The organism is Nonomuraea sp. NPDC050536 (assembly GCF_044457685.1).
Lineage (GTDB): Bacteria > Actinomycetota > Actinomycetes > Streptosporangiales > Streptosporangiaceae > Nonomuraea.
In genome coordinates, this window is record NZ_JBITHD010000017.1 from 56,610 (window position 1) to 237,935 (window position 181,326).

The 181,326-nt window shown below is 70.1% G+C and carries 176 protein-coding genes, 1 pseudogene and 1 riboswitch (1 of these 178 cut by a window edge); of the genes and pseudogenes, 72 read left to right on the top strand and 105 right to left on the bottom strand.

The genetic code is table 11. The annotated features are described in order from the left end of the window. The 7 genes in view from ACIBHX_RS37405 to ACIBHX_RS37435 are tightly spaced (at most 50 nt apart) and all read left to right on the top strand, a layout consistent with a single transcriptional unit that may run on beyond the window. Positions 1-287, top strand: partial view of a DMT family transporter gene (locus ACIBHX_RS37405; protein ID WP_397072171.1) — the 3' portion only. It extends 592 nt beyond the left edge of the window; the window shows 287 of its 879 coding nt (coding positions 593-879); the start codon falls outside the window, past its left edge; its stop codon occupies positions 285-287. A gap of 18 nt (positions 288-305) precedes the next feature. After that, positions 306-1,514 (top strand): glycosyltransferase, encoded by a 1,209-nt coding sequence (locus ACIBHX_RS37410; RefSeq protein WP_397072172.1) that lies wholly within the window; start codon positions 306-308, stop codon positions 1,512-1,514. Beyond that, the gene (locus ACIBHX_RS37415) at positions 1,511-2,203 is read left to right on the top strand and encodes a DUF998 domain-containing protein (RefSeq protein WP_397072173.1); all 693 of its coding nucleotides are present in this window, start codon (positions 1,511-1,513) and stop codon (positions 2,201-2,203) included. Before ACIBHX_RS37410 ends, ACIBHX_RS37415 begins: the two co-directional genes overlap by 4 nt. Positions 2,204-2,253: 50 nt before the next feature. Next, positions 2,254-3,024 (top strand): cytochrome P450, encoded by a 771-nt coding sequence (locus tag ACIBHX_RS37420; RefSeq protein WP_397072174.1) that lies wholly within the window; start codon positions 2,254-2,256, stop codon positions 3,022-3,024. Beyond that, positions 3,021-3,779 carry an isocitrate lyase/phosphoenolpyruvate mutase family protein gene (locus tag ACIBHX_RS37425; protein ID WP_397072175.1) on the top strand — a complete coding sequence of 253 codons (759 nt, stop codon included), beginning with the start codon at positions 3,021-3,023 and terminating at the stop codon, positions 3,777-3,779. Before ACIBHX_RS37420 ends, ACIBHX_RS37425 begins: the two co-directional genes overlap by 4 nt. A gap of 40 nt (positions 3,780-3,819) precedes the next feature. Further along, positions 3,820-6,621: a BTAD domain-containing putative transcriptional regulator gene (locus ACIBHX_RS37430; protein WP_397072176.1), complete on the top strand. Its 2,802-nt coding sequence runs from the start codon at positions 3,820-3,822 to the stop codon at positions 6,619-6,621. A gap of 35 nt (positions 6,622-6,656) precedes the next feature. After that, positions 6,657-8,159, top strand: a complete 1,503-nt coding sequence (locus ACIBHX_RS37435; RefSeq protein WP_397072177.1) for an MFS transporter — start codon at positions 6,657-6,659, stop codon at positions 8,157-8,159. Here ACIBHX_RS37435 and ACIBHX_RS37440 read toward each other — a convergent pair. Next, complete coding sequence (locus tag ACIBHX_RS37440) at positions 8,131-9,414, bottom strand: MFS transporter (RefSeq protein ID WP_397072178.1); 1,284 nt, start codon at positions 9,412-9,414, stop codon at positions 8,131-8,133. The genes ACIBHX_RS37435 and ACIBHX_RS37440 overlap by 29 nt on opposite strands. Before the next feature lie 190 nt (positions 9,415-9,604). Here ACIBHX_RS37440 and ACIBHX_RS37445 point away from each other — a divergent pair, with 190 nt between their 5' ends. Beyond that, positions 9,605-10,534: a PEP/pyruvate-binding domain-containing protein gene (locus ACIBHX_RS37445; protein WP_397072179.1), complete on the top strand. Its 930-nt coding sequence runs from the start codon at positions 9,605-9,607 to the stop codon at positions 10,532-10,534. A gap of 177 nt (positions 10,535-10,711) precedes the next feature. Here the strand turns inward: ACIBHX_RS37445 and ACIBHX_RS37450 are convergent, their stop codons facing one another. The 9 genes from ACIBHX_RS37450 to ACIBHX_RS37490 form a co-directional block, all read right to left on the bottom strand. Continuing rightward, positions 10,712-11,617, bottom strand: coding sequence for a serine hydrolase (locus tag ACIBHX_RS37450; protein ID WP_397072180.1), 906 nt, complete (start codon positions 11,615-11,617; stop codon positions 10,712-10,714). 182 nt (positions 11,618-11,799) lie between these two features. Beyond that, a complete protein-coding gene (locus ACIBHX_RS37455) occupies positions 11,800-12,744 on the bottom strand; it encodes a zinc-binding alcohol dehydrogenase family protein (RefSeq protein WP_397072181.1) in 945 nt (314 codons plus the stop codon). Between the two features lie 8 nt (positions 12,745-12,752). Beyond that, positions 12,753-13,634 (bottom strand): alpha/beta hydrolase, encoded by an 882-nt coding sequence (locus ACIBHX_RS37460; RefSeq protein WP_397072182.1) that lies wholly within the window; start codon positions 13,632-13,634, stop codon positions 12,753-12,755. A gap of 116 nt (positions 13,635-13,750) precedes the next feature. Continuing rightward, positions 13,751-15,145 carry an NAD(P)/FAD-dependent oxidoreductase gene (locus tag ACIBHX_RS37465; RefSeq protein WP_397072337.1) on the bottom strand — a complete coding sequence of 465 codons (1,395 nt, stop codon included), beginning with the start codon at positions 15,143-15,145 and terminating at the stop codon, positions 13,751-13,753. A gap of 163 nt (positions 15,146-15,308) precedes the next feature. Next, positions 15,309-16,091, bottom strand: coding sequence for an ABC transporter permease (locus ACIBHX_RS37470; protein WP_397072183.1), 783 nt, complete (start codon positions 16,089-16,091; stop codon positions 15,309-15,311). Continuing rightward, positions 16,088-16,939, bottom strand: a complete 852-nt coding sequence (locus ACIBHX_RS37475) for an ABC transporter permease (protein ID WP_397072184.1) — start codon at positions 16,937-16,939, stop codon at positions 16,088-16,090. Before ACIBHX_RS37475 ends, ACIBHX_RS37470 begins: the two co-directional genes overlap by 4 nt. 2 nt (positions 16,940-16,941) lie before the next feature. Beyond that, positions 16,942-18,138: a spermidine/putrescine ABC transporter substrate-binding protein gene (locus ACIBHX_RS37480; protein WP_397072185.1), complete on the bottom strand. Its 1,197-nt coding sequence runs from the start codon at positions 18,136-18,138 to the stop codon at positions 16,942-16,944. 45 nt (positions 18,139-18,183) lie between these two features. Continuing rightward, positions 18,184-19,251, bottom strand: coding sequence for an ABC transporter ATP-binding protein (locus tag ACIBHX_RS37485; RefSeq protein WP_397072186.1), 1,068 nt, complete (start codon positions 19,249-19,251; stop codon positions 18,184-18,186). Between the two features lie 27 nt (positions 19,252-19,278). Further along, the gene (locus ACIBHX_RS37490) at positions 19,279-20,712 is read right to left on the bottom strand and encodes a gamma-aminobutyraldehyde dehydrogenase (RefSeq protein WP_397072187.1); all 1,434 of its coding nucleotides are present in this window, start codon (positions 20,710-20,712) and stop codon (positions 19,279-19,281) included. Positions 20,713-20,986: 274 nt separating this feature from the next. Between ACIBHX_RS37490 and ACIBHX_RS37495 the strand changes: the two genes are divergently transcribed. Beyond that, positions 20,987-21,481 carry an Lrp/AsnC family transcriptional regulator gene (locus tag ACIBHX_RS37495; RefSeq protein WP_397072188.1) on the top strand — a complete coding sequence of 165 codons (495 nt, stop codon included), beginning with the start codon at positions 20,987-20,989 and terminating at the stop codon, positions 21,479-21,481. Here the strand turns inward: ACIBHX_RS37495 and ACIBHX_RS37500 are convergent. After that, positions 21,478-22,122, bottom strand: coding sequence for a response regulator (locus tag ACIBHX_RS37500; RefSeq protein ID WP_397072189.1), 645 nt, complete (start codon positions 22,120-22,122; stop codon positions 21,478-21,480). The two genes, ACIBHX_RS37495 and ACIBHX_RS37500, sit on opposite strands and share 4 nt — an antisense overlap. 3 nt (positions 22,123-22,125) lie before the next feature. Continuing rightward, positions 22,126-23,298, bottom strand: a complete 1,173-nt coding sequence (locus ACIBHX_RS37505; protein WP_397072190.1) for a sensor histidine kinase — start codon at positions 23,296-23,298, stop codon at positions 22,126-22,128. A gap of 111 nt (positions 23,299-23,409) precedes the next feature. Here ACIBHX_RS37505 and ACIBHX_RS37510 point away from each other — a divergent pair, with 111 nt between their 5' ends. Genes ACIBHX_RS37510 through ACIBHX_RS37520 form a run of 3 tightly spaced genes read left to right on the top strand, consistent with a single transcriptional unit; the run spans position 23,410 to position 25,420 of the window. Then, complete coding sequence (locus tag ACIBHX_RS37510) at positions 23,410-23,880, top strand: YceI family protein (RefSeq protein ID WP_397072191.1); 471 nt, start codon at positions 23,410-23,412, stop codon at positions 23,878-23,880. Continuing rightward, on the top strand, positions 23,865-24,689 hold the full coding sequence (locus tag ACIBHX_RS37515; RefSeq protein WP_397072192.1) for an ABC transporter ATP-binding protein: 825 nt from the start codon (positions 23,865-23,867) through the stop codon (positions 24,687-24,689). The genes ACIBHX_RS37510 and ACIBHX_RS37515 overlap by 16 nt, the downstream gene beginning before the upstream one ends. Next, on the top strand, positions 24,686-25,420 hold the full coding sequence (locus ACIBHX_RS37520; RefSeq protein ID WP_397072193.1) for an ABC transporter permease: 735 nt from the start codon (positions 24,686-24,688) through the stop codon (positions 25,418-25,420). The genes ACIBHX_RS37515 and ACIBHX_RS37520 overlap by 4 nt, the downstream gene beginning before the upstream one ends. Here ACIBHX_RS37520 and speB read toward each other — a convergent pair. Next, positions 25,383-26,372, bottom strand: a complete 990-nt coding sequence (gene speB / locus ACIBHX_RS37525) for an agmatinase (RefSeq protein WP_397072194.1) — start codon at positions 26,370-26,372, stop codon at positions 25,383-25,385. The two genes, ACIBHX_RS37520 and speB, sit on opposite strands and share 38 nt — an antisense overlap. Before the next feature lie 70 nt (positions 26,373-26,442). Between speB and ACIBHX_RS37530 the strand changes: the two genes are divergently transcribed. Further along, positions 26,443-27,891, top strand: a complete 1,449-nt coding sequence (locus tag ACIBHX_RS37530; protein ID WP_397072195.1) for a PucR family transcriptional regulator — start codon at positions 26,443-26,445, stop codon at positions 27,889-27,891. Here ACIBHX_RS37530 and ACIBHX_RS37535 read toward each other — a convergent pair. Then, positions 27,888-28,847, bottom strand: coding sequence for an NADP-dependent oxidoreductase (locus tag ACIBHX_RS37535; protein ID WP_397072196.1), 960 nt, complete (start codon positions 28,845-28,847; stop codon positions 27,888-27,890). The genes ACIBHX_RS37530 and ACIBHX_RS37535 overlap by 4 nt on opposite strands. A 67-nt stretch (positions 28,848-28,914) precedes the next feature. Here ACIBHX_RS37535 and ACIBHX_RS37540 point away from each other — a divergent pair, with 67 nt between their 5' ends. Continuing rightward, the gene (locus tag ACIBHX_RS37540) at positions 28,915-29,523 is read left to right on the top strand and encodes a TetR/AcrR family transcriptional regulator (protein WP_397072197.1); all 609 of its coding nucleotides are present in this window, start codon (positions 28,915-28,917) and stop codon (positions 29,521-29,523) included. 27 nt (positions 29,524-29,550) lie between these two features. On the opposite strand, the gene ACIBHX_RS37545 is transcribed toward ACIBHX_RS37540, so the two are convergent. Genes ACIBHX_RS37545 through ACIBHX_RS37580 form a run of 8 tightly spaced genes read right to left on the bottom strand, consistent with a single transcriptional unit; the run spans position 29,551 to position 39,583 of the window. After that, on the bottom strand, positions 29,551-32,226 hold the full coding sequence (locus ACIBHX_RS37545; protein WP_397072198.1) for a glycoside hydrolase family 38 C-terminal domain-containing protein: 2,676 nt from the start codon (positions 32,224-32,226) through the stop codon (positions 29,551-29,553). After that, positions 32,223-33,293 (bottom strand): Gfo/Idh/MocA family protein, encoded by a 1,071-nt coding sequence (locus ACIBHX_RS37550; protein WP_397072199.1) that lies wholly within the window; start codon positions 33,291-33,293, stop codon positions 32,223-32,225. The genes ACIBHX_RS37545 and ACIBHX_RS37550 overlap by 4 nt, the downstream gene beginning before the upstream one ends. Beyond that, complete coding sequence (locus ACIBHX_RS37555; RefSeq protein ID WP_397072200.1) at positions 33,290-34,198, bottom strand: TIM barrel protein; 909 nt, start codon at positions 34,196-34,198, stop codon at positions 33,290-33,292. The genes ACIBHX_RS37550 and ACIBHX_RS37555 overlap by 4 nt, the downstream gene beginning before the upstream one ends. Further along, positions 34,195-35,370 (bottom strand): CehA/McbA family metallohydrolase, encoded by a 1,176-nt coding sequence (locus tag ACIBHX_RS37560; protein ID WP_397072201.1) that lies wholly within the window; start codon positions 35,368-35,370, stop codon positions 34,195-34,197. Before ACIBHX_RS37560 ends, ACIBHX_RS37555 begins: the two co-directional genes overlap by 4 nt. Then, complete coding sequence (locus ACIBHX_RS37565; RefSeq protein ID WP_397072202.1) at positions 35,367-36,431, bottom strand: ABC transporter ATP-binding protein; 1,065 nt, start codon at positions 36,429-36,431, stop codon at positions 35,367-35,369. The genes ACIBHX_RS37560 and ACIBHX_RS37565 overlap by 4 nt, the downstream gene beginning before the upstream one ends. Then, complete coding sequence (locus ACIBHX_RS37570) at positions 36,431-37,315, bottom strand: carbohydrate ABC transporter permease (RefSeq protein WP_397072203.1); 885 nt, start codon at positions 37,313-37,315, stop codon at positions 36,431-36,433. The genes ACIBHX_RS37565 and ACIBHX_RS37570 overlap by 1 nt, the downstream gene beginning before the upstream one ends. Then, a complete protein-coding gene (locus ACIBHX_RS37575) occupies positions 37,312-38,229 on the bottom strand; it encodes a carbohydrate ABC transporter permease (RefSeq protein ID WP_397072204.1) in 918 nt (305 codons plus the stop codon). The genes ACIBHX_RS37570 and ACIBHX_RS37575 overlap by 4 nt, the downstream gene beginning before the upstream one ends. Continuing rightward, complete coding sequence (locus ACIBHX_RS37580; RefSeq protein WP_397072205.1) at positions 38,204-39,583, bottom strand: extracellular solute-binding protein; 1,380 nt, start codon at positions 39,581-39,583, stop codon at positions 38,204-38,206. The genes ACIBHX_RS37575 and ACIBHX_RS37580 overlap by 26 nt, the downstream gene beginning before the upstream one ends. Positions 39,584-39,797: 214 nt before the next feature. Here ACIBHX_RS37580 and iolC point away from each other — a divergent pair, with 214 nt between their 5' ends. The 4 genes from iolC to iolD are packed head-to-tail and all read left to right on the top strand — an operon-like array spanning position 39,798 to position 44,296. Beyond that, the gene (gene iolC, locus ACIBHX_RS37585) at positions 39,798-40,745 is read left to right on the top strand and encodes a 5-dehydro-2-deoxygluconokinase (RefSeq protein WP_397072206.1); all 948 of its coding nucleotides are present in this window, start codon (positions 39,798-39,800) and stop codon (positions 40,743-40,745) included. Continuing rightward, the gene (locus ACIBHX_RS37590; protein WP_397072207.1) at positions 40,738-41,643 is read left to right on the top strand and encodes a deoxyribose-phosphate aldolase; all 906 of its coding nucleotides are present in this window, start codon (positions 40,738-40,740) and stop codon (positions 41,641-41,643) included. Before iolC ends, ACIBHX_RS37590 begins: the two co-directional genes overlap by 8 nt. Continuing rightward, entirely contained in the window at positions 41,640-42,467 is an 828-nt protein-coding gene (gene iolB / locus ACIBHX_RS37595; protein ID WP_397072208.1) for a 5-deoxy-glucuronate isomerase, read from the top strand. Before ACIBHX_RS37590 ends, iolB begins: the two co-directional genes overlap by 4 nt. Continuing rightward, positions 42,464-44,296 carry a 3D-(3,5/4)-trihydroxycyclohexane-1,2-dione acylhydrolase (decyclizing) gene (gene iolD, locus ACIBHX_RS37600; RefSeq protein WP_397072209.1) on the top strand — a complete coding sequence of 611 codons (1,833 nt, stop codon included), beginning with the start codon at positions 42,464-42,466 and terminating at the stop codon, positions 44,294-44,296. The genes iolB and iolD overlap by 4 nt, the downstream gene beginning before the upstream one ends. Before the next feature lie 28 nt (positions 44,297-44,324). Here the strand turns inward: iolD and ACIBHX_RS37605 are convergent, their stop codons facing one another. Beyond that, positions 44,325-44,792 carry a MarR family winged helix-turn-helix transcriptional regulator gene (locus ACIBHX_RS37605; protein WP_397072210.1) on the bottom strand — a complete coding sequence of 156 codons (468 nt, stop codon included), beginning with the start codon at positions 44,790-44,792 and terminating at the stop codon, positions 44,325-44,327. Between the two features lie 91 nt (positions 44,793-44,883). Here ACIBHX_RS37605 and ACIBHX_RS37610 point away from each other — a divergent pair, with 91 nt between their 5' ends. Both ACIBHX_RS37610 and ACIBHX_RS37615 read left to right on the top strand, forming a co-directional pair. Further along, on the top strand, positions 44,884-46,242 hold the full coding sequence (locus tag ACIBHX_RS37610) for an MFS transporter (protein WP_397072211.1): 1,359 nt from the start codon (positions 44,884-44,886) through the stop codon (positions 46,240-46,242). Positions 46,243-46,271: 29 nt separating this feature from the next. Continuing rightward, a complete protein-coding gene (locus ACIBHX_RS37615) occupies positions 46,272-47,084 on the top strand; it encodes an NAD(P)H-binding protein (RefSeq protein WP_397072212.1) in 813 nt (270 codons plus the stop codon). Between the two features lie 24 nt (positions 47,085-47,108). On the opposite strand, the gene ACIBHX_RS37620 is transcribed toward ACIBHX_RS37615, so the two are convergent. Together ACIBHX_RS37620 and ACIBHX_RS37625 are read right to left on the bottom strand one after the other, a co-directional pair. Then, positions 47,109-48,650, bottom strand: a complete 1,542-nt coding sequence (locus tag ACIBHX_RS37620; RefSeq protein ID WP_397072213.1) for an FAD-dependent oxidoreductase — start codon at positions 48,648-48,650, stop codon at positions 47,109-47,111. A 14-nt stretch (positions 48,651-48,664) separates the two neighbouring features. Continuing rightward, positions 48,665-49,102 (bottom strand): hypothetical protein, encoded by a 438-nt coding sequence (locus ACIBHX_RS37625; protein WP_397072214.1) that lies wholly within the window; start codon positions 49,100-49,102, stop codon positions 48,665-48,667. A gap of 65 nt (positions 49,103-49,167) precedes the next feature. Between ACIBHX_RS37625 and ACIBHX_RS37630 the strand changes: the two genes are divergently transcribed. Beyond that, on the top strand, positions 49,168-49,752 hold the full coding sequence (locus ACIBHX_RS37630; RefSeq protein WP_397072215.1) for a PadR family transcriptional regulator: 585 nt from the start codon (positions 49,168-49,170) through the stop codon (positions 49,750-49,752). A gap of 10 nt (positions 49,753-49,762) precedes the next feature. Then, positions 49,763-50,410: an HAD family hydrolase gene (locus ACIBHX_RS37635; protein WP_397072216.1), complete on the top strand. Its 648-nt coding sequence runs from the start codon at positions 49,763-49,765 to the stop codon at positions 50,408-50,410. Here the strand turns inward: ACIBHX_RS37635 and ACIBHX_RS37640 are convergent. After that, positions 50,407-50,961, bottom strand: coding sequence for a DivIVA domain-containing protein (locus tag ACIBHX_RS37640; protein ID WP_397072217.1), 555 nt, complete (start codon positions 50,959-50,961; stop codon positions 50,407-50,409). The two genes, ACIBHX_RS37635 and ACIBHX_RS37640, sit on opposite strands and share 4 nt — an antisense overlap. 93 nt (positions 50,962-51,054) lie before the next feature. Between ACIBHX_RS37640 and ACIBHX_RS37645 the strand changes: the two genes are divergently transcribed. Continuing rightward, entirely contained in the window at positions 51,055-51,756 is a 702-nt protein-coding gene (locus ACIBHX_RS37645) for an ATP-binding cassette domain-containing protein (RefSeq protein ID WP_397072218.1), read from the top strand. Continuing rightward, entirely contained in the window at positions 51,753-52,427 is a 675-nt protein-coding gene (locus ACIBHX_RS37650; RefSeq protein ID WP_397072219.1) for a hypothetical protein, read from the top strand. The genes ACIBHX_RS37645 and ACIBHX_RS37650 overlap by 4 nt, the downstream gene beginning before the upstream one ends. A gap of 382 nt (positions 52,428-52,809) precedes the next feature. Here the strand turns inward: ACIBHX_RS37650 and rlmN are convergent, their stop codons facing one another. Then, a complete protein-coding gene (gene rlmN / locus ACIBHX_RS37655) occupies positions 52,810-53,910 on the bottom strand; it encodes a 23S rRNA (adenine(2503)-C(2))-methyltransferase RlmN (RefSeq protein WP_397072220.1) in 1,101 nt (366 codons plus the stop codon). Between the two features lie 384 nt (positions 53,911-54,294). Here rlmN and ACIBHX_RS37660 point away from each other — a divergent pair, with 384 nt between their 5' ends. Further along, positions 54,295-55,320 (top strand): suppressor of fused domain protein, encoded by a 1,026-nt coding sequence (locus ACIBHX_RS37660; RefSeq protein ID WP_397072221.1) that lies wholly within the window; start codon positions 54,295-54,297, stop codon positions 55,318-55,320. Between the two features lie 163 nt (positions 55,321-55,483). Here ACIBHX_RS37660 and ACIBHX_RS37665 read toward each other — a convergent pair whose 3' ends face one another. From ACIBHX_RS37665 to ACIBHX_RS37695, 7 genes are all read right to left on the bottom strand, one after another. Next, a complete protein-coding gene (locus ACIBHX_RS37665; protein WP_397072222.1) occupies positions 55,484-56,323 on the bottom strand; it encodes a phosphatidate cytidylyltransferase in 840 nt (279 codons plus the stop codon). Between the two features lie 191 nt (positions 56,324-56,514). Further along, on the bottom strand, positions 56,515-57,072 hold the full coding sequence (gene frr / locus ACIBHX_RS37670) for a ribosome recycling factor (RefSeq protein ID WP_397072223.1): 558 nt from the start codon (positions 57,070-57,072) through the stop codon (positions 56,515-56,517). 10 nt (positions 57,073-57,082) lie between these two features. Continuing rightward, positions 57,083-57,781, bottom strand: a complete 699-nt coding sequence (gene pyrH, locus ACIBHX_RS37675) for a UMP kinase (protein ID WP_397072224.1) — start codon at positions 57,779-57,781, stop codon at positions 57,083-57,085. 106 nt (positions 57,782-57,887) lie between these two features. Continuing rightward, complete coding sequence (gene tsf / locus ACIBHX_RS37680) at positions 57,888-58,721, bottom strand: translation elongation factor Ts (protein ID WP_397072225.1); 834 nt, start codon at positions 58,719-58,721, stop codon at positions 57,888-57,890. After that, complete coding sequence (locus tag ACIBHX_RS37685) at positions 58,709-59,038, bottom strand: hypothetical protein (RefSeq protein ID WP_397072226.1); 330 nt, start codon at positions 59,036-59,038, stop codon at positions 58,709-58,711. The genes tsf and ACIBHX_RS37685 overlap by 13 nt, the downstream gene beginning before the upstream one ends. 28 nt (positions 59,039-59,066) lie before the next feature. Then, positions 59,067-60,053 (bottom strand): 30S ribosomal protein S2, encoded by a 987-nt coding sequence (gene rpsB / locus ACIBHX_RS37690; protein WP_397072227.1) that lies wholly within the window; start codon positions 60,051-60,053, stop codon positions 59,067-59,069. Between the two features lie 913 nt (positions 60,054-60,966). Beyond that, positions 60,967-61,578: an ArsR/SmtB family transcription factor gene (locus ACIBHX_RS37695; protein WP_397072228.1), complete on the bottom strand. Its 612-nt coding sequence runs from the start codon at positions 61,576-61,578 to the stop codon at positions 60,967-60,969. A gap of 68 nt (positions 61,579-61,646) precedes the next feature. Here ACIBHX_RS37695 and ACIBHX_RS37700 point away from each other — a divergent pair, with 68 nt between their 5' ends. After that, positions 61,647-62,903 (top strand): MFS transporter, encoded by a 1,257-nt coding sequence (locus ACIBHX_RS37700; RefSeq protein ID WP_397072229.1) that lies wholly within the window; start codon positions 61,647-61,649, stop codon positions 62,901-62,903. A 531-nt stretch (positions 62,904-63,434) separates the two neighbouring features. Here ACIBHX_RS37700 and ACIBHX_RS37705 read toward each other — a convergent pair. Further along, the gene (locus ACIBHX_RS37705; protein ID WP_397072338.1) at positions 63,435-63,908 is read right to left on the bottom strand and encodes a GNAT family N-acetyltransferase; all 474 of its coding nucleotides are present in this window, start codon (positions 63,906-63,908) and stop codon (positions 63,435-63,437) included. 446 nt (positions 63,909-64,354) lie between these two features. Here ACIBHX_RS37705 and ACIBHX_RS37710 point away from each other — a divergent pair, with 446 nt between their 5' ends. After that, entirely contained in the window at positions 64,355-64,999 is a 645-nt protein-coding gene (locus tag ACIBHX_RS37710) for a peptidoglycan DD-metalloendopeptidase family protein (RefSeq protein ID WP_397072230.1), read from the top strand. A 665-nt stretch (positions 65,000-65,664) separates the two neighbouring features. Here ACIBHX_RS37710 and ACIBHX_RS37715 read toward each other — a convergent pair. From ACIBHX_RS37715 to ACIBHX_RS37800, 18 genes are all read right to left on the bottom strand, one after another. Next, the gene (locus tag ACIBHX_RS37715; RefSeq protein WP_397072339.1) at positions 65,665-66,534 is read right to left on the bottom strand and encodes a tyrosine recombinase XerC; all 870 of its coding nucleotides are present in this window, start codon (positions 66,532-66,534) and stop codon (positions 65,665-65,667) included. Between the two features lie 769 nt (positions 66,535-67,303). After that, positions 67,304-68,422: a DNA-processing protein DprA gene (dprA, locus tag ACIBHX_RS37720; protein WP_397072231.1), complete on the bottom strand. Its 1,119-nt coding sequence runs from the start codon at positions 68,420-68,422 to the stop codon at positions 67,304-67,306. Between the two features lie 532 nt (positions 68,423-68,954). After that, the gene (locus ACIBHX_RS37725) at positions 68,955-70,484 is read right to left on the bottom strand and encodes a YifB family Mg chelatase-like AAA ATPase (RefSeq protein WP_397072232.1); all 1,530 of its coding nucleotides are present in this window, start codon (positions 70,482-70,484) and stop codon (positions 68,955-68,957) included. Continuing rightward, positions 70,485-70,838: a YraN family protein gene (locus tag ACIBHX_RS37730; RefSeq protein ID WP_397072233.1), complete on the bottom strand. Its 354-nt coding sequence runs from the start codon at positions 70,836-70,838 to the stop codon at positions 70,485-70,487. Between the two features lie 751 nt (positions 70,839-71,589). Next, the gene (locus tag ACIBHX_RS37735) at positions 71,590-71,913 is read right to left on the bottom strand and encodes a DUF2469 domain-containing protein (protein ID WP_026215037.1); all 324 of its coding nucleotides are present in this window, start codon (positions 71,911-71,913) and stop codon (positions 71,590-71,592) included. A 24-nt stretch (positions 71,914-71,937) separates the two neighbouring features. Further along, positions 71,938-72,606: a ribonuclease HII gene (locus ACIBHX_RS37740; protein ID WP_397072234.1), complete on the bottom strand. Its 669-nt coding sequence runs from the start codon at positions 72,604-72,606 to the stop codon at positions 71,938-71,940. Positions 72,607-72,646: 40 nt separating this feature from the next. Beyond that, positions 72,647-73,240, bottom strand: a complete 594-nt coding sequence (gene lepB / locus ACIBHX_RS37745; RefSeq protein WP_397072235.1) for a signal peptidase I — start codon at positions 73,238-73,240, stop codon at positions 72,647-72,649. Further along, a complete protein-coding gene (gene lepB, locus ACIBHX_RS37750) occupies positions 73,240-74,100 on the bottom strand; it encodes a signal peptidase I (protein ID WP_397072236.1) in 861 nt (286 codons plus the stop codon). The genes lepB (ACIBHX_RS37745) and lepB (ACIBHX_RS37750) overlap by 1 nt, the downstream gene beginning before the upstream one ends. 129 nt (positions 74,101-74,229) lie before the next feature. Next, positions 74,230-74,592: a 50S ribosomal protein L19 gene (gene rplS / locus ACIBHX_RS37755; RefSeq protein ID WP_397072237.1), complete on the bottom strand. Its 363-nt coding sequence runs from the start codon at positions 74,590-74,592 to the stop codon at positions 74,230-74,232. 138 nt (positions 74,593-74,730) lie between these two features. Next, on the bottom strand, positions 74,731-75,510 hold the full coding sequence (gene trmD, locus ACIBHX_RS37760; protein WP_397072238.1) for a tRNA (guanosine(37)-N1)-methyltransferase TrmD: 780 nt from the start codon (positions 75,508-75,510) through the stop codon (positions 74,731-74,733). Beyond that, positions 75,510-75,998 carry a ribosome maturation factor RimM gene (gene rimM / locus ACIBHX_RS37765; protein ID WP_397072239.1) on the bottom strand — a complete coding sequence of 163 codons (489 nt, stop codon included), beginning with the start codon at positions 75,996-75,998 and terminating at the stop codon, positions 75,510-75,512. Before rimM ends, trmD begins: the two co-directional genes overlap by 1 nt. A 75-nt stretch (positions 75,999-76,073) precedes the next feature. Then, a complete protein-coding gene (locus tag ACIBHX_RS37770; RefSeq protein WP_214326199.1) occupies positions 76,074-76,319 on the bottom strand; it encodes an RNA-binding protein in 246 nt (81 codons plus the stop codon). A gap of 1 nt (position 76,320) precedes the next feature. Then, positions 76,321-76,773 carry a 30S ribosomal protein S16 gene (gene rpsP / locus ACIBHX_RS37775; protein WP_397072240.1) on the bottom strand — a complete coding sequence of 151 codons (453 nt, stop codon included), beginning with the start codon at positions 76,771-76,773 and terminating at the stop codon, positions 76,321-76,323. Between the two features lie 417 nt (positions 76,774-77,190). Further along, positions 77,191-78,759, bottom strand: coding sequence for a signal recognition particle protein (ffh, locus tag ACIBHX_RS37780; protein ID WP_397072241.1), 1,569 nt, complete (start codon positions 78,757-78,759; stop codon positions 77,191-77,193). A gap of 56 nt (positions 78,760-78,815) precedes the next feature. Further along, a complete protein-coding gene (locus tag ACIBHX_RS37785) occupies positions 78,816-79,403 on the bottom strand; it encodes a GTP-binding protein (protein ID WP_397072242.1) in 588 nt (195 codons plus the stop codon). Beyond that, positions 79,384-79,740: a DUF742 domain-containing protein gene (locus ACIBHX_RS37790; protein WP_397072340.1), complete on the bottom strand. Its 357-nt coding sequence runs from the start codon at positions 79,738-79,740 to the stop codon at positions 79,384-79,386. The genes ACIBHX_RS37785 and ACIBHX_RS37790 overlap by 20 nt, the downstream gene beginning before the upstream one ends. A 114-nt stretch (positions 79,741-79,854) precedes the next feature. Then, positions 79,855-80,277, bottom strand: a complete 423-nt coding sequence (locus ACIBHX_RS37795; protein WP_397072243.1) for a roadblock/LC7 domain-containing protein — start codon at positions 80,275-80,277, stop codon at positions 79,855-79,857. Next, positions 80,274-83,021: a nitrate- and nitrite sensing domain-containing protein gene (locus tag ACIBHX_RS37800; RefSeq protein WP_397072244.1), complete on the bottom strand. Its 2,748-nt coding sequence runs from the start codon at positions 83,019-83,021 to the stop codon at positions 80,274-80,276. Before ACIBHX_RS37800 ends, ACIBHX_RS37795 begins: the two co-directional genes overlap by 4 nt. 450 nt (positions 83,022-83,471) lie before the next feature. Here ACIBHX_RS37800 and ACIBHX_RS37805 point away from each other — a divergent pair, with 450 nt between their 5' ends. From ACIBHX_RS37805 to ACIBHX_RS37825, 5 genes are read left to right on the top strand one after another with little or no spacing between them, the layout of a single operon-like run. Continuing rightward, complete coding sequence (locus ACIBHX_RS37805) at positions 83,472-84,458, top strand: ABC transporter substrate-binding protein (protein ID WP_397072245.1); 987 nt, start codon at positions 83,472-83,474, stop codon at positions 84,456-84,458. Further along, positions 84,455-85,231 (top strand): ABC transporter permease, encoded by a 777-nt coding sequence (locus tag ACIBHX_RS37810; RefSeq protein ID WP_397072246.1) that lies wholly within the window; start codon positions 84,455-84,457, stop codon positions 85,229-85,231. Before ACIBHX_RS37805 ends, ACIBHX_RS37810 begins: the two co-directional genes overlap by 4 nt. Then, positions 85,228-86,007 carry an ABC transporter permease gene (locus ACIBHX_RS37815; protein WP_397072247.1) on the top strand — a complete coding sequence of 260 codons (780 nt, stop codon included), beginning with the start codon at positions 85,228-85,230 and terminating at the stop codon, positions 86,005-86,007. The genes ACIBHX_RS37810 and ACIBHX_RS37815 overlap by 4 nt, the downstream gene beginning before the upstream one ends. An 11-nt stretch (positions 86,008-86,018) precedes the next feature. Next, positions 86,019-87,023: a methyltransferase gene (locus ACIBHX_RS37820; protein WP_397072248.1), complete on the top strand. Its 1,005-nt coding sequence runs from the start codon at positions 86,019-86,021 to the stop codon at positions 87,021-87,023. A 47-nt stretch (positions 87,024-87,070) separates the two neighbouring features. Then, positions 87,071-88,309 (top strand): flavin-dependent oxidoreductase, encoded by a 1,239-nt coding sequence (locus ACIBHX_RS37825; protein WP_397072249.1) that lies wholly within the window; start codon positions 87,071-87,073, stop codon positions 88,307-88,309. Here ACIBHX_RS37825 and ACIBHX_RS37830 read toward each other — a convergent pair. Beyond that, entirely contained in the window at positions 88,292-89,014 is a 723-nt protein-coding gene (locus ACIBHX_RS37830) for an ABC transporter substrate-binding protein (protein ID WP_397072250.1), read from the bottom strand. The genes ACIBHX_RS37825 and ACIBHX_RS37830 overlap by 18 nt on opposite strands. Positions 89,015-89,067: 53 nt before the next feature. Between ACIBHX_RS37830 and ACIBHX_RS37835 the strand changes: the two genes are divergently transcribed. Beyond that, complete coding sequence (locus ACIBHX_RS37835; protein ID WP_397072251.1) at positions 89,068-89,838, top strand: ABC transporter ATP-binding protein; 771 nt, start codon at positions 89,068-89,070, stop codon at positions 89,836-89,838. A 159-nt stretch (positions 89,839-89,997) separates the two neighbouring features. Here the strand turns inward: ACIBHX_RS37835 and ACIBHX_RS37840 are convergent, their stop codons facing one another. From ACIBHX_RS37840 to ACIBHX_RS37880, 9 genes are all read right to left on the bottom strand, one after another. Further along, on the bottom strand, positions 89,998-90,783 hold the full coding sequence (locus tag ACIBHX_RS37840) for a MauE/DoxX family redox-associated membrane protein (RefSeq protein ID WP_397072252.1): 786 nt from the start codon (positions 90,781-90,783) through the stop codon (positions 89,998-90,000). Positions 90,784-90,853: 70 nt separating this feature from the next. Beyond that, positions 90,854-91,450 carry a cell wall protein gene (locus ACIBHX_RS37845; protein ID WP_397072253.1) on the bottom strand — a complete coding sequence of 199 codons (597 nt, stop codon included), beginning with the start codon at positions 91,448-91,450 and terminating at the stop codon, positions 90,854-90,856. A gap of 10 nt (positions 91,451-91,460) precedes the next feature. Next, the gene (locus ACIBHX_RS37850) at positions 91,461-91,898 is read right to left on the bottom strand and encodes a hypothetical protein (RefSeq protein ID WP_397072254.1); all 438 of its coding nucleotides are present in this window, start codon (positions 91,896-91,898) and stop codon (positions 91,461-91,463) included. Between the two features lie 306 nt (positions 91,899-92,204). Further along, positions 92,205-92,783 carry a GTP-binding protein gene (locus ACIBHX_RS37855; RefSeq protein WP_397072255.1) on the bottom strand — a complete coding sequence of 193 codons (579 nt, stop codon included), beginning with the start codon at positions 92,781-92,783 and terminating at the stop codon, positions 92,205-92,207. After that, complete coding sequence (locus tag ACIBHX_RS37860; RefSeq protein ID WP_397072256.1) at positions 92,764-93,165, bottom strand: DUF742 domain-containing protein; 402 nt, start codon at positions 93,163-93,165, stop codon at positions 92,764-92,766. Before ACIBHX_RS37860 ends, ACIBHX_RS37855 begins: the two co-directional genes overlap by 20 nt. 19 nt (positions 93,166-93,184) lie before the next feature. Continuing rightward, positions 93,185-93,607 (bottom strand): roadblock/LC7 domain-containing protein, encoded by a 423-nt coding sequence (locus tag ACIBHX_RS37865; protein ID WP_397072257.1) that lies wholly within the window; start codon positions 93,605-93,607, stop codon positions 93,185-93,187. Continuing rightward, positions 93,604-96,543 carry a nitrate- and nitrite sensing domain-containing protein gene (locus ACIBHX_RS37870; RefSeq protein ID WP_397072258.1) on the bottom strand — a complete coding sequence of 980 codons (2,940 nt, stop codon included), beginning with the start codon at positions 96,541-96,543 and terminating at the stop codon, positions 93,604-93,606. Before ACIBHX_RS37870 ends, ACIBHX_RS37865 begins: the two co-directional genes overlap by 4 nt. Before the next feature lie 251 nt (positions 96,544-96,794). Continuing rightward, positions 96,795-98,192 carry an aminobutyraldehyde dehydrogenase gene (locus ACIBHX_RS37875; RefSeq protein WP_397072259.1) on the bottom strand — a complete coding sequence of 466 codons (1,398 nt, stop codon included), beginning with the start codon at positions 98,190-98,192 and terminating at the stop codon, positions 96,795-96,797. A gap of 4 nt (positions 98,193-98,196) precedes the next feature. Continuing rightward, positions 98,197-99,468, bottom strand: coding sequence for a glycosyltransferase (locus ACIBHX_RS37880; protein WP_397072260.1), 1,272 nt, complete (start codon positions 99,466-99,468; stop codon positions 98,197-98,199). Positions 99,469-99,587: 119 nt separating this feature from the next. Between ACIBHX_RS37880 and ACIBHX_RS37885 the strand changes: the two genes are divergently transcribed. Next, positions 99,588-100,193 (top strand): TetR/AcrR family transcriptional regulator, encoded by a 606-nt coding sequence (locus tag ACIBHX_RS37885; RefSeq protein ID WP_397072261.1) that lies wholly within the window; start codon positions 99,588-99,590, stop codon positions 100,191-100,193. Here ACIBHX_RS37885 and ACIBHX_RS37890 read toward each other — a convergent pair. Genes ACIBHX_RS37890 through ACIBHX_RS37905 form a run of 4 tightly spaced genes read right to left on the bottom strand, consistent with a single transcriptional unit; the run spans position 100,187 to position 103,975 of the window. After that, entirely contained in the window at positions 100,187-101,236 is a 1,050-nt protein-coding gene (locus tag ACIBHX_RS37890; RefSeq protein WP_397072262.1) for an ABC transporter ATP-binding protein, read from the bottom strand. The two genes, ACIBHX_RS37885 and ACIBHX_RS37890, sit on opposite strands and share 7 nt — an antisense overlap. Next, positions 101,223-102,002: an ABC transporter permease gene (locus tag ACIBHX_RS37895; RefSeq protein ID WP_397072263.1), complete on the bottom strand. Its 780-nt coding sequence runs from the start codon at positions 102,000-102,002 to the stop codon at positions 101,223-101,225. The genes ACIBHX_RS37890 and ACIBHX_RS37895 overlap by 14 nt, the downstream gene beginning before the upstream one ends. Beyond that, positions 101,995-102,822, bottom strand: a complete 828-nt coding sequence (locus tag ACIBHX_RS37900) for an ABC transporter permease (RefSeq protein WP_397072264.1) — start codon at positions 102,820-102,822, stop codon at positions 101,995-101,997. The genes ACIBHX_RS37895 and ACIBHX_RS37900 overlap by 8 nt, the downstream gene beginning before the upstream one ends. A 31-nt stretch (positions 102,823-102,853) precedes the next feature. Next, positions 102,854-103,975: a spermidine/putrescine ABC transporter substrate-binding protein gene (locus ACIBHX_RS37905; RefSeq protein WP_397072265.1), complete on the bottom strand. Its 1,122-nt coding sequence runs from the start codon at positions 103,973-103,975 to the stop codon at positions 102,854-102,856. Positions 103,976-104,142: 167 nt separating this feature from the next. Between ACIBHX_RS37905 and ACIBHX_RS37910 the strand changes: the two genes are divergently transcribed. Both ACIBHX_RS37910 and ACIBHX_RS37915 read left to right on the top strand, forming a co-directional pair. Beyond that, entirely contained in the window at positions 104,143-105,219 is a 1,077-nt protein-coding gene (locus tag ACIBHX_RS37910; protein WP_397072266.1) for a phosphotransferase, read from the top strand. After that, positions 105,216-106,181, top strand: coding sequence for an SIS domain-containing protein (locus ACIBHX_RS37915; RefSeq protein WP_397072267.1), 966 nt, complete (start codon positions 105,216-105,218; stop codon positions 106,179-106,181). Before ACIBHX_RS37910 ends, ACIBHX_RS37915 begins: the two co-directional genes overlap by 4 nt. Before the next feature lie 90 nt (positions 106,182-106,271). Here ACIBHX_RS37915 and ACIBHX_RS37920 read toward each other — a convergent pair whose 3' ends face one another. Further along, positions 106,272-106,823: a TetR/AcrR family transcriptional regulator gene (locus ACIBHX_RS37920; protein WP_397072268.1), complete on the bottom strand. Its 552-nt coding sequence runs from the start codon at positions 106,821-106,823 to the stop codon at positions 106,272-106,274. Positions 106,824-106,907: 84 nt separating this feature from the next. Between ACIBHX_RS37920 and ACIBHX_RS37925 the strand changes: the two genes are divergently transcribed. Continuing rightward, positions 106,908-107,303 carry a DUF3291 domain-containing protein gene (locus ACIBHX_RS37925; protein WP_397072269.1) on the top strand — a complete coding sequence of 132 codons (396 nt, stop codon included), beginning with the start codon at positions 106,908-106,910 and terminating at the stop codon, positions 107,301-107,303. Between the two features lie 55 nt (positions 107,304-107,358). Here ACIBHX_RS37925 and ACIBHX_RS37930 read toward each other — a convergent pair whose 3' ends face one another. Continuing rightward, the gene (locus ACIBHX_RS37930) at positions 107,359-107,628 is read right to left on the bottom strand and encodes a hypothetical protein (protein ID WP_397072270.1); all 270 of its coding nucleotides are present in this window, start codon (positions 107,626-107,628) and stop codon (positions 107,359-107,361) included. A 238-nt stretch (positions 107,629-107,866) separates the two neighbouring features. Between ACIBHX_RS37930 and nadE the strand changes: the two genes are divergently transcribed. From nadE to ACIBHX_RS37945, 3 genes are all read left to right on the top strand, one after another. Next, the gene (gene nadE, locus ACIBHX_RS37935; protein ID WP_397072271.1) at positions 107,867-108,697 is read left to right on the top strand and encodes an ammonia-dependent NAD(+) synthetase; all 831 of its coding nucleotides are present in this window, start codon (positions 107,867-107,869) and stop codon (positions 108,695-108,697) included. Between the two features lie 186 nt (positions 108,698-108,883). Next, entirely contained in the window at positions 108,884-109,177 is a 294-nt protein-coding gene (locus ACIBHX_RS37940) for a type II toxin-antitoxin system VapB family antitoxin (protein ID WP_397072272.1), read from the top strand. Further along, on the top strand, positions 109,174-109,566 hold the full coding sequence (locus ACIBHX_RS37945; RefSeq protein ID WP_397072273.1) for a type II toxin-antitoxin system VapC family toxin: 393 nt from the start codon (positions 109,174-109,176) through the stop codon (positions 109,564-109,566). Before ACIBHX_RS37940 ends, ACIBHX_RS37945 begins: the two co-directional genes overlap by 4 nt. A 359-nt stretch (positions 109,567-109,925) precedes the next feature. On the opposite strand, the gene ACIBHX_RS37950 is transcribed toward ACIBHX_RS37945, so the two are convergent. The 4 genes from ACIBHX_RS37950 to ACIBHX_RS37965 all read right to left on the bottom strand — a co-directional run bounded on the left by ACIBHX_RS37950 (position 109,926) and on the right by ACIBHX_RS37965 (position 113,909). Further along, on the bottom strand, positions 109,926-110,495 hold the full coding sequence (locus tag ACIBHX_RS37950) for a GTP-binding protein (RefSeq protein WP_397072274.1): 570 nt from the start codon (positions 110,493-110,495) through the stop codon (positions 109,926-109,928). Beyond that, positions 110,476-110,790 (bottom strand): DUF742 domain-containing protein, encoded by a 315-nt coding sequence (locus ACIBHX_RS37955; protein ID WP_397072341.1) that lies wholly within the window; start codon positions 110,788-110,790, stop codon positions 110,476-110,478. Before ACIBHX_RS37955 ends, ACIBHX_RS37950 begins: the two co-directional genes overlap by 20 nt. Before the next feature lie 69 nt (positions 110,791-110,859). After that, entirely contained in the window at positions 110,860-111,282 is a 423-nt protein-coding gene (locus ACIBHX_RS37960; RefSeq protein ID WP_397072275.1) for a roadblock/LC7 domain-containing protein, read from the bottom strand. Then, positions 111,279-113,909: a nitrate- and nitrite sensing domain-containing protein gene (locus tag ACIBHX_RS37965; protein WP_397072276.1), complete on the bottom strand. Its 2,631-nt coding sequence runs from the start codon at positions 113,907-113,909 to the stop codon at positions 111,279-111,281. The genes ACIBHX_RS37960 and ACIBHX_RS37965 overlap by 4 nt, the downstream gene beginning before the upstream one ends. A gap of 350 nt (positions 113,910-114,259) precedes the next feature. On the opposite strand from ACIBHX_RS37965, the gene ACIBHX_RS37970 reads away from it, so the two are divergent. The 4 genes from ACIBHX_RS37970 to ACIBHX_RS37985 all read left to right on the top strand — a co-directional run bounded on the left by ACIBHX_RS37970 (position 114,260) and on the right by ACIBHX_RS37985 (position 119,264). Continuing rightward, the gene (locus tag ACIBHX_RS37970; protein WP_397072277.1) at positions 114,260-115,315 is read left to right on the top strand and encodes a glycine betaine/L-proline ABC transporter ATP-binding protein; all 1,056 of its coding nucleotides are present in this window, start codon (positions 114,260-114,262) and stop codon (positions 115,313-115,315) included. Beyond that, positions 115,312-117,225 (top strand): ABC transporter permease, encoded by a 1,914-nt coding sequence (locus tag ACIBHX_RS37975; RefSeq protein ID WP_397072278.1) that lies wholly within the window; start codon positions 115,312-115,314, stop codon positions 117,223-117,225. The genes ACIBHX_RS37970 and ACIBHX_RS37975 overlap by 4 nt, the downstream gene beginning before the upstream one ends. Continuing rightward, entirely contained in the window at positions 117,222-118,193 is a 972-nt protein-coding gene (locus ACIBHX_RS37980; RefSeq protein ID WP_397072279.1) for an ABC transporter substrate-binding protein, read from the top strand. Before ACIBHX_RS37975 ends, ACIBHX_RS37980 begins: the two co-directional genes overlap by 4 nt. 126 nt (positions 118,194-118,319) lie before the next feature. Then, on the top strand, positions 118,320-119,264 hold the full coding sequence (locus ACIBHX_RS37985; RefSeq protein ID WP_397072280.1) for a glycine betaine ABC transporter substrate-binding protein: 945 nt from the start codon (positions 118,320-118,322) through the stop codon (positions 119,262-119,264). A gap of 180 nt (positions 119,265-119,444) precedes the next feature. Here the strand turns inward: ACIBHX_RS37985 and ACIBHX_RS37990 are convergent, their stop codons facing one another. Together ACIBHX_RS37990 and ACIBHX_RS37995 are read right to left on the bottom strand one after the other, a co-directional pair. Next, positions 119,445-120,221, bottom strand: coding sequence for an ABC transporter permease (locus ACIBHX_RS37990; RefSeq protein WP_397072281.1), 777 nt, complete (start codon positions 120,219-120,221; stop codon positions 119,445-119,447). Beyond that, on the bottom strand, positions 120,218-121,135 hold the full coding sequence (locus tag ACIBHX_RS37995; RefSeq protein ID WP_397072282.1) for an ATP-binding cassette domain-containing protein: 918 nt from the start codon (positions 121,133-121,135) through the stop codon (positions 120,218-120,220). Before ACIBHX_RS37995 ends, ACIBHX_RS37990 begins: the two co-directional genes overlap by 4 nt. Before the next feature lie 59 nt (positions 121,136-121,194). Here ACIBHX_RS37995 and ACIBHX_RS38000 point away from each other — a divergent pair, with 59 nt between their 5' ends. Next, positions 121,195-121,956, top strand: coding sequence for a TetR/AcrR family transcriptional regulator (locus ACIBHX_RS38000; protein ID WP_397072283.1), 762 nt, complete (start codon positions 121,195-121,197; stop codon positions 121,954-121,956). Position 121,957: 1 nt separating this feature from the next. On the opposite strand, the gene dapB is transcribed toward ACIBHX_RS38000, so the two are convergent. The 8 genes from dapB to ACIBHX_RS38040 form a co-directional block, all read right to left on the bottom strand. Next, positions 121,958-122,731: a 4-hydroxy-tetrahydrodipicolinate reductase gene (dapB, locus tag ACIBHX_RS38005; protein ID WP_397072284.1), complete on the bottom strand. Its 774-nt coding sequence runs from the start codon at positions 122,729-122,731 to the stop codon at positions 121,958-121,960. 72 nt (positions 122,732-122,803) lie between these two features. Beyond that, complete coding sequence (locus tag ACIBHX_RS38010; RefSeq protein WP_397072342.1) at positions 122,804-123,355, bottom strand: GTP-binding protein; 552 nt, start codon at positions 123,353-123,355, stop codon at positions 122,804-122,806. A 7-nt stretch (positions 123,356-123,362) separates the two neighbouring features. Continuing rightward, the gene (locus tag ACIBHX_RS38015; RefSeq protein WP_175595572.1) at positions 123,363-123,725 is read right to left on the bottom strand and encodes a DUF742 domain-containing protein; all 363 of its coding nucleotides are present in this window, start codon (positions 123,723-123,725) and stop codon (positions 123,363-123,365) included. A 27-nt stretch (positions 123,726-123,752) separates the two neighbouring features. Then, a complete protein-coding gene (locus ACIBHX_RS38020; RefSeq protein WP_397072285.1) occupies positions 123,753-124,175 on the bottom strand; it encodes a roadblock/LC7 domain-containing protein in 423 nt (140 codons plus the stop codon). A 7-nt stretch (positions 124,176-124,182) separates the two neighbouring features. Further along, positions 124,183-126,819, bottom strand: a complete 2,637-nt coding sequence (locus ACIBHX_RS38025; RefSeq protein WP_397072286.1) for a nitrate- and nitrite sensing domain-containing protein — start codon at positions 126,817-126,819, stop codon at positions 124,183-124,185. A 238-nt stretch (positions 126,820-127,057) separates the two neighbouring features. Continuing rightward, complete coding sequence (locus ACIBHX_RS38030) at positions 127,058-129,283, bottom strand: [protein-PII] uridylyltransferase (RefSeq protein ID WP_397072287.1); 2,226 nt, start codon at positions 129,281-129,283, stop codon at positions 127,058-127,060. Between the two features lie 13 nt (positions 129,284-129,296). Next, entirely contained in the window at positions 129,297-129,635 is a 339-nt protein-coding gene (locus tag ACIBHX_RS38035; RefSeq protein WP_397072288.1) for a P-II family nitrogen regulator, read from the bottom strand. Beyond that, positions 129,632-130,939: an ammonium transporter gene (locus ACIBHX_RS38040; protein ID WP_397072289.1), complete on the bottom strand. Its 1,308-nt coding sequence runs from the start codon at positions 130,937-130,939 to the stop codon at positions 129,632-129,634. The genes ACIBHX_RS38035 and ACIBHX_RS38040 overlap by 4 nt, the downstream gene beginning before the upstream one ends. A gap of 306 nt (positions 130,940-131,245) precedes the next feature. Here ACIBHX_RS38040 and ACIBHX_RS38045 point away from each other — a divergent pair, with 306 nt between their 5' ends. The 7 genes from ACIBHX_RS38045 to ACIBHX_RS38075 all read left to right on the top strand — a co-directional run bounded on the left by ACIBHX_RS38045 (position 131,246) and on the right by ACIBHX_RS38075 (position 137,420). Continuing rightward, the gene (locus tag ACIBHX_RS38045; RefSeq protein WP_397072290.1) at positions 131,246-132,052 is read left to right on the top strand and encodes an ABC transporter substrate-binding protein; all 807 of its coding nucleotides are present in this window, start codon (positions 131,246-131,248) and stop codon (positions 132,050-132,052) included. A gap of 88 nt (positions 132,053-132,140) precedes the next feature. Next, a complete protein-coding gene (locus ACIBHX_RS38050; protein ID WP_397072291.1) occupies positions 132,141-133,253 on the top strand; it encodes a PotD/PotF family extracellular solute-binding protein in 1,113 nt (370 codons plus the stop codon). Continuing rightward, complete coding sequence (locus tag ACIBHX_RS38055) at positions 133,250-134,134, top strand: ABC transporter permease (protein WP_397072292.1); 885 nt, start codon at positions 133,250-133,252, stop codon at positions 134,132-134,134. The genes ACIBHX_RS38050 and ACIBHX_RS38055 overlap by 4 nt, the downstream gene beginning before the upstream one ends. Further along, on the top strand, positions 134,131-134,928 hold the full coding sequence (locus tag ACIBHX_RS38060) for an ABC transporter permease (RefSeq protein ID WP_397072293.1): 798 nt from the start codon (positions 134,131-134,133) through the stop codon (positions 134,926-134,928). Before ACIBHX_RS38055 ends, ACIBHX_RS38060 begins: the two co-directional genes overlap by 4 nt. After that, positions 134,925-135,956 carry an ABC transporter ATP-binding protein gene (locus ACIBHX_RS38065; RefSeq protein WP_397072294.1) on the top strand — a complete coding sequence of 344 codons (1,032 nt, stop codon included), beginning with the start codon at positions 134,925-134,927 and terminating at the stop codon, positions 135,954-135,956. The genes ACIBHX_RS38060 and ACIBHX_RS38065 overlap by 4 nt, the downstream gene beginning before the upstream one ends. Continuing rightward, positions 135,949-136,710, top strand: a complete 762-nt coding sequence (locus ACIBHX_RS38070; RefSeq protein ID WP_397072295.1) for an inositol monophosphatase family protein — start codon at positions 135,949-135,951, stop codon at positions 136,708-136,710. Before ACIBHX_RS38065 ends, ACIBHX_RS38070 begins: the two co-directional genes overlap by 8 nt. Next, complete coding sequence (locus ACIBHX_RS38075) at positions 136,701-137,420, top strand: glycerophosphodiester phosphodiesterase (RefSeq protein ID WP_397072296.1); 720 nt, start codon at positions 136,701-136,703, stop codon at positions 137,418-137,420. Before ACIBHX_RS38070 ends, ACIBHX_RS38075 begins: the two co-directional genes overlap by 10 nt. Here the strand turns inward: ACIBHX_RS38075 and ACIBHX_RS38080 are convergent. Continuing rightward, a complete protein-coding gene (locus ACIBHX_RS38080; RefSeq protein WP_397072297.1) occupies positions 137,389-138,147 on the bottom strand; it encodes an MOSC domain-containing protein in 759 nt (252 codons plus the stop codon). The genes ACIBHX_RS38075 and ACIBHX_RS38080 overlap by 32 nt on opposite strands. A gap of 14 nt (positions 138,148-138,161) precedes the next feature. Beyond that, positions 138,162-138,959 (bottom strand): alpha/beta fold hydrolase, encoded by a 798-nt coding sequence (locus ACIBHX_RS38085; RefSeq protein ID WP_397072298.1) that lies wholly within the window; start codon positions 138,957-138,959, stop codon positions 138,162-138,164. 78 nt (positions 138,960-139,037) lie between these two features. Here ACIBHX_RS38085 and ACIBHX_RS38090 point away from each other — a divergent pair, with 78 nt between their 5' ends. Beyond that, on the top strand, positions 139,038-139,607 hold the full coding sequence (locus ACIBHX_RS38090) for a TetR/AcrR family transcriptional regulator (protein WP_397072299.1): 570 nt from the start codon (positions 139,038-139,040) through the stop codon (positions 139,605-139,607). Here ACIBHX_RS38090 and ACIBHX_RS38095 read toward each other — a convergent pair. The 6 genes from ACIBHX_RS38095 to ACIBHX_RS38120 all read right to left on the bottom strand — a co-directional run bounded on the left by ACIBHX_RS38095 (position 139,590) and on the right by ACIBHX_RS38120 (position 145,511). Continuing rightward, a complete protein-coding gene (locus ACIBHX_RS38095) occupies positions 139,590-140,120 on the bottom strand; it encodes a PadR family transcriptional regulator (protein WP_397072300.1) in 531 nt (176 codons plus the stop codon). The genes ACIBHX_RS38090 and ACIBHX_RS38095 overlap by 18 nt on opposite strands. A gap of 30 nt (positions 140,121-140,150) precedes the next feature. Continuing rightward, positions 140,151-141,092, bottom strand: coding sequence for an RNA polymerase sigma factor RpoD/SigA (locus ACIBHX_RS38100; protein WP_397072301.1), 942 nt, complete (start codon positions 141,090-141,092; stop codon positions 140,151-140,153). 102 nt (positions 141,093-141,194) lie between these two features. Continuing rightward, positions 141,195-142,334, bottom strand: a complete 1,140-nt coding sequence (gene hutI / locus ACIBHX_RS38105) for an imidazolonepropionase (RefSeq protein WP_397072302.1) — start codon at positions 142,332-142,334, stop codon at positions 141,195-141,197. Further along, positions 142,331-143,653 (bottom strand): formimidoylglutamate deiminase, encoded by a 1,323-nt coding sequence (locus ACIBHX_RS38110; protein WP_397072303.1) that lies wholly within the window; start codon positions 143,651-143,653, stop codon positions 142,331-142,333. Before ACIBHX_RS38110 ends, hutI begins: the two co-directional genes overlap by 4 nt. After that, on the bottom strand, positions 143,644-144,798 hold the full coding sequence (locus ACIBHX_RS38115) for an allantoate amidohydrolase (protein ID WP_397072304.1): 1,155 nt from the start codon (positions 144,796-144,798) through the stop codon (positions 143,644-143,646). Before ACIBHX_RS38115 ends, ACIBHX_RS38110 begins: the two co-directional genes overlap by 10 nt. Positions 144,799-144,824: 26 nt before the next feature. Continuing rightward, on the bottom strand, positions 144,825-145,511 hold the full coding sequence (locus ACIBHX_RS38120; protein WP_397072305.1) for an SDR family oxidoreductase: 687 nt from the start codon (positions 145,509-145,511) through the stop codon (positions 144,825-144,827). A 44-nt stretch (positions 145,512-145,555) separates the two neighbouring features. Here ACIBHX_RS38120 and ACIBHX_RS38125 point away from each other — a divergent pair, with 44 nt between their 5' ends. Genes ACIBHX_RS38125 through ACIBHX_RS38135 form a run of 3 tightly spaced genes read left to right on the top strand, consistent with a single transcriptional unit; the run spans position 145,556 to position 147,801 of the window. Then, positions 145,556-146,086: a PadR family transcriptional regulator gene (locus ACIBHX_RS38125; protein ID WP_397072306.1), complete on the top strand. Its 531-nt coding sequence runs from the start codon at positions 145,556-145,558 to the stop codon at positions 146,084-146,086. 15 nt (positions 146,087-146,101) lie between these two features. After that, positions 146,102-147,055 (top strand): ATP-binding cassette domain-containing protein, encoded by a 954-nt coding sequence (locus ACIBHX_RS38130; RefSeq protein ID WP_397072307.1) that lies wholly within the window; start codon positions 146,102-146,104, stop codon positions 147,053-147,055. Next, positions 147,052-147,801 (top strand): ABC transporter permease, encoded by a 750-nt coding sequence (locus ACIBHX_RS38135; RefSeq protein WP_397072308.1) that lies wholly within the window; start codon positions 147,052-147,054, stop codon positions 147,799-147,801. Before ACIBHX_RS38130 ends, ACIBHX_RS38135 begins: the two co-directional genes overlap by 4 nt. Here the strand turns inward: ACIBHX_RS38135 and ACIBHX_RS38140 are convergent. The 3 genes from ACIBHX_RS38140 to ACIBHX_RS38150 all read right to left on the bottom strand — a co-directional run bounded on the left by ACIBHX_RS38140 (position 147,781) and on the right by ACIBHX_RS38150 (position 152,301). After that, a complete protein-coding gene (locus tag ACIBHX_RS38140; RefSeq protein ID WP_397072309.1) occupies positions 147,781-148,590 on the bottom strand; it encodes a MurR/RpiR family transcriptional regulator in 810 nt (269 codons plus the stop codon). The two genes, ACIBHX_RS38135 and ACIBHX_RS38140, sit on opposite strands and share 21 nt — an antisense overlap. 299 nt (positions 148,591-148,889) lie before the next feature. After that, positions 148,890-150,539 carry a urocanate hydratase gene (gene hutU, locus ACIBHX_RS38145; RefSeq protein ID WP_397072310.1) on the bottom strand — a complete coding sequence of 550 codons (1,650 nt, stop codon included), beginning with the start codon at positions 150,537-150,539 and terminating at the stop codon, positions 148,890-148,892. Between the two features lie 55 nt (positions 150,540-150,594). Next, on the bottom strand, positions 150,595-152,301 hold the full coding sequence (locus ACIBHX_RS38150; protein ID WP_397072311.1) for an ABC transporter ATP-binding protein: 1,707 nt from the start codon (positions 152,299-152,301) through the stop codon (positions 150,595-150,597). Between the two features lie 217 nt (positions 152,302-152,518). On the opposite strand from ACIBHX_RS38150, the gene ACIBHX_RS38155 reads away from it, so the two are divergent. The 3 genes from ACIBHX_RS38155 to ACIBHX_RS38165 all read left to right on the top strand — a co-directional run bounded on the left by ACIBHX_RS38155 (position 152,519) and on the right by ACIBHX_RS38165 (position 156,756). Continuing rightward, complete coding sequence (locus ACIBHX_RS38155; protein ID WP_397072312.1) at positions 152,519-153,898, top strand: DUF4331 domain-containing protein; 1,380 nt, start codon at positions 152,519-152,521, stop codon at positions 153,896-153,898. Positions 153,899-154,075: 177 nt separating this feature from the next. Further along, the gene (locus ACIBHX_RS38160) at positions 154,076-155,275 is read left to right on the top strand and encodes a hypothetical protein (RefSeq protein WP_397072313.1); all 1,200 of its coding nucleotides are present in this window, start codon (positions 154,076-154,078) and stop codon (positions 155,273-155,275) included. After that, positions 155,272-156,756 carry a nickel/cobalt transporter gene (locus ACIBHX_RS38165; RefSeq protein ID WP_397072314.1) on the top strand — a complete coding sequence of 495 codons (1,485 nt, stop codon included), beginning with the start codon at positions 155,272-155,274 and terminating at the stop codon, positions 156,754-156,756. Before ACIBHX_RS38160 ends, ACIBHX_RS38165 begins: the two co-directional genes overlap by 4 nt. 9 nt (positions 156,757-156,765) lie before the next feature. Here the strand turns inward: ACIBHX_RS38165 and ACIBHX_RS38170 are convergent, their stop codons facing one another. From ACIBHX_RS38170 to ACIBHX_RS38215, 10 genes are all read right to left on the bottom strand, one after another. Next, the gene (locus ACIBHX_RS38170) at positions 156,766-157,458 is read right to left on the bottom strand and encodes a nucleotidyl transferase AbiEii/AbiGii toxin family protein (RefSeq protein ID WP_397072315.1); all 693 of its coding nucleotides are present in this window, start codon (positions 157,456-157,458) and stop codon (positions 156,766-156,768) included. Further along, positions 157,458-157,781 carry a hypothetical protein gene (locus ACIBHX_RS38175; protein ID WP_397072316.1) on the bottom strand — a complete coding sequence of 108 codons (324 nt, stop codon included), beginning with the start codon at positions 157,779-157,781 and terminating at the stop codon, positions 157,458-157,460. Before ACIBHX_RS38175 ends, ACIBHX_RS38170 begins: the two co-directional genes overlap by 1 nt. A 4-nt stretch (positions 157,782-157,785) precedes the next feature. Beyond that, positions 157,786-158,514, bottom strand: coding sequence for a hypothetical protein (locus ACIBHX_RS38180; protein WP_397072317.1), 729 nt, complete (start codon positions 158,512-158,514; stop codon positions 157,786-157,788). Positions 158,515-158,517: 3 nt separating this feature from the next. Continuing rightward, positions 158,518-159,261: a hypothetical protein gene (locus tag ACIBHX_RS38185; protein WP_397072318.1), complete on the bottom strand. Its 744-nt coding sequence runs from the start codon at positions 159,259-159,261 to the stop codon at positions 158,518-158,520. A 2-nt stretch (positions 159,262-159,263) separates the two neighbouring features. Further along, positions 159,264-161,330 (bottom strand): right-handed parallel beta-helix repeat-containing protein, encoded by a 2,067-nt coding sequence (locus ACIBHX_RS38190; protein WP_397072319.1) that lies wholly within the window; start codon positions 161,328-161,330, stop codon positions 159,264-159,266. Between the two features lie 19 nt (positions 161,331-161,349). Next, positions 161,350-162,318 (bottom strand): hydroxyacid dehydrogenase, encoded by a 969-nt coding sequence (locus tag ACIBHX_RS38195; protein ID WP_397072320.1) that lies wholly within the window; start codon positions 162,316-162,318, stop codon positions 161,350-161,352. A 20-nt stretch (positions 162,319-162,338) separates the two neighbouring features. Further along, positions 162,339-163,172: a carbohydrate ABC transporter permease gene (locus ACIBHX_RS38200; protein ID WP_397072321.1), complete on the bottom strand. Its 834-nt coding sequence runs from the start codon at positions 163,170-163,172 to the stop codon at positions 162,339-162,341. Continuing rightward, positions 163,169-164,038, bottom strand: a complete 870-nt coding sequence (locus tag ACIBHX_RS38205; RefSeq protein ID WP_397072322.1) for a carbohydrate ABC transporter permease — start codon at positions 164,036-164,038, stop codon at positions 163,169-163,171. The genes ACIBHX_RS38200 and ACIBHX_RS38205 overlap by 4 nt, the downstream gene beginning before the upstream one ends. 92 nt (positions 164,039-164,130) lie before the next feature. Beyond that, positions 164,131-165,429, bottom strand: coding sequence for an ABC transporter substrate-binding protein (locus ACIBHX_RS38210; protein WP_397072323.1), 1,299 nt, complete (start codon positions 165,427-165,429; stop codon positions 164,131-164,133). Positions 165,430-165,691: 262 nt separating this feature from the next. Beyond that, a complete protein-coding gene (locus ACIBHX_RS38215; RefSeq protein WP_397072324.1) occupies positions 165,692-166,726 on the bottom strand; it encodes a substrate-binding domain-containing protein in 1,035 nt (344 codons plus the stop codon). A gap of 96 nt (positions 166,727-166,822) precedes the next feature. Here ACIBHX_RS38215 and ACIBHX_RS38220 point away from each other — a divergent pair, with 96 nt between their 5' ends. Further along, positions 166,823-168,577 (top strand): DUF2264 domain-containing protein, encoded by a 1,755-nt coding sequence (locus ACIBHX_RS38220; RefSeq protein ID WP_397072325.1) that lies wholly within the window; start codon positions 166,823-166,825, stop codon positions 168,575-168,577. On the opposite strand, the gene ACIBHX_RS38225 is transcribed toward ACIBHX_RS38220, so the two are convergent. Further along, the gene (locus tag ACIBHX_RS38225) at positions 168,557-169,276 is read right to left on the bottom strand and encodes a FadR/GntR family transcriptional regulator (protein WP_397072326.1); all 720 of its coding nucleotides are present in this window, start codon (positions 169,274-169,276) and stop codon (positions 168,557-168,559) included. The genes ACIBHX_RS38220 and ACIBHX_RS38225 overlap by 21 nt on opposite strands. 117 nt (positions 169,277-169,393) lie before the next feature. On the opposite strand from ACIBHX_RS38225, the gene ACIBHX_RS38230 reads away from it, so the two are divergent. The 12 genes and pseudogenes from ACIBHX_RS38230 to ACIBHX_RS38285 all read left to right on the top strand — a co-directional run. Beyond that, positions 169,394-170,749 (top strand): glutamine synthetase family protein, encoded by a 1,356-nt coding sequence (locus tag ACIBHX_RS38230; protein ID WP_397072327.1) that lies wholly within the window; start codon positions 169,394-169,396, stop codon positions 170,747-170,749. Then, positions 170,746-172,089, top strand: coding sequence for an aldehyde dehydrogenase family protein (locus tag ACIBHX_RS38235; RefSeq protein WP_397072328.1), 1,344 nt, complete (start codon positions 170,746-170,748; stop codon positions 172,087-172,089). Before ACIBHX_RS38230 ends, ACIBHX_RS38235 begins: the two co-directional genes overlap by 4 nt. Positions 172,090-172,095: 6 nt before the next feature. After that, entirely contained in the window at positions 172,096-172,860 is a 765-nt protein-coding gene (locus ACIBHX_RS38240; RefSeq protein WP_397072329.1) for a 3-oxoacyl-ACP reductase, read from the top strand. Positions 172,861-172,898: 38 nt separating this feature from the next. Beyond that, positions 172,899-173,588 carry a gamma-glutamyl-gamma-aminobutyrate hydrolase family protein gene (locus tag ACIBHX_RS38245; RefSeq protein WP_397072330.1) on the top strand — a complete coding sequence of 230 codons (690 nt, stop codon included), beginning with the start codon at positions 172,899-172,901 and terminating at the stop codon, positions 173,586-173,588. 44 nt (positions 173,589-173,632) lie between these two features. Then, positions 173,633-174,577: a LysR family transcriptional regulator gene (locus ACIBHX_RS38250; protein ID WP_397072331.1), complete on the top strand. Its 945-nt coding sequence runs from the start codon at positions 173,633-173,635 to the stop codon at positions 174,575-174,577. Positions 174,578-174,668: 91 nt separating this feature from the next. Then, a complete protein-coding gene (locus tag ACIBHX_RS38255; RefSeq protein WP_397072332.1) occupies positions 174,669-176,969 on the top strand; it encodes a M4 family metallopeptidase in 2,301 nt (766 codons plus the stop codon). A 61-nt stretch (positions 176,970-177,030) separates the two neighbouring features. Then, positions 177,031-178,359 (top strand): M28 family peptidase, encoded by a 1,329-nt coding sequence (locus ACIBHX_RS38260; protein ID WP_397072333.1) that lies wholly within the window; start codon positions 177,031-177,033, stop codon positions 178,357-178,359. 91 nt (positions 178,360-178,450) lie between these two features. After that, a pseudogene (locus ACIBHX_RS38265) lies at positions 178,451-178,948 on the top strand (cation:proton antiporter); the annotation flags it as partial. A gap of 142 nt (positions 178,949-179,090) precedes the next feature. Continuing rightward, positions 179,091-179,327 carry a hypothetical protein gene (locus ACIBHX_RS38270; RefSeq protein WP_397072344.1) on the top strand — a complete coding sequence of 79 codons (237 nt, stop codon included), beginning with the start codon at positions 179,091-179,093 and terminating at the stop codon, positions 179,325-179,327. A 108-nt stretch (positions 179,328-179,435) separates the two neighbouring features. Beyond that, positions 179,436-179,533, top strand: a riboswitch (glycine riboswitch). 136 nt (positions 179,534-179,669) lie between these two features. After that, positions 179,670-180,752 (top strand): glycine cleavage system aminomethyltransferase GcvT, encoded by a 1,083-nt coding sequence (gene gcvT, locus ACIBHX_RS38275; protein WP_397072334.1) that lies wholly within the window; start codon positions 179,670-179,672, stop codon positions 180,750-180,752. 1 nt (position 180,753) lies between these two features. Further along, the gene (gene gcvH / locus ACIBHX_RS38280) at positions 180,754-181,143 is read left to right on the top strand and encodes a glycine cleavage system protein GcvH (RefSeq protein ID WP_397072335.1); all 390 of its coding nucleotides are present in this window, start codon (positions 180,754-180,756) and stop codon (positions 181,141-181,143) included. A gap of 57 nt (positions 181,144-181,200) precedes the next feature. Next, positions 181,201-181,326: serine dehydratase beta chain (locus ACIBHX_RS38285; RefSeq protein WP_397072343.1), on the top strand; the 126-nt coding region annotated here is incomplete at its 3' end.

The window sequence follows — 181,326 nt, forward strand, 5'->3', positions numbered from 1 at the left end:
CCCTGATGCGGGTGGTCGTGGACGGCTCGTGGAACTGGTGGTACCTGCTGGCACTGCCGATCCCCGCGCTGCTGGCGCTGATGCTGCTGCAGCGGGCCTACGCGGTCGGCCACTTCGGGGTGTCCTTCGCCTCGCTGCAGATCGCCGACCCGCTCACCGCGGTGGCGTTCGGCGCCCTGCTGCTGGGTGAGCCGCTGCCCTCGGGGCTGCTCCCCGTGGCGGCGGCCGCGCTGACCGCTGCCGGAACCGTCGCACTCGCCCGAACCAGTCCCCTTGAGAACCACTGACCTCCTGGAGTTGCCGCCATGGCCATGCCGCTGCCCACCACCGCTACCGCCCAGCTCGAGCCCGTCTCCGTCCGCCCCCGACGGGTGTTGATCGCCACCGACACCTACACGCCCGACGTGAACGGCACGGCCGTGTTCACCCACCGGCTGGCCACCGGGCTGGCCGAGCGGGGCAACGAGGTGCACGTCATCTGCGCGTCCGACGCGGGGCCCGCCACGTCCGAGGTGGTCGACGGCGTGATCGTGCACCGGCTGCGCTCGGCGCCGCTGCTGGTCCACCCGACCATGCGGGTCGCGGTGCCGACGCGGCTGGACCGCCTGATGGCCGCCATCGAGCCCGACGTGCTGCACTCCCAGGGCCACTTCGTGGTCGGCAGGGCCGCCATCGGCGCGGCCCGCCGCCGGGGCACGCCGATCGTGGCGACCAACCACTTCATGCCCGACAACCTCTTCCAGTTCGGCCACATCCCCGACCGGCTGCGCGCGGCGGCGGGCCGGATGGCCTGGCGCGACTTCGGGCGGATCTTCGGCAGGGCCGACCACGTCACCACGCCCACCCCGCTGGCCGCCGGACTGCTGGCCGACCAGGGCTTCGACAGCCAGGTGGAGCCGGTCTCCTGCGGCATCGACCTGAGCCGCTTCCACCCGCACGCCGAGCCGAAGGCCTGGGCGCGCAAGTCGTTCGACCTGCCTGACCTGCCGACCGTGCTGTTCGTGGGCCGGCTCGACGAGGAGAAGCACCTCGAGGAGCTCGTGCGCGCCATGCCGTACGTCCTCAACGAGACCGAGGCGCAGGTGGCCATCGTCGGGCAGGGCAACCAGCGGATGCCGCTCGAGCGGCTCGCGCACAAGATCGGACTCGGGGAGCGGGTGCGCTTCCTCGGCTACGTGCCGGACGAGAAGATGCCGCAGGTGTTCGCCGCGGCCGACGCGTTCGCCATGCCGAGCATCGCCGAGCTGCAGAGCATCGCGACGCTGGAGGCCATGGCCACCGGGGTGCCGGTGGTGGCCGCCGATGCGATGGCGCTGCCGCACCTGGTCAACGGCAACGGCTTCCTGTACACCCCCGGCGACGTGATCCAGCTCGCCAGGCACCTGACGACGATCCTGACGGACGACGAGCTGCGTACCCGGATGGGCAAGGCCAGCCGCGAGCTCGCCCTCACCCACGACCACCAGAGCTCGCTGGCCCGGTTCGAGCAGATCTACGATGAGGTGGCCCGATGAGCGGTACGGGTACGAACTGGGCCGCCGTCGGGGGCGGGCTCGTGGCGGCGACCGCGCTGGGCTACGCCGAGTTCGCCCTCCCCCGCCAGGCGCTGATCAGCGACTACGCGCTCGTCCCCGGCGGGACCCTGCCGGTCCTGGTCGGCATGCTGGCCCTGGCCTTCGGCTGCGTCATCCTGGCGTACGGCATGGCCGCCCGCGAACCCGCCCGCACCGCGGCCACCCGGCTGCTGCTCCTGGCCGCCGGGGCCGGATTGATGCTCAGCGCGGTGTTCCCGACCGACCCGGGCGGCGCGGCCATCAGCACGCTGCCAGGAGAGATCCACCGCTGGTCGTCGGCCGTCGTGTTCACCTCGCTGCCGGTCGCCGGCTGGATGCTGGCCCGCGGCCGCACCCCGGCTCCGCGCTGGAGCTGGGTGCGCTCGCTCAGCATGACCTCGGCGCTGACACTGGCGGTGTACCTGGCGGCCCATCCGGCCTCGTTCACCTCGCCGCTCATCGGCGGGTCGGCCTACTACGGGGTGCTCGAGCGGGCGCTGGTGCTGGCGGAGATCGTGCTGCTGACCACCATGGCGATCGCCACCACCCGCTCCCAGATCACGGCCGGTCAGGCCACCGTGCGGCTGTCCCGTGACCTGCCCCCGAGCGACGAGGCTTCCGGCGGTTCGCGGGACCGGGTCGCCGCCTAGCGGGGATGCTTCGACGGGCGGCGAAACTTCCCTGGCATAGCGTGAGAGCCATGGACATCACACGTCATGCCGAGGCCACGGCGGTGCTCTCCGACACCCGCTACATCCCGCCGCCGGTACCCCAGGGTGCCCCACGCGGAACGCTGGCCTGGCTGCGCGCGCAGGTGTCGCGCTTCGCCACCGGCGAGGTCCACGCGGCCCGGCGCGCCCTGGTGTCCGAGCAACTGGCGATGCTCGACCCGGACGCCCTGCGCAAGGCCGCCAGGACGGCGGCGGCGGACGGGCGTGACTGGAGCGGCATCCCCACCGCGGTGCTGGGCCAGGCACTGGGCGTCACCGACGATCGCCTGCTCCCCGCCGTCGAGGCCGCCTCCACCGGCTACCTGTCGGGTGAGACCAGCCGGGAGACCGACGCGGCGGTGGCCGTACTCCTCGAGCTGCTCGACGCCGGCGACGAGGCGACCACCGTGGCCAGGATCAGCCTGCTCCTGCAGGGCCACGCCGCGACGCAGGGGCTCGTCCGCAACGCGCTTGCCCACGCCGAGCCCGGCGACCCGCCCATGGAGCTGCTGCACGAGACGCTGCGCCACGATCCGCCGCTCAAGGCCACCCGCCGCCTCGACCGCGAGACGGGCCAGGACGTGACGATCGACCTGGTCAGTGTCAATCACGACCCCGCCGTCTTCCCCGAACCCGGCCGGTTCGACCTGCGCCGCGGGCAGACGCCCCACCTGACGTTCGGGTACGGTGTGCGTCCCTGCCCCGGCTCCGATCACGCCCTCGCGCTGGCCGCGGGCATCCTGGAAGGACTCCTGCCATGACGTTCCGAGACCTGCACCGCGCGGGCGATCCGCTGCTGCTGCCCAACGCCTGGGACTACGGCTCGGCCGCGATGCTGGCCGCGCAGGGGTTCCCCGCGATCGGCACGACGAGCCTGGGCGTGGCCGCCGTGCACGGCAAGCCCGACGCCGCCGGCGCGACCAGGGCGGAGACGATCGAGCTGGCCGAGTCAATGAAGGACCTCGGCGTGTTCGTCACCATCGACATCGAGGGCGGCTTCAGCGACGACCCTGCCGAGGTCGGCGAGCTGGTGGCGGGCCTGGCGGCACTCGGCGTGGCCGGGGTGAACCTGGAGGACGGCCGCCCCGACGGCACGCTGCGCCCGATCGAGCTGCACCAGCGCATCATCGAGGCCGCGATGGGCCACGGCGTGTTCGTCAACGCGCGCACCGACACCGCCTGGCTGAAGACCGGCGACACGCTGGAGCGGGTGCGCGCCTACGGGCACGCCGACGGCGTCTTCGTGCCCGGCCTGACCGGTCTGGCCGAGATCGCGGAGGTCGTCGAGGCCACGGACCTGCCGCTCAACGTCCTCTACCAGCCCGCGGGCCCGACGCTGGCCGAGCTGGCGGGGGTGGGCGTGGCCAGGGTGAGCACCGGCTCGCTGCTGTACCGCGCCGCGCTGCACGGCGCGCTCGCCACGCTGCTGGCCATCCAGGACAAGGCCGCCCCTGCCGTCCCCAGCTACGGGGAGATCACCGCAATCCTGCCGGCCCCCTCATCAGAGTCGGCCTGACCGGATCGCCCTCCTACCGGCGAACCCGGATAATCGACGCATGCGGGTGGAGATCCTGGGACCCACCAGGGCCCTGGGCGCGGACGGCCGCGAGGCGGCGCTGGGCGGGCCGCGCGTGCGCGCGCTGCTGACGCTGCTCGCCCTGCACGCCGGCCGCATCGTCACCACCGGCCAGCTCATCGACGGCCTGTACGGCGAGCACCCGCCGGAGGGCGCGGCCAACGCCCTGCAGTCCCAGGTGTCCCGGCTACGCAGGGCGCTGGGCAGGGACCTGATCGAGTTCCACCCCGGCGGATACCGGCTGGCGCCAGACGGGAACGAGGTGGACGCGCACCGCTTCGAACGCCTGGCCGCGGCGGGCCGGCGGGCGCTGGACTCCGGCGACCCGCGGGCGGCCGCCGGGCTGCTGCGCGAGGCGCTCGACCTGTGGCGGGGCGCCGCCCTGGCGGACGCGCCGCACGCGACGGCCGCCGCCTCCCGGCTGGAGGATCTGCGCCTGTCCGCCCTGGAGGACCGCGTCGAGGCGGAGCTGGAGCTGGGACTCCACCGTGAGATGGTGACCGAACTGCGCCGCCTGCTGGACGACCACCCGCTGCGCGAGCGTCCCCGCGCCCAGCTCATGCGCGCCCTGCACGGCGGCGGGCGCCAGGCCGAGGCCCTCACTCTCTACGAGGAGGGCCGCCGCCTGCTGGACGACGAGCTCGGCGTCACCCCCGGCCCCGACCTGGTCCAGGCCCACCTGGCCATCCTGCGGTCCACCCCCGCCGAGCCGCCGGCGCCCGGTCACAGGCGGGGCATGCGCGCGCAGCTGACCAGCTTCGTGGGCCGCGCGGCGGAGCTGGACCAGGTGGGCGGGCTGCTGGCGAGCACCCGCCTGGTGACCCTGGTGGGGCCGGGTGGCGCGGGAAAGACGCGGCTGGCCGCAGAGGTGGCCGAGCGGGCCCGCGGCGATGTCTGCTTCGCCGGGCTGGCCCCGGTGATCGAGGCGGCCGAGCTGCCGCACGCCGTGCTCGCCGCGCTGGACGTCAGGGACGGCGTGATCGTCAGTGGCCGCGGCCAGCCGCCGCGCGACCCGGCCGACCGGCTCGTCGGCGCGCTGTCCGGGCGCGAGGTGCTGCTCATCCTGGACAACTGCGAGCACCTGGTCGCGGCCGCCGCCGATCTGGCCGACCTGCTGCTGGCCGCCTGCCCGGGCCTGCGTGTGCTGGCCACCAGCCGCGAGGCTCTCGGCATCGTCGGCGAGACGATCGTGCCGGTCTCGCCGCTCAAGCTGCCGCCGCCCGACGCGGCGAACCCGCTCGACTACCCCGCCGCCCGGCTCTTCGCCGACCGGGCCGCCGCGGTACGGCAGGGCTTCACCATCGACGCGGGCAACGCCGCGCTGGTGGCCGCCGTGTGCCGGGCCCTGGACGGGCTGCCGCTGGCCATCGAGCTGGCCGCCGCCCGGCTCCGCACGCTCTCCCTGGAGGACATCGCCACCCGGCTGGACGACCGGTTCGGGTTGCTGGCCCGCGGCAGCCGTACCGCACAGCCCAGGCATCAGACGCTGCGCGCGGTGGTGGCGTGGAGCTGGGACCTGCTGGACGCCGACGAGCAGCGGATGGCCAGGCGGCTGACCGTGTTCGTGAACGGGGCGAGCCTGGAGGCGGCCGAGCGAGTGTGCGGGCTGCCGGAGGAGGTGCTGGCCTCGCTGGTGGAGAAGTCGCTGGTGGAGCTGGTGGGCGGGCGCTACCGGATGCTGGAGACGATCCGCGCCTTCTGCGCGGAACGCCTGGCCGAGGCGGGCGAGACGGACACGATCAGGCAGGCGCACACCGGCTACTACCTGGACCTGGTGACCGCCGCGGACCCGCACCTGCGCACGCGCGAGCAGCTGGAGTGGCTGGCGCGGCTCGACACCGAGTCCGACGACGTGTACGCGGCGCTGCGCTGGGCGGTCGAGTCGGGACGGGTGGAGCCGGCGCTGCGGCTGGTGGGGCAGGCCGCCTGCTACTGGTGGATGCGCGGTCACCTGATCACCAGCTCGGGCCTGGCCGCCGATCTGCTGCGCCGGCTCGACGGGCCGCCCGGCGGGCTGACCGAGGAGTACGCGATGTGCGTGCTGATCGCCTCCTGGGGCAACCGGCCCGACGAGACGATCCGCGCCCGGCTGGACCGGCTGCCGCAGCTCGTCTCGCCGACGGACAACCTGACGGCCGGGCTGGAGTTCCTGACCATGCTGCTGTCGATGTTCACCGGGCCGCCCGACGACTACGAGCAGGCCATGCGGGACATGGACAGGATCAAGCCGATGCTGCCGCCGTGGACGTCGGGGCTCACCCACTCGGGGATGGCGTTCCTGCTGCTGGATGCGGGCCGCATGGACGAGGCGGAGGCCGAGTTCGAGCACGCGCTGGCCGTCTTCGAGTCGCTCGGCGAGCGGTGGGGCATGACGATGGTCCTGGGCGGGCTGGGCGACCTGGCCTACTCGCGAGGCGACCACCGCAGGGCGCTGTCGCTGACCTCCCGGGCGCTCGAGCTGTCCGAGCAGCTCGGGGCGATGGTGGACATGGCCGAGTACCTGTCGCGCAGGGCCGACAGCATGCGCCACCTGGGCGACAGGGACGCGGCGGAAGCCGGATACCTGCGGGCGCTGGAGCTGGCCCGCCGTACCGGCGACTCCGATGGGATGGCCAGGGCGCACCTGGGGCTGGGCGAGGTGGCGGCGCTGCGCGGCGAGCCAGGGCGGGCGCGGGAGCTGATGGAGCAGGCGCTGGCCGAGTGCCGGCAGGGCTGGTTCGCCTCGGAGGAACTGCGCGAGCGCATCACCCAGGCGCTGGCGAACCTGGTCAGCGCGCGGTAAGCGGGCGGTCAGCCGGCGGGCCGAGGCTGGCCCGCATGACGAGAAAATGGGCCTGCCTGGCCATCGCGTGCCTGGCCACGCTGCTGCTGTCACTGGACATGACCGTGCTGCACCTGGCGCTGCCCCGGCTGGTCGGCGACCTGGGCGCGACCTCCACGCAGCTGCTGTGGATCGGCGACGTCTACGGGTTCGCGCTGGCCGGGCTGCTGGTGACGATGGGCAACCTGAGCGACAGGATCGGGCGCAAGCGGCTGCTGCTGATGGGTGCCGCGGCGTTCGGCGCCGCCTCCGCCGTGACCGCCTACGCGCCCAGCCCCGAGCTCCTGATCGCGGCGCGGGCGCTGCTCGGCGTGGCGGCGGCCACGATCATGCCGTCCACGCTGTCGATCATCAGGAACGTCTTCACCGATCCCGCCGAGCGGACCGCGGCGATCGGCGTGTGGAGCGGGATGAGCGCCGCCGGGTTCGCTATCGGGCCGGTGATCGGCGGGCTGCTGCTCGACCACTTCTGGTGGGGTTCGGTGTTCCTGATCAACCTGCCGGTCATGGCGGTCGTGCTGGTCGGCGGCCAGCTCGTGCTGCCGGAATCACGCGACCCCGCCCCCGGACGCATCGACCTGCCCAGCGTGGCGCTGTCGTTCGCGGGCGTGGTGGCGGTCATCTACGCGATCAAGGAGGCCGCCCACGACGGCCTCGCCCGGTTCGACGTGCTGGTGCCGGGGGCGCTCGGGGTGGCCGCGCTGGTGGTCTTCTGCGTACGGCAGGCCAGGCTGCCCGAGCCGCTGATCGACGTGCGGCTGTTCCGCCGCAGGGCGTTCACCGCCTCGATCACGACGAACCTGCTGGCGATCTTCGCGATGACCGCGATGTCGCTGTTCTTCGCCTGGTACTTCCAGCTCGTGCTGGGCTGGTCGCCGCTGCAGGCCGGACTGGCCGGGCTGCCGGGCGGGCTGAGCGGTGCCGCGGGCGGGATCCTGGCCGGCCGGCTGATCCGGGTGCTCGGCAGGAACGGGGTGGTGGCGCTCGGGCTCACCATGACCGCGGGCTCGTTCTTCTTCTACGGCACGCTCGGCCAGCAGCTGAGCTACCCGGCGCTGCTGGTGGCGATGGTGGTGGGCGGCATGGGCATCGGCCTCACCTTCACCGTCAACAACGACAACGTGCTGGCCACCGCTCCGCGCGACCGAGCGGGCGCGGCGGCGGCGATCTCGGAGACCGCCTTCGAGCTGGGCGGCGCGCTGGGCATCGCGATCCTCGGCACGGTGCTGACCACCACCTACCGCGACAACCTCGTGCTGCCGCCGGGGGTGCCGGGGGACGCCGCCCGCGAGTCGATCGCCGGGGCGCTCACCACGGCCGCTCGGCTGCCCGCCGGGCAGGGCGCCCAGCTGGTCGATGCCGCGCGCACCGCGTTCGTGCAGGGCGTGCACGTCACCGGGTTCACCACCGGCACGGTGCTGCTTGTCGTGGCGGTGCTGGCGCTGGCCGGGCTGCGCGGGGTGCCGAAGGTCATCCAGGAAGAGGTCCTGACCCACTGAGGGCGCTCTCGCTGGTGATCACGGTGGGCTCGTCGGGCAGGGGGCGCAGGCTCCTGATGCGGGTGAGCACCAGCAGCGCGGCCAGGCCGGTCGTGATGGGCGGCACGACGAAGGCCAGCGACGGGCCTGCGTGGTCGACGAGCTGCCCGGCCAGCGACGCGCCGGCGGCGATGCCGAGCCCGATCGCGCCGTTGAGCCAGGTGAACGACTCGGTCCTGACGTCGGCGGGGACCAGCCGGTCGATGATGGTGTACCCGGTGATCACCACGGGGGCGATCACCAGGCCCGCCAGGGCGGCCGTGCCGTACAGGACGGGGATCGAGCCCGCGAGGGTGAGCGCGCTGGTCGCGACGGCCAGCAGCGCCAGCCCGGCCACCAGCCGCGACCGGGCCGCCACCCGCCAGCGGACGGCGCCGTAGAGCAGCCCGCCCAGCACGCTGGCCGCCGAGAACGTGCCGTAGATCGGACCCGCGGAGGCGGGCGTGCCCAGCGCCGTGGTCAGCGAGGTGATCCCGACCTGCAGGCTGCCGAACACCGAGCCCATCGCCAGGAACGCTCCCGCCAGCACCGCCACGCCGCGCACCCGCAGTACTCCGCCGGCCGAGCGCATCCTGACCGGCATCGGCTCGGGCATCGCGGTCCGTACCGTGGCGAACAGCACGGTACCCACGACGATCAGAGTGAGCGCGGCCAGCAGCGCCACCACAGGAGAGAACCCGGTCGACAGCGCCACCAGCAGCACGGGCGCCAGCGTGAACGTCAGCTCGTCGGTGATCGACTCGACCGCGAAGGCGGTGTTCAGCCTGCCCGTGCCGCCCAGCCGGTGCGCCCAGCGAGCCCTGACCATCGCGCCCACCTGCGGCACCGACGCCCCGGCCAGCGCGGCGGTGATCGCCAGCCACGGCACGGGGGCGTGGGCGGCGGCCAGCGCGAGCAGCGTGCCGAGCGCGAGCCCGTGCAGCGCCACCTGGGGCAGCAGCACTCTCGCCTGCCCGTAGCGGTCGGCCAGCCGCCCGGTCTGCGGGCCGACCAGCGCCTGCGACACGGCGGCCGCCGCGGCGGCCATCCCGGCCGCGCCGTACGAGCCGGTAGACCACTGGACGAGCAGGAGCACGCCCAGCTGCATCATCGCGTACGGCAGGCGAGCCACCAGGGCGGGCACGAGGAAACGCCAGGCGCCGGGGGTGGCGAGCACGTCGAGGTAGGACTTCATGGTCTCCGTCCAGGTCAGGACGGAGCCCTCCCGGAGGAGCACACCGTCGTGGTGGGCTTCGACCGGGGTGATACCGACAGGGGATGAGGTCGGCCGCCGAGCGGTCAATCAATTAGGACAAACACGATCATACGGCTGGAAATTCCAACAACTACGCGTTCAGGGCTCAGTGAATTCATCGCATGTTGACTTCAACGCTGTTGAGATTTACCGTGAGGTTCAGGAGGCGGTCATGGATGTGATCCTGAAATTCGCGGACATCGATGGTTCGATGCTCGATCGTGTTGGCGGCAAGGCGGCCAACCTCGGCGTTCTCACCCGGGCCGGGCTGCCGGTGCCCGACGGCTTCTGCGTGGCGACCGACGCCTACCGCATGGTCGCCCACGGCATCGACGTGACGGACGCGGCGACCGCCCGCAAGCAGATCCTCGAGACGGAGATCCCCGAGGCGCTGAAGACGGCGATCACCGCCGAGCTCGACGGCGCACCCGTCGCGGTGCGGTCGTCGGCGACGGCCGAGGACCTGCCCGACGCCAGCTTCGCCGGACAGCAGGACACCTACCTGAACGTGATCGGCCCCGCCGAGGTACTCGACGCGGTCCGCAGGTGCTGGGCCTCGCTCTGGACCGACCGCGCCTACGCCTACCGGGCGTCCAACGGCATCGACCACCGCACCGTGAGCCTGGCCGTGGTCGTGCAGCGGATGGTCCAGTCGGAGACCGCGGGCGTGATGTTCACCGCGAACCCGGTCACCGGCACCCGCCGTCGTGCCGTCATCGACGCCGCCCCTGGGCTGGGCGAGGCGGTCGTGTCGGGCGCGGTCAACCCCGATCACTTCGAGGTGGACCTCGACTCAGGCAGGATCCTGGCGCGCCACCTGGGTGACAAGCGGCTGGCCGTACGTTCGCTGCCCGGCGGCGGTGTCGAGCACGTCAACGGCGACGAGATCCTCGTCTGCCCGTCGACGGATCCCGGCTGGACGCCTCTGTTCCTCACGGCGGGCGGCCTGGTGATGGAGATGGGCGGCGCCAACTCGCACGGGGCGGTGGTGGCGCGCGAGTACGGCATCCCCGCCGTCGTGGGCGTGCCACGGGCCACCGACTCCATCGCCTCCGGCCAGACCATCACGGTCGACGGGACCTCGGGCACGGTCATCCAGTGAGCTCGTGATCCCCCGGGTAGGCACCTGGATCGTCCGGGAGTTGTCGGCCGTGGCGCCCCGAGGGGGTCTGCATCGGGGCGCCACGCCACTCTTACGGCGTTCCATCCCCGTTCCACTGCCTCCAGGCGTTCTCCGCCGGTGGGCTGCTGGTGGAGCGGGTTGCCGTCATAGGCCGGATCAGGCGTAGGGAGTGCCGGCGCAGGGGCGGCCCTTGGACTGGCGGAGGGTCGACAGGCGGTAGCCGATGAGTTTGGCGAGACCTTCGATGGCCTGGATGCCCGTGACCTCGCCCGGTTGGAGATCCGTCTGGATCGACAGGAGGAGGTCCCTGCCGGGGCCCGTGATGCGGCCGTAGCTGGTGAGTGCCCAGGTGTTGTGCTCGAAGGGGCGCGGCGTCCAGCCGTTCTTGAGCGCGATGCGGTCACCGGGACGGGCGGCGGCGCTGATGCCCCAGACCTGGTCCGGCTGGACGCGGCCCATCAGGCCGAGCACCATGTCCCGGTCGGCGCGCCTCAGGCCGTGGCCGCCCTTGACCAGCAGGCGCAGCAGCCGTACGCGGTCGGCGGGGCTGGTGTTCGTGCCGCCCCAGTAGCGGCTCGGCCCCGGCTCGGTCTGGCGCAGGCCCACCTGGCGGTAGAACCGGCTCATGCCGTACGCGGCGCCGACCCGGCTCCAGAGCGCGTCGGCGGCCGAGTTGTCGCTGTCCCTGATCATGCGAGTGGCCAGGTCGTGCTCGTCGGCGCCGAGCTTGCCCCGCCGCAGCAGCAGCGCGGTCAGGATGTCGACCTTGGCGCCGCTGGCGGTGATCATGCGGCCTTCGTGCTCGCGGTATCCCAGCGTGATCCCGGTGACCAGGTCGTGCGCGCTGTAGGCGATGCGCCCTGGCTGGCCTGCCAGGTAGCGGTCGATCTCGCGTATCAGGCGGGTGCGGGCCAGCGCCTCGCCGGCGCGATCCCGATATTTCAGTACACAGTCCGGGACCTTGGGCTCCTGCACGGCCGACGGGATGTCGAGCACCCGCTCGGTCCCGCATCCGGACACCACGACCAGGGTCGCCGCCCCCGCCCACCACCTCGCGCGCACCGCGCCACCCCCGCGATCTTCACCGGGGGGTTCGGATGATCTCCTGCCCAGAAGATCCCCACATCACACACCAAGATTCCCCGAGGCGTACCCGAGAAGATCACACGCCAAGACTTCCCCAGGTACGGCGGGCGTACCGAGAAGATCACACGCCGAGATCTCCCCAGGCGTACCCGAGGAGATCAGGGAACCAGGACGAGTTTGCCGACGGTGCGGCGGGAGGCGAGGTCGGTCAGGGCCTTGGCGGCCTGGGAGAGCGGGTACTCGCCGCCGACGAGCGGGCGGAGACGGCCGGAGGCCGTGAGCGACAGCAGTTCCTGCATGGGCGGCCCGTCGACCCCGCCCTCGGCGAGCAGCGGCCGGAGCCAGAAGCCGGCCACGCCGATGTTGAGCGCCGTGAGCCGGCCGGGCTCGACGGGCTGGGCGGCCTGCCCGGACGACGATCCGTAGCTGATGAGGCGGCCGAAGGTGGTGAGCGCGCCGAGCGCCGCGTCGAAGACGAGCCCGCCGACGGCGTCCAGGATGATGTCCGCCGCCCGGCCGTCGTTGGCCTCGATGATGCGTTCGGCGTACCCGTCGACCCTGCCGTCCACCGCGACGTCGGCCCCCAGCGAGGTGACGAGCGCCTGCTTGTCCTCGGTCGAGGCGGTGCCGATGACGCGCCCGGCGCCGAACTCCTTGGCCAACTGGATCGCCAGGCTGCCCACGCCGCCGGCGGCCGAGTTGACCACGACAGTCTCCCCCTCGCGCAGCCGGGCCGAGGAGCGCAGCAGGTGCCAGGCGGTCAGCCCCTGCACGAGCAGCGCGAGCGCGGCCCCGCCGCCCAGCGTCTCGGGCAGCCAGACGGTGTCACGCTCGGACAGCACGGCCCTGGAGGCGTACCCGTTGGCGGTGAACCCCATCACCCGCCGCCCGTCATGGGTCCGCCCGACCACCTCCGAGCCGGGGATGTACGGCAGGTCCTTGGGCGGCGAGTACAGCCCCGCGATCTGCCGGACGTCGGCGAAGTTGATGCCCGCCGCCTCGACGTCGACGAGCAGCTGGCCGGGCCCCACCACCGGGTCGGGCAGCTCGACCTCCTCGAGCACTTCCGGGTCGCCGAAACGAGCAAACTGGACAGCACGCATGATTCCCCCTAGGAGGGATTACCCAGGTTCTCCCTCATGAAGTCGGCGGTCGCCTCGACCGCCTGAGTGACGTACGGCTCGCGGTCGTAGAGGTCGACGTGTTGCTTGGCGTCCAGCCAGAGGAGCCGTTTGGGCTGGTCGAGGCGGCGGTAGGCCTCCTCCGCGCCTTCCGGCGAGCAGTAGGCGTCGACCACCCCGTGCACGACCAGGGCGGGCTTGGGCGACAGGAAGTCGGCGCCCATCATGTTGTCGACCGTGACGAGCTCGCGAATGCTGCCCCTGGTCACCTCGTTGCGCCAGGTGGCGGTGGCCCCGCGCGCGGTGCCGTAGTAGGCGTACGGCTCCTCGCCCGGCATCGCGGCCTCGCCCGAGCCCGGGGCGGCGACGGCGGGCAGGTACTCCACCGGCCCGCCCAGATCCTGGTCCTCCAGGATCCTGGCGAAGTCACCGAGCACGGCCTGGTAGTCCATGCCCGATCGCATCGTGTAGGGGTTGTTGTACGCGCCGGCGATGCCGGCGAACGCCCGCACCCGTGGGTCGAAAGCTGCAAATTTCAGGGCGTATCCAGCGCCGAGGCAGATGCCCACCGCGCCAATACGATCCCGGTCCACCTCCGGCCTGGAGCGCAGGAACGATACGGCCTGCCGCAGGTCGCGCAGCTTGCCCTGGGGATCCTCATGACAGCGCGGCTCCCCCGCCGACTCGCCCCAGTTGCGATGGTCGAAGGCCAGCGTGGCGAACCCGTGCCCGGCAAGCCGCTCCGCGTACAGCCCTGTGACCTGCTGCCGCACGCCCGTGAACGGCCCGGTGAACACCAGCCCGGCAGAGGCGCCGTCACCTTCCGGCACCCGCAGCTCACCCACGAGCCCGTCGCCGAACTCCACTCTCATGTGACCATTCTCCCAACGCCGGAGTGATCACCAGAGCAAGCGCGAAACCGCCGACGCCTATTCCCACCGTGATGCGGGTGGGCGGATCCCACGGGACCCGCCCACCAGGCGGATCGTCAGGAGTCGAACCCGAGACCCATCCGGTCGAGCGTGCGCAGCCAGAGGTTGCGCCGCCCCTCGTGCTGGTCGGCCTGGGCGATCGACCAGCGGGTGAACTGGATCACCCCCGACCGCAGCGGCTCGGGCGGGAACGGGACGGGCTTCTCCCGGACCATCCGCAGCTGCGTGCGCGCCGTGGACTCACCGGACAGCAGGTCGAGCATGACGTTGGCGCCGAACCTGGTCGCCCCGACGCCCATGCCCGTGTAGCCGACCGCGTAGGCCAGCCGCCCACCGTGCGCCTGACCGAAGAAGGCGCTGAAGCGGCTGCAGGTGTCGATGACGCCGCCCCACCGGTGCGTGAAGCGGACCTCCGACAGCTGCGGGAAGGTGTCGTAGAAGTGCCCGGCCAGCTTGACGAAGGTGGCGTCGCGCTGGTCGTACTCCGGCTTGATGAAGCCGCCGTTGTAGTACACGGCGTCGTAGCCGCCCCACAGGATCCGGTTGTCGTCGGTCAGCCGGTAGTAGTGGAACTGGTTGGCCGCGTCGCCGATCCCCTGCCGGTTGCGCCACCCGATGGCCTCCATCTGGGCAGGCGCCAGCGGCTCGGTCATCAGCGCGTAGTCGTAGACGGGCACCACGAAGTGCTTGAGCCTGCGCAGCAGCGGCGGGAACACCCCGGTGGCCAGCGCCACCCGGGCCCCCGTGGCTGACCCGTGCGGGGTCTGCAGCGTCAGCGAGGTGCCGTCGTCATGCATGGAACGCACCGGGCTGCGCTCGTGGATGCGCACGCCGAGCGACAGGCACGCCTCCCGCAACCCCCAGGCCAGCCGTGCCGGGTCGACCATGGCGCCGCCGGCCCTGTCCCACAGCCCGCCCAGGTAGGTGGGCGAGTCGACCTGCGCACGCACCTGGTCCCTGTCGAGGAACTCGTAGTCGAGCCCGTGTTCCTCGATCACGTCCTGGAACTCGGTGAGCCCGTCGAGCTGCCACTGCTCGGTGGCGACGCTGAGCTCGCCGGTGCGCTCGAAGGAGCAGTCGATGCCGTAACGCCGCACGGTCCGCTCGATCTCGTCGAGGTTCTCCACGCCCATGCGCTCGAGCGTGTCGATCTCCTCCGGCCAGCGCTCCAGGCCGTTGGGCAGCCCGTGGGTGAGCGTCGCCATGCAGAACCCGCCGTTGCGGCCGCTCGCGGCCCAGCCGATCCTGCGCCCTTCCAGCAGCACCACGTCCAGCGACGGGTCGCGTTCCTTGGCCATCAGGGCCGTCCACAGGCCCGAGAATCCGCCGCCGACGACGACCAGGTCGGCGGTGGTGTGTCCAATGAGCCGCGGCTGCGGCTCGGGTCTGGCCAGACTGTCCAGCCAGTACGGCTTGCGCTCCGCATCAGCAAGAGCCTTCAGCGGATCCACAAATCCCACTTCCCTACGAAATATCCAGTTATAAAACGAATTGCGGGATCGTTATTGGGTGATCGCGCACGGGTTCCCCCCGCCGAAATCCGATCTCGCCTCCCTGTTCTTGGTAAAAGAAGGCCGAACCCCCCGCGGCACGCGGGGGGTTCGGCGGAACGCCTCAGGAGCGGCGCCGCGCCATCACCGCGTTGGCGACGGCGATCAGCACCCCCACTCCGAAGATAATCGTCCCCATCACGTTGACCTGCGGCGGGATGCCGGTCTTCACCGAGCCCACGATCCACAGCGGGAACGTCATGGTGGAACCGTTGACGAAGCTGGTCACCACGTAGTCGTCGATCGACAGCGCGAACGACAGCATCGCGCCCGCCGCCACGCCGGGCATGATCGACGGCAGCGTCACCTGACGGAACGTGCCCCAGGCGCTGGCCCCGAGGTCCTTGGCGGCCTCCTCGAGCGCCGGGTCGAGCGTGATCACCCGGGCCCGCACGGTCACGACCACGAACGACAGCGAGAACAGCACGTGCGCGATGATGATCGTGCTGGAGTCGCGCGGCACGTTGCCCGAGACGAACATCGACAGCAACGAGGCGCCCATGACCAGCTCGGGCGTGGAGATGGCGGCGAACACCAGGAAGTTGGTGGTCCCGTGCCCCCTGAAGCGGTACCGGCCGACGGCCAGCCCCAGCATCGTCCCGATCACGACCGTGATGATGGTGGCGACCACCGCGATCACCAGCGAGTTGCGCAGCGCCGTGGTGAGCCCGTCGATCTCGAAGAGCTGCTGGTACCACTTGAGCGTGAAGCCCTGCCAGCTGGTGTTCGACTTCGACTTCTTGTCGTTGAAGCCGAACAGGATCATCACGGCGATCGGCGACGACAGCCAGATGATGACCAGCCAGGTGTAGATGTGCAGCAGCTTGCCGCGCAGGGCCCCCCTCATCGCGCTACCGCCTCGAGGACGTTCTCGGTGCCGAGCGCCCTGGCGTACAGGAAGATACCCAGCAGCAGCACGGCCATCAGCGTGAACGACAGCGCCGCAGCGGTCGGGTAGTTCAGGTTCGTCAGGTACTCGGTCTGGATGATGTTGCCGATCATCGTGTTGGAGGTGCCGCCCAGGATCTGGGCGTTGACCGGGTCGGCCGTGGCCGGCACGAACGTCATCAGCACCCCGGCGAACACCCCGGGCAGCGACAGCGGCAGCACGACCCGCCGGAAGGCGGCGAAGCGGGTGCAGTACAGGTCCTGGGCGGCCTCGACCACCCGCGGGTCGACCCGCTCCAGCGCCACGTAGATCGGCAGGATCATGAACGGCAGGAAGTTGTAGGTCAGCCCGCCCACCACGGCCACCGTGGTGGCCAGCACGTGGAACTCCGACGGCAGCAGCCCCCAGCTCTTCAGCGGCCCCAGCAGGATGCCGTCGTCGGCGAGCATGAACCCCCAGGAGATGGTCCGCAGCACGAACGACACGAAGAAGGGCAGGAGCAGCAGGAACAGGTACATCGACTTGCGTGCCCCGCCCTTGAACGCGATCCAGTACGCCACCGGGTACCCGATCAGGAGCATGGCCACGGTGGCCAGCCCGCCGTACACGAAGGAACGCACAAACTGGGTGCTGAACTGGCTGATGGCGTGGGAGTAGTTGCTCACGCTGAAGGTCATGGCGTAGCCGTCGATGGCGTTGCCTGTCTGCAGCGACACCGAGAGCATCGCCACCATCGGCACCACCAGGAATATCGCCAGCCACATCCAGCTCGGTAGCGCGAGCAGGTAGGGGGTGAGACGTTTCATCACTATGCCTGGGTCACTGACTGGAAGATCGGATTGAACACCTGCTCCTGTGCCGTGGTCAGCCGGGTGTAGCCGTGCAGCTTGGCGAAGTCGGCCTCGGACGGGAACATCAGCGGACTGTTCACCATCTCCTCCAGCGCCTTCTTGTCGGCGGGCTTGGTGGTGGCGGCCGCCTGCTGCTTCAGCACGTCCTGGACGCCCGGCACGGGCGAGACGTACTGGATGAACGAGGCCAGCTCGGCGGCGGGCCCGGGCTGGTAGAAGTAGTCCATCAGCGTGATCGCGTCGAGCGGGTTGGCCGCGCCCTTCGGGATGAGCATGTTGTCGGTCCAGATCGTGCCGCCCTCCTGGGGCACCACGAACTTGACCGGCTCGCCCGCGACCTGGCGCTGGAAGACGTCGCCCGACCAGGCCATGCTCAGCCAGATGTCGCCCTTGGAGACCGCGTCGATGTAGTTCTGCTGGTAGTACTTGCGGACCATGCCGGCGTCGCGCTGCTCCTTGAGCTTGGCGCCTGCCTTCTTCCAGTCCTCCTCGGTCGACCTCTCCGGGTCGATGCCCAGGGCGTACATGCCGAAGTTGGCGATCTCCTGGGGATCGTCCATCATCCCGACCCGGCCCTTGTACTTGGGGTCCCAGAGCGAGTGGATGCTGGTGATGTCTTCCGTGACGTACTTGGTGTTCCACGCGATGCCCGTGACGCCGGAGGCGTAGGGCATGGTGTATTTGTTACCCGGGTCGTAGATGCGCTTCTTGAACTTCTCTCCGGCGTTGGCGAAGAAGTTCGGCATCTTCGACGGGTCGAGCGGGACGACGTAGCCCAGGTCCAGCATGTGCTGGAGCTGAACACCGTTGGTCATGACGACGATGTCGTAGCCGAGCGACTGGCCCGCGCGCAGCACCGGGTCGGACTTGCCGAAGAACTCGGCGTTGTCCTGGATGACCTCCTTGTACTCCACGGCGATGCCGGTGTTCTTGGTGAACTCCTTCAGCGGAGCCTGGTCCTGGGGCATGTACTCCGGCCAGTTGGCGAAGACCAGGTGCCCATGCTTCGTCTGCTTGGCCCAATAGTCCTTGACCGCGTCGGCCTTGGGCGGGGCCGCCTTCTGCCCCTGGACTCCGCAGGCGGCCAGGGCGAGCCCGGCGGCCGAGAAGCCGGCGACCTTGAAGAAGTCGCGGCGAGTCCGGGGTTGCGTCATTCCCCGCAGAAAGGCGGGGTCATTCCTGAAGTCCATGAGCGACTGTCAACTTCCAATCACGTATGAATGCTGCGCCTGCCACGAAAGCCAGACGGAGTCGCCCCGCTCCGCGGTGATCGTGGAGTCGTGCGCATTCTGCTGGAACACCGTGATCTCGGCCCCGTCGGTCAGAGCAACGGTGTAACTGTTATATGTCCCCAGGTAGACCAGCTCGGAAACGATGCCGGGCACCGCACTCAACTCTCCGTCGGGTTCGTCCGCGGAGACGGTGATCTTCTCTGGCCGTACGGTGACCGTCACGTCACCGTCACGGCCGGGGACCAGAACGCGGCCGCCGCCGATCTTCAGCACGCCGGACGTGGCCGTGCCGGCGAGAAGGTTGGAGGTGCCGATGAAGCCGGCCACGAACGCCGTGGAGGGCTTCTCGTAGATCTCTCGCGGGTTGGCGAGTTGTTCGACCAGGCCGTCGTTCATGACGGCGATCCGGTCGCTCATGGTCAGGGCCTCGCCCTGGTCGTGCGTGACATACACGAACGTGATGCCGACCTCGCGCTGAATGCGCTTGAGCTCGATCTGCATGGCCTGGCGCAGTTTCAGGTCCAGGGCGCCGAGCGGCTCGTCGAGCAGCAGCGCCCTGGGCTTGTTCACCAGGGCCCTGGCCAGCGCGACGCGTTGCTGCTGGCCGCCGGACATCTCGCGCGGCATGCGCCGCTCGCGCCCGGTCAGGGCCACGATCTCCAGCATCTCGGAGACCCGCCGCTGGATCTCGGCGGAGTCGACCTTGCGCTGCTTGAGTCCGAACGCCACGTTGTCCCACACGTTCATGTGCGGGAACAGCGCGTAGGACTGGAAGACCATGTTCACGTCCCGCTTGTTCGGCGGGACGTTGGTGACGTCCTTCCCGTGCAGCTTGACCAGGCCACGCGAGGGGTCCTCGAACCCGGCGATCATCCGCATGGTCGTGGTCTTGCCGCAGCCGGAGGGGCCGAGGAGGGAGAAGAACTCCCCCTCGGCTATGTCGAGCGTGACGCCCTTGACAGCCTGGACGACCTCGCCGTGGGAGGTGAACTCCTTGACGACGTCCTCTAGTTCAATAGCAGACAGATCGGTCATATCCAGGCTTATCCCAACTTATCTTTGCTACTCGCCGATGAAGTGCATAATGTGCTTGACCCTGGTGTAGTCGTGAAGACCGAACACCGAGAGGTCCTTTCCGTATCCCGAGTGCTTGAAGCCACCGTGCGGCATCTCGCTGACGAACGGGATGTGCGTGTTCACCCAGACCACGCCGAAGTCGAGCTTGTTCGACATCCGCATGGCCCGGCCGTGGTCGGACGTCCAGACCGAACTGCTCAGCCCGTACTGCACGTCGTTGGCCTTGGCCAGGGCGTCGGCCTCGTCGCTGAACGTCTGGACGGTGATGACGGGCCCGAAGACCTCGTGCTGCACCATCTCGTCGTCCTGCTTGAGACCGTCGATGATGGTCGGGGCGAAGAAGTAGCCTTTGTCCCCGACCTGGTGGCCGCCGGTGAGAACCTTGGCGTGTGCCGGGGTCCTCTCGACGAAGCCCTGGACGCGGGCGAGCTGGTTGGCGTTGTTGAGCGGGCCGTACAGCGCGTCCTCGTCGGACAGGTCGCCGGTCACCGTACCCGCGGCGGCCTCGGTGAGCGCGGCCACGAACTCGTCGTGCACGCTCTCCTGGACCAGCACGCGGCAGGCGGCGGTGCAGTCCTGCCCGGCGTTGTAGAGCCCCGCGGTGGCGATGTCGCCGGCGGCCTTCTTCAGGTCCTTGACGTCCTCGAAGACCACGACGGGCGCCTTGCCGCCGAGCTCGAGGTGCACCCGCTTGAGGTCCTCGGCCGCGGTCTTGGCCACCGCCATGCCCGCGCCGACGGAGCCGGTGATGGCCACCATCGAGGCGGTCGGGTGGCCGACGACCAGGGCGCCGGTCTCCCTGTCGCCCGTGACGACGTTGAAGACGCCGGGCGGGAGCACGCTGCCGACGATCTCGGCGAGCTTGACCGTGGAAGCCGGCGTGGTGTCCGACGGCTTGAGCACGATCGTGTTACCCGCGGCGAGCGCCGGAGCGATCTTCCAGACCGCCATCATCAGCGGGTAGTTCCAGGGCGTGACCTGGCCGATGACACCGACCGGCTCGTGCCGGATGACGCTGGTGTGCTCGGCGAGGAACTCGCCTGACGTGGGCCCTTCGAGCGTGCGGGCCGCGCCGGCGAAGAAGCGGAAGTGGTCGGCCGCGAGCGGCGTCTCGTCCTCGGCCATCCTGGCCCGCGGCTTGCCGGTGTTCCTGCACTCCGCCTCGTTGATCTCGTCGGCTCGCGCGTCGATGGCGTCGGCGACCTTGAGGAGCAGGTTGGCCCGCTCGCCCGGCGTGGTCTGGCCCCACGACCCGAACGCGGCTGCCGCGGCGGCGTAGGCGGCGTCCACGTCCTCCGCACCGGAGATCGGGGCCTGAAGGTAGGCCTCGCCCGTGCAGGGGTCGATGACGTCGGAGTAACGCCCGCTCTTGGCGTCCACGAACTCACCGTTAATGAAGTTCTGCAGACGGGTGGTCACGCGCCCTCCTTCGTCGGCTCCATGGCCAAGGTCACATATTTGATTCTGACCTCGACGAGCTCGGTCAAGACGACCTCCTGGTGAGGTGGCTGAGATGCCGCGACTCTTACAGAGCAACGGCCCTAGGACAAGGGATTTCGTGGTGAAGATATCAAATTGCTACGAATTCGCTTGACATGACGCCCAGAACTGACAACATGTCGCACCAGGACGGCAATGCTGCGGGCACGTGCCCGTAACGCCGGACCAGGAGCCAGCAGGAGGTCCCCTCGTAATGACGACGCCGCCGCGCGTACGCCGCAACAATGACGCCTCCCCCGCGGCGTTCGTTCTCGACGATCTTTCCAAGCAGATCATCGAGCAGCTCCAGGGCGACGGTCGCAAGCCGTACGCGGCCATCGGCAAGGCCGTCGGCCTGTCGGAGGCCGCTGTACGCCAGCGTGTGCAGCGCCTGCAGGACTCCGGGGTGATGCAGATCGTGGCCGTCACCGACCCGCTCACGCTGGGCTTCCCCCGCCAGGCGATGATCGGTGTGAACTGCGAGGGCGACCTGGAGTCCGTCGCCGACGAGCTGGCGGCCATCGAGGAGATCGACTACGTGGTGCTGACCGCGGGCTCCTTCGACGTGATCGTCGAAGTGGTGTGTGAAGGCGACGCCCACCTGTTGGAAATTCTCAGCAAAATCCGGGCAATCCCCGCCGTGCGCGCCACGGAATCCTTCGTCTACCTGAAGCTGCGCAAGCAGACCTACTCCTGGGGCACCCGCTAGACCAGCCCGGCGTCATGGGCGATCAGCCCTGCCTGGGTGCGGTTGGCGCAGCCCAGCTTGTCCAGCATGCGTGACACGTATCCCTTGATCGTGGCCTCGGCCAGGTAGAGCCGGGCCGCGATCTGGGCGTTCGACAGCCCCTCGCCGAGCAGCGCCAGGACCTCGGCCTCCCGCTCGGTCAGCGACTCGACCAGCTCCTTGGCCCTGTCACGGGCCGGGTGCGTGTCGGCGGAGGCCGCGATGAGGCGGCGGGCGGCGGCCGGCGACAGTACGGTGTGGCCCTCTGCCGCCACCCTGACCAGCCCGATCAGTTCCTCCGGCGGCGTGGACTTGACCAGGAACCCCGATGCGCCGGCCCGCAGCGCGCGCAGCACGTACTGGTCGGCGTCGAACGTGGTCAGCACCACGATCGGCGGCGGATCCTGGAGCCTGCCGAGCCGCTCGATCGCGGTGATCCCGTCCACGCCCGGCATGCGCAGGTCCATGAGCACCACGTCGGGCCGCTGCCGCACGACCTCCTCGACCCCGGCCGCGCCGTCGTGCGCCTGGCCGACAACCTCGATGTCGCCCGAGGCGCCCAGGATCGTGCTCAGGAAGCGGCACACCATCGCCTCGTCGTCGACCACCACCACACGGATCACCGGCTACACCCCGGTCGGAACGTAGGCGGGCAGCGTGGCCTCCAGCCGGAAGCCGCCGTCGGGCTCGCGGCCCGCGCGCAGCGTGCCGTGCACGACGTCGATGCGCTGGCGCAGGCCCGCGATGCCGAGCCCGGACCCGGTGCCGGCCAGCTCGCCGGCCTCCCGGGTGGGCGGCGTGTTGCGGATCGACAGGCGCACCTGCGCCTCGCCGTACTCGACGCGGACGGTCACGCGCGCGCCTGGGGCGTGCTTGCGCACGTTGGTCAGCCCCTCCCTGACGATCCGGTAGGCGGTGCGGCCGACGACGGGCGAGGCCAGCGCCGGGTCGCCCTCCTCGACGAGCTCGGCCGGGTTGCCGACCGCCGTGGACTCGGCCACCAGCGCGGCGAAGCCCGCCACCGACGGCGTCTGCTCGCCCTCGGGCGCCGTGCGCAGGATGCCGACCAGGTCGCGCAGCTCGTCCAGCGCCTGGACGCCCGCCACCCGCAGCTCTTCGGCCTGCCTGCGGGTCTCCTCGTCGGCGGCGGTCATGCGCAGCGCGCCCGCCTGCAGCACCATCAGGCTGACCCGGTGGGTGACCACGTCGTGCATCTCGCCGGCCAGGCGGGCCCGCTCCTCGGTGCGGGCCTGCTCGGCCAGCAGATGGCGTTCGCGTTCCGCGCGCTCGGCGCGCTCGGTCAGCGCCTGGACCAGGCGCCTGCGGGCGTCGAAGTAGAGCGCGAGCAGCGGGCCGACGGCGACGCGGAGCACGCCGAGCGTGATGAGCAGCACGGACGGCTGCCACGGGTGCACGATGATCAGCGTGAAGACGGCCAGCGCGAGGACGGCCTTGCGGCGGTTCTCGCCGCAGTAGTAGAGCGGGCCGTAGGCGGCCAGCGACGTGGCGAACGGCGCCCACAAGTTGTCGGGGTTGGCCGGGGTGATCGCGCCGAGCGGCCAGATCAGCAGCGTCACGAGCAGGGTGAACGCGCCGAGCACGACCAGCACGGTCAGCGGGGCCTTGCGGCGCGCCGCCAGCGACAGACACGCCAGGGCCTGCACGCCGAGCAGGGCCCAGGCCGGCGCATCCGGCCGCGAAGGCCACCAGGACGCGTGCGTGAGGGTCAGCACGGTGTCAAGCAGCGCTAAGGCGACGGCGATCGCCACGTCCACGGCGAACCAGTGCCTGCGCATCATGCCGCCAACGGTATGACATCGGGTGAAGGGCCAGGTACCTACGAAAGTCGCATCCCGGTCCCTACGGCCGGCCCTGCCGGAGACCGGGCGCCGGATCGTGCAATGGACGGCATGACACCTCAACTGGGACGCTACAAGATCGACTCGGGATCCATCACGTTCAGGACCCGGCACCTGTTCGGGCTGGCGCCGGTGCGGGGCACGTTCGCCATCCGGTCGGGGATCGTCGACGTGGCCGAGCCGCTCGCCGACTCGCGCGTCGAGGTGGAGATCGACGCGGGGAGCTTCCACACAGGCAACGACCAGCGCGACGCCAGCGTGCGCTCGGCCCGCCTGCTCGACACCGACCGCTTCCCCGTCATGACCTTCCGTGCCGACGGCTCGCTGGAAGGGACGCTGACCGTGCGGGGCGTCACCCGGCCGGTGGCGCTGACCGTCGAGCGGTCGAAGGTGGAGTCGGGCTCGTTCACCGTCGTGGCCACCACGCGCGTCGACAGGACCGAGTTCGGCGTGACCGCCTACCGCGGCACGGCCGGGCGCTACCTCGACATCCGGGTGGAGGTCACGTGCGTGCGCTCGTAGTGGAAGGCCTGGCCAAACGGTACGGCGCGGTGCGGGCCGTACGGGAGGTCAGCTTCGGCGTCGAGCACGGGGAGATCTTCGCGCTGCTCGGCCCGAACGGCGCGGGCAAGACCACCACGCTGGAGATCATCGAGGGCTTCCGCGTCAAGGACGCCGGGGTGGTCGAGGTGCTGGGCATGGACCCGCGCGACCCGGCGCTGCGCGCGCGGATCGGGCTGGTGCTGCAGGACATCGCGGTCGAGCCGTACCTGACCGTGCGCGAGACCATCGCGCGCAACGCCGGCTACTACCCGGCGCCGCGCGACGTGGACGAGGTCATCGACCTGGTCGACCTGCGCGAGCAGGCGCGGCGCAAGGTCAAGGCGCTGTCCGGCGGCCAGAAGCGCCGCCTCGACCTGGCGCTCGGCGTGATCGGCAACCCCAGCCTGCTCTTCCTGGACGAGCCGACCACCGGCTTCGACCCCAACGCCCGGCGCGGCGCCTGGGAGCTGATCAGGAACCTGCGCGACTCGGGCACCACGATCGTGCTCACCACGCACTACATGGAGGAGGCGCAGGAGCTGGCCGACCGGGTGGCGGTGATGTCCGGCGGCCGCGTCGTCGCCACGGGCACCCCGGCCACGCTGGGCGGGCGCGACTCGGCCAAGGTCCGCATCAGCTACCTGACCCCCGAGGGGCCCGTCACCCTCGAGACCGACGACCCCACCGGCACCCTCAGGGAGCTGATCTGGAGCGGCGTCGTGCTGGACGGGCTGACCGTGGACCGGCCCAGCCTGGAGGACGTCTACCTGGAGCTGACGCGATCATGAGACTCATCTGGCACCAGATCCGCTACGAGCAGCTGTCGTTCTGGCGCAACCCGCAGAGCGCGTTCTTCACGTTCGTCTTCCCCGTCGTGGTCATCGTGATCTTCGGCGCGCTGTTCGGCGGCGTCGAGACGGGCGACTACTTCTACGGCATGTCGGCGCTGCAGTACTACGTGCCCACGATCGCCGCGGTGTCGGTGCTCGGCTCCTGCTTCAGCCAGCTGGCGATCGTGCTGGCCGCCCGGCGCCAGGACGGCATACTCAAGCGCGTCCACGCCACCCCGCTGCCGGCCCGCACCTACTTCGTCGGCCTGCTGGCCCACTGCGTGCTGGTCAGTGTCGTCGACGTGCTGCTCGTCTCGCTCGTCGGCCGGCTGTACGGCGTGCCGTTCCCCGACCCGGCGCGGCTGCCCGGGATCGTGGCCACGCTCGTGCTCGGCGCGGCGGCCTTCTGCGCGCTCGGCGTGGCCGTGGCCTCGCTGATCCGCAACGCCGAGGCCGCGCCCGCGGTGGTGCAGCTGGTGCAGTTCCCGCTGGTGTTCGTCGCGGGCACGTACATGCCGATCCACTCCGACGTGCTGAACGCGGTCTCGGACGTGCTGCCGGTGCGGCCGTTCAACCAAGCCCTGCTCACCGGGCCGACCTGGCACAGCCTCGCCGTGCTCGCCATCTGGGGCCTGGCGGGAGCGCTGGTGGCTATCCGCCGGTTCCGATGGGATCCACGGCCGGAATGATCGGCGGGATCGGGGTGTCGGCCGCGCCCTCGTCCAGGGCCATCAGGCTCACCAGGTCGTAGGCCACGTGCGAGGCGGCCACGGAGGTGATCTCGGCATGGTCGTAGGCGGGCGCGACCTCCACCACGTCCGCTCCGACGAGGCGGCATCCGGCCAGGCCGCGCAGGATCTCCAGCAGTTCCCTGGAGGTGAGCCCGCCCGCCTCGGGAGTCCCGGTGCCGGGGGCGTGGGCGGGGTCGAGCACGTCGATGTCGACGGAGACGTAGAGGGGCCTGTCGCCGATGCGCTCGCGCAGCATCTCGACGACCTCGTCCACTCCGCGCCGGTACACGTCCGCGGCCGTCAGGATCCCGAAGCCCATGCGCCGGTCGTCCTCGAGGTCCTTCTTGCCGTACAGCGGGCCGCGGATGCCGACATGGCTGAGCGCCTCGGTGTCGACGATGCCCTCGTCGACCGCCCGCCGGAACGGCGTGCCGTGCGTGTACTCGGCGCCGAAGTAGGTGTCCCAGGTGTCCAGGTGGGCGTCGAAGTGGAGCAGCGCCACCGGCCCGTGCTCGCGCGCGACCGAGCGCAGCAGCGGCAGCGCGATCGTGTGGTCGCCGCCGATGGTGACCAGCCGGGCGTCCAGCCCGTCGGCCGCCGCCTCGATGGTCTCGATGGCCTCGCGGATGTCGAACGGGTTGGCGGCGATGTCGCCGGCGTCCACGACCTGCGCCTGCTCGAACGGCGAGACGTCCAGGCCCGGGTGGTAGGGCCGCAGCAGCCGCGACGCCTCGCGCACCGCGGCGGGTCCGAAGCGGGCGCCGGGCCGGTAGGAGACGCCGCTGTCGAAGGGCACCCCCACGACCGCGACGTCCGCCCGCTCGACCTCGTCCAGCCGGGGCAGACGGGCGAAGGTGGCGGGACCGGCGAAGCGCGGGACCTGACTCGAGTCGACGGGACCTCTGTTCATGGGTGCCAGTGTTCGTCAGCCCTCTGAGCTGCGGCAATTGTCTCAGTCACGGAGAGGTACGGTGTGTTTTGTGGGCGAACACAAACTCACGGTGGAGGACCTGCTTCGCTCGCCCGCCCTGCAACTGCGCCTGCTTGCCGGAGAGGCGGGGCTGGGCAGGTCGGTGTCGTGGGCGCACGTCAGCGAGCTGGACGACCCCACGCCGTGGCTGCTCGGCGCCGAGGTGATCATGACCACGGGCCTCGGCGTGCCGCGCCCGGCCGCCCGCCAGCGCGCCTACCTGGAACGGCTCGACGACGCCGGCGTCTCCGCGCTCGCCCTGTCGGCCCAGCTGCACGTCCCGCCCCTGCACCGGGCGTTCCTCGACGCCGCGCAGGAGCGCGGGATGCCGGTGCTCGAGGTGCCGCTGGCCGTGCCGTTCATCGCGGTCGCGCAGGAGGTGGCCGCCTCCGTCCACGGCGACCACAGGCTCAGCGCGCAGCTGCAGGTCTTCGGCGCGCTGCGCTGGCTGGCCGCCGAGGACCTCGACACGCCCACGCTGTTCAAGCGGCTCGAGCGGCTGTCGGGCTACGACGTCTTCCTCTGCACGCCGTACGGCAGGCCGCTGCTGCCCGGGGTTCCGGTGCCGTCACTGGACGTGCTGCCGTCCGAGCCGGACGCGCCGCCCACGATCCCCGGCGGCTTCGTGCTGCCGGTGCCCGCGCCCGGCGGGCCCGCCGGGTTCCTGGTGGCCTTCGAACGCGAGGGCGCCCGCCCGGCGGGGCTGGCCGTGGTCCAGCACATCGCCACGGTCGCGGCGCTGCAGGTCGCCATGGCCCGCCACGAGCGCGAGACGCTGCGCCGCGAGGGCGCGGAGACGCTGGCGGAGCTGCTGCAGGACCTGCTCGACCCGCCCGCCGCGCGCCGCCGCCTGGTCAGGATGGGCATCCCGTTGGAGGCCGACGTGGTGCTGCTGGTCGTCCGCGGCGCGCCGGACGACGCGCTGCGCCGCGCCCTGGACGGCCGCCCCCACCTCATGCTGCGCCGCGGCGACGAGCACGTCCTGCTCGGCCCGCCCGCCCTGGGTACGGCCGCCGCCGCGCTGGAGGGCGTGCACATCGGGATGAGCAGGCCGTTCCCGCCCGGCGAGAGCATGCGGGTGGCCCAGCGGGAGGCCGCGTGGGCCGCCACCCGGGCCGCCGAGGCCGGCCGTACCCTGGTCGGCTACGGCGACGACCCCACCGGCCGGTGGCTGCCCGGCGACGCCTCCACGCTGTCGGCCCTGGTCGACCACGTGCTCGGCGCGGTGCTCGCCTACGACGCGGCGCACGACTCGCAGCTGGTGACCTCGGCCCGCACCTGGATGGAGCGCGACCGCCGCACCGACGAGGCGGCGGCCGCCCTGCACGTCCACCCGAACACGCTGGCCTACCGGTTGCGCCGCTTCGCCGCCCTGACCGGCAGGGACCTGACCTCCACGACGGCCTTCGCCGAGGTGTGGCTGGCGCTGCGCGCGGCCGACCAGCTCGGCATGCTCTAGACGGTCACCACGAGCTTGCCCCTGACGTGTGTGCCTGCCAGATCCGCGTACGCCCTGACCGCCTCCCGCAGCGGGTAGTGCCTGACGGGCACGAGCGGCAGGCGGGTGGCGAGATCGGCCAGGTCTCCGTGGCGCGCGGCGGTGAAGACGGTCTCGATGACGGCGGGATCCGGCTGGGGGTAGGCGATGTTCAGCACCTGGCCGCCGGGGCGGACGACCCGGGCGGCCTCGGTCAGCCGATCTCCGGGCATCGCCAGGTTGACCAGCGCCGCCACGCCCCCGGGATGGCGCCGCAGCGTCTCCGCCACGGTGTCCACGTCGCGGTAGCCGATCACCTCGGCCGCGCCCAGGTCCCGCACGAACTCCTCGTCCTCCGGGCGGGCGGTCCCGATGACGTGCAACTTCGCGGCGGCCATCAGCGGCACCGCCGCCGTGCCGACCCCTCCGGCGGCGCCGATGACCAGGACCGGGTCTCCGGGCTCGGCCTTCAGCGCGCGCAGCAGCGGCAGCGCGGTCAGGCCTGCCATGGGGATCGACGCGGCCGCCACCGGGTCCAGGTGGGCGGGGCGGGGCGCGATGGCGGGGGCGTCGGCGTCGAAGACGGCGTACTCGGCCATGGTGCCGGTCGTCAGCGAGGGCGGTGTGCAGACGATCTCCGCCATGGCCGCCGTCGGCCTGGGCAGGCCCAGGCCGAACACATTGTCGCCGGGAGCGAAGCGGGTCACACCGGGGCCGGTGACGGTGACCGTACCGGCGAAGTCGCTGCCTGGGACGTGCGGGAAGGTCAGCGGCACGGACCCGCGCAGTACGCCGCTGAGCAGGCGCAGGTCAGCAGGGTTGAGCGCGGTGGCGGCGATGCGGACCTGGATCTGGCCGGGGCCGGGCTCGGGGATCGGGATCTCTTCGAGTGCCAGGACGTCGGGCTCGCCGTACTGCCTGGCGACGAGCGCATGCATGAAACGGACCATGCGGTCAGGTTAGCACTTAACATGACCGTATGGTCCGGTTAGTTAGGATGAGGGCATGATCAGGGCCGACGCCGCGCGTAACAGGAGGCTGCTGCTGGATGCCGCAGCGGCGGAGTTCGCCGAGAACGGGATGGATGTGTCGATCGCGCGGATCGCGGCGCGGGCCGGGGTGGGCAAGGGCACCGTGTTCCGGCATTTCGACAGCAAGGAGCAACTGGTCGCGGCCATCTTCTGCGACCAGCTCGACGGGCTGGCGGCCACCGGGAAGGGCCTGCTGGAGGCGGAGGATCCCGGGGCGGCGCTGCTGGCGTTCATGACGGCGGGCGTCGAGCTGACGGCGGCCGACAGGTCGTTCTGCCAGGTGACGGCGGAGATGTCGCGGAGCGATCCGGCCATCAGGGCCGCGAGCGACCGCCTGGCCGGTGTGGCGGAGTCTCTCGCCGACCGGGCCAGGCGGGCGGGCGTCGTCCGGCCCGATGTGACCGGTCACGACATCGTGCTCCTGCTCGGTGCCGCCTCGCAGGCCGCCCTGCCGGTGGGCGACGCCGTGCCCGGGCTCTGGCGCCGCTACCTCGCGATGATCTTCGACGGCCTCCGCCCCGAGGCCGCGCATCCTCTCCCGGTCCCACCTCCCACCAGCAGGGACTTCGTCCCCCAAGCCTGATGGCGGCAGGCGCGGGGGACGGGCGGGTCAGGACAGCTGGACGGTGGCGATCTCCCAGGCGCGCATGGGGAGCGTGAGGCTGCCGTCGGTGACCTCCAGCGGCTCGCCGGGGCGGCCGCGGAGGTCGGCACGGCGGGCCTGGGTGAAGTCGCCCTCGACGACCGCCCGTGTGTCGCCCAGCGCCAGCATCCGCAGTTCCTTGCTGCCGTCGCGGCGGCGCAGCGAGGTCATGACGACCCCGTCACCGCTCACCGACAGGCCCGCGGCGGGCTGGGGCAGCGGGAGCGAGGCGTCGCCGGTGCCCGGCACGACCACCAGCTCGTGCCTGAACACCTCGGCTGCGGCCGCCACCTTCTTCCACGGCGTCACCGAAGGCCAGCGGCCCTCGGTCGCGTCCACGTACGGCATGATCGCCATCGACACCGACCTGAGCCCGCGCGACTGGGCCGCCGGGGTGGGCAGCTGCGGCCCGGCGGGCTCCGGCCGCAGCGGGTTGCGGTTGCGGGAGAGGTAGCCGACCGAGCGCAGCAGCGTCAGCGCCAGCTCGTCACCGGTCAGCTCGTACTCGGTGACGTGCTCGAGCAGCACCGCCGCTCCCCCGGCCGCCACCCAGGAGGAGGCGGGGAAGGTGGGCAGCGGCGTCTCGCCGCAGCCGCCCTCCGCCGTCAGCCCGCGCTCCACGACCGCGAACTGCCCCTCGGCGAACGACGAGGTCGCCGGCTCCGGCAGCGGGACGTGCAGCCTGACCCGGTGGTCGTCCGAGCGGTTGTCGAACTCCACGTGCAGCCGCACGAACGGCTCGTCGGCCCGCAGCTCGACCCATGTGTCCACGCGGACGCGCTCGGCGCCCTTGCGGCGCACGCCGGGCAGGAACTCCGCGCCCTCGTCCTTGGTCATCTCCGGCCAGTGGTAGACCCGCCGGACGAGCAGCTCGCCCACCAGCGGCCCCGACGACATGGGCTCGACGTCGACGGTGGCCGGGTACTCGACGAACAGGTCCGACTCAGGGGGCGCGAAGTTGTAGGTGTCGCCCACGTCGCCGCCCTCGACGATCCTGCCCGCGCCCCTGACGGTCACCCCGTCGGCGCTGGTCACCGTGAGCGTGCCGTCCTCCTCTACGGTGACCTTCACCAGCCCGTTGTCGAGCACGTTCTCCTTGCGGCGCACGAAGGCGGCGGCGGGGCGCGGCAGATCGGCCTGGGTCGGGCGGATGGCTGCGTGGCCCAGCGGCGGCACCTCGACGAGCGCGGCCACGGTGCGCCTGGGCTCGGCCTCGATGCGGACCCGCGTCAGCCCGGCGATGTGCTTGCGCACCTCGTCGACGTCGAAGGCGGCCTCGGACACGGGCGCGACGGTGAACACCAGCGTGTCGCCGTCGATGCCCCAGCCGGTGATCTGCTGGCCGTACAGCTCGGTGCCGTGGACGAAGGTCAGGGCGGTGGCCGGGTCCATCCGCTCGTCGAGAAGCAGCGTCGGCTGCTGGATCAGCGGCTGGCTGTGCACGCCCAGGCCGGCCGCATCCTCGAGCTGGTCGTACCCGGGCACGTCGACCAGGACGACGCCACGGCGGGCGGCGGGCGTCGGGTTGACGACCAGCGTGCCGCCGGTCGGCACGTTCCTGGCCAGCTCGGCGGTGACCATGTCGCGTACGGCCTGCCCCAGGTGCTCGGCCTCGGCGATGCGGGCGGCCACCTGCTGTGCCGTCTCGTCCACGCCGCAGCCGGTGATCGAGTCGTGGCCGCTGGCGTCGACCAGGCGCCACCACGCCATGTCCAGGAACCGGCCGGGCCAGTCCTTGCTCCACAGCGCGGCCAGCGGCTCGGCGTACCGCTCGACCATCCGCTCGGCGCGGCCCATGGCCTGCTTGAGGTGCGGCCTGATGGAGATCACGCCGGGCAGGATGTTGGCCCTGGCGTGCGAGCGCAGCTCGCCGGCGACCGGGGGCAGGTCGCCGAAGTCCTCGATCGCAAGGATGTAGCCGGACAGCGTGTCCATGCGGGCGCCGAGCTCGGTCACCATCGCGGGCAGCCCGGCCACCGGCGCCGAATGGTCGGTGCCGTACATGGCCAGCAGCGGCCCGACCGGGCCGTGCCACTTGCGCATCGTGGCGGTGAACTGCTTGGCCCGCCTGGCCAGCTGGTCGGGCGCCTCGAACAGGTGCGCCCCGTTGCCGTATCCGCCGGCGGGCAGGTACTGCGTCCGCACCGCCGTACCATCGGGCGCGACCCAGGCGAAGGCGTCCGTGACCACCGACGACGGCACCCCGCGGTAGACGCAGGCGTGCTCGAGCCCGGCCAGCCGCAGGATCTGCGGCATCTGAGCGGTGTGACCGAACATGTCCGGCAGGTAGCCGACCGGCATGGCCCCGCCGAGCTCGTCCGCCCTGGCCATGCCCAGCTCCAGGTTGCGGACGATGGTCTCGCCTGAGCAGAGGAACTCGTCGAGCAGGATCTGCCACGGCCCGACGGCCAGCCGCCCCGACTCGACGAGCTTGGCGATGCGGCCGCGGTTCTCCGGCCGCACCTCCAGGTAGTCGTCGACGCAGGCCAGCTGCCCGTCGAGGGTGAAGTGGTAGTCCTGATCGCGCTCCATCCGCTGGAGCACCTCGTCGAGCAGCGCCACCAGCCGCAGCCTGAACCGCTGGAACGGCTCGTACCACTCCCGGTCCCAGTGCGTGTGCGGGACAACGACGATCTCGCTCAACGAGCTTCCCCTCCGATGGGCAGGTCGTTCTGTACGGCGTAGCGGGCGGCGATGCGCTGCGCGGTGACGATGTCCGCCAGCCCGCCGTCCTTGCCGGTGAGCGGCGGCTTGCCCTCGTTCACGAAGGCGTGGAAGGCCACCAGCTGCGTCTCGAACGCCTCGGTGACGTCCCTGACCTCGGTACGGCTCTCGCCACCCGACACCACGGTCAGCGTGGTCGGCGCGTTGAGCAGGTACGGCGAGGGGAAGACGAGCTCCAGCGAACCCTTGTCGTGATGGATGGCCACGGTCTCCCGGTAGGCCGGGTAGTCCTCAAGGTAGTGCCAGCGGATCGAGAACCGCCCGCGCACCGGCAGCGAGCCGGAGATCTCGATGGATCCCGGCCCGGGCCCCCAGGTCGCGACGTGCGAGATCTCGTCGGGCGAGCCGGTGAAGCGCCGCAGCAGCGACAGGTCGTGGCAGATGGAGCCGAGCGCCACCCCGTAGAGCGCCCGCACCGCGGCGGGCGCCTCGGCGCCGAGCGCCTGGGAGACCAGCGCGTCCTCGGCGGCCCGCAGCGGCGCCACGTCCACGTCGCGGGCCTGCGCGAGGTTGGCGAAGGCCAGCTGCGACTCGCCGCTGGGGTGCAGCACGGTCACCTCGACCGTCCTGATCACCTCCGGCCCGCCGAGCGCGGCCAGCTCCTGCTCCGCTCGCAGCACCGCCGGGTCGTACTGCTTCATGTAGCCGACCATCAGCCGCCCCTCGGGCAGCGCCGCCACCTCCGCCTGGGTCAGTGCGAGCGGCTTCTCGCACAGCACGGCGTGACCGGCCGCGAGGGCCTGCCGTACGGCCTCGCCATGGGAGCCGGAGGCCAGCATGATCACCGCGTCGAAGCCGCCGTCGGCGAGCATGTCGCCCAGCGACAGGTAGCGGCGGGCGACGCCGAGCCGGTCACCGACGACGTCGGCGAGCGTGCGCGACAGGTCGCAGACGGCCGTGACCTCGAACAGGTCACGGCGGCGCGACAGCAGAGGAACGTAGACGGCCTGTGTGACGGCGCCGCACCCGACCAACGCCACCTTCATAGCCCACACTCCCTCAGCATCTCGCGATTGGCGGCCTGATCGGCGATGTTCTGCTCAACAGTCCGCCGGCCCGGCAGGGTGTCCTGCTCGATGATGACCCAGCCCTGGTAGTCGATCTCGTCGAGCGCGCGCACCACGCCCGGCAGGTCCAGCTCGCCCTTGCCGAGCGGGGCGAAGCCGCCGCGGCCCATGAGCTCGCGCAGGTCGACGCCGTCAGCGAGGGCCTGGGCCAGGATGGCGCGGTCGCCGTCCTTGATGTGCACGTGGCCCACCCGGCCGGCCCAGTCGCGGATGGCCGTCACCGGGTCGCCCCCGGCCAGCAGCAGGTGCCCGGTGTCCAGGCAGAGCTGCACGTCGGTCAGCTCGAGCAGCCGCTCCACGTCCTGCGGTGTCTCCACGTAGGTGCCCAGGTGGTGGTGGAAGGCGGGTTCGAGGCCGCGCTCGCGACAGCGGTCCGTCGCCTGCTGGACCCGCTGGGCGTAGGCGGGCCACTCCTGTGCCGTGAGGCCGGGCGCGCTGCCTCCGGGCCTGGCGAAGCGCGCGGGCGAGCCGGAGCAGGCCAGCGTCGGCCTGGGCGCGAAGTGCTCGGGCACCTCGCCCTCCCAGTAGCCGGTGGCCGCGGTGAACACCTCCAGCGCGGCCTCCAGCCCGGCCAGCCCGTCGGCGAAGGCCCGCGCGTCGCTGTAGCGCAGGTCCACCCAGCCGCCGGCCAGCGGCAGCTCGGCGCGCTTGAGCCGATCGACCAGCTCGGAGCCGGTGCCCAGGTAGCCGATCGGACCCATGTCGATGCCCTCGTACCCGGCAGCGCTCAGCGCATCGACCATCTCGTCGGCCGTCAGCGGTGGCGGCGCGTCGCTGAGCTCGAACACGCCGAAGCTGACCGGAGCGTTGGCAACTTTCCTCATGCGCATATCGCCATCACTTCGTTCTCGTAGGTTTCCAGGCGGTGCGTTCCCGCCTCGGCGGGCACCAGGGCGCGGTCTCCGCGGATCACCTGGCGGGCGCCGCCGGGGCGGACCAGGATCAGGCCGTCGGCGTCCAGCGCGAGCAGCTCGTCCCCCAGCCTGACCAGCAGCGGGTCTCCAGGGCCAGCCGAGATCGCGGTACGGCCGGCGGCCACGGCCTCGAAGACGAGGCTGGTGTCCGCGGCCAGGACCCAGGTGGTGGGCGCGCCGGGCGGGCCGTCGTCGCCGTGGCGGTGGAAGTCGCTGGCGCCGATCGGGATCACGTCGTCGCGCCAGGCCTGCGCCCAGGCCAGCGGGGCGCCCCAGCGGCGGTCCCACCAGCCGGAGTGCCAGACCTCGGCGATCCTGGGCCGTTCGGTGAGCGGTTGCAGCCAGGCGCAGTCGCCGCCGAGCGGGTGGTTGATCGAGATGAGCCCGCCCTCCCGCTGGGCGTGCCGTACCCAGGAGTCGGCGGGCTCGCGGAAGTCGACCCAGCCCACGTCGCCGAAGACGTTGGCGTGGCCGCGGTCGGTGGTGACCTCCTGGCCGGGCAGCAGCGCGATGCCCCGGTCGATCTTGGCGAGCCAGGGGTGGTGGCTGACCGTGTTGTGGTCGGTGACGGCGAGGAAGTCCAGTCCTCGGGACTTGGCCAGCTCGGCCAGCTCCTCGATGGTCAGCGAGCCGTCGCTGTGCACCGTGTGGGAGTGGAAGTCCCCGGCATACCACCGCATCCCATCGATTTCCGGAATTTCACGACGTGGCGGGCGCTCGGCCACCGGCGGCTCGGCGGTGGCCGGCCGTTCCTGGGCGTCGAAGGAGATGTCGAGCGTGTAGTCGAGCCCCTCCGGCGGGATCCGGTGCAGCCGCAGCCAGACGTGCCAGACGCCCGGCTCGAGCTCTCCCGGCAGGTAGCCGGGGGTGGCCCAGTCCGCGGTGATCGTGTACTCGTCGCGCGCGCCGCCCGACCAGCCACGGAACCCGTCGGGCGAGCCGCAGCCCAGGTCGAGCACCCCGCGCGAGCGGTCGTAGTCCAGCCTGACGGTCACCGACCTCGCCCCCGCGGGCACCTCGAACGGCACCTCCCGCAGCACCCGCTCCAGCCGGTCCTCCAGCGACCAATGACCCGTGATCACACCAGCTCCCCGTCGCGATACACCAACGCTCTGTCGGCCCGCGGTACGGCATGCCCCTCCGCGCCCACCTCGGGTTCGTCGCCCTCGGGGACCGTGGTCTGCACTGTCACGCCGTTGACCTCCAGCGTCACGAGGTGGGAGGCGCCCAGGTTCTCCACGATGGCGACCTTCCCGCTCAGCGAGCCGTCGACCGGCTCGGCGGAGTAGGCGTTGTACTCGGGCCGCACGCCGTACACGATCTTCTCCCCGTCGGTGAGCAGGCCGCGCGCGGAGGTCGGAACGGGCACCTTGCACCCGGCCACCTCCAGCGTGTCACCCCGGACCACCGCGTCGAGCAGGTTCATCGGAGTCGAGCCGATGAATCCGGCCACGAAGGTGTTGGCGGGCCGCTGGAACACCTCGGCCGGGGTGCCGATCTGCCGGATGTGCCCGAACTCCATGACCGCCATCCGGTCGGCCATCGCCAGCGCCTCGGCCTGGTCGTGGGTGACGAAGACCGTGGTGACGCCCAGCTCACGCTGCAGCTTCTTCAGGAACGTGCGCGCCTCCAGGCGGAGCCGGGCGTCCAGGTTGGACAGCGGCTCGTCGAACAGGAACGCCTGGGCCTGGGTGGCCATCACGCGGGCGAGCGCGACACGCTGTTGCTGGCCGCCCGACAGCTGACCGGGCCGGCGGTCCATCAGCTGCTCCAGGCCGAGCCGGGCGCCGACCTCGCGCGCCTTGCCGGACCGTGCGGCCTTGGCCATCTTCTTGATCCGCAGCGGGTAGGCGATGTTGTCCGTCACGTCCATGTGCGGGAACAGCGCGTAGTCCTGGAAGACCATCGCGATGTCACGGGCGCCCGGCTGGACACCGGTGACGTCGCGGTCGCCGATGACCACCGAGCCGCCGGTGGCCGTCTCCAGCCCCGCGATGGTGCGCAGCAGCGTGGTCTTGCCACATCCGGACGGGCCGAGCAGGGCGAAGAACTCGCCGTCGGGGATGGCCAGGTCGAGCGCGTCGAGCGCGGTCACGCCCCCGGGGTAGACCTTGGTCAGGCCTCGCAGTTCGATTGCGGCCATCAGCGCTTGATCCCTCCGTGGAAGCGGAAGCCGTACTTCTTGCTGACGAACAGGTACATCAGGACCACAGGGATCGAGTAGAGCAGCCCGAACACCGACAGCAGCTTGAGGTTGGCCTGGCCGCCCTCGGTGTAGAGGGTGTACATGATCACCGCGGCGGGCTGCTTCTCGACGTCGCTCAGCAGCAGGTACGGCATGAGGAAGTTGCCCCACACGTTGGCGATGGCCCAGACCGCGATCGTGGCCAGGCCCGGCCGCACCAGCGGCACCACCACGTGCCGGACGATCTGCAGCGGCGAGGCGCCGAAGACCCTGGCGGACTCCTCGTAGGACTTGGGTGTGGAATCCATGAAGTCCTTGAGCATGAAGATCGCCGCGGGCAGCAGGCCGCCGGTCAGGATGAGGATCAGCCCGAACTGCGAGTCGATCAGGTTGAGCTCCACCGCCAGCTGGAACAGCGGCACCATGGCCGCGGTGCCGGTGATGATCGAGGAGAGCAGCAGCAGCGCGTACAGCAGCGCGTCCCGCCCGGGAATCCGGACCCGGCTGAGCGCGTAGGCGGCCAGCGCCGCGAAGATCACCACGAGCAGCGCGGTGCCGACCGCCAGCACGAGCGAGTTCAGCAGCGAGGGCAGCGCGTAGGGGTGCTCGAGGATCGCGGTGAAGTTGTCCAGCGTGAAGTCGGGCACCCCGACCTGGTAGGTCGGGTCGGAGGTGAACGGCGCGGTGGCCAGCCACAGCAGCGGGATCGTGAAGAAGGCCAGCAGCACGGCGATCAGCACGTAGAACCCGATCCGCCCGGCCACGAATCTTGGGTTGAGGCCTCCTACGTCGGCCACAACCAGTGTGCTGTGTTCATTGATGCCCTCACTACGTTCGGTCATGGCTTGCTCCGCAGGAGCCGGAGGTAGAACACCGCCACCACCAGGTTGATCAGCAGGATGATGGTCGAGACCGCGGCGCCCACGCCCAGCTCGCCGCCCTGCAGCGCGACCTTGTACACGTGGACGGCCAGCACCTCGGACTTACCGTCGGGGCCTCCGGCGGTGAGCATGAACGGGGTGAAGTCGTTGAACGTCCACAGGCTGATCAGCAGCAGGTTGGTCAGGATGTGCCCGCGGATGTGCGGGAAGACCACGTCCCGCAGTTGCTGCCAGCTCGAGGCCCCGGCCAGGCGGGCGCTCTCCAGGTGGGAGGGGGGCACGTTCCCCAGGGCCGCGCCGTACAGCATCATCGAGAAGGCGGTGCCGCGCCAGGTGTTGAAGACGACGATCGACAGCATCGGGTGATCGAGCAGCCAGCCGAAGCCGGGCGTGTGCAGCAGCAGGTTGAGCGTGCCGCCGTCGCGGTCGAGCAGCGCGACCCACAGGAACGACACGACCGCGCTGGGCAGGATCCAGGCCAGGATGACCAGGCCCTCGACGATCCGCTTGAGCGGTCCCGTCCTGTCGCGCAGCAGCCAGGCGATCGTGAAGCCGAGCACGACCTGGCCGATGACGGCCGAGCCGAGCACGAACTGGACGGTCAGCCAGGTCGAGCTCCAGAAGGAGCCGTCGGCCAGGGCCTTGCCGAAGTTGCCGAGCCCGACCAGCTGGGGGTGCCTGGCCGCGAGGCCGGTGAGGCGATAGTTGGTCAGCCCCAGGTAGATGACCCAGAGAGCGGGGAAGACCAGGAAGATCGCGATGAGGACCAGCGCGGGCGCGAGGAACGCGCCCGCGCGGAGCCGGCCGAGACCTGCCGCGTCGGAGCTGTAGCGTCCGTTCGCGGGTGCCTCAGGAGGCGATGTTGCCAGCGCCACCGACTAGTCCTTCGAGCTTCTGCTGGTAGTCGGCCGCCGCCTGGTCCGGCGTCTTGCCGCCGACGACCTCGGCCGTGGCCTCCTGGAGCGCCGCCGACACCTGCGGATAGACCGCGACCGGCGGCCGGTAGGCCGTCAGGGGCAGCACCTTGTCCGAGATGAAGGACAGCAGCGGCTCGCCGGAGAGGATCTCCTTGTTGACGTCCGTGCGCGGGGTGATGCGCACGTTGCCGTTCTTGGTCTCCTCCTTCAGCGCGTCCGGGGAGAGCGTGAAGGCCGCCAGGTCGAAGGCCTCCTGCGGGTGCTTGCTGTTGGGGTTGACCGCGCGCAGCGCGCCGCCGGACATGCTGACGAAGTCCTGGCCGCGCAGGCCCTTACCGGGCTCGATGGCCGGGATGAGCGCGTAGCCCACGGTCTGGTCGCGGTCGGCCATCTTGGCGACGCCGTCCTTGGGGTTGATGACGCCCCGCCAGAAGTAGTCGCCCTCCATCAGGATGCCGATCTTGCCGGCGGCGAACTCGGCGAAGGACTTGTCCCGGCCCTTGGCCTCCTGCTGGAGTTTCGGATCGCCGAGGCCGCTGCCGCCGTAGATCTTCTGATAGAGGCCGAGCGCGTCCTTGAGCGGCTGGGACGCACCGGTCCACTTGCCGTCCTTCTGCACCTCGCCGCCGGCGCCCGCGAGCAGCGGCAGCACGCCCTGCATCGAGGTGGCCTCGCCCATGGCGGTGCCGGCGTTGATCTGGATCGGCGTCGGGATGCCCGCGCTCTTCAGCTTGGCGCCCGCGTCGAGGATCTCCTGCCAGCTCTTGGGCTGCCAGTCGGCCGGGAGCCCGGCCTTCTGAAAGAGCGTCTTGTTGAAGTACAGGACGCGGCCGTCGGTGCCGATGGGCAGGGCGTACTTCTTGCCGTTGAAGGTGGCCAGGCCCTGGACCGACTCGGGGATCTGCTGCCAGCCGTCCCACTTGTCCGCGTTCGCGCCCACCAGGTCCGACAGCGGCTTGATGTAGCCCGCCTCGGCGAACTCGCCCGCCCAGATGCCGTCGATGTCGATCACGTCGGCACCCTTGCCGGACTTGAGGTCCAGGGAGAGCTTGGTCTTGTACTGCTCGTCGTCGACGCCGCTGGGGACGAACTTGACCTTGACGTCTTTCCCCTTGGCCTTCTCAGCCGCTTCGAACTTGGGGATCACCCAGTTGGCCACGAAGTCCGCCGCCGCTGCGTTCTTGCCGCCCGCGATGGCGTTCTGCGCGATCGTGAGCTCTATCGTGTCACCGCTGCCGCCCGAGGAGCCGCCACATCCGGCGGCCGCCAGAGCGGCTACGCCGAGGACGGCGACCGTTTTTCGCAATCCCATTCATAGCCTCCGACAGGTCCTTGAGGGGAGGAAGCCCGTGGGCCAATATGTCATGACATTCATATGACGTAAAGACCGGGCCATATCTCAGGAGGATGTCCAGACGCCCCAGGAGCTACATCCGCCCGTTTAGCTACAAACTGCAACATAGAGGACATGAGTATGTCATGACAATGTGTCATAGTGTGGTGGAAGCTCCGTCCCTGGAGGTGCGTTGTTCGACCTGATCACGATCGGCCGCTCTGGCGTCGACATCTATCCGCTGCAGACCGGCGTGGGCCTGCCCCGCGTCGAGACGTTCGGCAAGTTCCTCGGTGGCAGCCCGACCAACGTGGCGGTCGCCGCGGCCCGGCACGGGCTGCGCTCCGCTGTGATCACCGCCACGGGGGCGGATCCCTTCGGCGAGTTCGTACGGCAGGCCCTGCGCGGATACGGCGTGGACGATCGCTACGTGGGCACCGTGCACGGCCCGCCCACGCCGGTCACGTTCTGCGAGATCTTCCCACCCGACGACTTCCCGCTGTACTTCTACCGCGGCGAGCATCCTCCGGACCTGCAGGTCAGCCCGGATAGCCTGGACCTGGAGTCCATCGGCGGCGCCGGGGTCTTCTGGTTCACCGGCACAGGGCTGAGCCAGGAGCCCAGCCTGGCCGCGCACCGCGCCGCGCTGGAGGCCCGCACCTCCGGCTGGACGGTGTTCGACCTGGACTACCGCCCCATGCTGTGGGACTCCCCCGGCAGGGCGCCCGAGGTCTACCGCTCGGTGCTCGGGCACGCCAATGTGGCGGTGGGCAACCTGGAGGAGGTCGAGGTGGTCACCGGCACCCGTGACCCGGAGGCGGCCGCCCAGGCGCTGCTGGACGCCGGGATGAAGGTGGCGATCGTCAAGATGGGCCCACGCGGGGTGCTCGCGCGCAGCGCGGACGAGCACGCGGTGGTCGAGCCCGTGGAGGTCGAGGTGGTCAACGGCCTGGGCGCGGGCGACGCCTTCGGCGGCGCGGTCAGCCTGGGGCTGGTGCGCGGCTGGCCGCTGGAACGCACAGTTCGCTTCGCCAACGCCGCCGGCGCCTTCGTCGCCGGCCAGTTGGCCTGCTCGGATGCCATGCCCACCACCGACGAGGTGCTCACGCTCCTCAAGACCGCCGGAGCGGACGTTGACTGAGACCACCCTTCCCCGGCCGGCCCGCTACGAGGACCTGACCCGCATCAGGGCCACCAACCCCGAGGAGATCGCCGCAGCCGCGGCCCGGCGCCAGCGGCGTGGCCTGCCCGGCGAGGACGAGCGGCTGCTCATCATCGCCGCCGACCACCCGGCCCGCGGCGCGCTGGCGGTGCGCGACAGGCCGCTGGCCATGGCCAGCCGTGCTGACCTGCTCCGCCGCCTGCAGGTGGCGCTGGCCAGGCCCGGCGTCGACGGCATCCTGGCCTCGCCCGACGTGCTCGAGGACCTGCTGCTGCTCGGCGCGCTCGAGGGCAAGCTGGCCTTCGGCTCGATGAACAGGGGCGGCCTGCAGGGCTCGGTCTTCGAGCTGGACGATCGCTTCACCGGGTTCGACGCGCCGTCGATCGACGCCATGCGCCTGGACGGCGGCAAGATGCTGTGCCGCATCGACCCGGCCGACCCCGCCACGGTCGCCACGCTGGAGTCGTGCGCCCGCGCCGTCACCGACCTGGCGCGCCGGCGCCTGGTGGCGATGGTCGAGCCGTTCTGGTCGGGGCGCACTCCGGCGGGCTCGGTCCGCAACGACCTGTCGCCCGACGCCGTGATCCGCGCGATCAGCATCGGCCAGGCGCTCGGCGTGACCTCCGCCTACACCTGGCTCAAGATCCCGGCGGTGGCCGAGATGGAGCGCGTGATGGCGGCCACCACGCTGCCCGCGCTGCTGCTCGGCGGCGACCCGCCCGACATCGACGCGGCCTACGCCGACTGGGGCCGCGCACTCCAACTGCCCGGCGTGCGGGGCCTGGTGGTCGGCCGGGCCCTGCTCTACCCACCGGACGACGACGTCGCCACCGCCGTGGACGCCGCCGCCGCCCTGGTCCGCGAGGTGAGCCCATGACACACATCCCGTACGGCAAGGCCGCCAGGGACCCGTGGTCGGTCGAGATCACCCCGTCGACGGCCGGGTGGACCTACTCCGGCCTGCGCGTCGTCGATCTGGACGGCCCGGTGGAATTCTCCTCCGGCGACGAGGAGATGCTGGTCCTCCCGCTGGCGGGTTCCTGCACCGTGGCCTACGGCGAGGGGACCTTCGACCTGAAGGGCCGCGAGTCCGTCTTCTCCGGCCCCTCCGATTTCGCCTATATCCCGATAAACACGCATGTGCGGCTTGATGGCGCCGGCCGGATCGCCCTGCCGAGCGCCCAGGCCACCCGCGCGCTGGAGCCCCGGTACGTGCCCGCCTCTGACGTGGCCGTGGAGATCAGGGGTGCGGGGCAGTCGACCCGGCAGGTGAACAACTTCTGCTCGCCCGGGGCCTTCGACTGCGACAGGCTCATGGCCGTGGAGGTCCTCACCCCGGGCGGCAACTGGTCGTCGTACCCGCCGCACAAGCACGACACCCCGAACCCGGGCGAGGCCGTGCTCGAGGAGATCTACTACTTCGAGGGCGGCCCCGGCTACCAGCGCGTGTACACCTCGGAACGCGGCCACATCGACACGCTGGCCGAAGTGCGCCCCGGCGACGTGGTCCTGGTCCCCTACGGCTACCACGGCCCGTCGATGGCCGCGCCCGGCTACAACCTGTACTACCTGAACGTCCTGGCGGGCCCGGCCGAGGAGCGGTCGATGGCCTTCTGCGACGACCCCGCCCACGCCTGGATCCGCGGCTCCTGGGCCGATCAGGCGCTCGACCCGCGACTGCCCTTCGGGAGGAACCCATGACGCGACTGACCGTCGCCCAGGCGGTGGTGCGTTTCCTGGCCGGCCAGTGGACCGAGCGGGACGGGGTCGAGCATCGCCTGTTCGGCGGCGTGTTCGGCATCTTCGGCCACGGCAACGTGGCGGGGCTCGGCCAGGCGCTGGCCACCTCACCGCAGGAGGGCCTGCCGTACCGGCTGGCGCGCAACGAGCAGGCGATGGTGCACGCTGCGGCGGGCTACGCGCGGGCGAGCAACCGGCTGTCCACGCTGGCCTGCACCACCTCGGTGGGTCCCGGCGCGACGAACATGGTCACGGGGGCGGCGGGCGCGACGATCAACCGGCTGCCCGTGCTGCTGCTGCCCGGCGACGTGTTCGCCACCCGGGTGGCCAACCCGGTGCTGCAGGAGCTGGAGGACCCGCGCTCCTACGACATCTCGGTCAACGACGCCTTCAAGCCCGTCTCCCGGTTCTGGGACCGGATCAACCGGCCCGAGCAGCTGCCGCCGGCGCTGCTGGCGGCGATGCGGGTGCTGACCGACCCGGCCGAGACGGGCGCGGTGACGCTGGCGTTGCCGCAGGACGTGCAGGCCGAGGCGTGGGACTGGCCTGAGGAGCTGTTCGCCAGGCGCGTCTGGCACGTCCCGCGGCCCAGGCCGGAACGGGCGGCGCTGGCACGGGCGGCCGACCTCATCAAGACCGCCAGGCGGCCGATCATCGTGGCGGGCGGCGGGGTCATCTACAGCGAGGCCACCGAGCAGCTGCGCGCCTTCGCCGAGACGTACGGCATCCCGGTGGCCGAGACGCAGGCGGGCAAGGGCAGCCTGCCGTACGGGCACGAGCTGGCGGTGGGGGCGGTCGGCGCGACGGGGACGACGGCGGCCAACGCGCTCGCCCGCGAGGCCGACCTGGTCATCGGCGTGGGCACCCGCTACAGCGACTTCACCACCGCCTCGCGCTCGATCTTCGGCGCCGACGCCGCGGTGGTGAATCTCAACATCACCTCCTTCGACGCGGCCAAGCTGTCGGGCGTGCAGCTGGTGGCCGACGCCCGCGAGGGCTTGGCGGACCTGACCGAGGCCTGCCGCGGCTGGGCCCCCGAGGACGGCTACCGGGCCCGCGCCGCCGAGCTGACCCTCGCCTGGGACGCCACGGTCGAGGCGGCCTTCGCGATGGACGGCACGCCGCTGCCGCAGCCGGCGGTGATCGGCGCGGTCAACGCCGCGGCCGGCCATGACGGCGTGGTGGTGTGCGCGGCCGGCTCGATGCCCGGCGACCTGCACAAGCTCTGGCGGCCCAGCGGCCCGGGCAGCTACCACGTCGAGTACGGCTACTCCTGCATGGGCTACGAGATCGCCGGCGGGCTCGGCGTGAAGCTGGCCGCGCCCGAGCGCGAGGTCTTCGTCATGGTCGGCGACGGCTCCTACCTGATGATGGCCCAGGAGCTGGTCACCGCCGTGGCCGAGGGGGTCAAGCTGATCGTGGTGCTGGTCGACAACTCCGGCTTCGCCTCGATCGGGCGCCTGTCGGAGAGCGTCGGCGCCGAGCGGCTCGGCACTTCCTACGGTTTGCGCGGCACCGGCCGCTACGACGGCGGGCCGCTGCCGGTCGACCTGGCGGCCAACGCGGCCAGCCTGGGCGCCACGGTCGTGCGGCCCGACTCGCTGGAGGACCTGCGCAAGGCCCTGGCGGCAGCCAGGGCGGCCGAGGAGACCACGGTCATCTACGTCAGGACAGACCCGCTGCTCGACTCGCCCTCCTCGGAGGCCTGGTGGGACGTGCCGGTGGCCGAGACGTCCCCGCTGCACGCCGCCTACGCCGAGGCCAAGCGCTCCCAGCACCCGCACCTGTAAGTCACGCTCACGGGCGCCCATCTCGGACTCACCGGGGTGGGCGCCTCAGCCTTTCCGCCTGCACGATGCCCACCTCGCCCGCGCGCCGCAGGTAGTCGGCGATCACATCGAGCTCGGCATCCGAATATCGCCTCAGCACCTGGCCATAGGCCGTGCCGGGGATCCGCCACGCCTCGCCGATCCTGGCCCGCGCCTCGGGGACCAGCTCGACGAGCGCCTTGCGCCGGTCGTGCGGATCGGCCTGCCGTACCACCAGACCGGCCTTCTCCAGGCGGTCGACCAGCCTGGAGGCCGAGCCTGCCGTCAGGCCCGTCAGCCGGGCGATCTCCCCCGTCGGCATCGGGCCCTCCTTCGAGTCGAGCAGCGACACGCACTGCAGATCGGTCGGATGCAGGCCCAGATGCTCCGCCAGGGCCTGGTTGAGCAGCACGTACGCCGCGTAGTGGCGCTGGCTCTCCGCGATGATCCGCGCCAGCTTGTCGTCCCTGTTTGACATGGCGCCTCCTGACCCTCCATATTTATGTGCGTCGCACAACATCTTCTTCACGCAATATGTGTGTCGCGATTATAGCTCAGGAGACTTCCCCGTGTTCCTCGCGCAACCCCGCGCCCGCCCATACGCCGTGCTCGCGGTCATCCTCGCCGCCGCGGTGATCGACCTGCTCGACTCCACCATCACCAACATCGCCGCCCCCACCATCGCCGCCGACCTGGGCGGCGGCGAGACCCTCATCCAGTGGCTGGGCGCCGCCTACGCGCTCGCGCTGGGCGTGCTGCTCGTCGTGGGCGGCCGCCTGGGCGACAAGTACGGCAGGCGCCGCCTCTTCCTGGCCGGTATGGCCGGCTTCATCGTGGCCTCGACCGCGTGCGGCCTCGCCGTCACTCCGGCCATGCTCATCGTGTCCCGGCTGGTCCAGGGGGCGTTCGGCGCCCTGCTCGTCCCGCAGGGCTTCGGCATCCTCACCACGGTCTTCCCGCGCGAGCAGCGCGCCAGGGCGTTCAGCGCCTTCGGCCCTGCGCTCGGGCTGTCCGCCGTCGGCGGCCCCATCCTGGCCGGGTTCCTGATCCAGGCCGACCTGCTGGGGACCGGCTGGCGCGCCATGTTCCTGATCAACCTCGTGCTCGGCGGGGGCGCCCTGATCGCCGCCCACCGCCTGCTCCCCCGCGACGCGGGCGACCGCTCCGTCACCCTCGACGGCCCTGGCGCCACGCTGCTCGCGCTCACCATGCTGGGCCTGCTCTACGGCCTGATCGACGGATCCGGCCACGGCTGGTCCGCGCTACCGCTCGGCTCGCTGGCCGCCGGGCTGGTCTGCTTCGCCCTGTTCTGCCGGCGCCAGGTCACCGCGCCCGCCCCGCTCGTCGTGCCCTCGCTGCTGCGCAACCGCGGCTTCACCTTCGGGCTCGTGCTGAGCGTCGTGTTCTTCGCCGCGGTCTCCGGGCTGCTGTACGTGCTGTCGCTGTTCATGCAGAACGGCCTCGGCTACGGGCCGCTGCAGGCCGCGCTCGGCCTGTCCCCCGTGGCGGCCGGGATCGTCGTCGCCTCGATCGTCTGCCGGCGGCTCGTCGCCTCACTCGGCCGCACCCTGATCTTCGCCGGGCTGCTGGTCACGCTCGCCGGCGTCGGCTGGCTGCTCCTGCTCGTCCCGGCGCCGTCCGCCTGGCTGCTCGCCTGCCCGGTGCTGGTCATCGGGCTCGGCATGGGCACCTGCTTCGGCACGGTCTTCGACGTCACCATCGGCGACGTCGACCCGCACGAGGCCGGCAGCGCCAGCGGCTCACTCACCGCGGTCCAGCAACTGGCCAACGCCATCGGCGCCGCCGCGGTCGTCACCGTCTCCTTCGGCTCAGTGGCCGCGGCCCTGTTGCTGGTCGCCGTCGCGATCCTGGCCTGCTGTGGCCTGGTCTGGCTGCTGCCTCGCCGGGCACTGGCCCACCACTCCTGAACCCTTTCTCGTCCTTGGAGGACCTTCCCATGATTCTCGTCACCGGCTCCCGTGGCGCCGTCGCCACGCACCTGATCTCCCTGCTGCGCGAGCGCGGCCTGCCGTTCCGCGCCGCCTCCAGCTCCGCCGACGCCGCCGTCACCCTGAACCTGTCGGACCCCGCCACGTTCGCGCCCGCGCTGGAAGGCGTGACCTCCGTCTTCCTCTACGCCAACGCCGGCCACCCCGCCGCCTTCGCCGAGCAGGCCGTCGCGGCGGGCGTCCGCCACGTCGTGCTGCTCTCCTCGTCCTCGGTCCTCAGCCCCGACGCCGACGACAGCCCGCTGGCCAAGTCGCACCTGGAGGTCGAGCGCGCGCTGTTCGACTCCCCGCTCCAGGTGACCTCGCTGCGCCCTGGCGCGTTCGCGAGCAACGCACTCGGCTGGGCGTGGGCGCTGCGCTCCGGGCGGCCGATCACTCTGCCCTACCCGAACGCGCACAGTGACGCCATCCACGAGGCCGACATCGCCGAGGCCGCGCTGGCCGTGCTCACCGAACCCGGCAAGGCCGGCCGCCCCTACACGCTGACCGGTCCGGAGTCGCTCAGCTTCACCGACCAGGCGGAGATCCTCGCCGCGGCCGTCGGGCGCGCCATCCCCACCGAGGCGGTCACCCGCGAGCAGTGGAAGGCCGCGATGGGCGATTACATGCGCCCCGAGTACGCCGACGCCCTCCTGGACTGGTGGCAGTCCTGCGACGGCCGCCCCGCCACCCTGACCTCCGACGTGGAGACGCTCACCGGCCGCGCTCCCCGCACGTTCGCCACGTGGGCGCGCGACCACGCCGATGCCTTCGCATCCTGAGGGTTCGTGCTGGCCTGCCACGCTTCAGTTCAGGATTGTGCGGAGCGCGCCGGCCAGGTCGCCCCGGGGGTCGGGGCTCGCGCCCTCGGCGCGCCAGGCCACGTACCCGTCAGGGCGGACCAGCACGGCGCCGTCGCCGTCCAGCCCGTAACGGCCGGGCCAGGCGCCCTCGACGTCCAGCACGTCCCTGCCCACCTGGTAGGCGCGCACCCCGGCCGCCTCGGCCGCCTCGACCCAGGACGGCGAGGCCGACAGCAACACGAACGCGTCGTGGAACAGGTCGTGCACGCCGATCCTGGCGCCGTCGTGGTCGAGCCAGACGTGCGGCGCCCGGGTGCCTGGGCGGGCCTCCTGCTGCACGGTCTCGCCGAACACCCCCTCGTGCCCGGCTCCCACCATGGCCGTGGAGCGATAGCGCTGGCCCAGGATGCACATGATCGGGTCAGCCGGATCGTCCTCCGGGTTCGGGCCGAAGCGGGCCTGCTGGCTGCGCACGATCAGGTCGGCCAGCTCCAGCGCGACCGGGCGGCGCTCGGCATCGTAGGTGTCGAGCAGCCGGTCGGAGGCGCCGCCGTTGATCACGGCGGCCAGCTTCCACGCCAGGTTGTGCGCGTCCTGCACCGCCGAGTTGGCGCCCATCGCCTGCGCCGCCGGCCACACGTGCGCGGCGTCGCCGACCAGGAACACGCGGCCGTCGCGGTAGCGGTCGGCCACGCCCACGGCCTCGACCCAGGCGGCCTTGTCCACGACCTCCACGGGCAGGTCACGCCCGATCAACTGCTTGGCGATGTCCGCGAGACGCTCGTCGGTGTAGTCCTCGGGGGACTCCTCGGCCGGGTCGTAGGTCACCCCGATGCCCCAATGGCCCGGCAGCGCGTGCGAGGCGAACGCGCCGTTGGCCATGGCGCCGGGACCGCCGATGATCCAGAACAGCGCCTTCTTGGTGATGATGTCCGACAGGTCGGCGCGGAAGGTGAACGACACGAAGTTCCGCAGCACGCGCAGGCCGGGACGGTCGATGCCGAGCTGCTCCCTGATCTTGCCGCGGAAACCGTCGGCCGCGATCACATAGCCGGCCCTGATCGTGCGCCGCTCGCCGGTGGCCCGGTCCTCGGTCACCACGGTCACGCCGTCGGCGTCAGGCTCCACGGACACGCACTGCGTGTTGAAGCGCAGGTCGGCGCCGGCCTTGCGGGCGGCCTCCGCCAGGATCGGCTCGACCGTGCTCTGGTCGGCCATGCCGAACTCGCCCGCCGTGAGCTCGGGCAGCCCGCGGGACGAGTCGTCGCCTCCCCAGAGCCACTGCCACTCGCCGGCCAGCGTGCTGCAGCGGGCCACGCCCGCCTCGTCCTCGAACGGCCGGCCGGCCTCCTTGACCGCCTGCTCCAGGCCGAGCGGGCGGTAGATCTCCATGGTGCGCGGGTTGATGCCGCGGGCGCGGCCCAGGATCGAGATGTCGTAGTGGCGGTCGACCATGACGCAGGGCACGCCGTGGTGCGACAGGAACAGCGCCGAGGCCAGGCCGGCGTAGCCGCCGCCGACGATCAGTACGGGGGTGGTCTCCACGATGGGTGTCCTCTCTAGCGGGTGGGGTCGTCGACGGTGGGGTAGGTGCCGTTCCTGCGGGCCTGGCGCGCGTCCTCCAGGTACTCCCTGGTGAGCATCGCGGAGACGATCGCGACGCCGCCGCGCTGCACGCGGATCTCGCTCCCCGCCGCGGTGCCGGTCAGCCGGATGCGGCGCTCGCCGCGGGCCGGGGCCTGCCAGTCCTTGACCTTGCCCCGGCCGGTCCAGTGCAGGTCCCACTGGTCGATCGCGGCGTCCTCGGGGACCAGCAGCTTGACCACCGCGTGGTCGAGCTCCAACCGCAGGTCCAGGTCGGCGGGCAGGCCGGGCGAACGCAGGTCGATCACGGTCTGGCCGTGACGGGAGCGGACCTCGAAGGAGTCCGCCGTGGTCCAGTTGCCCAGTCGCCTGGTGACGGCGTGGTCGCTGTGGATGCGCTCTGTCGTGTTCATGGCGTAATAGTTGCACTGAAACTAGTAGCTCGTCAACTAGTAATTTTGGAGCTAGTATCAGCTGCATGAACAGCTCACCCCTGGCCCTGACGGTCCTGGGCATGCTCACCTACGAGCCGTCCCACCCGTACGGCATCCAGCGCCGCATCAAGCAGTGGGGGAAGGACATGGTCGTCAATGTGGGCCAGCGCGCCTCCCTCTACCGGACGATCGACCGCCTGCTGGGCGAGGGGCTCATCGCGGTCCGCGAGACCGGGCGCGACCAGCTCTACCCGGAGCGCACGGTCTACGAGATCACCGAGGCAGGACGCACCATTGCCCGCGAGTGGCTCATGGAGATGCTGGCCGTACCGAAGCAGGAATTCCCGCAGTTCCCCGCGGCGCTGTCGCACGTGATGCTGCTCGCACCCGAGGAGGCTATCGGGGTGCTGGAGCGGCGCGAGCAGGCGGTCAGCCGGGAGCTGGCCGAGCTGGAGTCTGGCCTGGCCGAGGTCGGTGACGTGCCGCGGATCGCGATGGTGGAGTCCGAGTACCTGCGCGCGGTGACCAGGGCCGAGGCCGAGTGGCTGCGCGCGCTCATCGAGGACCTACGGCTGGGACGGCTGCGCTGGTCGCGCGAGGAGCTGGAAGCGGCGGCCGGTTCTGGATAATCATGGCAACATGCGATGGGTTACCTTCGACTGTTTCGGCACCCTGATCGACTGGCGGCACGGCATCTCCACCAGCGCCGACCTGCTGGCGCCCGGGCAGGGCCCGCGGCTGCTGGCCGCCTACAACCAGCACGAGCAGCAGGTGCAGACCGAATCTCCGACCATGCGCTACCGGGACGTGCTGGCCGAGGCACTGCGCAGGGCGTGCACCGACGAGGGCGTTCCGCTCTCGCGCGACGACGCCGGGATCCTGGGCGCCACGTTGCCGTACTGGCCGGTGTTCCCCGAGGTGGGCGCCGAGCTGTCGGCGCTGCGGGAGGCCGGGTGGAACCTGGCGCTGCTCACCAACTGCGACCTGGACCTGATCGGCGAGACCCGGCGCCGGCTGCCTGTGCCGTTCGACGCGGTCGTGACGTCCGAGGACGTCGGCGCCTACAAGCCCGCCGACAACCACTTCGACCGCTTCGACGCCGCGTTCCAGCCGGAGCGGTGGGTGCACGTGGCGCAGAGCTACGTGCACGACATGGTGCCCGCGCACCGGCTGGGGATCGCCCGGGTGTGGATCAACCGGCAGGATCAGCGGCCCGCGGACCCGTCGATCCTGCAACAGGTGCTGCCCGACCTGAAGGGCCTCCTGACGGCCGTCGAGCGGGCCTAGCCGCCCTCGCGCTGTTCGAGTACGTCGGCGATCCCGGCCAGGAAGGCGTCCACGTCGGCGATCAGGTAGCCGGGGCGTAGCAGCACGGTGGCGAACTTGGCCGCGCGCGCCTCCTTGGCCGTCACCGGGTAGGCCGTGGTGCCGCGCAGCGTGGCCACGATCCGGTCCAGGAACGCGTCGATCTCGTCCTCGTTGTAGCCGGTGCCCATCCGGCCGGGACGGAACGCCACCCGCTCCACGCGGGCTGCCTGCGTCTCGAACCACTCCTCGCGCAGCAGATCTCCGGTGGGCTCCGCCATGGCCAGCCGTAACGGGCTCTTGGCCATCGTCTCGAGCGCCACCACGAACGCCTCGAGCGCGAAGTCGACCGCGGTCTCGTGGTAGCCGCCGCGTTTGCCGCGGAAGGTGGCCCTGCGCACCTCGTCGGCGGTGACCGGGTCGGCGTCGCGCTTGCCCCGGCCCAGCGTCGCCTCGATGCGCGCGATCAGAGCGTCGACGTCCGCCGGATCGTAGCCGGAGCGCATACCCATGACGCGCGGAAAGCGGTTCAAGCCTGCGCTCCTATCTCAACCTGTGCCGGGGGTATCCCTATTGTGGGGGTCTTTATCCTGACAATGCGAGTCGCTCGCTACGGTGACATCCCTATGCGGCTTTCGAAGGTCTCCTTCCGCTATCGAAGGCGTTCCCCCTCCGTGCTCGACGACGTGGACTTCGCGCTCGAGCCCGGCGACGTGGTCGAGGTGACCGGGGGCAACGGGGCGGGCAAGTCCACCCTGCTACGCCTGCTCGCCGGCCTGACCAGGCCGACCACGGGCACGGTCACCGGCCGTCCCGCCGTGGTGGGTTTCGCGCCCGACAGGTTCCCCGTCGACCAGCCGTTCACGGTGTCCGGCTACCTGCGGCACATGTCCCGCGTGCGAGGCGGCGCCCGCTGGGAGCCGTGGGCGGAACGGCTGGGCATGACGCAGTTGCTCGGGCTCCGGCTGGGCGAGCTGTCCAAGGGCAGCGCGCACAAGGTCGGCCTGGCGCAGGCGCTGATGGCCGCGCCGGGGCTCCTCGTGCTCGACGAGCCGTTCGCCGGGCTCGACGCCGACACCCGATCGGGCCTTCCCGGGCTCGTCACCGAGCTCTCCGCCGACGGCACCATCGTCGTGGCCAGCGACCACCAGGGCGGGCTGCGCGACCTCGCCTCCGTGCGGCACCTGACGGTTGTGAGCGGCCACGTCAAGGAATCCTCGCTCGCGACCCGGTCCACGATCGAGGTGGACGTGCCGTCCGTGGAGGTGTCCGGGTTCCTGTCGCGGATGCGCGCCGAGGTCTACCAGGCCCGGGAGGTGGCCCGGTGATCGCCCTGACCGTCTTCCGCGTGGCGGCCTACGTCCGCTCGCACCGCGTCTACCAGGCCCTGCTGCCGGTCCTGGTGATGCTGGCCATCGTCTACGCCAGCCGGGCCCCCGCCGGCTCGGAGGCCGCGGCGCTGACCGACTCGGCCGTGCTCGTCATCCCGTTCCTGGCCTGGTCGTCGCGCGGGCTCCTGGACACCGAGCCCGACCGGCAGCGCGCCGTCTCTGCCACCGCGGTCGGCGGGCCGGCCAAGGAGATCTTCGCCGGGCTCCTGGCCGCTACCTGCATGTCGGCGGTCTTCGCCGCGCTCGCCCTGGTCTGGGGTCTGCTGCTGGGGCTCTCCGCCTCGCCCAGCTCATCCGTCCTGACGGCCGCGATCGTCCTGCACGCGCTCGCGGTCCTGGCCGGTGTCACGCTCGGCGCCCTCACCAGCCGGGCGGTCCTGCCCTCGCCCGCGGTCTCGCTCATGGCGTTGCTGATCGGGTTCCTCTTCATGCTGGTGGTCAGCTCCAGTCCCGCCTACTGGCTCACGGTCCCGATCACCCGCTGGATGAAGTCCGCCGGCCTCGGCCACCTGCCCGCCGACCTGCCCGTGCTCGCCGCGATCTCCCTGGCCTGGTGCCTGCTCGGCCTCACCGCCTACTACGGCGTGCGCCGCACTCACGGCGCCTGACCCAGCACGGCAAGCTTCGACCTGTACGGCGAGCCGCCTCTCCGTGACGCGGCCTCTTCGCGAAGGGCCCCCCGGCGCCGCCTCGGCGAGACCTGGGACGGCGGAACCCAGCGCCCTGTACGGCGGGCACCCTGGCGCCACGTGGGCGAGACGCGGCACGGCGGCCTGCGCGAAGGGCACCCTGGCGCCGGGTCGGCGAGACGTGGGACGGCGGAGCCCGGCGCTCTGTGCGGCGGGCAACCGAGATCCGCGGTGCCTGGCCAAGCGGGCGTCGTAGCGGCGAGAAGCGCAGGGCTACTCATCCGTGGCGACTCGTGCCGGACCTCAGGGGACGTCGGCGAGGGGCGGTTGCGGCGGCCCTGCCGTACAACAGCAGTGTGAACTACTCGGCGGCGGCGAGCTGGCCGCAGGCGCCGTCGATCTCGCGGCCGCGGGTGTCGCGGACCGTGACCGGGACGCCGTGGAACTCCAGGCGGCGGACGAAGGCGCGCTCGTCCTCCGGCCGGGAGGCCGTCCACTTCGAGCCGGGCGTCGGGTTGAGCGGGATCAGGTTGACGTGCACGAGCTTGTTGCGCACGAGCTTGCCGAGCAGGTCGGCGCGCCACTCCTGGTCGTTGATGTCCTTGATCAGGGCGTACTCGATGGAGACCCGGCGCTTGGTCTTGGCCGCGTACGCCCAGGCGGCGTCCAGCACCTCGGCGACCTTCCAGCGGGTGTTGATCGGCACCAGCGTGTCGCGCAGCTCGTCGTCGGGCGCGTGCAGCGACAGGGCCAGTGTGACGGGCATGCCCTCGTCGGCGAGCTTGCCGATCGCGGGCACCAGGCCGACCGTCGACACGGTGACACCGCGCGCGGAGATGCCCAGGCCGTGCGGCGCGGGCTCCACCATGCGGCGCACCGCCTCGACGACCTGCTTGTAGTTGGCCAGCGGCTCGCCCATGCCCATGAACACGACGTTGTTCACCCGGCCGGGACCGCCGGGGATCTGGTTGTTCGCCAGCGCGCGGGCGCCCGCGACCACCTGCTCGACGATCTCGGCGGTCGACATGTTGCGGGTCAGGCCCGCCTGGCCGGTGGCGCAGAAGGGGCAGTTCATGCCACATCCGGCCTGGGACGACACGCACATCGTGACCCGGTCGGGGTAGCGCATCAGCACCGACTCGACCAGCGCTCCGTCGAACAGCCGCCACAGCGTCTTACGCGTCGTACCGCCGTCGGTGGCCTGTTCCCTGACCGGCGTCAGCAGCGTGGGCAGCAGCGCGCCCAGCCTCTCGCGGGCGGTGGCCGGCAGGTCCGTCATCGCCTCGACGTCGCTGGTCAGGTGGGAGAAGTAGTGGCGGGAGAGCTGATCGGCGCGGAACGGCTTCTCGCCCAGCTCGGCCACCGCGGTCCTGCGGGCAGCCATGGTCAGGTCCGCCAGATGCCGCGCGGGCTTGGCCCGGCGGGGCGCGACGAAGGTGAGCTGGCCTGGAGGCTGGGACACGTGGCTGCCTTTTCTCGACTGTTTCCGACCAGGGTAGTGAACGTTCCCCACCGCACGCGCATTCCTCCACCCTTCCCCGTACGGCCGGCCCCCCGCCCCCGTGCCCCCCTACCTCCAACCGCCCCACCGCATGCGCATTCCTCCACTTCCCGTACGGCAGGAAGCGCGCACCCGCTGCCGCGTCCGTGGTCGTGTGTTCGCGAGCCATCCACGGTCCGGCTGTTTGCCGGGGAGGCGCGCGAAGTCGGGATGCGTTTTCGCGGGGTGGGGTCTGGTTGTGGTGCAGGTCAGGGGGTGGGTGCGGGGGGATGGGGAATGTGGGGGAGCTCCGGGTAGCGAGATGCCTCGCATGCGGGATATTTCGCGATCTAAAGTCGTACTCGTATGGCGATGTTTCGGTCGGCGTCTGGCGAGGGGCAGGCCGAGGTCGTCCTCACCGCCGGCAACCCGTACGGCAGCCGGACCCTGGTGGTCGAGCGGGACGAGGACTCCTCGGTCGCTTACCTGTGCTCACCCGACGGCCAGGTGCACGGCGCGGTCTGGCTGGCCAACCACCGCCCCGCCCCGCCCGTCGTGGACCTGGCGCGGATCAACGCCGGCCTGCCGCCGCTGATGCCCCGCCCGAACACGCTCCACCCGGAGGGCCGCCGCCCGCTCGGGCAGCTGACCGCGCTCTGGTTCGAGGAGGGCGACGGCGTCGCGCTCTTCGAGGACGACAGCCTGCTCGCGGTGATCCCCGGGTGGGCGGACATGAATCGCGGCATGCCCGGCTACGCCCGCGACGCGGTGGGCGAGTCGCCCTTCGCCTGGGCGCTCTCGGAGGCGCTCGAGGGCCTGGAGCCCCGGATCGCCAACGCCCGCTCGTACTGGCGCTGGCGGCACAGCGAGGGATCGTGGCCGTCGTTCCAGGAATTCGTCATGGGCCACCTGGACCGCACGCTCGGCCCCGCGGGCCGCTACTGGGACGCGGGCGGCGAACGCCTGCCCACCGTCGGGATCACCGAACGCCCCCCGCACGCCGGCAGGGAGTACACGGTCCTGTCGACCGTGGGGATGAGCTGCCAGCGCATGCCCACGATCGAGCAGTGGATCGACCGGCCCGGCGCCTACGCCAGGATCGAGCTGGCGGTGGCCACCCGCGAGGACCCTCGCGACGCCGCCCTGCTGCTCGTGTGGCTGGGCCAGTATCCATGGCATTCGGTCACCTGGCTCGGCCACGGCCACACGGCCCGCTGGTATCACGAGCCGTCGACCTTTCCCCTGGGCTCGCAGTACTCGGGCGTCCTGATGATCGCCGACCCCCCAGACATGCCTGACATGTCCGGCTTCGTCTTCGGCGGCGAAGCAGTCCGCTGGCTCTGGCTAACCCCCGCGACCCACGAATCCCTCACCCACCCACCAAACCCCTGACCCCTACCGCCTCCCACGGAGCGCTGGAATTTAGGCCCTCGCAACCACCTCGGTAGCGCCGCATCACGGCCGGGTCCTCGGGACCGCCTTAGCACGTTGGGTCCTCGAGGCCGCCATGGGCGGCGCCGCGTTGGCTGGGGGATCTGGTGCGGAGCGTGGTGGGTCAGAAGAAGAGGGTCATCAGTAGCCACACCGGCACGAGGGTCGTGACCAGGGAGTCGAGGCGGTCCATGATGCCGCCGTGGCCGGGCAGGATCGTGCCCATGTCCTTGATGCCGAGGTCCCGCTTGATCATGGACTCGATGAGGTCGCCGACCGTCGCGAGGAGCGCCGCCAGCGCCCCGATGAGCGCGCCCTGCCAGATCGCGCCGTGCATGAGCCAGACCACCAGCCAGGCCCCGACGGCGGTGCACGCGATGACAGACCCGGCGAAACCCTCCCAGGTCTTCTTCGGGCTGATCACCGTCATCTTGTGCCGCCCGAACAGCACGCCCGCGATGTAGCCGCCGATGTCGCTGGCCACGGTCACCGCGATGAAGATCAGCACCCGGTTGTCGCCGTCGGCGGGCCGCAGCAGCAGCGCGGCGAACCCGGCCAGCATCGGCGGGTAGATCAGCGTGAACACCGACGCCGTGGTGTCACGCACGTAACCTTCGGTGCCCGCGCTGAACATCCGCCAGATCAGCAGCACGAACACGAACACGACGAACGCCCCGAGCAGCCAGACCGGCCCGCCCCAGTAGGCGCCCGCCAGCATCGCCACCATGCCGCCGAGCACCGGCACCGGCGGCACCTTGATGTCCCTGGTGCCCAGCGCCTGGGTCATCTCCACGACGCCGACGCCGACCGCCGCGGCCACGACCAGGAGGAACAGCTCCTTGATCGTGTACAGCGAGCCGATGACCGCCGCACCCAGGACCACCCCGACCGCGATCGCCGCGGGCAGGTTCCTTCCGGTACGGCTGCCGCCGCTCGGGCTGGTGCCAGCCGTACGCTCTTCCACTCGTTCTCCCAAAACCACCGGTACCGGGCGTCCCGGCCTACCGTGTGGGTCACCACTCCCCTGGGCCACGCCCACAATGCGGCGTAACGGCGCCCAGCCCCGCATCACCGGAGGAGCGTCACCCTGGACAGAGCCCAGCCGAAGTGCGGCGACTGGACTCTCCCCCGGCTTGCCGTACAAGAGCGATAAAGCTACACCTCGAGGAGCTCGGCCTCTTTGTGCTTGAGGAGCTCGTCGATCTTGGCGACGTGCTTCTGGGTGATGTCGTCGAGCTCTTTCTCGGCGCGGCGGACCTCGTCCTCGCCGGCCTCGCCATCCTTGATCATCTTGTCGAGGACTTCCTTGGCGGTGCGGCGGATGTTGCGCACGGCGACCCTGGCCTGCTCGCCCTTGTTCCTGGCGACCTTGATGTACTCCTTGCGGCGCTCCTCCGACAGTTCGGGGAACGACACGCGGATCACCGCACCGTCGTTGCCGGGGTTGACGCCGAGGTCGGAGTCGCGGATCGCCTTCTCGATCGCGGTCATCGAGCTCTTGTCGTAGGGCTGGATGATGACCATGCGGGCCTCGGGCACGTGGAACGAGGCCAGCTGCTGGATCGGGGTCGGCGAACCGTAGTACTCGGCGTTGATCTTGTTGAACATCGAGGGGGTGACCCTGCCCGTCCGGATGCCCGCGAAGTCCTCCTTCGCCACCGAGACGGCCTTGTCCATCTTTTCCTCAGCTTCGAGGAGAGTTTCGTCGATCACAACGGCTCCCTTACTTCCCTGCCGGACTCACCAGCGTGCCGATCTTCTCACCGCGGACAGCGCGCAGGATGTTCCCATCGCCCATCAGGTCGAAGACGACGATGGGCAGGTCGTTCTCCCTGCACAGGCTGATCGCGGTCTGGTCCATGACCGCGAGGTCGCGCACCAGGACCTCCGCGTAGTCGAGGTGGTCGAACCGGACGGCGTCGGGATTCTTGCGCGGATCGGAGTCGTAGACGCCGTCCACCTGGGTGCCCTTGAGCAGGGCCTCCGCGCCCACCTCGAGCGCGCGCTGCGCCGCGCAGGTGTCGGTGGAGAAGTACGGCGTGCCGAGTCCGGCGCCGAAGATGACCACGCGCCCCTTCTCCAGGTGCCTGATCGCCCTTCGGGGCAGGAAGGGCTCGGCGACCTGCTGCATGGTGATCGCGGTCTGGACCCGCGTCTCGATGCCACGCTTCTCCAGGAAGTCCTGCAGCGCCAGGCAGTTTATGACCGTGCCGAGCATCCCCATGTAGTCGGCCCTGGCGCGGTCCATGCCGCCCTTGGACAGGGCGGCGCCGCGGAACATGTTGCCTCCGCCGACCACGACCGCGACCTGCACGCCCTCGCGGACGGCCTCGGCGATCGAGTCGGCCAGGTGGCCCACGATGAGCGGGTCGATGCCCAGCGGCTCGCCGCCGGCGAAGGCTTCGCCTGACAGCTTCAGCATGACCCTTTTATACGAAGAAGCCGCCGACGTGGCTGGCTCCTGGTTCTCCTGCACGGCGGCGGCCTCCTTCGTTAGGCGGTTGGTTGGGCTCCAAGCTTGCTCAAGCCTAAGCCTGTCCGACCTTGAAACGGACGAAGGCGAGGACCTCGACACCGTTCTCCTCGGCGTACTTGGCCACGCTCTTCTTGTTGTCCTTCACGAAGGCCTGCTGGAGCAGCGTGAAGTCCTTGTACCAGCCGTTGACGCGACCCTCGACGATCTTGCCGATGGCGGCCTCGGGCTTGCCCTCCTCGCGGGTCATCTCCTCGAAGAGCTTGCGCTCCTTGTCGATGACGTCGGCGGGCACGGAGTCGGCCTTGAGGTACTGCGGAGCCATCGCGGCGGCGTGCTGCGCGACGTCCTTGGCGACCTCGGCGTTCGGCTTGTCGAGCTGGACCAGCACGCCGACGGCCGGCGGCAGCGCCGGGTCGGTCTTGTGCATGTAGGCGCCGATGTAGCCACCCTCGAGCACCGCGAAGCGGCGGATCTCGATCTTCTCGCCCAGCGCGGCGTTGGCCTCGTCCAGGTGCTCCTTGACACTCTTGCCGTCGTACTCCGAGGCAAGCAGCGTGTCCACGTCGGCCGGCTTGGTGGCCAGGATGTGGTTGACGACGCCGGCGGCCAGCTCCTGGAAGCGCTCGCCCTTGGCCACGAAGTCGGTCTCGCAGTTGAGCTCGAGCAGCGCGGCGGCGGAGTCGCCGTCCTGCTTGAGCGCGACCAGGCCGTTGGACGCGGTGCGCTGCTCGCGCTTGCCGACGTCCTTGGCGCCCTTCAGACGCAGCAGCTCGATGGCGCGGTCGAAGTCACCCTCGGACTCCTCGAGCGCCTTCTTGCAGTCCATCATGCCGGCAGCGGTGATCTCGCGAAGCCGCTTGACGTCGGCCATGTTCACGGAAGCCATTGCTCTTTTTCCTCGTGGGATTTCGTCGTGGATGGGGTGGGCGCACGGCCCACCCTGTCGTTCGTGAGGCCGCCTTCGTCCATCGTCCGGCTGCCTCTGTCGTTCGTACGGCTCGCGTGCTCGTTCGCGCGGCGCGTTGTTTCGCTCGTACGGCTCGCGCCGCCGCGGCTACCGGCGTCGCGCGAGCCGTACGTGTGGCTCGTCCGGGCCGTATGCTCCCTCGGCGCCAGTTCGGCTAGGAGGGGCACGGCGGAACCCGGCGCACCGTCGACGTCACCTGCGGTGAGCACCGCCATCGAACCCTCGATGGCGGTCACCGCTCGTCCAGACGTCGAGGAGTTGGCCTCAGGCCTGCTCCGTCTCGCCCTCGACGCCCGCCTCAGCCTCAGCAACCTCGGCCTCAGCCTCGGCCGGGGCAACCTCAGCCTCAGCCTCAGCCGGGGCAACCTCAGCCTCGGCCGGAGCGGCGTCGGCCTCGGCGGCCACCTCGGTGGTGTCCTCGGCCACGGCCTCGGCCGCGACGTCGGCGTCCTCGACCGCGCGCTCGGACGGCTGCTCAGGAGTCTGCTCGATCAGCTCGCGCTCCCACTCGGCCAGCGGCTCGGCGGCGGCGGGCTTCTCGTCACCGCGAGCGGCGCCGGAACGGGCCATCAGACCGGCGGCGACACCGTCGGCGACCACGCGGGTCAGCAGACCGACGGCGCGGATGGCGTCGTCGTTACCCGGGATCGGGTAGTCGACCTCGTCGGGGTCGCAGTTGGTGTCGAGGATCGCGACGACCGGGATGCCAAGCTTCTTGGCCTCGGAGATCGCGATGTGCTCCTTCTTGGTGTCGACGACCCACACCGCGCTGGGCACGCGGCCCATGTCACGGATACCGCCGAGCGTGCGCTCGAGCTTGTCCTTCTCGCGGCGGCGCATCAGGAGCTCCTTCTTGGTGAGCCCCGACCCGGCCACGTTGTCGAAGTCGAGCTCCTCGAGCTCCTTCAGGCGCTGAAGCCTCTTGTGCACGGTGGAGAAGTTGGTGAGCATGCCACCCAGCCAGCGCTGGTTCACGTACGGCATGCCGACGCGAGCCGCCTGCTCGGCGATCGCCTCCTGCGCCTGCTTCTTCGTGCCGATGAACAGGATCGTGCCGCCGTGGGCGACGGTCTCCTTGACGAAGTCGAAGGCGCGGTCGATGTAGGACAGCGACTTCTGCAGGTCGATGATGTAGATGCCGTTGCGCTCGGTCATGATGAAGCGCTTCATCTTCGGGTTCCAGCGGCGCGTCTGGTGTCCGAAGTGAACGCCGCTCTCGAGCAGCTGTCGCATAGTGACGACGGGGGCCATGTGATGGTCCTCCAGGTCTGGCGCCCTGTGGGAAGGGCGCGGTTCTCGGTTGTGCCGCGGCAACCATGGGGCTGCCGCCCTGATGCCCCGAAACCGCGCCAACCGGGCACGAGCCCGGACCGAAGGAGCGGTTCGCGATGGGGCATGCGAAGTCGGCCCGCGTACACAGGCCATCGGAAAGTCTACCTCCCACACCACCCCAACCAGACCGCCGAACGCGCTCCCCCTCGCCGCCAACCCACCCCCAACCAGCCCACTCCCCCACCTCACCCCAAGGCCGCACCCCCTCGACTCCTGCACCACCCACTCCCCCACCTCACCCCAAGGCCGCATCCCCCGACTCCAGCACCACCCACTTCCCGACCTCACCCAACCGCCGCGTTCCCCAACTCCTGCACCATCTACGCACCACCCACTCCCCCGCCTCACTCCACCGCCGCGGCCTCCGACTCGTGCACCATTTGTGCACCACCCACTCAACTTGGTTACCGCTGGCCCCGACTTCGCCCGCCGCTCCCGTGTCGGGGCCCCTCGCTCCGCCGCCCCCTTGCCCACTTCCTATGGCGACCTTCAGCCCCCGCCACACCTTTCGAGCTCGGCATCCCCCCGTAGCTACCGCCCCCACCTCTGCCCTCCGCCGGGCGCCCGGAGCCACACGCGCCGTCCCCGCTGCGCCGAACACTCACGCGGGCTCGAGCTCACCACCCAGCACCCGATGCGGCCGCGGGCCGCAGCCCGGGGCCACACGCGCCCGCCCCCACCACGCCGAACACTCACGAGGGCTCCAGCTCACCACCCAGCACCCGATGCGGCCGCGGGCCGCAGCCGGGGGCCACACGCGCCCGCCCCCACCGCCGCCGAACGCTCACGCAGGCTCGAGCTCACCACCCAGCACCCGACGCAGCCGCGGGCATCAGCGGGCGTCGTGGTCCTCGGTGGGCAGGCCGGGGGCCGGACGCGCAGCCCGCGGGAAGATGTTGACCTGGACCTCGGCGATCCGAGCCCCCTCCGGCACCTGCCCACGGCGCCTGTTCCTGGCCACGTACGGCTCGAGCAACCGCTCGACCTCCCTGACCAGCAGCTTGGCCTCCGAGGCGTCGAGCAGCAGCGTCGCGACGCTGAATACGGTCGCGTCCCGCCACTCCTCCGGCTCGCGATCGAGGTCGGCCAGCGCCCGCTCGGCCTCCTCGCCCGCCTGCTTGCGGAACGCCCGGATCAGCATGTCCTTGGCCGCCCTGACCTCGGGCTGGTCGTCGGGCTGCGTGCCGACGCTGAGCGATGACCGTACGGCCCGCCAAGCCCGCTCCCGCCCGTCGCCCGTGGCGGGAGCGTCCTCGACGAAGCCGTACTTGGCCAGCATCCGCAGGTGGTAGCTGGCCGCGCTGGGCGAGATGCCGGCGTTCTCCGCCACCTCGGTCGCCGTGGCCGATCCGGCCGCGCCGAGCTGGTTCAGGATCGCCAGTCGCGCCGGGTGCGCCAGCGCCCGCATCGCCTTGGGGTCGCTGAGCGGCTCCCGTTCCTCCATGGGCCAAAGGTACCCGGATCAGTTCTGAAGTATTGCCTTCATAACTCTGAAGGATTACTTTCATAGTTGTGAAGCAAACCCTTCAGACCAGGCCGCTCCGGAAGCAGCGCGAGTACCGGCTCCTCTGGTCCGCCAGGACGATCTCGATCACCGGATCGGAGGTGTCCAAGCTCGCGGTCCCGCTCACCGCGGTGTCGCTGCTTGCCGCCTCCCCCGGGCAGATGGGCATGCTGACAGCCGCCGCCTCACTGCCGGCACTGCTGCTGAGCCTCCAGGCGGGAGCCCTTGCCGACCGGCTACGGCGGCACCGCCCGCTCATGATCGCTTGCGAGCTGGTCTCCTGCGTGGCCGCCGTCAGCGTCCCTGTGGCCTGGTTGCTCGGCATCCTCACCGTGCCGTGGTTGATCCTGGCGGCCCTGGTGATCGGTGCGGCCGCGGTGGTCTTCAGGGCGGCGAACTTCCAGCACCTGGCCTCGGTCGTCCCCGAGGACCTCCGCACGGAGGCCACGGCCGGATTCCAGGCGTCCTACTCGGTCGCCTCCGTGGTGGGTCCCGGTTTGGCCGGTGGCCTGGTCCAGATCCTTTCCGCACCGCTAGCCGTACTCGTCGAGAGCCTGTCCTTTCTGACCTCGGCACTGATGCTCCGGTCGATTCGTACTCCCGAACACCACACGCCCGCCCAGTCCCGCGGCATGTGGCACGACGTCGTGGAGGGCCTGCGCGTCAGCGTCACCCACAAGTCGATCCGGGCGCTGCTGGGCGCCGGGGTCACGATCAACTTCTTCGCCACGGCGTACATGGCGGTCCACATGCTCTATATGGTCAACACGCTCGCCATCCCCAAGGGACTGCTCGGCATACTCATCGCACTCAGCGGCCTCGGCGGGCTGCTCGGCGCGTGGATCACTGCCCGCGTGGCCAAGCGGGTCGGCGAGAACCGGATCCTGCTCGTCACCGTGCTGTTCTTCCCCATCGACATCGTCGCCGTGGGCCTGCTCGGCGGGCCACTGTGGTGGAAGCTCGCCGTACTCTCCCTCACGGGCACGATCACCGGCGGCATCGTGGTCGCGTTCGCCACGTGCCTGGGCGCCGTGACCCTGCGCGACGCGCCCGCCGAGCTCCGCGGCCGCATCAACGCCACTCAGACCTTCGCCATCCAGGGCGTCATGTCGCTCGGCAGCCTCACGGGCGGCTTCCTCGCCGAACTCATCGGCCTACGCCCCGTCATCCTCCTCGCCGCCGCCGGCATCGCCCTCAGCTCCATCTGGATCTGGACCTCCCCCCTACGCCACCCCCACAACACCCCCACCCTCCAGCCCGCCTAACAGTGACGATGGGTGAGCACCCCCCGCAGCCCACCAATCCCGCCCAACCACCGTCCCCCTCCCTGATCACCCCACCGCCAGCCCCAGCCGCCTCGACCACCCACCAGCCAAGCCCCCGCCTACCCCAGCCGAACCTCGATCACCCACCGGCCAACCCCCCCGCCTCGATCACCCACCGACCAAGCCCCCGCCTCGCTGACCGACCCCACACCCGAACCGCCGACCTCGCTCCCCGCCCGCCGCGCCCACCTGAACGCCAACCTCGCTCGCCCCGCCCAGCGAACACACCGCGCCCAGCCACAACCGCGCGTACCCCAAGCCGCACCGAGACGACCAAGCGAGACTCCCCCTACGGCCAGCCACACCGGATCTACCGGGACCTACTCGTACGACCCACATACCGGGTTGTCCAGCCAAACCCGCCCACACCGGCCAGCCACCGTGCGCCCATCCAGCCAGGTCCACCTCTATGGCCCACCGCACCGAGGCCCTCTGGCCAGGCCTGCTGGTAGGGCAGTCTCAGGAAGGCGATCAGGCCAGCTCGTCCGCCAGCAGATCCATTAGAAGCCCGTCGTGAAACACCCCGGTGGCCGGATCGCGCTCGTATGCCCGCATGACGCCGACGCGCCGGAACCCAACCGCTTCGTACGCCTTGATGGCCCCCGCGTTGTGCGCCGCGGGATCGATGGTGATCCGGTGATGCCCTCGCTCATCGATCAGCCAGCGCGCCAGCGTCCGGATCGCCTCCTGACCGTATCCGTGGCCGTGCCATGCGGGGTCGAGGAAGATGTCGATCCCGGCACGGTGATACATCGGGTCTTCCTCCTCGTCGAACTGGATGGCCCCGACCACCACCTCGTCGACCGAGATGACCAGCATGTCCTCGAACTCGTCGACCGACCCCCACCATCTGGTCACCTCGGGCGCGCTCGCGATCTCGCGGAGCCGCGGCTCGTCTTCATCAGTCGCGTCACGCAGCACCACCCGTGGACCTCGCAGCACCATCATGGCCCCTCCCAACACCATCGCCGAGCCGGTTATCCACAGGCTGGCCGTAAGCCGCCGCGCTATCAACAGAATTTCGTTCACCCAACCGCCCACCCCCGCCCCACCACCAAACTCCCCGCATGCCGAACTCCCAGCCCCCGCCCCACGCTCAAACTCCCCGCACGCCAGACACCCAGCCCCCACCCCACCGCGCCCTGCCGCCTCTCGCCTCTGGGCCGGCCAGTCCGCACACACGCACCGCTCAAACCGACGCCGATTCTCATGCTCATCCCGACGCCGACCCTCACGCCGATCTCGGTAACGAGCCCATCAAGGGCGGCAAGGCGCTGCACCACAACCTGGCAGGACATATCCGTCGTGTCGCCACCGTCTCCGTCCTCGCGATCACACTCACGGTCCTACTCGCGCCACCGGCCATCGCCCACGACCCGATAGGCGCACCCATGCGCGTGGCCTCCCGCCCGGATCCCCCATGGCGATGGCCCCTCGACGGCCACCCGCACGTCCTACGCCGTTTCACCCCACCACCAGTCCCCTGGCTACGGGGCCACCGAGGCATAGACCTGGCAGCGCCCCCGGGCACGCCGGTCTACGCGGCCGGCCCAGGCGTGGTGACCTTCGCCGCCCGCCTGGCCAACCGAGGCGTCATAGCGATCACCCACCCCACCGGCCTCCGCACCACCTACCTGCCGGTCAAAGCCTCCGTACGGCAAGGCCAACCGATCACCGCAGGCACCCGCCTAGGCGTGATCGAAGACGTCCCCGGCCACTGCCCCGTGTCCTGCCTCCACTGGGGCCTACTCCGCGCAACCCGCTACCTCGACCCGCTCCTTCTCCTGGCCCAGGCCAACATCCGCCTACTCCCGTACTGGCCCACCCAACACCCCGTCACCTCGACTCCCAACGCCCCCGAGCCCGACCCGAGCACCCCCGCACCCGCTACCGACGAAGGAGCAACGCCGCCGCCCGCTCCCGGCGAAGTCGCCCCCCAGCCCGACTCCGACGCTCTCTTCATCCCTGACACACCAGTCGCCCCTGCCCAGCCCCGCCGCCCTGCCCAGCTCAGGCGAACCTGTCACCCTGCCTAGCCCCAGCGACCCCACGATGCTCCTCGCCCATGGCGGACTCATCGCCGCAGCCCCACCGCCCCCACCCAGTGACGGACTCGTCACCGCGTCCCAGCTTCGGCCAACCCGCAACCCTGCCACCCCTGACGAACCCACCACCCTGCCCGGCCCAGGCGAGCCCGCCACCCAACCCAGCCCCGGCGGACTCGCCGCCGCACCCTAGCTTGGGCGAACCCGCAACACCGCCCACCACCGCCACCCAGCTCAGCCAATGGACTCGCCGCCGCACCCTAGCTTCGGCAAACCCGCGACATCGCCCACCTGCGGCTAACCCGCCGCCACCCAGCCTCGGCGGACTCATCGCCGCGCCCTAGCTTCGGCGAACCCGCAACACCCCTGGTGAACCCACCGCCACCCGGCCCCGGCGGACTCGTCGCTATGTCCAACCCTGGCGAACCGGAGCAACCCGCCAGCGCCGGGCCCGTCGCAGTCGCTCCCGCAGTCGCAACCTCCGGACGCAAACCCGTCGCCCCTGGCGCCGGGCACCTGCCTGGCCTCAGGCTCGAACCCGAGCGCCGCCAACGCTGTGACCCTGGTGTCCCTGGCCGCGTTCGGCACCCTGATTGAGGGAGCAAGCGGAACCCTGGGAAGGCGCCGAAGGCCCACCCCTTGGGGCGCGCCGAGGCTCAAGCTCGAGGATGGGCCTGCCGATAGGCCGCGCGGAGGCGCTCGATCGAGACGTGCGTGTAGATCTGCGTCGAATTCAACGACGCATGCCCCAGCAACTCCTGAACACTACGAAGATCCGCCCCGCCCTCCAGCAGATGCGTGGCGGCCGTATGCCGGAGCCCATGCGGCCCCATATCCGGCACGCCCTCGACCTCCCTGAGCCGCGCATGCACCATCCGCCGAACCGTCCCCGGATCCAACCGCCCACCCCGCACCCCGAGGAACAAGGCAGCCCCCGACCCCTCACGCATCAACAGCGGCCGCCCATGCACACACCACCGATCAAGCGCCCGGAGCGCCGGAACTCCGAACGGCACAGACCGCTCCTTCCGCCCCTTCCCCAGGACCCGCAAGACCCGCCGATCCCGATCGACGTCATCCACGTCCAGCCCACACAACTCGCTGACCCGAACCCCTGTGGCGTACAGCAACTCGAGCACCGCCTGGTCCCGCAGCTCCTTCGGCTCGGCACCCGCCCCCACCGGGTCGAGCACTTCGCGCACCTGCTCCTGATCCAGGACGGCCGGCAGCTCCCTGCCCGCCTTCGCACTACCGAGCAGCAACCCCGGATCGTGGCTCAACCACCCGTTCCGATGACAGAAAGCGGTGAACGTCCGCACACAAGCCGTCCGCCGCGCCAAGGTAGCCCTCGACGCCCCCGCCCCATGCATCTCCGCCAACCACTCCCGCAGCCGGCCAACCTCGAGCCCCTCGATCCGCCCCCCGAGAAACTCAAGCAGCGCCCGCACATCCCCCAAATAGGCCCGCACGGTATGCGCCGACAGATCCCGCTCAAACCTCAGATGCCGCTCAAACGCCGCCAACACCTCATCGGATGGGATCCCCACCCCACCCGCTGAGCCCCCGCCATCCTCCGCAGGACCAGTTCCCGAAACACGCTCCACAGCCACGTCTCCAACCCCCGGAGCGCCGCACGCCCGGTTCCCGCAGCAACCCTCACGCTTGCTCACATCATGCTCGCAATCCCCAATACCCGCGGCCCCTCCAGCAATGGCACGACGCTGCAGGATTGGCTTGAGCCACCGAGATCGCGCACGTCAGAAGTCCCTCGCAGGAGGCCCTATAGGGCGCAACGCGGAACACGGGGACTGTCGGGACTGTCCAATCTCCAGCCAAACGGGAATCCACCCGCGAGAATCCCGCAGGCCACGCAGTTTCTGCCGGACAGAGAGGCGGCACAGATCCACCATTTTTCCGGGCATTTCCCGGCCCGTCCGGACTGTATGAACAACGGTTCTGTCGCAGATTCGATGGTGACGATACGGCTCGCAGCGTCACGCTGAGTCATGCATGTCGACGATCTTGTGAGTACGGCGCTTTCGGGGCATCGCCGCTTGTCGTGGAGGACGTGGCAGACGAGGGCGAGTGGGTCCGCATGCGGGCACGCACCTGGACGGGTTGGTCACTTGTCCAGGCTGCGGAGCTAATACGTGCACGGAAATCACGAGCGTGGGAGGCGGCGCGCAGGATTACACGACAGCGTGTTGCAGGAGGCGCCTGCCCTTCGACGCTTCGCAGCTTGACCATCACTCCGACGGCGACCGTCGTCAAAAGCGGAACAGGCTCAGGTGGAGGTCAGGGAGGTGGGAGAGCCTGCTTGTGGAGGCGCCAGCCTGCGGGCGTGCGGTTGATGAAGCCGGCGGCAGCAAGGGAGCCGAGGGCGCTGAGGGTGGTGGAGAGGTCCACGCCGGCTGCTACTGCGACTGCGGCGGGGCCGATGCTGCCCCGGGCGGGGATGGCGTCCAGGACTCGGCTGGTGGACTCGCTGAGGGAGTCTCTGGGGAGGATCGGGCCTCGGCGGGCGGGGGCCAGGTCGTCGCCGAGGTCGCCGACCAGGTCGATCATTTCCTCGGGTGAGGTGACGCAGACGGCTTTGCGTTCGCGGAGGAGGTGGTGACAGCCGGCCGACATGGCGGAGGTGACGGGGCCGGGGACCGCTGCCAGGTGTCGGTCCAGGGCGAGGGCGTGCTTGGCGGTGTTGAGAGCGCCGCTGCGTAGGGCGGCCTCGACCACGACCGTGCCGCGGGAGAGGGCGGCGATGAGGCGGTTGCGGACCAGGAAACGGCCCCTGGTCGGAGGTACGCCCGGCGGGCACTCGCTGACGATGACGCCCTGGTCACGGGCCTGGGCGAAGAGGTCGTGGTGGCCACTGGGGTAGCTGACGTCCGCGCCGCACGCCAGGACGACGACCGTGGGTGACTCGGCCGCGAGGGCGCCACGGTGGGCAGCGCCGTCGATGCCATACGCGCCGCCCGAGACGACGGTCCATCCGGTCTCGCTCAGGCCCACGCCGAACTCGGATGCGACGTGCACGCCGTACGAGGTGGCGGCGCGGGCGCCGACGACGGCCACTGACTTCAGGCAGGAGAAGCGCAGGTCCGCGATTCCGCTGAGCCAGAGGCCGAGCGGGCGGCCGTGGCCCAGCTGGTCGAGCTGGGTGGGCCATTCGGGGTCGCCCGGGATGATCAGCCTGGCGCCTGCTTGCTCGCCTGCGGCCAGGTCTTCGGCGGGGTTGGCGATGTCGAGGCGAGCACGCCAGCGGCGCAGGCGGCGCTGCAGGAGGGCTTCCTTGCTCCCATCGGTGGCGAGGGACTCCGGGAGAGTCCCCGTCTGTATGGCGGTGACGGTGTCGTGGGCCCCGCAGTGATCCAATAGCCGGCCCATGACGGGGTCGCCCACGTCTGCCGCTCTCATCAAGGCAGCACGTGCCTCGAGCTCGTTCAACGCGTCTCCTCGTGTGTTCATGTGTCCGGTTCTGCGCGAGCAAGAAGCCCCACGCCGGACCGTGCCCGGGGGTGGGTGCCGTAGTGCTTCGGCGGCGGGAGGCTGGGCACGGATTCCAGGCGAGTACCCGCTAAGTGAGCGCGGAGGCTGGCTGAATACGGGCTGGCTGCGCGCAGGGTGACTGCGCCCAGGTGCATGCAGGGGTAGGTGCGGGGGTCGGAGTGCGGGGGTCGGAGTGCGGGGGTCGGAGTGCGGGGGTCGGCGTGCCGGGGGTGGCTGCGCTGGCGTTGGTTGCGCGGGGGCAGTAGGGGTGGGTGCGGGTGATTTGATCTTGGGGTTGCGGGACGTTCGGGCGTGGCACGTTATGGGGGCGCGAGCTAGGGGCCTGCCGATCCCGAATGGTTGCCGCGCGAGGCGGGAGCGAGATCGGTTGGAGTGAACTCGGCGGGCGCGGTAGCGGGAAGTGCTCGGGCGGGAAGTGCTGGGGCGGGAAGTGCTGGGGTCACATGGGGACTCCCATCCATAGGGCTAGGGCTGTGGCGGTGTCGTCTATGTCGGGGGTGGGCTTTTCTGCGAGGTCGGCGAGGGTCCAGGCGAGGCGGAGCACGCGGTCGAGGCCACGGGCGCTGATGGTGCCGGCGTCGATGGCGGCCGTCATGGGTTTCATGGCCGCGGCCGAGGGCCGGTACGTGGCGTGGAGGGCGGCCGAGGAGATCTCGGCGTTCGTGCGCCACGGCGTGTCCGACAGGCGTTTGCGGGCTCGTTCGCGTGCTAGGAGGACGCGTTCGGCCACCGTACGGCTGGGCTCGACGAACTGGCGGTCGGCCATGAGCTCGCGGCGCGACGAGCGCGCCATCGTGACCTTCATGTCGACCCGGTCGAGGAGCGGGCCCGACAGGCGGCCCAGGTAGCGGCGGCGAGCGTTGGGGCTGCACTGGCATGGCTCGGCCTGGTCCTGCTGCTGGGCGCATGGGCACGGGTTGGCCGCCAGGATCAGCATGAAGCGGGCGGGGAACGTGACAGAGCCGGCGGCCCGCGAGACCGTGACGATGCCCGACTCCAGCGGCTGGCGGAGGGCGTCGAGGACAGGGCGGGCGAACTCGGGAGCCTCGTCCATGAACAGCACGCCGCGATGCGCCAGGGAGACCGCGCCGGGGCGGACAGTCTGGCTGCCGCCGCCGACGATGGCGGCCGCGGTGGCCGTGTGGTGCGGGCTGACGAACGGGGGGCGGCTCGTCATCGGGCTGTTGGGCGGGAGCACCCCGGCGACCGAGTGGATGGCCGTCACCTCCAGGGCGTGGTCGAGCTCCAGGTCGGGCAGCAGCGTCGGCAGCCGCTCGGCCAGCAGCGTCTTGCCGCATCCCGGTGGGCCCAGCATCCACAGGTTGTGACCGCCGGCGGCGGCGACCTCCAGCGCCTTGCGCGCCATCGGCTGGCCGACCACGTCGGACAGGTCGACGGCCGGGCGCTCGACGGCGCAGACGGGCTCGTCAGGCGGCTGGTAGTCGGGCGGATCCTCGCCGCTGCGCAGCCACTCGACGAGCTCGCGCAGGTCGTTGACGGGCACGACCTTGACGTCCGGCACCAGGGCGGCCTCCGCGGCGTTGGCGGCGGGCACCACGACCACGGCCTCGCCCTGCTTGGCGGCGCCCATCACGGACGGCAGGATGCCGCGCACCGGTCGCAGGCGGCCGTCGAGGCCGAGCTCACCAAGGAAGTAAGGCTCGGCCACGCGGCCCACGGGCACCAGACCGGCAGCGCCGAGGATCGCCACGGCGATGGCCAGGTCGAACTGGCTGCCACGTTTGGGCAGGCTGGCGGGGAACAGGCTGACGGTGATGCGGGCGTCGGGCCACGGGTAGCGGCTGTTGACCATCGCGGACCTGACGCGCTCGCGGGCCTCGCTCAGCGCGGTGTCGGGCAGGCCGATGAGGTGGATGCCCGCCAGACCGCCGCCGACATCGGCCTCCACTTCGACGGTACGGCCGGCGACGCCAATCAGCGCCACGCTCCTGGTGCGTGCGACGGCCATCTACATCACGCCCCGGACGTGGCGCATCGCGTAGTCGCCGGCGAAACGCTCGAGCGCGATGACGTCCACGCGCACGGTGTCGAAGCGGGTCTCCTGGGTGGCCAGCCACTTGGTGGCGAGCATGCGGAGCCGGGCCACCTTGGCCGGCCGTACTGACTCCAGAGCAGTGCCGTGTGAGGTGCCGGAGCGGGTCTTGACCTCGACCACTACCAGGGTCTTGCCGTCGCGGGCGAGCACGTCGATCTCGCCCTCCCTGCATCGCCAGTTGCGGTCGATGATGTGCATGCCCTCGGCTGTCAGGTAGTCGACGGCTAGTTGCTCGCCGTGCTTGCCGAGCTCGTCCTTGGTGGCCATGGCGAACAGGGTGCCGGAGCGTGGGTTGGCGGCGGGCGCCAGAAACGCGTTCTGGGGACAACGGTGCGGGGTCGTACGGGCCTGTGGATAACTCGACGCGGAGGGTACGGCGGCGCGGTGGTGGGGAGGCGGCCAAGCCCAGGAGCAAGGAGCGTGCGGAGAGGCAGGTGTGGATGGCGGTCGCGGGAGCTGCGGAGGCAGGGAGCGACGGAGCCGGGCAGGCGCGGAGCCGGGCAGCCGGGCAGGCGCGGGGAGCGCGATGCGGGCAGCGCGGAGGCGCGGGGAGCGCGATGCGGGCAGCGCGGAGGCGCGGGGAGCGGGGGCCATCGGAAAGGCCGGGGCGGAGGCAGGCCGTGGAACGGCGGAAGCGCATGGCGGTTAAGCGTCGAGGGATGCGGCGCGCCCGCAATGAGGGAGCGGCGGGAGCCGGAAGGGCCCGAGTGTAACGCGCAGGTGGAGCACACTGGCGGTCCAGCGATGAGGGTGCCCCGGGGGAACGCGCGATGGGAGAGATGTTGGGGGCTGGGCGTGGAGAGCACGCGTGGCACCGACAGGCCAAGGGCGAGGCGGGACCGCGGGTGTGCTGCGCAGGTGGGGGCGCACGGGCGGTCCAGCGACGAGGGCGCCCCGGGGGGGAACGCGCGATGAGGGAGATGTTGGGGGCTGGGAGGAGCACGCATGGGACCGGCAAGGCGAGGTGGGGTCGCGGCTGCGGCGGTGGGGGCGGGCAGCCGGGAGGGGGGAGCCAGGGTTAGCCGGAGAAGCCTTCCTTGGGCATTTCGAGGTCGGCCTTGGCCAACTCCTCCACGTTGACGTCCTTGAACGTCACCACGCGCACGTTCTTGACGAACCGCGCAGGCCGGTACATGTCCCAGACCCAGGCGTCCTGCATCTTCACGTCGAAGAACACGTCCCCGTTCTCCGCGGTGCGTACGTCGAGGTCGACCGAGTTGGTGAGGTAGAAGCGCCGCTCCGTCTCCACGACGTAGGTGAACAGTCCGACGACGTCGCGGTACTCGCGGTAAAGCTGCAGCTCCATCTCGGTTTCGTACTTTTCGAGATCCTCTGCGCTCATCGCGTCCCTCCTGTAGTGCCGGGGTCAGGCAACCCCGGCCCCTATCTCATTCTCGCCCATCTCCCTGGCCACCGTAACGAAGGAGTAGCGGTGGTGCGAGCAAGGACCGTACGTCGCCAGCGCCGCCCTGTGCCCAGCAGTGACATACCCCTTGTGCTCGGCGAACCCATACATCGGGAATTCCGCACTGAGCGAAATCATCATCCGGTCTCGCGTCACCTTCGCCACGATCGAGGCGGCCGCCATGCACGCGGCCACCTGGTCCCCCTTCCACACGGCCAGCGACGGAGCGGGCAGCCCCGGCACGGGGAACCCGTCCGTCAGGATGTACTCCAGGTCACACGTCAACCGCGCGACCGCCCGGCGCATTCCTGAGACGTTGCACTTGTGCAGCCCCCGCGCGTCGATCTCGGCCGGCGGGATCACCACGACCCCGACCTCGGACGAGGCCATGATCTGGTCGTACAGGCGTTCCCTGACCAGGGGCGCGAGCAGCTTGGAGTCTCCCAGACCGTCGATCGGCCTGCGCAGGACCACGGCCGCGACCACCAGGGGTCCGGCGCACGCCCCTCGGCCCGCCTCGTCGACTCCGGCGATCGGGGTGAGGCCGCGGCGGGCGAGCGCCCGCTCATAGGCGTAGAGCCCGGAATCGCGCCGGACAACGCTGGGTCGAGGGCGGAACGCTGCTGTCATGACACAGGCAGCGTACGCCCGAATCACGGCAAACCGCGACCTACTTGACCTTGTCGAAAGTGTCCGGCTCGGTGAAGATGAGAGCCCTGTTCAGCGGCCAGTAGCGCACGACGGCCTTGCCGATCACGTCCTTGAGGTCGATGAAGCCGTGGCTGGCCTCGTCCTGGTGGGCGCGTGAGTCGGCGGAGGCGCTGCGATGGTCGCCCATCAGCCAGAGCTTGCCCGGCGGGACCGTCACCGAGAACTTCTCCCCGCAGGGAAAGTCACCCGGGTACAGATAGGACTTCTCCTCCAGCGGGGTGCCGTTGACCGTGACGGGGTCCTTGGAGTCCTTGCACACCACCTTGTCGCCGCCGACGCCGATGACCCGCTTGATGGTGTCCTCGCCGGTGGTCCAGCCCTTGAAGACGACGATGTCGCCGCGCTCGGGCGCGCCCGCCAGCTTGTTGACGAAGACCCTGTCGTTGATCAGCAGGGTGTTCTCCATCGACTCGGACGGGATGTAGAACGACCCGATGACGAAGGCCTGCAGCAGCAGCGCGAGGCCCACGCCGAGCACGAGCAGCAGCACGGTCTCCCGGAAGCCGCCCTTTTTCTTCTTGTCCCCCGCCTCAGCCTTCTTCGTCACGGCCATCAGCGCCTCCTCCCCAGCCAACGCCGACGAACCAGGATCAAGGGTACGGCCAGCGCGAAGCCGGCGACCAGCGGTGCGGAGTCGCCGAGCGCCTGAAGCCCCGACTGCGAGAACGTGTCGGGGATCGACAGCGTGGTGGCCCGCGAGAACGGCCAGACGATGACGAACGCCCGCCCGACGACCTGGTCCACCGGGATGGAGCCGCCGCCGGGGTCGCCCTGGTGGGCGCGCGAGTCGAGCGAGACCGAGCGATGGTCGCCCATCACCCACAGCCGCCCTTCCGGCACCTTGATGTCGAAGTAGCGGTCGGAGGGCACGTCACCGGGGTGCAGGTAGCTCTGCTCGTCGAGCGCGACCCCGTTGACCGTGATGCGGCCCTTGGAGTCGCAGCACTTGACGTGGTCGCCGCCCACACCGATGACCCGCTTGATGTAGTCCTTCTCCCCGGGCACGACGCCGAAGGCGGTGCCGACCCAGCGGAAGAAGGCCGCAACGGGGTTGGACGGCTCCTCGAGCTGGAATTCCGGATCCCAGGAGTCCGCGCCGGAGAAGACCACCACGTCGCCGCGCTCGATGTCGCGCGTGTGGTAGACGATCTTGTTCACCAGCACCCGGTCGTTTTTGAGAAGCGTGTTCTCCATCGACTCGGACGGGATGTAGAAGGCCTGGATCACAAAGGTCTTGATGACCAGGGCCAGCACCAGCGCGACAACGACCAGTACCGGGAGCTCTTTCCAGAAAGAACCCTTCTTCTCCTTCTTGCCACCCTTGGCTGGCATTTGAGTCTCTTCGGCGACCACGTCCACCTCGTCCTTGACAGGGCGGCGCGGCGCGCCGGGCTCCTGACTCTCGCTAATCATCGCTGACGAGCCTAGATGATGCGGAGGCTCGACAAGCCTCGACCGACGGTACACCTCTTCACGAGTCGCTCCGCATAAAGAAAGGCCCGGCACGGCTAAGCCGTACCGGACCTTTCAGAAAACCGGGAACTACTTGGCAGGCGTCGACTCGCGCTTCTCGCGGATGCGAGCGGCCTTGCCGCGCAGGTCGCGCATGTAGTAGAGCTTCGCCCTGCGGACGTCGCCGCGGGTCACCAGGACGATCTTCTCGATGATCGGGCTGTGCACGGGGAAGGTGCGCTCGACGCCGACGCCGTAGCTGACCTTGCGGACCGTGAACGTCTCGCGGGCGCCGGCGCCCTGGCGGCGCAGCACGAAGCCCTTGAAGACCTGGATACGGGAGCGGTTGCCTTCGACGACTCGGACGTGAACCTCGAGCGTGTCACCGGGACGGAAGCCCGGTACGTCGCTGCGCAGGGTCGCCTTCTCGAGCTCCTGGATCTTCGTGTGCATAGCGCTTAATCCTCAAAGTTAGCGGGGCAAACGGAGGTCCCACCCGGCCCGTGAGGGCAACAAAGGGGACGCGCGTGCTCTCTCCTGACGCCCGGATTCCGGGCATGCAACACCGACCTCGTAGTGGTCGGCAGCGATTCAGTTTGCCACATCTTCCGGCTCGACGCGAAACGACAGCTCATCGAGCAGCCGCCGATCGTGCTTGTCGAGGGTCTCGGGATCCATCGCCGCCACCAGCTCGGGCCGGTTGGCCACGGTCCTGCGCAGCGCCTCGTCACGCCGCCAGCGCGCCACCTTCCCGTGATGCCCCGACAGCAGTACGGCCGGCACCTCGTGACCCCGCCACTCGGGCGGCTTGGTGTAGACGGGCCCCTCGAGCAGGTTCTGCATGGCCCCGGGCGCGAAGGAGTCGTCGGCCACCGAGCAGGCGTTGCCGAGCACCCCGGGCAGCAGCCTGCCGATGGCCTCCACCATGACCAGCACCGCGACCTCGCCGCCCGCCAGCACGTAGTCGCCGATGCTGACCTCGTCCACGCGCAGGCGCGAGCCGTACTCCTGCATGACGCGCGAGTCGATGCCCTCGTAGCGGCCGCAGCAGAACAGCAGCCAGTGCTCCTGGGCCAGCTCCTGGGCCAGCTCCTGGGTGAAGGGGCGGCCGCTGGGGGTGGGCACGATCATCCTGGGTTCGCCGGAGCCGATGACGGTGTCGATGGCCTCGCCCCACACCTCCGGCTTCATCACCATGCCGGGGCCGCCGCCGTACGGGGTGTCGTCGACGGTCTTGTGCACATCGTGCGTCCAGTCGCGCAGCTGGTGAATGCGGACGTCGAGCGTGCCGCGCTCGCGCGCCTTGCCGATGAGGGAGACGTCGAGCGGCGCGAAGTACTCGGGGAAGATCGAGATGATGTCGAGCCGCATCACAGCAGCCCCTCCGGCGGATCGACCACCAGACGACCGCCGGCCAGGTCGACCTCGGGCACCAGCGCCTTGACGAAGGGGATGTACACGTCCTCCCCCACCACCAGCAGGTCCTGGCCGTGGTGCAGGACGTCGGTGACCTCGCCGACCGTCTCCCCCGACACGGTCACCACCGTCAGCCCGATGAGCTGGTGGTCGTGGAACTCGTCAGGATCGTCCGACGGCGCCACGTCCGCGGAGTCGATGACCAGCATCGTGCCGCGCAGCTCCTCGGCGGAGTCTCTGGAGGCGACGCCTTCCAGGCGCAGCAGCAGGACGTCCTTGTGCCAGCGGACGGACTCCACCATCAGCGGGCCGGCCGAGGCGGGCTCGGTGGTCAGCGAGGAGCCGGGCGCGAAACGCAGCTCGGGATCGTCGGTGCGCACCTCGACGGTCACCTCGCCGCGCACCCCGTGCGGGCGGCCGATGCGGCCCACGACCAGCTGCACGTCAAACCTGCCTTCTGTGAAATGCCAGCGCCCCCACCGGCGACGAGCCGATGAGGGCGCGGGAAAGATCTGACGCTATCGGACTGCTTCGTGCAGGTCGAGCAGATCGACCCGGACGAACTTCCCGTCGGCCAGAGCATTCACGACGGTGCGCAGCGCCTTGGCGGTGCGACCGCCGCGACCGATGACCTTGCCCAGGTCCTCGGGGTGCACCCGGACCTCCAGGACGCGCCCGCTGCGAATGCGGCGTGCGCGGACCCGGACATCGTCTGGATGTTCGACGATGCCCTTCACGAGGTGCTCGAGAGCCTCCTCGAGCACGTCAGGCCTCGCCCTCGGTCTCGGCCGGGGTCTCGGTGGCCTCGGGGGCCGGAGCCTCGTCCTTCTTCTTGGCCTTCTTCGGCGTGGTGGCGGCCGTGCCGGTGTCGCCACCGGACAGGGCCTCCTTGGCCGCGGCCTCGTAGAGAGCGTGGCGGTCGGGCGCCGGCTCGGCGACCTTCATCGGCGCAGGGGCGGGCTCGCCCTTGAACTTCTGCCAGTCACCGGTGAGCTTCAGCAGCTTGAGGACCGGCTCGGTCGGCTGCGCGCCGACACCCAGCCAGTAGGCCGCGCGCTCGGCGTCGACCTCGATGCGCGAAGGGTCGTCCTTCGGGTGGTACAGGCCGATCTCCTCGATCGCCCGGCCGTCACGCTTGGTGCGGCTGTCGGCGACGACGATACGGTACTGCGCGTTGCGGATCATGCCGAGCCGCTTGAGCTTGATCTTGACTGCCACGGGTGTGGTCTCTCCTGCATTAGAGCGTGGGTGAACGGCATCTTGTCGAGTGGGGCACGACGCGAGGCCGCTCCAGGGACAGGCGCGGCCGGGCGGGAGATGAGAGGGCACCCACCTGGTCACGGTGTTCCAACATGTCATTGTGCCAGATCGCCGCCACCGTCCGCGCCAACGGACCACCATATTTGCTGCACGCACTGCTGGTTTCTGCTGTACGGCGGGCCGCCCCACCCACCACCCGCCGTAGCGGGCAGGGGTCTGTCACCTCAACGCCACTCCTGGCTCACGTTCGCCCCGCCGTAACGTCTCGCCCGAACCGTGGCCGACCTGGAAACCCAGGGAAGCCCGTCCGCGGAGGTGACCGGGTGCGCACATGGCAACGGCGGGCCGGGGCGGCCCGCCGTACCGGAGAAAGAGCTACTTGTCGTCGGGCAGGTTGAGCTTGCTCGGGTCGAAGCCGGGCGGCAGCTGCAGGCCCGGGGGCAGCTTGGGCTGCTTGCCGCCGAGGTTGCCGAGGAGGCCGCCGCCCTTCTTGGGCTCGGGCGTGTCCTGACCGTCGGGCGAGTCGGACGGCTTGCCCAGCGCGGCCTTGCGCGGGTCACCGCTGACGCGGCGGCCCTTGGCCTTCTTCTGCGCCTTGGCCGCCTTGGTGGCGCGACCACCGGGCATGCCCGGGATGCCCATGCCGCCGGCCATCCGCTTCATCATCTTCTGGGCGTCGAAGAAGCGGGTGACCAGGTTGTTCACCGCGGACACCGTGACGCCGGAGCCGGTGGCGATGCGGGCGCGGCGGGAACCGTTGATGATCTTCGGGTCCTGGCGCTCGGCGGGCGTCATCGAGCGGATGATGGCGGCGATGCGGTCCAGGTCGCGGTCGTCGATCGAGTTGATCTGGTCGCGCATCTGCCCCATGCCGGGCATCATGCCGAGCAGGTTCTTGATCGGGCCCATCCGCTGGACCATCTGCATCTGCTCGAGGAAGTCCTCGAGGGTGAAGTTGTCGCCCGACGCGAGCTTGCTGGCCATCTTGGCCGCCTGCTCCTCGTCGAACGTCTTCTGCGCCTGCTCGATCAGGGTGAGGATGTCACCCATGTCGAGGATGCGGGAGGCCATCCGGTCGGGGTGGAAGGCGTCGAAGTCCTCGACCTTCTCACCCGTCGAGGCGAACATGATGGGCTTGCCGGTGATGTGCCTGACCGAGAGCGCGGCGCCGCCGCGGGCGTCGCCGTCGAGCTTGGTCAGCACGACGCCGTCGAAGCCGACGCCCTCCATGAAGGCCTGCGCGGTGGTCACCGCGTCCTGACCGATCATGGCGTCGACCACGAACAGGACCTCGTCGGGCGAGACCGCGTCGCGGATGTCGGCGGCCTGCTTCATCATCTCCTGGTCGATGCCCAGGCGGCCGGCGGTGTCGATGATGACGATGTCGTGGTTCTGCCGCCTGGCCTCGTCGATCGACCTGCGGGCCACGCCCACCGGGTCGCCGACGCCGTTGCCCGGCTCGGGGGCGTAGACGGCCACGCCGGCCCGCTCACCGACCACCTGCAGCTGTGTGACCGCGTTGGGGCGCTGCAGGTCGGCGGCCACCAGCAGCGGCGCGTGGCCCTGCTCGCGCAGCCACCTGGCCAGCTTGCCCGCCAGCGTGGTCTTACCGGTGCCCTGGAGACCGGCGAGCATGATGACCGTCGGCGGCGTCTTGGCGAAGCGCAGCCTGCGGGTCTCGCCGCCGAGAATCTGGATCAGCTCGTCGTTAACGATCTTGACGACCTGCTGCGCCGGGTTGAGCGCCTGTGACACCTCGGCGCCGCGGGCGCGCTCCTTCACCTGGGCGACGAACGCCTTGACCACCGGCAACGCGACGTCGGCCTCGAGCAGCGCGATGCGGATCTCGCGAGCGGTGGCGTCGATGTCGGCGTCGGACAGCCGACCCTTGGATCGGAGGGAGGAGAAGACCGATGTCAGCCGGTCGGAAAGCGTCTCGAACACGTGGTTGGCCAGTCCTCGAAGCGAAAATAGGTCTGACTGTCAGCCTATCCGGTCCCTCAGCCGCTCCAGCCTGGCACGGCCATCCTGACCGTCAGCGCGTGTTCGACGAGATTGATCAGCGCGCTCTTGACCGAGTCCTTGGAACGGGCGTCCAGCCGCACCAGCGGGATGTGCGGCGCGAGGGTCAGCGCGTCGCGCACCTCGGTGTCGCTGTGCGCGTACTGCCCGTCCCAGCCGTTCACCCCCACGATGAACGGCAGCTGGGCCTCCTCGAAGTAGTCGATCGCCGGGAAGCTGTCTGCCAGGCGGCGCGTGTCCACCAGCACCACCGCGCCGATCGCGCCCCTGACCAGGTCGTCCCACATGAACCAGAACCGGTGCTGTCCCGGCGTGCCGAACAGGTAGAGGATCAGGTCGCGGTCGAGCGAAACACGCCCGAAGTCCATGGCCACGGTCGTGGTGGACTTCAGCGGCGTCATGCCGAGATCGTCGATGCCCGCGGAGGCGTCGGTCATGACCGCCTCCGTGGTCAGCGGCATGATCTCGGAGACCGCGCCGACGAACGTCGTCTTGCCCACTCCGAAGCCGCCGGCCACCACGATCTTCGTTGACGTGAGCCCGGGGCTAGAGCCTGCGAAGTCCACTGAGCACCCTTTCCAGCAGGTTGACGTCTGGCCTACCGGCGTCCAGGGCGGGCTGGTGCACCCGGACCAGACCTTCGGCCGCCATGTCGGCGATGAGCACCCGCACCACGCCCAGGGGGATCCGCAACAGCGCGGACACCTCGGCCACCGAGCGGACCTGCCGGCAGAGCTGGCTGATCGCCTGGTACTCCGGTGTGATGTGGGAGAACTCGCGGTGCTCGGCCGTAGCCGAGGAGACCAGGGCCTCCATGGCCAGCTTGACGCGGGGAGCGGTCCTTCCTCCGGTCACGGCGTAGGGGCGTACCGGGGAGGCGGGCTCCGCGGCGGGCGGCGGCATCGGATCCCACCCACCACTGTTCCATCTGGGGTCGGTCACGGCGCCTCCTTCGTCGGCCCCGTGACCAACGTGCTCTGTCTGATGATCGGCTCGGCAAGCTCGCTCACTGCATCATCACCTGGACTGGCTGGCACGCAGTTCGGCGCGCACCGCCGGGGTCAGCACCTGGCCGGCGCGGTCGACCATCAACGTCATCTGGTAGGCCACCAGCCCCATGTCGCAGTCGGGGGCGGCCAGCACCGCCATGCAGGACCCGTCGCTGATCGACATGATCAGCATCAGGCCCCGCTGCATCTCGACGATGGTCTGCGTGACGACGCCGCCTTCGAAGACCCTGGCCGCACCCTGCGTCAGGCTGATGAGACCGGAGGCGATGGCGGCCAGCTGGTCGGCCCTGTCGACCGGGAATCCGGCCGAGGCCGCCAGCGGTAACCCGTCGGATGACACGACGACCGCGTGGGCGACGCCGGGGACACTGGTGACGAAGTCGGTGATCAGCCAGTCGACTCCGCGTGCCCCGTGACTGAGGTCGTTCATGCGTCCTCCTCCCGTGAAAGCCTGGATTGGGCCCGGCCCTCGCTGAGGTCGTCACGGGCCGCTCGGAACCCCTGCTGGAAACTGGACAACCGGCTGCGCACCCGGTCGGGCGAGATCGACGGCATCGGCGCCACACCCTTGGGCGCCGACGCGGTGTCGGCCGAGCCGGGCACCAGGTTCGCCTTGGGCACCCGCTTGGGCAGCCCGGCGGCGGTCGACCCGTCGCGCACCGGCTCGACCACGGCCTCGGCCGCGGTCCATCCAGCGTCCGCCTGGGACGATCCCCAGGTGGCGCCGGTCTCGCTGTGCTCGAACCAGGCCGACTCGACCGAGGCGAAGATCGGCAGGTAGTCGTCGCCCTGGTTGACCGCGGGGATCGGGCCGGTGGCGGCCGACTCGGTCTCGGGGAAGTCGAATCCCTGCTGCCTCGGCTCGTCGGGCATCGGCCGCTTGGGCAGCTCGTCCCCGTTCCAGCCCGAGCCCCTGGAGGGCACCCACACGTCGGCGGTGTCGTACCCGCCGCTGCTGCTGCGCGGGTCGGCGGGCCACTGCGGCAGGGACGGCATCGACGGCATTGAGGGCATCGAAGGCATCCCCGGCCACGAGCCGTCGACCTGGGGGTTCGGCGGGAAGGAGGGGTGCGCGCCCAGGGGCGGCGCCCCCAGCGGCTCGGACGGGAAGGACGGGTGCCCCGACCCCATCTGGTAGGGGGCCTCCCACGGCGGCGGGCCGGTGAAGGTCTCCTGCGGCGGCGCCGGCGAGGTACCGGCGTACGCCGGGGTCTGGGCACCCAGCAGGACCTCGGGCAGCAGCACCATCGCGGTCATGCCGCCGTTGCCGTGCGGGCGGAGCTGGACACGGATGCCGTGGCGGTGCGCCAGGCGGGCGACCACGAACAGACCCATCCGCCGCGACACCGACACGTCGACCGTGGGCGCGTCCGTGAGGCGCGCGTTGGCCTGGGCGAACTCCTCCGCCGTCATGCCGATGCCGGAGTCGGTGATCGACAGCATCACGCCGCCGCCGTCGATCCTGCTGCCGGACACGGTCACCCTGGTCTCGCGCGGCGAGAACGACAGCGCGTTCTCCACCAGCTCGGCCAGCAGGTGGATGGCGTCGTTGACCGCCTGGCCGGCGACCGAGACGCCGTCGGGCACCTGCAGGACGACCCGTTCGTAGTTCTCGACCTCCGACAGGGAGGCGCGGGCCACATCGACCAGCTTGACCGGCTGGCTCCAGCGGCGCGGCGGGTCCTGCCCTGCCAGCACCAGCAGGTTCTCGCTGTTGCGGCGCATGCGGGTGGCCAGGTGGTCGAGCTTGAACAGGTTCGCCAGCCGGCTCTCGTCCTGCTCGCCCTGCTCCAGCCCGTCGATGAGGGTGATCTGCCGCTCGACCAGGGTCTGCGACCTGCGCGAGAGGTTGACGAACATGGCGTTGACGTTGGAGCGGAGCCTGGCCTCCTCGCCGGCCAGCCGTACCGCCTCGCGGTGGACCTCATCGAAGGCCCGCGCGACCTCGCCGATCTCGTCCTTGGAGGAGATCTCCATCGGCGGCACGTGCATCGCGTCGGGGCTGGCCTCGCCCTCGCGCAGCGTCTGGACCAGCTGCGGCAGCGTCTGGCCGGCGACCTTGAGCGCGTCGCCGCGCAGCCGCCGCAGCGGCCGTACCAGGGAGCGGGCCATCACGGCGGTGATGGCCAGCACCAGCAGCAGCAGGATGAGGACCAGCGCGATGTTCAGCGCCGCCACCTGCCGGTCGCCGCTCTGCAGGTCGGCGCTGCGCGTGGCGATCTGCTCGACCAGGGACTTCTGTACGGCGTGCAGCCGGTCGACCGTCTCGCTGATGGAGTCGAACCAGCGGGAGTCGTCGTTGGGCGCCGTCCGGTCGAGCCGCCGCAGCGACTGGCCCGCGTTGTGCAGGAACTCCACGCGGCCGACGTAGAACTCGGCACGGCCGATCTTCTGGCTGGCGACCGTGTCGTCGTAGAACTGGCGCTGGACGGGCGTGGCGACGGCCCGGAAGGCCGCGCGCTCGCTGTCACGCCGGGACTTCGCGTCGAGGAAGGCGTTGTACTCCGGTTCCTCGAAGGCGCCCCTGACGAGCGCGATCGACAGCAGGCCCCGCTGCTTGGAGGCCTCCTCCTCGGCGCCGGCCACAGCACGCAGCGCGGCGGCGGTGGAGACCAGCTGCTCGTCGGTCGAGCCCTGGCCGACCTCGTCGAACAGCTGCAGCATCTCGGCGATGGTCTCGGAGTACTTCTCCATCGTCGGCAGCGGCGGCAGCTGGGTCTTGGCCACGGTGTCGCGCAGCGAGTTCAGCTGCGAAAGCCGGGCGCGGACGTGGGCCAGCTTCTTGCGGCCCAGGTCGGAAAGTGAGTCCTCGACTCCGGCGGCCGTGGCGAGCACCTTGGCGACGGAGTTGTTGACGATCTCTTCCTGGCCGGAGAGCCGCTGCTTCTGGGTCTCCTTGCGGCCGGATGCCACGAAACGCGCCGACAGGTCCCGCTCCAGCGCGAGGTTGCGCGCGAGCTCGCCGAGCTGGGCCACGAGCCCGCTGACGTCATTGACCTGCTGGTACTGCTGCGCGCTCGTGATCGAGGTGGTGACGCGCAGCCCACCGAGAAGCACACCCACGATGGTGGGGATGGCGATGAGCGCGATGAGGCGCGTGCGCACGCGCCAGTTCCGCAGCGCGAACGAGCTGCCCGACCGGGGCACCCGTTCTGCCGGCACCTCACTGGCCATGGACTGACCTGGTAAGTCCGGAGTCGTACTACGACCGGATTCGGCCGTTGTCGTCCTCACTGGTGACAACCTCTCGCGCCTAGGCCTGCTTGAGAGATGAGCTGATTCGTCACGCGGACGAAGAGATCGCAGGCAAGTTAGGGCCCAATTTGAGCACAAACCTCTTAGTTCAGCCAACGCCTCGCAAGTTTTCAACCGTTCCAAACGGCATCGGATGCACCCAGCGAGCCCACGCGCACGCAGCGCAACCACATCGCCACCAATCAGGACATACATCCGAAACTGACACAGAGTGTTGATAGCGGTAATTCGGAATAATCGACCCTATTGGTGAAAAATCACCACAAACGCGGCATATGGCTTCATGTCTGATCGCGCTTGGGGGTACGCTTCACGCCCGGCATCGCCGATGCCGATCTCCAGAAGCTTCCCTGGTAGGAGAACCCCCCGATGACACGCACCTTGCGCGTCCGAGCTCTTGTTCTCGGCGTCGCGGCCGCGCTTTCTCTAGCCGCCTGCAGCGGTTCCAAAGAGCCGTCGAACTCCTCGGCTAACAGCAATGGCCTGGAGAAATCCACCATCAAGGTGGGGGCACTGCCGATTCCCGACTCCGTGGCGCTCTACCTCGCCAACGCCAAGGGGTACTTCAAGGAGGAGGGCCTGACGGTCCAGCCGGTCGTGATCCAGGGTGGCGCGGCAGCCCTCCCGCAGGTCAAGAGCGGCGCGCTGGACATCTCGCAGACGAACTACGTCTCCACCTTCCTGGCGGCGAGCACCGGCGAGAAGATCAAGCTGATCGCCGACGCCTACCAGGCGGGCCCGAACACCTTCAACATCATGGTTCCCAAGGACTCGCCCATCAAGACGGTGGCCGACCTCAAGGGCAAGACCGTCCTGGTCAACACGCTCAGGAACATCGCCACGCTCGCCGTGACCGCCACGCTCAAGACCGCGGGCCTGACCGAGAAGGACGTCAAGTTCGCCGAGAAGCCCTTCCCCGAGATGGGCAACGCGGTGGCCACCGGCCAGGCGGACGCCTGCTGGATCACCGAGCCGTTCATCACCGCGAACCAGAGCAAGCTCGGCTTCCGCAAGCTCGCCGACACGATGACGGGCCAGACCGAGGACCTGCCGATCGCCGGCTGGATGGCCACCGACGAGTGGTCGCAGAAGTACCCCAAGACGCTGGCCGCCTTCCAGCGCGCCATCGCCAAGGCCCAGGCGCTGGCCGCCAGTGACCGCAAGTCGATCGAGGCCATCCTGCCCACCTACACCAAGATCGACGCGCAGACCGCCTCGGTGATCACGCTCGGCACCTACCCCAACGCCCTCAGCGTGAACAGGCTCCAGAAGGTGGCCGACCTCATGCTGGAGTACAAGTACATCCAGAGCCCGATCGACGTGAAGTCGGTCATCTCGGCTCCCGCGGGCGGATGACGGGTAGACGACTGCTCCGCGGCGCCGCCGGCGCCGCGGGGTTCCTGGCTGTCGCGGAGCTGGTCTTCCGCTTCGGCCTCGGCGAGAACGTGGACTTCCCGCCGCCCTCGACCGTGCTCTACCAGGCCGCGCGCATCCTGGCCGACGGCGACTTCCTGGCGGGCGTCGGTCAGACGCTGACCAACTGGGCTCTCGGGTTGCTGGCCGCCGTCGTGGTGGGCGTGACCGCGGGCGTGCTGCTCGGCTCGCTGTCACCGGTGGAGCGCGCCATCAGGCCGCTGCTGGAGTTCCTGCGGCCCATCCCGTCGGTGGCGATCATCCCGCTGGCGATCCTGCTGATCCCCGACGACGGGATGATGAAGATCTCCGTCATCGTCTACGCCTCGATCTGGCCCATCCTCATCAACACGCTGTACGGCATGCGGGAGGTGGATCCCCTCGCCAAGGAGTCGCTGCGGAGCTTCGGATTCGGGCCGCTCGCCGTACTGGTGCGGGTGAGCCTGCCCAGTGCGGCGCCGTTCGTGGCGACCGGGGTCAGGATCGCCGCGGGGATCGCGCTCATTCTGGCCGTCAGCGCCGAGCTGCTGGCCGGCGGCACCGCGGGGATCGGCGTGTTCGTGATCCAGGCGGGCAGCGGCAACAGGACCGACCTCATCCTGGCGGCCACGTTCTGGGCGGGCGCCATCGGGCTCATCGCCAACGCCGTCCTGCTGGCCGGGGAGCGCCGGCTGTTCCGCTGGCACAAGATCAGGACCGGGATGGTGCAGTCATGATGGCGCTGGCCAGGCTCGGAGTCGTCGCGGCCGTGCTGGCCGTCTGGGAAATCGTCACGCGGGCGCTCCAGGACAACGACTTCCCGCCGCCCACGATGATCGTCCAGAAGATGCACGAACTGTGGTTCTCGGGTCCGGCCACCCGGCTGTTCCTGACCGACGACGCGGTGGCCAACATGCTGCCCAGCCTCGGGCGCATGTTCGGCGGCTGGGTGCTGGCCGCGGTGATCGGCGTGATCCTGGGCATGCTGCTCGGACGCTCGCGGGTGGCCACCGACTACGTGGACGCGCTGATCGAGTTCGGCCGCGCCATCCCTCCCCCGCTGCTGCTGCCCGCCTTCCTCGTGGTCTTCCACGCCGGGCTGCGGCTGCAACTGGCCACGATCGTGTTCGGCGTGATCTGGCCGGTGCTGCTCAACTCGATCGACGGGGCCAAGGCGGTCGACCGCGGCTACCTCGACACGGCCACCGTGTTCGCGCTGACCAGGACGCAGCGCCTGCGCCTGGTCGTCATCCCCGCCGCCTCGCCCAAGATCTTCGCCGGCCTCCGGCTGAGCCTGTCGCTCGCGCTGATCCTCATGGTCATCTCCGAGCTGTTCGGCAGCACCGACGGCCTCGGCTACCAGCTGCTCCAGGCCCAGCGCAGCTTCGACACGCCGGGGGTGTGGGCCACCATCGCCCTGCTCGGCCTGCTCGGCTGCACGGCCAACGCGCTGTTCGTGTTCGCGGAGAACCGGCTGCTGATCTGGCAGCGGCAAGCCACCAGAACCGCCTGACGGGAGTTTGCATGTCCAACACCGACGACCTCCTCTGGGGAGCGGTCGCCGATCTGTCCCGCTTCGCCGCCCTCTACACCATGGCCGAGCTCGGCCTGGCCGACCATCTGGCGCAGGGCGCGCTCGGTGTCGGCGAGCTGGCCACGCGCTGCGAGGCCGACCCGCCCGCGCTACGCCGGGTGCTGCGCGAGCTGGCCGGGATGGGGATGGTGCGCACCCTCGGCTCCGACCGCTACGACCTGACCGAGACGGGCAACGCGCTGCGGTCCGACGCGCCCGGCTCGATCCGCTCGTCGATCCGCATGCTGGGCGAGGAGGGGTTCTGGTACGCCATGGGCAACCTGCCGGCCACCGTACGGCAGGGCAGGTCGGCGTTCGCGCAGCGGTACGGCCCGCTGTACGAGCACCTGGCGGCCAACCCCGAGACCGGGCGGATCTTCGACGAGTACATGCTGGGCAGGGCGATCCCGTTCGCCGAGAGCCTGGTCAAGCGCTTCGACTTCTCGGCCGTGCGGACCCTGGTGGACGTGGCGGGCGGCAAGGGGCACATTCTGGCCACGGTGCTGCAGGCGCACCCGGAGATGCGGGGAGTCCTGTTCGACCTGGAGCACGTGGTCGCGCGGTCCGGGGAGCTGATCGCGGCCGAGGGGCTGGCCGAGCGGTGCGAGCTCGTGGGCGGGGACTTCTTCGCCTCGGTGCCCTCCGGCGGCGACGCCTACCTGCTGGCCAGCGTGCTGCACAACTGGGACGACACCGACTCCGTACGGATCCTGCGCAACGTGCGCGACGCCATGAACCCCGGCGGGCGGGTGCTGCTGCTCGAGGCGGTGCTGCCCGACGACGACGCGCCGCACCTGGGCAAGGACGTGGACATGCGGATGCTGGCCATCTTCGACGGCGGGCTCGAGCGCAGCAGGGAGGAGTACGCCACCCTGCTGCGGCAGGCGGACCTGGAGCTCGTCCAGGTCGTCGACCTCGCCACCGGCTCCAGCCTCATCGAGGCCCGCGCCAGCTAGAACCGAGAACTCACGACAGATCCTGAAATCGACACATAGGTGATCCAGTGACGAGAATCATGATCATCGGGGCCGGGATCGGCGGGCTGACCGCGGCACTGAGCCTCCGGGCCGCGGGCCTGGACTGCGTCGTCGTGGAGGCGGCGACGGCGCTGCGACCCCTGGGCGTGGGCATCAACCTGCAGCCGCACGCCGTACGGGAACTGAGCGAGCTCGGCCTGGGCGAGCGGCTGGCGGCAGCGGGCCTGGCCGTCACGTACATGACGTTCACCGACCGGCACGGCGGCACGATCCTGGCGCTGCCCCGGGGGCGGGCGGCCGGCTACCACTGGCCGCAGTACTCCATCCACCGGGGCGAGCTGCAGATGATCCTGCTCGCCGCGGTCGGCGCGGACAACGTGCGCCTGGGGACGCGGTTGCACGACTTCGAGCAGGACTCCGGCGGCGTCACGGTCGTGCTGCGCGAGGTGGCCACCGGGCGGGAGTACCGCGAGCGGGCGGACGTGCTGGTCGGCGCCGACGGGATCCAGTCGACCACCCGGGCCCGCCTGCACCCGGACGGCGACCCGCTGCGGTGGTCGGGCATCCAGATGTGGCGCGGCGTGGGCGAGGGCGACCCGATCATGGACGGTGCCACCGTGCTGGTGGCCGGTTCGAACCGGTCCTCGCGGATCGTCACCTACCACATCTCCCCCGCCGAACCGCGGCTGATCAACTGGGTGGCCGAGGTCAAGGTGGGCGAGCCGGGCACGATCGACCAGGCCGACTGGTCGCGGGCCGGGCGGCGGGAGGACGTGGCCAGGCACTACGCCGACTGGAAGTTTCCGCACGTGGACATCCCCTCGCTGTTCGCCTCCTCGGCGCGGATCCTGGAGTACCCGATGGTGGACCGGGATCCGCTGCCGTTCTGGGGCGAGGGACGGGTGACGCTGCTCGGCGACGCCGCCCACCCGATGTACCCGATCGGCTCGAACGGCGGCTCGCAGGCGGTGCTCGACGCCCGGGTGCTGGCCAAGTGGCTGGCGACCGAGCCCGATCCGGCGGGAGCGCTGGCCGGCTACGAGGTCGAGCGGCGTCCGCCGACCACCCAGCTGATCCTCGGGCATCGCGCCCTGCCCATCGAGGAGATCGTCCAGCTGGTGACCGAGCGGGCGCCCGGCGGGTTCGCCGACATCGCGGACGTGCTGACGGCGGAGGAGCTGGGCCGCATGGCCGCGGGCCAGCACGGCATCACCGACTCCGACGTGCGGGCGCTCAACGAGCGCGCGTCATGGAGTGTCCGTTAGCACGGACTTGACGTCGATGGGCGCCTGGAGGTAGCCGTACTCCTTCATCAGGTCGGCCACCTTCTGCAGCTTGCCCGCGTCGACGGAGACGGGGAAGACGCCGAGGGTGATCTTCGAAGCGGTCGCCGCGTCGATCTTGGTGTAGGTGGGCAGCACCGCCTCGACCTCCTTGCGGTCACCCGCGGCCAGCCGCTGCGCCTTGCTGATCGCCCGCTTGAAGGCGGCCAGCGTCTTCGGGTTGTTCTTCACCCAGTCGTCGGTGGCGACCCAGGCGGCGATCGGCAGATCCGCGGTCTCGTTCACCATCGTGTCGGCGAGCTTGGTGAAGCCCTGCTGCGCCTGGGTGGCGGTGATGAACGGCTCGGTCATCCAGGCGGCGTCCGCCTGGCCCGCAGCCACCGCGTTGGCCATGTCGGGGAACGGCTTCTCGGCGAACTTGACGTCGGTGGCCGCGAGCCCGGCGGCCTTCAGCGTGGTGATGACGGCCAGCGTTCCGACGTTGTTGAGGGTGTTGACCAGGATCGTCTTGCCCCTGAGGTCGGCCACGGTCTTGATGGGCGATCCCTTGGCGACCATGAGGTCGAAGGTGTTGGGCGCCGCCTGGTAGAGGCCGCCCACCGACCTGATCTTCTCGCCCCTGTTCGCGGCCAGGAAGGTCGAGACGGGCTCGTGGCATTTTGCGAGCTCCCGCCAGGCATGAGGCATTTGCCGATAGAGTCACCGTATTGTCCACGGATTTCGCCCCCAAGGAATTCGGTTTGCTCGAAATCAACAGCCTCACGCACACCTATGGCGAGGGCGCGGGCGCCCATCACGCCATCGACGGGTTGAGCCTCAGTGTCGCCGAGGGTGAGCTGCTGTGCATCGTCGGTCCCTCCGGCTGCGGCAAGTCGACGCTGCTGCGCTCCATCGCCGGGCTGATCACGCCCACCGGCGGCGAGATCCGCGTCGGGGGCGAGCTGGTCCGCCAGACGCCGGACAACCTCGCGGTCGTCTTCCAGGACTACAGCCGCTCGCTCTTCCCGTGGATGTCGGTGGCCGACAACGTGGCGCTGCCGCTGCGCCGCAGGGACATGGACAAGAAGCGCCGCCGCGAGGCCGCCCAGGAGGCGCTGGAGTCGGTGGGGCTCGCCGATGCCGGCCGTAAGTATCCCTTCCAGCTCTCCGGCGGCATGCAGCAGCGCGTGGCGATCGCCCGCGCGCTGGCCTACCGGCCCGCGCTGATGCTCATGGACGAGCCGTTCGGCTCGGTCGACGCGCAGACCAGGGAGGACCTGGAGGACCTGGTGCTGAAGGTGCGCGGCCACCACACGATGACGATCGTGCTGATCACCCACGACATCGACGAGAGCGTCTACGTGGGCGACCGGGTGGTCGTGCTGTCCAAGGCCCCGGCGCACGTCGTCGGCGACCTCAAGGTGGACCTGCCCGCCCCGCGCGACCAGATCTCCACCCGCGAGCACCCGGACTTCGTCCAGCTGCGCGCCGAGGTCGGACGCCTGGTCCGCGGCGTCGCACCTGTCTCTTAGAAGAGTCACGGCTCTTCTCATAGAAGAGTTACAGCTCTCTCAGGAGAGTTACGGCTCTCTTGGAAGAGTTACGGCGAGCCGCCCCACCGGCCGCCCGCCGCACTTCGGCTGAGGGCCCGCCACCGGCGATCCTGGCGAGTCGGTGACGGTCGCCCGCCGTCACGGCGCCCGGTCGGCCGCCATCTCGGGCTCGTCGACAACCGCCACCCTGACCAGCGATGGATCCGTCTCCCACAGCGGAATGGCGAAGACCGCGGTCCGCCCGCCCACGGCGTAGGACACGTAGCGCGAGCCGTCCTCGTCCCAGGCGTCCTGGACGTCCGAGCTGAGCCAGCGCGACACCGAGCAGTAGGCCGGGCTGCGGTAGAGCTGCCGCAACGAGGCCTCGAGCGGCGGTGGGAACCCGCCCGGCGCCATGGCCAGCGGCTTGCGGATCCGGACGATCAGGCGCCGCAGCGGCGTCAGCCAGTAACGGTCGAGCTCCGCCGAGAGCCCGAGCAGCACGGCGACCTCGGCCACGCCCAGGCCGGCGAGCCAGGCGCTCACCCTCAGCGGCCCCGCCCAGACGGCGGCCACGCTCATCGCCAGCAGCAGGCCCGCCCGCAGGAAAGCCCGCCGGTTCAGCGGGGTGGCGTGCGAACCCAGGCACCCGCAGGACGAGGCGGGCGCGTTCACCCTGGCGTACACCAGGTAGCCGACGAAGCCGGCCGAGAGCGCGGCGGCAGCCGTACCCTCCCAGACCTCGTGCGGAGGCAGCACCAGCACGCCGGCGACCGCCAGCTCGGCCAGCGCCACCAGGCGCAGCGCGGGGACCGCGCGCGCCGGGCCGACGAGCCTGGCCAGCGCGGTCTTGTCCGGATGCCCCCGCGAGGACAGTTTGGCCAGGCCCGCCCAGGCCAGGAAGACGGCGATCACGTACGGCTGCAGCGCGGCGATCCCTTGCATCTGTCGCTCCTGTGACTTCGTGCGGGAGGGACTCCCCGCCCCGATCCTGGGCGGGGAGTCTCCGGGGTGCCTAGTGCGGGGAGAAGACCGAGGCGATGTCGACCTCGTTGGTGTCGGGGCGCCAGGCCCCGAGGATCTGGACGTGCTGGCCCACGCTCAGCAGCGACAGGTCGCCGGTGGGCGGCGCGTCGGAGCGCACGGCGACCGACTTGCCCGCCACGACGTGGCAGAGGATCTCCTGCCCGTTGTGGTCGAGGTGCACGGTTTCGCTGGAGATGTTCCTGATGTGGCCCTTGATGTTGACGATGTTGAGCCACACCGCCTCGGCCGCCAGCATTCCGTCGGGCATCCTGACGCCGCGCGCGTAGAGGCCGTCACCGGGCATGGCCTGGTCGAAGCCGACGGGCCCGAGCTTCCACAGGGAGGTGCCGTCGACCACTCTGATGCGGTGGAAGACCAGGTTCGACCCGAGGACGAGGAGAGTGTTGCCGTTGATCGAGCGGATCCTGCCCTCGGCGAAGTTCGGGTCGGGAGCGCCGGGATCGGCCTGCGGCGCGGGGGCGGCGAACGCGGCCTCCGGCCCGAGCGAGCCCATCACGGTCGCGGCGATGACACTTGCGCCGCCGCCGAGCACCGCGGACTTGAGCATCTGCCTTCTGGTGGTCATCCTCGGCCTCCTACACCGTCGAGATCTCGCACGGCCGCAGGCCGGAGGAGAGGCTGGCGATGCGGCTGTAGGCGGCAGGGGTGAGGTCGATCAGCCGGTTGCTGGCGCACGTGGAGCCGCAGCAGCTGCGCTCGCCGCAGAACAGGTCGGTCTGCGGGCCGCAGTCGGCGATCGAGGTGACGACGCTGCCTCCACCGCACAGCGAGGTCGTGCGGTGCTGGAAGCCGCAGGTCCTCCTGGACAGGCCCACGCCGCAGGTGTCGGGGTGGGTGATCGCCCAGCAGGAGTCGGAGGTGTTGGGCCAGGCGTGCTGCAGGCTTCCCGAGTTGCAGGTGCCGCAGGCGCCGTGCCCCGCGGTACCGCAGGGGCCCCAGGCGTTGCCGCAGCAGAACCAGGAAACCTCTCCTTGGACGGGACCGAGTAAGTCGGCCGGCGGGTCAGCGGGCATGCGTGTGCCTCCTTGGGGGGTGGGCTCCGGCATTGAAACTTTCTGACCTGATCTATGAGTAACATGTAAGAATCTTTCGTCAATGCCCAATTTTTCAGGCCCTGGTCAGAAGGCTTTGCCGGGATCGGTCATAGGGGATGCGACCTCTGACCAAGCACGGGAACGGCTCCGCCCCTGACCGCATAGGCGGTCAGGGGCGGAGTCGTAACGGCGATCAACCCCTCATCACCGGAGGAGCGTCTCCCTGGACAGGGCCCGGCCCCGTGCGGTGGGTGGCGGTGGGGCGGCCTGCCGTAACGGGAGAATCTACGCGGGGGTGTGCATGTGCCGGGTGAGGGCGTGCTCGACCAGCGTGATGAGGGTGGTCTTGACCGAGTCGCGGGAACGGGCGTCGAGGCGGATGATCGGGGTGACGGGGTTGAGCGAGAGGGCCTCGCGTACCTCGTCCGGATCGTGCATGAACTGCCCGTCCCAGCCGTTGATCCCGATGACGAACGGCAGCTTGGCCTCTTCGAAGTAGTCGATGGCCGGGAAGCTGTCGGCCAGGCGGCGCGTGTCCACCAGGACGACGGCGCCGATCGCGCCGCGGACCAGGTCGTCCCACATGAACCAGAACCGGTGCTGTCCGGGCGTGCCGAACAGGTAGAGGATCAGGTCCTGATCCAGCGATACGCGGCCGAAGTCCATGGCCACGGTGGTGGTCGTCTTGTTCGGAGTGAGCGAGACGTCGTCCACACCCGCGGAGGCGTCGGTCATGACGGCCTCCGTGGTCAGCGGCAGGATTTCCGAGACCGCGCCCACGAAGGTCGTCTTGCCCACGCCGAAGCCCCCGGCCACGACGATCTTCGTCGAGGTTAGGCCGGGGCTAGAGCCTGCGAAGTCCACTGAGAACCCTTTCGAGCAGGTTAAGGTCCGGCTTACCCGCATCCAGCGCAGGCTGGTGCACGCGGATAAGGCCCTCCGACGCCATGTCGGCGATCAGCACCCGGACCACCCCGAGCGGCTGCCGTAAAAGAGCGGAGATTTCGGCAACTGACCTGACGTTGCGGGTCAGTTGGATGATCGCCTGATATTCCGGACTTAGTAGTGAAATGTCTTGGTATTCCGACGTCACGGAGGACACGAGTGCCTCCATGGCGAACTTCATCCGCGGAGCTGTCCGCCCCCCGGTCACGGCATATGGCCGTACCAGGGAACTCGGCTTCTGCGGACGGGGCGCCGACGGGTGCGGCGGAGTATCACCAGCCCAACCTTGACCTGACACCATGTCTCCTGTCACCGCCCGGCTAGCGGGGGCGGGCCGCCTGCAGCTCGGCGCGGACGGCCGGGGTGAGCACCTGGCCTGCCCGCTCGACCAACAGCGTCATCTGGTAGGCCACGAGGCCCATGTCACAGTCTGGCGCCGCGAGCACCGCGAGGCAGGATCCGTCGCTGATCGACATGATCATCAATAGGCCTCGTTGCATCTCGATGACGGTCTGGGAAACCATACCGCCCTCGAAAACCCGCGCGGCTCCCTGAGTCAAACTGATCACACCGGAGGCGACCGCGGCCAGTTGGTCCGCCCTGTCCTTGGGGAACCCCTCTGAGTAGGCAAGCGGCAACCCGTCGGACGACACCACGACCGTGTGCGCCACACCTGGCACGTTGTTGACGAAATCAGTGATCAGCCAGCTGATGCCACGCGCTCCCTGGCTCAGTTCTCTCATTTCTCCTCCTCATTCTCTTCTCCGCGGGTGAACGCGCGGCCTTGCCGGACACCCTGCTGGAAGCTGGAGAGCCGGCTCCGCAACCGCTCGGGAGAGATCTGCGGCGCCGGTGACGTGGGCTGGGGCTCTGCCAGGCTGGCCGTGCCCGGCACCAGGTTGGCCTTGGGTACCCGCCGCGGCAGGCCGGAGGCCGTGGTGCCGCCCTGGACGGGTTCCGCCGCCTGCTGGGCGGCCTGCCACCCGCTGTCGGCCGGCGACGACCACGAGGCGCCCGCACCCGACTGGCCGGGCCTGCGCTGCGGCAACGCCGGCTTGTCGATGGTGTCGGCGGCCGGCGGCTCCGCGACGGGCTGCGGCGGCGCCTGCGGCTCCGGCTCGAACGGAGGCTGGGGATTGAGCTCCGCGGGCTCCGGGCGGCGGAACCAGTCGGAGCCCACCGACGAGAAGATCGGCAGGAACTCCTCGTTGTCCTCTTCCTCGATGGGCGAGTTGCGCACCACGGGCAGCGGGCCGGTCATGTCCTGCGAGGTGTACTCGCGCCGCCCGAAGGCGCTGAAGGGGGAGTCCCCGTTCTGCGGCAGCGGCTCCTCGGCGAAGGACGGCCAGCGCGGCGCCTCCTGGTTGTAGGAGGAGTGGCCGTTCTGGCTGTACGGCTCCTCGGCGAACGACGACCAGCGCGGGGTCTCCTGCGCGGGCGGCGGCTCGGCCGCGAAGGACGGCCAGCGCGGCTCCTCCTGTACGGCGGGCGGCTCCGTGGCGAACGACGGCCAGCGCGGCTCGTCCTGGGCGGGGGCAGGCGGCTCCTCGGCGAAGGAGGGCCACCGCTGCTCCTCCTGGGCGGGAGCCGGCTCGTCGGCGAACGAGGGCCAGCTGGCGCCCACCGGCCACTGGGTGTCCACCGGGGACCCGGAGTCGCGCACGTCCGGCGTGTCGATCGCGGACGGAGCGGAGTAGACGCCCTGGGGATCGCCGAACATGCTCGGGTCGAAGTTGGTGAAGCTGTCGTACTGGCCCCGCTGCTGCGGAACCGTGCCGCCCGGCTGCGCGATGAGCATGTCGGGCATCATGACCAGCGCGGTCAGGCCGCCGGTCTCCCGCACCCGCAGCTGCACCCTGATGCCGTGGCGCAGCGCCAGGCGGCCGACCACGAACAGGCCCATGCGCCGCGAGACGGCCACGTCCACGACCGGCGGGTTGGCCAGGCGCCAGTTGGCCTCGCCCAGCTCTTCGGCGGTCATGCCGATGCCCAGGTCGCTGATGGAGACGAGCACGCCGCCCTCGGTGGGCGCGCTGGTGACCTGGACCTTGGACTCGCGCGGCGAGAACGAGATGGAGTTCTCGATCAGCTCGGCCAGCAGGTGGACGGCGTCGGTGACGGCCGGGCCGGCGATCAGGATGCCGGACGGGATCTGGATCTGGACCCGCTCGTAGTTCTCGACCTCCGACAGCGAGGCGCGGGCGATGTCGACCAGCGGCACCGGCTCGCTCCACTTGCGGGCGGCCTCCTGGCCGGCGAGGACCAGAAGGTTCTCGCTGTTGCGGCGCATGCGGGTGGCCAGGTGGTCCAGGCGGAACAGGTTGGACAGTCGCTGCTCGTCCTCTTCACCCTGCTCCAGGCCCTCGATGAGCTGCAGCTGCCGCTCGACCAGCGTTTGCGACCTGCGCGAGAGGTTGACGAACATGGCGTTGACGTTGGTACGCAGCTTGGCCTCGTCGCCGGCCAGCCTGATCGCCTCGCGGTGGACCTCGTCGAAGGCCCGGGCCACTTCCCCGATCTCGTCCCGGGTGTTGACGCCGACCGACGGCACGTCGGGTACCGCGGTGCCGTCGCCGGACTCGCGCAGCACGCGGACCGTCTCCGGCAGCCGGGTGGTGGCCACCTGGAGCGCCTCGGCGCGCAGCCGGCGCAGCGGGCGGACCAGCGAACCGGCCACGCGGGTGGTGATCACCAGGACGAGGAGCAGCAGCACCAGGATCAGCGCGCCGGAGATGATGGCGTTGCGCTGCTCGGTGTCGCTCAGGTCGCGGGTCTGGGCCACGATGCGGGTCGCCAGGCCGTCCTCGACCTTGCGCATCGCGTTGGCCTGCAGGTCGGTGCTGCGGTACCAGAGGTCGAGGTCCTTGGCCCTGCTCCGGTTGGTGACGTCGAGGTCGCGGATCTCCTTGTACTCACGCAGCTGGGCCAGTGCGCGCTGGCGCATCGCGTCGGCACGGTCGATGTCGGGGCCGCGCATGACCTTCCGGTAGGCCTGCTGGTCCTGCGCCTCGGCCTCCTTCTCGAAGGTGGCCAGCATGGACTGCTGGGTGTTCCACGAGCCGAGGAAGTCCGACAGGTCGTCGTAGTCCATCTTCCGCTCGACCAGGGCGACGACGAGGATGACCTGCTGGCGGGAGACCTCCTCCTTGGCGCGCGAGAGTGCGGTCAGTGCGGCCACGTCACCCTGGAGCCGGTCGTCGTTGACGCCGTCTCCCAGGTCGTCCTGGAGGTCCTGAAGGACCTGGATCATGCTGGAGAACGTCCTGATCGCGGCCCGGGGCGGCACGCTGTTGCCCACGATGTTGGCGCGCAGGCCGTCGAGACCGGTCAGCCACCTGCGGATCTGGGTGACCTCGTCGAGCACGCGGGCCGAGTGCGAGGCGTCGATGGACGACATCGCCTCGACGACCCGCTGCTTGGCCGCGTCGACCTTCTGGCGCTCGGCGCGCAGCTGCCCCATGCCGCGCGGGCGCCGGCTGTCGGCGACGTACCACGCGGTGAGCAGGCGTTCCTTGCCGAGCTCGTGCGTGAGCACGCCGACACGTTGCACCAGCTCGGCGACCTGGGTCAGCCGGCGGTAGTCGGCACTGGTGCCGATCGCGTTCGCCAGCTGCACGCCGGCGAGAAGCACGCCCACGATGGTGGGAATGAGGATCAGCGCCACCAGCCTCGAGCGCACGCGCCAGTTGGCAAGCCGGAACCGTCCGCCTGTGTAGTCCCCTGACGACCTCGTGTGCCGGGGGTCTTTCGTCCTCACTGAGTCTCGCAACCTCTCGCCGTTACGTGCTCGAAAATCTGACACGCGTGGGGCGCTTGGGATTCTGCGGGCTGGGTAATTGGAACACAACCCGTACCAGATCGGCCAACCGAACATTTCCCATCAAATACGCCCAAAGTGTCACTTAAGGGCGCATACCGCCGCGCATGATTTCAGGCAGGCCTGAAGGAGTCGTGCTCCACGGGGGCCGCGTGCTTGATCATCAGGTGGCGCGTCACGGAGTACTCCTGGACCGCCTCCTGGCTCATGTCCTTGCCGAAGCCGCTGCCCTTGACCCCGCCGTGCGGCGCCTCGCTGGCGATGGGCAGGTGGTCGTTCACCCAGGTCACGCCCACGTCCAGGCGGTGCGAGACGCGCATCGCGCGGGCGACGTCCCGCGACCAGACCGAGGAGGCGAGCCCGTAGCGGGTGTCGTTGGCCAGGCGGACCGCCTCGTCCTCGCCGTCGAACGGGAGCACCACCAGCACGGGTCCGAACAGTTCTCCCTGGACGATCTCGCTGTCCTGGGCAACATTCGCCACAAGTGTGGGCGGGTAGTAGAAACCCTCGCCCGGCAGAGCCGATCCGCCGGTCACGATCCGGCCGCCGGAACGGGCGACGAAGCCGTGCACCCGCTCGCGGTGCGCTGCCGAGACCAGCGGGCCGATGTCGGTGGCCGGATCCCACGGGTCGCCGACCGTGATCGCGGCCAGCTTCTCGCGCAGGGCCTCGACGGCCTGGTCGTACACCTGCCTGGCGACGTAGACGCGGGTGGCCGCGGTGCAGTCCTGGCCGGTGTTGTAGGTCGCGCCCATCGCCACGCCGCGGGACATCTCGGCCAGGTCGGCGTCCTCGAAGACCAGCGCCGGGGCCTTGCCGCCGAGCTCCAGGTGAACGCGCTTGAGCGCCTGCGCCGCGCCGCTCATCACGCGGCGCCCGGTCTCGGTGGAACCGGTGACGCTGACCATGTCCACGCCCGGGTCGGTGACCAGTGCCTCGCCCACCTCGCCGTCGCCCAGCACGACCTGCACCAGCCCGTCGGGCGCGCCCGCCTTGGCGAACAGCTCGGCCAGGCGCAGCGTGGTGCGCGGCGTGGCGGGCGCCGGCTTGATCACCACGGCGTTGCCCGCGGCGACCGCGGGCGCGACCTTCCAGATGGCCATGATGAACGGGAAGTTCCACGGCGCGATCGAACCGACCACCCCGACCGGCCTGCGTACCAGCACCGAGGTATAGCCGGCGCTGAGGACTCCGGCGCCGGTGCCGTCGAGCGAGCGGGCGGCGCCGGCGAAGAAGCGCAGGTTGTCCACCGCGAAGGGCAGTTCGCCGTCACGGAAGACGGCGGCCGGCTTGCCGGTCTCCTCGACCTCGAGCCGGGTCAGCTCCTCGCTGTCGGCCTCGACCAGGTCGGCCAGGCGCAGCAGCAGCCTGGCCCGCTCGGCCGGAGTGGTCTGCGACCACTCGTGGAAGGCCTCACGAGCCTTGCGTACGGCTTGCGCCACACCCTCGACCGGGGTGTCGGCGATCTCGGCGAACCCGCGACCGGTGGCGGGGTTGATCAGTTCACGCATCGGTTCAGCTACCCAGTTGCTCGATCAGGTCGGCGGCCTTGCGCAGGCCGTCGCGGTTACGGATCTCCTCACCGGCGGCCGCCAGGCGGGCGCGCAGCTCAGTGTCGCCGAGCAGCCGCTCCAGCGCCCCGGTGAGCTCCTCGTCGGTGAAGGAGTAGGTCGACAGGCGCACGCCGTAGCCGAGCTCGTGCACGCGCTGCGCGTTGTCGTACTGGTCCCAGAACAGCGGCAGCAGGATCATCGGCTTGCCGAAGTGCGCCGCCTCGGTGGTGGTGTTGTTGCCGCCGTGGGTGATCACCAGGTCGCAGAGCGGGATGATCTTCGTCTGCGGCAGGAACTCGGAGCCGTACATGTTGTCGGCGAGCTTGATCTCCGCGTGCAGCGGGCCCTTCGAGACGATGTACTGGTGCGGGGTCTGCGCCAGCACGTCGATCACCCGCTGCATGAGCTCCACGTCGGAGGAGCCGAGCGAGCCGAGCGAGAAGTACACCAGGGAGCCCTCGTTGCGCTCGAAGGGCAGCTCGAAGGACTCGTCGGTCTCGCGGACGCTGGAGTCGAGCCGGTGCCAGGTGGCCCCGAGCGGGCGCTCGCCGACGTAGTCCAGGATCTCCGGGTAGACGTAGAGGTTCAGGTCGCCCTCGTGGATGAAGTCCAGGTCAGGCAGCGGCTGCGTGCCCTGCTCCACGCACCACTGGTTGAAGGCGCCCCAGACCTCGCGGTGGGTGCGCTCGTACTCGGCGCGGAAGGCGTCCCACTCGGAGCGGTCGTCCGCGGGCAGGCCGGAGAAGACCGGCGCGACGTTCTCGCCGCGGACCTCCAGCGGGTTGCAGGAGACGATGCGGACGAACTTCTTGCCCGCCGTGAGCAGCGCCGGGAACGTGATCACGTTGTCCTCGACGATCACGTCCGGGTTCACCCGCTCGATGATGGCCTTGAGCTGCGGCTCGCAGTACTTGACGCCGTCGATCAGCGAGTCCCAGATCGGCTTGGTGACGGTCTCGAGCTGCTCGCGCGTGTTCTTGCGGTACTCGGGCGCGGTCTCCCTGATGAAGTCCTTCCAGAACTGGCCCGCGTCCTGCTCCTCGGCGTCCTCGGCCGGAGGCGCCAGGTCGACCAGGTCCTCCTCGAAGCCGAGAGCCTCAAGCTTGCCCTTCCACGAGGCTTCGGCCGCGAAGACGACCCGGTGGCCGCGGCGACGCAGGATGTCGCCGATGCCGATGCTGTTGTTCGTCGGCCCGTAGGCGCTTTCCGGCATGAACAGGATGGTGAGAGTCATCATCGCTCCGGGTGGACACTTGACTTGAACGGGAATTCAAATACCTGTCTAGCGTGAAGGTCAACTTCAGTGCACTATGGTCACGGCTTACTGAAGTACGGACAAAGAGGGTGGTGATCATGGCCCAGCGGAAGAGCCGGACCGACCGGCGAATCGACCTCATCGAAGCGGCCCGCCGGGCGATCATCCGCCACGGCATCGACGGCGTGCAGCTCTCGCACGTGGCCGAGGAGGCCGGGCTGACCTCCGGCGCGGTGCTCTACCACTACCCGGACCTCAGCGAGCTGCTGGTCGAGGCGCACCATGCGGCCATGGAGCGCTTCTACGAGCAGCGCCTGCGCCGGCTCGGCGTGGTCATCGACCCGATCGAGAGGCTGGTCATGACCATCCGCTCCGGCCTGCCCACCGGCCCGCTGGACCCCGACGTGCGGCTGCTCAACGAACTGGGCGGGGCGGCAGGGCGTAACAGGATGTACGGCGTGCTGCTCACCTCCCTCTTCGACCGGCAGGTGTCGATGTACCAGTCGATACTGGACACCGGGACGGCGCTCGGGGTGTTCACGCTGACCTCCGACTCGCTCACGGTCGCGCGCAACCTGGTGGCGCTGGAGGACGCCTACGGCTATCGAATCACGGCCAGGCACCCGATCATCGGCCCGGAGGAGGCGGCCGAGCTGATCCTGTCCTACGCGCGCACGGCCACGGGCAACGACCTCGCTCATTGAGCCACCGGGATGATCACGGCGTCCTGCGGATCCCAGGACAGCCCGACCTCGGCGCCCGGCTGCATCGAGCTGGCCCCCTGCACGGCCACCAGCACCGGCTTGGGCTGTCCCGGCACGTCCACCGACAGGTGCGAGACGCCGCCGTAGAAGCTCACGTCGAGCACGCTGCCGCGCAGTCCCTTGGCCTCGTCGGGCTCGCCCAGCCTGACCTTCTCCGGGCGGACGCCGAGCAGCGCCTTGGCGCCCTCCTCGACGCCTTCCAGCGGGGTTCCCGGCAGGCTGCCGAAGCCCTCGGTCTCCAGAGCCTCCTGGCCGCCGGCCGTACCCTCGAACAGGTTGTTGGCGCCGACGAAGTCGGCCACGAAGCGGGTGCGCGGGCGCTCATAGAGCGCGACCGGCTGGTCGACCTGGCGGACGTTGCCGCGGTCGAAGACCGCGATGCGGTCGGCGAGCGACATGGCCTCCTCCTGGTCGTGCGTGACGACCACGAAGGTGATGCCGACCTCGTGCTGCAGGCGCTTGAGCTCCAGCTGCATGTCGGCGCGGACCTTCTTGTCCAGAGCCGACAGCGGCTCGTCGAGCAGCAGCAGACGCGGGCGCTTGACGATGGAGCGGGCCAGCGCCACGCGCTGGCGCTGGCCTCCGGAGAGCTGGTGCGGCCTGCGGTCGCCGTGCTCGGCCAGCCCCACGGTCTCCAGGACCTCGCCGACACGCTGCTTGATCTCGGACTTGGGGAGCTTCTCGCGCTCCAGGCCGTAGGCGACGTTCTTGGCCACGCTCATGTGCGGGAACAGCGCGTACGACTGGAACATCAGGCTGATCGGCCGCTTGTTGGGCGGCAGACTCAGCAGGTCGCTCCCGTCGAGCGAGACCGAGCCGGCGTCGGGCGTCTCGAAGCCCGCCAGGATGCGCAGCAACGTGGTCTTGCCGCAGCCCGAAGGGCCGAGCAGCGCGAAGAACTCGCCCTGGTCGATGTCGAGAGACACACCGTCGAGCGCCATGACGTCACCGAAGCTGCGGGTGACCCCGTCAATCTTGAGCACTGCGCTCCCCGATCTTGGTCATGCGCTGCCCCACGATCACCGCCGTGAAGCTCACCAGGAGGAGGATCGCGGCCAGCGCGTTGATCTTCGGGGTGACCCCGAAACGGATCATTGAGTAGATGACGATCGGCAGCGTCTGCTCGGTGTTGCCGATCGTGAAGAAGGCGATCACGAACTCGTCCAGCGACAGCGTGAACGCCAGCAGCGCCCCGGCGATGATGCCCGGCGCCAGCTGCGGAAGCGTGACCTTCATGAACGTCACGACGGGCCCCGCGCCCAGATCGCGCGAGGCCTCCTCCAGCGAGGTGTCGGCCCCGGACAATCGCGTGCGCACGACCGCGGCGACGAACGCCATCGAGAACACGCCGTGCGCGAGCACCACCGAGTACAGCCCGAGCGTGAGCTGGATCATGCCGTAGAAGACCAGCAGCCCGATGGCCAGCACCAGGTCCGGCAGTACGGCGGGCATCAGCGCGAGCGCGTCGAGCGTCTTGGACTTGGTGTAGCGGGCCAGGCCGACGGCCATCAGCGTGCCGAGCACGGTGGCGATCACGGTCGAGCCGCAGGCCACGATCAGCGTGTTGATCAGGCCGTCCCGCACGCGCTCGTCGTGGGCGAGCTCGCCGTACCACTTGAGGCTGAACCCCTCGAAGGTGTAGGCGGACCTGCCGGAGTTGAACGACATGACCACGAGCACCACGATCGGCGCGTACAGGAAGACGTACGTGGCCCAGAAGGGGACGTAGAGAAGCTTCGGTCTACGCACGGCGGGACACCCAGGCCTGCACGATCAGCAGCACCACCAGCACCGCGATCAGGGCCAGCGCCAGCGCCGAGCCGAAGGGCCAGTCGCGGGCCTTGAGGAACTCCGACCTGATCAGGTTGCCTACCATGATCGACTTACCACCGCCGAGCATCTCGGGGATCACGAAGTTGCCGAAGCTGGGCACGAAGACGAACAGGCACCCGGTCATCACGCCCGGCAGCGTCAGCGGCAGCGTCACCTTGCGGAACGTGGTGAACCCGGAGGCCCCCAGGTTCGCCGACGCCTCGCGCAGCTGCGGATCCAGCTTCTCGATGGTGGCGAACAGCGGCAGCACCATCAGCGGCAGGTAGGAGTACAGCAGCCCGGTGATGATCGCGCCCTGGTTGTACAGCAGCTCCAGCTTGGTGCCGAGCGCCGAGTTGATCAGGCCGACCGGGCTGAGCAGCATGATCCACGCGTAGACGCGGATGATGAAGTTCGTCCAGAACGGCAGCACGATCGCGACCAGCGCGACGGTCTTCCACCTGCGCGGCAGCTGCGCGATCAGGTACGCCGTCGGGTAGCCGATCAGCAGCGCGATCAACGTGGTCACGGTGGCGATCTTCAGGGAGTTGCCGACCACGCCGATGTAGAGCGGGTCCACGAGGCGCTCGAAGTTCTCCGAGGTGAACTCGTAGACCACACCGCCGAAGCGGCCACGCTGGAAGACCGTGTTGCTGAGGATCAACGCCAACGGCACCAGGAGCAGGACGATGAGGTACGTCAGCCCCGGCGCCAGGAATACGAACGCGCCCAGCCGGCGGCCCCTCTGAGGGGACACCGGCCGGGCCTTTGTCTCTGCCTTCACCGCTCTAGTTCGCCGTGACCTCTTGCGACAGGCGCGAGTACTTGGTCGACGCCTGGCCCAGGTCGATGATCGACTCGCCGTTCAGCAGCTCGGCGGGCTTGATGCCGAGCAGCGAGCCCTTGGCCACCTTCACCTGGTCCATGGCGGCCTTGTTGGGGACCTTGTAGTTGATGTTCTCGGCCGCCCAGCGGTGGGTCTCCGGGTCCAGGATGTAGTTGATGAAGGCGTGCGCGGCCTCCTTGTTCTTGGAGGACTTCATGATCACCATGGTGTCCACCCAGAGGTCGCTGCCCTCCTTCGGCACCGCGAACTTGATGTTCTGCTTCGGGTCGGTGGTCGGGCACCAGCCGTCCCACGCCTCGACCATGACGGCCTCGCCGCTCTTGAGCTTGTCGCCGAAGGTGGTGTCGTCGTAGCCGAGCAGGTGCGGCTTGGCACTGACGAGCAGGTCCTTGACCTTGGCGATCTCGTCGTCCTTCTCGGTGTTGACCGAGTAGCCCAGCGCCTTGAGCGCGGGCAGGGCCAGCCAGCGCTCGGTGGTCATCATGGTGACCTTCTTGTCGGCCCAGGACGGCGGCTTGAGGATGTCGTTCCAGCTCGTCGGCACCTGCTTGACCAGGTCGCTGCGGTAGCAGATGCCGGTGGTGCCCCAGGTGTAGGGCACGGAGTACTTGTTGCCCTTGTCGTAGGACAGCTGCGTGGCCTCGGGGTAGAGGTTCGACAGGTTCGGGATCAGCTCGGGGTGGATCGGCTCGAGCAGCCCCTGCTCGTTCAGCGCCTGCGCGTACTGCCCCGACACGAACGCCACGTCGATGCCGCTGTCGCCGCCGGCGGTGAGCTTGGTCATCGCCTCCTCGTTGGTGGCGTGCAGCGCGATCTTCACCGGGAACTTCAGTTTCTCCTGGACCCGCTCGGGCAGGTCCTTGGGGGTGTACTGGTCCCACACAGTCACGTTGATCGACTGCTTCGACAGGTCGGCGTTCGGGTTGAGCTGGTCCGCCGACGCTGCGGGTGCGCTGCCCGCCGGGCTGTTCGGCGATTGGCCGCCACAGGCCGTCACGGCGAGCGCGAGACCGGCCGCCGCCGCGACGGCCGGGAGACGTCGGGTGAACCGGGTACGGACCACGGCCGCTACTCCTTCTGAATCTGGGGGACGAGGGTCTCGCGACCATCCGGGCACGGTAGACCAGACCAGGAGTGTTGCAGCAGAAATCAACATGAGCAAGACTTTTCTAGACATTGCTACCTGGAAGTTTGGTCTGGCTGTTGAATTCGAGTTCAATATGGGGGCGCTTGCTCTCACTGGGTGAGGCTTCCCTTACCACCCGAGATCGCGGAGTCACCGCGACCCTCCTCGGCGCGCTCGACGGGGACGTGCCGCCGCCCTTCGCGGTCGAGCGGTTCCTGCCGCTGCCCAGCCTCTCGTACGACCCTGAAGATCTCCACATCGGGGGCCAGGTCGAGCGCGGATTCGGCGATCATGTCGATCAGACGAACTACTCCGTGGTCGTGGACGAGCGGGTGGTGGTCAAGTGGCTCACGCCGCCCGTGCCGATGCCGCAACCGGCTCCCGAGCTCATGCGTCACCTGGTTGATGTCGGATTCAACGACACAGCCCCGCCTTACGCGGCGTTGACGCGGGTTGAAGAAGATCGGGAGCTCCTGCTCGCGCTGGTCACCGGCTACCTTCCCGAGGCCCGCGACGGCTGGGAGTGGTGCGTGGACGAGTGCGAGGCCGGCCGGACCGAGTTCGCCGTCGAACTGGGCGGCCTGGCAGGTCGCCTGCACCGCGCGCTGTCCACGCTGCCTGGTTCACAGGGCGCGAGTGAGGATACGGCGGGCCGCGCGGCCCAGGCGCTGCGCGAGGCCATGGAGCTCACCGACGACGCGTGGCTGCGCGGGATCGAGGGGGCGCTGCGGGCCGAGCTGGAGCCGCTCGCCGTACCGCGCACCTCGCCGGACATCCGGATCCACGGCGACCTGCACGTGGGGCAGATACTCAAGTGGCGTGACGGCTACGCGGTGATCGACTTCGACGGCAATCCCACGGTCGCCGACGCCGCGCCGTTCCAGCCGGCCGCGCGGGACGTGGCGCAGCTGACGACCAGCCTGGAGCACGTGGCGCAGGTGGCCATCAAGCGCAGGGACACTCCCGCGGCCCAGGCCCTGAGCTGGGCGCGCGAGTCCCGCGAGCGCATGCTGGCCGCCTACCGCGAGATCGCGGGAGACCTGCTGGACGAGGCCCTGATCAGGCCGTTCGAGGTCGAGCAGGAGTGCCGCGAGCTCATCTACGCCGCCCGCCACCTGCCCCGCTGGCGCTACGCCCCGATGGGCGTCCTGCGCACCTGGTATTCCGAGGAGAACCGTTGAAGCCCGAGCTGTTCCTGGCCGACCTTGAGGCCAAGCCCGCCGCCCTCGCCGACCTGGCGGCGGGGTTGAGCGCCAATCCGTGGAAGGCGCTGCCCGGCGGCTTCGGCCGGGTGCTGTTCCTCGGCATGGGCAGCTCCCGCTACGCCGCCTCGGTGGCCGCGCTGCGCCTGCGCGCCCGCGGGATCGACGCGCACGCCGAGTATGCCTCGGCCGCCGCGTCCTTCCCGCCGGGTCGCGACACGCTGGTCATCCCGATCTCGGCGACCGGCGGCAGCCGCGAGACGCTCGACGCCGCCGCCCGCCACGAGGGCTCCTACCGCGCGGTGCTCACCAACGTGGCCGGCTCCCCCATCACCGAGGGCGCCGACCTGGTGGTGCCGATGCTGGCAGGGGACGAGCGGGGCGGCGTGGCCTGCCGTACCTTCCAGCACACGCTCGCGCTGCTGCTCGCGCTCGAGGCGCACCTGACCGTCACCGACCGCGACCTGCCCGGCCTGGTACGTCGGGCCGCCGAGGCCACCGCCGACCTGCTCGACCGCCGGGAGGCGTGGCTCCCCCGCGCCCTCGAGCTGCTTGACGGCCCGCACGGCGTGTACACCGTCGCGCCCGCCGAGCACCTGTCGTCAGCCGAGCAGTCGGCGCTGATGTTCCGCGAGGGGCCGCGCCGCCCGGCCGACGCCTGCGAGACGGGCGACTGGTCGCACGTGGACGTCTACCTCACCAAGACCCTGGACTACCGGGCGATCCTCTTCCCCGGCTCCGCCTACGACGACCAGGCCATGGACTGGGTACGGCAGCGCGGCTCGACGATCCTCACCGTCGGCGGCGACCTGCCCGACGCCAGGGCCTCCGTCCGCTACCGGCACGACGACGACCCCGACGTCGCCCTCCTCACCGAGACGCTGGTGGCCGAGCTGGTCGCCGCCCACTGGTGGCTTCACGGGACCAGCAGCCCCCAGTAGAGGGCCCACGGGACGAACGCGACCCCCGCCACGGCGGCCAGGGGGTGATCGCGGCCTACGAGACGGGGCTGCCGCGCCCCTCAGGCCGGTTCAATCGGTGACCTTCTGCACCAGCAACCGGAGTACGGGTCTGGCGGCCTCCTCGACGTCGTCGCCCAAATCGAGGATGCCGCTGAGCCAGAGCGTCGCGAAGCCGTGCGCGATGGACCAGGCGGCGATCCCGAAGTCACGCTCGCGCGCCGGATCTGTCGTGACGGTCCTGACCCCGCGAGTGAGCTCGGCCGTGGCCCGCTCGCGCGCGGCCACCACCTCGGGATCGTCAGCCCGGTAGAGCCCAGGGGTGAACATCACCTCGAAGTGCGCCCGGTGCTCGACCGCGAAGCGCACGTAGGCCACCCCCGTGTCCAGCAGGTTGTCCCCGGCCGCCGCCAGCGCGTCCGCGAACAGCGTGTAACCCTCCGCGGCCACGGCCGTCAGGAGCCCCGCCTTGTCCCCGAAATGGTGCGCGGGCGCCGCGTGGGACACTCCCGCCCGCCTGGCCAGCTCGCGCAGGCTCCAGCTCGCGGTGCCTGACTCGCCGATCGCTTCCACGGCGGCGTCCATGATCGCGCGTCGCAGGTTGCCGTGATGGTAGTTCGCCATACCCGCCACCATATCTTGCCATTGACAAGTTTGAGTCCATGAGGCAATCTAGCCATCGACAAGATTTGAGAAAGGAAGCCCGACATGCCAGCTCTCCCGTGGACCCAGCCCAACACCCCTGAGCCCGGCACCGAGGCCGTGGTCATGGCCTCCAGACTGGAGGTCCGCTCGCTGCTCCAGGTGCCGGGGTTCTTCCTGGCCTCCATGGCCGTGTGGCGCCAGGCCCGTCGCTCCCCCGGCGCCTACGGCCTGTCGCTCAAGGCGGACCTGCTCTCCCGGACGTTCTGGACGGTCTCGGTATGGCACGACAAGGCGGCCATCCACGCCTACGCCGCCGCGGAGCCGCACCGCTCGACGATGCGCCGCAAGCGCGCCGTCATGAAGGAGTCCACCTTCATCTTCTGGAACGCCGCCGCCGACGGCAAGCCGATCGGCTGGGACGAGGTCGAGCGGCGCATCGCCGAGGAGCGCACCCGTTGACCCCGGACAGCAGGAAGGCGCCGCCCGCTCGCGCGGACGGCGCCTCCACCTGCGGTCACTGCTCTTCTGCGAGCAGCCGGTACAGGCTCCTGCGAGCCTCGTCGGCGATGGCTCTGGCCTTCTCGCGCTGCTCCGCGTTTCCGGTACGGCTGGCCTGGACGTAGGCGTCCAGCAACCGCGCCCCGGTCTCGCGAACCTGGCGAGCGGCCTCCCAGTCGCCCTCCTCGCCACCGAACCACCGTCGAGCCCCCTCGGGCCCGCGGAACTGGTGTCCCCGCCTGCCGGGGAAGTGCCGGTGACCGTGAATCTCCTGTGCGTAACGCATGACGTGCGCTCCCTTCGATACGTTCGTCTGCCGACAGTTTCGATGCTGTCGTGATACGTCAACGATATATCGTTAAGCCATATTCCAGCCAGCCCAAGATCTTTTACATGCTGACGGCGGGACGATTCACGAACCGCAAGGCCGGCCTCTTCGCGGCCCTCCCCTAGAGTGCTTCCATCCCCTGCACGGCCCGGTGGCGCGTGCGGATCCTGCCCACGAGCCCGACCGAGGAGCGACCGTGACCGACCTGGCTTCCACATCCCTGCAGCAGGAGATCGCCCGGGATCTCCAGGTGAGCGCGTCCTTCGAGGTACAGCAGGAGATCGAGCGCCGGGTGGCCTTCCTCGCCGACCAGCTGACCTCCACGGGCCTGCGCTCGCTGGTGCTGGGCATCAGCGGCGGCGTGGACTCCACGACCGCGGGACGGCTGTGCCAGCTCGCGGTCGAGCGGGTACGTGCCACCGGGCGGGAATCGACGTTCTTCGCGATGCGGCTGCCGTACGGCGTCCAGGCCGACGAGCAGGACGCGCAACTGGCGCTGGAGTTCATCAGGCCGGACCAGGTCCTGACCGTCGATGTGAAGTCCGCCAGCGACGCCGCACTGGAGGCGCTGCTGGCCGGCGGCATGGTCTTCCGCGACGCGCACCACCAGGACTTCGTGCACGGCAACATCAAGGCCAGGCAGCGCATGATCGCTCAGTACGCGGTAGCGGGCGCGCAGGAAGGCCTGGTCGTGGGCACCGACCACGCCGCCGAGGCGGTCTCCGGCTTCTTCACCAAATACGGCGACGGCGGGGCCGACGTGGTTCCGCTCACCGGCCTCACCAAGCGGCGCGTACGGGCCATGGCGCAGGCTCTGGGCACGCCGTCCGCGCTGATTCTGAAGACCTCGACCGCCGACCTGGAGACACTGAACCCGGGCAAGCCCGACGAGGAGGCGCTCGGCGTCACCTACGACGACATCGACGACCTCCTGGAGGGCAAGCCGGTCGATGAGGCCGCCTTCGCGACCATCGTCCGCCGCTACCGGCTCACCGAGCACAAGCGACAGCTGCCGATCGCCCCCTGACCGTCTCCCTCGTCAGCCGCCTTGTCCCCCACCGCCATCTTCGCCAACTCGCGTGCTCTTCCCTCCGGGCGTTCAGGCGTCATGCCCAGGTCCACGGTGGTTCCTACCCCCGGCGGGAAAAGCAGAGTCGGTTCGTCACTCCACCAGGGCACAGGAGTTCTGTACACGGTAGACTGAATTTAAAGAATGGCAGACTGGGGGATGCAGGTGAGCCTGAACATCAAGAACCCCGAGGCGGATCGGCTAGCGGCCGAGTTGCGCGCCCTGACAGGGGAAAGCGTCACCGCGGCCGTCATTACCGCCATGCGGGAGCGAGTAGAGCGTCTGCGGCAAGCCCGCCGACAGGCCGAAGATCTCACCATGGCCGAGGATCTGCTAGCGATCGGGCAAGAGATCGCCGACAGACTGGGCGAAGAGTATCGGGTGGCCGCAGGCGACCACGGCCGCCTGCTCTACGACGACATGGGACTGCCCAAGTGATCATTGACACCAGCGCAGTGGCGGCGATCCTGCTTGCCGAACCTGATGCGGCGATCTACGCCAAGGCCATAGCCGACAACCAGCCCCGCCACATGTCAGCCGCCACCTACCTGGAACTCTCGCTCGTCATGGAAGGCAAACGCGACCCTGTGGCGTCCCGGCGACTGGACGACTGGCTCACCCGCGCCAGAATCACGATCACGCCCGTAACTCACCAACAGGCATGCATTGCTCGGCGAGCGTACTGGGACTACGGACGCGGAAGCGGACACCCGGCAAGACTCAACTTCGGCGATTGCTTCTCCTACGCCCTAGCCCGCGACATGAACGAGCCGTTGCTGTTCAAGGGTCAGGACTTCATCCACACCGACATCGCTTCGGCCCTCTAGCGCTGTGGCGAGGGTCATCCAGGCCCCAGCGATATCCATGCGCCTCGGCGGCAGCTTCGTCGCGGGGGTCCTGATCAACCTGGGCCGGCAGTCGTTCCGCCACGACGACCGCCTCTTCGTCGTGCCCGCCGACCGCCTCTGGACTCCCATGGCCCCTTCAGGGATTTCCCCACGGGAACCCGAGTGCTCGTGGCCGTGGGATCGGCATGGGCGCAAGCCCTCAAGAGGGCGTGTGAGCGTAGTGAACGCCTCGGCTCGGGGCGGGCGTCAGACGGGCAGAGGTCCAGGTGGGCTTCGGGCGGGCCTCAGAAGGACGCGTGAGCGTAGCAAACACCTTTGGGGGCGTACGGGAAACGGCGTCAGTAGGCCGTGCGGACCGTGAGGGCGTGTTCGACGAGGGTGATGAGGGCTGACTTGACCGCGTCGCGGGAGCGGGCGTCCGTGCGGACGATCGGGACGTGCGACGAGAGCGTGAGGGCGTCTCTGACCTCGTTCTCCTGGTGGTAGAACTGGCCGTCCCAGCCGTTGAGCGCGACGACGAAGGGCAGGCCGGCGTCCTCGAAGTAGTCGATGGCGGGGAAGCTGTCGGCCAGGCGGCGGGTGTCCGCCAGGACGACCGCTCCGATGGCGCCGCGTACCAGGTCGTCCCACATGAACCAGAAGCGGTGCTGGCCGGGCGTGCCGAAGAGGTAGAGGATCAGGTCGCGGTCGAGCGAGACGCGGCCGAAGTCCATGGCGACCGTGGTGGTCGTCTTACCTGGCGTGTGCGCCAGGTCGTCCACGCCGCTGGAGGCCTCCGTCATGACGGCCTCCGTGGTCAGCGGCATGATCTCCGAGACCGCGCCGACGAAGGTGGTCTTGCCGACACCGAACCCGCCCGCGACGACGATCTTCGTGGAGGTCAGCCCGCTAGAGCCTGCGTAGTCCACTGAGCACCCTTTCGAGCAGGCTCCTGTCGGGCAGGCCCGCCTCGAGTTGCGGCTGGTACACGCGGACCAGCCCTTCCGCCTCCATGTCCGCCACGAGCACGCGCGCGACGCCGAGCGGGATGCTCAACAGTGCCGAGATCTCCGCCACCGACCTGACCTGGCGGCACAGCTCGCTGATCGCCCGGTACTCGCGGGCGTAGTTCATGCCGAGGTGGGCCGACGTCGCCGAGGAGACCAGCGCCTCCATGGCGAGCCCGCTTCGGGGTGCGGTGCGTCCGCCGGTGACGGCGTACATGCGCACCAATGAGCTGCGCTCCGCCTCCGGCTCGCCGTCATGCCAGGATGCCACGGTCGTCCACTCCCATCACCAGGGGCGCGTTGCTGAGAGCTCCGCTCGTACGGCGGGCGTCAGCACCTGCCCTGCGCGCTCAACGAGGATCGTCATCTGGTAGGCCACCAGGCCCATGTCACAGTCGGGGGCGGCCAGAACCGCCAGGCACGAGCCGTCGCTGATGGACATCACCAGCAGCAGCCCGCGGTCCATCTCGACGAGAGTCTGGGTGACGGAGCCACCCTCGAAGACCCGGGCAGCGCCCTGGGTGAGGCTGATCAGGCCGGCCGCGATGGCCGCCAGCTGGTCGGCGCGGTCCTGGGGGAAGCCGCGGGAGAAGGCCATGGGGAGCCCGTCCGCAGAGACGGCCACGGCGTGCGCGACTCCGGGGACCTCCTCGACGAAGCCGCTGACCAGCCAGTTCACATCCCTGGCGGCCTGGCTCAGATCCTTCATTGATCCTCCTCTAGCTCGGCGCGGCCCTTCCTTACGCCCTGTTGGTAGCTGGAGAGCCGGCTACGCAGTCTGTCGGGGGAAATCGGCTCGGGAGGTTGAGGTGGTGGCGCCGGGGTCGCGGTGCCGGGCACGAGGTTGGCCCGCGGCGTCCGCTTGGGCAGCCCGGAGTTGGTCGTGCCGCCGCGAGCGGGCTCGTTGGCGATCTGGGCCGCCTGCCAGCCGTTGTCCGCGGGCGAGGACCAGCTGTCGCGGTGGTCCTGGGTGCTGGCGGGTGCCTTGGTGAACCAGCTGGAGGACTCGACCGAGGCGTAGATGGGCAGGAACTCGTCCCCGCTCTGGGCCGGCGGCGGCGAGACCGGTGGCGCGGCCGGCGGCGGCATCGATGGCGGCGTCGATAGTGGCATCGGCGGCGGCACCGGTGCCGATATGTCCGTCGAGGGGCCGAACGCCTGCGGCGACGTCGGCATCCCCGTCGGCGGCAGCATCTCGATCGAGTGGCTGTCGGTGTGCGGCGAGGTGAACCACGACGACGGCGGCGGTGACGGCGACGGCGACAGGTCGGGCGGCAGGTCGAAGCCGTCGAGCGAGGGGTGGTGGGTGTAGGAGACCTGCGCGGGTACCTGCGGGAACGTCACGGGCGGCGGCGCGGCCACGGGGGCGGGCGCGACCGGTGTGAGCAGCGTCTCGGGGATCAGCACCATGGCGGTCAGCCCGCCGATGTCCTGACGGCGCAGCTGGACCCGGATGTTGTGCCGCAGCGCGAGCCGGCCGACCACGAACAGGCCCATCCGCCGCGACACCGACACGTCGACCACGGGCGGGTTGGCCAGGCGCCAGTTGGCCTGTGACAGCTCCTCCGGCGTCATGCCGATGCCGTTGTCGGTGACCGAGACCATCAGCCCGCCGCCGTCGATGCGGCTGCTGGAGATGACGACCTTGGTGTCGCGGGAGGAGAAGGAGACGGCGTTCTCGACCAGCTCGGCCAGCAGGTGCACGACGTCGCTGACGGCCTGTCCCGCGATGGAGGCCTCCGACTGGATCTGGATGCTGACCCGGTCGTAGCTCTCCACCTCGCCGAGCGAGGCGCGGACCACGTCCATCAGCTCGACGGGCTCGCTCCACTTGCGCGCGGCCTCCTGGCCGGCCAAAACCAGCAGGTTCTCGCTGTTGCGGCGCATGCGGGTGGCCAGGTGGTCGAGCTTGAACAGGTCGCCGAGGCGGGTGTCGTCGCGCTCGCCGCGCTCCAGCCGCTCGATCAACGTCAGCTGCCGCTCGACCAGGGTCTGCGACCTGCGCGAGAGGTTGACGAACATCGCGTTGACGTTCGAGCGCAGCCGCGCCTCGTCGCCGGCCAGCCGTACGGCTTCGCGGTGGACCTCGTCGAAGGCCCGCGCGACCTCACCGACCTCGTCCCTGGAGAAGATGCCGATGGGCGGCACCTCGGCGTTGACGGCGCCGTCGCGCGACTCGCGCAGGTGCTGGACGAACTCGGGCAGCCGGCGGCCGGCGATCTCCAGCGCCTCGCTGCGGAGCCGGCGCAGCGGCCGCACCAGCGACCTGGCGACGCCGGTGGTGATCAGCAGCACCGCCACCAGCAGGGCGAGCACGGCGCCCGCCACGATGTAGGCGCGGCGCTGCTCGTCGGAGCTGAGCTGCTCGCTTCGGGCCACGATGCCGGCGGCCTGGCGCTGCTCGACGTTGCGCATCGAGTCGACGACCGTGTCGGTGGCCTCGAACCACTCCTTGGCGTCGTTGCCGTGCTTGGGTGACAGGTCGAGCCCGCGCAGCGGCTGGTTGTTGGTGGCCCGGTTGAGTATGAGCTCGCGCAGGAACAGCATCCGGTCGGCTGATCTGCCGTTGACGGTCTCGTCGAAGAAGCGCCGCTCGTCGGCGGTGGCCTCGGAGGCGAAGCTCTTGCGCTCGTTGGTCTCGCGCGACAGCTCGCCCAGGAAGCGCTTGAGCTGGTCCTGGTCGAAGGAGCCCGCCACGAGCACGGTGGTGACCATGGCCTGCTGGAAGGAGACGCTCTCCTTGGCCCTGGCCAGCGCGTCGAGCATGCGCGTCTGCCGGAACAGCTCGTCGTCCTGGCTGCCCTTGATCAGCTCGTTGTGCACCGACAGCAGGTCGTCGATGACCGTGGTGTACAGGTCGACGGCGGCCGGGGCGAGCAGGTCGGCGTTCAGCGCCTGCTGGCGCAGGCCTGCCAGGTCGTCGAGCCGGCTCAGCATGGTCTCGAGCTGGTCGGCGGTGCGCCCCGTCACCTCGCCGAGCAGCTGGGTGGTGGTGCCGCGGACCTGTTTGATGGCCCCGTCCACGTCCCCCATCTGGCCGCGGACGGCGGTCAGCTCGCTGGCGGGCCTGCGCCGCGCGATGTAGAGCGAGGTCCTGGCCCGCTCGCCGGACATCAGGTGGGTGAGGTTGCCGACCTGGGCGGACAGCTGGGCCAGGCGGTTGGTGCGGGCGTAGTCGGAGGCCGCGCCTGTGGAGGCGAACACCTGGATGCCGCCGAGCAGCACGGCCGCGGCGGTGGGGACGAGGATGAGCGCGACGAGCCGCGCCCGCACGCGCCAATTGCGCAGGCGCCAGGTGCCTTCCTCGGCCTGCCTCTCACCCAACTCTGTGCTCACCGAACGCAACCTCTCGCCCGAATCGGCGTATATGCAAGCCCTTCATGGGGCCCTTGGGAAAATCCAGCAAGTGCGGGTAATTGGAACACATCCCATGCAGGACGGCCAACCGAACATAACGCGACAAAAGTCGAGTGGTGTGACTCTGGAGGAGAGAACCTGGAGCTCCATTTATTGTGATCTTACGGAGAGGAATAACCCCTAAAAACCACATATGTCCGCTTATGGGCGATTGGCCCGTTCCAGGCCTGTAACACCGGAGAGGCGCCCGGGTCTCACGAGGGTCACGACGTTGAGATTTGCCTTTATCAGGACATAGGTTGAGCCCCGTCAAAATCGAGGAGGCGAGGGTGGGGGATTCTCCCGGCAGTGCGGCCATCGCCGTCGAGGGGCTCTGGAAGATCTTCGGCCCAAAGGCGGAAAAGGTGCTGGGCTGCGATGACAAGTACCTGGATGCCGCCGCGCTGAGAGAGAAGACCGGTTGCACCGCGGCCGTCAGAGACGTGAGCTTCCAGGTCGAGCCCGGCGAGGTCTTCGTCGTCATGGGGCTTTCAGGAAGCGGCAAGTCCACCCTGGTCCGCTGCCTCACCCGGCTCATCGAGCCCAGCTCCGGCGAGATCAAGATCGGCGACGAGGACGTCGTGCGCGCCTCCCCCGCCCGGTTACGCGAGCTGCGCCGCCACCAGGTCAGCATGGTCTTCCAGCACTTCGGCCTGTTGCCGCACCGCCGGGTCATCGACAACGTGGCCTACGGCCTGGAGATCCAGGGCACTCCCAAGGCCGCCAGGCACGCCAGGGCCCGCGAGATCCTCTCCCTGGTGGGACTGGACGGCTACGCGGACTCCTACCCCGACCAGCTCTCCGGCGGCATGCAGCAGCGGGTGGGTCTGGCTCGGGCGCTGGCCGTCGACCCCCAGGTGATGCTCTTCGACGAGCCGTTCAGCGCGCTCGACCCGCTGATCCGCCGCGACATGCAGGCCGAGGTGTGCCGCCTGCACCGCGAGGTCGGCAAGACCATGGTCTTCATCACCCACGACCTGTCAGAGGCTCTCCGGGTGGGCGAACGCATCGCGATCATGCGGGCGGGCTCGATCGTCCAGGTCGGTACGCCGGAGGAGCTGGTGGGCGCGCCCGCCGACGACTACGTGGCCGACTTCGTGCGCGACGTCCCGCGCAGCAACGTGCTCACGTTGCGCTGGATCTGCCGGGATCCCGAGCCCGACGAGCCGCTGGACGGCCCGGCTCTCCCCGTGACCACGGTCATCAAGGACGCCATCGGCGCCACCTCGCAGTCTTCTCGCCCGATCCGCGTCGTCGACGGTGACCGCCTGGTCGGAGTCGTGGACCGGGTGGACATGCTCTCCTTCCTCTCCGGCCAGGACATGGCGGAAGCCGTACACGCATGAGCACGACAGCCGTCTCCACCACCTCCAGGCTGAAGGTCCCCCGGTGGGTGGTCCCCACGGGGATCGCCGTGCTCTTCGTAGTGACCTACGTGGTCTTCCGCGGCTCGGGAACGCTCCCGCACGACGACGACGCGCCGCAGTTCGGCGCCATCACCGATCTGCGCGAGTGGATCGACTCCAACCGGAACTCCAGCCCGGTCTTCCTGTACTTCCTCAACTACATCCGGCTGTTCGTGGGCGGGGTGTTCGACCTGTTCCAGACCGCGCTGTACGCGCTGGGCTGGCCGGGGCTCATCGGCGTGATGGGCGGGCTCGGCGTGCTGGCGGGCGGCTGGCGGATCGGGCTGCTCGCGGTGGCGGGCGTGGCCTCGTTCGGCGTGCTGGGGCTGTGGGACGCGAGCGTCGACACGCTCGCGCTGATCGCGGCGGCGGTGCTGCTGTCGCTGGTCATCGGCATCCCGCTGGGCATCTGGGCGGGGCTGTCGCCGCGGGCGCGAAAGCTGATCACGCCGGTGCTCGACGTCATGCAGATCATGCCGACGTTCGCCTACCTGGCGCCGCTCGTGCTGTTCTTCTCCATCGGGCCGCCCGCGGGCGCGATCACCACGATGATCTACTCGATCCCGCCCGCGATCCGCATCACCGCGCTGGCGATCGAGCAGGTCTCCCCCACCGCGGTCGAGGCCTCCTCCTCGCTCGGCGCGACCTGCCGCCAGACGCTCTTCAAGGTCCACCTGCCGCTGGCCAGGTCCACGATGGCGCTGGCGATCAACCAGACCATCATGATGGCGCTGTCGATGGTGGTCATCGCCAACCTGATCGCCGCGCCCGGCCTGGGCAGTCCCATCATCAAGGGCCTGTCCGAGGCGCAGGTCGGGATCATGCTCCCGGCGGGCATCGCGATCGTCGTGCTGGCGATCGTGCTGGACCGCATGATGATGGCGCTGGCTACGCGCGATCCGCACGCCGGCGGTGGCCGCGCACGTCTGGTCGGCGCGGGCGTCCTGGCGGTGGCCGGGCTCGCGCTCATCCCGGTGCTGCCCAGCGAGTGGCCGGAGGACTGGAGCGTCAACTTCGTCGCCCCGGTCAACGAGGCGGTCCACTGGGTCGAGTTCCACTGGTACAACGTCACGTCCTTCATCAAGGACACGACCACCTACGTGCTGCTCAACCCGCTGGAAGGGCTGCTCACCTCCGCCCCGTGGTGGCTGGTCGCCGCCGCGGTACTGCTGGTCGCCTGGCGGGTGAGCGGGGTACGGCCGGCCGTGACGGCCCTGGGCTGCCTGCTCGCCATGGCGTTGCTCGGCACCTGGGAACACTCCATGCAGACGCTCACCACGGTGACCGTCGGAGTCCTGGTCACCCTGGTCATCGGCCTGCTACTGGGCGTGGCGGCCGCCCGCTCAAGCCGGTTCTCCGCCATCCAGCGGCCGATACTCGACGCCGCCCAGACGGTGCCCTCGTTCGTCTACCTGCTGCCCGCCCTGGCGCTGTTCGGCCCGAGCAGGTTCACCGCGATCCTGGCCTCGGTCATCTACGCGGTGCCGCCGGTCGTCCGCCTGGTCGAGGAGGGGATCCGGGCGGTGCCCGTCACCGTGGTGGAGGCCGCCGCGTCCGCCGGGTCCACGCCCGGCCAGCTGCTGTGGAAGGTGCAGCTACCGCTGGCCCGCAAGGCGATCCTGCTGGCGGCCAACCAGGGCATCATCATGACCCTGGCCATGGTCGTGGTGGGCGGCATGCTGGGCGCGGGGGCGCTGGGCTACGACGTCATCCAGGGCTTCTCCCAGCGACCCGACTTCGGGATGGGGTTCGCCGCGGGCATCGCGACGGTCCTGCTGGGAATCATGCTCGACCGCATCACGCAGGGCGCCGACAGGCGTCCCTCCCCCCAAAAAAGGAAACTCACATGAAATTTCGCCTGGTAGCAGGCTTTCTCGTGCTGGGTATGGCAGCCGCAGGGTGCGGCGGGGCCAAGGTGGACAACAACCCCACCACGACGGCCCCCAAGGCCGACGCCGGGAGCGCCTCGAGCGCGGGGACGGTCAAGATCGCGATCAACCCCTGGGTGGGTTACTCGGCCAGCGCCAACGTGGTGGCCTACCTGCTGAAGAACGAGCTCCACTACAACGTGGAGATGCCCGAGCTGAAGGAGGAGGTCTCCTGGGAGGGCTTCGAGTCCGGCGCGGTCGACGTCGTCATCGAGAACTGGGGCCACGACGACCTCAAGAAGAAGTACATCGACGAGAAGAAGGTCGCCGTCACCGCCGGCTCGACGGGCAACAAGGGCATCATCGGCTGGTACGTGCCGCAGTGGATGGCCGACAAGTACCCGGACATCACCGACTGGAAGAACCTGAACAAGTACGCCGACATGTTCAAGACCTCCGAGTCCGGTGACAAGGGCCAGCTCCTCGACGGCGACCCCAGCTACGTCACCAACGACGCGGCCCTGGTCAAGAACCTCAAGCTCAACTACAAGGTGGTCACGGGCGGCAGCGAGGCGGCCCTGCTCAAGTCGGCCACACAGGCCCAGGAGCAGCAGAAGGCGCTGCTGTTCTACTTCTGGACGCCGCACTGGTTCTTCAACAAGGTCAAGCTGGCCAGGGTCAAGCTGCCCGACTACACCGCGGGCTGCGACAAGGACCCGAAGAAGGTCGCCTGCGACTACGCCGAGCTGGACCTCGACAAGATTGTGAGCAAGAAGTTCGCCGACAGCGGCGGCAAGGCCTACGAGCTGGTCAAGAACTTCAGCTGGACCAACGAGGACCAGAACGCCGTCGCCGACGACATCACCAACAACGGCCTGAGCGCCGAGCAGGCCGCCAAGAAGTGGGTCGAGGCCAACACCGCCAAGTGGCAGGCCTGGATCCCCAAGTGACGATCCCCTCTCGGCCGTGACCCGCGAACCGGGTCACGGCTGGGCCGAGCGAAGGAGCTCGAGAGGAGAGAGCGAGGGCACCGATGCCAACGAGTCTCGAGCGGTCGCGACCATGGATACGGGTTGATGATGATGCGCATTAGATCTCTCGCGGGCCCCATGGCGCTGGCCCTGGTCCTGGCCGGCTGCTCAGGCGCGGAGCCCAAGCCCGCCGCCGGCTCCAAGGGCACGGTCAACATCGACGTCCACGGCTGGGTGGGTTACGAGGCCCAGGAGGCGGTGATCGCCTACCTGCTCGAGCACGAGCTGGGCTACAAGGTCCAGACCCGCAAGAACATGGCCGAGGCCGATTCCTGGCCGGGTTTCGCCACCGGCAAGGTGGACGTCATCGTCGAGAACTGGGGCCACGAAGATCTCAAGAAGGAGTACATCGAGCAGAAGAAGGTCGCGCTTTCCGCCGGTCTCACCGGGAACAAAGGCGTGATCGGATGGTACGTCCCTGAGTGGATGGTCAAGAAATATCCGGATATCACGGACTGGCGAAATCTGAACAAGTACGCACATCTCTTCAGAACCGCCAAGTCCGAAAATGTCGGACAGGTGCTCGACGGCGACCCCAGCTTCGTCACCAACGACGAAAAGATCATCAGGAACCTCGGGCTGGATTTCAAGGTCGTCTACTCAGGTAGCGAGGACGCTTTGATCAAGGCGGCCGAGGACGCGACCAAGAACACCAAGCCGCTGCTGATGTATTTCTACGAGCCGCAGTGGCTGTTCACCAAGGTCAAACTCGTCAAGGTGAACCTGCCCGCGTACGCCATCGGATGCGACAACGACCCGGCGAAGGTGGCCTGCGACTACCCGCCCTACCTGCTCGACAAGATCGTCAGCACGAAGTTCGCCCAGACCGGCGGCAAGGCCTACGACCTCATCCGCAACTTCAGCTGGACCAACGACAACCAGAACACGGTGGCCAACGACATCGTCAACGGCAAGATGAAGCCGGAAGAGGCCGCCAAGAAGTGGGTCGAGGAGAACAAGATCGTCTGGAAGGACTGGATCCCCCGCTGACCGGTGCCCGCGTCGGTGTGATCCCGGTCGGATGGGCTGCTGTGGAGTCGTAGCGGCGGGTGACCGTCACCGACTCGCCAGCAGCGCCGGTCGCGGGCCCTGGGCCGGAGTACGGCGGGCGGCCGGTGGGGGCGGCCTGCCGTACAGGAGAATCCGGCCCCACAGAGATCCAGCGGCGATCTAGCGGTCCAGGCGGCGCCACAGGCGCACCGACAGGGCGAAGAAGAGCACCATCAACGCGACCGGCCAGGCGACCGCCATGAAGACGGCGTGCTGCGCCACCCACGACTCGCCACCCCAGCCGGGGTTGCCGAACAGCTGCCTGGCGGCGGCGACCGTGGACGACAGCGGGTTCCACTCGGAGACGGCGCCCAGCCAGCCCGGCATGGTGGCCGGCGCGACGAAGGCGTTGGACAGGAACCCGACGGGGAACTCCAGCATCTGCACGCCCGTCACCGCGCCGGGATCCCGGGTGAGCAGGCCGAAGTAGATCCCCGCCCACAGCAGGGCGAAGCGGAACAGCAGCAGGATCCCGGCCCCGGCGAGCAGCCCGGGGACGCTCGCCGGGCGCCATCCCACGGCCAGGCCGCACACCAGCATCCCGGCCAGGATCAGCACCGAGTTGAGCAGGTCGGCGATGCTGCGCCCGATCAGCACGCCCGACTGCGCCATCGGGATCGAGCGGAACCGGTCGGTCACGCCCTGCGCGAGGTCCGTGGCCACGGCCACCATCGTGGCGCCCAGCCCGAACAGCATGGTCATGCCGTACATGCCGGGCATCAGGAAGGCGAAGTAGTCGGCCCCGTCCGGGACGGTCACCGCCCCGCCGAACAGGTAGCCGAACGCCAGCGTGATCACGATGGGGAACACGACTCCGAACACCACCGTCATCGGCTGGGCGCGCCAGTGCAGGAGATCCCGCCTGGCCACCGTCCAGCCGTCGAGCACCGCGGTCATGCCGAAACCCTTTCGGTGAGGGAGAGGAACACTTCGTCCAGGGTGGGCCCGCGCAGGGCCACGTCGTCGACCTCGATCCCGGCCTTGGCCAGCGTGGCCAGGGCGTCGCCGAGGGCTCGGACCCGGTCGGTGACCGCGACGCTGACGTGCCGTGTGTCCTGGTCGACCGTCGCCCGCCCGAGGATCCCGGCCGCCTCTTCGAGCCGGTCGGGGTCGCGTACGACCAGGTCGAGGCGGTCGCCGCCGAGGTCGGCCTTGAGCGCGGCAGGGGTGCCCTCGGCAACCACCCTGCCGCCGTCGATGACCGCGATCCGGTCCGCGAGCTGATCGGCCTCCTCCAGGTACTGCGTGGTCAGCAGCACCGTGGTGCCGCCCGCGACCAGGCCGCGCACCGCCTTCCACACCTCGCTCCTGCTGCGCGGGTCGAGGCCGGTGGTCGGCTCGTCGAGGAAGAGCACGGGCGGCGCCAGGATCATGCCCGCGGCCAGGTCGAGCCTGCGGCGCATGCCGCCCGAGTACTCCTTGACCGGGCCGGGGTGCTCCAGGCCGAACTGGTCGAGCAGTTCCGTCGCCCTGGCCGCGGCCCGCTTCGCCCTCAGGTGGTAGAGGCGGCCGAACAGTTCCAGGTTCTGCCGCCCGGTCAGCACCTCGTCCACCGCGGCGTGCTGGCCCACGAGACCGATGGCCTGCCGTACCTTTTCCGGATTTTTCATGACGTCGAAGCCGGCCACCTCGGCGCGGCCGCCGTCGGGGCGCAGGAGCGTGGTCAGGATGCGGACCGTCGTGGTCTTGCCCGCGCCGTTGGGACCCAGCAGGCCGAACACAGTGCCTGCGGCCACCTCCACATCCACGCCGTCGAGCGCTGTCTTCTTGCCGTACGTCTTGCGGAGAGCTTGTGCGCTCACAGCTGCCATACGGCGTACCGTACAGCATACGGTTCAACATGCCAACCGTACGATGTACCGTACGAAGGGTGACAATCGAGTACAGCGGCAAGGGAGACCCGGCGCGCAGCCTGGCCCTGCTCTGGCGCACCAGCGAGCGGACCAGCCGCAAGGGCAAGCCCGACCTCAGCGTGGACCGGATCGTGCGCGCCGCCATCGAGGTGGCCGACACCGAGGGGCTGCAGGCGCTGTCGATGCGCCGCGTCGCCGAGCGGCTGAGCGTGGGCACGATGTCGCTGTACACCTATGTGCCGGGCAAGCCCGAGCTCCTGGACGTCATGCTCGACACCGTCTGCGCCGAGACCGACAGGCCCGACGACGTGCCGGGCGGGTGGCGGGCGCGGCTCGAGCAGATCGCCAGGGAGAACTGGCGGCTGTACCTGCGTCACCCCTGGCTGCTGCAGGTGGCCACCAGCCGGCCGGTGCTGGGACCCAACGTGACGGCCAAGTACGAGTACGAGCTGCGCGCCATCGACGGGATCGGGCTGACGGACCTGGAGATGGACGCCGTCCTCACCCTGATCACCGGGTTCGTGCACGGCGCGGCCCGCGGCGCCGTCGAGGCGGCGCAGGCCGAGTCGCAGACGGGCATGACGGACCAGCAGTGGTGGGACGCGCACGCGCCCTTCCTCGGCGTGATCGCCGACACGTCACGCTTCCCCGTGGCCGCCCGCGTCGGGCAGGCGGCGGGCGAGACCCACCAGGCGGCCTACAACGCGGACCACGCCTTCGAGTTCGGCCTCGAACGGGTCCTGGACGGCATCGAGGTCCTGGTCGAACGCCGCCGCTAGCCTAGGAATGCAGCAGGAGGGTGTCGAGGCCGCGTACCAGCCCGGTGACGTCCATGGCGCGCCGTACGGCCAGGAGTGTGCCCGCCACGTAGGGCGCGGCGCTGCTGCCGGCGTCGTGGCGGATGACCAGGCGCTCGTCCGGCAGGCCGAAGACGACCTCGGTGGAGAGGCTGAAACCGGGCAGGCGCACCGAGTGGACCTGCGTGGCGCCGATCGTGGCGCCACGCGCCTCGACGTGTCCCGCGGTGGACTCCACCGGGACGGTGACCTCCGGCGGACGCACCTGGCTCAGGCGCTCGGCCAGCTCGCGGGAGGTTCCGCTGGGCGCGTCGGGCTTGCCGGCCGAGGCGTAGTCGATGATCTCCCAGCTCGGCAGGTGACGGGCCGCGAGCGTGGCGGCGGCCTGCGCCATCGCGGCCGTGAGGGAGAAGTTGCCCGCCGCGATCACGCCGACGAAGGCCTCCTCGGCGCCGGCGCGGATCTCGTCGAAGTCCTCGGCGGACAGCCCGGACGAGCCGATCACCACGTGCACGCCGCGCTCGAACGCGGTCAGCACGTTGCCCTTCACCGCCTCGTGCGAGGTGTAGTCGACCAGCACGTCCACCCCGTCGAGCGCCTCACCCACGGAGGCGTACACGGGCGCGCCCCCGATCTCCCCGCCGGCGGCCGAGCGGGACACGGCGGAGGTCAGGGTCAGGTCCTCAGCGGCGGCGACGGCTTCCGCGACCGCCCCACCCGTCCAACCGGTAGCCCCGGCCACACACACGCGAATCACGGTATATCCCTATCAGATGCCGCCTATGCCGCGCATGAACGACACCCGGGCCGTCACATCAGCGGCCGGGCGCTACTGGGGAACGGAGGCGCGCAGGCGGACGACGTGTTCCACCAGGGAGATGAGCGTGGACTTGACCGAGTCGCGGTTGCGGGCGTCCGTACGGACGATCGGGACGTGCGGCGACAGGGCCAGCGCCTCGCGAACCTCATCGTCGGAGTGCAGGAACTGGCCGTCCCAGCCGTTGACGCCGATCACGAACGGCAGCTTGGCCTCTTCGAAGTAGTCGATCGCCGGGAAGCTGTCGGCCAGGCGCCGCGTGTCCAGCAGCACCACGGCGCCGATCGCGCCGCGGACCAGGTCGTCCCACATGAACCAGAACCGGTGCTGCCCGGGCGTGCCGAACAGGTAGAGGATCAGGTCGCGGTCGAGCGAGAGGCGGCCGAAGTCCATGGCCACGGTGGTCGTCTGCTTGTTCGGGGTCAGGCCGAGGTCGTCGATGCCCGCGGAGGCGTCGGTCATGACGGCCTCCGTGGTGAGCGGCAGGATCTCCGACACCGCACCCACGAACGTCGTCTTGCCGACACCGAAGCCGCCCGCCACGACGATCTTCGTCGAAGTCAGGCCGGGGCTAGAGCCTGCGTAGTCCACTGAGCACCCTTTCAAGCATGTTGAGGTCTGGCTGGCCCTGGCTGAGGCGCGGCTGGTGCAGGCGGACAAGCCCTTCGTCGGACATGTCCGCCACGAGCACCCGCGCCACTCCGAGGGGGACCCGGAGCAGGGCCGAGATCTCGGCGACGGATCGGAACGTACGGCAGAGCTGCATGATGGCCTCCTGCTCGGGCGTGAGCAGGGCCATCTCGTCGTCAGGGATCGACATCGACGAGATCAGCGTCTCCATGGCCAAGTGGTAGCGAGGCTCGGAGCGGCCACCGGTAACCGCGTACGGACGGAACAGGGGCTCGTCGTCCCCAGTCCCGTCAGTGCCGTACACGGCCCTCTCCCATCAGTTCCATCCCGTTCACCGCGTCCTGGCTGCCTGGAGCTCCGCGCGCAGGGACGGCGTCAGCGCCTGTCCGGCCCGATCGACGAGCAGGGTCATCTGATAGGCGACCAGCCCCATGTCGCAGTCGGGTGCCGCCAGCACGGTCAGCACGGAGCCGTCGCTGACCGCCATCACGAGCAGCAGGCCGCGCTGCATCTCGACCACGGTCTGCGTCACTGCGCCGCCCTCGAAGACGCGCGAGGCGCCCACGGTCAGGCTGAGCAGGCCCGCCGACACGGCGGCGAGCTGGTCGGCGCGGTCCGGCGGGAAGCCCTCCGAGCTGGCCAGGCAGAGCCCGTCCGCCGAGACGCAGACGGCGTGCGCGACTCCCGGCGTACTCCGCACGAAGTCCGTGATCAGCCAGTCGAACCTGTGCGCTTCATGGCTGAGCGTCGTCACCGCTTGCTCACTCTCGTTCCTCCTGTTCGCGTCTTTCCGCGCGAGCCCGCCGCACTCCCTGCTGGAAGCTGGCCATCCGGCTGCGCACCTGGTCCGCCGAGACCGGCGGAGCGGGCGGCCGCTGCCGTTCCTCCTGCTGCTGAGCCTGACCGGCCGTGCCTGGAACCAGGTTCGCCTTGGGCGTCCGCTTGGGAAGTCCGGCCGCGGTGATGCCGCCGAGGCTCGGGTCACTCGCGGCTGCCGCCGCGCGCCACCCGGCGTCTGCGGGGGTTCGCCACGTTTCCTCCCCAGAGGGTACGGCCTGTACGGGGCCGGACTCATCCCCTGGGGGCGTCTCCTGTACGGCGGGCCTCGCCTGCTCCCCCGGCGGCTTGCGGAACCAGGCCGACTCGACCGCCGCGAAGATCGGGAGGTACTCCTCCTGCTCCTGCTCCATGGGCGAGACCTCGACCGAAGGAGCGGACAGCGGAACCGGCGGCGTTTGGAACGCGCCATTACCAGATTCGGTGCTCGGGTAGGAGGGCGTGCTGGGATACGGAGGGAAGGACCCGCTCGGGAACGACGGGTGCGAGTGGTAGGCGGGCGGCTGCGACGGGTAGCTCGGCTGCCGGAACGCACCGCTGTCGGTGTTGGCCGTGAACGAGCCCTGGCGCACCGGACCTGGCCCGGTGTTGTAGGAGTCCTGGCCAGGGAACGGGCGCCGCGCGCCGTTCGTCTGCGCGGGAGCGGAGGTCGGCGCGGTGCCGCCGCCGAAGGCGGGCCGCTGCGGCAGCGGCTGCTCGGTGCCGTCGGGGATGAGCGAGGGCGGCAGCAGCACCATGGCGATGAGGCCGGCGCCGTCGCCCTTGCGCAGCTGGACCCGGATGCCGTGGCGCAGCGCCAGGCGGCCGACCACGAACAGGCCCATGCGGCGTGACACGGACACGTCGACGACGGGCGGCTCGGCCAGGCGGCGGTTGGCCTCGGCCAGCTCCTCCTCGGTCATGCTGATGCCCGAGTCGCTCACCGACAGCAGGGCGCCGCCGCCCTCGATGAGACTGCTGGAGACCGTGACCGGGGCGTTGCTCGGCGAGAACTGGATGGCGTTCTCGACCAGTTCGGCCACCAGGTGGACCAGGTCGTTGGCCGCGCTGCCGAGCACCGAGGTGGCCCGGTGCACCTTGACCTGGACGCGCTCGTAACCCTCGACCTCCGACAGGGCGGCGCGGACCACGTCGACCAGCTTGGCCGGCTGGCTGCGCCGTCGGGTGGGTTCGTGGCCGGCCAGGACCAGCAGGTTCTCGGAGTTGCGGCGCATGCGGGTGGCCAGGTGGTCGAGCTTGAACAGGTCGGCCAGCCGGCCGCCGTCCTGCTCGCCCTTCTCCAGGCCGTCGATGAGCGAGATCTGCCGCTCCACCAGCGTCTGGGTGCGCCGCGACAGGTTGACGAACATGGAGCTGATGTTGCTGCGGAGGTCGGCCTCCTCGCCCGCCAGCCGGATGGCCTGGCGGTGCACTTGGTCGAAGGCCTGGGCGACCTCGCCGATCTCGTCGTTGCCCTCGACGTCGATCGGGTGGATGTCGGGCGCGGCGTCGCCGGTGACGCGCAGCTTGCGCACCACGTCGGGCAGGCGGAACCCGGCGATCTCCAGCGCCTCGGTGCGCAGGCGGCGCAGCGGCGTGACCATCGAGCGCGCGATCGCGACCGTCAGCAGCAGCACGAGCAGCAACAGGGCGAGGATGGCGATTCCGCCGATGATGGCGTTGCGGGTCTCGGCGTTGCGCAGCTCCTGGCCACGCAGCGTGACCCGGTCCTTGAGCGTCTTCTCGACCGAGCCCATCATGCCGATGGTGGCGGAGTTGTCGTCGAACCACTCCTGCGGCTTGGTGATCAGGTCGTCACGCAGCCGCGCGCCCGGGGCCTTGCCGCTGACCAGCGTGACCGCGCGGGACTTGGTCAGCGCGGTCCGGTAGTACTGCTCCTTGTTCAGCGCCTGCTGCATGAGGCGGCCGAACTCGGGACCCGCCTCGGCGCCGACGCTGGCGATCTCGGAGTTCTCGCGGGCGCTGGAGGCGATGAAGTTCTCGACGTCGTGCGCGTCGACGGCGCCCGAGTTGTAGGTGGACACGATCAGCTGCACACGCTGCCGCGACACCTCCTCCTTCGCGCCGGCCAGCGCGTTCAGCGCGCGGAACTGGCCGATGATCTGGGCGTCGTCGCTCAGCAGGCTCAGCTCGTCGTGGACGCGCAGCAGCGAGTCGATCGGGCCCTCGTAGCGGCTCGGGTCCTTCTGTCCCTGGCTGCGGACCTTGGCCAGACCGTTGAGGTCGTAGCGGGCGAGCTTGGCGGCGTCGAGCACGCGCTCGCCGTAGACCTCGTCCATCGCCGCCAGGTCGTCCTGGACCGTTCTGACCAGCGTGTCCACGGAGGTCTTGCGCTCGTTGTAAAGCGGGGTGAGCTTCTTGCGCATCGACGGGGCGGCGCCGATCCAGCCCCCGGTGTCACGCTCCAGCCCGAGCGCCTGGACCAGGTCGCGGATGTGGCCCGCCTGGACGGCCGCGTTCGCGACCCTGTCGTAGTCGTTGATGCTCTGGACCGAGGCCACCACGCGCGCGCCGCCGAGCACGACGCCGGCGATCGTGGGGACCAGGATCAGGGCGGTCAACCGCCATCTCACGCGCCAGTTGCGCAGGCTCAGGCGAGGCAGCGACCGCTTCCCGCGGTCCCGCCTCGCGGCGTGGCCGCTGTCGGAAATCGCCGTCGTCACTGCTTTCGCTACCCCTCAATCATCCCGTTCACCAACGGGTCACAAAACCGTCCACAAGGTATCCGCAGCAACTGACTTACCAGGTCAAATCGGACACAATCGTTACAAAACGTGACCGTCGTGCGGGTGCTGTTGGTTACCGCAGCGCTGCTAGCACCAGGTCGCGGACTTGGATCCGCTGCGCGTCGTCGCTGAGGGGGCGTCCGGCGCGATCTACCACATAGAAGACGTCTACCGCCTCCGCGCCGAGAGTCTCCACGCGGGCGGCTCGTACGTCAAGCCCGCATTCGCCGAACGCTCTGCCGATACGCCACAGGAGTCCCGGCCTGTCATGGGCTCTGACTTCCACCACGGTGGCGGTCGCGGAGGCGTCATCCACCAAGCTCACACGGGGTGGAGCCACCGGAACGCGGGAGGGTCGCATGGACCTGGTGCGGCGGGCCAGCCGTTGCTCGATGTCAAGACGGCCAGCAAGGACGAGGCGGAGATCGGCTTCGAGCGTGGCGGGGTCGGGCGGCGTGCCGTACTCCGGCACGACGGAGAACTCGATCACGGCCGTCGCCCCCGCGGCGGCGGAGGAGGCGGAGCGGACCACCAGCCGGTGCGAGGCCAGCACGCCCGCGGCGCTCCAGAGCAACCCGGGACGGTCGGGAGCGACGACCGTGACCGCTCCCCCGCTGACGCGGACCGCGCCGCCGCCGTGCCGGGCCAGGGCCGTCTGCTCTGTGGACAGGCTGGGCGCCCTGGGCGGCGGCGAGCCGGACAGCACCGAGCGCACCCGGCGCACGAGGTCGGCCACCAGTCCGGCCTTCCAGGCGTTCCACGCGGCGGGACCGGTGGCGTGGCCGTCGGAGATCGCCAGCGCGGCCAGCAGGTCGAGCACCTCGCGCGAGCCGACGGTGCCGGCGACCTTCTCGATCGTGACGGGGTCGTCCAGGTCGCGCCTGGTGGCGGTCTCGGGCAGCAGCAGATGGTGGCGGACGACGGTGGCCAGCACCTCGACGTCGCGCGGCGGCAGGCCGATGCGGGCGCCGATGTCGCGGACCACGACCTCGCCGACGGCCGAGTGGTCGCCGGGCCAGCCCTTGCCGATGTCGTGCAGCAGGGCGGCGATGAGCAGCAGGTCGGGCCGGGAGACCTCGCGGGTGTGCGCGGCGGCGTTGGCCGCGGCCTCGATCAGGTGCCGGTCGACGGTGAAGCGGTGGATGGGGTTGCGCTGCGGCCTGTGCCGCACGCGCTCCCAGTCAGGAAGCAGCTTGACAAGGATGCCCGCCTGGTCGAGCTCCTCCCACACGGGCACGGCGGCGCGGCCCGCGCCGAGGATGGAGACGAGGGCGTCGCGGGCCTCCTCCGGCCAGGGCACCGGCATGGGCGCCGACTGGGCCGCTAGCACCGAGACGGTGGCCGGGGCCAGCGGCAATCCCGTGCCCGCCGCGGCCGCGGCGGCACGCAGGACGAGGACAGGGTCGGTGCGCGGGGAGACGCCGCGGGCGAGCACGACCTCGCCGCCGTGCTCCACCACGCCGTCGGCCAGGGGACGCCGCCCGCGCGGGGCGGGCCCTGACAGCAGCCTGTCAACCGTGCGCCAGGTTCCGTCGAAGGCGTGCGAGATCGTCCTGCCCGCCTCAGCGAGCCTGCGCATCAGCGCCTCGGCGTCCAGCAGGCCGAGCAGCCCCGCCACGGCGTCCTGCTCCTGCAGGACGAGCCGGTCGGCGCCGCGGGCGGTGACGACATGCAGCGCGTGGCGGGCGTCCAGGATGAACTCGTAGGCCTCGCGCACCCGCGGGCCGGGGGCGGAGGCGACCCAGGCGGCGGCCACGGCCTGCATGGCCTGCACGTCGCGCAGGCCGCCGCGGCCGTCCTTGAGGTGGGGTTCGAGCAGGAAGGCCAGCTCGCCGCTGCTGTGCAGGCGCTGGTCGGCCGCCTCGCGCAGTTCGCCGAGCCGGCGCCGGGAGTCGGCGCGCCACTCGGCCAGCACCGACTCCCTGGCCCTCCTGGTCAGCTCGGGGTCGCCGGCCACGTGGCGGGCCTGGATAAGGCCGAGCACCGCCTTGAGGTCCTGGCGGGCGACGCCCACGGCCTCGTCCACGGTGCGCACCGAGTGGTCGAGGCCGGTGCCGGAGTCCCAGACGGGATACCAGATCCGGTCGGCGATCAGGCCGATGTCCTCCCTGCCCTCGTGCAGCAGGACCAGGTCCAGATCGCTGCCGGGGGCCAGCTCGCGGCGGCCGAGGCTGCCGACGGCCAGCAGGGAGGAGCCCTGCCCGTCGCTCGCCGTACGGAAGAGGTCCTTGAGCCAGCGATCGGTCTCCGCGGCCCGCTGCGCGCGGGCCGCGGAGTACGAGCGAGCCTCGCTCCTCAAAGCGTCTCCCGGATCACAGGGCCTCGGGGCCACGCTCCCCGGTGCGGACGCGGACGACCGTGTCCACCGGGACCGACCAGACCTTGCCGTCGCCGATCTTGCCCGTCTGGGCGGCCTTGACGATGACGTCAATCACGTCCTCGGCGTCGTCCTCGTCGGCGAGCACCTCGATCCTGACCTTGGGCACCAGGTCCACCTGGTACTCGGCGCCGCGGTAGACCTCGGTGTGGCCGCGCTGCCGGCCGTAGCCGCTGGCCTCACTGACCGTCATGCCCTTGATGCCGAACTGTTCCAGCGCCGCCTTCACGTCATCCAGCTTGAACGGCTTGATGACGGCGGTGATGAGCCTCATGCATCCACCTTCTTAGTGACGACGGCCGGGCCGTTGGGGGAAGCCACGCCGGAGGCGTGCACGGTGCCGAGGTCGTAGCCGGTCTCGGCGTGGGTGGTGATGTCGACGCCGGTGACCTCGTGATCGGTGGAGATCCGGAAGCCCATCGTCTTGTCGATGATCTTGCCGGCCACGTAGGAGACGACGAACGAGAAGCCGCCGATCGCCACCGGGCCGAGGATCTGCAGCCCGAGCTGGGTCAGCCCGCCGCCGTAGAACAGGCCCTTGTTCTGCTGCTGCAGGAAGGGGTGCGCGGCCAGGAAGCCGAGCGAGACGGCGCCGATCACGCCGCCGACCAGGTGGACGCCGACCACGTCGAGAGAGTCGTCGAAACCGAGGCGGTACTTGGCGCCCACGGCGTACGCGCAGGCCACACCGGCGATCAGGCCGATGACCATGGCGGCCCAGGGGTCGACGAAGCCGCACGCGGGGGTGATGGCGACCAGACCGGCGACGGCGCCGGAGGCCACGCCGAGGCTGGTGGCGTGCCCGTCGCGGGCCTTCTCCACGATCAGCCACGCGCCCGCCGCGACCGCGGTGGCCACCTGGGTGTTCATGAACGCCAGGCCGGCCGTACCGTCGACCGCGAGCTCGGAGCCGGCGTTGAAGCCGAACCAGCCGAACCACAGCAGCCCGGCGCCGAGCAGCACCAGCGTCAGGTTGTGCGGGCGCATCGGCTCCTTGCGCCAGCCCTTGCGCTTGCCCAGCACCAGCGCGAGAGCCAGGCCCGCGGCGCCGGCGTTGATGTGGACGACCGTGCCGCCGGCGAAGTCCTCGATGCCCAGGGCGTTCAGCCAGCCGGTGCCCCACACCCAGTGGGCGACGGGGAAGTACACGATGGTGGCCCAGACGACGCTGAAGACCACCCAGGCGCCGAACTTCGCCCTGTCGGCGATCGCCCCGGAGATCAGCGCGACGGTGATGATGGCGAAGGTCAACTGGAAGGCCGAGAACACCAGGCTCGGCATACCGGTGCCGTCGTCCTTGGTGGCCGTGTCGACCAGGCTCTGCAGTCCGACGTCCTTCAGCCCGCCGACGACGTTGTTCAGGAACGAGCTCGGGTTGTCGCTGAAGGCCAGGGAGTGTCCGTAGAGCACCCAGGCGATGGTCACCGTGATGATGGCCGCGAAGGACATCATCATCATGTTCAGGACGCTCTTGGCCCTGGTCATGCCCCCGTAGAAGAACGCGAGCCCCGGAGTCATCAGCAGCACCAGCGCGGTGGCCGCGAGCATCCAGGCCGTGGTGCCGCTATCGATCTTCACGACGCGACCCTCCTTACGATGTGACGTGTGGCCACAGCGTGTTCGCCCGCGGTTTCGTGGCTCGACCAGGTGTGTTTCGCATGCGTGAATCTCGCAGGACCGGTGTTTCGCGGATGTTTCGGACTTCTCACGGGCGACATTCCGGACGGATGACTTAGGATTGCCTAACCTTATCCATTTGGATCCGTCTGCCCCCAAACAAGGATTTGTCATGCGATTGCGCCTGGCCATCGTCGCGCCCTCGCCGCCTGCGGCACGTCCGGCGGCTCGACCCCTGAGGGGCCCACCCGGACGATCAAGCACGCGATGGGCGAGACGAAGGTGCCCGCCCAGCCCAGGCGGGTGATCGTGCTCGACACCGACAAGCTGGACACGATGGTCTCGCTCGGCATGAGCCCGGTCGGCGCGGCGCAGGCGACGGAGAGCCAGAAGTGGCCCGCCTACCTCGGCTCGGCGCTGTCGGCCACCAAGCCGGTGGGCACCCTGCAGCAGCCCAACCTCGAGGCCATCATGGCGCTCAAGCCGGATCTGATCCTCGGCACGAAGTTCCGCCAGGCCGCCTTCTACGACAAGCTCAGCAAGATCGCCCCGACTGTCTTCACGGAGAAGGTGGGCGTCACCTGGAAGGAGAACTTCCTCCTGGACGCCGACGCCCTCGGCCACCGCGACAAGGCGCAGGACCTGCTGAACTCCTACGAGCAGCGGGCCAGGACGGTCGGCGCCAAGTTCGCCAAGCAGAAGGTGAGCATCGTCCGCTTCATGCCCACGGAGATCAGGATGTACGGCCCGCAGTCCTTCAGCGGCATCGTCCTGGGAGACGCCGGCATCCAGCGCCCACAGCCGCAACTGCTCGAGACCCAGGCCGACCGTCGCTTCGGCAAGCTGAGCCAGGAGAACATCGCCCAGGCCGACGGCGACGCGATCTTCTACAGCGCCTACGGCGACGCGGCGGCCAAGAGCCAGGCCGCGGTCACCGGCGGCCCGCTGTGGAAGAACCTCACGGCGGTCAAGTCGGGCAACGCGCACAACGTCGACGACGAGGTCTGGATGCTCGGCATCGGCGTGACCGCGGCCGGCCGAATTCTCGATGACCTGGAGAAGTATCTCCAGTAGGAGGCATAGTGCGGATGTCCATAAGTCTGTACATTCGGTGCAATAGGTATCCCTGACTCACGTTGTCAACGTCACAAGGGAAGGCCGAATGATCAGACGTACCCTCCCCCTGGCCGTCCTCACACTGTCTCTCTTAGCGGCATGCGGCGGTAACGGCGCCGCATCGGGAAACACCCTCACGATCTACGTCGACGGCGACGTCAACGTCCGCGACCTCTACCAGAAGACGCTCATCCCCGGCTTCGAGAAGGCCAACGCCGGCATCAAGGTCAACATGGTCTTCTCGGAGCACGGGCAGAACAACACCCCCATGCTCAACCGGCTCGGCGCCTCGGTGAAGACCGACGCCGAGCCGCCCTTCGACATCGTCGACTCCGGCATCACCAAGAACGCCGCGCACGGCAAGCTTCTCGACCCGCTCGGCGCGGACAAGGTGCCGAACCTGTCCAAGGTCAGCGACCAGCTCCTGGTGCCCGTCGACCATCGGGCCATGCCGTACCGTGGCTCGGCCGTGATCCTGGCCTACGACGGCACCAAGGTGACCAGCCCGCCCAAGACCATGGCCGACCTGCTGGCCTGGATCAAGGCGAACCCCGGCAGGTTCACCTACAACTCCCCCAACACCGGCGGCTCCGGCGACGCCTTCCTCAACACCGTGCTGACCATGCACATGGACGCCGCCTCGGTGCAGAAGTCCACGCAGACCTACGACACGGGCATCCAGACGCAGTGGCAGGCCGGGCTGGAGGTGCTCAAGGGCCTGACCCCCGCCGTCTACCAGAAGGTCTATCCCAACGGGAACCAGGAAGTCATCAACCTGCTGGCCAAGGGCGAGATCTCGATGGCGCCGGTGTGGTCGGACCAGATCCTGGCGGCCAAGGACAACGGGCTGATCAAGGACAACATCAAGCTGGCCCAGATCACCGACCCGCCCTTCACCGGCAGCGTCACCTACATCGGCATGGCCACCAACAGCAAGCACAAGGACGCCGCCTACAAGTGGTTCAACTACGTGCTTGAGAAGGAGCCGCAGGCCGACATCGTGCGCAAGATGGCCGGCTACCCGGCGATCCCCTCCTCCGAACTGCCCGCCGAGCTGCAGGAGAAGTTCAAGGGGCTGCAGACCGACAACCTCAGGCCGGGCTTCGAGACGCAGACCGACTCCGACGCCAAGCAGGCCTGGCAGAAGACGGTGCCATGACGGCTGTGGTACGACGCGGCGGCACGCGCCTGCGGGGGTTCCTGCTGGCGCTGCCGCCGATCCTGGTGATCGCCTTCTTCGTCGGTCTGCCCGTCCTCGCCGCCATCGCCTATTCCTTCGGGTACGCCGGGGGCCTCAACTCCGTGGTCGCCTCGCTGGCCCAGAAGCAGCACCTGGGCTGGGGCACGGGCGCCTACCTGGACGTGCTGAACGACCCGTCCTTCCGCACCGATCTGGCGGTCACGATCGGCGTGACCGCTGTCTCCGTGGTGCTCGTCCTGGTCCTCAGCTGGGGTGTCGCGCTGTACGCCCGGCTGTCGAAGGGCGTGGTGGCCAAGCTGGTCACCGTGCTGTCGGTGGTCCCGATGTTCATCCCGGTGGTGATCGGCTCCTACGCGATCCTCACCTTCTACTCCACCGACGGGTTCACCCGGACGATCTTCCATCTGCTCGGCTGGGAGAACTCGCCCGTGCTCGCCTACAAGCTGACCGGCGTGATCGTCGGACAGGTCTGGGTGAACCTGCCGTTCGGTGTGCTGCTGCTCTCCTCAGGGCTCGGCTCGGTGCCGGACGCGCTCATCGAGGCGGCCCGCGACGCCGGCGCCTCGCTGGGCAGGACCGTGCTGTCGATCATCGTGCCGATGGTGAAGCTGCCCACGATCATCGTGGCCACCTTCACCGGGATCGGGGTGCTCGGCAGCTTCACCGTGCCCTACCTCATCGGGCCCAACGCGCCGAACATGCTCGGGGTGACGATGACGCACTACTACCAGTCGTTCAACCAGGCGCAACAGGCCGTGGTGATGGCGGTCATCGTGTTCGCGCTGGCGGCCGGGATCGGCTACTTCTACGTACGAGCGAACGCCAGGACCTCACGATGAGGCGGCTCGGGGCCGGGGTGCTGGTCTTCGCGCTGCTGCTGTTCGTGGTCGGGCCGCTGGCGTGGCTTTCGCTGCGGGCCTTCGCCGACAGCTGGGAGTACCCGCGGCTGCTGCCCTCGCAATGGACGCTGCGCTGGTGGGGCACCGTACTCGGGGACGCGGAGCTGGGCGGGTCGATCCGGCTCAGCCTGGTCTTCGCGCCGGTCACCGTACTGGTGTCGTCAGCGATCTGCCTGCCCGCGGCCTACGCGTTCGCGCGGCACGACTTTCCCGGACGGCGCGTCATGCTGCTGTCGCTGTTCGCCACGAACGCCTTCCCCAAGATGGGACTGTTCATCACGATCGCCGGGCTGTTCTACAGCCTGAAGATCATGGGCACGTTCGCCGGCGTGGTGGTCGTGCACGTGCTGGGCACGCTGGTGGTGATGACCTGGATCCCCGCGGCCGCGTTCGCCGCGGTGCCGCGCAGCCTGGAGGAGGCGGCCAGGGACGCGGGCGCGGGGCCCATCAGGACGTTCTTCAGCGTGACGTTCCCGATCGCAGCGCCCGGGATCCTGGTCGCCATGATCATGGCGTTCCTCGCCTCGTTCGACGAGGCGCAGGGCACGTTCCTGGTGGGCACGCCGACCTACATCACGATGCCGACCGAGATGTACACGCTGGTGCTGAACTATCCCGAGCAGGCCGCCGCGGTCTTCTCGATCATGCTGTCGATCCCGTCGGTCGTGCTCCTGCTGCTGGTGCGCAGGCACGTGATGGGCGGCAGGCTGGCGGAAGGGTTCCAACTGAAATGAGTCTGCGCATCGAGTCCGTCAGCAAGGTCCTCGGCGGTCGCACGATCGTGGCGGACCTCGACCTGAAGGTGGAGACAGGGCAGCTGGTCTCGCTGCTCGGCCCGTCCGGCTGCGGCAAGACCACGACGCTGCGCATGATCGGCGGCTTCCTCGCGCCGGACACGGGCCGGGTGCTGATCGACGGCCAGGACGTGACCGGGATGCCGCCCGAGCGCAGGCCGACGGCCATGGTGTTCCAGAACTACGCGCTCTGGCCGCACATGACGGTCTTCAAGAACATCGCCTTCGGGCTTCGCCTGCGCAAACTGCCCCGGGACGAGATCCGCGAGCGGGTCGCTGACGTGCTGAAGACGGTCAACCTCACCCACCACGTCGACAGCCATCCCGGCCAGATCTCCGGCGGCGAGCAGCAGCGGGTCGCCCTGGCCAGGGCGCTGGTGCTGGAGCCCAAGGTGCTGCTGCTCGACGAGCCGCTCTCCAACCTGGACGCCAAGCTGCGCGAGCGGGTGCGCGACGACATCAGGGAGATCCAGCAGCGCGTCGGCATCACCACCGTGCTGGTCACCCACGACCAGGACGAGGCGCTGTCGGTCTCCGACCGGGTCGCGGTCATGTCCGGCGGAGCGATCGAGCAGTACGACCCACCCTCGACGATCTACCGCTCGCCCAGGACCCGGTTCGTGGCCGATTTCGTGGGGACCATGAACATCCTGCCCGCCACGGTGCACGCCGCCCACATCGCGGTCGGCGACGTCAAGATCCCGCTGCGCGGAGAGTCCCTGGCCGTCGAGGGCTCGTGGGACGTGGGCGTCCGGCCCGAGGACGTCCGCGTGTCCCCGGATGAAGGTGTGCCCGCCACGGTTCTGCGGACGATCCCGCGCGGCCACTACACCGAACTGGTCCTGGGGATCGGGGACCACCGCATCAGGGCCTTCGTCGCTCCCAGCCTGTCGCCGTCGGGCGACACGGTGCATGTGGAGATCGGCCGGGCCCTGCTCTACCGGGAAGGAAAGCTGCACGTTGCGTGAATGGGAGGAACTCGCCCTCGATCTGGCCGCCTGGGCGTGCGAGCGGATGCGCTCCGGCTACTCGACGGCCACCACCAAGAAGCACGCCGCCGACTGGGTCACCTCGACCGACCGCGAGATCGAGCAGGAGGTCCGCGCGCGCATCGGCGCGGCCTTCCCCTCGCACCGGGTGGTCGGCGAGGAGTACGGCGCGGCCGGAACAGGACCGGTGACCTGGTACGTCGACCCCGTGGACGGCACCACGAACTTCGTCCACGGCCTCGGCTGGTCGTCGTTCAGCCTGGCGGCCGCCGACGAGTCGGGAGCCGTCGTCGGCGTGGTGGCCGACCCGTGGCGCGGCGAGATCTTCAGCGCGGTCCGCGGTCGCGGGGCCCGTCTGTCCGGGCAGGCGATCCGGTGTGCCGCGGCCGAGGCTCTCGCCGGCGGGATCGTCTGCACCGAGCTGTGCGGCGGCCAGGTCTGGCCGGGGCTGAGCACGTTGATGCGGACACTCGCGGAACGGCAGTGCGGGACTCGCATCATGGGCTCGACCGCGCTCTCCCTGGCGAGCGTCGCGGCGGGCCGCTGCACGGCGATGGTGACCGGCGGCTACCAGATCTGGGACGTCCTGGCGGCGGCACTGATCGCCAGGGAGTCGGGCGCCGTGGTGCTCTCCCGCGCCGGCGACCCGTGGCTCGGCGGCGAACTCCCGGCCGACGGCCTGGTGGCCGGAGGTCCGGAGGTCGTGCGCGAGGTGTGGCAGGCATGGCGGTAGCCATCTCCGCCCATCGCGGCGGCCCAGGCCCCGGTGGTGGCCACTCCACCTGGGAGACCTACGAGGCGGCCGTCACCAGCGGCGCCGAGTACGCCGAGTTCGACATCAGGCGCACGGCGGACGGCGTCTACCTCGCCCACCACGACGCCCACCTCCCGTCCGGTCCCGCCATCGCGGACCTGACCTACCGGGAGGTGTGCGAGCACCTGGGTTTCGAGGTGCCGCGGATCTCCGAGCTGATGGCGTTCCTCGGCGGCAGGCTCAAGGGGCACCTGGACCTCAAGGAGACGGGCTACGAGGCGGAGATCGTCCGGATGGCGCTCGACAGCTTCGGCATCGAGGGTTTCGTCGCCACCGGGATCGAGGACGCCAGGATCCCGGCGGTCAAGGCCGCGTTCCCGGAGGTCGTGGTGGGCCTGTCGCTGGGTCGCCATCGGGTTCCCGCGGTGGACGAGCTGTTCCCCGTACGCCGGGTGCGGGCGTGCGGCGCCGACTGGGTGGCGGTCAGGCACGACATCGCCCGGATGAACGCCCTGCGCGCCTGCGGCCGCCAGGGCATCGGCGTCATGGTGTGGACCGTCGACGACCCGGCGCTCATGGACGTGTTCCTGGCCGACGCCCGCGTGGACGTGCTGATCTCGAACCTGCCGTCCGAGGCGGTCGCCAGGCGCGACCGGCTCAGTCCACCCGCACCGGATCGCCGACCCTGACCAGCCCGGGCCGTAGCACCCGCGCGTAGACCCCGGCGCACGGCTGCGGCCCCAGGTCGTAGACCTGGACCCGGTTGTGCCGGGCGGGCGTGCGCAGCGCGTCGGTGTCGCGTGGCAGGTCTCCGTGCGCGAGCGTCGGGACGGCGCAGCGCGGGGTGGTCACCAGGACCTCCAGGGCCACCTCGGCGCCGACCCGCAGCTCGCGGCCCACCCACGCGTTCTCGGCGAAGCCCTCCGCCTCCGTCTCGACCACCAGGTTGGGACGGTAGCGGAGGGCCTCCACGGTCCCCCGTGAGCCGAGCCCTCCGATGCGGGCCAGTGTCGAGGTGGTGACCAGGTGGATCGGCGCGAAGTCGAAGAACGTCCCCGGCACGAGCCCGCCCAGCGTCCCGACCGTGAACGCCACCTCGGCGTCCAGCCCATGCTCCAGCACCTCATCGGGCACCGACCGCTCGAACGTGGCGCTCTCGGGCGGCACGTCGACCAGCGCGACCTCGCGTCCCAGCAGCCGCGACAGCTCCGCGTCGCCCGGCGGGTGCGCGCCGTCGAGGGAGAGCAGGTCCCGCCACAGCCTGGGGTTCTTCGCGCTGGCGATCTTCCCTGTCTCCAGGTCGAGTACGGCTCGCGCCCGGTCGCCGGCCAGGCCCCGCGCGGTCACCTCGCTCTCCGTCACGTCGTGACCGAGCATGGACTTGACCGGATACCTGCGCAGGGCCTGGATTCTCACCAGAGGGATGGTAATCAGTCCAGCGAAGCCCAGAACCGGCGCAGGTGCGGGACGAGCTCGCCGGCGCGCTCGTCGGGGAAGAACAGCCGCCCGCCCTCGATCTCGACCACCTCGCGCACGCCGGGAATCGTGTCGCGCAGCCAGTACGCCCACTTCTTGTCGAAGAAGACGTCCCCGGTGCCCCAGACCACCAGCGTGGGCACCGCCAGGACCGTGAGCTGGGGCTCGATGGCGACCATGTCCTCGGCGTCGATCGAGGTGAGCAGGCGTTCGAAGGCGCGCCCGCCGTCCTCCTTGGCGAAGATCGGCCGCAGGAAGTTGTCCACGAGCGCCTTCGCGTCGTCGATGCGCTCGTACCCGTCGCCGAAGGCGGTCTGCGCGACCAGCTCCGGCTGGTCGAGCACGGCCGCCGTGAGCGCCGCTAGGTGCCCGTCGGCCGCGAGCTGGACCGTGGGCTCGAACGCCTCGGGCGGCGTGTTGGTGTGCACGTCGCAGTTGGTCAGCGTGAGCGAGCGCAGCCGCTCGGGGTGCCTGACCGCGAAGATCTGGGCGACGGCGCCGCCGGTGTCGTTGGCGACCAGGTCGACCTGGTCGAGACCGAGTTCCTGGCACAGCTCCTCGACCGCCTCGGCCAGCGCCGGGATCGACAGGTCCTCCTGTGGTTCGCTGCCGCCGTGCAGGGGCAGGTCGACGGCCACGCACCTGCGCTCGTCGCGGAGCTCGGCGATCACGTTGCGCCACAGGTAGGAGCTGGTGCCCACCCCGTGGACGAACAGCGCCACAGGTCCCTGGCCCACGTCCTCGTAATGCATGGATCCTCCCGTGAATTACATACCGACTGTCGGTCTTCGAAATTACCGACCGGTTGTCGGTTTGTCTAGAGTGGTCCCATGAACCTCAAGGCGGAACGCGGCGCGGCGACCCGCGAGCAGCTCCTCGCCATCGCCACGCGGCTGTTCGCCGAGCACGGCTACGACGGCACCTCGATCGAGGCGGTCCTGCAGGAGTCAGGGCTGAGCAGGGGCGCGCTCTACCACCACTTCGCGGGCAAGGACGCGCTGTTCGAGGCCGTGCTCGAGGCCATCGAGACGGAGGTGGGCGTCAAGCTGGCGCGGGCCACGGCGGGCCTGACCGATCCGCGGGAGGCCCTGCACGTGGGCGCGCTGACCTGGATCCGGCTGGCCGGCGACCCGGTGATCCGGCGCATCATCCTCATCGACGCCCCGTCGGTGCTCGGCTGGGAGGCCTGGCGCGCGATGGAGGAACGGCACGCCTTCGGCATGCTCAAGGCGGTCCTGCAGGCCTCCGAGGCCTTCCCGGCCGAGGATGTCGATCTGCAGGCGCACGTGCTGCTCGCGGCCATCAACGAGCTGGCCCTGCTGGCCGCCCGCAGCGAAGGCACGGCCAGGGCGGAGGCGGCCGTGGAGGAATTGCTCGCCCGGCTACTGCGCCGCGACTAGCGCCTCCAGGTCGGCGATCTCGGCGCGCAGCCACTCCATGTCGGCCCGCTTGGTGGCGGCGGCGATCGCCAGCATGCCCCTGCGGAAGCGGTCGGTCATCTCCGCCGACCGCATCGGGCGACCCCTGTCGTAGAAGTAGCTGGCCGGCTGGTCGTAGAAGGCGAGCCTGCGGCGCAGCACGCGCAACTGGTCGGCCGGGTCGGGCAGGTAGCCCAGGAAGGCGAGCAGGATGAGGAAGGAGTCGCGGTCGGTGATCTCCAGCTCCGCCGGATCGCGCAGCCGCCGAAGCAGGTCCTCCTGCCCCGCCCCGGTCAGCGAGAGCATCTGCCGCTTGCCGCCTGGCTCCTCCCGCTTGTCCACGAAGCCCGCCTTGCGGAGCCGGTCGACGGCGGGATAGAGCGCCCCGTCACTCACCGGCCGGATGTGCCCGGACAGCCCGGAAATCCGGCTCCGCAGCTCGTAGGCGTGCATGGGCTCCTCGTAGAGGAACCCCAGGATGGACAGCTCCAGCATGCCCCGAGCTTACTCTCGATTAGAGATACGTCAGGCGGCGGCGCTGGCCATCTTCCGCAGCCGGGCAAGGGCGTCGCGCTCGATCCTGCGGGCACGGTCGCGGCCGATGCCGTACCGCTCCCCGACCTCGGTGAGCGTGTGCTCGCGGCCGTCCACCAGCCCGTAGCGCCAGCGCAGCATGTCGCGGGTGTCGCCCTCGAGCCCGGTCAACCAGGTGTCCAGGCGCTCGCGCTCCAGGATGTCGATGGCCTGCTGCTCGGGGTCGGCCCAGGTCTCATCGGCGATCATGTCGCCCAGCTCGGTCTCGTCCTCGTCGCCCACGCCCAGCTGGAGGGAGACCGGGTCGGAAGCCCAGCGGCGTAGCTCGCGCACGCGCTCGATGGGCAGCTCCAGGATCTCGGCCAGGTCGTCGTCGGTGGGCTCCACGTCGAACTCGGCCAGCAGGTCCCTGCGCACCCGCATGAGCCGCGTCATCTGCTCACCGGCGTGCGTGGGCAGGCGCACCGGGCGGGCCTGCTCGTGGATCGCGCGGCCCACGGACTGCCGGATCCACCAGGTGGCGTAGGTGGAGAACTTGTAGCCCCGCTTGTAGTCGAACTTCTCCACCGCCCGGACCAGGCCCAGGTTGCCCTCCTGGACCAGGTCGATCAGCGGCATCCCGCGTCCGGAGTACTTCCTGGCCACGGCCACCACCAGGCGCAGGTTGGCCTGGATGAACTCGTCCTTGGCCCGCTGGCCGGAAATCGCCAGCCGCTCCAGCTCCTCGTCGGCCGCGTCCCCGATCCGCGGCTCCGAGCGCCCGCTGTCGAGCAGCTGCTCGGCGAAGAGCCCCGCCTCGATCCGCTTGGCGAGCTCCACCTCTTCCTCCGCCGTGAGCAGCGGGACCCGGCCGATCTCGGCCAGATATGTCCCCAGCAGATCGCGATCGGCGACGTGCTGCTCCTGCGTGCGACTCCCCGTAGGCCTTGCCATCCCCAGGCACCTCGTTCCGCAGCTGCGTTCTTAACCGGCCAACGTCCGGCCAGATGCAAAGATTCCCTAAAGGTCTACGGCCACGGGACGATTCTGGATGTCCTACTCAAGGAGGAGACCGGCCTGAAATACCTGGTGAACGAGGGGTACGCCGGGCCTGTAGGCCAGATGCACGTACGAGGGAGCATCGAGCACCACGAGGTCCGCGCGAGCGCCTGGCACCAGTGAGCCTACGTCCGTGCGCCGCAGCGCGCGCGCCCCTCCCACGGTCGCGGCCGTGACCGCCTCGAGCGGCGTCATGCGCATCTCCCGTACGGCGAGCGCCACGCAGAAGGCCATCGAGGAGGTGAACGACGAACCGGGGTTGCAGTCGGTCGCGATCGCCACCGTGGCCCCCGCGTCGATGAGCCGCCGCGCGTCCGGGTACGGCGAGCGGGTGGAGAACTCGGCCCCTGGCAGCAGCGTGGCCACGGTCTGCGAGGAGGCCAGCGCGTCCACGTCGGCGTCGGACAGGTGCGTGCAGTGGTCGGCCGAGGCCGCCCCCAGCTCGACCGCGATCCGCACCCCAGGCCCCTCGGTCAGCTGGTTGGCGTGCACGCGCGGGAGGAGCCCGGCCTTCATGCCCTTGGTGAGGATCTCCCTGGTCTCGTCACCGTCGAAGGCGCCCTGCTCGCAGAAGGCGTCCACCCACTTGGCGTAGGGCGCGCACGCCTCGAGCATCTCCCCGGTGACCAGCCGGACGTACTCCTCCTTGTCGGCGTCCGCGGGGACGACGTGCGCCCCCAGATAGGTCGTCTCGTCGGTCAGCCCGGTGGCGATCTCCAGCGACCGGCGCTCGTCCTCGACGGTCAGCCCGTAGCCGCTCTTGATCTCCACGGTCGTGGTGCCCTGGCGCAGCATCTCCCGCACCAGCGCCTGCGCGCGGGTGGCCAGCTCGGCGTCGCCGGCCCCGCGGGTGGCGGCCACGGTGGTGCGGATGCCGCCGGCGCTGTACCGCTGGCCCGACATGCGGGCGTTGAACTCGGCCGTACGGTCACCGGCGAAGACCAGGTGCGCGTGGCTGTCGACGAACCCGGGGATCACGCACCGGCCTCCGGCGTCGTGCCGCTCGTCGGCCTCGGGCGCCTGACCGGCGGGGCCCGCCCAGGCGACCCGGTCGTCCTCGATTACCAGGGCCGCGTCCTGGATCTCCTCGTGCCCGGTGAAGAGCAGCCCGATCCCGTCGATCACTGTTGCGGTCATCGCAGTGCTCCTATCGCCTCGATCAACATCCGCCCGACATTTCCGGAAATGTGGTGGCCGTCGGCCACGATGCGGCGGCCCGAGGCCACCACCGAGTGCACGTCCGCCGCGCTGGCCGCGTAGACCACGGCCTCGGGTCCCGTGGTGCCGGCCGTACGGACCGAGTCCAGGGTGATGGAGACCAGGTCCGCCCAGGCGCCGGGCACCAGCATGCCCGCGTCGGGGAAGCCGAGCGAGGCGTGGCCCGTCACCGTCGCGGCGGCCAGCAGCTCCGCCGCGCGCCAGTGGCCGCGCCGCTCGCTGGCCAGGCGCTCGTTCAGCTCGACGGCTCGGGCCTCCTCGAACAGGTCGATCACGGCGTGGCTGTCGGAGCCGAGCGTGACGGGCGCGCCGCGGTCGTGCAGCGTCCTGGCGGGGCCGATGCCGTCGGCCAGGTCGCGTTCCGTCGTGGGGCACATGCAGATGTAGGTGCTCGACTGTCCGAGCAGCTCGATGTCCACGTCCGTCAGGTGCGTGGCGTGCACCGCGGTCGAGCGCGGGCCCAGCGCGCCCCGCTCGTGCAGCACCTCGACGGGGGTGGCGGCGTAGCGCTCGATGCAGGCGGCGTTCTCCGCGCGCTGCTCGGAGACGTGCGCGTGCAGCGGCGCCGCGTGGTGGTGGGAGAACTCGGCCACGACCGGCATCTGCTCGGGCGGCACGGCCCGCACCGAGTGGATGGCCGAGCCGATCTCCACGTCGTGCTGCCCGTGGTAGGCCGATGCCAGCGCGTCCGCCCGCACGGCCCACCGCTCGGCGTCGCCGTCGCCGAAGCGCACCTGCGGCCCGGTCAGCCCCGTCCCCACGCCACCGGTGAGGTAGCAGGTGTCCAGCAGCGCGATCCGCAGCCCCGCCGCCCGCGCCGCGTCGATCAGCGCGTGCCCCATGCTGTTGGGGTCGTCGTACGGCCGGCCTCCCGGACCGTGGTGCAGGTAGTGGAACTCGCCCACGCACGTGATGCCGGCCAGCGCCATCTCGGCGTAGACGGCGGTGGCCAGTCGCCGGTAGGAGTCGGGATCCAGCACCCCCGCGACCTGGTACATCTGGTCGCGCCAGGTCCAGAAGTCGCCCTTGCCCTGCTGGGTGGTACCGCGCAGAGCCCGGTGGAAGGCATGCGAGTGGGCGTTGGCCAGGCCCGGGATCGTCAGCCCCGGCAGGCGTTCCGCGGCGCCCGGCTCGCCCTGGGTGATCTTCGCGATGCGGGTCCCGTCAACCTCGACGAGGACGGACTCGGTCAGGCCCTCGGGCAGCCAGGCCTGCTCGCACCAGTAGGTCAGTGGCACAGATCCTCCAGTACGTTCGCCAGCGCGACGACCCCAGCCTCGCAGTCGCCGGGCTCGGCGTGCTCCTGCGGCGAGTGGGACACGCCGGTCGGGTTCCGCACGAACACCATGGCGCTGGGAACTCCGGCCGAGGCCAGGATCCCGGCGTCGTGACCTGCCCCGGTGGGCAGCACGGGCGCGTCGCCCGCCACCTTCGCCACCCGGTCGCGCAGCGCCGCGTCGAAGTCCACCACGGGCGTCCAGGACTCCTCGCTGACCGCGACGCCCTGGGCGAGCGCGCCGACGACGGCCCTGACGTCCTGCTCGCGCGCCCCGCGGACGTCGAGCCAGGCGGAGACGGAGCCCGGAACGGCGTTGGCGTTGTTCGGGCTGACCCTGACCTTGCCGACCGTAGCCACGACCCCGTGCGCGGCGGCCGTCTCGCGGGCGGCCAGCACCATGCGGGCGAAGGGCAGCATCGGATCGTCGCGGTCCACCAGGCGGGTCGTCCCGGCGTGGTTGGCCTCGCCGAGGAAGTCGAAGCGCCACCGCCCGTGCGGCCAGATCGCGCTGGCGACCCCCACGGGCGAGCCGAGCTCCACCAGCCCGCGGCCCTGCTCCACGTGCAGTTCCACGAAGGTCCCGACCATGGCCAGGGTCTCGTCGTCCCGTCCGACGGCCCGCGGCTCGCGGCCCGCCCTGGCCATCACCTCGGCCAGCGTGTCGCCCTCGTCGTCGGTCAGGCCCAGCGCCCGCTCCGGGTCCAGCACGCCGGTCAGCAGCCGGGAGCCCATGCACGGCACGCCGAACCTGGCTCCCTCCTCGTCGCTGAAGCACGCGATCCCGAGCGGCCTGCCCGGCATGAAGTTCCGATTTTTCAGTACATCCAGCGCGGCGAACGCCGACACGACCCCGAGGGGCCCGTCGAACGCGCCGCCCTGCCGTACGGAGTCGAGGTGAGAGCCGGTGACGACGCCCGGCCGACGCGACGGGTCGCCCCACCAGGCCCACAGGTTGCCGTTGCGGTCCTCGCGGACGTCGAGCCCGCGGCGGCCCGCCTCCCCGCGGAACCACTCCCTCAGCTCGAGATCGGCTGCCGACCAGGCGTCCCTGACGTAGCCGTTGGTAGCGGGATCACGACCGATGCGCGCGAGTTCGTCAAGCATGCTCACACTTTAGTGAATGGATCCATTCACGTGACCGGTCCCGCCGCCGGACGCAGGGTGAGTTCGGTGAGATGCGCGTCAGGACCGGCGTTGACGGCGGCCAGGATGGCGCGGGCGACAGTCGCGGGCTCCAGGTAGCGGTCGGGCTCGAAGGCGCCGCCCTCGTGCTCCCTGACCTTGCGCTGCATGTCGGTGGCCGTGCGGCCGGGATACACGGTGGTGACGCGGAGCTCGGGCTCCTCCTGTCGCAGCGTGTCGGCGAAGGCGCGCAGGGCGAACTTGCTGGCCGCGTACGCGCCCCAGCCAGGGTTGGCTCGCTGGCCGGCGCCCGAGTTGACGCAGAGCACGTGGCCGCCGGCCGCGCGCAGGGCCGGCAGCAGCAGCCGGGTCAGCTCGGCCACCGCGGCGACGTTGACGTCCATGACCGCGCGCCAGGTCTCGCCGGGCGTGTCGGCGATCCTGCCCAGCGGCGCGATGCCGGCGCTGTGCACGAGCACGTCCAGCCGCTCGATGCCGGCCACGTCGGCGGCCGTGACGCGGGTCAGCTCCACCGGCCAGGCCGTCGCGTCAGGCAGCCCGGCGGCGACCGCGGCCAGCGCGGCCTCATCCCGGCCGCCGAGCACGACGCGGTGCGTGGGGGCCAAGGCCTGGGCGACGGCCCGGCCGATACCCCGGGAAGCGCCCGTGATCAGGGCGGTTGGTCGTTCGCTCATAAGAAGATCTTGACACATACTCAAATTTGAATACAAACTTGAGTATGTCTACTACGCGCATCCTGCTCCTCGGAGTCCTCCTCGACGAACCCATGAACGGCTACCGGGTCAGGCGGAGGCTGGAGGCGATGGGTGCGGACGGGTGGGCCAACGTGGCGTTCGGGTCGATCTACCACGGGCTGTCCAAGATGGCGGACGAGGGCCTGCTGGAGGTCGTCGAGAGCGGGCGCGGCGGCAAGACCGTCTACCAGATCACCGAGCAGGGACGGCTGGAGTTCCAGCGATTGCTGACGTTGGCCTGGTACCAGGTGCAGCCGATCGTTGACCCGTTCCAGGTCGCCCTGTCGTTCATGCACCTGCTGCCGAAGGAGGACCTGATCGGAGGCCTGCAAGCACGCATCGACCATCAGAAGAGGTCGATCGCGGCGATCGACGGGATATTCGGCCGCAAGCAGCAGTACGGCGCGCCACGGCACGTAGACGAGAACCTCCGACTGACCATCGGCATGATCGCCGCCCAGCTCGCCTGGGCGGAACAGGCACTCAAGAAGGTCGAGTCGGGCGAGCTGCCCTGACAAGGAGCATCCCCCATGATCATTGATGCGCAGGGACTGCGCAAAACCTTCACCACGCGATCCAGGAAAGGCCCCCAGACCGTCGAGGCCGTCCGCGGCGTCGACCTGAAGGTCGACAAGGGCGAGATCTTCGGCGTCCTCGGCCCCAACGGGGCCGGCAAGACCACCACCATCCGCATGCTGGCAACCCTCATTGTCCCCGACGAGGGGACGGGCATCATCGCGGGTCACGACCTGCGGCGCGAGCCCGCCGCGATCCGCCGCGAGCTCGGCTACGTGAGCCAGGCCGGAGGGGTGGAGGACACCACCTCCGCCCGCGCCCAGATCATGCTGGCCGCGAAGATCCACAACGTGCCGGACCCGGCCAAGGCCACCGCCGAGGTGCTCGACAGGTTCGAGCTCACCGAGCTGGCCGACCGCCAGGGACGCACCCTGTCCGGCGGGCAGAAGCGGCGCGTCGCCATCGCGCTCGGCCTCGTGCACAGCCCACCGCTGCTCTTCCTCGACGAGCCCACCACCGGGCTCGACCCGCAGAACAGGGCCAACCTGTGGGACCAGATCAGGCGGCTGCGCGAGCTGGGCACCAGCGTGCTGCTCAGCACCCACTACCTGGACGAGGCCGACGTGCTCTGCGACCGCCTGGTGATCGTCGACCACGGCGTCGTGGTGGCCGAGGGCACCCCCGCCGCGCTCAAGCGGGAGGTCTCGGGCGACGTCATCACGCTCAGGCTCGACCGGCTGGAGGAGGCCGCCGAGGTGCTCCGGCCGCACGCCAGGGAGACGCGCATCGACGACGACGTGCTGCGCGTCTACGTCGACGACGGCGAGCACGCGCTGCCCGCCCTGCTGCGGACCCTGGAGGAGCGCAGGCTCGGGCTCGCCTCGATCGCGCTCGACCGCTCCACGCTGGACGACGTCTTCCTGGCCAAGACCGGCCGTTCGCTTCGGGACGCGGGAGCCGCCGCATGATCCGCCACCTGACGCTCTTCACCGGGCACGAGCTGCGGAAGTCGTTCTCCAACCCGATCTGGCCGCTGTTCGGGATCATCCAGCCGGTGCTCTACCTGCTGATGTTCGCCCCGCTGTTGAGGACGATGACGCCCGGCGGCACCGAGGTCGAGGCGCTGCGGGTCTTCACCCCCGCCGCGATGATGATGATCGCGGTGTTCGGCTCGCTGTTCTCCGGGTTCGGCATGATCGGCGAGCTGCGCAACGGCTCGGTCGAGCGGTACGCGGTCAGCCCCGCCTGGCGGCCGGCCATCGTGCTCGGGCGCGTGACCAGGGACATGGTCACGCTGGTCGTCCAGGCGATCCTGGTCGTGCTCGTGGCCTGGCTGATGGGGCTGCGCATCGGGATCGTGGAACTGCTGCTGATGCTGCTGCTCATGGCCGCCACCGGGCTGTTCGCCTCCAGCCTCTCGCAGGGCGTGGCGCTGGCCGTACGGGACGAGAACGGCATGTCGCAGACGCTGAACCTCTTCATGCTGCCGGTCATGCTGCTGGCCGGGCTGTTCATCCCGATCTCGTTCGCGCCGCACTGGATGCAGGTGGTCGCGAAGATCAACCCGCTCTACTACGCGGTCGAGGCGGGACGGGCGCTGTTCGCGGGCGACCTGACGGCCGTCGAGATCCCGATCGCGTTCGCGGTGTTCATCGTGCTGGCCGCGATCACCACGGCCTGGTCGGTGCGCTCGCTACGTCGCGTCGCCGGATAGGAACACGCCGGTCTCGTCGGTCATCCGCTCGTACTCCTCCAGGCGCGCCTGGGTGCGCAGCGGCGCCGCGTCGGCCATGGCCTCCACCAGGGCCATGGCCAGCGCGAGCGGCGCCGCGTGCGAGTCGAACACGAGCCTGTCCCCCACCGGCGCGTCCAGCACCACCTCGGCGGGGAACCCCGGCCTGTCGGTGATCACCGCGGTCCTCAGCCCCAGTTTCTGCGCGTACTCCAGAGCCTGTACGGCTTCCGCCGGATAGCGCGGCAGCACGACCGCCAGCACCCATTCCGCGCCCGCCCGCCGAGCCGCGTGCAGCCCGTCGACCAGCTCTGAGCCGCCGTGCACCAGCAGCCGGACGTCTGGGTGGATCCTGCGGGCGTAGTAGGCGAACGTGGTGGCCAGCCCCGACGACACCCGCAGCCCCAGCACGGGCAGCGGTTCGGTGGCGGCCAGCGCCTCGCCAAGCTCCTTGAGCGGCAGCGTGGCCAGCCGGTCACGGATCACGGTGAGGTTGTGGATCTCACTGTCGATGGCGCCCCTGAGCAGGGACTCCTGGGGCGCCTCCGGCCTCTCGCCGAGCACCAGCGGCCTGAGCGCCTGCTTCAGCTCGGGATACCCGGCGAACCCCAGCACCATCGCGAACCTGGTGACCGACGGTTGGCTCACCCCCGCCCGCTCGGCCAGCTCCACGCTCGACAGGAAGATCGCGTCGTGCAGGTTCTCTGTGAGATAGTGCGCGATCCGCCGCTGAACAGGCGACAGCCGCCGCCCATCAAGCAGCCCATCCAACCCACCCTGATACACCACAAAACCTCCAACGCGCGCCACGGCGCATTCTCATCCCCGCCGTCTCACTCCCTGAGCACCGACCCCATGAGCACCACCACCTCCCACCGGCGCGGAGGGGTACGGCGGAGCCCGGCGCAATGTGGTCGGCGCCCAGGCGGCGGGCTCCCTCGGGCGGGCTACAGCGGAGTCGTGGCGGCGGGCAACCGTCACCGACTCGCCAGAAGCGCCGCCCGCGGGCCCTCAGCCGAAGTACGGCGGGCGGCCGGTGGGAGCGGCCCGCCGTACAACAGCAGGAAGAATCACGACTCGCGCATCGGGATGCGGACGCCACGCTCGGAGGCGACAGAAATCGCCTCGTCATAGCCGGCGTCAACGTGCCGCATGACACCCGTGCCAGGGTCGTTGGTGAGGACGCGGTTGAGCTTCTCGCGGCTCAGCGCCGTGCCGTCGGCGACCGTCACCTGGCCGGAGTGGATCGAGCGGCCGATGCCGACCCCGCCGCCGTGGTGGATGGACACCCAGGCCGCGCCCGAGGCCGTGTTGAGCATGGCGTTGAGCAGCGGCCAGTCGGCGATCGCGTCGGACCCGTCGGCCATCGCCTCGGTCTCCCGGTACGGCGAGGCCACGGACCCGCTGTCGAGGTGGTCGCGGCCGATGACGAGGGGCGCCTCGAGCTCTCCCGAGGCCACCATGTCGTTGAAACGCTCCCCGGCCACGTTCCGCTCGCCGTACCCGAGCCAGCAGATGCGCGCGGGCAGCCCCTGGAAGTGCACCTTCTCCCCGGCCGTGCGGATCCAGCGGGCCAGCGGCTCGTTCTCGGGGAAGAGCTCGAGGATCGCCTGGTCGGTCTTGTGGATGTCGGCCGGGTTGCCCGACAGCGCCGCCCAGCGGAACGGGCCCTTGCCCTCGCAGAACAGCGGCCTGATGTAGGCGGGCACGAACCCGGGGAAGTCGAAGGCCCTGGCGTACCCGGCCAGCTGGGCCTCGCCGCGGATGGAGTTGCCGTAGTCGAACACCTCGGCCCCGGCGTCCTTGAAGCCCACCATGGCCTCGACGTGCCTGGCCATCGACTCGCGCGCCCGCTGGGTGAAGCCCGCCGGGTCCTTGTCGCGCTCGAGGGCCATGTCCTCGAAGGCGATGCCGAGCGGCAGGTACATCAGCGGGTCGTGGGCCGAGGTCTGGTCGGTGACGATGTCGATCTCCGCGCCGCGCGCCAGGAGCGAGGGCACGGCGTCGGCCGCGTTGGCCACCACGCCGATCGACAGCGGCTCGCGCTTGTCGCGGGCCTCGTAGGCCAGGCGGAGCGCCTCGTCCAGGCTGTCGGCCTTGACGTCGAGGTAGCGGTGCTCGATGCGCCGCTCGACGCTGCGCGGGTCGCAGTCGATGCAGATCGCCACGCCGCCGTTCATGGTGACGGACAGAGGCTGGGCGCCGCCCATCCCGCCGAGGCCGGCGGTCAGCGTGATCGTGCCGGCCAGCGTGCCGCCGAACCTCTTGGCGGCGACGGCGGCGAACGTCTCGTAGGTGCCCTGCAGGATGCCCTGGGTACCGATGTAGATCCAGGAGCCCGCCGTCATCTGCCCGTACATGGTGAGCCCGGCAGCCTCGAGCCGGCGGAACTCCTCCCAGTTGGCCCAGTCGGGCACGAGGTTGGAGTTGGCGATGAGGACGCGGGGCGCCCATTCGTGGGTGCGGAAGACGCCGACCGGGCGGCCCGACTGGACCAGCAGCGTCTCGTCGCCCTCGAGCGTGGTGAGCGTCCTGACCATCGCGTCGAACGACGGCCAGTCTCGCGCGGCCTTGCCCGAGCCGCCGTAGACGACGAGCTGCTCCGGGTGCTCGGCCACTTCAGGGTCGAGGTTGTTCTGGAGCATGCGGAGCGCCGCTTCCTGCGGCCACCCCTTGGCGGTGATCGTGGTACCCCTGGGCGCGCGCACGTTCCGGCTCATTCGATCACTCTCCTGAATGAACTTATTCAGCATCGACACCCGAAGGGTACAACGTCTAGCTCACCAGGAACTGCGTGGCTGCCAGCTCGCGGTAGAGCTCGTCCTCGCCGACCAGCTCAGCGTGGGTGCCGACGGCCCGCACGCCACCGCCTTCCATGACCACGATGCGGTCGGCGTTGGTCACCGTCGACAGCCGGTGCGCGATGACCAGCACGGTCGTCTCGGTGGCGACCTCCGCGATCACCTCGCGCAGCCGCAGCTCGTTGACGGCGTCGAGCTGGGAGGTGGCCTCGTCCAGCAGGAGCAGCCTGGGCTTGCGCAGCAGCGCCCTGGCGATCGCCACGCGCTGCCGCTCGCCGCCCGACAGCAGCACCCCGCGATGGCCGACGGCCGTGTCGAGCCCCTCGGGCAGGCGTCCTACCAGGTCGTCCAGGCGGGTCCGGTTGATCGCGCGCCTGAGCTCCTCCTCGGAGGCACCCTGCGCGGCGAACAGCAGGTTCTCCCGCAGCGTGCCGGCCAGCACCGGCGCGTCCTGCTCGACGTAGCCGAGCGCGGCCCTCAACTCGCCGAGCGGCCAGTCGCGGATGTCGCGCCCGCCCACGGTGATCGTGCCGCCCTGGTGCTCGTAGAAGCGCTCGAGCAGGGCGAACACCGTGGACTTGCCCGCTCCTGACGGCCCCACCAGCGCGGTCAGCCCGCCGGGCGGCACCTCGAAGGACACGCCACTGTGCACGATCGGCCGGTCATCGCCATAGCGGAACACCACGTCGTCGAAGCGGACGCCGATCGGGTCCGGCTCCTGCGGGGCGGCGGTGCTGACGGGCTCGGCGGGCAGGTCCTCGATCTCCTTGATCCGCTTGACCGCGGCCAACCCCTGCTGCAGCTGCACGGCCCCCTCGACGAGCTGCCCGATCGGCGCGACCAGGTAGAACAAATAAAGCAGGAACGCGATCAGCCCAGAGATCTCCAGCGCGCCCGAGGCTACCCTGGAGCCGCCCACGGCGAGCACGCACAGGAAGGCGAGCTGCACGGCCATCCAGGTCGCCACCCCGGCCAGCGAGGTCCACCCGGCCACCTGCATGCCGCGGTCGCGGGCGCGCACGGCGGCCTCGCCGACCACCTCGATCTCGCGCTCCTCGGCCCCGCTCGCCTTGACCGTCCGGTAGGCCTGCAGCGCCCGGTCGAGCACGGCGCCCATCTCGCCCACGGCCGTCTGCGCGTCGTTCTGCGCCCGCTGGATCTTCGGCATGATCAGCCCGACCAGCCCGCCGATGACGACGACCACGAGCAGCGTGACCAGCAGCAGCACGCCGTCCATGGTGGCCATCATGACGATCGCGCCGACCAGCATGAAGACCGAGCCGATGGCGTTGACGATGCCGTTGGTGAGCACGGAGCGCAGCAGCGTCGTGTCGCCGGTCACCCGCGACAGCAGGTCGCCGGGTTTGAGCCGGTCCACGTCGGCGACCTTGAGCCGCAGCAGCCGGTCGACGAGCTTGCGCCGGGCGCCCAGCACGACGCCCTCGCCGGTCCGCTCCATCAGATAGTTGCCCCCGGCCGAGACCACCGCGCCGAGGAGCACCGCCGCCGTCAGCCCGATCAGCGGCCCTGCCATCGAGGTGTGTTCGCCGAACGCGGCGACCACGTACTTGGCCAGCAGCGGCATCGCCAGACCCGCGACCGACCCGATCAGACCGAGCACCCCGCCTAACACCAGGACCCACTTGTGTGGGCGGATGTAGACCAGCAGCTCCTTGATCACCGCTGTCTCCTCTCGCGATATATCCCGAAAGATCCCAACGAACGGGATCACACAATCGACACCGGTCAACCTAAATTGACGACCTAAGTATGTCAACTTTAGTTGACGCTCCTTCTTGAGGAGGATCTCATCCGGGAGCGGGGCCAGGGACGAATAGGCCGTCGAGGAACCCGGCCGGAACCTCAGACTTCCCTGGCTCACGTGAAAGGACCGAACCATGGAGCTCCGGATCAACCGGCGCGCTCTAGTCGGACTCGGCGTCGCGGCGGCTCTGACCGCCTCCTCGTTCGCCCTGCTCCGTACCGACACCGGCTCTGCTTCCTCGCACCGCGAGGCCCCGGCTATCGCGGGGGACCCGCGCAACGACAACACCGACACCTACGCCTTCGTCAGCCCCGACAAGCCCGGCACGGTGACGCTGCTGGCCAACTGGATCCCGTTCGAGGAGCCGCAGGGCGGCCCGAACTTCTACACCTTCGACACCAAGTCCCGTTACAACATCAAGATCGACAACAACGGCGACGCCCAGCCCGACGTCACCTACCAGTGGACCTTCCGCGACGAGGACCGCCGGGGCACGAACACGTTCCTGTACAACAACGGCCCCGTCACCTCGCTCAACGACGCGAACCTGCTCTACCGCCAGCACTACACGCTCAAGGTCGTCACGGCCAAGGGCACCAGGACGCTGATCCAGGACGGCATCGTGGCCCCGAGCAACGTCGGCCCCGCCTCGATGCCCGACTACGGCACGCTGCGCGCCCAGGCCGTCAAGGGGCTGCCCGGCGGCGGCAGGACGTTCGCCGGCCAGGCCGACGACCCGTTCTTCCTGGACCTGCGCGTCTTCGACCTGCTCTACGGCGGCAACCTGTCCGAGGTCGGCCAGGACACGCTCCAGGGGTACGGCGTGCACACGCTGGCCGTCCAGGTGCCCGCGGCGGAGCTGGCGCTCAAGGGCGACGCCAAGCGCAACCCGGTGATCGGTGTCTGGTCGACCACCGACAAGTGGAGCCCCAAGGGCTACGTCCAGGTCTCGCGCCTGGGCCAGGCGCTGGTCAACGAGGTCGTGGTGCCCGCCGGGCTGAAGGACGCCTTCAACTCGCTGCCCCCGGCCAAGGACGCCGACATCCCGGCCGTGGTCAAGCGCGTGACCGACCCCGAGGTGGCCAGGCTCCTGGAGTTCATCTACGGCATCAAGGCGCCCGCGACCCCGCGCAACGACCTGGTCGAGATCTTCCTGACCGGCATCGCCAAGGGCAACGGCCCGATCAAGGCCGACCTGAACTCGCAGACGCTCAACAAGGACGCGGGCAAGCTGCGCCCGTCGGAGATGCTGCGGCTGAACATGTCGATCCCGCCCTCGAAGGACCCCAACAGGCTCGGCGTCCTCGGCGGCGACCTGCAGGGCTACCCGAACGGCCGGCGGCTCGGCGACGACGTCGTGGACATCTCACTGCAGGCCATGGCGGGCGCCGCCCAGACCGGCAAGCTCGTGCCCGGCCTGACCGACAAGGTCGACAGGAACGACAAGCCCTTCCTCCAGTCCTTCCCGTACGTGGCGCTGCCCGGCAACGTCGCGGTCAACCAGCAGAAGTAGCCACCCCTGATCGGCGGGCTCCTCTCTCCAGGCCCGCCGATCCCCCTGGCGGGCGCCCCTCTCCCAGCGCCCGCCGGCGGCGGCCGGCCGGCCGTGCCCCCCGTCACGGCCGGCCGGTCCTTCCCGCGAAGATCCCGGCCGTGCCCGTCGCGGCCCGACCGCGACCTGGAGCTCTGGATGCGTTACCTGCTCATCGCCGCCGGCCTGATCCTGGCCGGCGCGCTGGCCTTCACGGCCTTCGCCGTGTCGGCACCGCCCGCGCCCGACAGGGCCGCCGCCGCGCCCACTCCCGAGACCCTGCAGGCCCGCCTCAAGCGCCTGCCCGGCGACTACCGCGGCTGGGCCCAGCTGGCCATGGAGTACGTCGACAAGGCCAGGGTCACCGGCGATCCCTCCTACTACCCCAAGGCCGAGGGCGCGCTGGCCACCGCCGCCCGCCTCGCCCCCGCCGACGACGCCGTCCTGACCGGCCAGGCCGCGCTGGCCGCCGGTCGTCACGAGTTCGCCTCGGCCGTACGGCTGGCGCGCCGCGCGATCGAGGCCAACCCGTACGGCGCCGCGGCCTACGGCGTGCTGGCCGACGCCCACACCCAGCTCGGCGACCTGGCCGCCGCGGCCGAGGCGGTCGACCGGATGATGGCGCTGCGCCCCGGCGTGGCGGCCTACGCCAGGGCCTCCTACGCGGCCGAGCTCCACGGCGACCAGGCCGGGGCACGCAGGTACATGGGCTACGCCGCCGGCGACGCCTACGCGCCCGCCGACCTGGCCTACGCCCGCTTCTACCTGGGCGAGCTGGCCCTGCGCTCGGGCGACCGCGGCACGGCGGCCACCTGGTACGCCAGGTCGCTGCAGGCGTACCCGGGATTCACGCCCGCGCTGGCGGGCCAGGCCAGGGTGGCCGCCCTGTCCGGCCGCCTCGACGAGGCACTCGGCCTCTACGACCAGGTCGTGGCGCGGCTCCCGCTCCCCCAGTACCTCATGGAGCAGGGCGAGGTCAGGCTCAAGGCGGGCAAACCGGCCGACTGGACGCTGCTCGAGGCGCAGCAGCGGCTCTTCGAGGCCGCCGGAGTACGCGACGACCTCACCTTCGCCGAGTTCCAGTCCGACCACGGCTCGGCCCCGGCGGCCGTGCGCCACGCCAGGGCCGAGTACACGCGCAACCCGAACCTGGTCGCCGCCGACGCGCTGGCCTGGGCCCTGTTCAAGGACGGCCGGGCCCGGGAGGCCCTGCCGTACGCGAAGAAGGCCACCTCGACGGGGTGGCGCAATCCGCTGATCCGCTACCACCGGGCCGCGATCGAGCACGCGCTCGGCCTGGGTCCCGCGCCCGAGCCCGGCTTCGACCCGTCCCTGCCCGCCCTGGCGAGGTTGTCATGAGAACGCTGCTCGCCGGCATGGCCATCGTGCTCGCCCACCCGCTGGGCAACTTCACCGTCAACCATTACGACGGGCTGCGGATCTTCCCCGACCGGGTGGAGAGCACGGCCGTGGTGGACGCGGCCGAGCTGCCCACGCTGCAGGCCAAGCCGTCTGTCGGCGCCGGGTACGCGGTCCGCACATGCGCCACGCTGGCCGCCGCGCAGCGGCTGACGGTCGGCGGCACGGCGGTGCCGTGGCGGGTGGCCGACGCGCGCTTCTCCTACGCGCCCGGGCAGGGCGGCCTGCCGACGAGCCGCCTGACCTGCGAGCTGGTGGCCCAGGTGAAGGTTACGGGTGACGTGTCGTTCACCGACGGCTTCGAGCAGGAGCGGATCGGCTGGCGGGAGATCACGGCCACGGGTCACGGGGTACGGCTGGCGCGCTCCACCGTCCCGGCCGTCAGCGTCAGCCACGAGCTGCGCGCTTACCCAGCGGACCTGCTGTCGGACCCGCTGGACCAGCGTGCCGCCACGTTCACGGCCATCCCGCTCGGCGCCTTCTCGGCCTTCCCCGGCGGCTCGGGTTCGGGCCCCGGTGACTCCGTAGCGCCGGGTGGGTCCGAGACGCCGGATGTCTCCGGCGGGATCGGCATCGGTGGGCCGATCGGGGACGCGCTGGCCGCCCTGGACAGGACGTTCACCGCGATGGTGGGCGCCGACTCGCTCACGCTGCCGCTGGGCCTGCTCGCGGTGGGGCTCGCCGTACTCCTGGGCGCGGGGCACGCGCTGATCCCCGGGCACGGCAAGACCATCATGGCCGCCTACCTGGCCGGTCGCCGCGGCAGGCCCAGGGACGCGCTCGTGGTGGGCGCCACGGTCACCGCCACCCACACGGTCGGCGTCCTGGTGATCGGGCTGCTGCTCAGCGCCTTCACCGCGCTGGCAGGCGAGTCGGTGCTGGGCTGGCTGGGCGTGGCCAGCGGCGTCCTCATCACCGTCATCGGCATCCGCCTCCTCCTCACCTCCCGCCCCGAATCCCCCTACAGCCACGACCACGACCACGACCACGGACACGACCGCGACCACGAGCACGGCGACGGCGACGGCCGCGGACACCGACCCGGACACGGACACGGACACGGCGGAGACGGGCGTGGGCATGCGCATGGCGGAGATGGTGGGCGTGGGAAGCGGCTGGGGTTGGTGGGGATGGGGGTGGCGAGTGGGCTGGTGCCGAGCCCGTCGGCGCTGATCGTCCTGCTGGGGGCGATCGCTCTTGGCCGGACCTGGTTCGGCGTTGCGCTGGTGACGGCCTACGGCTTCGGCATGGCGGCCACGCTCACGGTCACGGGACTCCTGCTGGTCAAGGTCGTCGACCGCCTGGAACGCAGCCGCCGCCGCGTCTTCACCCGCCTGTCGCGGCTGGCCCCGCTGGGCACGGCCACCATGGTCGTCCTCCTGGGCGCCGGCCTCGCCATCCGTTCGGCCGCGATCCTCTAGACCCCGGGATCAGTCGACCTCCGGCACATCCGGATCGTCCCAGTCGGCGTCCCCGTCGTCGGCCCGCCGCAGCTTGATGTCCTCCACCCATGCGTACGCGAGCCGCCGGATCTCCTTGATCCGCGCCTCGGCAACCCCGTAGGCCTCGAATTCCTCGTCGGCGATCAGGTCAACGAACTCCAGCCGCGAGACGAGCTCGTAGAGGGAGAACTCCTCGTTGTGGATTCGCGCGAAGTTCTCCAGCTGCCGGAAGGAGTACAGGTGGGCCACGGACGCCACGTCGATGATGTCGCGGGCCAGGCTCCTCTCGTGCAGGGCCCGCATCTTGAGGCCGATCGCGTCTTCCAGGCCGACCACGCGCATCTCGCCGCATGTGAGGGGAGCCTGCTGAAGCGCCTCGCGCAGCAGGTCGAACTCGCAGGCCTGGCCGGTGACCGGGTCGGTGATGATCAGGCGGCCCATCCGCGGCGTCACCTCCAGCATGGTGACCGTCAGCCCGGCGGCGCGGAAGGCCTCGGCGACGCCCTCGGCCACGGCGGGCAGCGGGATCTCGGCGGCTGTGGCGAAGTCGAGGTCCTTGCTCGGGCGCTCGGTGAACCCGTGGGCCTTCATCGCATAGCCACCGGCCAGTACCAGTCCGTAACTGTCGCAGACCGGCAGGACGGCTGACAGCAGCCGCTCCTGGAAGGGCGGGAACCGCATCAGGAGGGGGCCTCCCACGACAGGGACAGCTTGCGCTCCCACGCCCGGCGATAGCTCGTTCCGAGCCCCTTGCGCAGCAGCGGCCAGTCGGCGGCCAGGTGGTGGGCGTTGAGGTAGACCTCGGCGTCGGCTCGGCCTCCGCCGGTGATCACGGTGCGATACATCGACATGCGCAGGCGGGGATCGGAGACGTCGTAGGCGCGCAGGCCGGACCAGGCGAGGTGCAGCGGCAGTTCGACCGTGCCCTCGGCCGGTCCGTGCAGGTCGTCGAGGGAGTCGGGCACCCGATCCTCGATCCCCTCCCACCGCGAAGGAAGCGTCACACCTCTAAGTATGCCGACGGCCCCGGCGGCTGGACGGCAGATCGTGGCGGCCGGAGACGAACTCCTGGAAGGCGATCTTGACCCGGATGACCGGGCGCCGCCAGCGTTCCTCCCTGCGCAGGGCCTTGTCCACCTTCCTGGTCGCGAAGAACCAGTGGGCCCACGGTGAGCCGGGACGCGCCAGCCGTACCGCGCCGATGACCAGGAGGAACGGGACGAACAGCCCCACGAGGCCGGTCCAGATCTTGCCCTTGAGCAGCGTGATGATGGCCAGCGCCAGGTTGCCGACGATGATCGCGCCAGGGCTGATGGGGGTGGCGAAGTCCCAGGTCAGGGGGCGGAGCCCCATCAGGAGCAGGCCGGTGACCGCCACGGCGACGAAGACCGCGTCGACCGAGGTGCGGCCCTCCTCCTCCCAGTACACGTCATGCAGGTGCAGGATCAGCGCGAACTCGTCCAGGACGAGCGCCGAACCGACGCCGAAGATCGCGGCCGTCCACGCGCTGCCGGCCATGAGCCCGGCCACGCCGCCGACCAGCATCAGCACGACGCCGAAGACCACGTGGTGGATGTGCATCTCGCCGACGCTGATGTTACGGAACCAGCCGATCTTGGCCCGGATCAGGCGGACGTTGATGCGGGTGGCGACGAAGGTGACGATGAGCGCGACGAAGAAACAGAACAGCGACAGCCGTCCCGTGCCGACGATGCTTTGCTGGAACCAGTTCCCCATGACCTAGGACACGATGGTACGAGCCTCCCGGACTTGATCGAACCCCGCCCGCTTCCGGAGTGCCCGCGTGTACTCCTCCAGAATGAGCGCCTGGCGCACGTTCTCGCGCACTCTGGTGAACGGCGGCGCGTCCGTGCCCGCCATCCGCTTGTACTGCTCGCGCAGCCGGCGGTCGGAAAGGTCCAGGTGGGCGGCGTAGCGCTTGCTGAGCGCGGAGTCCAGTTCGGCCGCGCGGACCTGGGCGTAGGTGTACTGGTCGTAGCTCGGCACGCCGGGCATCGGCCGCCCGGCCGCCGCCGCCTCGGCTCTGCGCCGGTTCTCGGCCGCGAGCTCCCGCTGGAACCCGGTCTCGCTGACGTCCGCCAGCAGGCCCTCTTCGCGGGCCCAGATCCGCCGCGCCTTGTCCAGTACGGCGGCGCCGACCGCCCGCTGCCGCAGCCGGTCCCCGGCGGTGACCCCGCCGTGCCGCGTGTCCCAGAACCCGGGTCCGAGCGGCACGCCGTACCCGGAGAACTCCGAGACGACCTCGGCCCTGACCGTGGCCGCGGCCCTGAGCACCTCGGCGGCCGTCACCGGTTCGCCGTCGAAGGTGGTCCCCGTCCGGGTGCCGAGCACCTGGGCGGGCGTGGCAGCGGCGGTGAGGGCGGCAGGCTTACCCGCCGCGGCGGGCTCGCCGCAGGCGGTGGACAGCGCCACGACCAGGGCCATCGCGGCAGCCGTACCGAATGCCCTGATCGTGGCGCCCATCGTCAGGCGATCTTCATGTCGAAGACGTGCAGGCCCGCGTTGGCCAGGGGGCTGCCGTCGGGCAGCGTGACCGAGGCGACCGTCTTGGCCGGGTCGAGCGGGACCGAGTATCCGAAGACCGACACGCCGGACTCGCGGGTCTGACCGCTGGCCGGGTTCTTGCTGCTGGTCTGGGTGATGTTGTGGTAGTCCGTGTGTGCCACCTCGACGCCTCCCTCAGGCGCCGTCGAGTCCCAGAAATCGCCGAAGCGCACCGTCCTGTCCTCGGCCGTGCCGTCGGTGTAGGTGACCTTGATGGTGCCCTCGCGCACCTTGAACACGCCCACGCCCAGCAGGACCAGCTTGCCGCCCTGCCCTGACAGCCGGATCGTCTGGCCCGCGGCCTTGACGTTGTCCACCCAGCCGTAGGCGCGCGGGTGCCAGACGAAGTCCGCGCCGAGCACGCTCACGGTCCTGCCCGGGACCAGCCCGGCCTGCTCCAGCCCCTGCCCCGGGTAGCTGCGGCCGCTGGTGGACAGGCCGCCGGTGTTCGGGTTGAGCTCGGAGCTGACACCGACGTTGTTGTAGGCGTCCTCGATCTTCGCGTACGGCGCGGCCGCGACGGCCTCGCCGGAGTACGCGCCGCGAGCGAGCGTCGTGAGCGGGTTGCCGAAGTAGTCGCGCTCGCCCAGCCCGTCCGCCGGCGAGCCGGAGCCCAGCGCTGGCGAGCCGGCCAGCAGCTTGTAGCCGTCCACATCGGCGGCGCCGGTCGCGGTGCCGGGCGCGGCCAGCTTCGGATCGGTGGTCACGGCCCTGGCGTCGGAGGCCGCCGCGGTGACGCCGCCGTAGTAGACGTTGGCGTCGTAGGTGATGCCCGTGCCCGCGGGGAACGCGCCCTCGGGGGCGTAGAAGATGTTGTTGACCAGCTTGGAGTCCTTGTTGGGGATCCTGAGGTCGACCTTCTGGCTGGCGCAGAAAAACGTGTTGTTGTAGACCCGCAGCGGCGCCGTGTCGGTGTCGGCGATGCGGCAGTCGTCCTGGGCGATGTTGAAGCGCAGCACGGCCGTGGCGTTGTAGTTGGGGAACTCCGTGCAGCCCTGGCAGCCGAGGAAGAACCCGCCCGCGTTGTCGTGGGAGTAGTTGTACTGGTAGAGGCAGGTTCCCTTGATCCCGCCGTCGCAGTCCCAGGCGGTGGAGTCGTAGATCGTGGGCCGCTGCCTGGTCACCTCGTTGTACTGGAAGACCGGGTCGATGGAGTTGATCGGCCACATGCCCGCGAAGTTGCCGTCGACGTAGGGGTACTTGCCCGCGCCGCCCTCGTCGAAGAGGTTGTGCTCCACCAGCGGCCTGTCGGAGGCGTGCACCACGATGCCGTCGCCGCCGACGGCCCTGATCGTGTTGCGCGCGATGTAGACGTCGCGGTGGTAGTCGTTGCCCTTACGGCTGATCTTGATCCCGCCGCCGCCGGTGTCGTGGATGTAGTTGCCGGTGATCGTGATGCCGTCGATCGGGCCGGGCACGCCGTCGGGCAGCGCCTGGATGCTGATGCCCGCCGAGTAGGCGAACCAGGAGGAGTTCGCCCCGGTCTTGTTGCCCCACCCTGCCACGTCGGAGATCTCCAGGTCACGCAGCACCAGCCCGCTCTTGGCCTCCGGCGTCGTGGAGTTGTACTGGATGCCCGTGCGCTTGGCGGTGGTCTGCGCCGGGTTGGTGACGTGCAGGTTCTCGATCGTCACGTAGCTGTTGTCGACCAGGTGGATCGCCCACTGGCCGCCGTCGCCCTGGATGATCGGCTTGGGGCCGTCGCCGTAGGAGGTGAACGTGATCGGCTGGCCCGCCGTACCGGATCCGACCGGCTCGAGGCGTCCGGCGCAGACGGTGCCGGTGCGGAACTTGACCGTGTCCTTTGCCCGCAGCCGCAGCGCGTTGACGGCGGCCAGGCTGTTGAGCGGTTCGGCGGCGTTGCGGCCCGAGCCGCCGTCGGGGGCCTGGCAGTCGACGAAGAAGTTGCGCGCGGCCTCGGCCTGGGCCGGGGCCGTCATCATGCCGAGCGCGACCGCCAGGGCGGCGAGGGCGGGGGTTAAGCGCATGTGTTCCTCTTTCGGGGGGTTAGGCGGAACGCGACAGCGTGGCGGGCTCGACACCGTGCAGAAACGGCAGGCCGCGCCGGTAGCGGTCGAGCTCGTCCAGGGCGAGGTCCGCCATCCGGGCGAGCTCCCCGCCGAGCGACCCGGCGATGTGCGGGGTCACCAGGGCGTTCGGCAGGTCGTGGAGGGGGGAGTCGGCGGGCAGGAACTCCGGCTCGGTGTGGTCGAGCACGGCGTACAGCCGCCCCGAGGCCACCTCGGCGGTCAGCGCCTCCTGATCAACCAGCGCGGCCCTGGCGGTGTTGATCACCGTGGCGCCGTCGCGCATGGCGGCGAGCCGCCGCCGGGACAGCAGGTGCCGGGTCTCGGGCAGGTCGGGCGCGTGCACGCTGACCACGTCAGAGTGGGCCACCAGTTCGTCCAGCCCGACCTGGGCCACCCCCAGGTCCTCCCGCAGGTACGGGTCGCTGACCAGCACCTCCAGGTCGAAAGGCCGCAGCAGCTCGATCACGCGCCGCCCGATCCGCGAGGCGCCCACGATGCCCACGACGCGCCGGTAGTTGCCGAACCCGGGGAAGCGGGCGTCCCAGTCGAGCGGCCCGCCCTGCTCCCGGTAGAGGCGGGCGATGTCCAGCACGCGCTTGTTGGCGAACAGGATCGCGGCGAGCGTGAACTCCGCGACAGGCTCCGCGTTGGCGGAAGCCGCCGAGGAGACCGCGATGCCGCGCTCCCAGCAGGCCTGGGTGACGTGGCCCTTGACCGAGCCCGCGGCGTGCACGATGGCCTTCAACCTGGGCGCCCCGGCCAGCACCTCCGCGGTGACCGGCGGGCAGCCCCAGGAGGTGAACAGCACCTCGGTCTGGCTCAGGTCGACCCCGGCGAAGCCGGCCACCCGGCCCTGCACGTCGGCGATCTCCGCCAGGCGGCGCTCGATCTCACTGGTCATGAGTCGTTCGGCCACGCCCGCGGCCATGGCGACAAGAGTCTTCACACGTTCCCCCGAAATATCCGTCACTTGACGCTGCCCGCCGTCATCCCGGCCTTCCAGAACCGCTGCAGCGACACGAAGACGAGCAGCAGCGGGACCACCGACAGCAGCGAGCCGGTGATCACCAGGCTGTGGAACTCGGGGAAGGCGTTGCCCTGCTTCTCCCAGGTGAAAAGGCCCAGGCTGAGCGGGTAGAGGTGCTGGTCGTTGAGCATCACCAGCGGCAGGAAGAAGTTGTTCCAGATCGCGGTGAACTGGAACAGGAAGATCGTCACGAAGGCGGGCAGCAACATCGGCAGCGCCACCCGCACGAACGTCCTGATCTCCCCCGCCCCGTCGGATCTGGCGGCCTCCAGCACCTCGCCGGGCACATACCCCGAGCTGAGCACCCGCGCCAGGTAGACGCCGAACGGGTGCACCAGCACCGGCACGAACACCGACCAGAACGTGTTGACCATCCCGATCTTGGAGGCCAGCAGGTAGAGCGGGATCGCGGTGGCCGTCGTGGGCACCAGCACGCCCAGCAGCACCAGGCCGAACAGCTTCTCCTTGCCCAGCCAGTCGTACTTGTCGAAGGCGTAGCCGCACATCACCGACACCAGCGCGCTCACGCTTGCGCCCATCCCGGCGTACAGGAGGCTGTTGCCGTACCAGCGGAAGAAGATCCCGCCGCTCTCGGCCAGCACGTTCCTGACGTTGGTGAACAGGTTGAACTCGCCGAAGGCGAACCCGTTGGTGGAGTACAGGTCCGTGAGCGACTTCGTCGAGGAGAACAGCAGCCACGTCAGCGGCAGCAGCGTGTAGAGCGTGGCGACGATCAGCAATCCGTTGACCGCCGCCCTGGACATCCACCTCATCGCCTGCTCCCCCACCTGGTCACCGCGTACGAGGCCACCGCCGCCAGCAGCGCCAGCAGGATCGAGGCCGCCCCGGCCTGGCCGATGTCGTTGTTGCCGAACGCCTCGTTGTAGGCGTACATGTTGGGCGTCCAGGTGCTGACGATCCCGTCGCTGACGTTGTCGAGCACCATCGGCTCGGTGAACAGCTGCAGCGAGCCGATGATCGTGAACAGCACCGTGGTGACCACCGCGCCGCGGATCAGCGGCAGCTTGACGCCCAGCGCGATGCGGACCGCGCCCGCGCCGTCCATCCTGGCCGCCTCCACCACCTCGGCGGGGATGGCCTGCAGCGCGGCGAAGTAGATGATCATGTTGTAGCCGACCCACTCCCACAGCGCGATGTTGACCACCGAGCCGAGCACGTGCCCGCCGCCCAGGAAGTTCACCTCACCGAGCAGGTCCACGATCGGGCTGACGCCGGGCAGGTACAGGTAGAGCCAGATCAGCCCTGCGATCACCCCTGGCACGACGTGCGGCAGGAAGAGCCCGAGCTGGAACAGCCTGGTCAGCCTGGCCAGCCCGGAATCCAGTAGCAACGCCAGCCCCAGCGCCCCGCCGATCATCAGCGGGATGTACAGCGCGCAGTACCCGAGGATGATCAGGAAACCGTCGGTGAACGCGCTGTCCTTCACCGTGTCCAGGTAGTTGCCGAGCCCGACGAAGACCGTCTCGGTCCCGCCGAACCCGAGCCCCGACGACTTCTCGCTGAACAGGCTCAGATAGACGGCATAGCCCAGCGGCGCCAGGATCGCCGCCGCGAACAGCACGAAGAACGGCGCCGTGAACAGGAGGATCGCCCCTCTGCGGCGCAAACTCTCCCTCACCTCTCACCTCCAAGATCTCCCGCCGTGCAGGATCGAGTGAACGCTGGGCGGGGGCGGCCCGCCGTACAGGGATCAAGAACGGCCGTGCAGGGTCACTGCTGGGCGACGTTGAGGCCGCGTGACTTGATCTCGGTGACCGTGGCCTGCTGGGCCGTGTCGAGGGTGGCGGGGATCGTGGTCTCGCCTGAGCTCACCTTGCCGAGCGCGTCCTTGAACGAAGTGAGCGTCTGCACCATGCTCGGCCCCCAGGTCCACCCGGGCTGGATGGTCTTGTAGGCGTCCGAGAAGAGGGCGTAGATGTCCTGCCCGCCGTAGAAGGAGGCGTCGAAGCTCTTGGCCGCGACGGGCACGAGGTCGGCGATGGCGGGGAAGCCGCTGGAGGTGCCGGAGGCCAGACGGGCCTTCCACGCGTCCTCCGAGCCCGTCAGCCACTTGATGACCTCGACCGCGGCCTTGGTGTTCTTGCTGGTCTTGCTGACGCCGAAGGTGGTGCCGCCGAGCATGCCGCTGGCCGGGGTGCCCCAGTTCGGTACGGGGGCGATGGCCCACTTGCCCGACTGGCCGACGTGGTTGCCCTTCATGACGCCCGCGCCCCAGTTGGCGCCGACGTAACCCCAGAGGGTGTCGTCCTCGAAGGCGGCGTTCCACTCCTGACTGAAGGACGGCTGGACCTTGACCAGGTCGTCCTTGACCAGGCCCTGCCAGTAGTCGGCGACCTTCTTGCTTGCCGCGTCGTTGATCGAGACCTTCCATGCGTCGCCCTCGGTGGCGAACCACTTGCCGCCTGCCTGCCAGGACAGGGCGGCCAGGACGCCGGGGTCGTCGGGGAAGAAGGTGGCGATCCTGGCCTTCTTGTCGGCCTTCTTGACCTGCTCCGCGGCCTTGCGGAAGTCGTCCCAGGTCTTGGGGGCCTCGATCTTGTTCTTCTCGAAGAGGTCCTTGCGGTAGAAGAACACCTGCGGGGCGGCGTCCATGGGCAGTGCCCAGGTCTTGCCGCCGAGGGTCACCAGACTGAACACATTGTCCGGATATTTCGTCTTTACGTCGGCTACGTCGTTGCTGAGGTCCTGCAGGGCGCCCTGGTTGACGAAGTCGGGCAGCTGCGCGTACTCGAACGACATCACGTCGGGAGCGTTGCCCGCCTTGACGGCGTTGGAGAACTTGGCGTAGCCGCCGGCGTTGCCCGAGGGGATCTCCTCGAACTTGATCTGGATGTCCTTGTGCGACTTGTTGAAGGCGTCGACGACCTCCTTGGTGCCCTTGGCCCAGCCCCAGAAGGTGACCTGCGTGCCCTGGGCGGCGGGAGCAGCGTCCCCGCCCCCACCGCCGCAGGCCGCGAGCACGGCCATCCCCAGCACTGCGACAGCCACGGCGGCGCGCTTGCGTTCCATGATTGCTCCTCATCGCTTCCGATCGCTAGTGCATCATTCGCTCATCAATGAGCGAATGTCTAGATATCGATCAGTAACGAAATGAACGCAAAACCCCCGACACCCCACCCCCAGGGAGTTGTACGCCAAGGGTCGCGCGTCGTCGCCAGCTTCCGCCCCGAGGGAACCGCCGTGCATTGGGACGTCGCGCAGGGGAGCGCATGAGAGGGCGCGCATGAGAGGGCGCGCGTGGTCGTGCAGGGGAGCTCGGCGGGTGGGGGTGTTAGAGGAGGGGGGCCGTGGAGGAGCGGGGGCGGAGTTCGGGGAGGAGGGCCAAGTGCTGGCCTGGGAGGTCGGGGTGTTCGAGGCGGCGGACCAGCAGGTTGACGGCGGCGCGGCCGACGGCGGACTTGGGCGGCGCGACGGCCGTGAGAGCGGGATCGCTGAGGGCCGCGACCTCGTCGTCATAGGCCACGATCGACACGTCCGAGGGGATGCGCACCCCGGCGATGCGCAGGTGCTGGACCAGGAGCAGCGCGTCCTCGTCGTTGTGCACGAGCAGTCCAGTCACCGAGCCCGACCTGATCGCCGACACCACGGCCTCGACCTGCGAAGGCGAGGGACCTTCCTGCTCGATCCCGAACTCACCGGGACCCGACAGGCCCAGGTCACGCACCGCGGCGAGGAAGCCGTGCCGTACCCGGGGCGCGGTCGGGCTGCTGCGCGTGACCATCGCGACCCGCCGGTGCCCGAGCTCCGCCAGGTGCCGTACGCCGAGGAAGGCGCCGTGCGCGTGGTGCGAGGCGGCCGCGTCGAGCAGCGAGGCGGGCCCGCCCAGCGAGGCCCGCCGTTCGACCAGGACCGCGGGCACGCCGAGGCCGGCCAGCCACTCCGCGTGGGATTCGTCGGGCTGCCTGCTCGGCGTGAGCAGCAGCCCCTCCACCCCGCCGTCGATCAGCTGCCTGACCTGCTTGCGGTCCTCCTCGTCGTCGTAGCGCGAGACGCCCAGCACGAGCCTGGCCCCCAGCCGCTCGGCCTCCTGCCTGGCCCCCTTGATCACGTTCGGGTAGTAGTAGGTGGCCGAGGGCACCAGCATCCCGACCGTCAGCGCCTCCTGCGACATCACATCAGGCAGTACGGCAGGCCGTGTGATGCCGCCGTGGACGCGGTTGACCAGGCCCCGCCCGGCCAGGAACTCCACGTCGCGGCGCAGGGTGACCATGGAGACCCCGAGCCGGTCGACGAGGTCGGCCAGCCGTACCGATCCTCGCTCGCGCACCTCGCGCAGGATCACTTCGTGACGTTCTTCGGCGAACACTGGGGGCTCCTTCGGCTAGACACCGCAGATTCTAGCGAGGTCGCTTTCGTTTGTGAACGGATGCTTTCGAACGATCAGACTGCTAGAGTCCGGCGCATGATCTCCCTCCCGCCCGAGGATCGTTCGCTCAGCCCGCACACCGGCTGGACTCGCGCCCACTGGGAGGCGGTGGCCGACGCGCTGCTGGCTGCGGTGGAACCGTATCGCTCCGCGGACGGATCCGTGATCGTCTTCCCGGGCGGCAGGGAGAGCGTCTCGCGGTGCGACGGGCTCGAGGGGTATGCCAGGACGTTCCTGCTGGCGGCCTTCCGCGTCGCGGGCGGCGGACCGGTCCGGCTGCTCGAGCCGTACGCGCGCGGCCTGGAGTCTGGTCCGAAGGTGTGGCAGCCGATCCGCGACCGCAGCCAGCCCATGGTGGAGGCGGCCTCCATCGCGATCTCGCTCTGGCTCACCCGCGAGCACCTGTGGGACCGCCTGGACCCGGCGGTCCGCGACGGCGTGACCGCCTACCTGGCGGACGCCCTGCGCCACGAGCCGGTGGACAACAACTGGTGGCTGTTCACGGTGATGGTCGGCGCGTTCCTCGGCGACCAGGACGTGGTCGAGCGCGGCCTGGCCAGGATCGAGCCGTGGTACCAGGGCGGCGGCTGGTACTCCGACGGCGCCAACCGCTCCTTCGACCACTACAACGGCTGGGCCATGCACCTCTACCCGGCCCTGCTCACCCACCTCACCCACGCCTCGCCCGGCCGGTACGGCGATCGGTTGCGGAAGTTCCTGCGCGGTTACGCCCTGACGTTCGACTCCGGCGGCGGCATGCTCTACCAGGGCCGGTCGGTCACCTACCGGTTCGCCTCGGCGGCCTCGCTGTTCGCCGGGGCGCTGCTCGACGCCACGCCGCTGAAGCCCGGCCAGACCCGGCGGATCGCCTCCGGCGTGCTGCGCCACTTCCTCGAGCACGACGCGCTCTCGCCGGAGGGCCTGCTCACCCTGGGCTGGTACGGCCCGCACGAGCCCTCGCTGCAGGGCTACTCCGGCTACGCCTCGCCGTACTGGGCCTCCAAGGCCTTCCTCGGCCTGCTGCTGCCGGCCGATCACCCCGTCTGGACGGCCACGGAGGAGCCGGGCCCCGAAGGGGTCGTCGCGCTGCCCGAGCCCGGGTTCGTCGTGCAGAACACGGGCGGCATCGCCCGCGTGCTCAACCACGGCAGTCAGCACCACCCGGGCGACCCGCTCTACGACCGCTACGCCTACTCCACCCGCACGGGCCCCACCACGGCAGCCGACGTCCCCGACAACCACCTGGCGATCCTCCAGGACGGCGCCTGGACGCCCCGCGGCACGATCACCCCGCGGGGCGCGGGCACGCTGGGCGACACCGCCTGGGCGAGCTCGGCGGGCAGCGCCGACAGTCTCAGCGTGGCACGCGGCCCCGTCGAGGTGCGCATCCATCGCGTCCCGCCCGGCTCCCGGGCCCGCCAGACCGGCTGGGCGCTCCCCCAGGCCACCGCCGCCATCACCGGGGACCCGTCGGTCGTCCTGAGCGCCCACCTCACCTCCGCCCTGAAGGGCCTGTACGGCTGGGCCACGGCGTCGGCCGCCGAGGCCCCGTCGGGTACGGCCTTCGGCAGCCCGGCCACGGTCCCGGTACTGGAGGGCGTGGCGGAGGACGGCTGGGTCGTGAGCGTGGCCACGCTCACCCGCGAACCCGTGACGGAGCTGCCCACCGCGACGGTGGCCGGGCACGTCACGATCACCTGGCCGGACGGCGTCATCCAGGAGTTCACCGCGAGCGGGCCGGTGGACCCAGGACAAGAGGGGCCCGCGGGGTCAGGACAGGAAGGCGCGTAGCAAGGCTGCGGTGCCTTCCAGGTGCTCCGACACGGCCTTGCGGGCCGCCTCGGGGTCGCCCGCGAGGATGGCGGTCACGATGGCACGGTGCTGGGTGGCCGCGTGGTCGATGTTGACCTGCAGCATCGGGATGGCGTTGAGCAGGTCGCTGACCCGCAGCCGCGCGTCGGCACAGGCCGTGGCCAGCAGCGGCGACCCTGTCAGCTCGGCGATCGACAGGTGGAAGGCCGTGTCCAGGCGCCGGTAGTCCTCTGGCGCGGCCCCGTCCACGTCCGCCAGGCGGCGTTGTAATGCCGCCCGCTGCCCGTTGCTGAGCTTGGCCGAGGCCAGCACCTGGGCCGCCCCGCACTCGACGGCCATGCGGAAGGTGAGCGCGTCGGTCAGGTCGGCGGTGCCCATGTCGGCCACCACGCGGCGCAGAACCCCGGTGTCCGGCGCGGGCGGGGTGTAGGTGACGAACGCGCCTCCGTAGCGGCCGCGCCGTACGTCGAGATAACCGGCTTCCTGCAGGGCGCGGATCGCCTCGCGCAGCGTGACACGGCTGATGCCGAGCTGGACGGCCAGCTCGCGCTCCGGGGGAAGCTTCTGGCCGGGCCCGACGACACCCAGCTTGATGGCCTGCAGGAGCCGCTCGACGGTCTCCTCGAAAGCGTTGCCCGCCCGGACGGGCCTGAGCACCGTCAGGGGGTTCATCATCATTTCACCAGAATCGTCCAACGTGTCCTCAGGTCTTGACAACCGATCCCGCCATGCACATCAATGGTCTGAGACTAGCCCAATTAACGGGAAAGCGCGTCAGGCCAGATCGGAGCGTCCATGGGGTTGCTGTCCGTAGACGAACTACGTGACGACGTGTCCGCAGGCCGCGTCGACACCGTACTGCTGGCCATCGCCGACATGCAGGGCAGATTGCAGGGCAAACGGCTGTCCGCGCGCTACTTCGTGGAAGAGGTGCTCCAGCACGGCTCGGAGGGCTGCAACTACCTGCTCGCGGTGGACGTCGACATGAACACCGTGGACGGTTACGCGATGTCGTCCTGGGAGCGCGGGTACGGCGACTTCGTGATGAAGCCGGACCTGTCCACGTTGCGCCGGGTGCCCTGGCAGGAGGGCACGGTCATGCTGATGGCCGACCTGACCTGGGAGAACGGCGAGGACGTGGCGCCGTCCCCGCGGCAGATCCTGCGCAGGCAGATCGCCCGGCTGGAAGAGCGCGGATTGCGCGCCTTCGTGGGGACCGAGCTGGAGTTCGTGGTTTACGAGGACTCCTACGAGGACGCCTGGAAGCGGGCCTACCGCGATATGACGCCCGCCAATCTTTACAACGTCGACTATTCGCTGCTCGGAACCGCGCGTATTGAGCCGCTGCTGCGCCGGATAAGGCTGGACATGGAGGGCGCCGGGCTCTATGTCGAGTCGGCCAAGGGCGAGTGCAACCTGGGCCAGCACGAGATCGCCTTCCGCTACGACGAGGCGCTCAAGACCTGCGACAACCACTCGATCTACAAGAACGGCGCCAAGGAGATCGCCGCCCTGGAGGGCAAGTCGATCACCTTCATGGCAAAGCCGAACCAGCGCGAGGGAAATTCTTGCCATATCCACATATCAGTGCGATCTGTGGATGGCGACCCGGTGATGGCAGGGGACGGGCCGCACGGCCTGTCCAAGCTCGGCGAGCATTTCATCGCCGGGCAACTGGCCTGCATGAAGGAATTCACCCTCTTCTACGCGCCGAACATCAACTCCTACAAGCGGTACGTGCCAGGAAGCTTCGCGCCGACCGCAATAAAGTGGGGAGTGGACAACCGCACCTGCTCGCTGCGCCTGGTAGGCGGCCACGGGCACTCGCTGCGCGTGGAGAACCGCGTGCCCGGCGGCGACGTGAACCCCTACCTCGCGGTCTCGGCGCTCATCGCCGCCGGGCTGTACGGCATCGACGAGGAGCTGCCGCTGGAGGAGGCCTTCGGCGGCAACGCCTACACCTCGGGCGCCGAGACGGTGCCGCACACGCTGCGGGACGCGCTGACGCTGTTCGAGGGGTCGAAGCTGGCCCGCGAGAGGTTCGGCGACGACGTGGTCGCGCACTACGCCAACTACGCCAAGGTGGAGCTGACCGCCTTCGACGCGGCGGTCACGGACTGGGAAATGTACAGAGGATTCGAACGACTGTGAAGATCATCAACCCGGCGACCGAAGACGTGGTCGCCGACGTCGAGCTGGCTGACGCGGCCGAGGTCGACCGCGCCGTGGAGCGTGCCAGGCGGGCCTACGCCACCTGGCGCGACGTGGCCCCCGGCGACCGGGCCAGGCTGCTGCGCAGGCTCGCGGCGCTGGTCGGCGAGCACGCCGAGGAACTGGCCCTGCTGGAGGTCACCAACTCCGGGCACCCGATCGGCAACGCGCGCTGGGAGGCCGGCAGCGTCCGCGACGTGTTCGACTTCTACGCGGGCGCGCCCGAGCGCAACCACGGCAAGCAGATCCCGGTGGCGGGCGGCATCGACGTCACCTTCCAGGAGCCGCTCGGCGTGGTCGGGGTCATCGTCCCGTGGAACTTCCCCATGCTGATCGCGAGCTGGGGCGTCGCCCCGGCGCTCGCGGCGGGCAACACGGTGATCGTGAAGCCCGCCGAATGGACCCCGCTGACCGCGCTGAGGCTGGCCGAGCTGGCCCTGGCGGCGGGCCTCCCCGAGGGGGTGCTCCAGGTGCTGCCTGGGGCAGGGGAGGTCGCGGGAGCCCGCCTGGTCGAGCACCCGGACGTGGCCAAGATCGTGTTCACCGGTTCCACCGAGGTGGGCAAGGAGATCGCGGCCAAGGCCGCGGCCCAGGTCAAGCGGATCACCCTCGAACTGGGCGGCAAGTCCGCCAACATCGTCTTCAACGACGCCGACATCGACAAGGCCGCCAGGACCGCGCCGTACGCCGTCTTCGACAACTCCGGGCAGGACTGCTGCGCCCGCTCCCGGGTGCTGGTCCAGGCCGACGTCTACGAGGAGTTCCTGGAGCGCCTGACGGAGGCGGCCAGGGGCGTGAAGGTGGGCGATCCGCTGTCCACCGAGACCGAGATGGGGCCCCTGGTCAGCGCCGAGCAGCGCGAGCGGGTCCGGTCGTTCATGGACGGCACGCCGTACTTCCAGGGCGACTGCCCGCAGGGCAAGGGGTTCTGGTTCCCGCCGACGATCCTGACCTCGGAGCTGACCGACCGGACGTTCACCGAGGAGATCTTCGGGCCGGTCATGTCCGTGGTTCCGTTCAAGGACGAGGCGGAAGCCGTACAGATCGCCAACGACACCCAGTACGGGCTGAGCGGCTCGATCTGGACCCGCGACGTCGGCCGGGCGCTGCGCGTGGCGCGGGCCGTCGAATCGGGCGCGCTGAGCGTGAACTCGCACTCGTCGGTCCGCTACTGGACGCCGTTCGGCGGGTTCAAGCAGTCGGGGCTGGGCCGCGAGCTCGGACCCGACGCCCTGTCCGCTTTCACCGAGACCAAGAACGTCTTCATTTCCTGGGAGTAGTGCAGTATGCAGCGTTTGCAGGACCGCGTCGCCGTGATCACCGGTGCGGGCAGCGGGATCGGCCTGGCCACGGCGCGGCGCTTCGCCGAGGAGGGCGCCAAGGTCGTCTGCGTCGACATCGACGAGGAAGCGGGCGGCAAGGCGGCCGGCGAGGTCGGCGGCATCTACGTCAAGGCGGACGTCACCAACGAGGACGACGTCATCCGGATGTACCAGACGGCCTACGACACCTACGGCAGCGTGGACATCGCCTTCAACAACGCCGGGATCTCCCCGCCGGACGACGACTCGATCCTGGAGACCGGGATCGACGCCTGGCGCCGGGTCCAGGAGGTCAACCTGACCAGCGTGTACCTGTGCTGCAAGCACGCGCTGGAGTACATGCGCCGCCAGGGCAAGGGCTCGATCATCAACACGGCCTCGTTCGTGGCGGTGATGGGCTCGGCGACCTCGCAGATCTCCTACACGGCCTCCAAGGGCGGCGTGCTGGCCATGTCGCGCGAGCTGGGTGTGCAGTTCGCCCGCGAGGGCATCCGCGTCAACGCGCTGTGCCCGGGTCCGGTCAACACGCCGCTGCTGCAGGAGCTGTTCGCCAAGGACCCCGAGCGGGCGCAGCGCCGCCTGGTGCACGTCCCTGTCGGCCGCTTCGCCGAGGCCACGGAGATCGCCGCCGCGGTCGCCTTCCTGGCCAGCGACGACGCCAGCTTCATCACGGCGTCGCAGTTCCTCGTCGACGGCGGCATCTCGGGCGCCTACGTGACGCCGCTCTAGGAAGATCTCTTGTACGGCAGGCCTGGGAGGGGAGAGTCGTGACACGTCCGGTCATCGGAATCTCGTGCTACGTGGAGACCGCGCGCTTCACCGTGTGGGAGATGACCACGTCCCTCCTCCCCCACTCCTATGTCGACCAGGTCGTGCGGGCGGGCGGCCAGCCGGTCGTCCTCCCGCCCGTCGGGGAGGCCGGTTCCCTGGTGGACCGGCTCGACGGGCTCATCCTGGCCGGCGGGGGCGACATGGATCCCGCGCGCTACGGCCAGAACGCCCTGGATACCACCGGATACATCCGGAAATTTCGGGATGACGCCGAGCTTGCCCTGATGGACGGCGCCCTCCGGCGCGGCCTGCCGTTCCTCGGCATCTGCCGTGGCATGCAGGTGCTGAACGTGGCGCTCGGCGGCACCCTGCACCAGCACCTCCCGGACGTCGTCGGCCATGGCCTGCACTCCCCCGCTCCCGGCAAGTACGGCTCCCTCCCCGTGCGCCCGGTCCCGGGAACCCGCCTCGCGGAACTTCTCGGCGAGGCCCCTGTGGACGCCTCCCACTACCACCACCAGGCCATCGACCGCCTGGCGGACGGCCTCACGATCAGCGCCCACGCCGACGACGGCACCATCGAAGCCGTGGACGTCGACGACCACCCCTTCGCTCTCGCCGTCCAGTGGCACCCGGAGGTCGGCACGGACGACCGCCTGTTCAAAGCCTTGATCACCGCCTGCTGAATTTGGGCCTTACTGGAAACCTTCTTTACTTTTAAACTTGTGGTGTGGATCTCGAGGTCCGTCACCTAAGGGTGCTGTGCGCGATAGCAGACAGCGGGAGCATCTCCAGAGCCGCCGCGACCCTGGGGATGTCACAACCGGCGATGGCCGCCCAGCTCAGGCGCATCGAGCGGCAGTTCGGTGGCGCGCTGTTCGACAGAGGCCATGACGGCGCGACGCCGACCCCGCTGGGCGAGTGGCTGCTGGCCAGGTCGAGAAGCCTGGTGCCCGCCTTCGACGAGCTGGAACGCGACGCGAAAAGGCATTCAAGCGGAGACATGATCCGCGTAGGGTGCGCGCCCACGCGGCTGGCGATCTACGTGGCCAAGAGCCTGCACCGGCTGCTCCCCGAGGCCGACATCAGGCTGCGCACCGAGCAGACCATGGACGCGCTGCCCGGGCTGCTGGCCTCCGAGCGGATCGAATTGGCCACGCTGGACGACTACCCGGGCCACGAGCTGTCGCCGCCACAGGGCGCCGCGTACGCGGTGATCGCGATCGAGCCGCTGTTCGTCGGCCTGGCCCAGGACCACCCGCTGGCCGGGCGGGAGGAGGTCGAGCTGGCCGACCTGGCCGAGGAGGACTGGGCGCAGCCGGCGCAGCTGGAGTCGGGGCCGCGCGAGCACTTTTGGGGGGCCTGCACGGAAAGCGGCTTCGCGCCGCGCCTGGCCTACGGCGTCAACCTCGAGGTGGCTCTGGACCTGATCTCCGAGGGCCGCTGCGTAGGGCTGTTCCAGGCCACCGCGCCGGCCAGGGAGCGCGTCACGCTGCGCCCGCTGAAGGACGCGCCGCTGCGCTTCCGTCACGTGCTGGGCTGGACGACGCGGGGCCCGTTCGGGGGTCAGGCCGACGATCTCGTCGAGACGGTGCGCAAGACGTACTGGGCGGAGTCGATGCGGGCGCCCGTCTATCGCGCCTGGTTGAAGCGCCACGGAAGGGCCATAGCGTGACGTTATAGGAAGTTGTTGGGTACCGCCCTCTACACGGCCTGTGAAGACTTGGGATCGACTCCACTCCGACACCCCCTGAGGAGCCAAGAGAGTGAAACCCAAGCTCAGGCTGGGGGCTGCCGCCGTGCTCGCGGTGGCCCTCTCCACCGTCTCGCTCGCCGGCGCCACGAGCGCCGGGGCGGCGAGGGCGGTGGACCCGCCATCCCCCGATCCCCGTCATAACGCGATCGCCACCTCGCAGAACCTGATAAAGGCCGACAAGGCGGCGTTACAGGCCACCGACCAGGACTCCTTCGCGCTCACCTCCAGCATCGAGGGCCCGCGCGGCCTGCAGTACCTCACCTACGGCCGCACCCACGCGGGCCTGCCGGTCTACGGCGGCGACGTGGTCGTGGCCACCGACTCCTCCGGCGCGGTCGTGCAGTCCGTCGCCTCCGGCCAGCAGAGCAGGATCGACGTCTCCACCAAGCCGGCCGTCACCGCCGTGAGGGCGGCGGTGACGGCCAGGACCCGCCTGGCCAAGGTGGCCTCCGTGGCCACGCCCACCCTGGTGATCCACGCCACGACCGCCAAGCCGCGCCTGGCCTGGGAGGTCGTCGTCACCGGCGCCGACCACCCGAGCACGCTGCACGTCTACGTGGACGCCGGGACCGGCAAGGTGATCGACCAGTGGGACGAGGTGCGTGAGGGCACCGGCAACAGCTACTACAACGGCAACCCCGTCACGATCGACACCACGCCCGCGTACACCATGCGCGACCCGAACCGCAGCGGCATCCAGTGCGGCGGGCAGAACGGCCAGCCGTACACCAAGTCCACCGACAGCTGGGGCAACGGCGGCGGCACGAACCTGGAGACCGCGTGCGTGGACGCGCTGTTCGACGTCCAGCACGAGTGGGACATGCTCAAGAACTGGCTGGGCCGCAACGGCATCAACGGCCAAGGCGGCGGCTACCCGGCCTACGTGGGGCTGAACGAGGTCAACGCCTACTGGACCGGCTCGTACGCCACCTTCGGCCACAACCAGGCCGGTAGCCAGCAGCTGACCTCGATGGACGTCGTCGGGCACGAGTTCGGCCACGGCGTCTTCCAGTTCTCCGGCGGCGGCGGCTCGGGCAGCGGCAACGAGACCGGCGGGCTCAACGAGTCGACCGGCGACATCTTCGGCGCCCTGCTCGAGCACTACGTCAACGAGCCGGCCAGCCTCGACCCGCCCGACTACCTGGTCGGCGAGGAGGTCAACCTGGCGGGCAACGGCCCGATCAGGAACATGCAGAACCCGTCGGCCACCGGCGACCCGAACTGCTACAGCTCCTCGATCCCGAGCACCGAGGTGCACGCGGCGGCCGGCCCGCAGAACCACTGGTTCTACCTGGTCGCAGAGGGTACCAACGGGAGCACCAGGTGTGACGGCGGCGCGGCGATCACCGGCATCGGCATCCAGAAGGCCGGCCAGATCTACCTGGCCGCGCTCAACACCAAGACCCTGCCGTGGACGTACGGCAAGGCCAGGGTGGCCACCCTGAACGCGGCCAAGTCGCTGTTCTCCGGGTGCAACGAGTTCAACGTGGTGAAGGCGGCATGGAGCGGTGTGAGCGTGGGCGCGCAGTCGGGCGAGCCGACCTGCACCGCGCAGCAGAACGACTTCAGCCTGGCGCTCGACCCGGCCTCCGGCACCGTCCAGCCGGGCGGCACGGCGACCACCACGGTCAGGACCACGGTGACCAGCGGCTCGGCGCAACAGATCACGCTGAGCACGGGCACGCTGCCCGCGGGCGTGACGGCCCAGCTCAACCCGCCGACGATCACGGCGGGCCAGACCTCGACGCTGACGCTGACCACCTCGGCCGGCAGCAGCGGCACGCAGTCGATCCAGGTGATCGCCACCGGCGCGAACGCCACCCACCAGGCGAACTACACCCTGCAGATCGGGCAGCCGAGCAGTGACTACTCCTTCACCGTCAGCCCGGCCTCGGCGTCGGTCCAGGCGGGGCAGTCGGCCACGGCGACGATCAGCACCCAGGTGACCGCGGGCCAGACGCAGCAGATCACGCTGTCGGCCACCAACGTGCCCAGCGGAGTGACGGTGACGTTCAACCCGCAGACGATCAACGCGGGCCAGTCGTCGACCGTCACGTTCACCACGACCGCGTCGGTGTCGCCGAACACCTACCCGATCGGGCTGAACGCCGACGGGGCCGGCGCCGACCACACGGCCACGTTCAGCCTGACGGTCAGCGGCAGCTCGCAGACCACCTGGCAGCCGTGGACCGCCTACGCGACCGGCGCGGTCGTCACCTACAACGGCGTGCAGTACCGGTGCCTGCAGGCGCACACCAGCCAGCCGGACTGGACGCCGCCCGCCGTACCGGCGCTCTGGCAGCCGATCTAATCCCGTGAGCTGGGGCGGCCGTTCACTCCGGGGCGGCCGCCCCCTTTTCGTGTGAGGACTCATGAGAATCAAACTCGTCGCGTCGGCGCTGGCGCTGGCGGCGACCTCGCTCGCGCCCGTCGCCGATCCGTCCACGCCACCGGACGTCCCGGTGGCGAACGTGCAGGCCCACCTCAGCCAGCTGCAGACGATCGCCTCGCAGAACGGCGGAAACCGGGCCTCGGGCCGGTCCGGCTTCACCGCCTCGATCAACTACGTCAAGGGCAAGCTGGACGCCGCCGGGTTCACCACCCGCGTGCAGAGCTTCAGCGGCGGCAGCAACCTGATCGCCGACTGGCCGGGCGGCCCCGCCAACCAGACCGTGATGCTCGGCGCGCACCTCGACAGCGTCTCGGCCGGGCCCGGCATCAACGACAACGGATCCGGCTCGGCCAGCCTGCTCGAGATCGCGCTGACCCTGGCCGCGACCAGGCCCACGCTCACCAAGCACGTGCGCTTCGGCTGGTGGGGAGCCGAAGAGCAGGGCATGGTGGGCTCGCGTTACTACGTGCAGAGCGGCGGCGCGAGCGGCGTGGAGGTGTACCTCAACTTCGACATGGTCGCCTCGCCCAACGCCGGCTACTTCGTCTACGACGACGATCCCGCGCTGCAGCGGCTGTTCAACGACTACTACGGCACGCTCGGCCTGCAGACCGAGCCGGAGGACGAGGGCGACGGCCGCAGCGACCACGCCTCGTTCAAGAACGCCGGCGTCAGGGTGGGCGGCGTCGCCGCGGGCGCCGACTACATCAAGACCTCCGCGGAGGTCGCCAAGTGGGGCGGTACGGCGGGCCAGCCGTTCGACCGGTGCTACCACAGCTCGTGTGACAGCTACCCGGCCAACATCAACGTCACGGCGCTGGACCGCAACACCGACGCCACCGCCTACGTGCTGTGGAAGCTGGCCGTGGGCGCGGGCACGCCCGACTACTCCGTCTCGGTGAACCCGGCCTCGGCCACGGTCCAGCCCGGGCAGTCGGCCACCACCACGCTGAGCTCGTCCGGGCAGGGACAGACCATCTCCCTGTCGGCCACGAACTTACCCTCCGGTGTGAGCGTGACCTTCAATCCGCAGACGATCACGGCGGGCCAGTCGTCCACCGTGACCATCGCCACCACCAGCGGCGTCACGCCGAACACCTACACGATCGGCCTGGGCGACCCCGGCCACTCGGCGCCCTTCGCACTGACGGTGAGCGGCGGCCAGGGCACCACCTGGCAGCCGTGGACCGCCTACGCGACCGGCGCGACCGTCACCTACAACGGCGTCCAGTACCGATGCCTGCAGGCGCACACCTCGCAACCCGACTGGGAGCCACCCAACGTCCCCGCCTTATGGCAGCGGTCGTAGCACACTCGACAGCACCACGAGCCCGACGCCGTACCCAGCGTCGAGCTCGTGCTGCTTTTCCCGACCGGCTCGCCGCTCTACATCGCTGCGGGTGGTCGCCGTCTCGATCGTCGCCGCCCGCTACCTCAGCAGGCGGCTCCGCCTACCACCCACCCCCTTGCTGGTCCTGCTCGGCCTGCTGCTCGGCGCGCTGCCGTTCGTGCCCTCGGTCCGGCTGGATCCGGCGTTCGTGCTGACCGTCCTGATCCCGCCGCTGATCTACCAGCACGCCGCGGAACGCTCCGCCCCGCGCGAGGCCCGCGCCGACTGGGGCGCGATCGCGATGCTCGGCGTCGGGCTCACGCTGCTGTCGGCCGCCGTCGCCGGCCTGGTCGCGCACCTGCTGCTCCCGGAGCTGCCGTGGGCGGCCGCGCTGGCGCTCGGTGCCGCGCTCGCCCCGACCGAGGCCCGCGCGCTCGAACGTCTGGGCGCTCCCGAGCGGCTCACCACGCTGCTGCGCGGCGAGAGCCTCGTCAACGAGGGCGTCGCGGTGGTGCTGTTCGCGATCGCGCTGGAGCAGCTGTCCAGGCCGGTGACCGTACCGCATGCCGCCCTGCAGATCGCGGGGGCGATCGCCGGCGGGGCGCTGGTGGGGCTCGCGGTCGGTCTCGCCCTCCTCACCTCGTGCCCGGCCTTCGCGGCCGCCGACCGAGGAGGAGGCGCAGGCCAGGCGGGTGGCCGCCTCGGCCGCGATGCGGCGCCTGGACCAGGTCGCGCCCGAACACGACGCCACCCAGGTGTGGGGCCAGCGCCAGGTCGTCACCATCGAGGCCCACGGCCACTCCACGGAACTGCGGCGCGAGGTGGCCAAGGCGCAGCGCGACAGCCTCAACCGCCAGTACGCGGAAGGCCGGATCGGCGCCCCCACCCTCCACCGCCTCACCGAGGAGATCGACCTCCGCGACCCCCACGCCACCCGCCGCCCCTGACCATGGGAGGGCGGCCGTCCCGGGGGAGGCGGTGGCGGCGGCCCTGCCGTACCAGAGAAGCCCTAGAGCTGTCAGGCCGAATCCGCGCTAGGCTGGCGGGGACACCGTCGAAGCCGTGCGGGAGAGCGTCCTGACACCCGGTCAGGGCCCCTGAAGGAGCAAGCCCTCCCCGCGAACCTCTCAAGGCAAAGGACCGCACGGGCGAGGTGACCTCTGGAAAGCAGGCCTGTCACAGGCCTCGCCGAAGGTGAAAGTCCGGCAAAACCCGGGCGAAGCTCTCAGGCAACGATGACAGAGGGGGAGGATCCTGGCATCCGACCCTGCCCTGAGGTGCGAAACGACATGTCCCGACCGACACCGCTGCGAGACGTACACGAGAGTCTCGGCGCCACGCTCACCGACTTCGCCGGCTGGCTGATGCCGCTGCGCTACGGCAGCGAGTCCGCCGAGCACACCGCGGTCCGCCAGGCGGCCGGGCTCTTCGACCTGTCGCACATGGGCGAGATCTTCGTGACCGGCCCGCAGGCCGCGCTGGCGCTGGACTACGCGCTGGTCGGCCACCTGTCCGCGCTGACGCCGGGCCGGGCGCGCTACACCATGATCGTCAATCCCGGGGGCGGGGTGATCGACGACCTCATCGTCTACCGGCTCCAGGACGACGAGTTCATGGTGGTGGCAAACGCCTCCAACTACGAAAAAGTCGCTGATGAACTGGTAAATCGGACGAAGGACTTCGACGCCACGGTCGAGGACCGCTCCGACCAGTACGCGCTGATCGCCGTCCAGGGCCCGAGGGCGCAGGAGATCCTGTCCCAGCTCACCGACGCCGACCTGGAGAACCTCAAGTACTACGCGGGCCTGCCCGGCGTGGTCGACGGGCGGCAGGCGCTCATCGCGCGCACCGGTTACACCGGTGAGGACGGGTTCGAGCTGTTCGTGGCCAACCAGGACGCCGTCCCGCTCTGGGAGGCGCTCACCCGCATCGGCACACCGTACGGGATGATCCCCGCGGGGCTGTCGGCCAGGGACACGCTCAGGCTGGAGGCGGGCATGCCGCTGTACGGCAACGAGCTGAACACGGAGCTGACCCCGTTCGACGCGGGACTGGGACGAGTGGTGAAATTCGACAAGCCCGGAGACTTCGTCGGCAGGGCGGCGCTGGAGGCGGTCAAGGAAACCCCGCCCAGGCGTCGGCTGGTCGGCCTGGTCGCCCAGGGCCGCCGGGTGCCGCGCCACGGTTACCCGGTCACCAAGGACGGCACCGTCGTCGGCGAGGTCACCAGCGGTGCGCCTTCCCAGACCCTGGGCAAGCCCATCGCGATGGCCTACGTGGACACTGGTGTGCAAGAGGGTCTGGCCGTGGACATCCGGGGCAGCCAGGAACCTATGGACCTGGTCGAGCTGCCTTTCTACAGGAGGAAGTAAGTTGAGCAACATCCCTGACGAGCTGAGCTACACCAAGGAACACGAGTGGGTGGCCGGACTCGACGACGGCATCACCGTGACCGTGGGCGTCACCGCCTACGCGGCTGAGGCCCTTGGTGACGTCGTGTACGTGCAGCTCCCCGAGGCGGGCACGACCGTCGAGGCGGGCGACTCCGTGGGCGAGGTCGAGTCGACCAAGTCCGTCAGCGAGATCTACGCCCCGGTCGGCGGCGAGATCGTCGAGGTGAACCAGGCCGTGGTGGACACGCCCGACCTGGTCAACAACGACCCGTACGGCGAGGGCTGGATGTTCCGCATGCGCGTCGAGGGCGATCCGGAGGACCTGCTCTCCGCCGAGGAGTACACCGCCCTGACCTCGGGCGAGTCCTGACCCATGGCCGGGGCCCGGCCAGGGCCCCGGCTCATCTCCCCGCGGAAGGGCGGATCAATGGCGATCAGCGTCTTCGACCTCTTCAAGATCGGAATCGGCCCGTCGAGCTCGCACACGGGCGGGCCGATGGCCGCCGCGCACAAGTTCGCCCGCGGGTTGCACGATGACGGCCTGCTCGACTCG

Excerpts from the sequence above, each read along its gene's own strand:
- ACIBHX_RS37410 (WP_397072172.1), top strand. The coding sequence starts at position 306 with ATGGCCATGCCGCTGCCCACCACCGCTACCGCCCAGCTCGAGCCCGTC.
- ACIBHX_RS37415 (WP_397072173.1), top strand. The coding sequence starts at position 1,511 with ATGAGCGGTACGGGTACGAACTGGGCCGCCGTCGGGGGCGGGCTCGTG.
- ACIBHX_RS37420 (WP_397072174.1), top strand. The coding sequence starts at position 2,254 with ATGGACATCACACGTCATGCCGAGGCCACGGCGGTGCTCTCCGACACC.
- ACIBHX_RS37425 (WP_397072175.1), top strand. The coding sequence starts at position 3,021 with ATGACGTTCCGAGACCTGCACCGCGCGGGCGATCCGCTGCTGCTGCCC.
- ACIBHX_RS37430 (WP_397072176.1), top strand. The coding sequence starts at position 3,820 with ATGCGGGTGGAGATCCTGGGACCCACCAGGGCCCTGGGCGCGGACGGC.
- ACIBHX_RS37435 (WP_397072177.1), top strand. The coding sequence starts at position 6,657 with ATGACGAGAAAATGGGCCTGCCTGGCCATCGCGTGCCTGGCCACGCTG.
- ACIBHX_RS37445 (WP_397072179.1), top strand. The coding sequence starts at position 9,605 with ATGGATGTGATCCTGAAATTCGCGGACATCGATGGTTCGATGCTCGAT.
- ACIBHX_RS37455 (WP_397072181.1), bottom strand. The coding sequence starts at position 12,744 with ATGCGTGCTGTCCAGTTTGCTCGTTTCGGCGACCCGGAAGTGCTCGAG.
- ACIBHX_RS37460 (WP_397072182.1), bottom strand. The coding sequence starts at position 13,634 with ATGAGAGTGGAGTTCGGCGACGGGCTCGTGGGTGAGCTGCGGGTGCCG.
- ACIBHX_RS37470 (WP_397072183.1), bottom strand. The coding sequence starts at position 16,091 with ATGAGGGGGGCCCTGCGCGGCAAGCTGCTGCACATCTACACCTGGCTG.
- ACIBHX_RS37475 (WP_397072184.1), bottom strand. The coding sequence starts at position 16,939 with ATGAAACGTCTCACCCCCTACCTGCTCGCGCTACCGAGCTGGATGTGG.
- ACIBHX_RS37480 (WP_397072185.1), bottom strand. The coding sequence starts at position 18,138 with ATGACGCAACCCCGGACTCGCCGCGACTTCTTCAAGGTCGCCGGCTTC.
- ACIBHX_RS37485 (WP_397072186.1), bottom strand. The coding sequence starts at position 19,251 with ATGACCGATCTGTCTGCTATTGAACTAGAGGACGTCGTCAAGGAGTTC.
- ACIBHX_RS37495 (WP_397072188.1), top strand. The coding sequence starts at position 20,987 with ATGACGACGCCGCCGCGCGTACGCCGCAACAATGACGCCTCCCCCGCG.
- ACIBHX_RS37505 (WP_397072190.1), bottom strand. The coding sequence starts at position 23,298 with ATGATGCGCAGGCACTGGTTCGCCGTGGACGTGGCGATCGCCGTCGCC.
- ACIBHX_RS37510 (WP_397072191.1), top strand. The coding sequence starts at position 23,410 with ATGACACCTCAACTGGGACGCTACAAGATCGACTCGGGATCCATCACG.
- ACIBHX_RS37520 (WP_397072193.1), top strand. The coding sequence starts at position 24,686 with ATGAGACTCATCTGGCACCAGATCCGCTACGAGCAGCTGTCGTTCTGG.
- speB (WP_397072194.1), bottom strand. The coding sequence starts at position 26,372 with ATGAACAGAGGTCCCGTCGACTCGAGTCAGGTCCCGCGCTTCGCCGGT.
- ACIBHX_RS37535 (WP_397072196.1), bottom strand. The coding sequence starts at position 28,847 with ATGCATGCGCTCGTCGCCAGGCAGTACGGCGAGCCCGACGTCCTGGCA.
- ACIBHX_RS37540 (WP_397072197.1), top strand. The coding sequence starts at position 28,915 with ATGATCAGGGCCGACGCCGCGCGTAACAGGAGGCTGCTGCTGGATGCC.
- ACIBHX_RS37550 (WP_397072199.1), bottom strand. The coding sequence starts at position 33,293 with ATGAAGGTGGCGTTGGTCGGGTGCGGCGCCGTCACACAGGCCGTCTAC.
- ACIBHX_RS37555 (WP_397072200.1), bottom strand. The coding sequence starts at position 34,198 with ATGAGGAAAGTTGCCAACGCTCCGGTCAGCTTCGGCGTGTTCGAGCTC.
- ACIBHX_RS37565 (WP_397072202.1), bottom strand. The coding sequence starts at position 36,431 with ATGGCCGCAATCGAACTGCGAGGCCTGACCAAGGTCTACCCCGGGGGC.
- ACIBHX_RS37570 (WP_397072203.1), bottom strand. The coding sequence starts at position 37,315 with ATGACCGAACGTAGTGAGGGCATCAATGAACACAGCACACTGGTTGTG.
- ACIBHX_RS37580 (WP_397072205.1), bottom strand. The coding sequence starts at position 39,583 with ATGGGATTGCGAAAAACGGTCGCCGTCCTCGGCGTAGCCGCTCTGGCG.
- iolB (WP_397072208.1), top strand. The coding sequence starts at position 41,640 with ATGACACACATCCCGTACGGCAAGGCCGCCAGGGACCCGTGGTCGGTC.
- iolD (WP_397072209.1), top strand. The coding sequence starts at position 42,464 with ATGACGCGACTGACCGTCGCCCAGGCGGTGGTGCGTTTCCTGGCCGGC.
- ACIBHX_RS37605 (WP_397072210.1), bottom strand. The coding sequence starts at position 44,792 with ATGTCAAACAGGGACGACAAGCTGGCGCGGATCATCGCGGAGAGCCAG.
- ACIBHX_RS37615 (WP_397072212.1), top strand. The coding sequence starts at position 46,272 with ATGATTCTCGTCACCGGCTCCCGTGGCGCCGTCGCCACGCACCTGATC.
- ACIBHX_RS37625 (WP_397072214.1), bottom strand. The coding sequence starts at position 49,102 with ATGAACACGACAGAGCGCATCCACAGCGACCACGCCGTCACCAGGCGA.
- ACIBHX_RS37630 (WP_397072215.1), top strand. The coding sequence starts at position 49,168 with ATGAACAGCTCACCCCTGGCCCTGACGGTCCTGGGCATGCTCACCTAC.
- ACIBHX_RS37635 (WP_397072216.1), top strand. The coding sequence starts at position 49,763 with ATGCGATGGGTTACCTTCGACTGTTTCGGCACCCTGATCGACTGGCGG.
- ACIBHX_RS37645 (WP_397072218.1), top strand. The coding sequence starts at position 51,055 with ATGCGGCTTTCGAAGGTCTCCTTCCGCTATCGAAGGCGTTCCCCCTCC.
- ACIBHX_RS37660 (WP_397072221.1), top strand. The coding sequence starts at position 54,295 with ATGGCGATGTTTCGGTCGGCGTCTGGCGAGGGGCAGGCCGAGGTCGTC.
- pyrH (WP_397072224.1), bottom strand. The coding sequence starts at position 57,781 with ATGCTGAAGCTGTCAGGCGAAGCCTTCGCCGGCGGCGAGCCGCTGGGC.
- tsf (WP_397072225.1), bottom strand. The coding sequence starts at position 58,721 with ATGGCTTCCGTGAACATGGCCGACGTCAAGCGGCTTCGCGAGATCACC.
- rpsB (WP_397072227.1), bottom strand. The coding sequence starts at position 60,053 with ATGGCCCCCGTCGTCACTATGCGACAGCTGCTCGAGAGCGGCGTTCAC.
- ACIBHX_RS37695 (WP_397072228.1), bottom strand. The coding sequence starts at position 61,578 with ATGGAGGAACGGGAGCCGCTCAGCGACCCCAAGGCGATGCGGGCGCTG.
- ACIBHX_RS37705 (WP_397072338.1), bottom strand. The coding sequence starts at position 63,908 with ATGGTGCTGCGAGGTCCACGGGTGGTGCTGCGTGACGCGACTGATGAA.
- ACIBHX_RS37710 (WP_397072230.1), top strand. The coding sequence starts at position 64,355 with ATGCGCGTGGCCTCCCGCCCGGATCCCCCATGGCGATGGCCCCTCGAC.
- dprA (WP_397072231.1), bottom strand. The coding sequence starts at position 68,422 with ATGAGAGCGGCAGACGTGGGCGACCCCGTCATGGGCCGGCTATTGGAT.
- ACIBHX_RS37725 (WP_397072232.1), bottom strand. The coding sequence starts at position 70,484 with ATGGCCGTCGCACGCACCAGGAGCGTGGCGCTGATTGGCGTCGCCGGC.
- ACIBHX_RS37730 (WP_397072233.1), bottom strand. The coding sequence starts at position 70,838 with ATGGCCACCAAGGACGAGCTCGGCAAGCACGGCGAGCAACTAGCCGTC.
- ACIBHX_RS37735 (WP_026215037.1), bottom strand. The coding sequence starts at position 71,913 with ATGAGCGCAGAGGATCTCGAAAAGTACGAAACCGAGATGGAGCTGCAG.
- ACIBHX_RS37740 (WP_397072234.1), bottom strand. The coding sequence starts at position 72,606 with ATGACAGCAGCGTTCCGCCCTCGACCCAGCGTTGTCCGGCGCGATTCC.
- lepB (WP_397072235.1), bottom strand. The coding sequence starts at position 73,240 with ATGGCCGTGACGAAGAAGGCTGAGGCGGGGGACAAGAAGAAAAAGGGC.
- lepB (WP_397072236.1), bottom strand. The coding sequence starts at position 74,100 with ATGATTAGCGAGAGTCAGGAGCCCGGCGCGCCGCGCCGCCCTGTCAAG.
- rplS (WP_397072237.1), bottom strand. The coding sequence starts at position 74,592 with ATGCACACGAAGATCCAGGAGCTCGAGAAGGCGACCCTGCGCAGCGAC.
- trmD (WP_397072238.1), bottom strand. The coding sequence starts at position 75,510 with ATGCGGCTCGACATCATCTCGATCTTCCCCGAGTACTTCGCGCCGCTC.
- ACIBHX_RS37790 (WP_397072340.1), bottom strand. The coding sequence starts at position 79,740 with ATGCCGCCGCCCGCCGCGGAGCCCGCCTCCCCGGTACGCCCCTACGCC.
- ACIBHX_RS37795 (WP_397072243.1), bottom strand. The coding sequence starts at position 80,277 with ATGAACGACCTCAGTCACGGGGCACGCGGAGTCGACTGGCTGATCACC.
- ACIBHX_RS37800 (WP_397072244.1), bottom strand. The coding sequence starts at position 83,021 with ATGGCCAGTGAGGTGCCGGCAGAACGGGTGCCCCGGTCGGGCAGCTCG.
- ACIBHX_RS37805 (WP_397072245.1), top strand. The coding sequence starts at position 83,472 with ATGACACGCACCTTGCGCGTCCGAGCTCTTGTTCTCGGCGTCGCGGCC.
- ACIBHX_RS37810 (WP_397072246.1), top strand. The coding sequence starts at position 84,455 with ATGACGGGTAGACGACTGCTCCGCGGCGCCGCCGGCGCCGCGGGGTTC.
- ACIBHX_RS37815 (WP_397072247.1), top strand. The coding sequence starts at position 85,228 with ATGATGGCGCTGGCCAGGCTCGGAGTCGTCGCGGCCGTGCTGGCCGTC.
- ACIBHX_RS37820 (WP_397072248.1), top strand. The coding sequence starts at position 86,019 with ATGTCCAACACCGACGACCTCCTCTGGGGAGCGGTCGCCGATCTGTCC.
- ACIBHX_RS37830 (WP_397072250.1), bottom strand. The coding sequence starts at position 89,014 with ATGCCTCATGCCTGGCGGGAGCTCGCAAAATGCCACGAGCCCGTCTCG.
- ACIBHX_RS37840 (WP_397072252.1), bottom strand. The coding sequence starts at position 90,783 with ATGCAAGGGATCGCCGCGCTGCAGCCGTACGTGATCGCCGTCTTCCTG.
- ACIBHX_RS37845 (WP_397072253.1), bottom strand. The coding sequence starts at position 91,450 with ATGACCACCAGAAGGCAGATGCTCAAGTCCGCGGTGCTCGGCGGCGGC.
- ACIBHX_RS37850 (WP_397072254.1), bottom strand. The coding sequence starts at position 91,898 with ATGCCCGCTGACCCGCCGGCCGACTTACTCGGTCCCGTCCAAGGAGAG.
- ACIBHX_RS37860 (WP_397072256.1), bottom strand. The coding sequence starts at position 93,165 with ATGGTGTCAGGTCAAGGTTGGGCTGGTGATACTCCGCCGCACCCGTCG.
- ACIBHX_RS37865 (WP_397072257.1), bottom strand. The coding sequence starts at position 93,607 with ATGAGAGAACTGAGCCAGGGAGCGCGTGGCATCAGCTGGCTGATCACT.
- ACIBHX_RS37875 (WP_397072259.1), bottom strand. The coding sequence starts at position 98,192 with ATGCGTGAACTGATCAACCCCGCCACCGGTCGCGGGTTCGCCGAGATC.
- ACIBHX_RS37880 (WP_397072260.1), bottom strand. The coding sequence starts at position 99,468 with ATGACTCTCACCATCCTGTTCATGCCGGAAAGCGCCTACGGGCCGACG.
- ACIBHX_RS37885 (WP_397072261.1), top strand. The coding sequence starts at position 99,588 with ATGGCCCAGCGGAAGAGCCGGACCGACCGGCGAATCGACCTCATCGAA.
- ACIBHX_RS37920 (WP_397072268.1), bottom strand. The coding sequence starts at position 106,823 with ATGGCGAACTACCATCACGGCAACCTGCGACGCGCGATCATGGACGCC.
- ACIBHX_RS37925 (WP_397072269.1), top strand. The coding sequence starts at position 106,908 with ATGCCAGCTCTCCCGTGGACCCAGCCCAACACCCCTGAGCCCGGCACC.
- ACIBHX_RS37930 (WP_397072270.1), bottom strand. The coding sequence starts at position 107,628 with ATGCGTTACGCACAGGAGATTCACGGTCACCGGCACTTCCCCGGCAGG.
- ACIBHX_RS37940 (WP_397072272.1), top strand. The coding sequence starts at position 108,884 with ATGGCAGACTGGGGGATGCAGGTGAGCCTGAACATCAAGAACCCCGAG.
- ACIBHX_RS37955 (WP_397072341.1), bottom strand. The coding sequence starts at position 110,790 with ATGTACGCCGTCACCGGCGGACGCACCGCACCCCGAAGCGGGCTCGCC.
- ACIBHX_RS37960 (WP_397072275.1), bottom strand. The coding sequence starts at position 111,282 with ATGAAGGATCTGAGCCAGGCCGCCAGGGATGTGAACTGGCTGGTCAGC.
- ACIBHX_RS37975 (WP_397072278.1), top strand. The coding sequence starts at position 115,312 with ATGAGCACGACAGCCGTCTCCACCACCTCCAGGCTGAAGGTCCCCCGG.
- ACIBHX_RS37980 (WP_397072279.1), top strand. The coding sequence starts at position 117,222 with ATGAAATTTCGCCTGGTAGCAGGCTTTCTCGTGCTGGGTATGGCAGCC.
- ACIBHX_RS37985 (WP_397072280.1), top strand. The coding sequence starts at position 118,320 with ATGATGATGCGCATTAGATCTCTCGCGGGCCCCATGGCGCTGGCCCTG.
- ACIBHX_RS37990 (WP_397072281.1), bottom strand. The coding sequence starts at position 120,221 with ATGACCGCGGTGCTCGACGGCTGGACGGTGGCCAGGCGGGATCTCCTG.
- ACIBHX_RS37995 (WP_397072282.1), bottom strand. The coding sequence starts at position 121,135 with ATGGCAGCTGTGAGCGCACAAGCTCTCCGCAAGACGTACGGCAAGAAG.
- ACIBHX_RS38035 (WP_397072288.1), bottom strand. The coding sequence starts at position 129,635 with ATGAGGCTCATCACCGCCGTCATCAAGCCGTTCAAGCTGGATGACGTG.
- ACIBHX_RS38045 (WP_397072290.1), top strand. The coding sequence starts at position 131,246 with ATGGGCGAGACGAAGGTGCCCGCCCAGCCCAGGCGGGTGATCGTGCTC.
- ACIBHX_RS38050 (WP_397072291.1), top strand. The coding sequence starts at position 132,141 with ATGATCAGACGTACCCTCCCCCTGGCCGTCCTCACACTGTCTCTCTTA.
- ACIBHX_RS38055 (WP_397072292.1), top strand. The coding sequence starts at position 133,250 with ATGACGGCTGTGGTACGACGCGGCGGCACGCGCCTGCGGGGGTTCCTG.
- ACIBHX_RS38060 (WP_397072293.1), top strand. The coding sequence starts at position 134,131 with ATGAGGCGGCTCGGGGCCGGGGTGCTGGTCTTCGCGCTGCTGCTGTTC.
- ACIBHX_RS38065 (WP_397072294.1), top strand. The coding sequence starts at position 134,925 with ATGAGTCTGCGCATCGAGTCCGTCAGCAAGGTCCTCGGCGGTCGCACG.
- ACIBHX_RS38075 (WP_397072296.1), top strand. The coding sequence starts at position 136,701 with ATGGCGGTAGCCATCTCCGCCCATCGCGGCGGCCCAGGCCCCGGTGGT.
- ACIBHX_RS38085 (WP_397072298.1), bottom strand. The coding sequence starts at position 138,959 with ATGCATTACGAGGACGTGGGCCAGGGACCTGTGGCGCTGTTCGTCCAC.
- ACIBHX_RS38090 (WP_397072299.1), top strand. The coding sequence starts at position 139,038 with ATGAACCTCAAGGCGGAACGCGGCGCGGCGACCCGCGAGCAGCTCCTC.
- ACIBHX_RS38095 (WP_397072300.1), bottom strand. The coding sequence starts at position 140,120 with ATGCTGGAGCTGTCCATCCTGGGGTTCCTCTACGAGGAGCCCATGCAC.
- ACIBHX_RS38100 (WP_397072301.1), bottom strand. The coding sequence starts at position 141,092 with ATGGCAAGGCCTACGGGGAGTCGCACGCAGGAGCAGCACGTCGCCGAT.
- hutI (WP_397072302.1), bottom strand. The coding sequence starts at position 142,334 with ATGACCGCAACAGTGATCGACGGGATCGGGCTGCTCTTCACCGGGCAC.
- ACIBHX_RS38115 (WP_397072304.1), bottom strand. The coding sequence starts at position 144,798 with ATGCTTGACGAACTCGCGCGCATCGGTCGTGATCCCGCTACCAACGGC.
- ACIBHX_RS38120 (WP_397072305.1), bottom strand. The coding sequence starts at position 145,511 with ATGAGCGAACGACCAACCGCCCTGATCACGGGCGCTTCCCGGGGTATC.
- ACIBHX_RS38125 (WP_397072306.1), top strand. The coding sequence starts at position 145,556 with ATGTCTACTACGCGCATCCTGCTCCTCGGAGTCCTCCTCGACGAACCC.
- ACIBHX_RS38130 (WP_397072307.1), top strand. The coding sequence starts at position 146,102 with ATGATCATTGATGCGCAGGGACTGCGCAAAACCTTCACCACGCGATCC.
- ACIBHX_RS38135 (WP_397072308.1), top strand. The coding sequence starts at position 147,052 with ATGATCCGCCACCTGACGCTCTTCACCGGGCACGAGCTGCGGAAGTCG.
- hutU (WP_397072310.1), bottom strand. The coding sequence starts at position 150,539 with ATGAGCCGGAACGTGCGCGCGCCCAGGGGTACCACGATCACCGCCAAG.
- ACIBHX_RS38155 (WP_397072312.1), top strand. The coding sequence starts at position 152,519 with ATGGAGCTCCGGATCAACCGGCGCGCTCTAGTCGGACTCGGCGTCGCG.
- ACIBHX_RS38160 (WP_397072313.1), top strand. The coding sequence starts at position 154,076 with ATGCGTTACCTGCTCATCGCCGCCGGCCTGATCCTGGCCGGCGCGCTG.
- ACIBHX_RS38165 (WP_397072314.1), top strand. The coding sequence starts at position 155,272 with ATGAGAACGCTGCTCGCCGGCATGGCCATCGTGCTCGCCCACCCGCTG.
- ACIBHX_RS38170 (WP_397072315.1), bottom strand. The coding sequence starts at position 157,458 with ATGCGGTTCCCGCCCTTCCAGGAGCGGCTGCTGTCAGCCGTCCTGCCG.
- ACIBHX_RS38180 (WP_397072317.1), bottom strand. The coding sequence starts at position 158,514 with ATGGGGAACTGGTTCCAGCAAAGCATCGTCGGCACGGGACGGCTGTCG.
- ACIBHX_RS38185 (WP_397072318.1), bottom strand. The coding sequence starts at position 159,261 with ATGGGCGCCACGATCAGGGCATTCGGTACGGCTGCCGCGATGGCCCTG.
- ACIBHX_RS38190 (WP_397072319.1), bottom strand. The coding sequence starts at position 161,330 with ATGCGCTTAACCCCCGCCCTCGCCGCCCTGGCGGTCGCGCTCGGCATG.
- ACIBHX_RS38200 (WP_397072321.1), bottom strand. The coding sequence starts at position 163,172 with ATGAGGTGGATGTCCAGGGCGGCGGTCAACGGATTGCTGATCGTCGCC.
- ACIBHX_RS38210 (WP_397072323.1), bottom strand. The coding sequence starts at position 165,429 with ATGGAACGCAAGCGCGCCGCCGTGGCTGTCGCAGTGCTGGGGATGGCC.
- ACIBHX_RS38220 (WP_397072325.1), top strand. The coding sequence starts at position 166,823 with ATGATCTCCCTCCCGCCCGAGGATCGTTCGCTCAGCCCGCACACCGGC.
- ACIBHX_RS38225 (WP_397072326.1), bottom strand. The coding sequence starts at position 169,276 with ATGATGATGAACCCCCTGACGGTGCTCAGGCCCGTCCGGGCGGGCAAC.
- ACIBHX_RS38230 (WP_397072327.1), top strand. The coding sequence starts at position 169,394 with ATGGGGTTGCTGTCCGTAGACGAACTACGTGACGACGTGTCCGCAGGC.
- ACIBHX_RS38240 (WP_397072329.1), top strand. The coding sequence starts at position 172,096 with ATGCAGCGTTTGCAGGACCGCGTCGCCGTGATCACCGGTGCGGGCAGC.
- ACIBHX_RS38260 (WP_397072333.1), top strand. The coding sequence starts at position 177,031 with ATGAGAATCAAACTCGTCGCGTCGGCGCTGGCGCTGGCGGCGACCTCG.
- ACIBHX_RS38270 (WP_397072344.1), top strand. The coding sequence starts at position 179,091 with ATGCGGCGCCTGGACCAGGTCGCGCCCGAACACGACGCCACCCAGGTG.
- gcvT (WP_397072334.1), top strand. The coding sequence starts at position 179,670 with ATGTCCCGACCGACACCGCTGCGAGACGTACACGAGAGTCTCGGCGCC.